Raw genomic sequence first — 227758 nt, forward strand, 5'->3', positions numbered from 1 at the left:
TTGATTTCCTAAGATTACACAATAACGGAGAGGACAGAAAAAACCTGGAGAAGCGAAGCGCTCGCCTTTATCATCGGATTTTCACTTTGGAAAAGTGATCGAAAAAATCCGAGGATAACAGCGATCGAAAGGTTATTCTGTCATCGGAGTGACCCACTGTAATCAAATGGTTTTAATCAACTTAACTCCAAGAGCACATCTTTATACACACCCTAAGGGAGAGAAATATCAATGGATAATGGCTTGTTAATGCAAGAAGCAATAAAGGCACGTACTAAGGCGTACACGCCATATTCCCATTTTGGGGTAGGAGCAGCCTTGCTGGATAACGAAGGTCACGTGCACCATGGATGCAATATTGAGAATGCAGCGTATACACCAGGTAACTGTGCCGAGCGTACTGCGATGTTCAGTGCCATTGCTGGAGGTCATAAGCCGCGCAGTTTCAAGGCGATGGCTATTGTAGGGGATACCGAAGGTCCGATTGCCCCTTGCGGAGTATGCCGTCAAGTTATGTTTGAATTGTGTGAACCAGACATGAAAGTCATTTTAGGAAATTTAAAAGGTGATTTGTTAGAAACAACGGTTGCTGAATTGCTGCCATGGGCTTTCGGCCCCTCAGATCTAAACACTGCCAAAAAATAAATTTCAGGCCTAGGCGCCTGAGGAGGAACATATGAAAAAACAAGCATTCAAATCCGGATTCGTTGCGATCATTGGACGTCCTAACGTGGGTAAATCCACTTTGATGAATCAGGTGATTGGACAAAAAATTGCAATTATGTCGGACAAGCCGCAAACGACTCGTAACAAAATTCACGGGGTGTACACATCGGAGCAACAACAGATTGTTTTTCTGGACACGCCGGGTATTCATAAACGTCAATCCAAACTTGGCGATTACATGAACCAGACTGCTCTGAACACCCTCGGAGAAGTGGAAGCAGCACTGTTCTTGATTGACGCTTCTGAAGGGATGGGTGGCGGTGACCGCTATATTGCGGAACAGTTGAAAAATATCCGCACTCCTGTCATTCTTGTCATGAATAAAATTGACAAAATTGAGCCGGAGGCATTGCTTCCGTTGATAGAAGAATATCGCAAACTGCATGATTTTGCTGAAATTGTGCCTGTATCCGCCATGCTGGGAAGTAATGTGAGCACCTTGTTGGAACAGCTTGGAAAGTATTTGCCTGAAGGTCCGCAGTACTATCCCGATGACCAGGTTACAGACCATCCGGAACAATTTGTATGTGCAGAGTTGATCCGTGAGAAAATTCTACAAATGACTCGGGAAGAAGTACCTCACTCCATTGCCGTGACGATTGAAGATATGAAAGTACAGGATAATGGTGTTGTTTATATCTCAGCTGTCATATTTGTGGAACGGGATTCACAAAAAGGTATCATCATCGGCAAACAGGGTGCTCTCTTGAAAGAAGTGGGTAAACGAGCTCGACATGATATTCAGAACCTGCTCGGTTCCAAAATTTTCATGGATTTGTGGGTTAAAGTGAAAAAAGACTGGAGAAATCAGGATCGTGTTTTGCGCGACCTTGGTTTCGGACGTGAATAGTCGATATTCAGGATGTGATGTGAGATTTGAAGCTCATATCCATTAATTTCAACACATAGTTTGTCTTGCAGGACTCCATCCTATCGGGTAGAACCAGACGTCATTTCCGAAGAGAGGATGAATTTCCGATGCGGGATTTTTCATGGAAGGTATTTGCAATGACAGGGGATGTGGAGTCCTATTTGTTATATACCGAGACGTGTAACTCGTCAGGACAGGAGTCAGACACTGCAAGGGAAGTGAGTGAAGATGAAGAAGCTACAGAATAAAGGGCTGATTCAGGAATGGTTAGGTGACGAGGCATGTTATATAGGGTGGAAGGCATTGTCATCCGCAGCATGGACTACGGTGAGGGAAATAAAATAATAACACTGTGCACCGAAAGTGGCGGTAAAGCAGGTGTACTTGTTCGCGGCGCCAAAAAGCCCAAAAGTCGGCATGCTGCACTGGTGCAGCCCTTTACTTATGGTCAATATGTTTATTTTCGCAACACAGGTCTTGGTACACTGAATGCTGGAGAAATTATCGAGTCCAATCATGAGCTCAGGGAAGATTTGGTGAAGGCTTCCTATGCTTCCTATGCATGTGAACTGCTAGATCGGGTGCTCCAGGATGAAGAAACGGGTGCCTTTTGGTTCAAGCAACTCAAAGCCTGTTTGCAGGCTTTGAAAGAAGATAAAGATCCTTTGGTCATTATAAGCCTGTATGAAATGAAAATATTACAGGCAGCTGGTTACGGGCCACAGCTGGATGAATGTATCTCGTGTAACCAAGAGCGGCTGGATGAGCAGTTATTTATTAGTCCCAGACTTGGCGGTGTCTTATGCAGGGCGTGTAAACATTTTGACCCGCCAGCGATGGCCGTTAGTGCAAAGACTTTGAAGTTGCTACGCTTGTTTGTGCAATTGGATCTGCAGCGCTTGGGCAACATATCTGTTAGTGATTCTACCCGTAATGAAATCAAAAAAATAATGCGTGCTTTCATGGATCACCAGTTAGGTCTTCACCTCAAGTCCCGTTCTTTCCTGGATCAGATGGAAAAGTACGGGATTTGATATGCGATCAAACTTGAAAAATAATGATTGACTTCATACTTCATTTTATATATTATGAAATATAAATTCTCTTTTTGGAGACATGCATTGAACGAGAAAGTAGGAAACGGGATTCATCATATGATTGATATACAAGTTGTACAAATGACATGTATATCGATCATAAGCGAGTCAGGGATGGTGGGAGCCTGGTTGAATCCGTTTGTGAACAAGGCACTCGGGAGCATGAATGGACACGGAAAAGTGGGCCGGGTCAAACAAGGATTTGTTTGACTCAGGCCAAGTAGGGTGGAACCGCGGGAATAGCTCTCGTCCCTACGTCTGTACATCAGGCGTAGTAGGGCGAGGGCTATTTATTATGGGTCGTACCCCTCCTATGCTTGCTAACAAACTACCCGAAAAGGAGCATGATTATGAATTTTCAGCAGATGATCTTGACGCTGCAACAATTCTGGGCCGAGCATAATTGTATTATCGTTCAGCCATATGACACGGAAAAAGGGGCAGGTACGATGAACCCAATGACCTTTTTGCGTTCACTTGGACCAGAACCTTGGAAAGTGGCTTATGTTGAGCCTTCCCGCCGTCCATCGGATGGACGTTATGGTGAGAACCCTAACCGGTTGTATCAGCATCACCAGTTCCAGGTCATTATCAAGCCTTCTCCGGACAATATTCAGGAAATCTATCTGGAAAGCTTGAATCGTCTGGGTATTGATCCACTCAAGCACGATATCCGGTTTGTTGAAGATAACTGGGAGAATCCTTCGCTTGGTTGCGCAGGTCTTGGTTGGGAAGTTTGGCTGGACGGGATGGAAATTACGCAATTTACGTATTTCCAGCAGGTCGGCGGAATTGAGACCAATCCAGTAGCTGTCGAGATCACGTATGGTATGGAACGTCTCGCCTCTTATATACAGGAAAAAGAAAATGTATTCGATCTCGAATGGGTTGAAGGCATCGCCTACGGTGATGTGTTCCGTCAGCCTGAATACGAACATTCCAAATATACGTTTGAAATTTCAGACGTTAAAATGTTGTTTACGCTTTTCAATATGTACGAAGAAGAAGCGAACAAAGCGATGGCACAGCATCTGGTATTCCCGGCATATGACTATGTGTTGAAGTGTTCCCATACGTTCAACTTGCTGGATGCACGCGGAGCTATTAGTGTTACAGAACGCACAGGGTACATTACCCGTGTCCGCAACCTTGCTCGTCAAGTGGCAGCAACATATGTGGAAGAGCGTGAGAAGCTGGGCTTCCCGCTGATCAAGAAAGGGGGAGCCGAGAATGTCTAAGGATCTGTTGTTTGAAATTGGTCTGGAAGAAGTGCCTGCACGTTTTATGCGCGCAGCCATTGCACAGCTTCAGGAACGCATCGTGAAATGGCTTGATTCATCCCGTATTGCGTATGGAGAAGTGCAAGCTTACGCTACACCTCGCCGTCTTGCGATTCTGATCCAGAATGTAGCGGAGAAACAGGAAGACGTGGAGGAAGAGGTAAAGGGACCTTCCCGCAAAATTGCGCTGGATGACAGCGGCAACTGGAGCAAAGCAGCACTTGGATTTGCACGCAGTCAAGGTGTAGAGCCTGATCAATTCAGCTTCAAGGAGCTGAACGGTGTGGAATACATTTACGCAACGAAAAGCAGTAAAGGTGTAGATACGGCATCGGTTATTGGCGAAGGTTTATTATCGGTGTTGCACGCAATGACTTTCCCGAAATTCATGCGCTGGGCGTCTTATGATTTCAAATTTGTTCGTCCGATCCGCTGGATTGTTGCACTGCTTGGCAAGGAAGTGATTGATCTTGAAGTAACAGGGGTAAAAGCAGGCAATGTAACGCGTGGACATCGTTTCTTAGGCAATGAAACGGTTGTGTCCGAGCCTTCAGCTTACGTGGATGTGCTGCGTGCTCAGCATGTCATTGCAGATGTAACTGAACGTGAGCAGATGATTGTATCCCAGATTCAGGCACTGGCTGCCGAGAAGAACTGGAATATTGCGATCAAGGAAGATTTGCTCGAAGAGGTCGTGTTCCTTGTGGAGACGCCAACGGTATTGTTCGGTACATTCGATTCCTCATTCCTGAACATTCCGCAGGAGGTGTTAATTACGTCGATGCGCGAGCATCAGCGCTACTTCCCTGTATTAAATCAGGAAGGTCAGCTGTTGCCGTACTTTGTTACGGTTCGTAATGGCGGCAGTGATTCACTTGATGTCATCGCCAAAGGTAACGAAAAGGTGTTGCGTGCTCGTCTGTCTGATGCGAAATTTTTCTATGAGGAAGATCAGAAGCTGCAGATCAAGGACGCATTGTCCAAACTTGAGAGCATCGTATTCCAAGAAGAACTTGGCACGGTGGGGGATAAAGTTCGCCGCATTCGCAAAATCGCTGACAGCCTGGCTGCGAAGTTGCAAGTATCTGGCGATGTGGCTGAATCGGTTAGCCGATCCGCAGATATCTGCAAGTTTGACCTTGTTACGCTGATGGTTGGAGAGTTCCCTGAATTGCAGGGTGTAATGGGTGAGGATTATGCTCGTAAAGCGGGTGAAAAAGAGCAAGTTTCCAAGGCCGTGTTCGAACATTATCAACCTCGTTTCGCTGGCGATCAGTCTCCTGCATCTCTTGTGGGTGCAATCGTTAGTGCGGCAGACAAAATCGACACAATCGTAGGTTGCTTCTCGATTAACATTATCCCTACAGGCTCTCAGGATCCTTATGCACTTCGACGTCAGGCAGCGGGGATTGTACAAATTTTGCTGGATCATCAGCTTCCACTGACCTTGTCCGATGTATTTGGTGCAGCACTCGAAGTTCACGCGCAGATGAATTTGTTGAAACGTGCAGATGCAGAGGTTCGTAAAGATCTGCAGGACTTCTTCGCATTGCGAGTGAAAAAATTGCTTTCGGAGACAGTACGATATGACGTTGTTGATGCAATCATTGCTTCCGGATTCGATGATATCAGTGCGATCGTTCCAAAAGGCGAAGCATTGATGAAAGCCGTGCTGGCAGCGGATGAATTCAAAACAACATTGGAATCGTTCAACCGGGTAGGAAACCTGGCAGCTAAAGCATCGAACGCTTCCGTACATCCTGAACTATTTATAGAAGATGGAGAGCGTCAGCTGTTTGATGCATGGAATCAAACAAACGGGGACTACCGCGATGCTTTGTCTAAGCATAATGCTGCAGAAGCTTTGGCTATCGCTTCAGCATGGAAGGGTGCCATCACGCTGTTCTTTGATTCTGTCATGGTCATGGCCGAAGATGAAGCGGTTCGTGCCAATCGACTAGCTCTGCTTGCAGCCATAGATCAGGATTTAAAATGTTTTGCTGACTTCTCCAAATTAGTTGGATAAATCTTTTGAAATTCAGTGATTATTTTCGTATAACTCAGCAGAATATAAGTGCCGTATTAAAGAACGATATAAGAGGGTATAAATATACGGAACGGGTTGTTTCAGTGTCTGAACAGCCGCTCCGTATTTTTAGCCTCTGTTTTTCTCCATTCAGTACAGAAGGATTTTCAGTGACCGAGGTCGTATATTACAATATACAGATATTTTATGAAACCGGGTGATCTGGGTTTGAGTGAATTGAATATACGTCACATCGTTGTTGATGGAGATGCCTGCCCGGTCAAGACTGAGATTGCTAACACAGCACGTCTCTTTCATATTCCTGTACTGTTGGTCTCTTCCTTTGATCATTTGCTGCAAGGAGGAGAGGGTGTACGCACCGTACAAGTGGATCGGAGTGATCAGAGCGCAGATTTGTACATTGCGAATCACATCAAGCCGTATGATGTAGTTATTACGCAAGATTACGGACTTGCAGCGCTTGCGCTTGGCAAACGGTGTTATGTTTTATCGTTTAGAGGTCGGGAATTTAATGATCGGGATATTGATTTTATGCTCGATTCCCGTCATACTGCGGCAAAAGCTCGGCGCAGAGGGCATTATGGAAAAGGTCCAAAACCCTTCACAGAGCAGGATCGAGAAATTTTTCAACATAAACTGACAAAACTTTTGAAAGATTTGCAGGAGAATGTGTAAGTTTATCGAATTATATTTACGTGTTAGAAGAGATGAAGGTGGCCGAGATGAGTACCGGACAAGGCGGTATACCCGAAAGTATTATTGAATCGGTATTGCAGCAACATGATATCGTGGATACGGTAAGCCGATTTGTGCATCTGACCAAGCAGGGGAAGTATATGAAAGGCCTCTGTCCTTTTCATTCGGAGAAGACGCCTTCGTTCACCGTCACACCTGAGAAACAGATTTTCTATTGCTACGGTTGCGGCACGGGCGGAAATGCCATCAAATTCAGGATGGAAATCGAAGGGTTATCCTTTCCCGAGGCTGTCAAAACGATGGCAGAAGAAAGTCATATCTCCATGGGGGACTGGCAGGGGCGCGAAACAGCCCATGTTAATCCGGAGACGGCACGTCTGCTGGAAGCTTATGAGCTTACCGCTAAGCTGTATCATTTTTTGTTGAAAAATACAGAGCATGGCAAAGTGGCCATGGAATATTTACGCTCACGCGGTATCGGTGACAAATTGATTGAACAGTTTCAGATTGGTTATGCTCCAAATCGCTGGGACACGCTCGTACAATTTCTGGAAAAGCGAAGCTATCCGCTGGAAGAGATGGAGCGAGGCGGACTTCTGTCAGAGCGAAGTGAAGGTCACGGATATGTGGACAAGTTCAGAGACCGAATTATGTTTCCGATCCATGGCAGGAGCGGCAAGCCGATTGCATTTGCGGGGCGGATATTGGGAGATGGACAGCCGAAATATTTGAACTCGCCAGAAACTCGGTTGTTTAACAAAGGTCGTGTTCTTTACAATCTGCATCAGGCTAAAAATGCAATACGTAAACAGAGACAAGTCATATTGTTTGAAGGATACGGTGATGTGATCTCTGCATGGGATCAAGATGTTCAGAATGGTGTTGCAGCCATGGGAACGGCGCTTACGGAGAATCAGGCTTTGATGATTAAAGGCATGTGTGATGAAGTTATCCTTTGTTATGACGGCGACCGAGCCGGACAGGCTGCCGCAATGAAGAACTTCCCTATTTTGGAGGAAGCCGGATTGCAGGTTAAGGTGGCGCTCATTCCTGAGGGACTTGACCCGGATGATTTTATCCGAAAGCACGGCGGTGAACGATTCCGTAACCAGATCATAGATGGCGCTGTAACAACTACAAAATTTAAGCTTATAAACCTCAAAAAAAACCATATACTGCTAGAAGGCGGCGGACAAATCGCTTATTCCAAAGAAGCAGTGAAATTGATTGCTCCCTTGTCTTCACCAACGGAGCGCGAAGTATATCTTCGTGAACTTGCGGCTGAAGTCGATGTATCCTTTGAAACATTGAAGCAAGAATGTAACGAGGAACGGGAAGCAATGAAAAATAACGAGGATTATGGGGATAATAACCCGAAAAGGTGGAATAATGGTAGGCAACAAAATAGGCATGTGCCTACACCCAATCTGTTGCCAGCGTACCATTCTGCTGAGCGCAAACTGATCGCCTGGATGTTACAGGATGATGAAGCGGCTCAGTATGTAAATGAACATCTTGGCGAGGCTTTTAACTTGGATGATCATGCAGCAATTGCTGCTTATCTATATGCCTATTATGCGCAGGGCAAACCGCCGGATACAAGTCGTTTTATGTCTTCGTTGCATGATGATCGTTTGGAAAAGACGGTCAGCTCAATCTCGATGATGGATGGCCCAGGTGAATGGAGTATCCAGGTGCTCGATGATTGCATCAGGGAAGTATTGAAGTATCCGCGCAAAAAACAGTACGATCTGAAAAAAGAAGAAATGATTGCTGCAGAGCGGGCAGGTGATTCTGTACGCGCGGCACAAATTGCACTTGAGATGATTGCCCTAGAGAGACAGTGAACGTCTGGATGACTTGGATGTTTCTAGGGAGGAGGGAGTCGAGTTATGGCGAATGATCAGCATACTGAACTAGAAACAGAACTAACACTGGATCAGGTTAAGGATCAATTGATTGAATCAGGTAAGAAAAGAGCTTCATTGAACTACAAGGAAATTATTGAGAAACTCTCCCCGTTTGAGCAGGATGCAGAGCAGATGGATGAGTTTTACGAACAGCTAAGCGACCTCGGTATCGATGTTGTTAATGAAAATGATGAAGAGGTAACCCTTCGTCCTAGCGAGGATTCCGAAAACAATGGTCGAGAGGGAGACGATGAGTTCCATTTTGATGATGATCTAAGCTTGCCTCCTGGTATCAAAATTAATGACCCTGTACGGATGTACCTCAAGGAGATTGGACGTGTACCTTTGTTGTCAGCCGATGACGAAGTGCAGCTCGCCAAACGGATTGAGAACGGGGATGAAGAAGCGAAGCGTCGTCTGGCCGAGGCCAACCTTCGTCTCGTTGTCAGCATCGCGAAGCGTTATGTAGGACGCGGAATGCTGTTCCTGGATCTGATTCAGGAAGGTAACATGGGTCTGATTAAAGCGGTAGAGAAATTTGACCATAAAAAAGGTTACAAGTTCAGTACGTATGCAACATGGTGGATTCGTCAGGCCATTACACGTGCTATTGCTGACCAGGCACGTACCATTCGTATCCCTGTGCACATGGTAGAAACAATTAATAAGCTGATCCGGGTATCCCGTCAGCTGCTGCAGGAACTAGGACGCGAACCAACTCCTGAAGAAATTGCTGCAGAGATGGATCTGAGCGTAGAAAAAGTACGTGAGATTACAAAGATTGCACAGGAACCGGTTTCCCTCGAAACACCAATTGGTGAAGAGGATGATTCCCATCTTGGTGATTTCATCGAGGATCAGGAAGCACTGGCTCCGGCAGATGCTGCTGCCTATGAACTCTTGAAAGAACAACTTGAAGATGTTCTGGATACCTTGACAGAGCGTGAAGAGAATGTGCTTCGTCTGCGTTTTGGTTTGGATGATGGACGTACGAGAACACTCGAAGAAGTAGGTAAAGTGTTTGGTGTTACGCGTGAACGTATTCGTCAGATCGAGGCCAAGGCCCTTCGTAAATTGCGTCACCCGAGTCGCAGCAAACGACTCAAGGATTTCCTCGAATAATTGAACTGTGGGAGACTTTCTGCGAGACGCTTTGGCGGCGGCGGGGTCTCCTTTAGTTTTAATTTTAACAGTTATATTTCTTTCTTTTGGAAATTCATCCTTGAAATGTTTGATTGGATTTCATTTTATCGCTTTTCTTCACTCAATGCAAATCAATAAATTAAATGAACGGTGTAGGTGCCCCATGAAACTTTCGAATCGATTACAACGAATACATGATCAAATTCCTGGAGGAAGCCGGTTGGCGGATATCGGCTCAGACCATGCTTTACTGCCTGTCGCTGCAATTCGCAGTGGAAAAGCCATAAGCGCAATAGCTGGAGAAGTAAATCCGGGGCCGTATGATGCTGCTTGCAAACAAGTCAGTGATGCCGGACTGAAGGGGCAAATTACGGTACGTCGAGGAGACGGACTTGATGTCATTACTGCTGGAGAAGTCGAGGTTATTACTATTGCTGGTATGGGCGGTGCGTTGATTGCTTCCATTCTGGATCGAGGGATCGCCAAACTGGAAGGTGTACAGTTGCTGATTCTGCAGCCCAATGTAGGCGAGGATATTCTGAGACGCTGGTTGTTAGATCACCATTGGGTTGTTGTTGCCGAACAGCTTCTCGAAGAAGACGGCAAGATATATGAAATTATTACCGCGATGCCGCAGGCCAGCAGTCCAATTGCAAATGAAGAGGTATACCGCGCTCGCCCTTTACAAGGTGAGGTGGAATTAACTGAAGATTTGCTGCTACGTATGGGGCCGTACTTGACGGATCGTCCAACGGGAGTATTTTTTGCCAAATGGGAAAGCGAAATTGTCAAATTACAGGGCGTGGTACAGTCCATCTCCAAGTCCGATCAGGATTCTTCCAGAGACAAAGCAGCTGAGGTGGAACGGCTTATCGCAAGTTTGAAGGAGGTATTGGCATGTTTGCCAAAGGTCAAACAGTAATTCAAATGATGGAGCGACTTGCTCCAAAACATGTGGCAGTACCGGACGATCGTATTGGTCTGCAGCTGGGCAGTCTGCAAAAAGAGATTACTCATGTTCTCGTTGCGCTGGATGTCACAGACGAGGTTGTGGATGAAGCGATACGGATCGGAGCCAATCTGATTATTGCCCATCATGCTATTATTTTCCGCCCCGTAAAATCACTCAGTACCGATACACCTATGGGCAAATTGTATGAGAAGTTGATCAAACATGATATTGCGGTATACATCAGTCACACCAATCTTGACGTAGCCGAGGGTGGCATCAATGACTGGATGGCGGAGGCGCTTGGTATTGAGAGTAAGGAATCGCTGGAGGATGTGTATACAGACCAACTGTACAAGCTGGCGGTATTTGTGCCAAGGACGCATCATGAGCAGGTATTACAAGCAATTCTGGAGGCTGGGGCTGGCAGTATCGGTCAGTATAACAAGTGCAGCTTCAGCACGGAAGGAACAGGCACATTTGTACCAGGTGAAGGCACACAGCCGTTTATCGGATCACAGGGTCAGATGGAACGAGTGGAAGAGATGCGTATTGAGACAATCGTACCTCAGAGTTTGAGAAACAAGGTCATTCAGGCGATGTTAAAGGCGCATCCTTATGAAGAAGTGGCGTATGATCTCTATGCGATGGATTTAAAAGGGCGTACACTTGGCCTGGGGCGTCTTGGACCACTTCGTGAATCTAAAACCCTTGGCGAACTGGTAGAGGTCGTGAAAGCTAAACTGAACGTGCCTCATGTTCGTGTCGTCGGCGATTTGAGCAAAAAGATTAAAAAAGCGGCCGTGCTCGGCGGTTCAGGCAGCCGTTATGTACTTACCGCACGTTTCAAGGGAGCAGATGTTATCGTAACCGGGGATATTGACTATCACACAGCACATGATGCTTTGATGGCAGGAATGTGTATTATTGATCCAGGTCATAATACTGAGAAAATCATGAAACCCAAAACAGCAGAGTGGCTGCGTGCTCAGTTTGCAGAACAGCGGTATGAGACACAGGTATCTGCATCAGACGTAGATACAGAAGTATTTCGTTTTTTGTAAAAAAAGGGATGTAGCCTGATTTCCATTAATATTTAGCTTGTATGGGATAGCAAATGCCTGTATACTATGTAATGTTGTTCGGAAAGCTTGACAGACAATCGCTGGTGGCCTTCGTTGCCACGAGAGGAAAGTCCGGGCTCCACAGGGCAGGATGCTGGATAACGTCCAGTCAGCGCGAGTTGAAGGATAGTGCCACAGAAATGGACCGCCGATGGCCGGATTTTCCGGCACAGGCAAGGATGGAACCGAGGTGTAAGAGACCCCGAGGAACGCTGGTGACTTCGTTCCTGGTAAACCCCATCTGGAGCAAGACCTAATGGGACACGGTCACCTCTTTGGAGGGGACAGCCTTAGCCCGAGGTGTGTCTAGGTTGGTCGCTTGAGCTGTGCAGCAATGTATGGCCTAGATAGATGATTGTCGCTTCTGGTGGGAGGGTAGTTCCCGTTTGAACCACGAAGAGCACAGAACCCGGCTTACGGTAAGCTTTCCTAACTCAACAACTATACTTTTAATGATTCCTGTTCATGACAGGACAGGTTATATAAAATAAGGCGGCAGATTCGGTTTAACGAATTTGGCGCCTTTTTTTATTCGATTTTTATCCACGGAGAAAAGAGAAGCATGCTCGAATAAAGAAAACCGCCTATCCCTCATATGGAATAAGCGGCCAATGGTTACGGCAATCAATTACAACTCATTACAGTTTCATGTTTGCCAATTCGTTACATCGTAACGACATGGTCTGATTGATTGGAAGCATGCCAGCGCTGGATCGCGCGATCCATCCGCTCCACAGCTTCAGGAAGTAGTTCCGGGTCGGTGTGGGTAAAGTTGATGCGCATCCGGTTAAGTTCTGGCGTGCCCGCATAGAATGAATCACCAGGTACAATACATACTTTCTCTTGAATGCCATAAGTGAATAAATTGCTGGCGAGCATACCCTCGGGCAATTGCAACCATAGGAACATGCCACCTTGTGGTGAATTCCATGTGATGCCATCCCAAGATTTGGACGCCATCAGTGCGGTCAGCTTTTGCATACGCTGCTCATAGTCTTGAGAGATCCGACGAATATGAGCATCCAGATCAAAGGTTTCAAGCAAAGCATGTAGTGCCCGCTGATCGATGCTGCTGGAGTGCAAATCTGCCCCCTGTTTAGCCCGGGCTGCGATTTTGACAATGTCGGGAGCGGCCAGAATCCAGCCTGTACGAAGACCTGGAGCTACCGTTTTGGAAAAGGTGCTGGTGTAAATCACGTTCGAAGGTCCTTCATAGGAAGCGGCATCCAGTGCAGCAAGTGCAGGAACGTCTAGCTGTTCCGGATTAAAGCGGATTTCGCCATAAGGGTCGTCTTCCAGAATAAGCACATTATATTTACGGCATAAATCCACGGCTTGTTGTCTTCTTTCCCGTGACCATATTTTTCCTGTCGGGTTAGAGAACGTAGGGTTAATGTAAACGAGTTTAGGTCGGTGCAGTTGAAGCTGCTCCTCAAGCGATTCTGGCAACATGCCGTGATCATCACAGGCTACGCCATGCGAGACGCCTTGATAGGATTGGATGACCTGCAAAGCTGCGAGGTAAGTGGGTGATTCAACGAGCACGCGATCACCAGGGTCCACGAGGATGCGACAGATCAGGTCAATGGATTGCTGTGATCCTGTAGTCAAAAGCATATGGTCAGGTGAAGCCGGCAGTCCTTTTGATTCCAGACGCTCGGCAATTTTGACACGAAGAGGTCGGTAGCCTTCCGTCTCTGCATATTGAAGAGCGGCTGATCCGCTCATAAATACTTTTTCATAAGCCAGGCGAATAGCCTCCAGCGGAAATGAAGTCTGTGCTGGCAATCCCCCAGCAAGTGAGATCATTCCAGGTGCCTGAGCAGCCTGTAACATGTCACGAACGACAGAGGACGGGGTGTTTTGTGCCATTTTGGACCAAGGTGTATTCATATTATTCTCATCTCCTGTTATTCACTGTTATACTGATATTATAAACTATATTAGGCGTAACACACTATAACAGTAAAACAACGATCATAACAGTTAGGGGCGATAAGTAGACATGCATATGGAGCTAAAACGAGGAAGCAGTACCAAATTATATATGCAGATTGCCCTGACGCTCGCGGATCGCATCCGCTCAGGTTTGATTGAGCCCGGAACCCGGCTGCCATCCGTTCGTAAGATGACTGCTAATTTGGGCGTTAGTTTGGTTACCGTAACCAAGGCCTATGCAGAACTGGAGGCCATTCAACTGATTCGTTGCTCTCAGGGGAAGGGGTGCTACGTAGCCGGAATCGAGCCTTCCACGCAGATCAATCGCACAGGGCATGAAGATCTTGCCCACAGAATAAGCAACAGTGACTCGGGCGGATCGCTGAACTGGCAGATGACCTTGGTTGATTATTTGCCCAGAGCGCAACTGTGGAGGCATTTCGACGCATCCCCTCAAGTCCGCTATGAACTGCATATGTCGGCCATTCAGCCCGAGTTATTACCTACGCGTGATATTATCGGCAGTGCTTATCATCTATCTTCAGATCATGCGGAGCGAATGGCGGCTTATGGATCATTTCAAGGAGATTGGGAACTCAGACAGACGTTTGCGACACATTTCGCTTCTCGCGGACTTCAAGTCACACCGGAAAGAATGTTAATCACGAGCGGTGCACAGCAGGGGATTGATCTGGTAGCTCGTACATTTATCGGTCCTGGTGATGTTGTCTATATGGAGGCACCCACGTATACAGGGGCAATTGACGTATTCACGAGCCGTGGGGCCAAGATCATTACGGTTCCTATGGACAACGAAGGTATGCGTATTGATCTGCTTACTCGCTTGTGTGACACGTATCCGCCGAAACTGATTTATACGATCCCTACCTATCACAATCCAACAGGGATAACGATGAGTGCCAGAAGACGGGCTCAGTTGCTTAACATTGCACAAAGTTATCATTGTCTTATTCTGGAGGATGACCCGTTTGCAGATTTATACTTCCGTGACCCACCTCCTGCTTCCATCAAATCTATGGATAATGCAGGACATGTCGTTTACATTAAAAGTTTCAGCAAAGTGCTGTCTCCAGGTTGCCGTGTAGCTTGCGCTATAGCGGACGGGAGTGTACTCACCCGGCTTGTAGCCGCCAAATCAACGGCCGATCTGGGGAGCCCGCTATTAACACAGAAGGCATTGCTGGCTTACATTCATAATCAGTACGATACTTATGTATATCAGCTCAGAGAAGAGCTGTACTCACGCTTATGTGCTGCTTCAGACGTGCTGGAGAAGCATGCGACAAGGGACATGCAGTGGCGTCTTCCCGAGGGGGGGCTTAATTTATGGCTGGAATTCCAGGGGAACATGGATATACATGAGTTGCATCGGCAGTCTCTCGCTGCGGGGGTCTCTTTTCTGCCTGGTTCTGCCTGCTATGTTGCAGAGAGCGACACATCCAGTTTACGGATATGCTTCACTGTGACGAGTTCCGAAGCTTTGAAGCAAGGTCTTCGTATTCTGTGTTCTGTCATCGATAGGGTCTCTTCACAACAAGCTGGGGCAACGGCGGACAGGCTACCGCTTATTTAATTTTAGAATAATGGACATCCATCCATACCACATCGGCCTCACTGCAATAGGTTATAGTATCACTTGAAAGGGAGTTGGTTTGAAATGATGAACCATTGTTGTCCAGAGGTTTCACCGATTGTATGTGACCCGATCCAGGTTGTCCAGGATTATTACATTCCACAGATCGTACCTGTCATCCACCCGATTGAAGTTGTGAAGCAACACCACTGTGTTCCGATTCCTCACCATATGTATCCAGTCGTTATAAGAGAAGAAGGTCCAATGTATGTGTCCAGCCATAAGAAAAAATCCGTGAAAAAATCAAGCAAAGCTCGCTCGACTTCTCGCAAACGCTAACCGCAGTTAACGCCCCGGGAAAAAGAATCAAACCAAAGAGCAGCATACGCCCCGGGGCGCAGCTGCTTTTATTTTTGTGTAAGTTGACCTAACTTATATCAATTATCGAATATATTTTTTCATCGTATTATCCATCTGTTGTCTGACATGCTGCGGCCAAAACTGTAGCGGAGCACTGCTTCCAGATGCGGCCTGCAATGCTTTATATACATCAATCTGCCCATAGCCATAGTACTTATCGTGGCCGGGCTCACCCAGATCAATTACACTCTGACGCATCAGATCCATGACTTCGGTATTGGTCAAATCCGGGTTGAGTGAGCGAATTAATCCTGCCAGCGCCGCGACGTGCGGACTTGCCATGGATGTACCTGATAGAGCGGCGTACTGGTTATCCGGATAGGTACTTGCGATACTTGATCCCGGAGCCGTCACATCCACATAATCGCCGTAGTTGGAATACGTCGCTTTATTCATATCCGGGTCTGTGGCCGAGACAGCAAAAACTTCAGGATAAGCAGCGGGGTATCCTGGACGCTCCGTATTGTCGTTGCCCGTTGCAGCAATAAGCACGATATCCCGATCAAAAGCGTATTTGATGGCATCATGAAGGAATTGGGCATCGGCATAATTCCCTAGACTCATGTTAATGACTTTGGCGCCATGATCCGCTGCCCAAATGATACCCTCAGCAACCGCATAGGTTGTACCTGACCCTGAGTTATCCAGCACCTTGACGGGAAGAACCTTATTGTACCAGCTCATGCCAGCCACACCTTCGTTATTGTTCACGATGGCCCCGATAATACCGGCAACATGAGTGCCATGACCGACATCATCCAGCGGTTTGTTGCCCGGGTTCACGACATTGTATCCTTCAAGCAATTTGCCTTTAAGATCCGGGTGATTCACATCAACGCCTGTATCAACTACCGCTACGATAACATCTTTGTTCCCCTTTGTGATATTCCACCCGCGGTTTGTCTCAATGGCAGGCAGATTCCACTGATAATCCGAGAATAAAACATCGTTAGGGATAGGTACATCCGGTTGTTCAGCAGCCGTTTCGTTGGTTAAGTACATATAGTGAGGTTCCATGTACAACGGGTTCCATTTACTTCCGAAATAATCCCTCAATTGTTTATAATTCATCGTCTCAGACCGGAAAACATACGTATAACCGAGCTTGCGGACGGACTGCATCTTCAAGTCGGAACGAATCGTCCGCATATCTCGTTCACCGGGATCTTGCCGGAAACGAATGACGATTTCATTTTCGTAAAAGTGGCTTGCGTTGGCATTGTCATGCCCTGTCTTTACCGTAATCTCATTAAGGGTGTCGGGATGAACCGATTCAATTTTGAATTTGCCCTCACGCGGATATGGGATCATTCGCAAGTTTTTGCGCTGATGTTGCTCAACGGCATTTAATACGCTTTGACTAAACAGAGCGATGATGGCTCGTTTTCCATTCTTGGAGGGTTGACCCATCACAAAGTACTTTTCTTTCCCGAGTGGAAAAGAAGAAGACTCGAAGCTTTGACGTTTGTTCACCGCTTTTTTTGCCAAATTCAGTGTATGATTTAATTTTTGCTGCTCCAGCTTACTTCCTGGTTTGAACGAACGGTCAAATTGTTTATTGGATGGGCTGTGTAGATTCATAAGCTGAATGGATCGAATGTGTCCATGTGAATCTTGAAGTTCTTTCATATACCGGGTTAGCTGTAAGTCAGTCATCGTGGCCGTTTTATCCAGTATAATTCCAAGGTGCTGCTTGGCATCTACACGGGTCAATAGATCGGTGGCTTTAATATCTTGAACTTTTAGACGCTGTTTGCTTGCATGCTCCTTCTGAGGATTATCTTGCATCGCGCTCGGTGTGGGTACGGTACGGTTGGATGTGGGAAGCAGTATAGTCAGTGCTAATGCGCCAGCACCTGCTGCGAGAGCCCAGTTTATCCACCTTGGTCTGGACATGGATAGAACCTCCTCGTTCGTTATGGACAATGATCATATGGCGTGCCAAGGTGCATCGTCGTTTAGTTATCGTTAGAAGAAGCACGTTTTTTTATGCAAAAGAGTTCTGAGTTTCTTTCCCGATCACTGGCCTGTTCCATGACAGAAATGGAAAGCGCGATTAAGGGATACCGCTCGTCAACTTTTTATGGTAGGATTGTATCTGAGTATTCAAAAGGTTAGGGAACATTTACTGTTTGGCCGACCTATATGTAAATATGTAAGGACTTATTTAAGGGGGAGCTACCTTTATGTCAGCAGCCAATGTACAGAAAACATGTGAGTCAACCAGGGAAAAGTTAAAACCGGCGATCGATCGAATCGAAAAGTTTTTGAATGAAAATGCTTTGCCTGAACTGGATCAAAACCAGACGGAGGAATCAACTGCCTTCTACAAAGGATTTCTATCCGATCTCCGTCATTTGCTCGTTTTTTCTGAAGTTTCTTACGAAAAACTTGGCGTTGTGCTGCGTCGTGCCAACTTTGATGTCGAATTTGCCGAAAAGGCTCTTTATAATACGTATCACCAAAGTGTAAACAGCTTTTTCTATCCGAAAAATGAGTGTTACTCCGAGGACGGAAGATACGCTTACACAGGTCAGGATGCTATCCGTTTCCGTGACAAGCCGATTCGTGCGGTACGCGATGTTATTCTGGAAATTTCCAAAACTTATGAAGAACTGCGCGACGATCTGGCATATTATGAAAGTGACTACCTGACCCAGCGTCGTATGCAAAATCAACGTAATCACGCTTAATTATACGAAAAACCTAAACCGCCCTTGTGGCGGTTTTTTTTCATGTCTTGGATTCGGATTTAAAAGCTTTTTGATGGAAAGGGACGTTGGGCACATGCTGATCCCGACATGTTATCATCTGGCATTTTGACGGAGAATATCGGATTTAGCGCGGGGAAACAATAGGTGTCGAGGTGATAAAAAATGAGCCATGACAAACCAATTGTCAAATGCAGCGTCTCCAACTGTAATTTCTGGGGAGAAAACAACTTTTGCCAGGCCGATGCCATCATGATTGACATTGACCAGCACGCTACCCGTCGTCTGCATGAGGAATTTGCCGGAGAGACGTTTGACTCCGATCATCATGATCATGCACGTACCTCTTCAGCCACCTGCTGCCACACATTCAAACCCAAGTAAGCAGTCATCCAATGATAACGGAGGTGCTTTCACATGAAAAATGATGATTTTAAAGACAGTCGTCAGGATCGTTATAACACAGAAGCGAAGGGTGCACATCAACGCCAGCGTGTGGATTATCCTAGAAAATCATTTCGTGAAGAATACGGGGCGGAGATAACGCCGCCACGAGCCGTTGTACGAACCGGGGATAGAGACCGTGGACGTTCAGAACAGGTGCCTCAGAAACATGAGGCGGACCGTGTAATGGAGTCTACAGGCCGTGTTGCAGGTTATATGGGTCTTGCCTTTGGTATTGCATCATTATTCATGTGGTCCATCGTGCTTGGACCTGCTGCGGCTGTACTTGGTTATTATGCGTTTGTGAACGGTCGTAAAACAGCAGGAGCATGGGCGATTGGATTGGGTATCGTCGCTACGCTGAGTTACTTTTTTATGATTCCTTTTGCACGTTAAAAAGGAAATTCACACCCTCACGTCTCCGATGGATCCTTTATCCGTGAGGGAAGTTAGTGGCCTTCTGTATTCACCTCTTTATGGTGAGGACAGAAGGTTTTTTTCGCATTCGCGCATATTTAAACGTCTAATCAGCTATTTTTTATGAAAATGATGGAACCTGTCTGTAAAAACATGTAGAATAAAGTCATTAAGCTTGAATGAAACGGGAGTGGATATAACCCATGCAAATTGATCCACGCAGTTCACGGCAATTACTGGAACTGCAACTGTCCAATAATATGAATAACCCTACGAGCGGATCAGGTGTGCAAGCCGGCTCGACGACTGATTTTTCGAATATGATGGATGGATTGTTACAGGCTGATACTGGGGGTCAAAACAATTCAGGGAATCAGGCTATGATCTCCAAGAGATCGAACGATGGTCTGTTGTGGCTGCAACTGGGTAGCACCTATAATCCAGATATCAATACAGTGAGTTCGACCCGAACAGATAGTCTGGAATCCTTGCTTGCTTTATCCAGTACAGGACAAGCCGACTCTGGCCAATCCGTACCCACCGATTTTGAATCACTTATCTCACAGGCAAGCAAGAAATACGGCGTACCTGAATCCTTAATCAAAGCCGTCATCGATACGGAATCAGGTTTTAACCCAAGCGTTGTCTCTACTGCAGGTGCTAAAGGTCTGATGCAACTAATGGATGGAACGGCAGCTGGACTCGGTGTGAGCGACTCCTTTGATCCAGGTCAAAATATTGATGCGGGAACCAAATATTTATCACTGCAGCTCCAGCGTTTTGGCGGGCAGGAGAAAATGGCTTTGGCAGCCTATAATGCTGGCCCGGGACGGGTGTCCAGACTCGGTGTCTCAAGCGATAATGAATTGATGAGTGTGCTTCATCGTCTACCTGTGGAAACACAGAATTATATTGCTAAAGTGGAACGAGCTCGCTCCAAATATACGATCTAGAACGGACATTTTCGGAGCATATCCCGAACAAAGAGAACCAACTGAAAAGACAGGCCTCTATGCCTGCTTCTGGTTGGTCTTTTTTTGTGTTGTACGGAGATCATGGTACAATGCTCACTATAGGTTGATGAACGAACTGATAAGGAAGGTGCACCTCGTTTTGAAATATTTTGATTATGCGGCAACGACACCTCCATATCCGGATGTGGTTCGCACGATGGCGGAAATTATGGAAACACAGTTCGGAAACGCGTCATCGATTCATGGATATGGAGAGCGGGCAGACCAATTACTGCGCCGGGCGCGCGCTGGCTGCGCTGCTGCAATCGGTGTGAAGGCAGATGAGATCGTATTTACATCCGGGGCAACCGAAAGTAATAATCTCGCGATCAAAGGGGCTGCACTCCGGTATTGCTCACGGGGGAAACATATCATAACCACGGCAACAGAGCACGCATCTGTGTATGAGAGCGTGCTACAGCTGCAGCAATGGGGTTGGGATGTCACTTTTATACCTGTGGATTCCAGGGGTGTCGTTACTGCTGAGCAGGTTCTGAAGGCTATCCGTTCGGATACGGTACTTGTTAGTTTGATGCATGTGAACAATGAGACCGGGGCGGTTCATCCGGTAGAGGAGATTGGCCATCAGCTGAAAAAAAATGCGCCGCGCGTCCTTTTTCATGTGGATGGTGTGCAGGGTTTTGGGAAAATGCACGTTGCACCTGCGGAGTGGAAGGTGGATCTGTTCAGCTTGTCCGCACATAAAGTTCGTGGACCCAAAGGTGCGGGGCTCCTCTATGTAAGAAAAGGTGTAGAACTTACTCCGCTTCTGTCAGGCGGTTCGCAGGAACATGGGCTTAGGGCAGGTACAGAGAACACGGCACTGATTGTGGGCATGGCCAAGGCGATGCGAATTGCGGCAGAGGCACAGATTGATTTTTCAAGGCGTATACGTATACTGCGTGACCGCGTCATGGAGACAATTACCGCCATCCCTGAGCTTCAACTCAACAGTACTCAAGAAGGAGCGCCACATATCGTACATTTCTCCTATCCTGGCATGAAGGCAGAAGTCGCGCTGCATACGCTCGAGCAACTTGGATGTACGGTGTCCACCCAGTCTGCATGTTCCTCGCGTTCGGCTGAGCCAAGCCGGGTGCTGCTTGCTATGGGTAGAGATGATGCTTGCGCTGCCGGGGGCTTGCGGATTAGTTTCGGTGATGAACATACAGAAGAAGATGCAGCTATGCTGGAAAAGGCACTGCATCAGATGGTGGCACAGCTGCGGCCACTCGAAAGGCGGATGTAAATTAAATGTTGAATTATGATATGCTGCTTCTCCGGTTTGGAGAGTTTATGTTAAAAGGGAAAAATCGTTCCCGTTTTGAGAAAACCATCATCACTCAAGTCAAGGCACTGCTTAAGCCTTATCCTGGAGCAAGCCTTCGCAAGGAATATGGTCGGGTCTACGTGGATCTTGGGGGCGAATCACATACGCAGTTGATCCCCGTATTGAAACGTGTATTTGGTGTGATGTCCATTAGTCCCGTGAAAGTAACACCATCCGAGATTGATGAAGTTGTGCAAACAGCGGTTGCGTTCATGGAAGAGCGTGCAGCTGAATTTGGGGAAGGCACTACCTTTAAGGTGAATGCACGGCGGGTATGGAAGGCTTTCCCGCACTCGTCTCATGAAACGAATCATTTAGTCGGTTCACCTATTTTACGCAAGTTTCAGCAACTGAAAGTGGATGTGCGTCATCCGGATATCGAACTGCGGGTAGAAATCCGCGAACAAGGAACTTATATTTTCAGTGAAGTGATTCCTGCTGCGGGGGGGTTCCCGCTTGGAACAAATGGTAAAGCAATGGTTCTTTTATCAGGAGGGATAGACAGTCCTGTAGCAGCATGGTCATCCATGCGCAGGGGATTAGAAGTGGAGTGTATACATTTTTACAGTTATCCGTTTACAAGTCAGCGGGCGAAGGAGAAGGTTATTGATCTGGCCCGCGCTCTTGCAGATCATGCGGGTACGATCAAGTTACATCTCGTTCCGTTTACGGAGATTCAAACCGCATTCACCCAGTTGGGTCAGGATAATCTGATTATTACATTGATGCGCCGTTCCATGTTACGAATTGCGACCAAACTGGCAGAACGTGAGCGGGCACTGGCGCTGATTACTGGAGATAGTCTGGGTCAGGTTGCAAGTCAAACACTTCCAAGTATGAATGTGATTGGACGTGCTACAGACCTGCCTCTGCTAAGACCACTGGTCATGATGGACAAACAGGAAATTATTTCAATTTCTAAACAGATTGGTACGTATGATATTTCCATTCTGCCTTATGAAGATTGCTGTACATTGTTTGTTCCAAGATCGCCATCAACTAATCCGAATCTACGGATTGTTGACAAAATCGAAGCGACGATGAGTCATCTGCCAGAATGGCTGGATCAAGCAGTAGAACAGACCGAAACGATTACTTTGCATGCTGGTGAGGCTTCGATGTTGACGGGTCAGCCAGAGGACAATGTCAGTGTAATGAAGGACGACTGGTTCTAGGTTTGGATTAGAGTAGACATAACAAATGAAATGTTAATTAAACACAGAACAGGACTGACCGATGAAAAAGAATCGGGTCAGTCCTGCTTTTTTTTTGAAGATATGCTTAATTTGAGAAAAGGCTTAAATGCGTAGATCCTTATATCTAATGCTTGTCTAAGCTGAGGAGCGCTGTCGTTTAGCTTGAGCTCTACTGCTAGCGGTACGTTTGCGATAACCGGCAAGCACAATGCCGCTAATCACCACAACGATGAACAGGATGCGTAGTGCCGGATGCTCGCTGAAAAAAGGCATGATCCGTTTCTCTTCGGTAATCATATTGGAGGCAGTGTAACCCAGTACAATGGCGCCAACATAAATAATCCAGGGGAAGCGGTTAATCAATTTGATGAACAAGGTGCTGCCCCAAACGATAATGGGGATACTGATCAGTAATCCGAGGATGACGAGTAACAGGTGTTGCTGCGCAGCCCCGGCGACGGCAATTACATTATCCAGTCCCATGGCAGCATCTGCGATAATGATCGTACGAACGGCCGTCCACAGTGAAGTCCCTGCTTGGATATCATTGTGCTCATCTTCCTGATCAGCCAGCAGTTTGTAGGCTATCCAGACGAGCAGCAGCCCTCCGATAAGCAGGAGCCAAGGTACTTTTAACAACCACAATACAACGACGGTAGCTGCAATTCGGATGAGTAGTGCGCCGCCTGTACCGTATAGAATGGCTTTCTTCTGTATGGAAGGATGCAAATTTCTAGCTGCAAGACCAATGACGATTGCATTATCGCCAGCCAAAATGAGATCGATAAAGACAACGTTCAACAAAGCCAGCCAGAATGCGGGACTAAACAGCTCCATGGCGTTATGTCACTCCTTATGTATTCTTCAATCACTAAGAATAGCATGTACATCTTTTACATACAAGTTAGAGTGGGGGGATGAGAAGATGGATACGCTATGGCTGTTAACTCAAATTTTAATGATTAATTTGGTGCTGAGTGGAGATAATGCGGTTGTTATTGCGATGGCAAGCAAAGATTTACCTCCGGCGCAACGTAAAAAGGCGGTATGGTGGGGTGCGTTTGGTGCAGTGGTTTTACGTTGCGTACTTACATTTGCAGCTGTGTTGCTGCTGGGCATTCCCTTTATCCAGGCGGCCGGCGGATTATTATTATTCTGGATTGCACTGAAACTGCTGCTTCAAAACGAAGATGAAGTACATATCCGCAATGCATCTACGACCTGGAAAGCGATTCAAACGATTCTGGTTGCTGATTTTGTGATGAGTTTGGATAATGTATTGGCGATAGCTGCTTTGGCAGATGGGGATCTGGCTCTGATTGTCATCGGAATTGCGATCAGCATCCCAATCGTTGTCTGGGGAAGTGGAATCATAGTGGGTTTGCTCAAGCGGTTTCCTATTCTGATATTTGCTGGATCAGGTATATTAGCTTTTACCGCAGGGGAGATGTTAATGAAAGATCCGAAGCTTGGGGAGTGGCTGGGAGGTATGGCTGCGCAAGCTCATGCAATGTTGCCGGCGGCTATGGCTTGTCTGGTTATGGCGGCGGGAGGAGCACGAAGATTCGTTCGCCGGAATGCGTAGATGTCACATGGGATGTAAAAGACGTTTATTTGGAGGGGTGTCCCATATGGACGCCCTTTTCTGTCTCAGATTAGATGTGTTATGTTTATTTTGACTGAGTTTGGACAACACTTTTTCGACATCAGTATAGTTTTTTGCAGAAACATCAGATACACTGTAAACAAGAATTGAAGCTTGTTTTTGCAATTAAAAATGTGTTCAGTGCTGGCATCCAGCACAGTATGGAGATTACATAGTTAATGAAAACAAGAGGTGATGAAGATGAAAAATGAAAAAGCCATTGGACTGTTCATTGTAATTGCCGGTTTTACCATTTTGCTCGGCAAATTAGGGGTCTTTGGATTTATTGGTCGAAATTTCTGGCCGTTGTTGCTTTTGCTGCCAGGGATAGCTCTATATGCATTGTTCTATGCCCGGATCTCGCCGTCCTGGTCATTGGTGCCTGCAGGCATCCTCACCGTATATGGTGTGCTATTTAGCATCACAAACATATGGGGCGCAGGGCTGATAAGAAACTTGTGGCCCGTACTTCTCCTCGGGATTGCAGCAGGTTTGTTAGGATATGGTATGCTTGAGCGGCGCAGACCCGAATATGTCTACCCCGCGGCACTCATCATTGGTGCAGTGTCCATCATATTATTGGCGTTTACGCTGCTCCAGACAGGTATCATTTATGTGCTTGCTGTTCTGCTCATTCTGGGCGGGTTCTGGCTACTTGTTGGACGAGGGCGTACAGGCCGACGCAAGGGGTGGTAAATATATCCAGTAAGTTCATGCGTAGTTTCGAGCGAAATATCTTGATTTTTACCTATGATAAACTATAATATAATGGATATAGACATGCGTCGGGTTATCACCGACGCTTATTTTGTGAGTAACCTGCGAATTTGCGGGAAGTTTAGTAGATAAGAATTGAAATTGGAAAGGATATGGATACAAACCATGCATTCAAGAGAACACATTCGCAATATTGCGATTATTGCCCACGTCGACCACGGGAAAACAACACTCGTCGACAAGTTGCTCCAGCAATCCGGTACATTCCGTGATCACGAGACGGTACAGGAGCGCGCAATGGACTCCAACGATTTGGAGCGTGAACGCGGTATTACGATTTTGGCCAAAAACACGGCTATAACTTATAAAGATTACCTGATCAACATTGTAGATACACCTGGACACGCCGACTTCGGTGGTGAAGTAGAACGGATCATGAAAATGGTTGATGGTGTATTGCTTGTTGTTGATGCTTATGAGGGCTGTATGCCACAAACGAAGTTCGTACTTCGTAAAGCACTGGAGCACAACCTGACTCCAATCGTTATCGTAAACAAAATTGACCGTCCAGCGGCTCGTCCGGCTGAGGTTATTGATGAAGTACTTGACCTGTTCATCGAACTGGGTGCCAACGATCAACAACTCGAATTCCCTGTCGTATATGCTTCCGCTTTGAACGGAACATCCAGCATGGAAGACGATCCCGCCAAACAAGATGACAACATGATGGCGATCTATGATACCATCGTTAGTCATATCCCTCATCCAACGGAGAACGTGGAAGAGCCACTGCAATTCCTCGTGACCCTGATGGACTACAATGAATACCTCGGACGTATCGCTATCGGTCGTGTAAACCGCGGCGTCATTCGTCAAGGCCAATCCGTTACCGTTATTATGCGTGATGGCAAAAGCAAAACAGCTCGTATCGAAAAACTGTTTGGTTTCCAAGGTCTGAAACGTGTTGAGACAGAGGAAGCTGGCGCAGGTGACATCGTTGCGATCGCGGGTATTAAGGATATCAACATCGGTGAAACGATTGCTGACCCGAACAACCCTGAAGCTTTGCCGGTTCTGAAAATTGATGAGCCAACATTGCAAATGACATTCCTCGTAAACAACAGTCCATTCGCAGGCCGTGAAGGTAAATGGGTAACTTCCCGTAAATTGCGCGAGCGTTTGTTTAAAGAATTGGAAACTGACGTATCCCTTCGTGTTGAAGAAACCGAGAGCCCGGATGCATTTATCGTTTCTGGACGTGGTGAGCTTCACCTCGGTATCCTGATTGAAAATATGCGTCGTGAAGGATATGAGCTTCAAGTATCCAAACCGGAAGTTATCGTCAAAGAAATTGACGGTAAGAAAATGGAGCCTCTTGAGCGCTTGTTGATTGATATCCCTGAAGAAAGCATGGGTTCCGTCATGGAGAGCCTGGGCGCACGTAAAGCAGAGATGGTTAACATGGTCAACAATGGTAGCGGTCAAGTACGTCTGGAGTTCCTGATTCCTGCACGTGGTCTGATCGGATACAGCACTAACTTCCTGACATTGACTCGTGGTTATGGCGTAATGAACCATGCATTTGACAGCTACGCTCCAGTCGTATCCGGTCAAGTGGGTGGACGTCACCAAGGTGTATTGATCTCCACTGAAACGGGTACATCTACGTTCTATGGAATGATGGGTGTTGAGGATCGTGGTACACTCTTCCTTGAGCCAGGAACAGAAATTTACGAAGGTATGATCGTTGGTGAGCATACACGTGACAATGATATCGTCGTGAACATCTGCAAAGAAAAACAACTGACTAACGTTCGTTCTTCGGGTAAAGATGATACGGTTAAAATTAAAACGCCGATTATCTTCTCGTTGGAGCAGGCGCTTGAATATCTGAATGAAGATGAATATTGTGAGATTACACCAAAATCTATTCGTCTTCGTAAAAAGCTTTTGAACAAATCCGAGCGTGAGCGTTCAGAAAAACAACGCAAAATGGCTCAAAATAACGCGTAATATCCCTCTAGCCTAAGAGATACAAAAGTCAGTGTTTGAGGGGACATTATTGCATGATGGAACGATTCCTGACTCTCGCCACGGGTAGTGGAGGGAGAGGAATCGATTCTGTAGAAGCGAAGCGTTCGCCTTTGTCCCCGAATTTCAACACTTGATAGAGTGTTCATAGAAATGCGGGGACAACAGCGATCAAAAGAACGATCCGAACCCGGAACGGTCGAACGAGCGACGATGAATCTCATTGTGCAACACTAAAGTCCCTCTAATGATTGAATTTTGTACAGCATGATCATGAAAGGAGATGCCTTAACATGCAAGCATGGTTTGCATCAAACCCGATCATTGCCTATATCGTCATCTTTGTACTCATTACTTACGTGTATAACAAGGTCTTTCGGGTACGTCAGAAATTGCCGATCGGTAAGGAAATTGTGTTGTATATATTGATGGCGATGGGCACATTCATGCTTCTTATTTTTCAGATCGACAAGTTACCTATCATTCAATGTTTGCTGGTTGCTGTAGGTCTGATGCTGTTAGTGCGTGTGCGTTATTTCATTGAAGGTCGTCAGAAGAAAAAAGCGGAAGCTGCCGCTCGAAACTCATAATGCTGTCTAAGCACAAACACATCCGTTTTCCCCTAGGGAAAGCGGTTGTGTTTTATATAGACCAAACAGATGTGATAAAGGTGTTGAGAACATGAACTCAAATTCAAACGGACTGCCTCCACGGAGACAAGCTCCGAATTCATCTAGCCATTCAGGCAATAAAAGCAGTAAGGGCAAGCAGCCGAAGAAGAAAAAACGTATGCGTGGTTTCGTCAGAGTATTTCTGAGTGTGCTAATTATTGGTATTCTGGCAGGTGCGGGGTATGTGTACTGGATATATAACGAGGTCGCGAATACAGGCGTGGATAAGCCGGTTCCACCAGGTATGTCCGCTTCAACAAAACCGCTGACGATGTTACTGCTAGGTACAGATAATCGGCCCGAAACAGGTACATTTCTGTCGGATGTTGTAATGGTTGCTGCACTCAATCCGAATACGAAGACGGCGACGGTAGTATCTTTACCTCGGGATACGCGCATTCAGCTTGATGGATACAAGTCAAACAAACTGAACGCCTATTATCCGCGGTTTAAAACACAAGAAAAGTCCTCTGGCAAAAAGGCAGAGGATCAAATGAAGGAATTGATGGGTAAATACCTCGGTGTGGATATTAACTATACAACCGTTCTGAACTTTCAGGCTTTTCGTGACGCGATAAACGCTGTGGGTGGAGTGGATGTTACGGTGGATAAGAACATGTGCTACCGAGACACGGCCGACAATACGGATATCAATCTGAAGGCAGGCCCCCAACATTTGGACGGCAAAGAGGCACTTGATTTTGTTCGCTATCGCAAGTCCAACTGTAAGCCAAAGACGGCAGAATCCAACGATTTTGATCGCAACAAACGGCAGAGCCAGGTGATGAATGCGATGCTGGATCAGATGAAATCGCTTGGGGGCATTACGAAGATTGGCAAAGTGATTAGTGCGGTAGATAAAAACATGACCACGGATGTGGAATCCGAACAAATGAAAAATTTTATTGCTACCTATTGGAATATTTCTACTTCAGACGTACACTTTACTCCGGTAACCGGGGAGTGGAGAAGTCCTTATGTATATGTTAATGAGACTGAACTTGCTAATGCCAAGCAAGCGCTGCAAGATACACTTTCAGGTAAAGTAGCGGCGTCATCCCCGAAAGAATAGATTAACGTTTTGGGGATTGGAAGAGCGGTTCGCAGTATGCTATAATATCATCAACCAAGATAAGAATTGCATAACGAAGGTCAGGGGGCTGGTTGAATGTCCGAAGCCGTCACACAATTAACCGAATCTCTTTTACAGCAATTCACGAACGAGACCTTTGTTCTTCTGAACACCGTGGACGTAGAATCCGGAGGTCCCACTTCAACAGCAATCTCTTGGATTTATGCTGAAAATGCATCTACGTTTCGTTTGGCGATTGATCATCGTTCACGTCTGGTAAACAACATGATACACAATCCGTTGATTACGATTACCGTTTTTGGTGAAGAAATGGTGTATGCAGTGAATGGACGTGCGTCGGTGCGACAAGATCCGTTACAGGATGTACCTTTTAAGATGTGCTGTTTCGACATTACCATTGAAGCGGTGAGGAATGCCTTGTTTTATGGTGCTCAGCTGTCCTCTGTGCCTCAATTTGTCAAAATATATGATCAGCGTGCTGCAGAGAAGCTTGATGAGCAAGTCTTTGCAGCCATGAAAAAAGCCTAGTGAGAGATCACTGGGCTTTTTGTTGTCTTTTTTCAGATGTGTGTTGCTGCATGTATTGATCTTGAGCGGGTTCATCCGGGTTTTGACGAACTTTGACGTCTTTTGGAAGCTGCGGAATGATGCGGCCTACCATATCGGCGAGTTCTGAAGCGAAACCGGATATAGGATGTCCCTTGCGGATATGCTCCCCAATTTCTTTGATACGTTCAGTGACGTCAGCATCGGCAGTTACAATGGAATCCACACCTTCCGGGTCTTTACGCAAGGCTTCTGCAACAGCGTATTTAATGGTGCCAACGCGTGCCCGTTCGAGATCACCGTCGACATCAATGCCGACCACAGCTGTGTTTCCGAGTATGACGCAATTAGCATCCTGTACACCCTCAACTTGCTTGGCAAGAGCTTTGAGGTGACTCGCTCGTTTTTTATTGCTCATTGAGCCAGTTTCAGTATCATCTGTAACATTGAGGTCATGAACTTCGCCTGTATTTTCGTTCAATTGATCCAGGCGCGAAGGATTCATTCGATCTTCTTGCTGTGTTGTTATATTTCCTCCATAACTTCTTGGATGCATCTCATGCTGTTCCTGTGAGGCGTTACGTGTAGAACCATTACAGCCTGTAAGTATGCAGATGAGAAGCAGTGTGCATATCCCCATTTTCATAAATGTTCATCCTTTCTTGGAGTTTTTCAGAATGGTTGACAATTATTTTGCCCTAGTCGAATACATTTATGTATAGGAGCATGATTGTCCATGCAGCTGCTGAAGATCACATGATCAAGAAGAGCTCGGGAATGAAGGGAAACGGAAGGCTCGAACAGAGCATCTTCGTCATTCCCGAGAACACGTTCCAGCCCATGCCTTTAACGACGCCGCTTTGGAGGGGATTGAATGAAAAAGATTTTTGTATTGGATACCAACGTGCTTCTGCATGACCCCAATGCCATATTTGCCTTTGAGGAACATGAGGTAATCATTCCCGCGGTTGTACTGGAGGAGATTGACTCCAAAAAAAGAAATGCCGATGAGATCGGCCGTAACGCGCGCAACGTGTCCAGATTACTGGATGGACTGAGGGAATTGGGTCACCTACACAGTGGCGTACCCCTTGCGAATGGAGGCAATCTGAAAGTTGAGCTTAATCACCGAAGTTTTGTGAAAGTTCAGGAGATGTTCGGGGAAGTGTCCAATGACAATCGAATCTTGGCCGTCGCGCTGAATTATCAGATTGAAGAAAATGAAAAAGAACTGGTGGAGCGACAAGTTGTTCTTGTCAGCAAAGACGTTCTGGTACGGATCAAGGCGGACGTATTAGGACTGTTCACACAGGATTACTTATCGGATCGCACGGCAGGACTCAGTGAGATGTACCCGGGATATACGGCGCTGAAAGTTCACCCGTCAGTCATCGATGAGTTTTACACATATCGTTTCTTACCGATCAAACCGTTGCAGCTGTCCTACTCGCTCTACCCGAATGAATTTGTCATTCTGAAAGACGAGATGGGCACGAATAAATCCGCTTTGCTCAAAGTGAATACAGAAGGTACCAAGCTGGAACCGCTGTTTCTCAGCAATGATAATGTCTGGGGCATAAGCGCTCGTAATGCACAACAACGAATGGCTCTGGAACTCTTGTTGAACGATGATATTCCGCTCGTAACGATTACTGGCAAGGCAGGTACCGGTAAAACGCTCCTTGCATTGGCAGCAGGTCTATTAAAAGTCGAGGATGATCACAAATACAAAAAGCTGCTGATCGCCCGACCTGTCGTGCCGATGGGCAAAGATATTGGTTATCTGCCAGGGGAGAAAGAAGAGAAGCTACGTCCGTGGATGCAGCCAATCTATGATAATCTGGAGTTTTTATTTGATACGAAAAAGGCAGGGGATATTGATAAGATTTTGATGGGCCTCGGCAGTATTCAGGTAGAAGCACTTACTTATATCCGCGGAAGATCCATTCCCGGCCAATTCATCATTATTGATGAAGCCCAGAACTTGTCTCGTCACGAGGTGAAAACGATCGTATCCCGCGTAGGGGAAGGTAGTAAAATTATTTTGATGGGTGACCCGGAACAGATAGACCATCCTTATCTTGATTCTGCAAGCAACGGGCTGACCTACATTGTGGAGCGTTTTAAACAAGAGGGAATCAGTGGACACATTATGTTGGAAAAAGGAGAACGTTCCAAGCTGGCGCAACTTGCAGCAGACTTGTTATAGTAAGCTTTTTTCCAGTTCATATCTGGATTTATTTCCCGGAAAATGTTCTACATGAGAGCCGACTGCTGAAGTCGGCTTTTTTGCTGAAAAAATAAAAATCACTTGTTGTACAGAACTGGATATGCTCGTAATATGCAAAATACAAGAAAAGTGTTTTTTGGCAGGGTAGGACAAGAGTACTGCATATTTGTTACAATAATTGTTGCGGTAAATACGAATGAAGTTGATCTAAGGGGGAGAGTGAATGAAGCGTAGACATCAGGTTGTTTTATTTGCAGTGCTGCTGCTTTCGCTAACGATCCTTTCACCTAGCTTTGATTTTAGAGATTCACAGCATAATCTGGCACGAAATCAAGAGAAAGATACATATCCGGGTGGTTCATCCCGGAATGAGGATACACGAGCCTCTCTTCATGTGGTGGTATCCATGACCAAAGAGGAGTTTGCTTCGTTTCAGGAAGTAGCTAAAGAAGTGGCGGCTTCTCGTTTTGTTGAGGTTAATGTTCGCAATGTGGAACCTTATAAATATAAAGAGGTATTAGATCAGGAGTTTTCTTTGGGTGAGAACGGAGATATTATTCTGCTGAATAGTGACCAGGTACAGTATTATGCGAGAAAAGGATATTTGCTTCCTCTGAATGGGACTTCGCTCTCCAAGTTAATTGGGGATACAATTGTTGAACTGCGGGGAATGACAGAATGGAACGGGTATCAATGGGCGATGCCCTTTGATTTTGATCCTTATGTGATGGGAGCAACATCCACATACCTGAACAAGACAGGGTCACCTGCGTTCCCTCTAAACAGCGAGCACTGGTTCAAGCTGATCAGGCAGTCTCAAACAAAGAGTACTCCTTTGATTTCGATGAATATAGATGATTTATACGGAGCAAGTGCGTGGATGAGTTATTTACCGCCGGGGATGAGTCCTGACCAGATTTTAAGAATGCAACCTGCATCAATGACAAATGAATTTCAACAGGGAGTTAGTTTGCTGAGCGAGCTTCAACCCCATATTCTGACCATGTCTGTCGATCCATTATTATCTGCTTCGGATTACAGGGTGCAGACTCCGATGTTTGTATCTACACTTTCTCGTATACTTCGTACAGATGAAGCCGCCAAAGGTCAGGGTACATTTGTCTCGCCTGTTTCGCTACAGGCTCTGCAGGCGGTAGAATCCAGAAGTCTGGTCATTACGGCTGGATCTGTGGAGACGGACGCAGCAAGTCGATGGATTGAGGGGATGTCGTCTGCAGCAACGCAGAATAAGTGGGTTAAACAAACCAAGCGCTTACCTGCGAGGCAGCAAGAGATGGAGAAGGAAGCCGGAAATATTGAAGGTCGGTATAGCATGGTTCACAATCAATCCTGGTTCTCCAAAGAGTACAGCTCCGTGCAATTGGCCGAAAACAGATCAATGATCACTCGCTTTCAAAAGCGGGTGCAGCAGGTTCTCCAAGGGGAGATTAGTGCTGCACAGTATATTAACAGCATTAGAAAAGCGATAAAACCCTAAAACGAAATGGCTAATTTCACTTCTAAAACACCTTCATCTGTAGAAACATCCGTAGCTTTGACAAAGGATAGAATTTTTTGTGGATAAAAACCGAGGTCGAACTCCTTCTCGAGCATTCTGCGTGTTGTGTCTGGCAGTTCAAGCTGATTGAATACCAGTTTATCCACATGAAAGCGAATGGAATTTTGTGGTTCATTCTCTACCGTATAGTGCCCTTCTATACTTAATTGTAATTGATCACGCTGACCAGATGCTGTAATTTTATCCTGATCAAATGTAAAGGCGAAATCTTCAAAGATTACATTTTGTGAACGCAGAAAAGTATTTAATTCATCCTGACCGATACGAATGGTATACGTGGTTCCCGTGGTAGATATGGCGCCGTTTTGTTTCTGGATAAAATCGGGCAGGTTCTGCATGGCTGATGCCAATGCTTTGAAATAACGTTTCACTTCGTATATACCGATGTTTTCCCAATATAGTGTTAGTTCATTCATTAATTTTTGGATAGCTGCCGCGTCACCGCTGGCGGTTATTTGCTTATCTACTTCCTTTTGCAGTGAGGCTACTCTTGTTCGCTGGTTCTGCAGGTTGTTTTTCATCTCTGTAAGTTCAATAGAGGTTTGACGGATTTGGTTCGACGTTTGCTGCAGTTGTTTATAGCGAGACTGATACTTGTCCAGAACGGCTTGGTCTCTGCCGATGATGATCTGATAGTAGTCGTACAGAACAAACAGATCTTTGAATGATCTTGCTCCAAGCACCGTCATGAGCAGGCTGTCACGCTCCCCTGTGTAATAAGATCGAACGACAGTTCCTGCTCGGTCTTGCTGGATATGTATTTCCTTTTCTTGTTGTAGCAGCTTGGCGGTCAGTGTCTCATGCTGCTTGGCTAATTCTTGCTGTTTTTCTGCAATTCGTTTAATCTCATGATCAATCTCTACAATAGATAATGTTTTTTGCAAAATGGCCTGTGTGTCCTCCGGTGAGGATTCTCCATATACATATGATGATGCAGGCTGTACAAACAATATTATAATGAACAAGATGGCGGTTAAACCATATCGATACTTCACAAGCATTCTCCCTTCTTTAATTCCTTGCACAATCCCATAGACGAGTTCTCTTCCAAACAATATATGAAATGGATACGTAAAATATCCTTAGTGGTTACATAACACCATATCTTCATATGTAATCTGAAAAAACAAAAAAGCAACCCGACAACAAGAGCCGGATTGCTTTGATGCTGCTGGCGGATTAAAGCGGCAGTCCCATTTCGAATACAGTCCAGTAGCTGAACCCTGTGAACGTTACGATCATATAACCCCAGAAGAGCAATATATACGTACGTTCTGTAAACTTCAAGTATCCCAAAAGGACAAAAAACGCAGTCTGCAGGAAGAAAAGTAAAGCCATTTCGACTAAATCTCCTGCAAAAGCCATCAGGCCAATCGCAAGCGTGAAGAACCCGAGTACCCGAAACATGCGTGCCACGGTAAATCCTCCTCTCTTATGTACGTTCATAGATTGTCTACACAACATTATACCGAGAAAGGAAAAAGGTGTAAACAAATTTGGGTATGAAAGCGAATTCTTTTTTGTGGGCTCAGGATTAGAAGTAGGCAGAATTATCATGATTACGTATGAGGGAACCTGAATATGGAAATACATTTTAGTATGAAAATCAATTCTATGAACTCTATGAGAGGCATAAGAATGAGTAAGCAACTTTTATACCTAATTCACATAACGGGTTACCGGTTATGGGGACGGTTATTTCAGGATGGTGTTAGGAGGGTATTATAGCATGACTGCAGTGAGACAGGATGCTTGGAGTACAGAGGACGATTTGATTTTGGCAGAGGTTACATTGCGTCATATTCGGGAAGGTAGCACGCAGCTAGCGGCTTTTGAAGAAGTAGGAGAAAAAATAGGTAGAACTTCTGCCGCATGTGGATTTCGTTGGAACAGTTGTGTACGTAAGAAGTATGAATCAGCCATTAGTAATGCTAAAGCGCAAAGACAAAAACGCAGTTACCTTCGCAAACAGCCGGCAATGCTGGGTCCACAGGTTGCTGCACTGGCAACAATGGACGCGGAGGAGGGGATCTTTAAGTCCGACGGTTTATCGGATGAATCCTTATCTATGGATGCGGTGATCCGTTTCCTGCGGCAATGGAAAGGTACGGTGCAGGAGAGTAACCGTCAGCTTAAAATGCTGGAGAAGGAATTGCGAGAGAAGGAAGACGAATTGCTGGAACTGCGCTGTGAGAACGACCGGCTCTCCAAGGAAGTGAACGAGGTTCAGACCGATTATCGTGTGGTTAACGATGATTACAAAGCATTGATCCAGATTATGGATCGTGCACGCAGGCTTGCCTTTTTATCCGAAGAAGAAGAAGAGCAGAAGACAAGGTTCAAAATGGACGCTAACGGGAATTTGGAACGGATTGAGTAATAAGATTCAATGTGAGTGTAATATCGTAATCATATACCCGCCAGACCTCCGTGATGTTACGGCAGGTATGACGGGTTTTTAGTTGTACGTATTTTGTTCTATTATAGATAGGAGAAGGATCAGGTGAAGCATACAGAGGAAATAGTGAATAGATGAAATGATGAGGGCAGGGGGATTACATGATTATAGATGTAGTAGGAGCGGGCTCGTTGGGACTTCTATATGGAGGCAAGCTGCAAGCAGCTGGCGAATGTGTACGTTTCTGGACTAGAACATCGGAACAGGCTGATCAGCTTAAGCAAAAGGGATTTAAAATTACAGAGAAAGATGGAGAGGTGTGTATCAGGCCAGGTGAGACTCAGGCTTATCCAATATCCAAGCTGACAGAGTATTGGAACAAGATACCGGGAGACTGGACGCTGCTCACGCTGAAGCAAACCCATATTGATGATTTTATTGCACGGATAAAGAAACTGGAAGGTCAGCATACATTAAAGATGGCTTGTTATCAAAATGGTGAGGGACATTTGGAGAAGTTGAAGGCTGCTTTGCCATCTTCACTGTTATGTAGTGCGATTACCACAGAGGGGGCGAAACGTAGCGAGGATCAAGTGCATCGGGCTGGTATAGGAGAAACACGTCTGGGTGTAAGTCATATTTTAACGGCCACAGATATAGAGAAATCGGATAAACAACAAATATTTACTTTAGCGAAGAGGTTGCAACAGGCAGGATTTGACTGTACAGTGTCGAATGAAATCGATAAGCTGATATACAGAAAACTGCTGATTAATGCCGTCATTAACCCGCTTACGGCAATATGGAGAATACCCAATGGTGAATTGCTTCACAAGATGGAACGAATCCGAATAATGCGTCAGCTGTACGATGAGGCGTTGACCGTATACGGGGCTATGGGCATTCAATTGGAAGGGGATTTGTGGCAGCAGATCAAGGAGGTATGTCAAGATACCGCTACCAACACGTCATCGATGCTTGCAGATGTTCTACATAAGCGCACAACAGAGGTTGAATCAATTAATGGATCGATGATAAGAATGGCAGAGCGGCTCAATGTAAAGGTACCTACACATGAAATGCTTCTTCATCTGATCCAAGGTATGCAATCAGAAGGGGTGACTTAATGGGATTTTTCATTGTTTTGAGCATTCTGCCCTTTTTTCCGTTTTTTCTCGTGTATTGGGGCATGATGGTATGGAAGAAAGATAAACCAGTTGCATTGCGAACAGCAATGGATGTCACGACATTTTTTCTTATATTTTCCGTGTCAGCGTTATTCAACTTAACATTTGATTCGAATTTCGGTTTTTATCTGACATTAATACTCATACTAATAGCGCTTGGTTTTATCGGAGGTGCGCAAAATCGACTAAAAGGTAAGGTCGATGGGGGAAGAATGTTCCGGGCCGTATGGCGCATGGCATTTGTAATGATGAGTTTTGGATATGTTTTGTTTACTTTATTTGGATTATTTAGATACATTATGAATCAGATGTAAGGTTACATAACGCAAAATCACAAAAAGATGTGTCGATTTTGTCGAAAACTGAAAAAAACATTACTTTCTGAAAAAGTAATGTAGATTTTTTTGACCGGTGGTTGTATAATCTATAAACATAAACCACATCAATTTAGGGGGAAAAAGTTAGATGAAAAGGAAAAGTCTATTAGTCCTTTTGACGCTGATCTTGGCGTTCGGTACCGTACTTGCAGCGTGCGGATCGAAAAATGAAGGCACAGGTACCAAAACAGATAACAATTCTGCAAGCGGAGAAAAGGGTCTTGCCAAAGATCAAGTTCTGAAAATCAACTTAACGGCTGAACCTCCTACCTTGGACCCGGCTCAAGCCAAAGACAGCCAAACCAACACAGTACTGAAGTTTTTGTATGAGGGCCTCGTGCGTATCGATGACAAGGGCAAAGAAGCTCCTGGTATCGCTACGAAGTGGGACATTTCTGAAGATGGTTTGAAATATGTTTTCAACCTGAACCCAGAAGCAAAATGGAGCAACGGTGATGCTATTACTGCAGAAGACTTTGCACGTTCTTGGGAACGCGCTTTGAAACCGGAAACAGCTTCTCCATATGCATACCAATTGTACTACATCAAAGGCGCTCAAGCTTTCAACGAAGGTAAAACTAAGGACTTCTCACAAGTAGGCGTTAAAGCTAAGGACGAACATACGCTTGAAGTGACGTTGGAAAATCCTACTCCTTACTTCTTGGGTCTGACAGCTTTCTATACGTATTACCCAGTACACAAATCTGCTGATACCAACAAAAAATTCTTCTCTGATTACAAAAACATGATCGTTAACGGACCATTTGTAATGGATCAATTCGCTAAAGGTCAAAAAATTGTTGTGAAGAAAAATGAAGGTTACCATGCAGCAGCTGACATTAAATTGACTCAAGTTGATATGTCCCTGACAAGCAGCAGTGCTTCCGAACTGCAAGCTTATAAATCAGGTCAATTGGACTATAGTGGTGCACCTAATGGTGAAATTCCTACAGACCAAATCCCTTCTTTGAAGGCCGAATTACCTAATGAATTTAAAGCTACAGGTATTGCAAGTACTTACTACTACCTGTTCAATTTGAAAGAAGCACCATTTAACAATCTTAAGATTCGTAAAGCTTTTGCAATGTCTATCAACCGTCAGTTGATTGTTGACAAAGTAACACAAGGCGGACAAATTCCTGCATTCGGTTTTGTACCTCCAGGTATCCGTGGTGAAAAAGGTCAATTCCGCGATGAGCACAAAGATGATTACTTCGCTGAAAATGTAGAAGAAGCAAAAAAATTGCTTGAAGAAGGTATGAAAGAAGAAGGTTATACAACATTGCCTGCACTTACTCTGATCTACAACACAAGTGATAACCATGCAAAAATTGCTTTGGCTATTGCTGACATGTGGAAACAAAACCTTGGTGTTGATGTGAAAACAGAAAACCAAGAGTGGGGCGTATTCCTTGAGAATCGTCAAAACCAAAACTTCCAAATCGCTCGTGCAGGCTGGTCTGCTGACTACAGCGATCCGTACAACTTCTTGGAAATGTGGACTACTGGCAACACAAACAATGATCCAAAATTCAGTAATGAACAATTCGACAAAGATGTTAAAGAAACTGTGAAAACAGCTGATCCTGCAAAGCGTATGGCGGCATTTGCTGACGCTGAGAAAGTCTTGGTACAAGATGAAATGGCTGTATTGCCAATTTACTACTACACTAACGTTTCCTTGACTAAGCCTTACCTGAAAGGTGTACAACTTGATTTCAGTGGAGCAATTGACTTCACTCGTGCGTATCTGGAAGAAAAATAAGTTGTTCTGAAGTCTAATATGCTTGCTTCGGGATGTATATGTGGTTCTCCATATATATCCCGATTTTTTGTTTGCTCATCAATTTTCCTTATTATTCTTGAAATTTCCGATAAATGGATTGGACATTATTTGTGTCTGATTCTACAATCGATTTGTATACAAAATATTGTTTGTGGAGGTGTGCAAGGGTTGGTTAAGTACGTTTTGAAAAAACTGCTATTTATGCTGCTATCGCTTTTCATACTCGCATCAATGACTTTCTTCTTGATGAAGGCCATTCCTGGCGACCCGTTTACTTCCGAGAAAAAAGTATCGCCTGAGATTCGGGCACTTTTGGAGGCGAAGTACGGACTGGACAAGCCAATGTATGAGCAATATCTGAAGTATATGGGTGGAATTGTCCAAGGGGACCTCGGTGTTTCAATGAAGTATCTGAATCGTGATGTATCCGATATGATTGTGGAAACATTCACTGCTTCATTAAAAATTGGTGTGTTTGCGATCATTATTTCAATTATTGTGGGTGTATTGCTCGGTCTCATCGCCGCAGTATATCACCGTAAACTTATTGATGATATCACCATGATTTTAGCTGTTATCGGTATTGCGGTTCCAAGCTTTTTGCTTGCATCGCTAATACAGTATGTATTTGCGTTCAAGCTTGGATGGTTTAATGTCATGGGCTTTGACGGACCGCTCGACTATGTACTGCCTGTTGCAGCCTTGTCTGCATCGCCAATTGCCTTTATTGCGCGTTTGACGCGTTCAAGCATGTTGGAGGTTTTACACGCGGATTATATCAAAACAGCGAAAGCCAAAGGCTTGAAATGGCCTGCGATCATGTTTAAACATGTTCTGCGTAATGGTATTTTGCCAGTTGTTACGTATGTTGGACCAATGACAGCAAACATCATTACAGGTTCAGTAGTTATTGAACAAATTTTCAATATCGGTGGGATCGGTAAAGTATTTGTTGAAAGTATCACGAATCGTGACTACACCTCGATTATGGGTATTACCATTTTCTATGGTATTCTCTTGATGTTTGCACGTTTCCTTACAGATATCGTTTACGTATTGGTAGATCCTAGAATTAAGCTGGAAAGCCGGAAGGGGGCATAACGTTGTCTGGCACAAAGAATAACAATAATGGAACGGCGAACACTGACCTGAACAGTCAGGCAGCGGTGAAGCCGCAAGAAAGTATATCCCTTTTTAGAGACGCAATGTACAGACTGGCAACGAATAAAGCTGCAATGATTAGCCTTAGCGTGCTGGTGCTTGTTGTACTGTTTGCTATATTTGGACCCACTTCTTTGTTTACAAAGTACAATTATTACTCTAATGACTTGCTTAATTCGAATGCTGCTCCCAGTGCGGAACACTGGTTCGGCACGGATGATCTGGGTCGTGATGTGTGGGTAAGAACATGGGTCGGCGCACGTGTGTCCCTGACGGTTGGTCTGGCTGCGGCGTTGATTGACCTTGTGATCGGGGTTATCTATGGTGCGATCATGGGTTACTATGGTGGACGAGTTGACGGAATTATGAATAAGTTCTCCGAGATTTTGTACTCTTTGCCTTACATGTTGGTTGTTATCCTGTTGCTGGTTGTTTTGGAGCCAAGTCTTACAACGATTATTATTGCCCTTACCATTACAGGCTGGATTAGTATGTCCTGGATTGTTCGTGGTGAGATTATGCAACTCAAAAATAGAGATTTTATCCTTGCTGCAAGATCGATGGGTGCAAGTACAGGACGTCAATTGTTCCGCCACTTATTGCCAAATGCAGTTGGACCGATTATCGTTACCTTGACATTGTCTATTCCAAATGCGATCTTTGCTGAGGCATTCCTGAGTTTCCTCGGTCTGGGTGTATCTGCACCAAGATCTTCCCTGGGATCCATGATCAATGACGCACTTACAGGCTGGACACTGTATCCATGGCGGATGTGGTTCCCTGCTGGTCTGATGGTTATTACAATGCTTGCATTTAATTTGCTCGGTGATGGATTGCGTGACGCACTTGATCCGAAATTACGTAAATAGAAAGAGGAGGTGGGATTATGGAGCCGATTTTAACAGTCAAAGACTTAAGCGTATCGTTCTCAACGCGCTCGGGTGAATTTGATGCCGTTAAAAATGTGAGTTTCGAAATTGGCAAAGGTGAAACGCTGGGGATCGTGGGTGAATCGGGTAGTGGTAAGAGTGTTACCGCTCAAACGATCATGAAATTGATCCCCTCCCCGCCTTCGAAGGTTAAGAGCGGAGATATTACGTTTCACGGGCAGGATCTGTTAAATAAAACAGATAAACAAATGGAATCCATTCGTGGTAAAGATATCGGTATGATCTTCCAGGATCCTATGACATCCCTGAATCCTACGATTAAAATTGGTAAACAGATTACGGAAGTATTGCGTAAACACCAAAATATGTCCAAGCAAGCAGCCAACAAAGCTGCACTAGAAATGCTTGAACTTGTAGGTATTAAAAATGCAGCCATTCGTATGAATCATTATCCGCACCAGTTCTCTGGTGGTATGCGTCAGCGTGCGATGATTGCGATTGCGCTCGCTTGTCGTCCATCTTTGCTGATTGCGGATGAGCCGACTACAGCACTGGACGTTACAATTCAAGCTCAAATCCTGGATGTCATGAAAGACATGCAGCAAAAGCTCGGAACTTCAATTATGTTGATTACACATGATCTTGGCGTTGTAGCCGGCATGTGTGACCGTGTGGTTGTCATGAAGGAAGGCGAAGTTGTCGAAACAGGAACAACAGCTGAGATCTTCAGCAACCCGCAGCATCCTTATACCATTAAGTTGTTGAACGCTCTTCCGCGTCTGGACGAGCCGAAAAAGGAAAAGCCAACTCCGGTAGGTATTGTCAAAGGTAGTAATAAACCTTTGGTTCAAGTGAAAAACCTGAAACAATACTTCAACCTTGGTAAAGGTAATATCCTCAAAGCTGTAAATGACGTGAGCTTTGACATCTTTGAAGGAGAAACGCTTGGTGTTGTAGGTGAGTCAGGTTGTGGTAAATCTACAACTGGACGTACGATTTTACGTCTTTACGAGCCAACTGGCGGAAATGTTAACTTCAACGGTACGGATATTTACAAGTTGTCTCCGCGCAAGATGAAAGAAATGCGTAAAGACATGCAGATGATTTTCCAAGATCCGTATGCCTCACTGAATCCGCGTTTTAACGTTATGGATATTATCGGGGAGTCTCTGGACATTCACGGTCTGGCAGCAAGCTCTAAAGAGCGTAAGAGACGGGTAGAAGAGTTATTGGATCTCGTAGGCCTCAACCCGAGCCATGCTTTGCGTTATCCGCATGAATTCTCCGGTGGGCAAAGACAGCGGATCGGGATCGCGCGTGCACTTGCCGTTGACCCTAAATTTATCATTTGTGATGAGCCGCTTTCTGCGCTGGATGTATCCATTCAAGCCCAGGTCGTTAAATTGCTTGAAGAGCTGCAGCAGCGTCTTGGATTGACGTATCTCTTTATCGCCCATGACTTGTCCATGGTTAAACATATCAGTGATCGTGTTGCTGTTATGTACATGGGTAAAGTGGTGGAATTGGCAGAGAGTGAGGAATTGTACGCCAACCCGATTCATCCATACACCAAAACATTGCTTTCTGCTATCCCTGTTCCAGATCCGGAAGTAGAAGCGAACAAACGCCGAATTTTGTTGCCGGATGAGCAATCTAGCCCGATTCAAAATGATTCAGGCGGTTCTAAAAACGATCCGTATAATTTGGAAAACGCTCAATTGATTGAGGTTTCCAAAGGTCACTGGGTTGCAGAACCTTACGTATAATAGTTTCGAAAACGAATATGCTATTATATACATCATAACCGCCGATTAAATCGGCGGTTTTTTTATATTATTTGTGACTTTGCTTTGACGAAGAGCTATTGAATTCGGTACAATCAAGGAAGGCTCTTTAGAAGCAGAATAGGAGGCAGACCTCATGAAAGGGATTACCGAGGCGCTCCGCAGCGGATCACAGCTTGCAGAAGATTATATCTGTAAGGCAGATGCTGCGCGAAGCCTTTATGAATATGACATTCGCTGGGAAAACGGCCTCCACGCGCGTGCTGAATGGCTGAAACAATCGGAGCATACACGTGTTGACCGTCATGAACTGGCGGCGTATTTACGTTTATATAATAAGCGAGTAAATGATCATGACAAGGTTCATGCTTCCATTACTCGCCTTGTTGAAGAGGATGCAATAGTCGTTACCGGAGGACAACAGAGCGGCCTCTTCACCGGACCATTGTTCGTGATATATAAAGCGGCAAGTGTGGTTGCTGCTGCGCGTGAAGCGGAACAGCAGCTGAAACGTCCCGTTATTCCAGTATTCTGGATTGCAGGTGAAGACCATGACTGGGATGAGGTTAACCATACGTTTTTGCCGGATTCCCAAGGAGACATTCACAAAATCAAACTTCAAGGGCATTTTACGGGAAGAGATTCAGTAAGTCATGTGGAAGTGAAATGGGAACAGTGGAAGACGGCACTGGAGCAAGTAGAACTTTTATTACCTGATACAATCCACAAGCCCGGTTTAATGAAAATGATTACGGAAATTCATCATTCCAGCACGAATCTGAGTGATGCGTTTGCGCGAATGATATCCACTTTGTTTGCAGGCACCGGACTGGTACTGATGGATGCTGCCGATCCGGAATTACGGAAGTTGGAGAAGCCTGTATTTGAGCGTTTGATTCGGGAGAATGATTCGTTACGTTCAGCTTATTTACAAGGAGCATCGCTTGTTGAACAAGCAGGTTATGCCATGCCAGCAGAAGTGGCGGAAGATGGGGCCAATCTTTTTTATATTCATGAGGGCACCCGTTTGCTATTGACGATAAAAGATAACTTGTATCAAGATCGCAAAGGGCTGGTATCCTTTACGGAGGGGCGCTTGTTACAAGAACTGGCGGATCATCCTGAGCGTTTCAGTAATAATGTACTCACCCGGCCACTCATGCAAGATTCATTGCTTCCTGTGGCAGCTGTAATTTTAGGTCATGGTGAAATCGCATATTGGGGCCTTACACGCGCAGCGTTCCGTTCATTTGGGCTGCAAATGCCGATATTGCTACCGCGTTTATCCTTTACGATTCTGGACGAAGTACAGCATAAACATATGAAGCAATACGGACTTTCATTTCAGGATGTACAACATCGCCTAGATGAAAAGAAAGCACAGTGGCTGGCTCAGCAGGAAACTTTCCAGGTCGATGAGCAGTTCACTCAGATTCGTGAGCAATTCATAACACTCTATCGTCCATTGCTGGATCAGGTTGCAGAAGTGCATCCCGGCCTAAACCGGATTGGAGAAGCGAATTTGGCTAAAATGAACGAGCAAATTCAATATTTGGAGCGTCAGACGCGCAAGGCTATTGAAGATAAACATCAAGTGAGCATAAGGCATTGGAATGGTATTCAGAATACTCTGTTCCCGATGGGCAAACCGCAGGAACGAGTACATAATGCACTCTTTTACCTGAATCGTTATGGAACCGACTGGATTGAAGAACTCATTAAAGCTTCTGCTGAATTCCAAGGTCAACATAAGGTTATACCAATGTAAGCATCTAGATAATATCGATCTTTATAATAGAAGAAACATTTTTAAGGAGGAGTTCGTTTGACCACATCTGCATTGCAAAACAGCATCGTCAAAGATATGGGGCTTGCTTCAGAGGGCCATTTGAAAATTGATTGGGTCGAGGCACATATGCCGGTGCTAAACAGGATTCGGCGTCAGTTTGAGCAAGATCAGCCTTTCAAAGGTCTGAAAGTTTCGATCTGCCTTCACCTGGAAGCCAAGACAGCTTATCTGGCCAAAGTCATTCAAGCTGGTGGAGCTGAAGTGACGATTACGCACAGTAATCCGTTGTCCACTCAAGATGATGTGTGCGCCGCTTTGGTAGAAGACGGTGTTACGGTTTATGCTAAATATAATCCGGAGCCGGCTGAATTCAAGGCGTTGCAACTCCGTGCTCTTGAAGTGAAGCCTGATCTGATCATTGATGATGGCGGAGATTTTGCAACGATTATTGCTTCTGAACGTCCTGAACTTGCGGCGACCATTCGCGGAGGTGCGGAAGAAACGACAACGGGGATTATCCGCTTGAAAGCTTTGGCGAAAGAAGGACGATTGAAATTCCCGATGGTTGCGGTAAATGATGCTTATTGCAAATATCTGTTTGATAATCGTTACGGTACGGGGCAATCTGCTTTTGATGGTATCATTCGTACAACGAACTTGGTGGTTGCCGGAAAAAATGTCGTTGTAGCCGGGTATGGCTGGTGTGGTAAAGGTGTGGCTATGCGTGCCAAAGGGTTGGGGGCAAATGTCATTGTCACTGAAATTGACCCGATTAAAGCAGTGGAAGCACATATGGATGGTTTCCGAGTGATGACGATGCTTGAAGCGGCGAAGATTGGTGACTTCTTTATCGCAGTGACAGGGAACAAGGATGTTATTACAGGAGAACATTATGATGTTATGAAAGACGGAGCTATTTTAAGTAACGCAGGTCACTTTGACGTTGAGGTTAACAAACCTGAGCTTGCGAAACGTTCAGAATCTATTCGGACCGTGCGTCGCAATATTGAGGAGTATCGCTTCAAAGATGGTCGTAAAATGTATCTTCTCGCAGAAGGACGCTTGGTAAATCTGGGAGCTGCTGACGGACATCCAGCCGAAATTATGGATACCACGTTTGCTCTTCAAGCACTAGGACTGCGTTATGTTAGCGAAAACTACGAAAGTCTTGGCAAAAATGTAGTTAATGTTCCTTACGAAATTGATCAACAGGTGGCAAGTTACAAGCTGGAAAGTCTGAATATTGCCATTGATTCCTTATCAGATGAGCAAGAAAAGTATCTGGATAGTTGGAAATTCTAAAGGTTCATCCAATAATTACAAGCGGATAAACTGTTTCAATAGATGTAAAATGGTGTATTGATGATATGGCTCATGTACGGGTGCACATACGATTGCCCGTAACCGGGAAACGTCTCTGATCCTGAATGACAGGATCAAAGGCGTTTTTTTTGAGTGGAATCAAATAAAAAATCAGGAATGTCAAGAAGGGTTTTGATTTTTTTAACCGAATCTATTATGCTTAGGTGGTGGAAAGTGGGGCAAAGTGGGGCGAATAGGTGAGGAGTGAGTGGGACAATGTTTATGGGCGAGTTTCAACATAGCATTGATGACAAAGGTCGGGTTATTATTCCGGCCAAATTCCGCGAATCTCTCGGAGCCTCTTTCGTTGTCACACGAGGTTTGGATCAATGTCTTTTCGTGTACCCCATGGAGGAGTGGGGGGTCATGGAACAGAAGCTCAAAGCACTGCCGCTGATGAAATCCGATGCACGTGCATTTACCCGGTTTTTTTTCTCGGGTGCAACTGAATGTGAACTGGACAAACAGGGCAGGGTAAATCTGCCGGGCAACTTGAGAGAGTATGCCAAATTGGACAAGGACTGTGTTGTTCTTGGCGTGTCGAACCGGGTGGAGATTTGGAGCAAAGGCATATGGGAAAGTTATTTCAATCAATCCGAAGAAGCATTCAACGACATTGCCGAAAAGCTGGTTGATTTTAATTTTGAATTATAAAGTAAGGAGGGGTGCAGGTTGTTTCACCACATCACCGTACTCAAAGAAGAGGCAACTGAGGGACTAAACATCAAGCAGGACGGTATATACGTGGACTGCACTTTAGGCGGCGCGGGACACAGCTCCGTGATTGCATCCAAGTTAGGCCCAGGGGGACGTCTGATCGCACTTGATCAGGATGATTGGGCTTTGGACAATGCACGCGAGAAACTCGCTGCTTATGAAAACCAGGTAACATTGGTGAAAACCAATTTTAGAGATTTGGAACAGGTTCTCAAGGATCTTGACCTTCCTATGAAGGATGGTGTACCACAGGTCGACGGGATTCTGTATGATCTGGGTGTATCATCACCACAGTTTGACGAAGGGGAACGCGGGTTCAGTTATAATCACGATGCACCGCTGGATATGCGTATGGATCAGGATGCACTTCTGACGGCGAAGGAGATTGTGAATGAATGGCCGGAAGAAGAGATTGCCCGGATACTTTATCGCTATGGTGAAGAGAAGTTTTCCAGACGGATCGCTCGTGTCATTGTGAACAGACGTAGTGAGTCTGAGATTGAAACGACAGGGGAACTTGTGGAATTGATCAAGGAAGGCATTCCGGCAGCTGCCCGCCGCACAGGTGGACATCCTGCAAAGAGAAGTTTTCAGGCGCTGCGTATTGCTGTGAATGATGAACTGGGCGCTTTTGAAGAAGGCCTGCACCAAGCTGTTCGTTGTCTTGCGCCAGGGGGGCGTGTATCTGTTATTACTTTCCACTCTCTTGAGGACCGGATATGTAAACAGATCTTCAGCAGCTATCTCGAAAAATGTACATGTCCGCCTGACTTTCCGTTATGTGTATGCGGTGGTAAAGGGACCTTGCGTCTCGTAAACCGAAAACCGCTTATGCCAACAGAAGCGGAACTGACCGAGAACTCTCGTGCGCGATCAGCGAAGCTGCGCGTAGCTGAGAAATTGTAGAACAAAATGGAGGAGGAGCCTTCGAATGGCATATACGCGTGGCAACCTAGCGGTCAAACAAAAAGCCCAAGAGCGTGTAACGCAGCAAAGGTACAAGGAAACAACCAAAGTTGTGACACGTCGCACCGGTCTGTCGGCTCGAGAAAAATTTTTATATCTGATCACACTTGTTGCCGTCATTATTGTGGGTGGAGCCCTGATGTCTCGTTACGCTCATATTTATGAACTGAACAAACAGGCTCAGTCCACCATCGTGAAAATTAAAGAGACCGAGAAGACCATTGCCGATTTGCAGGTGGAAAAAGAAAAGCTAAACAATCAGGTTGTCGAGAATGCAAAAAATCTGGGTTACGTTGAAGCTTCCGATAAGGATGTCATTTTTGTACCACGCTCAACAACGAATACATCTACAGGTACTGAATCATCCTCGAACGCGTCCAGTAGCAAGTAAAGAGGTGTTTCGATGGTAAAAAGAATAAAAATGCGCACGTTGTTAATAGGGGGATTCATTACCCTCTTTTTTCTTGTACTCGTAACCCGCATATTTTTCATTCAGGTGGTCAATGGTGGTAAATGGCAGGAACGTGCGGCTGGACTAATCGAAAGGGAACAGACGATCAAAGCCGCTCGGGGAACGATTACGGATCGAAATGGAAATGTGCTTGCTACGGATTCGCCGGCGTACACCGTCTCAGTTAACCCGCTTCTGATTAATCAACTAGGTATTCAGGACGAGGTGACCAAGAAGCTGTCTGCTCTGCTCAAGAAAAATGAGGGTGAGATGCGTGCTTTGGTCACAGCCAAGAATAAAGACGGAAAATTTTTTCAACAGCGTGAAGTACGTAGTGAAGGATACAAAATTAGTCCCGAGCTTGCGGAAAAAGTCAAAGAATTGCGTAAAGAGCTGCAGGATCAATATAAGGCTGGCAATGCCATTGTCATGACACAGGAATCAAAGAGGTTTTATCCGGAGGAAACATTGGCTTCTCATGTGCTGGGTTATATGAGTCGTGACGGCAAAGCTGTCAATGGGCTTGAAGTCTCGTATGATGATGTGCTTACGGGCACTGACGGTTTCCTGAATTACCAGAAGGATGCCAAGGGCATCAAGCTCCCGAATTCACAGGATAACTATTTACCGCCGAAAAACGGTAAAAACCTGAAACTGACGATTGATGATACTATCCAGTTTTATATTGAGAGTGCAATGAAAGAAACGGTTGCGAAATATAATCCGTTGAGTATGACCGTCATTGCAGCCGACCCAAACACGATGGAGATTCTAGGGATGGCCAATTGGCCAACGTTTAATCCGAATACGTATGCGAGCACGCCGGATCAGAAGAACTTTATCAACCATGCAACGCAATCGATCTATGAACCAGGCTCCACGTTCAAAATAGTGACGCTTGCAGGGGCCGTGGAAGAAAAACTGTTTGATCCGAATGCGACGTTTGAATCGAAGCGTATCTACATTGGTGGGTTTCCGATTAGTGATAACGGGCATACGTATGGACGCATCTCTTATCTCGAAGGAGTAAAGCGCTCAAGTAACATTGCTTTTGTTAACCTGGGATACAACATGCTCGGAGGAGAACGACTGCGTAAATACATCGATCAGTTTGGCTTTGGTAAAAAGACAGGCATTGATCTGCCAAGCGAAGCTGCTTCTCCAATTAAACCTCTGATTTATAAATCAGAGATTGCTACCGCAGCGTATGGTCATGGTCTCGTCCAGGTAACGCCAATGCAGCAGCTTTCCGCGATTTCGGCTATTGCCAACGGTGGTAAACTGCTTCAGCCTCATCTGGTGAAAGAAATAATCAATCCGAATGATGGTTCGACGGAAGTGATCAAACCGAAAGAGATACGTCAGGTGATCTCGAAAGAATCGGCCAAGCTTGTTGGCGGGTATCTGGAGCAGGTCGTAGCCGATCAGACGATCGGTACAGGGCGTAATGCCTATATCGAGGGATACCGCGTTGCAGGCAAAACGGGAACAGCGAGAAAAGTCATCAACGGTCAATACAGTAAAAGCAAAGACGTGGTTTCATTTATTGGGTTTGCACCGGTAAACAATCCGAAAATTGCTATGCTGATTGTGATTGACCAGCCGGATGGGACGAACATTGGTGGAGGAACTGCAGCGGCTCCAGTGTTCAAAAAGGTTGTAAGTCAAACTCTGCAATATATGGGCATTCCGAAAGACACAGCCAAAACAACAGACAAAAAATCAAAAGAAACATCTGTTGTTCAGGCTAAGGCTCCAGATCTGAGGGGTAAAACGGCCAAACAGGCTAGAAGTCAGCTTCTCAGTTCGGGTATTGCTTATGTGACACTTGGTCAAGGTGAAAATGTGATTCGGCAGTATCCACAGGCGGGTGCTTCCATGAATCCAGGCCAGCGAATCTATTTGCTCACAGAAGAAAGTAGTAAAATGAAGGTGCCAGATCTGACGGGTGAATCCCTTCGTGATGCGTTAGAGGTTCTTTCACTTATGAAGGTAGGCGTGACAGTCAAGGGTGAGGGATATGTCGTAAAGCAGAAGGAACAGGTAGCGGGCGAGCAGCGAACGGTACAACTGACATTACAGACTGCGAAAGCTGCAGTTACCGGTATCGCAGATGAGGCACCCGATTCATCCAATCCAGAAGATACGAAGCAAGACAAGGATGCGAAAACGGATGAACAGGGTAAAGGAGAAGGCAAAGCGCCATCAGGAAGCACGTCCAGTCAAAGCCCACCCCAGACGCAGACGAGCGAAAGCAAGCCATCTGATAAACCTGCGACTGAAGGGGCTTCCCTGCCATAAGCTTCATAGACAGCTTGTTCTAACCCCCGGTTGTCCTGAATATTCATGAATGAGACAGTTCATGATTTTGGGACGAGTGGGGGGATCTTTTCGTGAAGGGATCAAGTGTGAATCTGCGCCGCAGATTGCTATGGAGTTTATTCATTCTGGTCATGTTATTTTCGGCCTTAGTTATCAGGCTTGCTTATGTACAATTGGGGAAAGGCCCGGAGTTATCGGCAAAAGCGGAGGAATCCTGGCGCCGCAACATTCCATACTCGGCTAAAAGGGGAGAGATTCTGGATCGAAACGGAACGTCTCTGGCCTATAATGTGACAACCCCAACGATTATGGCTATCCCGGCTCAAGTCAAAGAAGCGGAGTCAACGGCCAAGTCGCTTGCACCGCTGTTAGGCATGACGGAAGAGAAAGTGCTGGCAACCATCAAGAAACGAGAATTGATCGTACGACTACAACCCGGTGGCCGCAAAATTACGATGGAGAAAGCACAGCGCATCCGTGATTTGAAGCTTCCGGGTATCGTTGTTGCTGAGGACAACAAACGTTTCTATCCATATGACGATCTGGCTGCTCATATTCTCGGGTTTACAGGAATTGATAATCAAGGACTGACTGGTGTAGAGAAAAGATATGATGATAAGCTGAATGGTTTGAATGGTAGCGTATCCTACTTGTCCGATGCGGCCGGAAGGCTCATGCCGGGCTCATCCGAGAAGTATGTGGAACCGAAGGACGGGCTTAACCTCAAGTTGACCATTGATAAATCCATTCAGTCTATCATGGAACGGGAACTGGATCAGGCTATGGTTAAGTTTCAAGCTAATTCTGCTCTGGCGATCGCAATGAATCCCAAAACCGGCGAAATTCTGGGCATGTCTAGCAGACCAGGCTACGAGCCAGCGGATTACCAGCAGTACCCGTCAGAGATTTATAACCGGAATTTGCCAATCTGGATGACTTATGAACCGGGTTCGACCTTTAAGATCATTACGCTGGCTGCTGCGCTGGAAGAGAAAAAGGTGAATCTGAAGCAGGATCAATTTTTTGATCCGGGATTTGTTGAAGTTGGCGGTGCACGTCTGCGTTGCTGGAAGAAGGGTGGTCATGGAAGCCAGACCTTCCTTCAAGTTGTGGAGAACTCCTGTAATCCAGGATTTGTTGCATTGGGACAGAAGCTTGGTAAAGAATCATTGTTCTCCTACATTAAAAATTTCGGTTTTGGCAAAAAAACAGGAATTGACCTCAGCGGAGAAGCTAGCGGTATTCTTTTCAAATTATCGAATGTTGGTCCTGTTGAACTTGCAACAACCGCTTTTGGCCAAGGTGTATCCGTAACCCCTATTCAGCAAGTAGCAGCGGTGTCGGCTGCCATTAACGGAGGCAAGCTCTTCAAACCTTATGTTACGAAAGCATGGGTGCATCCAGAAACCGGAGAGGTACTGGAAGAAGCGGAGCCTGAACTGGTTCGCCAAGTGATTTCGGAGGAAACATCAAAGCAAGTACGTGAAGCACTCGAAAGCGTCGTGGCCAAAGGTACAGGGCGTCCGGCGTTTATCGATGGATACCGGGTTGGCGGTAAAACGGGTACAGCTCAGAAGGTCATCAATGGACGTTACTCCTCAAGCGAGCATATTGTATCTTTTATCGGATTTGCTCCGGCCGATGATCCGCAGATCGTAGTTTATACGGCTGTTGATAATCCCAAAGGTATTCAGTTTGGTGGTGTGGTTGCCGCGCCAATTGTGCAAAACATTCTGGAAGACTCGCTGCATTATATGAATGTGCCCGTGCGTAAAGATCAGCTCGCTAAAGAGTACAAATATGGTGAAACTAAAATTGTGACGGTTCCAGATCTTACGGGTGCTACGGTGGAAGATTTGTATGAGGATCTAAACATGAATTTTATGCTCGCGAAGTCCGGCAGTGGTAAATACGTTATTAATCAGGCACCCAAACCGGGAGCCAGAGTCGATCAGGGCTCAACGATACGTATCTACATGGGGAATGTGCTGAAGGATGAGCATGATCATACAAAGCAAGAATGAAGGCTTCAAAGAGGGGTTTAGTAAGGCTGAAGCGGAGTTTCAGAATCTCACCGCAACAAATTCCATAGGATCGCGTTTCATTATTTGGTGATATGGTCGATATTAATATTACAGGAATCTGTGGATACAGAAGTATATTTGGAAAAGTGAGGTTATTCATGTGCTTTTAAAACAGTTCGAATCCAAGTTGATTACCGCCCGTCTAGTGGGCGACCCCCATACAGAATGTCACAACCTTCAGACAGATTCCCGGCAGGTTAAACCGGGTGATCTGTTTATCTGTCTTCCGGGGCATACGGTGGATGGACATGATTATGCAGATAAAGCAGTACAGGCTGGAGCAGCGGCTCTCGTTGTCGAGCGGCAGCTTGACTTGCCTGTGCCACAGTTGATTGTGAAAGACAGCCGCTTTGCGATGGCTGTTTTGTCTGACTTCTTTTTCGACTCGCCAAGCCGCAAAATGAAAATGATCGGTGTAACGGGAACCAATGGCAAAACAACAACGACTTATCTGATTGAAAAAATTATGAGTGATCACGGTCAGAAAACCGGGCTCATCGGTACCATTCAGATGCGTTATGATGGGCGCACTTACCCCATGTCGGGAACAACACCTGAAGCACTTGATCTGCAACGCAGTTTGCATGATATGGTTCAGTCGGGTACGGACTGCTGTGTGATGGAGGTTTCGTCCCATGCATTGGAACAAGGCCGTGTGAAAGGCACAGATTTTCGTACCGCAGTATTCACAAACCTGACCCAGGATCATCTGGATTACCATCATTCGATGGAAGAGTATCGCGGAGCTAAAGGACTATTCTTCGCACGGCTAGGTAATGGGTACGCAGAAGATGATTCCCAGCGTAAGTATGCAGTTATCAATGCGGACGATCCGGCTGCGGCATATTTCACTTCTGTAACGGCTGCTGAGGTCATTACATATGGCATGGAAGAGAATGCGGATGTGCATGCATCTGCAATCTCAATTACGGCTCAAGGAACCTCCTTCCATGTAGATACCTTTGCGGGTAGTACAGACATCGAGTTGCGCATGGTGGGCAAGTTCAACGTATACAATGCGATGGCTGCAATCTCGGCCACGTTGGTAGAGGGCGTTCCACTGGAAGAAATCAAGCGTAGCCTTGAAACGGTACCGGGTGTGGACGGCAGAGTGGAAGCCGTCAATGAAGGGCAGGCGTTCGCGGTTATCGTGGACTATGCCCATACACCGGATGGTCTGGAGAATGTGCTTCGTACAGTCAAAGAGTTTGCTGAAGGTCGTGTCATCTGTGTATTTGGTTGTGGCGGTGACAGGGATCGGACGAAACGACCGTTGATGGGGAAAATTGCTGCGAAGTACAGTGACTTTGTATTAGTGACTTCCGACAACCCGCGGACTGAAAATCCTGATCTGATTTTAAAGGATATTGAGCAAGGTTTGCTGGAAGAGTCCGTTTCATCTGAACGGTACACGATGATTGTGGATCGGCGTCAGGCCATTCATGAAGCTATTGAAATGGCAAGCCCGGCCGATGTAGTATTGATTGCGGGCAAGGGTCACGAGACTTATCAAATTATCGGAACAACCAAGACGGATTTCGATGACCGGATCATAGCCAAAGAAGCGATAAGGGGCAAATCCAATTGATAAAAAGAACATTGGCGCAAATCGCCGACATGTGCGGTGGCACATTAAGTGACGCTGTGGTTTATAGCGAAGTTATCACCGAAGGGGTATTTACCGATTCACGTAAACCCGTGGCAGGAAGTTTGTTTATCCCCTTGGTGGGTGAACGTTTTGATGGACATGAGTTCGTGCAAGCTTGTCTGGAGCAAGGTGCTGCGAGTGCAATGTGGCAAAAGGATCATGGCGTCCCACCGCAGGGAGCGGTTATTTTGGTGGACGATACGCTTGTTGCATTACAGACGCTTGCATCAGCGTATCTTGCTGAGAACAAGGCATCTGTCGTTGGCATTACAGGCAGTAACGGTAAAACAACGACAAAGGATATTGTTGACGCTCTTCTCTCGACCACATTTAAAGTGCATAAAACGCAGGGTAATTTCAACAATCATATCGGTCTGCCATTAACGGTACTGAGCATGAATCCGGATACGGAGATCATTATTTTGGAGATGGGCATGAGTGGTCGTGGTGAAATCCGCGATCTCTCTGTCATTGCTCAGCCGGATGCAGCAATCATAACCAACATTGGCGAATCACATTTGCTTCAGCTTGGCTCAAGATTAGAGATTGCAAGAGCCAAGGCTGAAATTGCGGCTGGAATGAAACCTGGCGGAGTACTCATCTACAACGGAGACGAGCCTTTAATCGCTCAGGTGCTTGAAGAGTCTGCAACCAAACAACCTGTGGGCATGCAACGGTTTACATTTGGGCTGCAAGCCGAGAATGATGATTTTCCGACAGGGCTCATGAATGCGCAGAACGGGATGGTGTTCACGACCAAGCAGTCTGGAGACAAAGCATATACACTCCCGTTGCTAGGTACTCACAATGTAATTAACTGTCTGGCAGCCATGGCTGTAGCACGTCATTTTGGAGTTACTCCGGAAAACATGGCAGCAGGCTTGTCACAGTTGAAATTGACAGGCATGCGTATTGAGGTTACACAGGCCGTTAGCGGACTCACGCTCTTGAATGATGCATATAATGCAAGCCCGACTTCCATGAAGGCTGCAATCGATGTATTAGAAGGGTTAAAAGGATATCGGATGAAAGTGGCTGTACTGGGAGATATGCTGGAGTTAGGCCCTGAAGAGCAACAGCTTCATCATGATATCGGGACGTATATTACCCCTGCCAAGTTGGATAGAGTGCTGGTATACGGATCGTTATCTTTGCATATTGCCGAAGGCGCCAAAAAGCATATGGAAGCTGAAGCTGTGCATGCTTTTGAGAGCAAAGAAGAGTTGACCCGTTATTTACTGGAGACCCTTCATTCAAAGGACGTTGTCTTGTTTAAAGCCTCACGAGGTATGAAACTGGAGGATGTGGCTCAAGCACTGCAAACAGCACCATTACACAATCGAGTAGACTAGAGGGGTGAACCCATGGATTTTCAGGTATTACTGTTAACAATCGGCGTTTCATTTATTTTGGCGGTGATTGCCGCTCCGCTGTTGATTCCGCTCTTGCGGCGGATGAAATTTGGGCAGCAGGTCAGAGAGGACGGACCTCAGAGCCATTTGAAAAAAAGCGGAACACCAACGATGGGCGGAGTTGTTATTTTACTTGCGTTCACGCTGGCTTTTCTTAAATTCTCAGCGGTCAAGAACACAGACTTCTATGTGCTGCTTGTTGCTACACTGGGATTTGGTCTTATTGGTTTTTTGGATGACTATATCAAAATAGTATTCAAGCGCTCGCTTGGACTGACAGCTAAACAAAAAATGCTGGGGCAACTACTTTTCAGTGGCCTGATGTGTTATTTGCTTATTCAAAACGGACACAGCACTGCGATTTCCATTCCAGGAACTTCGGTTTCATTTGACTGGACGGGATGGTTTTATTATCCATTTGTTGTGTTTATGATGCTTGCTATTACGAATGCGGTTAATTTTACGGATGGTCTCGATGGGCTTCTTTCCGGTGTTAGCGCAATTGCTCTTGGTGCATTTGCAATTGTGGCAATGCAGGCAACGTCGATGCCAGCGGCTGTGTGTGCAGCTGCCATGATCGGAGCGGTCCTTGGATTTCTGGTCTACAACGCACATCCGGCGAAAGTCTTTATGGGTGATACGGGTTCACTCGGAATCGGTGGTGCTATCGGCGCAATTGCAATCGTTACGAAGACAGAGCTTCTTTTCCTCGTCATCGGTGGTATTTTTGTCATCGAAGTCCTGTCCGTTGTGATTCAAGTTGTATCTTTCAAAACCCGCGGTAAACGTGTGTTCAAAATGAGCCCGATCCATCATCACTTTGAGCTTAGTGGCTGGTCTGAATGGCGGGTTGTTATTACCTTTTGGGCGGTAGGTGCCATTTTGGCCGCTCTTGGACTTTATCTCAACAAGGGGCTGTAAATTATGAACCATCCAAAAACATATCGCGGACAACAGGTCGTTGTGCTTGGTCTTGCCAAGAGCGGGGTACAAGTTGCCAAGGTACTGCATCGTGCAGGGGCTGACGTTACCGTAAATGATAAAAAAGACAGGGAACAGTGTCCCGAAGCTTCTGAATTGGAGGCTTTGGGAATTTCTGTTGTATGCGGGGGCCATCCTGATAATCTGATTCATAATGATGTGAAGCTGGTTGTTAAAAACCCGGGTATTCCATATCATGCGGCTCCTGTGCAGCATGCCCTTGAACTAGGCATCGAAGTGGTGACAGAGGTAGAGGTGGCCTATCACCTCTGCGAAGCACCTATAATCGGCATTACCGGTTCTAACGGTAAGACGACGACGACAACATGGGTGGGTAACATGCTGAAGCAAGCAGGTTTGAATCCCATTGTTGCCGGTAATATTGGAACACCTCTCTGCGAAGCGGCAGAGCAGGCAGTAGCTAATAACTGGATGGTAGTTGAGCTGAGTAGCTTCCAACTGAAAGGCACAGTGGAGTTTCGTCCGCGTATTGCGGCGTTGCTTAACGTGGCAGAGACCCATTTGGATTATCACGGGGGGATGGAAGATTATGTGGCTTCCAAAGCAAAACTGTTTGCCAACCAGCAGTCGGATGACATCGCTATCCTCAATTGGGATGATGCTGTATGCCGTGAACTCGTTCCTTATATCAAGTCCAGACTAATTCCGTTCTCGTTGACGGAAAAACTTGAAACAGGCGTGTATGCAGATCCGCCCTATGTCGACGGGGAAGAAGATGACGTGAAACGTCAAGTGATCTATGCTGACGGTACTGGCAATCGACATATGATTATTGATGTAGAGGACATTGGCATACCTGGACGCTTTAATGTGGGCAATGCGTTAGCTGCGGTAGCTATTTCCATCGCAGCTGGTGCTGACCTGTCCGTGCTTGCTGCTCCGCTAGCTGACTTCAAAGGCGTTGAACATCGTCTGGAGTATGTGCTTGAGCACAATGGATCGGTGTATTATAACAATTCCAAAGCCACCAATTCCAAAGCGACGGTAATGGCACTGAATTCCTTCAAGGAACCTGTTGTACTGATTGCTGGGGGACTGGACCGTGGTTCGGATATGATGGAACTGTTGCCCGTATTCGAGGAGCGTGTCAAAGCACTGGTAGTCCTTGGTGAAAACCGTGCCAAAATCGCTAAAGTCGCTGAGCTTGCGGGATTAAAGCAAATCAAGGTCGTCGATAATGAGGAGGACGCTGCCCGTACGTTGACGGTTGCCGTTCAGGAAGCTGCGAGGCTGGCTGATCCGGGGGATGTAGTTTTGTTATCCCCTGCATGTGCAAGCTGGGACATGTTTGCATCCTATGAAGAACGGGGACGCATTTTTAAAGAGGCGGCGCATAACTTGTAAGTAGGGGGGTGGAAAAGCCCCTACTTCCATGCAAGGGGTGGCCTCCTGATGAAACAGACGCGACCGGCGCCGGATATTTGGCTCCTGATTTGTATTTTGGCTCTGCTTGCCATCGGCATCATTATGGTATACAGCGCAGGTTCGGTGCTTGCCTTCCGTAACTATGGCGATTCATTTTATTTTGTGAAAAGACAAATTTTATTCGCCGTGCTTGGGCTTGTAGCCATGTTTGTAACGGCTAACGTGGATTACAGGGTATGGAGAAAGTATGCCAAACCGATATTAATCGTTTGTTTTATTATGCTGATTGCAGTATTAATTCCGGGAATCGGTGTCGTTCGCGGCGGTGCACGCAGCTGGCTGGGGATTGGCTCTTTCGGTATTCAGCCTTCTGAGTTCATGAAGTTGGGCATGATCTTGTTTTTGGCTCATTGGCTGAGCAAAGATCCCGGTAAGATTAAAACCTTTACAACTGGGCTCCTGCCTCCGCTTGGGCTGATCGGGCTGGCTTTTGGCATTATCATGTTGCAGCCCGATTTGGGTACAGGCACGGTGATGATGGGGGCGTCCATGCTCATTATTTTCACAACGGGTGCACGCATGAAACATTTGGCCTTGCTTGCGCTTGGAGGAATTGCAGGGTTTGCGGCGCTGATTGCAGCGGCACCTTATCGCTTGCAGCGAATTACAGCGTTTATGGATCCTTGGTCTGACCCGCTCGGGGCCGGATATCAGATCATTCAGTCACTCTATGCGATTGGTCCGGGTGGACTGGCTGGTCTGGGGCTGGGGATGAGCAGGCAAAAGTACAGTTATGTGCCTGAACCGCAGACGGACTTTATTTTTAGTATTTTGGCGGAGGAACTTGGTTTTATTGGTGGAATGATTGTTTTATTATTGTTTCTGGTGCTAGTGTGGAGAGGGATGCGTATAGCGATGACCGTTCCGGATGCTTTTGGCAGTCTGCTGGGTGTGGGCATCATCGGCATGGTTGCTGTACAAGTCATTATTAATATCGGTGTAGTGATTGGGCTGATGCCTGTCACGGGTATTACGTTGCCGCTGATCAGTTATGGCGGATCGTCATTAACTCTCATGCTCACAGCACTGGGCATATTAGTGAATTTATCCCGTTATGCGAGGTGACTTATACGATGCGAGTCGTTCTTAGCGGCGGCGGTACAGGAGGACATATCTATCCTGCCGTTGCCATAGCAAGACAGTGCGAGGCGGTGAATCCCGACTCGACGTTTTTATACATTGGTGGAACCCGCGGACTTGAAAGTAAACTGGTTCCTCAAGAAGATATCCCTTTTAAATCAATTGATATTACTGGTTTTCGGCGTAAGTTGTCCTTTGAAAATGTGAAGACCATCATGCGTTTTGTTCAGGGCGTACGCAAGTCCAAAAAAATGCTGAAGGAATTCAAACCTGATGTTGTCATCGGTACAGGCGGTTACGTCTGCGGGCCTGTTGTGTATGCAGCGGCGAAGCTGGGAATCCCGAGTGTTATTCATGAACAGAATGCGATTCCGGGTCTGACGAACAAGTTCTTAATGCGTTATGTAGACACGGTGGCTGTCAGCTTCGAAGGTTCTGAAAAATCATTCTCGGGTGCTAAAAAGGTAATCTACACCGGTAATCCGCGAGCAACGACCGTAGCTCAAGCCAGCCGGAATCGTGGGTTCGCGACATTAGGTGTTCCGATGGACAGCCGTGTTGTGCTTGTCGTTGGCGGCAGTCGTGGAGCCAAAGCGATCAATCAGGCGATGATCGAGATGGCAGCGATGCTGGAGCAACTGGATGATGTACATGTGGTTTACGTTACAGGTGAAACCTATTTTGATGAAACTCGTGAAGCGATTCGCAGCTCTTTGGGAACGATGCCTAATCATCTGCATGTACTTCCTTATGTTCATAACATGCCTGAAGTGCTCGCTTGCACCTCCCTGATTGTCAATCGTGCTGGAGCATCATTCCTGGCGGAAATTACATCGCTGGGCATTCCATCGATTCTGATTCCGTCACCGAACGTAACCAACAATCATCAGGAGGCTAATGCGCGTACGCTTGAAAAAGGTGGAGCTTCACTCACGATGCTGGAGAGAGATCTTACAGGCAAAGGCCTTTATGAAGCGATCGCAGGTATTATGAATGATGAATCGGGGCGTAAGCAGATGGCAGAGGCTTCTCGAAAACTAGGGAAACCGGACGCGGCAGAAGTGCTTGTCAATGAAATCAAGCGTCTTGTTGCAGGGCGTTAATGTGTGTTAGTGGGCGATTGTCACACACTAGACGGGACTGACATAAGATACCTTATAAATCGTGACAATCGTTCCATGATGCCGCAGTACAGCATTCACACCGGAGAAGGTGCACCTTTTGTAAGACTATAGGTCTATCCAGCGGCATCTCCGGTATGGATTGGTGAAATGAACGGGATGGATGGCAGGTATTCATGGATCGGATGTGTCACGGATATTTCATTCGCTGAATTTGTACTGGAAACAATGGATGTGTATTTCATTGTTCTCACAGGCCAAGCGACAGCAGAGGACGTCTTCACCCATACACAGTCTACTCGTAGCACTATATCATCTCATGGCGGTATTCATCGGGTACCGTATGTCTTCGAAGTGGGTGAGCGTAAACCCCGGAGGTGATACATTGGACAAATTGGTGATTGAAGGCGGGAAACCCCTATCAGGATCCATACGCATCCATGGAGCAAAAAATGCCGCTTTACCGATTATGGCCGCAAGTTTGCTCGCAGACGGAGAAATTACGCTGCACAACGTTCCACACTTGCTGGACATCGAAGTAATGCTGTATATCCTGGAACGGCTTGGATGCACATGTCGGCATGAGCAGGGAACAGTGACGATCAATACGTCGCTGATCCGGTCACATGATGTGCCAGAAGATCTCATGAAGCAAATGCGCTCTTCCATTTTTCTAATGGGGCCGTTGCTTGCTAGGTTTGGGAGGGTATCCGTCTATCAGCCAGGCGGCTGTGCGATCGGAGAACGCAAAATTGATCTTCACCTCCGGGGTCTGGAAGCACTCGGAGCACAGATTGAAGAGCAAGATCAGCAAATCATCTGTTACGGCTCCAATCTGATCGGTACGGATATTCATCTGGATTTTCCAAGTGTAGGAGCCACGGAGAACATCATGATGGCCGCTGTGCTTGCCGAGGGCACAACGACAATTTTCAATGCGGCAAGGGAGCCTGAAATTCAGGATCTGCAGCATTTTCTGAATGCGATGGGTGCACGAATCATAGGTGCAGGCACCGACACGATTACGGTAAGCGGTGTTGAAAAACTGCAGCCGTGCACCTATGAGATCATACCCGATCGTATCGTTGCCGGTACCGTCATGATTGCTGCTGCTGCAACGCGAGGCAATGTTACGCTTACACATTGCAATCCGGCACACCTTACTTCGCTTATACATGTGTTGAAGCGCACTGGTGTTCAAATCGCAGTCTGCAATGATATAATGACTGTGAGTTGTATGACACGTCCAAAATCAGTGGATCGTATCGTGACTTCTCCGTATCCTTCGTTCCCAACCGATCTTCAATCACAGATCATGGTACTGCTCAGTCTGGCGGATGGATTCAGTGTAATGAAAGAGACTGTATTCGAGGGCCGTTTTAAACATGTAGATGAACTGAACGTGATGGGAGCTGATATCTCTGTGGATCTAAACGCTGCGTTCATCCGTGGAGTGCCGAGGTTATATGGTGCTACTGTGGAGGCAACGGATCTTCGTGCAGGTGCAGCGTTGGTTATTGCAGGTCTGGCGGCTCAAGGCAAAACCGTTGTAGAGCAAGTGCACCATATTGATAGGGGATATGATCGAATCGAAAAGTTATTCCAGAGTCTTGGAGCCTCGGTGGAGAGACAGTCGACTGTTTCGAAACAGTTGGATTTTGCCAATTAACGTCCTTGGCGTCCCCTTCTTTGATGAGGAGGGGGCCTGAGGCTTTGTGGAGCGTTATTATGCCTAAAAGTCAAATTCCGGTTCTCAAGGAGAATCGCCCAAAAAAAAACACAAGCCGTAAAATTGTAATCATCCTGTTATTACTATTTATTGTATTACTGGCTGTATTATTCTTCCGTTCTTCTGTAAGCCGTATATCGGCCATCGAAATTACGGGTAATGTGTATACGGCGACTTCGGTGTTGCTGGAAAAGAGCGGCCTGAAGGAAGGAGACCAGTTTTTTGGAACAAGTGCTTCCGAAATCATTGAACGTCTCAAAACGATTAAAGCTGTCTCAACCGTTACTGTGGACAAGCAATTCCCGGGTACCATTCATATCAAGGTCCAGGAATTTCCCACAGTCGCTTATGAACTTGATTCAAGTGGAGCACTCAAAGCTATATTGTCCAGCGGGACAAGCCTGAATGTTCCGCCAACGATCGGTGTAGCGGTAGAGAAACCGATTCTTACACAATGGAAGCAAGGTGATCCACTCAAAGCAAAACTGAGTGAGGCATTGGCTAAAATTCCGAATGAACTGACAACGGACATTTCAGAAATTATTCCTAACCCGACACCATCATTTCCGGATCAGATTCGGATGTACACCAAGTCACAGTTTGAAGTGATTACAACGATCTCGTTGTTAACGGATAAAGTGGAGTATTTGAATCAGGTGATTGAGACCGAACGACCCGGCAAAATTACGATGCTTGAGGCAGATACGTATGTGCCGTTTATCCCGGATAATCCCGAGGATGATGCCGAGCCGGGGGGAGGGCGATGATGCCTGCCGCTGCTTGGCGGCGCATTGCGTAAAAATGTAGACAGGAGAGGGCTTTGGCAACGGCTGACGTATGAAACTTGTACTTTCTGAGATGAAGAAAAAATGGTACACTTGAACTTACGGCACATGAGTTGCCTCCTTCTTTTTTCTTCAAGGTTTTATGTTACACATCCAGAACTTGGCACCCAAAAAAATTGTAGAAAAAAGAGGGAAAGCCTAAACTGTGTTGAATATGTTTTAATGAGTGTTTGAACCCGAACGTATTTTACTATTGGAGTCAGGAGGTGCCACAGACTTGAGTAACAATGACATCATTGTTAGTTTGGACATCGGTACATCCAAAATTCGCGCTATTATTGGGGAAATTAACAATGGAACCTTTAATATTATTGGAGTTGGATCTGCCGACTCGGAAGGAATTCGCAAAGGTGTAATCGTAGATATCGATCAGACGGTGCAGTCGATTCGCAATGCAGTGGATCATGCAGAACGTATGGTAGGTATTCAAATATCCGAAGTATATGTTGGAATCTCAGGAAATCATATTGGACTGATGAGCAGTCACGGTGTGGTGGCAGTATCGAACGAGGATCGTGAGATCGGAGAAGAAGACATGGAGCGGGTGTTGAAAGCAGCCGAAGTCATTGCGGTTCCACCCGAACGGGAAATTATTGATGTTGTCGCCAAGCAATATGTTGTAGATGGCTTGGAGGGCATACAAGACCCGCGTGGTATGATTGGTGTTCGTCTGGAAGTTGAAGCAACTATTATTACGGGTGCAAAAACCGCGATACATAATCTTTTGCGCTGCGTGGAAAAAGCGGGATTAAAAGTGAGTGACCTTGTTCTCATGTCATTGGGAGCGGGCCAGTTAGCTTTATCCAAAGATGAGAAAACGATGGGCTCTGTGCTGGTGGATATCGGGGCTGGAGCTACAACGATCGCCATCTTTGAAGAGGACAGTCTGGTTGCAACGTCAACACTGCCAATCGGCGGTGAGTTTGTAACCAATGATATTGCTTATGGCTTGCGCACTCTCACAGATCAGGCAGAGAAAGTGAAGCTGAAATACGGTTGTGCCTGGCTTGATGATGCTGCTGCAGATGTAATGTTCAAAGTTACGCGCATTGGCAGCAATGTAGACAAGGAGTTTTCACAAGAGGATCTGGCGGCTATTATCGAACCTAGGGTTCAGGAAATATTCCAGATGATCGGACAAGAAGTTAAACGCCTTGGTTACAACGAGTTACCTGGAGGTTATATACTAACGGGAGGCACGGTCTCTATGCCTGGTGTGCTACAAGTCGCACAGCATGAACTTGCAGCTTCGGTACGCGTAGCCGTTCCGGATTACATTGGTGTCCGTGATCCTGGATTTACCAGTGGTGTTGGTATTCTACACAATGTTATTCGCAGTTTGCGCATCAGGCCCTCGAGCAGTAACGGCGGTCATAACAACAACACCAATAGCAAGAAACCGACGAACCGTCCGAAGCCGAATGCGGCACAGGAATCGGAGCAAAAACCCGGTCTGTTCGAGCGACTGAAGAATATGTTCAGTGAATTTATATAACAGGTTGGATCCATTTCATACATTCTTGAAGCCGTCTGAATGCGCTGATACTAACAGAAACGCTTTCGTTCGTCGATATATGAAATTGATTCGGTTCAAATCAAAAATTGGACGGGCCATCCATGCACATTGAGGGGGAGATGGAATAATATGTTGGAATTTGATTTTGAGATGGAGAGCTTGGCTCAGATTAAAGTCATCGGTGTAGGCGGCGGAGGTAGCAACGCAGTTAACCGAATGATTGAAAATGGTGTACAAGGTGTTGAATTTATTACAGTGAACACGGATGCTCAGGCATTACACCTGGCAAAATCCGAGCATAAACTGCAAATCGGTGATAAATTAACTCGTGGTCTTGGCGCGGGCGCTAACCCCGATGTAGGTAAAAAAGCAGCGGAAGAGTCCCGTGACTTGATCATGAACACATTGAAAGGTGCAGACATGGTATTTGTTACAGCCGGTATGGGCGGTGGTACAGGTACTGGTGCAGCTCCAGTGATCGCTGAAATTGCCAAAGAGTGTGGTGCACTCACTGTAGGTGTTGTAACACGCCCCTTCACTTTTGAAGGCCGTAAGCGTTCTAGCCATGCAGAACAAGGTATCGAAGCGCTTAAGGAAAAAGTAGATACACTGATCGTTATTCCGAATGATCGGTTGCTTGAGATCGTAGATAAAAAGACGCCGATGCTGGAAGCATTCCGCCAAGCGGATAACGTATTGCGTCAAGCAGTACAGGGTATCTCCGATTTGATCGCAGTACCAGGTTTGATCAACCTTGACTTTGCAGATGTCAAAACGATCATGCACGAGCGTGGATCTGCGCTCATGGGTATCGGTGAAGCGACAGGAGAGAACCGTGCGGCAGAAGCAGCACGCAAAGCAATTATGAGCCCTTTGCTTGAAACCTCCATTGAAGGTGCACGCGGCGTAATCATGAACATCACAGGTGGCGTTAATTTGTCCTTGTATGAAGTAAATGAAGCAGCGGAGATCGTAACATCAGCTTCCGATCCGGAAGTGAACATGATCTTTGGTGCGATTATTGACGAAGATCTGAAAGAGGAGATCAAGGTTACGGTAATCGCGACTGGATTCGAAGATAAACCTTCTGCTCCGCCAGTACGTAAACCTGCTGCGGCAACAGAGACGGCAGAGACACGTTCACCGAATCTTCGTCCATTCGGAAACCAGCCAAGCAATGATCAGCTGGACATTCCGACATTTTTACGCAATCGTTCCCGCAACAACAATAACGAATAACACGCTAATTCTACCTCTTGGAAACCCGGTGCTGCTTCTGCGGCAGCCGGGTTTTTTGCTGTTTTTTTATACAGTTTAACATACATAAATGAACAAATTCTGAACAACTCGCCTGCGTATTCCGACAAAAAAAGTTGGAAACAAGCTCCCACATTTAGACAGACTTTGAACAGGAGGCTCCGTATACTTGGGAATATGCTCATGAATATCGAGATGATGAAGCAGTTGAGCCGATTCGGTTCGAAGCATGCGAGATCGCTACATTCATTTCGATAGGTTGGATGCAGGCAGGTGAAGAGCGTGGTTGTGTATGTAGATCTAATTTTTTTGACTAACCTTTGCATTGATGGAACGCTCATTGGACTGACAGCCTGGATGCGCCAAACGAAGCTGGTCTGGTGGAGATGGTTGTTATCAGCTATCGTTGGCGCGTTATACGTCGTAATGATGTTTGTACCGGAGTTTGATTTTCTGTTCACGTTTTTAATCAAGTTTGGTTTTTCTCTTGTGATGTTGAGTATCGCGTTTGGATATAAGGGATTGCAGTCTTTTGTGAGGACGCTGGGTACCTTTTATATCATTAATTTTGTCGCAGCTGGCGGCATTCTGGGTGTGCACTATATGCTTCAGAGTTCGGGAGATCTGTTCAATGGCATCTGGTTCACAGCATCTGGCGGCATGTCATTTGATCTCAAGATTGCGTTCTGGTTCACATTCATTGTATTCTTCGCGGTTCTCTTATTATTCAAAATTGTGCAAGGAGCCAAACGTAAAGCGGATCGCATGAACACTTACCTTGGTCAGGTTGAGGTATGCATTGATGAGGTTGTTGTGTCTTGTACAGGCCTTCTGGATACGGGCAATCAGCTCACAGATCCGTTGTCACGTATGCCAGTGATGGTCATGGAGGTTTCATTGTGGCAGGATATGCTACCTGATTCATGGAAGAGCAGACTTGAGCACGAAGCGCCGGACCAACTTATTATGGAGCTGGACCAGGAATATTTTCAGTGGCAGCATCGACTACGATTGGTTCCCTATCGAGGGATTAACAAAGGAACGGCGTTTATGCTGGCGATTAAGCCAGATCGGGTGAAGGTGACATTGGAGGGAACGGATTATGTGACGACAAAGGTTCTGATTGGACTGGATGGTGGCGTTTTGTCGTCGGACGGGAAATATCAGGCCGTAATCCATCCTGAACTGGTGCAAGAAGATGCTTCTGCGCAGACCAGGACTCAATCCGCGGAAGTAACAGAAAAGCCGCTGAATGTGGTATAGGAGGAACCTACATGCTTGTGAAATGGAAACTGGTTGCCCAGATACAATATTATCGTTTGTTGTTCCTGTTTGGGCTGAAAAGCGAAGAAATTTATTACATCGGGGGAAGTGAAGCACTTCCACCTCCATTGACACGGGAAGAAGAGGAGTACTTGTTACAGAAGTTATCGTCAGGAGATTCGGCCATTCGTGCCATGTTAATTGAGCGTAACCTGCGTCTGGTTGTGTATATTGCTCGCAAGTTCGAGAACACAGGCATCAATATCGAGGATCTGGTATCCATTGGTGCGATCGGACTGATCAAGGCTGTAAATACATTCGATCCGGAAAAGAAAATCAAGCTTGCTACCTACGCTTCGCGGTGTATCGAAAATGAAATATTGATGTATCTGCGGCGCAACAGTAAAATCCGTACAGAAGTTTCTTTTGACGAACCACTGAATATCGATTGGGATGGAAATGAACTTTTGTTATCCGATGTGCTTGGTACAGAGAATGATACAATCTATCGAAATATTGAAGAACAGGTAGATCGCAAGCTGTTGCATAAGGCACTGGAGAAATTGACGGATCGCGAGCGAATGATTATGGAGCTTCGTTTTGGCTTGACAGATGGCGAGGAAAAAACGCAAAAAGATGTAGCGGATCTGCTGGGAATCTCCCAATCCTATATTTCCAGGCTTGAAAAAAGAATCATTAAGAGGCTTCGAAAAGAGTTCAATAAAATGGTCTGATCCTGTGGGAAAAGAAGAATGGGTATTACTGGCAAGGGTGCCAATGACGAATAAAAAAGCCTGCCCCGGAGATAATGTACATTAATGTTTCTCCTTGGGAGGTAAATCACGATGACCCGAAACAAAGTCGAGATTTGTGGCGTGGACACCGCAAAGTTGCCTGTTCTCACCAATATTGAAATGCGGGAATTATTTCATTCCCTTCAGCAGCACCATGATCGCTCAGCAAGAGAGAAATTAGTGAATGGCAACCTGCGTCTGGTACTCAGTGTCATTCAACGTTTTAACAATCGGGGGGAGTTTGTCGATGATCTGTTCCAGGTTGGATGTATCGGCCTGATGAAAGCCATTGATAATTTTGATTTATCCCAGAATGTCAAATTTTCAACCTATGCGGTGCCGATGATTATCGGTGAAATTCGCAGATATCTGCGTGACAATAACCCGATTCGTGTATCCAGGTCACTACGGGATATTGCCTACAAGGCACTTCAGGTTCGTGACAGCCTGACGAATAAAAATTCACGCGAGCCGACGATATTTGAGATTTCAGAGGCACTTAATGTGCCGAAGGAAGATGTTGTTTTTGCACTCGATGCCATTCAAGACCCGGTATCTCTGTTTGAACCGATTTATCATGATGGGGGAGACCCGATCTATGTTATGGATCAGATCAGTGATGACAAAAACAAGGATGTGTCCTGGATCGAGGAAATAGCATTGCGAGAAGCGATGCACCGTCTCGGTCAACGGGAAAAGATGATTTTATCAATGCGCTTTTTTGAAGGGAAGACCCAGATGGAAGTGGCGGATGAAATCGGGATATCACAAGCTCAGGTTTCACGTCTCGAAAAATCGGCGATACAGCAGATGCAGAAACATGTGAAGTCGTAGGGTGACATAAAACAAAAGGGCGATCGGTCGGATAACCATTCCATTGATCGTCTTTTTTGTGCATTAGAGAAAGAAGAGGCGGGACTGGTGTTACTCAGATATGCTTTTTGGAATAGGCAATTGAAAAACAGGACATTTTTCGCCTACAGGACATATATTGATATAGAAGGATGCAGAACGGGCAGATGAGCGTTAACGGGAGGCGGAAGGAATGAGAACAAATACGAGTGACTCAGCATCACGCGGCATGAAGATTTCCGATTTTCAAACAAAGGACGTTATCAATATTACGGATGGCAAGCGTCTCGGCCAGATCAGTGATCTGGAGCTGGACCTCAAGCAGGGGCGAATCGAGTCCATCGTCGTGCCAGGGTATAGCCGTTTTATGGGGCTGTTTGGAGGGGGAACCGATCTGATCATTCCTTGGAAAAATATTGTCAAGATTGGCTCGGATGTCATTCTGGTCAAAATGGATGAGGTGAAGGAACAGGGATATGATGAGCGTGAACGGGAAGCCCGGTTGTACGATGAGCAGCAACAGAGCCGGACAGAACGCACAGAGCGACTGGAACGGTTGGATCGGAGTCAGCGGAGAACGATATAAAGGAGACAGGATGCACTTGTATTTGGTACACTGGAAGTTGTGAGGTGAGGGAATGGAACCATTTGTATTGGACAAAAATGTAAGTGGAGGGGGAACCCGTCCAACGGGGCATGGTGCTCCTGATCCGCTGTTATTATATATTGAACCTTGGAAACGCACGTTCAGTCAGTTGACGGCGGGATTTACAACCAGACATGGCGGGATTGGTCAAGAACCCTACGCTACGCTTAATTGTGCGTATCACGTTGGGGATGATGCTGGAGCGGTACTCGAAAATCGCCGTCTCGTGACCAGGAAGCTTTCTTTTCCACTGGAAGCATGGACGTGTGGAGAACAGGTGCATGGCAAAGATGTGGCAGTGATCACTTCTAAAGACCGCGGCAGAGGTTTGCTGGATCGTCAATCAGCGTTGCAAGATACGGATGGACTGGTAACCAACGTGCCTGGTGTGCTGCTGACCTCTTTTTACGCTGACTGCGTTCCGCTGTATTTTTATGATCCGGCGAAACAGGTTGTAGGTCTCGCTCACGCCGGATGGAAAGGCACGGTTGCAGGCATTGCCGTCTCTATGGTGGAAATGATGGAACAAGAGTACGGAAGCCGGAGAGAGGATATCCGTGCCGCGATTGGGCCCTCTATTGGGGATTGCTGTTATGAAGTGGATGAGGCTGTTATGAAGCATGTCCGGGTTTGGCTTGATGGTCCAGAGGGTAATGATAAATGCAATCCTTTGGCTTCTAAGCAGATTTATACATCTGCCGCGAACGGAAAAACGATGTTAAACTTGAAAGAATGTAATCGACACATTATGATGAAAGCAGGAATATTGCCGGATCATATCGAATGTACAACATGGTGTACAAGTTGTCATCCCGAACTGTTTTTCTCCTATCGCAAGGAAAATGGGATAACGGGAAGAATGGCTAGCTGGATTGGGCTGGAAGAGAGGTGACCCTCTGTGTCATTGGAGGAGCGTATACAACAGGTTAATCAGAAGATTGAAGATGCGTGCAAGCGCAGCAACCGCCCTTTGGAGGATGTGAATGTGATCGCGGTCACGAAATACGTTTCACAGCAAACGACAGGGTCTGTGCTTGAACATGGTCTTGAGCATATTGGGGAAAACCGCTGGCAGGATGCACAGTCGAAATGGGAAGCCTTCGGGCAGAAGGGGACCTGGCATTTTATCGGTCATTTGCAGACAAACAAGGTGAAAGACGTCATTGGCAAGTTTGCGTACATACATTCACTGGATCGTTTGTCACTGGCAAAAGAACTGGATAAAAAAGCTGCTTCACTTGGAATCCAGGTGAACACGTTTATGCAGGTGAACATTTCAGGCGAAGAGAGCAAGTATGGTTTGCAACCTGAGCAGGCAAGTTCTTTTCTGAAGGATATTCAATCGTTCAACAACCTTAAGGTCATCGGTCTGATGACGATGGCACCTCATGAGGAAGATCCACAGACGACGCGTCCTGTATTTCGGGGGTTGCGTGAGCTGAGAGATGATTTGAATGGACAAGCACTGACAGCAGAACCGATCACACAGCTGTCTATGGGAATGTCTAACGATTTCGAAGTGGCCATTGAAGAAGGAGCAACCTGGGTGCGGCTTGGATCAATTCTCGTAGGAAAAGAGGAGGGAACACGATGGGCGTAATGAATAAATTTATGAATTTCCTGGGACTTCAGGAAGAGGAAGAGATTGTGCAGCGTGAGCGGCTTGCTGCACAAGAAGAACATGAGTCTGAACAGCAGGAAAATGAAACCTCTGCACTTGATAAACGTAGAAACCAAAGGGGTAACAATGTGGTTAGCATTCATTCCCAGAAAAATGTTAAGGTTGTCCTTTATGAGCCTCGTTCCTATGACGAAGCGCAGGAAATTGCCGACCATTTGCGGTCGCATCGTACCGTTGTTGTGAATCTGCAGCGAATCCGTCAGGATCAGGCTTTACGTGTGATTGATTTTCTAAGCGGCACGGTATATGCATTAGGTGGCGGTATATCTAAAATTGGCGGCAACATTTTTCTCTGTACGCCAGATACGGTTGAAATTCAGGGAACCATTACGGAGATACTGGCTGACAGCGAGCAAGATTATAACAGAATGAGGTGAGCCTTTTTTGTATCAGATGATTGAAGGTATATTGGGTACGCTGTACCAGATTTATTTTTACATGGTCATTGTCTACATATTGATGTCATGGCTTCCCAACGCACGGGAAAGCTTCATCGGTGAATTGTTAGGCAAATTTGTGGAACCCTATTTAAGTCCTTTCCGACGGTTTATCCCGCCTCTGTTCGGTGTGCTGGATATTTCCCCGATTGTCGCGCTGCTTGTTCTTCGACTGGCGCTCGTTGGGTTACTCTCTATAGTTCAGTATTTGACATTTTAGGTTAGGGTGACATAGATGAGCAGTGATATTTATGAACATTTTAGCCATGATGAGCGGGACTTTGTAGATAAAGCGACCGATTGGGTTGAACGGGCGAGCAATTATCATGATATGAAGCTCACCGATTTCCTTGATCCAAGACAGGTGTTTATTCTTCAAACCCTGGTCAATCGTAGCGATGACGTTCAGATTCGTCTGGATGGCGGTTACGAAGCGGCTGAACGCAAACGTGCATTGATTGCACCCGATTATCGATACCTGGATGACGAAGATATGGGGATGCAAGTGCTTAGCATTACGTCTGACGATCAGAAAATCTCGGAACTGGAGCATGGGGACTATATGGGTTCCCTGCTCGGGCTCGGGATGAAACGAGGCAAGATTGGAGATATTCAAGTGCTGGAGGACGGTTGCCATACAGTGGTGGCAGCGGAAACCGGCGCTTTTTTATCGCTTCAATTGAATCAGGTTCATCGGTTACATGTCTTCACAGAGCTATTGCCATTAAATCAGATGAAATGGTCTGACACAAAATTGGACACCATAGACATTACCGTTGCTTCGTTGCGTCTGGATGGCATCTGTGCAGATGTATACCGGATGAGCCGGAGTAAAGTGCTGGTTCCAATCAAGGCAGGGCGTTGTAAAGTGAACTGGAAAGTGGTGGAAGACCCTTCGAAGCCGCTCAAGGCGGGGGATGTGGTTTCCATTCAAGGCTTTGGTCGTTTCAAGGTGTTGGAACAGGAAGGCATGACCAAAAAGGGCCGTTGCCGGGTGAAAATCGGGAAATTTGCTTGATATTGATGCAGGATAATCCGAATTCTTGTCGAAATGTTAAACGTAAAGGTAAAAAAATACTCGGTGTTTCCGATATACATTAAAGTACAACATATGTGGATCTCTGACGGTGAGTACAGAACCTGCATTTCGTACAATGTAACAGAATCGGAATCTTTCATACGACCCCTTGGGTGGAACCCATATGCTTCAAACCTTCTCTGAACACGAGAAGGAATTTTTACAGGAGGTGGACAGCATGCCATTAACGCCGCTGGACATACATAACAAGGAATTCTCCCGACGCTTGCGTGGGTATGACGAGGATGAAGTCAATGAATTTCTGGATCAAGTCATCAAAGATTACGAAGGCGTCATTCGCGAGAACAAAGAGCTGAGCAATCAGCTGCTGTCCGTTCAGGAGAAGCTGGATCATTTTGCTACCATCGAGGAGACTCTCAGCAAAACGATCATCATTGCACAGGAAGCTGCTGACGATGTGAAGAATAACGCGAAGAAGGAAGCTCAGTTAATCGTGAAGGAAGCAGAGAAAAATGCGGACCGAATCGTTAACGAAGCGCTTGGCAAATCACGTAAGATTGCTTTGGAAGTGGAAGAGCTGAAGAAGCAGGCATCCATCTATCGTGCGCGTTTCCGCACGCTTGTTGAAGCTCAGCTGGAACTGCTGACACAGGATGGCTGGGAAGCACTGGAGAGCCGTGAGCAGGAAGTGCGTGATCGTGAGCGGGAGATGAAAGAAATTTATTAGTCTGCCGCCCGGTTGACTTTTGCGGGTAAAGAAGCTATAACTATATTCATATTGAATAGTGATTCCATGACGGGCTCAGTACGTTATGATCTCATCCCTCAGAGAGTTGGTGTCTGGTGCAAACCAACGGATGAGTTGTAGCCGAATATCTCCCCGGAGAAGTGACGCTGAAGCGGTAATGCATTGCCGTGTGTAAGCTGAACCGTAAACCGTACGTTATAACGGTACCCTGCGTCAGTTTAGCGGGGCTTAAGCGCTGTTGATGACAGAGCATACTCAGGTAACCTGAATGTGGTTTGTGATGAACAGAATTAGGGTGGTAACGCGAGCATAACCTCGTCCCTTTCCAAGGGACGAGGTTTTTTTGTGTCCCGAAACGGTGAGCGGAATGAGCCGCGCTTGTGGACGTTTTACAATCGATTCATCTTAACAACAGAAAGGAAGCTGAACAGCATGCAACGAGTGGATGTCAAAGAGAAAGCACGGGCACGAGAATTACGTGTGTTAAATAAATGGAAAACGGAGAATACGTTTAAACGCTCCATTGAGAACCGGGAGGGTAAGCCAAACTTCGTATTTTACGAAGGCCCGCCAACAGCCAACGGTAAACCTCATATCGGGCACGTTCTCGGTCGTGTAATTAAAGACTTTGTGGGACGTTACAACACGATGAAGGGATACCGCGTTGTGCGTAAAGCCGGATGGGATACACATGGCTTGCCGGTAGAGCTTGGAGTACAGAAGAAATTGGGCATCTCCCACAAGTGGGAGATCGAAGATTATGGCGTGGAGAAATTTATCAACGAATGTAAAGCAAGTGTTTTTGAATACGAGCAGCAATGGCGCGACTTGACGGAAGGTATCGGATACTGGACAGATATGGATAACCCGTATATCACGCTCGATAATAACTATATCGAGAGTGTGTGGAACAACCTTGCGACGATTCACGAGAAAGGGCTCTTGTATCGTGGTCACCGCGTAAGTCCATATTGTCCTTCCTGTCAGACAACACTGAGCTCGCATGAAGTTGCACAAGGGTACAAGGACGTTAAAGACCTGAGTGCTACAGCAAAATTCAAGCTGGATGACAGCGGCGAATTCGTGCTGGCTTGGACGACGACACCATGGACGCTTCCTTCTCACGTTGCTCTTGCTGTGAACCCGGAGATGGATTACTCCCGTGTACGTCAAAACGATGAAGTGTACATCATGGCTACGAATCTGGTTGAAAAAGTGATGAAAGACAGCAAAGGCGAGTATGAAATCATCGGTTCACTGAAAGGCGCTGATCTGGTCGGCAAAACATACAGTCCGCCGTTTAACTACGTTCAGGCAGAAAAAACGAATATCATTCTGGGCGCAGCGTTTGTAACGGATGCAAGTGGTACGGGTATCGTTCACATGGCTCCTGCACATGGTGAAGATGACTATCGTGTGTGCCGCGAGAATGGCATCAGTTTTGTGAGCTTGGTTGATCTGGAAGGTAAGTTTGTGGCAGAAGTAACTGATTTTGCAGGTCGTTTCGTCAAAGATTGTGATATCGACATCGTGAGATATCTGTCTGAGAATGGTCGCTTGTTCAGCAAAGAGAAATACGAGCACAGCTATCCGTTCTGCTGGCGTTGTGATACTCCGCTTCTGTACTATGCTATGGATAGCTGGTTTATCCAGACAACAGCGATCAAGGATCAACTTATTGCCAACAATAGCCAAGTGGAGTGGTTCCCGGCTCATGTGCGTGAAGGCCGATTTGGTAAGTTCCTTGAGGACCTTGTGGACTGGAACATCAGCCGTGACCGTTACTGGGGAACACCGCTGAATATCTGGGTGTGTGAAGAAACAGGCGAACAGTTTGCCCCGCACAGCATTGCTGAGTTACGTGCGCGTGCCATAGGCTATGTACCTGAAAATCTGGAGTTGCATAAGCCGTATGTGGACGAAGTGAAAGTGCTTAGTTCTTGCGGTAAATACGAAATGAAGCGTACGCCTGAAGTGATTGATGTCTGGTTCGACAGCGGCTCCATGCCGTTTGCACAGCAGCACTATCCTTTTGAAAATAAAGATGTATTTGAACAGCAGTATCCTGCGGATATGATCTGTGAAGGAATTGATCAGACGCGCGGCTGGTTCTACAGCCTGCTCGCGGTATCCACACTGTTGACAGGTAAGGCGCCGTATAAAGCTGTTATGGCAACCGGACACGTACTGGATGAAAACGGACAGAAGATGTCCAAATCCAAAGGCAATGTCATCGATCCGTGGGAAGTCATTGAAGAGTACGGTACCGATGCTTTCCGCTGGGCGTTGTTGTCTGACAGTGCACCGTGGAACAGCAAACGTTTCTCCAAAGGCATTGTAGGGGAAGCAAAATCCAAAATGGTGGATACGCTGGTGAATACCCATGCCTTCCTGACGTTATACGCAACCATCGATGGATTCGATCCACAGCAGCATCCATTCCAATTGTCTGCTCACAAGCTGGATCGCTGGATTTTGTCCAGATTGAATAGCCTGATTCTTGTGGTAGAAAAAGCGTTGTCTGTGAACGACTACTTGAACTCTTCCAAAGCGATTGAAGCCTTCGTAGATGAGCTTAGTAACTGGTATATCCGTCGTTCCCGTGACCGCTTCTGGGGAAGTGGTTTGACAGAGGATAAACTGGATGCGTATCGCACTCTTACCGAAGTGCTGGTGACGACAGCGAAGTTGGTTGCACCGTTCACACCAATGCTCGCTGAAGATATCTATCTTAACCTGACAACTGGCGAGAGCGTGCATATGGATGACTATCCTGCAGCCAATGAAGCGTTGATCGATACAGCTCTGGAGCAAGACATGGAAACAGCCCGTCGCGTGGTTGAGCTTGCTCGTAACGTTCGTAACGAGACGAGTATCAAAACTCGTCAGCCGCTGTCCGAGTTGATTGTTTCCCTCGATAAAGGCTTCGATCTGGCAAGTTATGAAGATATCATCAAGGAAGAGATCAACGTCAAAGGAATCCGTACAGAGCATAACGATGCGGAATTCGTTGACTTTACACTGAAGCTGAATCTCAAAGTTGCCGGTAAAAAATACGGCAAAAACGTAGGATTCTTGCAAAACCTCTTTAAAGGCATGACGGCTGACGAGACTCGTAAAGTGGTATCCGAAGGTGTTTTCAACGTCGTTTCTCCAGAAGGGGAAGAGTTACAGGTAACGGATGAGGAATTACTCGTTGAGAAACAAGCCAAATCGGGCTTTGCTTCCGCTTCCGGTTATGGATTGACGGTAGCCCTCAACACAGAAATCACAACGGAGCTGGAGCAGGAAGGCTGGGTTCGTGAAGTGGTTCGGGCGGTACAGGATACACGGAAACGACTGGATCTGCCCATTGAGAAAAGAGTACGTTTGACGCTGGATGTAGATGCAGATCTTCAAGCAGCAATTCAGGCATTTGACGATGTCTTGCGCGAAAATGTACTCGTCACAGACGTGACATTTGGCAAGATGGATGCAATGGAGCGCGTAGAAGCCGGAGGCAAAGCTATCGGAATCTATATTGAAGCGTAGGGTAAAGAGACATTTTCTTGTTCTTGCGGATAACATGATTTATATTTTAGGACATGTGATTAGATAGAGGATATAACTAAATGAGCCACAGCTAAGGAAATAATTCCTGAAGCTGGGCTCGTTTGTTTTTTCGGGGATAAGGCAATGATTAAATGGTGAAGATTTTAAAAAAAGTATTTCGTTCGTTTGATCTATATTCATGTAAGGAATGGAGCGAAACATGAGTAAACAAGAACAGTCAGCCGAATCCATGAAGGAAACTCCTGCTACAGATTCCGTGAATACATCCCACGACAAAATCGAAGAGTTACATACATTAACGAACCGGCTTGCCAATGAACTGGAGCGTTCACGAATCGCGCAGTATACAGAGCTGCTAAACAGACCATGGAAGCTCATCGGCTTGAATTTGTTGTCCGGTGCAGCGAGAGGTGTAGGAATCGCTATCGGATTTACTTTTTTTGCCGCAACCATTATCTATGTGTTACAAGTTCTTGGCGCGTTAAATCTGCCCATCGTCGGAGATTACATAGCTGATATTGTGCGGATCGTGCAGCGGCAGCTTGATATGAATACCTACTAGAATGCTTGAATGACGGTTCAGCATTTCACAAAACCCTAATATGATTCATCATCCCCGGCATCGGGTTCAAGGAGCCCCGATCCTTCGCGATTCTCCAGATACTGTCGGTACTGTCGGTTGCGGACAATGGATACATCATGACCATAAATATCTGTAGCGACAAAGCTCTCATAAGCTTCAACGAAACCATCCATTTCCTCCGTAGCTTCAATAGCCATAACATCGTAACTGTCAATATCACCGTTCTCCGCCATTGCAGGGGAGTCCGAGTTGCCCCAGCTCTCTACAATCTGCCAGGCGTCTTCGCCGTCAAAGCCATTTTGATCTTCCCGTTCGTCCAGACTGGTACGTCCAAACGATGGAGCAAGGAACTCCTCCTCCACAGGGCGATTCTCGGAAACAACGGTCTCGGGCTGATGTTTTTTACAATATTTTGTGTAGGGTACAGCCTCCATGCGCTCATAAGGGATCGGTTGCTGGCAGACAGCACATGTACCGTAATGACCTTCTTCGATCGCGTGCAGGGCTGAATCAATACGTTCGAGTTGAAACTCATCATGCTCGAGCAGGGAGATATCCTTCTCCCGTTCATACACCTCCGTGGCAAGATCACCAGGATGGTTATCAATCGGCGACAGTTCACCAGTCTGCAGTTTTAAAGAGTCTCCCAAGCCGTAGTGTTCGTTCTCTGATAGCCGGTGCTCGATATCTTGTTTGTCAGACAAAAGTTGGGAACGTAAAGATTGCATTTGCTCGGCTGTAAAATGTGACATAGCTTTCCCCTTTCTGTTCCATCTGGAATCCGGTTATTGTCTCCACTCTAGGATGTACCGTTTCGGGTGGGATTACAGAAGGCAAATGTTATCGCATTTTCCATGCCGTATGACTCATGCTTCGGCCTTGTGCGTTTGCCATGTCATGGACGATCTTCGAATAGCTGTGCTACAATAAATAAGTCTGGCGAAAGCTTGGTATCGCTGGAAAAGACAAGAACGGAGTGACAACAAACGTGGTGTATTATATCCTTGCTTTTATCGTATTTTTAGTAGATCAGGGAACGAAGTACCTGATTGCTACCCGTATGGAACTTAGAGAAGAAATTCCGGTCATTGGCAATTTTTTTGTCATCACTTCTCATCGTAATTCAGGTGCGGCGTTTGGTATTTTGCAGGACCAGCGCTGGTTCTTTATTGTGGTGACCATCATTGTGGTTATCGCCTTGATTTGGTATTTGCAAAAGGTAAAAGATACTCCGCACAAATTGCTGCCAGTAGCCCTTAGTCTCGTACTTGGAGGAGCGATCGGCAACTTTCTTGACCGTGCTTTGACAGGGGAAGTTGTAGACTTTGTACAGCTTAATTTTGGTAGTTATACGTTTCCGATTTTCAACATCGCTGATTCGGCCATCTGTATTGGGGTTGCACTGATTGTTGTGGAAACATTGCTCGAAGGACGTCGTGAAAAAGCGGCTGCAAAGATTGAAGGGAATGAGCATCATGAGTAAATTGAATGAGGAACAACATAATAACAATGAACAATTTAACGGTGAGGAACGGTTGGAATGGATCGTTGCCGCTGAACATAAGAAAGAACGTGTGGATAAATACATTACAGAAGCCGTAGATAACGTTTCTCGCTCGCAGGTTCAGCTATGGATTGCAGACGGGGCGGTTACGGTCAATGGTGCTGTAGTGAAGTCCAACGCTAAGCTGTACGAAGGAGATCAGATCGTATTACAGATTCCTGAGCCTGCCGCGGTGGAGATCATTGCGGAGAATATTCCACTTGAAGTGGTCTACGAAGACAGTGACCTTATTGTCATTAACAAACAACGTGGACTTGTCGTACACCCGGCACCGGGACATACGTCAGGTACACTTGTGAACGCTCTGATGTATCATTGCAAGGATCTCTCCGGCATTAACGGTGAATTGCGTCCAGGGATCGTACATCGGATTGACAAGGATACGTCAGGCTTGATTATGGCTGCCAAAAATGACCGTGCCCATGCATCCCTGGCTGCCCAGTTGAAGGAGCATAGTGTCAATAGACGTTATATTGCGCTGGTTCACGGCCATCTCAGTCATGATCAAGGTACGATTGATGCACCGATCGGACGAGATACCAATGATCGCAAAATGTACACGGTCACGGAACGTAACAGCAAACATGCGGTGACTCATTTTACAGTAACGGAGCGCATCAACGACTATACCTTGCTTGAGTTAAAGCTTGAAACAGGACGTACCCACCAGATCCGGGTGCATATGAAATTTATCGGTCATCCCCTTGTTGGTGATCCGACATATGGCCGTAACAAGGGTATCAGAATGAATGGACAGGCCCTGCATGCGGCAACACTTGGTTTTGTACATCCTACCACAGGAGAATACATGGAATTCAACGCGCCGATCCCGCAGGATATGGAAGATGTACTGGCTTCGCTGAGAAGCCGCTGACGTTTGAAGAAAGTACAAATGTTCGGATATTTTGTCCATGGTGTTGATTGCTCAAATGCTTCATATTAAAACATGAGAAATTTGCGTCAAATGAGGAGATGAACGACATTATGAGTATCGATAAATATCAGGAAACGTATATCCAAACTAATTTTGCCGACCGTATCGGCGGCTCCAACTATGGTAAAGACACCAACATCTATAAATTTGAGAAAATTAAACGTGCTAAAGCTTCGGCTAAAAAAGATTTTCCCGATGTCGAGCTGATTGACCTTGGGGTAGGGGAACCGGACGAGATGGCAGATGCAGGCATCGTAGCTGCACTTGCTGAAGAAGCGGGCAAACCGGAGAATCGTGGTTATGCCGATAACGGGATTCCCGAATTCAAGACTGCAGCAGCAGCATATCTGAAAAACGTTTTTAACGTGGAAGGTATTGATGCAGATACTGAGATCGTACACTCCATCGGTTCCAAACCGGCTTTGGCGATGATGCCTTCTTGCTTCATCAACCCAGGTGACGTAACCATTATGACAGTTCCTGGTTATCCGGTTATGGGCACACACACCAAGTATCTGGGTGGAGAAGTGTTCAATGTGCAATTGACGAAAGAGAACAACTTCTTGCCTGACTTGAAGGCCATTCCGGAAGACATTGCTAGACGTGCGAAATTGCTTTATTTGAACTATCCGAACAACCCGACTGGTGCAAGTGCTACAGTTGAGTTTTTCACTGAGGTTGTCGAATGGGCGAAAAAATACAACGTGGTTGTTGTGCACGATGCGCCATATGCGGCATTGACGTATGATGGCAAAAAACCATTCAGCTTCCTGTCCGTACCTGGTGCCAAGGATGTAGGTGTGGAACTGCACTCCCTTTCCAAATCGTACAATATGACTGGCTGGAGAATCGGATTTGTAGCGGGTAACCCACTTGTAGTTAAAGCATTCAGTGATGTAAAAGACAACAATGACTCCGGTCAATTCATCGCGATCCAGAAGGCAGCTGCTTACGGATTGAACCATCCGGAAATCACTGAAAAAATTGCAGAGAAGTATTCCCGTCGTCACGATATGTTGGTTACAGCATTGAATGAACTGGGCTTTCAGGCTGAAAAACCGAAAGGCTCTTTCTTCCTTTATGTTGAAGCGCCAAAAGGTGTTGTGGGTGGACGCCGTTTCGAATCAGGTGAAGATTTCTCCCAATTCCTGATCCGTGAGAAACTGATCTCTTCCGTACCTTGGGATGATGCAGGAAACTTTGTTCGTTTCTCCGTTACGTTTATCGCAAGCGGCGAAGAAGAAGAGAAACGGGTCATTGCTGAAATCAAACGTCGTCTGAGTGATGTAGAGTTTGAGTTTTAATTCAAACTTGGGATAATATAGACTCATGTTTGGTATAAAGAGACCGGAAACGGTCTCTTTTTTTTGTCAAAATTTATAATTTATACTCTTTACAAAAATAACCAAGCAACTTATGATTAAATCTTTACGTTATTTGTATAGATATCTAAGTCAGAATTGTTATTGAAGGGAGTTATTACCATTGTTTTCATCAAGGCAGAACACGATATTATCGGCCGAGAGCAGAGCTGGAACGATTTCCGGCTTATTCAAATTGTTAAGGCCCAGACAGTGGACTAAAAATTTATTATTGTTTGCCGCACTGTTGTTTTCATTTGAAGAAATTCGAACAGAAAACATGGTTGCAACAGGAGTCGGTTTTCTATTGTTTAGTCTGGTTGCAGGCTGTGTTTATATTTTAAACGACTATGTAGACCAGGAACGGGACAGACAGCATCCGACCAAGCAGTTCCGACCCATTGCTTCCGGGCAGGTTAATCCTGCCCATGCGTTATTATTCGGAATTGCACTGCTGGTAATCTCTTTGGCAGCTGCCTTTATCATGAATCCGTTATTCGGTGTGTTGTGCGTAGTGTACTTCCTGCTGAACGTATCCTATTCCTTTGTGCTTAAACATATCGTAATTCTGGATATGATGACCATCGCGGCTGGATTTGTTCTACGTGCCATTGCTGGGGGTGTCTTGATTCATGTTCCGTTCACACCTTGGTTCCTGATTTGTACGATGCTGTTATCACTCTTTCTGGCGATTGGTAAACGGAGAAATGAACTTACATTGCTCGAAGGCAACATGGGGTCACATCGTAAGGTGCTGGATAACTACTCGATTACGTTATTGGATCAATTCAATACTATTGTGACGACAGCAACCATTATCAGTTATTCACTTTTCACCTTTACATCCGATCGCACGATTCATCTCATGTGGACGATCCCACTGGTGATCTATGGCATGTTCAGGTATTTATATCTCATCCATATGAAAAATCAGGGCGGATCACCGGACCGCGTTTTATTTGAGGACAAGCCTATTCTAATTACGGTTATTTTGTACGTTGTCAGTGTAATTACGATCTTTGCTATCTTCGAATAAATAGAGAGAATATAAGGTAGAGGGGAATTAGAGTGAAACGTAAGAAAGTTGCCATCTTTGATATTGATAAAACGATTATACGCAGTGACTCCATGTTCCAATTTGTATATTACGCGATGCGACGTTATCCGTGGCAGGTATGGAGGTTACCTGTCATTGCTCTTCACACGATATTATTCAAAGCGGGCTTTATGACGGTTGAACGTGTTAAACGTTCCTATTTTCAAGAAATCAGGCGGATGTCTGAAAAGGATCTGGAACATTTTTTTGATACTCACCTGCGAACATCTATATTTACCGAGGCTAGTGTAGAAATGCAACATCGGAAGGAAGCTGGATATCATGTGCTGCTCGTGACGGCTTCTCCGCATGCGTATATGAAGTATTTTAAAAACTTTCCTTGGGTCGATCATGTTATCGGAACCGAACTTGTCCGACATGAGGATGGTTATACCTGCATCATTGAAGGTGCCAATTGTAAAGGTGAAGAGAAGGTACGCCGGATTCAAGCATATTTGACCAAAAAAAACATGGAAATTGATTATGAGCAATCATGCTCTTATTCCGATTCGTTGTCCGATTTCCCGGTTATGCAGCTTGTGAGGCAGCGGTATTTTGTTAACAAACGTGTTCCGGAGATGGAGGCATTAACATGGGGGAAATAAGTAGGGCACGTCATACTGGCAAATGGTTGATGTTAGCCTCTGCATTCCTGACGGCAACTGGGCAGCTGTTCTGGAAGTGGGGATTGACGGAATGGATCTACATGGGCGTCGGTTTTCTATGTTACGGATTGGGTGCGATCTTAATGATTAAGGCATTCGCCCGGGAGAAGCTTTCGGTAGCTTACCCGCTGATGTGTGCCAGTTATGTTTTTGCTTTAATCTATGGGTACTTCCTGCTTGGTGAAGAGATTACAGTACAAAAGCTTGCTGCAGTTGTGCTCCTGGGAATTGGGGTGACATTAACCAGTGTGGAACGATAGCTGGATGATTGCTGTATTAATTGTGATGACCTTGTGTGGAGCGATGGGCGGAGCGGGACTGAAATTTTACGCTGCTAGCCGCAAGCGACTACATGTGTTGATTGGACTTGGTTTTTACGGAACAGGTGCACTGCTGAATATCGTTTTGCTGAAATTTTTGCCTCTAACCGTTGTACTGCCTGCCAACGCCTTAAACTATGTCTGGACGCTTATTATTGCGAGATGGATCTTTAAAGAGACCGTGGGGCCCATGCGATGGATGGGTGTGGCATGTATTATGGGCGGATTATGCCTCCTTGTACTCTAGACGTAAACTTTATATCAACTATTGGATGTGAATGTATGAAATTTTTAGACTACATATTTTATGAACGTAAAGTGACCTGGACTGCTTTTGTTTTGTTTGCAGGTTTTGCTCTTTTTTATGGACTGATGAATGGATCTTATATTTTATATATCAGTCAACATGCAGAGATGCTAGGGAAGTATACGCCGTTTAATACAGCCTTGTTTCCTATTAATTTGTTTAATTTTGATCCTTCCATGTATTACGGAGACAACGGTTCCTCCATTATTCATCCATTGATTTCTTTTTTGGTGGTTATATTGGCGACCGTGTCCAAGCTGTTAGGGGGGAATTGGTTCTTTTTAATTCTGCAATCTCTTGTGAATGCGGGATCGGTTGTGCTGGCCTTTGTTTTTCTAAGTCGAAATGAAGGAAGACCTTCCTATACACCCTTGTTGTTCGCTATGTTATTTGGATTCAGCTCGTATCTAATGTTCACCGCATTTATTCCGGACTCCTATCCATATGTGCAGTTTGTTATTCTTCTGTCCGTCCTTTACTTGCAGTATTCGCGTGTACAGAAGGAAGTACATTATGTCCCGAACGCACTATTAGCAACGATTAACTTCGGATTAACCTCGACCAATATTGTACCGTTTGCTGGAGCCGTATTCTTTAATATGCAGGTATGGCGAAACAAGGCAAGGTGGAAAAAATATATTGGTATTATGGCACTGGCTGTGCTGATGATTGTGGTGTTAACAGCCATTCAGTATGTTGCGTTTGGCGGACGAAGCTGGGTAAGCAACTGGCTCTTAGGTATTCAGAATGGGGGTACAAGTTACGCGACACCATTCCAGTTAGGGGTACACTTCAAAGCATTAGTGATGTTGACGATTAATCCAATGCTGTCTCCCAAAGTGCACTTGCTTGATCCAGGTATGGTAGCATTTGTTACGGATCTTTCTCGTTCTAATCCGCTTTATGTTCAGATTACAGGGGGATTTCTATTGCTGCTTGCGTTTGCCGGGTTCATTCGCGGTATTCGAGAACGTAGTGTGTGGACGTTAATGCCTTATATCCTGTTTGCTTTCCTGCTTCATATCGTTGTAGGATTCGGGCTGGCTGTATACCAATATGATATGTATCTGTATGCAGGACATTATTTATTTGCTTTTTATCTGCTTGGGGGTATGTATATCAGCGGTCTGCGTTCCGGGTTTGGTAAAAAAGTACTGATTGGACTGCTCTTGGCATCGCTGCTCGTTATGGTTGGCAACAACATCTATCGTCATTTCGAAACGTTATCGACGATTAAACAATCTTATGAACAGCTGGAACAGCAGCGTTCAGTACAACAATAATGAATTCAGAAGAAGATTAAATTAATATCAGGTGCATAATGTTCCATTTCGTGATAAAAAAGCTTCTTGAACTGATGTTCAAGAAGCTTTTTCTTTTTTTGGCTAAGCCTAAATACCGTCATACATTAAACGGACGACTCAAGCGATGATCTTCGTCTTTTTCGCATTTTCGGCAGAACGTTTCGTCAAGTTGCTTAATGGTCGTTTTAACAAAAGAGCAAGAATCAAACTAAGCGCAATGAACAGACATAACCACAGGATGTCCTTTACGGCTGTTGACCATAGAATACCACCGACAGCTTCACGTAGCAGACTGATCGCATAAGTGAACGGCATGAACGGATTTAACGCCTGAAAAAAGGGCGAAGTCATGCTGATCGGGAAAGTACCACCCGAACTGGAGAACTGAAACACCATGAAGATAATAGCGATGCCTTTGCCAATATTACCGAATACAGATAAAAGCGTATATGTGATCGTGACAAACACTGCACTCACTAGCATGGCAAATACAATAAACAACCATTGATCTGCGACATACGTTCCCAGAATCCAGATGTCTCCCGCTGTAACACATATCGCCTGCAATAAACCAACGGTTAAGAAAGTAGCTAGGCGACCGAGATACAGTTCATATCCGCGGTATGTGCCCTCCGGATTTTCTGCTTCTGCACGCAACAGGGAAATTAACAATGTTGAACCTACCCATAGTGATAATACGGCATAGAACGGTGACATGGCAGAACCGTAATTCGGAATGGGGTACAGGTGTTGCTCCTTAATCTGTACTGGACTAGCAAGGAATGCACTTTCTTCTTGGATATCCCCCCGCAATAATTTGGCAAGCTCGGCAAACTGATTATTGCCCTCGACTTCTCTTAATTTCTCGGCAGCCTTGCGGATTGCACGTTCCAGCTCTGGCAAATCCTTACGAACAAGGGTAGCTACGCGGTGTACTCCTTGTTGCACATCGGGCAGTTGATGCTGCACAAAGCTGGACGCTTTGCCAATTTGCTTCTCAGCCTGAGGCAGATCATTACGAACAAAATCCGCAGCTGCATTTAATTTATCCGCCAGCTTGGGCAGGTCACGCTGAATAAGGGATGACACCACACTCAGAGCATGAATAAAGGATTTGCCCTTGGTGTCAAGGGTTTGTGAAATCTCATGTACCTTAGCCTGAATATCGGGTAGCTCACCCTGAATTTTTTTCAGCTCCGTTTGACCAAATTGAATGCCCTCCTTGGCTGTAGCGAGAATTGCTGCAATGTCGGGAAGACGCTCCTTTGCTGCTTGCAACGTATTGGCAGACGTAGAGAGAACAGACTTTAGCTGATCGATTGCATCCGTAAGCGCAGGAACAATCTGGCTGTCAAAGGTGCTTAGGAAGCGATCGATTCCGGTGTTAATGTTTCTATTCATTTCATTTAATCGGGCAACAACATCTGCGGGAGGGATTGTATTCTCACGCAAGGCTGTACTGATGATTCCAACGAGTTTTATCTGTTGCTGAAGTTGTTCAGATATTGTTTGCAATTGCTGTATCCTTGTTGCAAGTGGATGAGAGGGCAGTAAAGCATCCATTTTGCCGAACAGGCCCGACATACTTTCCATGATTTTTACAGCAATGCCGAGACGAGATGCAAGACGGTCGATGTCATCAGCGCTCGGCAACTTACTCCAATCGGTTCCTTTCAATTGTTCGAACATATCGCCAGCTCCGTTTGTTATTTGCTGCACGAACAACAGATTTTGCCGAATCGTTGGCGTAATCGATTGGAAAGCTTCCTGACTGGAAGCTGCAAATTGATTCAATCCATTAGCAAACTGCACTGCGTTATCCGAAATTCCGGACACTTTATCCAGATCCTGTTCGGCAGCAGATACGATAGCAAGAGCTCGATTCGTTTTATCCAGGGCGATTTGAATCACTCCGGAAACGTGTCCAAAGTTGGCATCAACTTCTTGAATGCGGGCGACGGCTTGCTCTATTTCTGGTATTCGATCTTGTAAGGCAACCACCTCTGAAGCTGCGGCTTTGATCTGGGGCCAATACTGCTGAATTTTCAGTACATACCCAGCAGCTTCATTAATTTCAGGCAGTCGTTTCTCCAATTGCACAATTTTTTGTGCCTGCTTCACAATCTCCGGCATCGCTTGGTCAACTTCGAGTACTTTCTGGCCTGCTGTCTGGATCTCAGGCAGATTTTTCTCCAGCATAAAGATGCCACTTTCCATTTTGCGTAATGTTGGCAACTGTGCATTAATCTCTACGCCAGCTTCCTTCAGCTTGGTAAGCACAGCTTCACTGACGGCTTCAGTAAAATTCTCATTAATCTGCGTTGTAATGGCGGATACGCCCGAACCGGTTATTTTGGGAGCGATGGCATTGACCTTTTCATTGACTGTATAAATGACTTCCGGCCGATCCAGTTTTCCATCCACAATGCCCGTGATCCGTGATGAAAAGTCAGCAGGAATGAGCAGGCTGGCATAATACTCACCGGTCTGAACACCGTGGCTAGCTTCGACCTGATTTACAAGTGTCCATCCCAGCTTGTGGTTGTGACTTAAACTATTCATTAACTCATCGCCAATATTAATGGCAGTACCCGTAACCGTGGCACCCTTGTCTTCACTAGTTACGGCGATTTTGATGCCTTGCGTATTACTGTACGGATCCCAAACGGATTTGACATTCACCCAGTCATATACACCTGGCAGTAATATGATGGCGATGATCAGAAATATACCTGTGGGTACTTTGAAAATATGCAGCCAGTCTGTCTTGTAAATATGCCATATGTGACGCATAGTATCCTCCTTAAAAATAATGAAGAGAGTTATAACAGTGAGGGGAAAGGCTTACCTTCCTTAGGTTCTTTACTCCCTAAGCTTTATGTATATCGGAAAAAAGGCGTATTTAATAAATGAGCATGTGTATAAACTTTCCCCCATTGATAGGAGACTGATTCATCTTCTTCATAGATTGAGGAGAAGCATTTGAAAATAGTGACAGGTGGTGTTATTTGGATTAGAAACATGTTGCAATTACCTATGGATAAATATACAGTTTTGTTGTATAATTATAAACGACGAATGACATGTGATGTGACATGGATGTTTTGTAGCCTAATTGCTGATTCTAATACAGACGAAGCAGAGGATCTGCACCTGCGATGGTGAGGTGTTGACAGAGGGTTGTCTTTCTGTCATAATTCATGAAGACAAACGGGCATATTGAGACAGAACTCTGTGAGGTTCCTCATATGCACGACATGAATAGCACCTTTAAATCAGTCCCGTGAGACTGGCAAGGTAACGTGAATGATACATCTTTGATTTGCTGCGGCAGATCAGATGATGCATCCCGAGAGTAAACTTTCTTCAGCGACGTCTGAAGTTCGGAGACTCCTTGCCAATAAACACGGCAAGGAGTCTTTTTTGTTCTCCTCGTCACGGGGCCATGGTTTCGAAGGAAAATCCTGAGGAGGCTGAACGCATGAGCACAGAAACACATGTCATTATGGATGAAACGGCGATCCGCCGAGCATTGACAAGGATTGCCCACGAAATTTTGGAGAAGAACAAAGGAATCGACGATTGTGTGCTGGTCGGAATTCGTACACGAGGAGTGTACCTGGCCGAACGAATCGCCGCCAAGATTGAAGAGATTGAAGGCGCCAAAGTTCCCTGGGGAGAACTGGATGTAACTCCTTATCGTGATGATCGTCTGGATAATAAGCAGATGAATCGGAAGGAACTGTTGATTATGACACCTGAATCACTTTCCATTCATAACAAAAAAGTGATTTTGTTCGATGATGTGCTGTACACCGGGCGCACGATACGGGCTGCGATGGATGCGCTGATGGACTGCGGAAGACCACAGAACATACAGCTCGCTGTTCTCGCAGATCGTGGACACCGGGAACTTCCGATCCGACCTGATTTTATCGGCAAAAACGTGCCGACTTCCAAATCAGAGGAGATTGAGGTTGCACTCATGGAAACGGACGGACAGGATGAAGTCAAAATCATACAGAACCGAGGGGAGCAGGCATGATGATTACACAGTCAGCGTTGAGAGACCGAAGCTTGCTTGGATTGAAAGATCTTAGCCGTGACGAGATCGAGTCGATTCTGAACCGCGCAGCTCATTGGGAAGGACAGAAGGAAAAGTTGGTTCCGATCCTGGAATCACACTTTGTAGCGAACATGTTCTTCGAGAACAGCACGCGAACGCGGTTCTCATTTGAAATGGCTGAGAAACGTCTGGGAGCTCAGGTCTTGAACTTCACGGCAGCTGCATCAAGTGTAGAAAAGGGAGAATCGATCTACGATACGGTGCGAACCCTTGAATCTATGGGGATCGATGCAGGGGTTATTCGCTTGAAACCGGCTGGTGTTCTGCAGCAGCTGGCTCAGAAAGTGAGTGTGCCACTAGTCAATGCGGGAGATGGCAATAATGAGCATCCAACGCAGGCGCTCCTTGATCTTTACACGATGCGGAAGGCATTTGGTGAACTGAAAGGCTTGCGTGTTTCGATCATCGGAGATATTTTACACAGCCGGGTAGCACGTTCCAACTTGTGGGCACTGCAAAAGTTTGGAGCGGATGTACGCTTCTGCGCACCATCAACGATGCAGGCGCCAGAACTTGAACAGTACGCACCTTATGTAGGTCTCGAAGAAGCACTTGATGCTGATGTAGTCATGATGCTCCGGGTTCAATTGGAACGTCATCAACACGGCCTGATCACTTCAGCTGAGGATTATCGCGAACACTACGGATTGACGGAAGAACGGGCGTCGCGCCTGAAGCCAAGTACAATTATTATGCACCCTGCTCCTGTGAATCGTAACGTTGAGGTGGACGATGCGGTTGTTGAGAGTGAAGCATCACGAATTTTCCCGCAGATGGCAAACGGTGTTCCGATCCGCATGGCGGTCATGGAACGTGCGATGAAGCAGTAACAGGGTCTAGCATTGAGTCATAGGCTGACGAGACGGTGTTCTTGCAGGCCAATATACAGAGTAGACGATAAACAATTTATCTGGCGGATTCAACCTGCTGGACAGAACCGAAGCGGAGGTCAATTATGGTACAGGTGATAAAGAACGCAAACGTCTTGAATCAAAAAGGGGAACTTGAACGGAAAAGCATTCTTATAGTAGAAGGTAAAATTAAAACGATCGCTGACCCGGAAGATGAAATTTTACGGAACGCCGAGACGTCAGCAGAGCAGGTAACGGATGCATCGGGTAAACTGGTTATCCCTGGATTAATCGATATGCACGTGCATTTACGCGAGCCTGGGTTCGAACATAAAGAGACGATCGAAACAGGAGCCCGATCAGCTGCGCAAGGTGGTTTTACAACCATTGCCTGCATGCCTAATACAAGACCGGTAACGGATACGCCTGAGATTGTGGAACTGGTACTGAACAAAGCAAAGGAAGCGGATCTGGTTAAGGTGTTGCCTTATGCGGCGATTACCAAAAACGAACTGGGCCGTGAACTCACCGACTTTGCCGCATTAAAAGCAGCAGGCGCAATCGGCTTCACGGACGACGGTGTAGGTGTACAGAACGCGCAGATGATGAAGGACGCCATGAGCCTCGCAGCCAGCATGGATATGCCTGTGATTGCCCACTGTGAAGATGATTCTCTGGTTGTTGGCGGATATGTCACCGAAGGTGAATTCTCCAAACGCCATGGCATCAAAGGTATCCCGAACGAGTCCGAAGCCATTCACGTAGGACGTGACATCCTGCTCGCAGAAGCAACAGGGGTACATTACCATGTGTGCCACGTCAGCACAGAACAATCGGTTCGCCTGATTCGTCTGGCGAAATCGATTGGCATCAAAGTTACCGCTGAAGTTTGTCCACACCACCTGGTGTTGTCAGATGAAGACATTCCGGGTATGGATGCGAATTGGAAAATGAACCCGCCGCTGCGCTCACCGCGCGATGTGCAAGCTTGTATCGAAGGATTGCAGGATGGAACACTCGACATGATCGTAACCGACCATGCACCGCATAGTGAAGAAGAGAAAGCAAAAGGCATGGAGCTTGCGCCATTCGGTATCGTTGGATTCGAAACAGCCTTTCCACTGCTCTATACCAAGTTTGTTGAAACAGGATTGTGGACCTTAGACTTCCTGGTCAAACGCATGACAGCTGATCCGGCTCGTGTATTCCGACTGGATACTGGCAAGCTGGAAGCAGGAGCGCCTGCCGATCTGACGATGATCGATCTGAATCAGGAAAAGGCGGTTGACCCGGCAACATTTGCAACAAAGGGCAGAAACACACCGTTCACAGACTGGAAGCTGAAAGGTTGGCCGGTACAGACTTGGGTGGATGGCAAAAGTGTATGGAATAACACGTTAAAGCAATAAAACAGCACCATGCTGACGTAATACATTGTTAACGACGTACATTAGTACTTATAACATAAAATTTTCATTGAAATACCGGAGTAATCAGTACCTTCTTTTCTTTTAAACAAACTCAAGGCGAAATGATGCCGAGAGCCCAACATACAAAACAAACATAGTTAAATGTACTTTTTGAACTTTGAGCACCACCTTAGCTGCGAAGTGGACAGAAAGGACCCGAAGAAGCGAAGCGCTCGCCTTTATCACCGGATTACCCCATTTGAAAAATGGAACCATAGTAATCCGGGGATAACAGCGATCGCAGGGTTTTCTGTCCACGAAGTCCCACGCTAACGTAACTCCACGTTCAACCCAAGGCCATTTAACTTTGATAAACACAGAGGGAGTGAAATGGGATGCAGGGACAGGCAAGATTATTGTTGGAAGACGGCACGCTGTTCACCGGAAAAGCATTTGGTGCGGAAGGTGAAACGACAGGAGAGGTCGTTTTTAATACGGGAATTACAGGCTATCAAGAGGTGCTTTCAGATCCTTCATACTGTGGCCAGATCGTAACCATGACGTATCCATTGATCGGTAACTACGGGATTACCCGGGATGACTTTGAGTCGATTCGTCCGTACGTGCACGGTTTCGTGGTGCGACGCCATGAGCCAACGCCGAGCAACTGGCGTGCAGAGTACAGTGTGGATAATCTGCTGAAAGAATACGGCATCGTAGGCATCAGCGAGATTGATACACGGATGTTGACTCGCCGGATTCGTCACCACGGTACAATGAAGGGAATTCTCACAACAGGATCGAAACCTGTCGAAGAACTGCTGGAGATGATGGGGGACACGACGATTGAGCAATTGCGTAACCAGGTGCCTATGACGTCTACAGAGCATGTGTACAACAGCCCGGGAACAGCAGAACGTATCGTACTGGTCGACTATGGTGCAAAAACAGGCATTTTGCGTGAACTGAGCAAGCGTAACTGTGACGTTGTTGTTGTACCGCATGATGTAACTGCTGACGAAATTCGCCGTCTGAACCCCGATGGCATTCAATTGTCCAACGGCCCTGGAGACCCGAAAGACGTACCGCATGCCGTGAATATGATTAGCGAGTTGCTCGGTGAATATCCGATCTTCGGCATCTGCCTGGGTCACCAGTTGTTCGCCCTGGCAGCAGGCGCAGACACGGAAAAACTCAAGTTTGGACACCGCGGAGGTAATCACCCGGTCAAAGAACTGGAGAGCGGACGTTGCTTCATCACATCCCAGAATCACGGTTACACTGTAAACGAAGAGTCTGTGAAAAGCACGGATCTCGAAGTTACACATATCAACAATAATGACAAGACCATCGAGGGTCTGAAACATAAAACATATCCTGCCTTCTCCGTACAGTATCACCCGGAAGCAGCGCCAGGGCCTTATGATAACAGCTATCTGTTTGACCGTTTCATCGAGATGATTCGCGAGCACAAGATCACTAACCCGCAAAAGCCGCGTCAAGCCGTATTGGCAGCCGCAGTGAAAGGAGCGCAATAACATGCCGATTAACAAAGATCTCAAAAAAATCCTGGTGATTGGTTCCGGTCCAATCGTCATCGGTCAGGCGGCCGAGTTCGACTATGCCGGTACGCAAGCTTGTCAGGCACTGAAAGAAGAAGGCGTGGAAGTTGTACTCATTAACAGCAACCCTGCGACAATCATGACGGACACCAATATGGCTGATAAAGTCTACATTGAGCCAATTACGCTTGATTTTGTAACCCAAATCATTCGTCAGGAACGTCCAGACGGTTTGTTGCCTACACTGGGCGGCCAGACAGGTCTGAACATGGCTGTAGAACTCGCACGTGCGGGAGTACTTGAGCGCGAAAACGTAAAATTGCTCGGAACACAACTGACTTCCATCGAAAAAGCAGAAGACCGCGATCTGTTCCGTGATCTGATGCGTGAGCTGGAACAGCCTGTACCAGAAAGTGTTATCGTTACAACATTGGAAGAATCCCTGCAATTCGCTGGGGAGATTGGTTATCCAATCATCGTGCGTCCTGCCTACACACTCGGCGGAACAGGCGGCGGAATCTGCGCGAATGAAGAAGAGTTGCGCGAAACCGTAGCAGCCGGAATTCGTTACAGTCCAATCGGTCAATGTCTGGTGGAGAAGAGCATCGCCGGCATGAAAGAAGTCGAATACGAGGTCATGCGTGACAAGAACGATAACTGTATCGTGGTCTGCAACATGGAAAACTTTGACCCGGTAGGCGTTCATACAGGTGACAGTATCGTTGTGGCACCGAGTCAGACGTTATCTGACCGTGAATATCAAATGCTGCGTTCAGCTTCCCTGAAAATTATCCGTGCCCTGAACATTGAGGGAGGATGTAACGTACAGTTCGCACTTGATCCACACAGCTTCCAATATTATGTCATCGAGGTTAACCCTCGTGTAAGCCGTTCATCTGCGCTGGCATCCAAAGCAACAGGTTATCCGATTGCAAAAATGGCTGCCAAAATCGCGATGGGTTATACACTGGATGAGATCGTTAACCCGGTTACAGGCCAAACATACGCTTGCTTTGAGCCAACACTTGATTATATCGTAAGTAAAATTCCACGCTGGCCGTTCGATAAGTTTACATCTGCGAACCGCAAGCTGGGTACACAGATGAAAGCAACAGGCGAAGTGATGGCGATTGGACGTACGTTTGAAGAGTCTATTCACAAAGCGGTTCGTTCCCTCGAGATCGGTGTTCACCGTTTGTACCTGAAAGGTGCAGAAACACTGGATGAAACGACGCTTGACGAACGTCTGATGAAAGCAGACGATGAGCGCATGTTCCTGATCGCGGAAGCCTTCCGCAGAGGTTATACGCTGCAACAACTTCAGGATCTGACCAAGATCGACTGGTGGTTCCTGGATAAAATTGAAGGTCTCATTAAGTTCGAAGACCGTGTTCGTGCAGAATCCGAATTGACTTCCGAAACGCTCTATCAAGCGAAACGCCTTGGCTTTACGGACCGTGCTATCGCTGAGTTGCGTGCCGAAGGTCAGCCTGGAGGTACGTTGACTACCGAAGCTGAAGTCAGAGCACGTCGTGAAGAAGAGAACCTTCGTCCGGTTTACAAAATGGTAGATACCTGTGCGGCCGAGTTTGAAGCAACAACGCCATACTACTACTCGACATATGAAACAGAGAATGAAGTCATTCCTTCGGACAAGAAAAAAGTCGTGGTGCTGGGTTCCGGCCCGATCCGGATCGGCCAAGGCATCGAATTCGACTACTCTACAGTACATGCCGTATGGGCTCTGCAAAAAGCAGGTTACGAAGCGGTTATTATCAACAACAACCCGGAGACCGTATCAACAGACTTTAACACTTCTGACCGCCTGTACTTCGAACCGCTGTTCTTCGAAGATGTAATGAACGTCATTGAGCAGGAGCAACCCGTAGGAGTCATCGTACAGTTTGGTGGTCAAACGGCGATCAATCTGGCAGCACCGCTACGTAACGCAGGAGTAACCATCCTCGGAACGGATCTGGAAAGCATTGATGAAGCAGAAGATCGCAAAAAGTTCGAGCGTTTGCTCTCTCGTCTGGAGATTGCACAGCCAAAAGGTAAAACCGTCATTTCCGTAGACGATGCAGTTGAAACGGCACAAGGTCTGGGTTACCCGGTTCTGGTTCGTCCTTCATACGTCCTGGGCGGTCGAGCGATGGAAATTGTCTACTCCGATGCAGAACTCTTGACTTACATGGAGCAAGCGGTGAAAATCAATCCGGAGCATCCGGTTCTGATCGACCGTTATATGCTGGGTAAAGAGGTTGAAGTGGATGCCATCTGTGACGGTGAAACGGTACTGGTTCCAGGCATCATGGAGCATATCGAACGCGCAGGGGTGCACTCTGGTGACTCTATCGCGGTGTATCCACCACAGCACCTGTCGGCAGATCTGAAAGAGAAAATTGTCGAGATCACGATCAAAATCGCCAAAGAACTGAAAACGATCGGACTGGTGAACATCCAGTTTGTTATCCACGAGGGTCAGGTTTACGTTATCGAGGTTAACCCGCGTTCATCCCGTACTGTACCTTTCCTGAGCAAAGTAACAAATATTCCGATGGCAAACCTGGCAACACAAGCCATCCTGGGTGTGAAACTGAAAGACTTGGGTTATGTCGATGGTCTGTGGCCTGAAACGGATCATGTATCGGTGAAAGTGCCTGTGTTCTCCTTCGCGAAGCTGCGCCGTGTTGAACCAACCCTCGGACCTGAGATGAAATCGACAGGTGAGGTTATGGGACGTGACCCGAACTATGCGAAAGCCCTGTTCAAAGGTCTGATTGGAGCGGGAATGAAAATTCCGGCTACTGGAGCAATCGTTGTTACTGTAGCAGATAAAGACAAAGACGAAGCTGTACCTTTGCTTGAAGGTTTCTACAGACTTGGCTACAAAATTATGGCAACTGGCGGAACGGCAGCTGCGCTTCAAGCGGCTAACATTCCAGTAACGGTTGTGAACAAATTGAGCGAAGGCTCACCAAACATTCTCGATATGATCCGCAGTGGTGAAGCGAACTTTGTGTTCAACACCCTGACTAAGGGTAAAACGCCACAGCGTGATGGTTTCCGTATCCGCCGTGAAGCGGTAGAGAATGGTGTGGTATGTATGACTTCCCTGGATACCATTCGTGCGCTGCTGATCATGCTGCAAACGATCAACTTCTCCTCGGAAGCAATGCCTGCCTTTATAAAATAAATATTCACTGATAAAAGGACATCAGTTAGCCTGCGGGCTGGCGGGATGTCCTTTATATCGGGCAAAAACGGAAAAATAAGCATGCGGAAGGGGCGCTGGGTTATGAATCACCCAAATTTCAATGAAATGGCTGGACGTCTGATGGTTGCACTCGATTATCCTGGAGCGGAAGAGGCTCAGAAGTTGGTACAAGCTCTTGAGGGCATTCCTTGTTATCTCAAGGTAGGCATGCAGCTGTTCTATGCAGCAGGTCCAGACTTCATTCGAGAGCTGAAGGCGAGAGGTTACTCGGTGTTCCTCGATGTGAAAATGCATGATATTCCCAATACTGTGCACGGCGGAGCCGAAAGTATCACACGGCTTGGGGTGGATATGTTTAATGTACATGCGGCAGGCGGAAGCAGCATGATGCGTGCGGCACGTGAAGGCGCGGAAGCAGCACTTGCAGCCGATCCTTCGCTGAATAGACCCCGGATTATCGCTGTAACACAATTGACCAGCACCAGCGTAGAGACGATGAATAACGAAATTGGCATTCCTGGGAGTGTAGAGCAAGCGGTTGTTCATTATGCTGGACTGGCTCAGGAGGCCGGTCTGGATGGTGTGGTAGCTTCTCCGCTGGAAGTGCCAGCGATTCGGGCAGCGTGTGGTAGAGATTTTCATACAGTAACCCCGGGTATTCGTCCTGCAGGCAGTGGTCTCGGTGACCAGACACGTGTTCTGACTCCAGGAGAAGCAATCAGCAGAGGCAGCCATTACATCGTAGTTGGCAGACCCATAACCGGTGCACCCCATCCGCGTGAAGCGGCAGAAACCATTTTAAAGGAGATGTTGAACGTATGATCGAACTTAGCCAAATCCCGAACCATATTGCTTCCCAACTGTTGAAAATCAAAGCGGTGGCACTGCGTCCGCAGCAGCCATTTACCTGGACATCCGGTATCAAATCGCCAATCTATTGTGATAATCGTCTGACGATGTCTTACCCTGAGATCCGTAACGATATTGCTGAAGCATTTGCGGCCATCATTCGTGACCAGTATCCGGATGCCGAAGTGATTGCAGGTACAGCAACGGCAGGCATTCCGCACGCAGCATGGGTGGCTCAGAAGCTGAATCTGCCGATGGCTTATATTCGGGATAAAGCAAAGGGGCATGGTAAGGAAAATCTGATTGAAGGATTAATCAGCGATGGTCAGAAAGTAGTCGTGATCGAAGATCTGATCTCAACTGGCGGAAGTTCGATTAAAGCGGCAGAAGCTGTACGTGCAGCAGGGGCAACACCGCTCGCGGTTCTTGCCATTTTCAGCTATCAACTGGATAAAGGTGTGAAAGCGTTCGAAGAGGCTGGCATCCCCCTACAAACTCTGTCCAATTATACCGCACTGATGGATGTGGCTTTGGCTCAGGGAACGATTCAGGAGAGTGATTTTGCACTGCTGCAATCATGGCGTGAAGATCCTTCTTCATTTGGTAAATAATACATTCCGCATAGTTTAGACTGCTGTCTGGCAAACGGTATCAAAATTGTAATGATTGCTGTAAGGACGGCAAAACAATCGAATAATCAAGAGGCATCCCGTATGTAGGGGTGCTTTTTTGTTATGTTCATCAAAATATTAACTTTTTCACACTGACGTTGTAAAAAGCTTGTAACTTTTAGTGGAGAACAGTCGTTTATAATTCAGTGTAGCATGGAACAGATTTCTAGTTTTAGGGCGCATGAAGGAAATGCGCGGCATAATAAGAGAGGATGAGCGTGATTGCTGGCATGAAAAAGTTATTCTCAAGGAAAAGACCTGCCAAGAGCCAATCGGGCGATGAACACGAGCAGGAGCATTCTGGGCTGGAGGAAAGCGCTATATCGGGAGAATCTTCATACATACCCCAGCCCGATCCTCTAGCCACCGAAGCTGTCATGTCGGATGAGTCATCTGTCCAGGAAGAGACTGCAGTTGCTGTAGCTCCAGAGGAGACAACGCAGCAGGTTAAAACGAAGCCGAAGAAGGAACTGTTGCCTCCATATGATGGACCCGTGTTGGAGGTACGTAACGTTCATCGCAGCTTTCAGACAGGCAGTCGCATCATTCATGTGCTCAAAGGCATTGATATGGAAGTAAAGCCGCAACAGCTCGTTATGCTGAAAGGCAGGTCGGGTTCAGGTAAAACAACATTGTTGAACATGCTTGGCGGGCTTGACCAGCCTTCCAGCGGTGAGATTTTATTCTCTGGACAGCCCCTTCAGGATTGGGGAGATCAGCGGCGAACGGCTCTGCGGCGTAAGGAGATCGGGTTTATTTTTCAGGCGTATGCACTCATGCCCTTATTATCTGCTTGGGAAAATGTAGAGCTTTCACTCCGGATGGCGGATGTACCGCGGTCGGAGTGGAAGGAAAGAGTAGGTCATTGTCTGGATTTGGTTGGACTGACCAAACGTGTGAAGCACCGGCCTTTTGAAATGTCCGGGGGGGAGCAGCAACGGGTGGCCATTGCTAAAGCGATTGCACACCGGCCCCGTTTGTTGCTTGCGGATGAGCCAACGGCGGAGCTGGACTCGAAGATGGGTGCACAGGTAATGGCTGTGTTCCGCAATATCATTGAAGTAGAACAAGTAACCATATGTATGACTACACACGATCCTACAATTCTGGAGGTTGCGGACCATGTTTATGAAATGGCGGACGGCAGATTTATCAAGTAAAGGTGCCGTTCCGAAGAGGGGGAAACGCACAGCACTTATTGTACTTGGTGCAATAGTGGCTGCAACGATGTCAGGCTGTTCATTACTGCCGTCAGAATCGGAGGAAGAAGTGCTTCCGCCGATTACGGCACCAACAATCTCCAAAAAACCGGAGTATGAAGTTCGTACGGAGACGCTGGAGAAGAAAGTCAGTGGCAGCGGTAAGTTGATGAGTCAGCGTGAAGAAAAGGTGTATTTTACGCTGGATGGCATGCACATCAAAGATTTGAATGTAAAAACGGGGGACAAAGTGAAGCAAGGGCAGGTGCTCGCTGTTCTCGACGTAGCAAGTGTGGAGAAGGAGATTCGCGGCAAGCGGCTCCAGATTCGCAAATCGGAAGTACAGATGAAGGAAACACTGCGGAAGAAGGATGAGATGGATCCGGTGGAGTTTGAAGAAGCAACGATTGCATTTGAAGAGCTTCGTCAGGAGCTTGCGGATCTGGAGGAAAAATTGGGTCAATCCACGTTGACGGCTCCGTTTGGAGGGACCGTTATCGCGGTTCAGGTGGAAAAGGGGGCAGCGGTCAAAGCGTATGATCCGATTGCGACGATTGCGGATACATCCAATCTGGTTGTAGCGGCTACTTTTGCCAAGGAAGACCTCGAGAAGTTTACGTCTGGCATGAAGGCTGAAGTTGACATTAACGGTGCCGGCAAAGTGGCTGGCAAAATTAAAGCAATGCCTACGGCTAATGCTTCAAGTAACAATAATGGCAATGGTTCAGGCCAAGGCCAAGGAGGTTCACCTCCACCGAAGGAAACACTGGATCAGTATGTTTTGGTTACTCTGGCGAAGATGCCGAGCAATGTAGAACGCGGTACGCCTTTAACCGTTTCCATCGTAACCCAGCGCACGGAGAACGCAATTGTCATTCCTGTATCTGCTCTGCGCTCCATCGGCTCCAGAACCTATGTACAGGTGATCGAGAATGATGGCAGCAAGCGTGAAGTGGACGTTCAGGTTGGACAACAGACATCGACCGATGTTGAGATTCTGAAAGGTCTGACAGTTGGTCAGAAAGTTGTGGGACGCTAATGGGGCTGCCATTGCTTCGGCTGCTGTTCCGCAAGATGTGGAACACGCGCTGGATGACCTTCAGCACATTGATTGGCTTGATTGTGGCGGTAGCGTTCACCGTCAGTATTCCAATGTATGCCGATGGTGCGTTGAAACGGGTTGTCGCGCAGACACTACAGGATAACAGTGAGGGTTTGCCAGCGGGATCGCTGTTGATGAGTTACCAGGCACCCGGGGGTGTAAAGACCGATACAAGAGGACTTGATGAAGTGGATCGCTACATTCGTGAGGATGTTCCCCGCGACATTGGGTTTCCATTCCATACGTATGTGAATTCGAGATCCATTCGCAGTACAGAGGTCACTCCTGAAGATCCTACCAAAGTGGATGCAAGCCGCGCGCGAAGTATGACACTGGGTACGATGAGTGGGCTGGATGCTCAGGTGAATTACTCGGCGGGTGTGAAACCTGGCAATCAGGTCAAAGGTGACATTATTGAAGCCGTGATGCTTGAAGAAGGAATGTACCGGAATGATCTGCATGTAGGTGATATTTTGGAATACCCGATCTACAGTGGTCTGGATATCACGTTACGTGTGAAAATTACAGGTTCCTTCAAGGCCGATAATCCCAACAGTCCTTATTGGGTTCAAGGCTTCGACGGCATGATGAATGGACTTTATGTGAATGATTCTGTTTTTAATGACGTAATCCTCAAAGAAAAGGGCATTCCGCTTCAGAACTCGCGTTGGTACTACGCCTTTGATCTGAAAGAGGTTCAAACCAGCCAGCTGTCGGGCCTCAGTTCTATGCTGGAACGGCTGGATATTGATCTGTATCAGCGACTGAAAGATACCAAAGTGGATATTACCTTCGGTGATTTGCTCAAGCAGTTCCGCAGTCAGAGTCTGCAGCTGCAGACGATGCTGTTTACGCTCGCTGCACCGATGATTGCGATGGTCTTTTATTTTATCGCGATGAATGCCAGACAATCACTGCAAAAGCAGGAAAGCGACATTGCGGTGCTGCGCAGCCGCGGAGCATCAGCTCGCCAGATCTTCTCGCTTTATCTGCTTGAAGGGATTTTCCTGGGTGCAATTGCACTGGTTATTGGACCGCTTCTGGGATGGTTCATGGCTAAGAGTATCGGCTCGGCCAGTGGATTCTTATCCTTTGTTGATCGGAAGTCTATTCCGATTGGAGTCTCCAAAGAAGCCATTCTGCTCGGAGTAGTAGCCGTGCTGGTTGCCATTATTGCATCGTTGATTCCGGCGATTACGTATGCACGAGCAACGATTGTTTCTGCCAAACGGCGTCAGGCACGTACAGATCGTGCACCGCTGTGGCAACGTTGGTTCCTCGATGTTGGACTGCTCGGACTGGCTGGTTATGGATACTATCTGTTTTATGAACGTCAGATGCTGACGTTCCAGACGGGAATGACAACGGATCAGTTACAGGTACAGCCGTTTCTGTTCTTTGTACCTGCGCTTGCAATATTTGCGCTAGGACTGTTTTTCCTGCGTTTGTTCCCGTGGATTCTGAAATTGATTCAGTTGATCGGACGCAAGCTGCTGCCGGTTCCGTTGTATCTGACGCTGACTCAGTTGTCACGTTCGTCATCATCCTATTATCCGCTCATGATTCTATTAGTGTTGACACTCGGCCTTGGGGTATATAACTCGGCTGCAGCTCGAACCATTGATTTGAATTCAACGGAACGCACGCTTTACCGTTATGGTTCCGATGTTATTATGCAAACGGTATGGGAAGGAACCCCGGAGGTTAAGCCAGGAGGTTCTGGACAGGGCGGCGGAGGCCAACAAGGCGGCGGGCAGCAAGGTGGAGGCGGCGGAGGTGCCGGTGGTGGCGCTGGTGGCGGAAATGGCGGAGGCGGAGCTCCTGGCGGTGGAGGTGGCGGCAGTTCATCGCAGCCCACCAAAATCATATACTCCGAGCCACCATTTGAAGTGTTCCGTCAATTAAACGGTGTGGAGCATGCTGCACGGGTACTGCAAACAAAGGGCAACATTATTGTCTCGGGTAAATCCGGTGGACAAGGGATGTTAGTCGGCATTGATAATGTGGACTTCGCCAAGGTTGCCTGGTTCCGTAACGACTTGTTCCCCGCACACCCTTACAAGTATCTTGATTTGCTTGGCAAATATGAAGGTGCTGTTCTGATCTCCTCGAAATTTGCTGACAAGTTCAAGCTCAAAACGGGAGACTCCGTCTCCATTGGTGTACAGGGTCAAGCGATTGAATTTGTTGTTTTTGGTATTATTCCATACTGGCCTTCACAATACCCGGATCAGGTGCCATTCTTTGTGGCTAATCTGGATTATATCTACGATCAGGTGCCGTTAATGCCCTACGAGGTATGGTTAAAAATGAAACCGGACGCCAAGGTCGCTCCATTAATGGAGAAACTTGCAGCAGAAGGAATTGAACTATCCTCTGTCCGTGATGTGCGAACCGAGCTCGTCACACAGGGCAAACATCCATCGAGAGGCGGAGTGTTCGGTATTCTGAGTTTGGGTTTCCTCGTATCGGTGATTATCTCGTTAATTGGTTACGTGCTGTACTGGTTCTTTAACCTCTCGGGACGTGTGGTACAGTTCGGTGTCCTGCGTGCTATGGGTCTATCCAGAGCACAGCTAAGCGGTATGTTATTGCTGGAGCAGGTATTCACGGCTGGGCTTTCGATCCTCCTGGGGATCAGTATTGGTCAGGTTTCAAGCAGACTCTTCCTGCCGTTTCTGCAAACGACCGATAATGTGTCTGCGCAGGTTCCGCCATTCCGGATCGTCTTTGAACAGCAGGATATGCTGCAACTGTACGGTGTAACCGTGGTGATGCTGATTATTGGAGCATCGATGTTGCTCTGGCAGATTCGCAGGCTGAGGGTTCACCAGGCGGTCAAAATGGGAGAGGAGAGGTAAACGTGATCCAATGCGAGGGACTTGTCAAAATTTTTAAATCCAGTGATGTGGAAGTCGTTGCCCTTCAAGGTCTCAATCTGACCGTCAATCAAGGGGAAATGATGGCGATCATCGGCAACAGCGGAAGCGGAAAATCAACATTGCTTAACATCCTGGGAGGCCTGGATCGTCCTACTGCGGGTACAGCGGTTGTCGGAGACTGGGATTTGCTGAAAATGACGGATGCTCAACTGGTGGAATACAAACGCCATACGGTCGGATTTATCTGGCAAAATAACGGACGAAACCTGCTACCTTACCTCACTGCGCTGGAGAATGTGGAAACGCCGATGATTCTGGGTGGCAAACGTGATCGTGCTTATGCGATGCAGCTGCTGGAATGGGTCGGCTTGAAAGATCGGATGCATAACAAACTGCATCAGCTGTCGGGCGGGGAGCAGCAGCGTGTAGCGATTGCGATCTCCTTGTCCAATCGGCCAAAGATTCTGCTGGCGGACGAACCAACCGGTTCCGTCGATTCCGAGACATGTGATACGATCATGAACATTTTTCGCAAAATGAATAAGGAACTCGGTGTAACGATTGTCATCGTTACCCATGACTTGACGCTTGCTGGCAAGGTTGATCGGATCGTTGCGATTCGGGATGGCTTAACGAGCACTGAATTTGTGAAGCGTAATCCAAATCTGGACGATGATGAGGGACTGTCTGAAGCAGGCTCTCCTGACGTTCATGAAGCATTTGTCATTATTGATCGTGCAGGGAGGCTTCAGGTGCCCAAGGAGTACCTGGAGGCTTTGTCCATCGATAGCCGGGCTACATTGGAATTTGACGGTGAGCGCATTGTCATTACACCGCCAAGATAATTTAAGAGGGGGAAATGGGAGATGAAGAACAGGTTGTGGGGAAAACGTGTGCTGGCCATCGTGGCAACAGCAACACTGGCATTACCACTTATTGCGGGATGTACGGCTAGTGAGAATAAAGATAATGAACAGCGTGTGCTACGTGTAGCTACACTCTGGGGCGGACAGGATGACAGTTACTTCCGTCAGCAATTTACGGATGCTTTTGAGCTTACGCACAAAAATGTCACGATTGAAATCGTGCCTGCGGTTGATCAAGGCAGCATGTTTGGCTTTGGGAATTCGACAGAACAGAAGGAAGCGCCAGATACATTGGAGAGCTTGAAAAAGATTATGACGGGAGACAATCCGGTGGATGTTGTTGTAGCGGATACAGCTACAATCAAGTCGTTAATTCAGGAGAACATGGTTAAACAGCTTGATCCATTAATGCAGGAAGATAAATTTGATACTAGTGATATTGTGCCAAGTGTGCTCGAGGGAATCAAGGATCTGGGTGATCAGAACATCTATGCTCTCACACCTACGTTCTCTTCCTCTGCTTTGTTCTATAACAAAGGCATGTTTGAAAAAGCGGGCGTTGAACCGCCAACGGACAAAATGACGTGGGACGATATCTTTAATCTGGCGACTCGCCTGACCAAAGGAGAAGGTAAAGACCATGTCTTTGGAATGGCATTCACTACCTATAACGGCGGCTCCCCTTATTACTCCATGCAGCAGTATTATAATTCACTGCAGCTGAAAGTTTTTGACGATAAGGCAGAGAAAATGACAGTGGATTCTCCGCAGTGGGAGAAAGTGTGGAGTACGGTCAGCAAGCTGGCGATTGATAAAGTCATCCCGAAAGGTGACGAACCGCAGGATCAGCAAACGGAGGGGCGCTATAATCCTCTTCAAGGCGACTTGTTCCTGAGTGGCAAGACGGCTATGGCGATTGGAGATTACAATTACATCAATCAATTAATTGATGCCAATAAAAACGCAGATAAAATGGAAGGTTTTACAAAAGTAGAATGGGATGTGGTTACTCCTCCCGTTCATCCAGAAGCTCCTGAGGTTGGAGGCAACATCTATCTGAGCAGCTTGATGGCGATTAACAGCTCGGCTCAGAACCCGAACGATGCCTGGGAACTGATCAAGTATATGAACAGCGAGGATTGGGCGAAGATCAAGGCACGCAGCAGCTATGAATTGGTATCCCGGAAAAGCTTTATTAAGCCCAAAGACGGTCTGGATTACAACATTCAGGCGTTCTACACCTTGAAGCCGGTACCGCCAGCCAATACGAATCTCGATAAAATGTATCAGAAGACGCCTGGATTGTATCAAGTAGCCGATAAAGGCATGGAATACTTTAATCAGGTGCTGGAAAACAAAAAGACACCGAAAGAAGCACTGGGTGAATGGGCAGCCAAAGGGAACGAGATGCTTGCGAAGTTGAAAAAGGATCCTAAAGCGACATTCCAATAAGTTATACTGACCTCGTATGAACACGTTGGTCAACTTCCGATTTTGCACCATGTTTACACTAAAAAATAGCCGCCAGAGATTTTATCATCTCTGGCGGCTATTTTTACGAAATTGGGGTATTCTACAATTAGCAGCAGTACATGACGCTTTGGAAAGGACGAGCAGGATGAAATGGATATATTTCAGCAAGCTGTATTCAACGAAATTTCAAGCTGGCTGCCTGGCGAAAAGACTGGAGCAGGATGGCTGGATTTACGGGCATAACGAGCCCGAAGAAGTTGAAGTGTACCGCTCACGGAAAGGGCGTTACGGTGTGCGATTCATTCCCTAACATTACCCCTTGACTTGTATTGTAGTAATGGTGTATATTAATTAAGTCGCTGTTTATTATTATTAACGACGCGGGGTGGAGCAGCCCGGTAGCTCGTCGGGCTCATAACCCGAAGGCCGCAGGTTCAAATCCTGCCCCCGCAATATTGCTTTACTGGATGGTTACAGCGATCATCTGCACTGTTATACATTATTTGTTTAGGGCCCTTAGCTCAGTTGGTTAGAGCGGTCGGCTCATAACCGATTGGTCACAGGTTCGAGTCCTGTAGGGCCCATATTTTAAAACCCTTGCGATGCAAGGGTTTTTTTCTGTTTTCATAGATTTCTATTTTCTATGTTTATATATGATGGGTAATCCATGGCTTAGATAACAGATAAAAGTGGGGTGATTCTATCTTTCTCTTCCAGATCACATAACTTTATTTTCAATAGGGGGTTGTATGTCCATGCCAGATCATGATTCTCGCATATACTATCTCAATCCCATTTATAGGAGGTAGATTTCATGACTCAGTTAATTGATGCAAGAACCTCGCAAAATGCGAGTTTGGCGAACTCTATTGCGATACCAATTCTGGTAATTAACACACCGCAATTGTTTGGACAGATTGGGTTGGTGACAACAGCTACGATTGGTGCCAACCCGCGGGTTCAATTCAAAGGAACCGTGTCTGTACAGCTTCCTTTGGCGCTTGCCGGTATAACGATTACGATAGTTCGGGGAACTTTAGCAACAGATCCTGTCATCTATTCGGCTACATCCACATTTAACTTGACCGTTCTGGCACCACAGGTTATTACATTCTCGGCCGATGATTATAATCCGCCGATTACGCCACAATTAACGTACACTGCATTTGTCAGCAGTAACTTGCTGGGTACGGTTCGTGTAGGTCCAGAGAACTTTGACGGTGTTTTGTACTCTGACTAACGGCTAATCAGCTTGATAAAAAATAAAGAAGCAGGTTCAATCTGTTTTTTTGTTTGGTTGGCAAATTTATATGCGTTAAGCTTGCTTCTCTGCGAAGCAGGCTCTTTTTTGTAAGTCAGAAGAGAATATGAATGTAGCCTTGGAATTGGGGAAGTATGAAAAGAGAACAGAGGACGCCGGTGATATGATATAATTGTTCTTTTACATAGGATAGATGGATTTGGTTCAGAATGAATAGATAGAAAGCGAGTTTGATATAAGTGATGATGGAGAAAGAAAGCCAGTATGTCCGGTTTAGCGAAGCGCCCGTTTGGGATTGGCAGAGAGCTTATTATGAACAGATGGGGCTGCAAGCTTGGGAAAATCGCCAGGTGCCTGAGTATATTACGAGCAATCCGCTAATTGCAACAGCGTATGCGGAGATGATTTTTGGATTCTTGCAGGACTTGTCAGCCAGAGGCGAGCAGGATGAAATGATAAACATTGTTGAACTTGGTGCAGGTGGAGGCAGATTGGCTCATCAGGTGTTGAATAAACTCTGTGCATTGAAGGAAATGGCAGGTATAGAGCTGCCGCCTTTCCGATATGTGATGACTGACCTGGCTATGGAGAATGTAATGGGATGGAAAGAGCATAGATCCATGCAGGGATATATTGAAAAGGGACTGTTGGACTTTGCACGTTTTGATGCGATGCAGGATAAAGAGTTACATCTTCTGATGTCTGGCACGGTGATCGGGCAAGGAGATTTACATCAGCCTTTGCTGCTCATTGCCAACTACTTTTTTGATAGTATTCCGCAGGACCTGATTTACATTGGGGAGGGGCAGGTATTTGAATGTGATCTGCTTGTTGAACTTCCGAGCCCCGTAGCCAAGCAGAAACCTGCCGAGATCCTGGAAAGTATGACACTGCAATATAAATATCGTCCTGCACCCGAGTACTGTGAAGAGACCTATCCTTACTCCGAATTGATGATCCTGTACAAGGCTGAGTTAGAAGATTCGCATATTCTTCTTCCTTCTGCAGGGCTAGGGTGTCTCGAACGATTGAGTAAGCTGTCCCGGTCAGGGTATGTGCTTATTACCGCGGATAAAGGGGATCATCGACTGGATTACTGGAAATATGCAGAGCCGCCTGAATTTACAATACACGGCAGTTTCTCATTGTCCGCGAATTATCATGCGTTAAAATATGTGCTGGAACAGCAGGGAGCCGCTTCCTATTTTACTTCCCACCACTATAAGGATCTAAACGTTGGCATGATTTTAATGTTGGAAGCACCCATGAGTTATGTGAATACAAGGCTGGCCTACCACCGTTTTGTGGAGCGGTTTGGTCCAGATGATTTCTTTACCCTGAAGGAATGGATAGACCCTAAAGTGGATCAGATGGAGCTGAAACAGCTGTTGGCTTTCTGGCGATTGGGCGGATATGATGCCGAGTTTCTGATTCTTGCTTCCTCCAGGTTTAATGATCTTTTATCCGATGCAAGCGATGAGGAGATGCTCGACCTTCAATCCGGGATCAGGTTGATGTGGTCTTCCTATTACGCTATGGAACATCGGAATCAGGTGGCTTTTGTTTCAGGGCAGCTCTTACTGGAGATGTTTATGTATGAAGAGGCTAAGTTGTTCCTGGAAAGATCACTGACTGCCGACCTGGATACACATCAGAGCACACTATTATATGATCTGGCTGTATGCTGTTATGAGCTGGAACAAGAACAGGAAGCACTTGCTTACGCTCGCCGTGTACTCGAAATAGATCCGGAGCATGAAGAGGCTGCGTCGCTTCTGAAAGGACTCGAATGAGTTCTATATAACAACCCGTTATATAACGAGGTGTGATTCGGTTTTGTTATAGAGTCAGAGCACACTTTTGTTGATCATCAGGCAACTCCCCGAGGATTGGGCGATCAGACGTGCACATTCGCCCGGTCACTAGCGGGAAATACGCATATGTTATGGCGTACCTTGAAATTCAAAGGAGGCCAATCAAATGAGTCAAGTTGGATACGGTTGTGGCAATGTTGGTGGATTCGGCGGAGGATGGACTTCCACTAGTGCAATTCTCGTTCTCTTCATTCTGCTCGTCATCATTACAAAATCTTTCTGGCTGTAAGATAACGATCTGGCGTGCAGGCAGTCAGCTCCACCAAGACTTTGGTGGGGCTTTGCGCTTATTTCCAAAGCGTAATATGACATGAATGACATTTGACAAGTGAAAACAATGTGCTTAAAATCACATAAGAGACTACTAACAGAGATTGAAGGGATAGCAATGCCTTTTATACGATTTAAAGGATTCACAGGTTCTAAACTGGAGGAAGTTGTACCTCAAATTACCGAAAAGATGGCCTTGATCACTCATATTCCTCAGGAAAGAATGAAAGCAGAACGTTATGATGTACAGGCCCTGACACCTTCCCCGGCATCCATAGAGATTTTAATGTTTCAGCGTGACCAGGAGATACATGATCGAATTGCAGCATCCATACAGTCCATTTTGGAGAAAGCCGAACTGCCGGATGTACACATTTTTTTCAATATATTATCCCCGAATTTGTACTATAAGAAGGGTAAACCGCTGACAGATTACCGATTGGATTAGACAAGCTAGGATGTGAGAAGTAGATACATTTGGGAAAAGAAATACAAACAAGCTGCTTGCGGAGAAGCAGCCTGAGACGGGCAGTTTGACCATGCTCGTCTTTTTTATTTGTGCAAGGGTCGTCTGGTATTCAGATTGATCGAAGTGTTGGAGAGGCTGTGAATCAGGTGATGAACAGTCACGATCAGAGCCAGTGCAGCGAGTGAGAGGGCTATAGCTGCCCAAATTGCCTGTGCAGGCCCCACATACAGGAATGTAATTACTGTCATGACCAGTCCGATGCCTGTTACTGTATAATTGGAAAAAGAGAGCAGACTGTTTGCTTTCGTTATATCTTCGCCTTTAACCAGTCGTGGCTGAAGTGTCTCCAGAGACAGAGACTCCCAGCGAATAATGGCAGAGAATAGTACAGTACCTGTAAACATAAGCGTAATATGTAACGTCAAGTGTGGCAGGGAGAATGCGATCCCGACGAGCAGCAGTATTTTGGTCAAAGGAACACCGATGATTAGTCTGGATAACGTAAAGCGTCTCATCAGAAAATCGAATGCGAATCTTGCTGCAACATGGGTCAGTCCGTAAAAGCACAGAAACAGCAGTGCATGGCCAATCCATTCAGTTTGTCTGTATATAAGGCAGGTCAAGGTTGTGATTAAGATCACTTGTATAAGTGAGAGCAGTGTTCTGGCAGCCCAGAATGGATAAAATGCGATGTTCATACCAATCTGTCCTTTCTGTAACGATACATCGATATCATTTATCTTACGGCTCATGCTACAGTAAGACCACAAATAAAGTTATCATATTTCCGTCAGTGCACGTCAAAGACCAGCTGCACAGGGAGCAACTGGTTTTGTTTTCAAGCTTGTTATTGTATTATGCCATGGCAAGAATAAAAGAAATCAGTAGCATAAACAGACTGGACATTCGAACCATAGTCATGTAAGATTTGCTAGGTTCCGTCTCCCCTTGCATGATCCAGCCGTATCGAAGATACCAGCCAAACTTGGGAAAACACAGATTGATTATACATAACACCATAAATATAAAAAAGAGGATTTCCATCGTCGATCTTCCTTCCTCGTCAACCATTAACGGTCCCGCCTTTAAGGTCTGCGTCTGGAAAAAATGGAGACAATCCGCATATTAACGATGATGATCAATTAAATTATGGGTGGATCTCTGAATGGCAGGCAGGTTATGTAAATGGATAAGGATTAGTATGATTAAGAACTATTACCCAAGAACTACACGGATTGAATAACTGTGGTACAATATAATAGATATTTTTAATATCAACACATACCATCTGGAGTTAAGGATGTGAGATGGAGGAGACAGGCATGAGCCTAAATAATCAACTCCCGATGCAATGGGAGTTTATCATATCGAAATTAAAATCCTCCGTTACGGTAGTTGACGCTACCTCGCCTGAGTTTCCGCTCATGTACGTAAACGAACATTTTACTCGGCTGACCGGATACACGCACGAAGAATCGATCGGACGGAATTGCCGATTTCTACAGGGGACGGATACCAATCCCGAAACCGTTTCAAATATTCGAGAAGCGTTAAGAAAGCAACAATCAACTAAAGTTGAGATTCTAAATTACACGAAAAGTGGTCAGAAGTTCTGGAATGAACTCAATATTGATCCCATTTTTAATGAATCAGGTGATTGTTTGTACTTTGTTGGCATTCAGTATGACATCACAGAACGGAAATTTGCCGAAGAGCAACTGAAGCTTGCTACGTCGTTGGCTGAGAAAACCAGCAGAGGTCAGCTGGAATTCATCGGCAAGTTAAATCATGAGCTTCGTACACCGCTAAATGGCATCATGGGAATGATCGAGCTTGCGGGAATGGGCGATATTACCGAAGAGCAAAAAGAATATCTGGAACTGGCACGTCAATCCGGAGAGGCGCTCCTGCACATTGTAAACAACAGTCTGGATATGGCGAAGCTCGGCAGAGGTAAAATGGGAGTGGAACATATCGAGTTCCAGCCATTAAAGCTGATTCAGCAAATTGTGAAGACACATGAGCTGGCAGCGATGAATAAACATATCCGTATATTTTGCCATGCAGATTTGAGTATTCCTGATGTGCTATGGGGCGATCCACTAAGACTACGTCAAGTGCTGGATAATTTGCTGAGCAATGCCATCAAGTTTACGGAGCAAGGGGAAGTGCAACTTCGAGTGGATGTCAAGCAGCGATCACATGAAAAGACCATGTTGATGTTCTCTGTACGGGACACAGGGATCGGTATCCCCTCTCATCAGATCAGTCAACTGTTTGATGCCTTTACTCAATCCGACATTTCGCATGCAAGAAGGTTCGGGGGAAGTGGACTTGGGTTAACGATTTGCAAAGAGTTGTTGGAATTAATGAACGGCAGCATCACTGTGGACAGTGCTGAAGGCAAAGGAACGGAGTTTCATGTGACGGTGCCTTTTCGAAGTCGTCAGAGTATTTTTAACGCAGGATAAGACAGTGCAGGGCTGCAGCCGGAATGGATCTGGCTGCTTTTTTGTTGTGGAATGAATTGTTTTACGAACTGGCGTTCTGTTATAATGCTAGGTATGCTAGTGTTATATGGGGGAGGCACATCATGAGTAAGAAACGCAGCAGAAGAGGCAAACGAACGAACCGGCAATTTAAAGGGAAGATGCTGACGTTGGTGGGCATGGTACTGATTGCTCTGTACGCCTGGGCAGGAGGAGAGTGGCCGCTAGACATCCCTTCTCCGTTCAAAACAACGGACAAGAGTGTAGATCATACGATCACTTTTCCTGCAGATCGGTATCCGGAAACAGCAAACCACATCCGGAAAGCGATCCAAGCAGGACATACAGATGTGTGTACGATCAACCGGAAGGGTGCTGAAGGGAACAGGGAACTGTCACTGAAAGGTGTGCCGGTCAAAAAAGGCAAGGATCGGGATGAGTGGCCTATGGCAATGTGTGCAGAAGGCGGCAAGGGTGCGGATATCCAGTACATTACGCCAAAAGATAATCGCGGTGCAGGCTCATGGGTAGGCAATCAACTAAGTACATATCCGGATGGAACCCGTGTTAAATTTGTCGTGAAATAACACGGGATATAGCAATGGAAGGATACAGAGGATATTTATTTTTGACTATGGTAAGTATAAAAAAATAGGCAGTATAAGAAAAACCAGACGTTAGTGACGTCTGGTTTTTAAATATAAGTTGGCTTTAGTAGAAAACGTAGATTTCCTACATATAGCTTATCTTTATCGATCAGCGTACATATCCCTGTTCTCCATGTTCACAATCTACGAAAGTAACTGAAAATGCAGCATGACAAGTTCAATGTCTATACAAGTTGCATGGTGCCCAGATGGTGAGAGCGAAGGGTTAAAAGACGAGTGACATGTTCGACTTCATCAAACGGAATCCATACATTTCCCTGAACGGTGCGCAAGGAGAGAATGGAGCTGTCTGCTGAACGCTCCGGAAAGCCGGTTACGGTCTGTCCGCTTGTATTCCGAACCAGAATCTGTTGATTACGCCGAATGGCAATTTCTACCTCTTTTTTCATAAGTCATTGCTCCTGATTATAAGATGTTTATCAGTGTGTCGAAGTTTTCAATGGTTAATTTGTCTTCTTTATCTAGTCTATCAGAACTAGGTATAGATTTCCAGTAGAGAAATGATCAAGCTGTTCTAGGTGAATTGACTTAGCGAGTGGGAATGGCGTTACTGAGAATATGCTGCGGGGTTATATAAGGTATGAGGAAGAGGAGGGGAACCACATGTCAAAACTGTTTGTTGGGCTTGCTCGTTCGGAGCACGAGGCAATTATCCTGTTGAATGCGTTGAAGAAGGAAGGTATCCCAGATCAATATTTGGGGGCGGTAGCCAAGGAACAGATCGATCTGGAGATGATCAGCGAGAAGACGGGGTTACCCAAGCCGCTGAAAGGTGCTGGAACGGATGGAGCGTTTGGAGCGGTGAAAGGCATATTAGCCGGGCTGGGTAAACGAATGAATCAAACCGCATCGATCGGAAAAGCGGTGCGTAGATTAGCTGGTAATGAGATTGGAAGTGAGACCGATGATCTGGTCTTAACGCTGACAGAAACAGGCATTCCGGAAGAGGATGCACGCCATTATGAGGACTGGCTGCTGCAAGGTCACATTCTGGTCATTGTGGAATGTAGCGAGGAGCAAGCGGCGCGTGTGAAGCCCATTTTGCTTTTTTAGTTTAATTTAAGGCTGATTTTAGGTTCCTTTAATGTTGGGGAGGTATTCTTATCTCACACCTCCCTTAATATAGATGGTTTACCGGAAGTCCGGGACCGCAACTCGGACTTTCTAGGCACTGTGAGCTTATGCTTGCAGTGCCTGTTTCATTTTTTGAGAAAAGGGTTGCATTATTAATTGGTTCATGGTAAGATATTTCTTGTCGCCAAGAAAATAATACATACGCCGGGGTGGCGGAATTGGCAGACGCACAGGACTTAAAATCCTGCGGTAGGTGACTACCGTACCGGTTCGATCCCGGTCCTCGGCATCTTAAAGAAAAGATCACATTTGACTTGTTTAACAAGTCAAATGTGATCTTTTCTTTTGTTTTGAAATGTAAAAATGTGTATGATCATTAAATAGATTGTCAATAGGAACAAGAACATGGTCTTTAAGTGTTTTGGATTACGGAAGAAGAATGGCTTATTATATGTAAAAATTCGTTGATTAGATAAGTTCAACCGTTGCGAAGAGAACGATTACTGCTAGTTAAGCAAAATAGAGGGAAATAGATATCTCCCTCTAAGGATACCGGGGGTGTCTAGCGACATTATCGATTGGAATGATCCGTTACTCTTTTACGCATTCCAGCTAAACCTAGTAACCCGAGTAGGCCCAGCCATCCCCAGTCCATACCATTATCGTTATCCGTTGAATTTGCCCTTACACTGTTTGGTTGATAATTAGAGCTGTTGTTTTGGTAGGTGTTAATACTTCGTCCATCTTGGGTTGCTTCATTTACACTGTGAGCAGAGGCAGGTACAGCCAATGCACCTAATAAACAAATGGATACAACAAAAGTTGTTATTTGCTTCTTCATGAAATTTCCCTCCTGTATGTGTGTAAAGTTAATATCTCCAAAAGTCACATCCTTATTCCATCGGTATTTTATTACTTTTGAATATGTTGTTTATGATCATGGAACTATACTTTTGGTGGGAAATAAAATATGAAGGAGCTGTTATGATGGGAATATTAAGTGGTAATCCAAAAAATGAACCTATGCATTATGGTGAAATCTTCAGCGTTTGGCAATGTTCAATGGTCGCGAAAGGTGCTCTTTCCTTTTACCAAGCATTTTTAAATCATGCAGGAGATAAAGATTTGAAAAAAACATTGGAGGCATTGATTGATCAAGCTAAACTTGAGATTAAAGAGTGTGATACACTCCTCACTGATAACGGAATTGCTCCAACGCCAGTTTTACCAGAAAGACCGCCCGTAAAACTGGAAGACATTCCTGTTGGTGCAAGGTTTACAGATCCTGAGATAGCTGCAAAAATTGCGTCTGATACTTCGATGGGATTGGTTGCTTGTAGTCAAGTTATGGGCCAATCCATTAGAGAAGACATTGGAGCCTTATTTGCGAAATATCACGTTACCAAAACCGCTTTAGGCCTTCGTATTCTCCAGATGAGTAAAGAAAAAGGGTGGCTTATTCCTCCTCCTCTTCAAGTGAAAAGACCCGAAGCTGTGGAGGCTTAAAGATTAATAAGAATCCCTGCTGACAAAAAAAGTTAGCAGGGATTCTTATGTTTTAAAATCTATTGTGGTGCTGAATTAACAAGAAACCTCATATTCTTTACAGGTCACTTCTCTCTAGCTGCTCGGTCTTTCCTCCCCGCTGGGTCAGCGAGGAGGAAAGATAATATTTTTTGTAATGTAGGGTGACATGATTTATTGAGATTTTAGAGACATATATACAGGAAGCAACTTGAGCCGGACCATAACTGCTACTAAGTATTCGCACTGCGTGCTGGGAGCTGCACGCAGTGCGAAATATAATTGGTTATGTTGGATTTATAGAGAATTTCCCATCTCTTAATTATCCTTTCGGCATAAGGCATTGGGCTTTTTTTCTAGTTCTTAAATTTTTTTAAACCATTTCAAGTAAATTATTAGATTGTTATGGTTTTTAAATGTCTATGATAGTAATTCCAGATTACTCCAACTTGTCCTCTCCTGCGTAAGTTCATAAACACAATCCCCACATAATACATATCAGAAAGCGGATTCGACCTTCCTTTTATGAAGAGAGGTCACAATGGTGTATACTATCGATAGGCATATATTACCTTTCCCTTGCTGAGGGATTAAGTTCCTCAAGGGAACTATACAAACCAACACAACAATTGAATGGACGGAGGACTCAAGTTTATGTTGAAACAGCTTAAGCCATATAAGGTGTTACAAGAGCGTAGAATCGAAGAACTGAAATCCGATGCGTACCTGCTGGAACATCTAAAATCGGGTGCTCACATCGTAGTGCTGTCCAATAGCGATGACAACAAGGTGTTCAACATCGGTTTTCGCACACCTCCCGAAGATGATACAGGGGTAGCTCATATTCTGGAACACTCCGTGCTTTGCGGATCAAAAAAGTTTCCGGCCAAAGATTCTTTTGTGGAGCTGCTCAAGGGTTCACTCAATACATTCCTCAACGCGATGACGTATCCTGACAAAACCGTCTACCCGGTTGCGAGTCGCAACGATCATGACTTCCATAACTTGATGGATGTGTATCTGGATGCGGTATTAAATACGAATATTTATGAGAATGAAAAAATATTTCTGCAAGAGGGCTGGAATTACAATCTGACTTCTGCGGATGATGAACTGACATACAACGGCGTGGTGTATAACGAGATGAAAGGGGCCTTTTCTTCGCCGGAGCGGATGGTAAGACGAGAGGTTTTGAACTCTCTTTTCCCGGATACAACATACTCCTGTGAGTCTGGCGGATTCCCGGAGGCCATTCTGGATCTGACCTATGAAGGACTGCTCGATTTTCACAAACGGTACTATCATCCGTCTAACAGTTACATCTATCTATACGGAGATATGGACATGGAAGAGAAGCTGCAATGGCTGGATGAAAACTACCTGAACAACTATGATCGTATGGAGATCGACTCCGAGATCAAGTTGCAACCCGCATTCCCAGCACGGGTGGATACGGTAAAGTCGTATTCTGCGGGAAGCACGGAATCCGAAGTGGACAACAGCTTCTTGACCTATAATGCGGTGATTGGCACAAGTCTGGACAAGGAATTAAACATTGCCTTTCAGATTCTGTTATATGCATTGCTCAATGCGCCGGGAGCTGTGCTGAAGCAAGCCTTGCTGGATAAAGGTATTGCTAAGGACGTTTACGGCTCCTATGATGACAGCTTGTATCAACCCTTGTTCACTGTGGGACTTAAGAAGAGCAACTTGTCCAGCAAGGATGAATTCCTTGAAACGATCCAAGAAGTGCTGAAGCGTGTTGTCAAAGAAGGTTTTGACCCGAAAGCATTGCTTGCCGGCATTAACTCGTACGAGTTCAATCATCGGGAAGCGGACTTCGGCCGTATGCCGAAAGGGTTGATCTACGGATTCTCCTCGCTACAAAGCTGGTTGTATGATAAAGAGGCGCCTTTCACACATCTGGAGGCGAATGATGTATTTGCAGAACTTCGCACCAAAATGAAGCAGGGCTATTTCGAACAGCTCATCGAGAAGTATCTTTTACAAAATACACATACGTCATTTGTTGCGTTGACCCCGGACAAAGGCTTGAACGCACGCAAGGAAGAAGCGCTGAAATCACGTCTGAAGTCGATACAGGCCGGACTTAGTCCGGAAGAAGTGCAAGACATGATTAAGCGTACTGAAGCGCTTGCCGAATACCAGAACACACCTTCCACCAAGGAACAGCAGCAAGTGATTCCAACGTTGTCGATTGAGGATATTGATACGAAGGCATCGAAGCTTCACCAGACCTTGAACAACTTGGATGGTACAACGATTCTGCATCATAATTTGTATACCAATGGCATTGGTTATTTGAAACTGTTATTTGATATCAAGGAAGTGCCGCGCCGTCTGTTGCCTTATGTGGGATTGTTGAAAAGTGTGCTCGGATACGTAGACACCCAAAATTACTCGTTTAACGAGTTATCGAATGAAATTCATATCCATTCCGGCGGAATCAATAGCGGGGTTGGTTCTTATGTGAATGCACACCAGCCTCAAGATTTCAAAGCAACGTTTGAGTTTACGGCGAAAGTGCTTTATGACAAACTCGGATTTGCTCTTGATATGATGAAGGAAATTGTATTTACGTCCCGTTTTGACAACTCCAAGCGGCTTTTCGAGATTATTTCTCAGGTCAAAGGTAACTTGCAGCGCAATCTGATCAACAGTGGTCATTCTGCGGGGGTTGCCAGATCGTCCTCGAAACATTCGGCCGTTGCCGATTTCAGAGAATCCGTTAGCGGAATTGCGTACTATCAGTGGCTTGAGGACGTACAGGCAAACTTTGATGCGAAAAAAGAACAGCTGTCCTCCAGCCTGCAAGAGCTGATGGGTTATATATTCAGACCGGAGAACCTGCTTGTCAGTTACACTGCGGACGAGAAAGGATACGAAGGTCTGGAAGAACAGGTGTCCGACCTGAAAGCCAAACTGTTTACACATGAAGTTGCGAAGGAAGCCTTCACGTTTACGCCTGCAACACATAACGAAGGTTTCCGCTCTTCATCAGAGGTTCAGTATGTGGTTCAAACCGGGAACTATATCGACAAAGGTTACGCCTATACTGGCTCATTACGTGTATTACAAGGCATCTTGTCACTGGATTACCTGTGGAACAATATCCGTGCCAAAGGTGGTGCTTACGGCTGTATGTCCGGGTTCAGACGGAACGGAGACAGTTATCTGGCCTCTTATCGCGATCCGAATCTGGATAAAACCTACAAGGTATACGAGGAGATTCCGCAATATCTGACCGATTTCCGTGCAGATGAACGGGAGATGACACGGTATATCATCGGTGCGATTCAGGATCTGGATACGCCAAGAACCCCGTACAGTGAAGGATCATTCTCGCTGGAATGTTACTTGTCCCATGTGACGGAGGCTGATCTGCAGAAGGAACGGGATGAGGTGCTTGCCACGAAGGAGAGCGATATTATCGGCTTTGCCGGATTGATCTCTGCGATTCTGGAGCAGAAGCAACGCTGCGTCATTGGAAACGAGCATAAGGTCGAGGAGCAGAAGCATCAGTTCGATGAAACGCTGGATTTGATCAAACATTAAAAGCGGTAAGCAGTGTGAAACTTGCTCAATAAACGTTAACAAATGAATCTAATAAACCAACACAAGAGACACTTGCATGGGGCTGGGTTGTACAGCTTCCGCAAGTGTCTTTTTTATGCAAGGGCCACCGATCACGTTACCGCAAGCATGTTGTAAATTTTGAGCGTACGCAGATCTTCTTTGGATATTTTTAGCTCATTGTAGAGCTCTGGCGTTTCGGGTAGCGGTGTGCGGGAGAAGAGCATTTTTAGCGCAATGGGCATGAAGGGTCTGAACGAGACTCCGGCCATCAGTCCCCATTTTTTCTCCGATTCCTGGAACGACGCCAAAATATTAATATACAGATTCTCCAGCGGCGTGGCCTGATTTTTCAGAATCAATGTGGTCAGCGTATCGTAATGCTCCGTGTGACCCCAGTACATATTTTCACATTCCTGATAATTCTCAAAGTCCTTCACATTCATATACATCACCGTGCGATAGCGGTTAGCATCCGATTGAGCCATCATATCAATAACGCAGCGAATAAGACTATTGTTCCGACCGTCGTAGAAGTACGAATAGAAGCGGGTTGAGTTTTTGAAAAAGCTGGACTGAACCGTATTCATCAGCGGAGACGCATGCCTCGGTTCTTTGTAAAGGAGCTGCTCCACCTGGATGTTCAGCGCATCCGCAATCTGGTGCAGTGTGACGAGATCCAGTGTAATATCGCCGCTTTCATATTTGGAAAGCGTACCTTTACTCTTGAAAATCTGGTCTGCCAGCTGTTGTACGGTGAGCCCGCGCCATTTGCGGAAGTTTTTTATTTTTTTGCCCACTTCCTGGTTGATGTTGTTCATTGGGGTGCTCCTTATCCGGTTGAAGTAACATAAGTGTTTCGTGAGAATAGATGAATAAGATGAAAGTCTTTCTTAAAAGCCAAGACCTATCAGAAATATATCACTTTTTCATCGAAAAGACTATTCTGAGGAAACATGTCAAATATTTTGTTTCTTCTGAGTATAACCTCTTGCATTTGATGCAACTCCAGCGGCATGGAACAATAGGGGGAGAAGCAATGAACCGATGATGCTAATACGAGAAGACAGAGGAGCTAGTCCCTATGACCAAGATAAGCAAAAATAACATGTCCTATAATTTTGATGAGATCATTGACCGTACTGGAACCAATGCCATGAATACGGATGGTTTCCGCCAATATATTTTTAACGCAACAAGCGAGATGGAATTTCCATTCAAGGATGAGGAGTTCATTCGGATGTGGATTGCCGATATGGAGTTTGCCACACCACCCGAGATTTTGGATGCCGTGAAAGAACGTCTGGACCGCCGGATTATGGGTTACTCTCAAGTGTTTGACCCGGCTTATTACGAAGCAGTTTCGAACTGGATGAAACGATATTATGACTGGTCTTTCCCCAAGGAGCATTTGGAGACGTCCAATGGCATTATTCCCGCGCTCTATGAACTGGTGGAATATATATGCAAGCCGGACGAAAAAGTGTTGATCCTGACGCCTTCCTATGGGTTTTTCAAATCGGCAGCGGATCATAACCAGCTTGAGCTGGTCTGCTCGGACATGTTGAGTGACGAGGGACACTACACGATTGACTTTGAGGATTTTGAAGCAAAGGCCAGAGATGAGAAGGTTCGTGTATGCATTTTCTGTAACCCGCATAATCCGTCTGGACGCGTCTGGAGCACGGAAGAACTGAAGCGTGTAGGCGAAATCTGTCTGGCCAATGAGGTATGGATCATATCAGATGAAATTCATTGTGATCTGCTGCGTACGGGAAAAACACATACCCCGCTCGCCAAACTTTTCCCGGATACGGATCGAATTATCACCTGTATGTCTCCGAGCAAAACGTTTAACATGGCAGGGCTCATGTTCTCCAATGTCATCATTCCAAACAAGGGTCTGAGAGAGATCTGGCAGGCACGCCATTATGGATTTAAAAATCCGCTGAGTATTGCCGCTACACAAGCGGCCTATGAACATGGTGATGAATGGCTGAAACAGCTAAGAAGTTATCTGGATGACAACTTTGCATATGTTGAGGAATATGTGAAGCAACACCTTCCACTCGCTGTCTTTCATATCCCTGACGCCACATACCTGGCCTGGATTGATATTACGCCATATGCACCGCAGAATGTCAGCCTGCCTCTGTTCTTCGCAGAGCAAGCGGGTGTACTGCTGGAAGACGGGGGAATGTTTGTGGCGAACGGCGAAGGCTGCATTCGTTTGAATCTGGCTTGCCCCCGTTCGATCGTGGAGGAAGGCCTGAGTAGAATTAGTCGGGTCCTGGTGGAACAAAAACAGGCGAAAGAGGTGCTCGTACACGTATAGCGTCGGCAGGTTTTACGACGAATTGTCTGTATGAAGTGTAATCTTAAGCATAGGACTATTGAATCTGCGATGTATCAAAATTATAATGGAGTTCATCAAAAATGCATTCAAGCTGACTTATACAGGCGTATACAGGTATAAACAGATGCATATCAAGGGGCGGAGCAGAGCGAATTCTGTTTCGTCCCCTTTTCGTGTTCTTTTCCTTCCTCGTACACTTCTGGTCTGTCGACTGCGGTTATGTTAAAATGATGGATAGTCTATGAGTCGTGGGACATGTGACTCTTGCAGGGAAGAGCCCATCCAATCGGGCTTTACGGATATGCATTCATCAGGGGAAAGGAGTCTATACATTATGTTCGGAAATGATTGGGACGAGGTGTTGCAGAAGGAGACCGAATCCGAGTACTTTAACAAGATTCGTTATGCGCTCGCTGCCGAGTACAAAACACAAACCGTCTACCCTCCCAAGGAGGATTTGTTCTCGGCCTTGAAGCTTACTCCGTATCATCAGGTGAAAGCCGTCATTATCGGTCAAGATCCTTATCACGGGGCGGGTCAGGCTCACGGATTAAGCTTCTCGGTCAGACCGGGTGTGCGCGTACCGCCTTCACTGAAAAATATATACAAGGAACTTCAGGCCGATCTAGGTGTGCCTGTTCCAAAGCATGGCTCACTTATTCATTGGGCGGAGCAAGGCGTGTTACTGTTAAACGCTGTTCTGACGGTGCGGGAGAGTCAGCCTAATTCGCATCAGGCATTGGGTTGGCAGACGTTCACGGATGCCGTCATTCGTGTGCTGAATGAACGTCCAGAACCTATGGTGTACATGTTATGGGGAAGTCACGCTCAGAAGAAGGGTGCTTTTATTAACAGAGACAAACATCTGGTGCTGGAATCGACACATCCGAGCCCTTTGGCAGCACATCGGGGCTTTCTGGGCAGCCGTCCGTTTTCCAAAGCGAATGAATTTCTCGTCTCCCAAGGTATTAAACCGATCGATTGGACAATACCTGAAAACTAGATAGAGTGGAGGCGAGCACATTGCGACATTGGATTGGACGAAAAGTGGCAGTATACCGGGCAACAGGAATCCGCGAGCCTCTGAAGGGAACGCTGGTGGAGTGGGATGAAGAAACGGAATGTGTTCGAATCGGGCCGAAACGGATCAAGGTATCGTTTGACAATATTGCAATGATCAAACCGCTTCCTGAAGAAAGCCTGCCTTTGAAGAAGGCACGTTCTGAAGTGCATAAGATCGGATATGTCATGAAAAAGGCAATCCAGTTTGAAAATGCGATCTATTTCAAGTCACAGATTATGATCTGGAGGCGAGCCAAAATTGTGGTGTTATCCACCACGATTGTAAGACATGATGAAGATCAGGTGGAACTTGAAGACGGCCGGTTACTGCGCAAAGACAAGCATATGTTTGTTGTGCGTGCAAGGCGCGGTATACGATAGTTTGGTTGAAATTTAATATGGTTTTCATACTGCGATCATACAGCATTAATGTTTCGACCTTATAGTAGGTAATAACAACCCCTTCTAAATTAATGTGTATGGATTTGTGAACCCGGCCGGCTGCAAACGGCTGGGTATTTTTTTGTTTTTTTAACCGGAAGGCACATGAACCCAGCGTAAACAGGCTATGAGATAAATGCTCGAATCCTTATAAAATGCGATGCCTGTGTTCTGTTAACATGCTGTAACATAGCAATGACATTTGTACTGTATACTAAGGAGATAGATCTCAAGAAGGAGTGAAACCACGTGAAACGGATATGTGTTTTTGCAGGTTCTAACCCGGGTAACCATCCCGATTATATTGAGCACGCTGCCCGGTTGGGTAAACAGATTGCAAATAGCGGATATGCTCTGGTCTATGGTGGCTCTCGCATGGGCTTGATGGGTGCAGTCGCGGATGCTGCTCTAGCTGAAGGTGGAGAAGTGATTGGTGTTATGCCTACAGGGTTATTCCGAGGTGAGGTAGTTCACGCAGGACTCACTCAGCTGATTGAAGTGGGGACGATGCATGAACGGAAAGCAACGATGGCTCAGTTATCGGATGGGTTTATCGCACTTCCGGGCGGAATGGGCACGTTTGAAGAATTGTTCGAGGTACTGTGCTGGGCCCAGATCGGTATTCATCGCAAGCCTGTAGGTCTCTTGAATGTTAACGGATATTACGAACCGCTTATGAAAATGGTCGAGTATAGCGTGCAAGAGGGCTTCTCCAACACATCACATCTCAGTTTGTGGAGTCTTGAGTCTGATCCGGCTGAACTGCTTGCTCAGATGGCTGCCTACATCCCTAAGGAATTAACTCAGAAATGGTCTGAGCTGAACGGAAAGTAAAAGCCAAGAAACTGAAATCTGTACCTCGCTCCTTCAAGTGAAAAACTTCTTCATTTGCCCAAGCAAATAACGTTTGTGGACATAGTCTATAGTGTACTTTGATGAAGAGGGGAGTGTCACTCATGAGCGATCTCAAAGGAGCAGGTTACGGCTACTGTGGAGGTTTCGGTGGCGGAGTATGGACATCAACAGGCGCAATCCTGGTATTGTTCATCCTGCTGGTTATCATCTCCCGCACGTTCGTACTGTAATTCAGACCATTCTATAACGGATGTATGCTGTCTCAGGGCATCATTCGAAAAATGGCCTTTCCAAAGAGACGCCGGCGACTGTCGGCGTTTCCGGGGAACGGTTTTTTGGCTTGTACCTAAAAAAAGATCTCCATCCCATAGCAATGAGATAGAGCCAGATATCGAAAACTATACGATGATCTCCGTAGTACCGCTGGGCAGAATAAGTGTTTTCCAGGCAATATATAGTCCAATAGCGGAAGCGATCAGTGCAAGGATGGCCGCAACAAAGGCCAGTTGATCAAGAGTATTCTGTTTCGGTTCGACGACGCTGGACTGATTACTCGTTCTGTCAGGTATAGAGAGTCCTCGAACAGAAGCTCGCGGAATAGATGGTCTTGATCCTGGAGGTTTTAGCGTACTGAATTTAGGTCCGGGTTCTGATCTGTTCTTGGATAAACGGTGGGATGAAGGCTTTTGGGCAGAACAAGAACTGGAAGAGATCAAGTGCTTCCTTGTTCGTGTTTTCATTGGTTTCAAAGGGCAACCTCCTTACAGCGGAGTGCAGTTGTCTACGACTGATATTATATTATGTTGGTTTTTAGATTGAGTTCGCAAAAATGAGTGAATCCCCAGCCCTTTAAATGTTAGAGTATGTGCTAATGAACAAGCCAGTATACAATCAAACGCTCTCTTAACACACGTATGACAAACGGAGTATATAGTGAGGTTCATAGAATCCACTTTGAATGCAGGAGGGGCTGAATTGAACAAAATCGAAATCATTGCCCACCGAGGTGCTTCTGCTATTTTGTGCCATACAAAGGGCTGGCGGTGGCCAAAGAAGAAGTAGCCGCTGCTCTTGCCCAAGGTATGGTCACTTATCCCTTTACCGTGAATGATCCTGGGGAGATGCAGATGATGATTGATATGGGAGTACAAGGCATCATCACCGATTTTGCGGATGTACTCGCTTCTTTGATGACTGTCCGGACACGCTAAGCGAATAGCGGCATCAGATGAGGTTCAGTTTAGACTAATCCAAATGTTAAAAGTGGAAACCATGCAGGAGATTGAAGCCCTGTATGGTCTTTTTTCGTGTATATTCATGCGGAAATATTCATATCTGCAAGAAAGTTGTCCTTTTTGTCCATTGCCAGACGGGAAGGATTGCCTTACAATGTTCTATGGGAATGAGAATCAATATCAATAGAAGTGGTACTTTTGGAGAGGTGATTGTTATGTACATAAGGTTAGCAGGCTTCATTCATAACGCAGGTGGGCAAGTATGAACTCAAACAGTTCATCCACACATTCGAATACGGAGCCACCTACAGCAAAAATCCACACGCGCCCATGGACGGCTACACTCATTCTCACAGGCGGAATCCTGTTGCTGGCTCTGGGGATGGCATTGTCCATCTCATTTGGCGCTGCGGATATTCAGCTCGGTGTGGTCTGGCAGGCGGTATTTAATTTCAACCCTGACCTGACACCTCATCAGATCATATGGGAGATTCGGCTGCCGCGTATCCTTGGCGGAGCGATGGTAGGTGCTTGTTTCGCTGTTGCCGGTGCGATTATGCAGGGCATGACCCGGAATCCGCTCGCCGATTCGGGACTACTCGGTCTGAACGCTGGAGCTGGGTTTGCGCTGGCGATCTGTTTTGCTTTTTTCCCGGGCTTGCCGTATATGTACATCATTATGTATTCCTTCCTGGGAGCGGGACTTGGTGTGCTGCTTGTGTATGGTTTCGGTGCAGCATCCAGATCAGGTTTGACGCCGCTGCGCCTGGTGTTGGCTGGAGCCGCTGTATCGGCCATGCTGTCTGCACTTAGTGAGGGCATTGCGCTCTATTTCAGAATTGGACAAGACCTGGCCTTCTGGACTGCCGGAGGGGTAGCCGGAACGAAGTGGTCTCAACTTGAAGTGATGTTTCCTTGGGTGCTCGGAGCGCTCATCGTTGCTTTAATTATCTCGCGTTCGATCACACTGCTTAGTCTTGGCGAGGACATTGCGGTTGGACTGGGACAACGTACAGGTCTGATTAAACTGATGGGTCTGATTGTGGTACTCATTCTGGCGGGAACTGCTGTATCTGTGGTGGGTGCAGTTGGGTTTGTCGGTCTGATCATCCCCCATCTGACACGGAAGCTGGTCGGGGTTGACTATCGCTGGATTATTCCTTGCTCTGCCGTGATGGGCAGTCTGTTACTTGTATTTTCGGATCTGGCCGCACGTATGATTAACCCGCCTTACGAGACGCCAATTGGTGCACTGGTTGCCCTCATCGGGGTGCCATTCTTCCTGTATCTGGCGCGGAAAGAAAGGAGGACGCTGTAACATGAGTTCCTCAACTATGGGTGGTGCAGAGCGCAAAAAGAAAACGAAAGGTATCGTTGTTCTTATTGTACTCGGTCTTTTAATTATTACAGCTTTTATTATCAGTATGAATACCGGGTTTACCAAGCTTTCACCACTGGAGGTTTTACGGACGTTGTTTGGTAGCGGCACACCGAAACAGGAGTTGATCTTGTTTGAATTCCGGTTGCCTCGCATCGTGATTGCCGTTCTGATCGGAGCGGGTCTGGCATTATCAGGCTGCATCTTGCAAGGGGTATCGCGCAACGCGCTCGCCGATCCGGGGATTCTTGGTATTAATGCAGGGGCGGGGCTTATGGTCATGCTGTTTGTTTCCTTTTTTCCAACGACGACAGCAGCTCCAATCTTTCTGCTTCCGATCCTTGCTCTGATTGGTGCAGGCTTCGCTGCATTTCTGATCTATATCCTCTCTTACAAAAAAGGGGAAGGTATCTTGCCGACGCGTATGCTGCTCACGGGCATCGGGATCGCTGCCGGTATCAGCTCAGCTATGATCGTGTTAACGCTGCGGCTTAGTCCGGAGAAATATCAATTTGTAGCCACTTGGCTGGCGGGTAGCATTTGGGGTTCCAATTGGAAATTCGTTATGGCCCTGCTACCGTTTATTATTGTACTTGTGCCGCTAGTGCTGGCGAAGGCACGAGTGTTGAATGTATTAAATCTCGGTGACCAGACCGCAAGCGGACTCGGTGCTCCTGTAGAGCGTGAACGCATGATTTTGCTTGCTACCGCTGCAATTCTTGCGGGCGTATGTGTGTCTGTAAGTGGGGGTATCGGTTTTGTGGGCCTGGTCGGGCCTCACTTGGCACGCCGTCTGGTTGGGCCAAAACATCAGTTTTTACTGCCTGCATCTGCATTGGTCGGATCTTTGCTTGTATTGGTTGCGGACACGCTCGGTCGTGTTATCTTGCAGCCTTCGGAGATCCCGGCAGGGATTCTGGTTGCCATTCTCGGCGCTCCATACTTCCTGTACCTCTTAAGCAGGACGAAATAAAAGGTAATCATCAAATAGATGGAGGATTGCCGTAAGGGGGAACTGGCTTCATGCTTCGTCGTTTTTTTGCCTATTACAGGCCGTACAAAAAACTGTTTATTCTAGATTTTACATGTGCGATTCTGGTCGCGCTGCTGGAGCTGGCTTTTCCGCTGGCTGTGAACCGGGTTGTGGATGATCTGCTGCCGGGTGGACGATGGGACTGGATTTTATGGGCGTGTCTGGGACTGCTGGGCATTTACCTGCTCAATTCGTTCCTGAATTACATCGTCACCTATTGGGGGCATAAACTGGGGATCAATATCGAGACGGATATGCGTAAAGATCTGTTCAACCATGTGCAGAAGTTATCCTTCCGGTACTTTGATAATACAAAGACAGGACATCTCGTATCCCGTATGACCAATGATCTGATGGATATCGGAGAGATTGCTCACCATGGTCCGGAGGACGTATTTATTGCCGTGATGACACTGGTGGGTGCTTTTACGATCATGATGAACATTAACGGAGATCTGGCGATTCTGACGTTTATCATTGTGCCGCTGATTATTTACCTATCTTTGTATTTTGGTAGCAAAATGTCCAAGGCTTTCAGCCGAATGTTTGGGGATATCGCTGATTTCAATGCTCGTGTGGAGAACAACATTACAGGTATTCGTGTCGTGCAGGCTTTTGCTAACGAAGAGCATGAGAAGGCACAATTTGCTGTAAACAACGGTCGTTTCCGTCAAACCAAGCTGATTGCGTACAAGATTATGGCATGGAACTCTTCCATCAGTTACATGTTGATGAAGCTCGTATCCTTGTTTGTTCTCGTATGCGGTACGTGGTTTGTTATTAATGGCAGTATGTCTTATGGTCAATTTATCGCCTTTATCATGTTGTCGAATGTGTTCCTGACACCGATTCAGAAGATTAATTCGGTCATCGAGACGTATCCCAAAGGCATTGCGGGTTTCAAACGATATACCGATCTGCTCGATATGGAGCCAGATGTCAAAGACCGTGCTGATGCCGTAGCGGTATCCCATCTGCGCGGGGATATTCGTTATGAGCAAGTGACCTTCGGTTATTCGGATCAGGAGCCTGTACTTCAAGGAATTGATCTACATGTCCGTCCCGGTGAAACGGTGGCTCTGGTCGGTCCGTCGGGTGCCGGGAAAACAACGCTCTGCAGTCTGCTGCCGCGATTCTATGATGTGCTGGAAGGGCGCATAACCATTGATGGTCAGGACATTCAGCACATGACGCTGGACTCCTTACGTGGTCATATCGGGATTGTGCAGCAGGATGTGTTCCTCTTCGATGGTACGATTCGGGAAAATATTGCGTACGGCAAGTTGGATGCATCGGAAGAAGAAATCTGGATGGCCGCTCGTCGGGCCCAGATGGAGTCTCTGATTCTGTCGATGCCGGAAGGACTGGATACACTTATTGGCGAGCGCGGCGTGAAGCTGTCCGGTGGACAGAAGCAGCGGTTATCCATTGCTCGAATGTTCCTGAAAAACCCGCCGATTCTGATTCTGGATGAAGCGACATCTGCACTGGATACGGAGACGGAAGCTGCGATTCAGCAATCGCTGGCGGAACTGTCCGAGGGCCGTACCACGCTTGTTATTGCACACAGGCTGGCGACGATCAAAAACGCAGACCGCATCGTGGTCGTGGCTGAGCAAGGGATCACCGAGCAGGGACGTCATGAGGAACTGCTCGCTTCAGGCGGCGTTTACAGTCGTCTGCATCATGCACAGTTTGGTGCATAGGCATAGTTAGTTGCTTAAATGTTTGGGAATACGTAGTACACTGGAGTATATAAGTTAGCCACCGTTCATGACTTGGAAGGAGTCTGGGCGGTGGTCTTTTTTTATTTTGGAAGGAGGGAAAAGTATGATCACATGGCACCGAAATGGGTAATGATGGGCAAGACTACGGCTGAAGTGTGTGATTGCTACAATAGTACATGATTAGTGGCGTTCATGCATATCATCTGGAGAAAATGGAGCGTTGGGAGGCAATTGACATGTCAGATCTGACGAAGATACTACTTACCTGTCTCGGTTTTATTTTGATATTATCGTTGTTATTTGTGGGGATTCGTCATTTGATGGGGCAAAATAAAGGCCATAGCTCACGGAACTTGGTTGGCTGGTTTATGGGACTGTTTATTGTCGGTGCTGTGCCACTTGCGTTTGCATTCTATACCTACATTACAGACAAACATCTGGATGCCAACATCGGGTTAGGGCTTGCCATGTTGTTCGCCTGGGCATACTGTGCGTTACTGTTGTGTGGAGTGTTAGGCGTGTGGGGAAGGTATTGGTGGCGAAGAAACCAAAAGAAATAAAAAGTATGGAGTTCAAACAGAACGTTGGGTATGGAGGGGGCTGTGTTACAGCCAAAATGTTGACAATCCAGTTTCTGGTTCTTCCAGAAGAGGAGAGTTTCTTTATTTTTATGATAATCTTGAAATGGAAAATTATGAATGAAGCAATAAATTCATAATTAATTTGCAAATAACATGACAAAAATTCTTGACAGACCCAAACTGGACGAGAAACTTTTGGTTTTTCGTCCAACTCTATTCTTTTGTACTTAATAAAGTCCAGATACTTGAAATTGGTGACTGAATTTAATTTATAAATGAGGATATTTAATTTTATTTTGGTTATGCTGAGTGACTAGATTATTTTCATCACGTCATTAATACCTAAATGACTTTCAGCCAGTATATTAGATAAATTTCTTTCATATGAAGAGATGAAATTTCCAGTTTTTATAACAATTAATTTTGTCTTTGCTCTTGTTACGGCCACATAATGATTGTATATAGTCTCCATATTGTTTAATGTGTAATCATTAGAGAAGACAATAACCTGATCAAACTCAAGCCCCTTTGAGGAATGAAAGGTAATTGCTACATTTTGATCATTGTCTGGCTCAAATGCTACATGATAAACACTGTCTGTAATAGTTTTAAGAAGCAGTATTACATGCTCGCGTTTAGTGGTGTAATTCAGATATGCAGCCAACGATTCAACCTCGTCATTAAACGTATCGAAATCATTAATATTATTCCAGACTTTTTTCAGTAATTCCTCTATTTTTTTCACGCTTCGTTTTGAATCTTGGCCTTCTGAAGGGATTTCATAAATTAAATCGTACACTGAATATTGCTCGATTATATAATACTTGGCTATGGCTAAGTATAGCCATGCGACTTCTGTTGTAATATCTGACAATGGCAGAGGGGGGATGTACTTGCAATTGATCCCCCCCTGTGATAGCGCAATTGCACCATTCTTTGCATTATCCTTACTATATCTAAGCAGTGCAACTCTTTTATTTAAATCAATTAGTTTTTTTACATCAGAAACCCAAGTGGCATGCGTACTATTTAGAAGGATAACATCATTAACGTCTTTAACTGATATATAACGACTTCTAGTTTCACTAAAGAGTAAGTTAGAGTAGTTTTGAATCTGTTCACAAGAGCGAAAGTTATCTCCCATAAAAATCTTGTTATAGTTAGCTTTCGTCCAAATACCTTTGAAAGCTTCTGGATAAGCACCTCTCCACATATATATGGACTGTTTCTCATCGCCTACAATAAAAGTATCTATCAAAAGGACATCTGAGACATGGATAAAAAATGCATGCATGTCTTTATCACAATCTTGGTACTCATCAATATATATTTTGAAAAATTTCGATTTCAAGTACAGTTGGCAAACTTTAGACTTTTTGACTATATCTAAAGCTAATTGAAAAATGAAGTTGCTTTTTTTGTTTGAATTATCATAGGAACACAATAATTGTTCATTACGGATTTTTTCAATGCCTTGTTGAAAATCTGAAATTTTTGATGAATAATCTGTAGACATATCTACATCAAAATCAGTTCCATAAGCATCTTTCATAAATGGTTTAATGATCTCTTCAATAACAAAACCATTATTAGTACCAACGAAATGTCTGGAAACATCTATAGTTATTCTATCTTTAATTTCTTGAGCAGCTTTAATAGTAAAGGTAATAGAGGCTATCACCTTATGATCCATTCGCTCCTTTATTTCTTTCGTGATTTTCGTAACCATTATATGGGTTTTCCCTGTACCTGCACTTGCACGAACAATTAGATTTCCTTGTGTAGCGACTATATCTTCTTGAGTTGGAGTAAGCATTACTCTACCACCTCTTTCAAACAGGAGAAATTATAATGATTATAAATTTTTTTGCAATCTTTATCAGAGAGCTTTTCTGTTAATTCAACCATATTATAATGTTTTGCCTTTTGAAGATAGTCTACAACATCTTCTGTTCCTAATAGTTTCTTTAATCTGGAATGCATTATTTCATCCAAATCATTTTCCAGATCACACTTTGAAAGATATATTGAGTATTTCTTGCGGATATCATCAATTTTATTCTTATTTGAATTGTATAAAGATCTTTTATCAGCGACCGTATTGGAATTGATTTGTTTGGTAGGTAAAAAGCCATCTTTAATATATTTATTGCAACGGGAAAATCCGAGAACGCTGAATGTTCCGCTTTTAGTTGATCTAAGATCGTTATCAGTTCGTAATATACATTTTATATTTAGTTTTTCTAATATTGTGAAATATTTATCAAAACCAATACCATTCACCATTAGGATATATGCACCGTCGGCTTCAAAAAAAGGGTTAATTACTGATAGAACCTTTTCAAATAACATTACTTCAGACGGCCCTTCAACAAGGAGTACTTTGTCTGCAAATATAGCTTCTGATAGATTCTTGTTTAGTATTTTCTTATTCTTACTGAATTCACTAGGTACTTGATAAAAGATACTGGCGCTGTTAACCTTTGATTCATTATACACACGTACAAGATTTACAGAATCCATTTCATATAGAATGTATGGAGAGTGAGTCGATACGAATAAATATTTATATTTTGAATCATTAAACAAAAATTTTGACAGAGCCATTTGCATAGATTTATGCAGATGGTTTTCGGGTTCTTCGATCAAAAAAATATTTATTTTTTTCTCAGATGTTTCCTCAGATATTAAATCAAAGAGCGCATACGATAATAATTTTTTTCTCCCCTCACCGGATGTTGGGTAAAGATTAACATCATTATCTTGTTTTATGTATGGAATTATATTTGAGTAGAGCCCTTTAATGGCAATCTCAGACTTAACGGAAACAGAAACTTTATCGTTTCTAAACTTTTTGTACTCAGGTGTAATTTTAGTTTCAAATTTTTTAACACCAGAAAGCGAGGCAATTTGTTTGTTAAGTTTACCTACTGTAGTGGTTATTTTATCAATTATATTGTTGTCAGAAGGATGATCATTCTTAACAAGTCGATTAATGTTCTTTTTAAATAATTTATATAAATCAACATAAGAATCTATATAAACTAAATTAACAACATAGTCTATTTCATACATAAAACCTCGTTGTTTCATTTCGTATAATTTTTTAAGATCTCCCCCCCAAAAAAGTTCTGGAATTCCCACCAATTCATTATTATCGTATTTTGCGATTAATTTTATGTATACTTGATTATGCGAGCTTAACAAAGAACCTTTTAATTGTGCTCTCAGTTTCTGATTATCAACACATGTAATGTCTGAAATATCAATTGTAACAATTAGTTCAATGTCTTCATTGATGTTTTTGGAATGATAGTCAGAATCAGTAAAATTTTGTTTGCGAACTTCTTTGTCGAATAAGAATCTTACCGCATAAAGAAAGTTTGTTTTACCCACATCATTTAAACCAAAAAATACATTTTTATTGGAGAGATCAATAGATATACTTTTAAAGTTTCTAAAGTTCTTTATTTGAATAGACTTGAAAATCATAAAAGCACTCCCTTCTTAATAGTGGTTTGAAAACATAATGTTACTGTTACAAGCAGACTAGCCAAGGCACAACCTACTGTTTTATCTATAATTATATAATATTTCCTTGATAGGTAAAAATGATTTTGTCGAAACTCAGGTAGAATTAACAGAGTTACTGGAATTCCGTGCTTTCCAAATTCAGTGTTTGCTGCAACACAAGACAGTAGTTCTGTGGTGTACAATAAATAACCTGCGAAAAAAAATATTTATCTGCAGGTTATTTACATTGACTTTTTGTCCTGACAATAATATATTATTGTCAGGACAAAAAGGGGGTGGAGTGATGTCCTCGAAAAAGACGGGGCGTCCCAAATCTGATAATCCTAAGAGCAAAACGATTGAGATCCGTGTCGACGAGGAGATTCTGGACAAACTTGATGTTGCGGCTGATAAGCTGAATACGAACCGATCTGCTATCGTTCGCAAAGGGATTGAGAAGATTTACGACGACCTCCAAAAATAAAAAAGAAGCAGCGCTCGTCCCGAGAAGAACAACGCTGCTTCCTATCCCGCAATCACTACGAACGAGCAACTGCATAAATATCCTACCATGTGCAGAACGCTCATTCAAGTGAGATGCGAGTTAAAAAACAGGAGGATCACATGAATTCGATATTGGAAGCACTTTATAACGGGCGACTTCGCCCGGATGAGAACATGATGCCGACACATCCGGAGTACCAAGCGTTAGGGCGGCAGATTGTAGCTCTGACAGAGCAATGGAAGAATCGTTTGAGCGAGAATGAATTTCTTGAGCTTGAACAGTTATTTGACTTGTGGGGTAGATGTGAGGGCATGCATACTGAAACTGCATTTGTACAAGGTTTTCGTCTGGGCGCTAACATGCTTATTGAAGTGATGAGTAAGCGTGATGAATCGGTGTTGGAGTTTAACTAAGCTTAACGATGTAAACGGAGATAAGGTTATACTTTTACAGCTAGATTCTTAGGAAATTACAAATATAAAACATACTCATTTTGCAACATAAAATTGTAACACAACAATATCATACAAAGCCCTCACCGGGCTGCATTTATATAGCCTGGGTGAGGGCTTTAATTAACTTAGAGTTCATAACATTAAAGTTAATAATCTCGAGGGAAACAACCTACAGAACAAATTAGTCAAGCAACCTATCCCTTAATCAACAATATTCCCCGCCATTTTCAGACGACGTGCAATCTCCTTGAAATCTTCTTGTGAGATGCCTGGTGCAAATTCCTCCTCGACCGCCAGAGCTTCTGGAATAGGGAAACCTTGAGGGATACCCTGAATCACTTCAAGAGGTTGTCCATCTTCGGGATGTGTGCCTTTCCAGATCTGGTCGATGGCATTGAAGTCTTTGTCGCTGTATGTGTACAGCTTGGTGTGAACGCCTTTTTCTTCATATTTGCGAGCCTCGTTGAAGGCTTTGTTATCCAGAGAAGGGATAGGGATCAGCTTGGTCACATTGACACCCGTTGCAATTTCAATCGCTTTGGCATAGGCCACAACGTGCACACCGCCGCGTACGAGCAGGAAGCCGACGACTTCGCGAGCCGCAGGATGATCGGTCATTTCGTATACTTTCATTTTGTGGGTACGGGCTCCACATTCGAGAAAGAAGTTATGCAGCAGATCTTCTACCAGATTGCCACTGTTGAAGACATTGGCGCCTGTCCACGGATTACCCATCGAATCAAAAGGCATCGCGCCTTGTGCACCTGCCAGGAAATGATACGACAGCCGAGCATCCTTGACGGAGCCTAGCGGCGTCTGATCAGGTTCTTTATATTCCGTTGATCCTCTGAGACAATGGTTAATCCCATGTGATACCAATTCAACATGTCCTAATTCTTCGGCTGTAATACTCATGACGAGGTCATAGAACGGTTTTAGTTTTTCTTTGGAACGAAAATTAAAGGATTGGTAGAGGTAGTTGTTTAAGGTAGACATCTCTCCGAATTTACCGCCAAGCAATTCCTGTATGGCTGCTGCAGCATTGGGATCTGGCTTTTCGACGTTGGGGATCTCAATCAGAATTTCATCCAGACGTTTGAACATACAGATATAACCTCCTCGAATGTGGGTGAAGATGGACTCGGGTGGACGTTGTGGCAGTTTGCTCAGTCAAAGCCCATTACACGAATTGTGGATTTTTAAAACAAATCATCTATAAATTGGGTCTAAAGGGTCATGCCAATGAGACACTGATTCTGGTGAAAATGAGTTGTTCCTTATGGCTATGGTGTTTCCAATTCCACAGTTTTTATGTACAATCAGTCAAGTTATGCAAAGCTTTGAATGCTGATCATTCATAATGGAATAAGGTAGAAAGGAAGAAGTAGAGATGAGATTCCGATGGTTACGTATTGTAGGTTTAATGGTGTTTCTAATGTACATAAGTAATCCCCAGGCGATAGCAAGTGGTGTGGGGAATAATGTTCAGGTAGATGAGCAAACAAGGCAATTACTTATGCAGAAGTATGGTTTGGAACCAAGCAAAGAGCCCCAAGCGCAGCATGATTTTTTCTCCGGAGACTGGGGAATGAGCTTTCGTTCTACTTCTGAGGCTAAGCCGCTGGATAAGCTGATGCTGGGTGTTCCATTTTGGTTATGGCCAGCAGTCTGGATTTTTCGGATGTGGGTGTAAAATGTAAACCCAAAGGGCACGATATCAGCAAACACATTCTCCCAAGGAGTGAACTGCATGAGAGTGCTAATGTTTACAATATTAACGTTTATGCTTGGTTTCGCAGGTATCACAACAACCGTTTCAGCAAGCAGCAGCATCCCGGATTATGCGAAGTGGGGAATTATCGCTGTGAAAGAAACCCAAACAAAATACAACGTCGATATCCTGGATTACAAACATATCGGTCGTTCGTCGCTTACGGCTAATCAGTCGAGAGAGCAGTTCAAATTGTGGGTTCGTGCCAAAGATGGCAAGCAATTTGCCGTTTATGTCAATGTGGATTTTAATCCAAATACGCAACAGTTAAAAACAGTGCAATTTTCTGAATCAGATCGTCACTAATCAACTGAAGAACCAGACTTCCGTCTTGCGCGGAGCATGTCTGGTTTTTTTATTTTAAATTCCTTTTTTTGTTATTGAATAAAGAACTTATGTTCGCATATAATAGTGAATGCAAACAAATGTTCTTATTGGAGGGATGATCATGCTAGGGAAATATGTTGGCCAGTTGGTGGAGCTTGTGTACATGGATCGTGCGGGACAGATTACGCAGCGGCAGATTCGAGTTAACAGTGTGCGGGGCGGGATGATTCGAGCATCGGATGGTAAGGAGGGGGCACCGCGAACCTTTCTGGAGCAAAATATATTGGCATGGCGCCCTGTGACCGATCGGAATCGGAAGGGAGAGATAAAATATGCTGAACGACTTTGAACGTAAAATTCTGCGCATTCTCGTCAACTATGCAGGTCAGCAACGACGGATTCCACGTATGGATGAGTTAGAAACCAAGACAGGGCGAAGTCCAGCGCACATTCGGGAGTCACTGCTGGAACTGGAGCAGAGAGGGCACATTGCCTGGCATGACTCATCCACGATGGAGAGCATACAGATTTTGCAGGCATGGGAGCAGCAACCCAGTCCTATACGAAAACCCCAGCCTACGGGTACCGCAGTAAAATATTTTACTGATTATTAAATACGTTATTAGAGCAAGATGAAGCGTGGCAAACTCCGGCAAAAGGTAAGCAAAAACGCCAACCCTGGTGGATTGGCGTTGTATTTAGCAAGTCTTTTTAGAAATTCGGAAGCTGGTCAAGGTTGTTGGTCGGGTCACCGTCGGCATCGCCACGAATATACATTTCTCCATCCTTGCCTTTGAATACATTAACACCAGCGATTTGGCCCGCCTGCACTTCGTTCAGAGCCTGTTGGTAATCCAAAATACGGCCTGAAGATGTCTGGAAGGCGGTAAGGTCACCGTCACCATTTTTCTGCACCGCTGTGAATGTCTCGCGTGTTGTCTGATCCATCATGTCACACTCTCCTTCTATGACCAAATGGGAATGGGTTTACCCCGTTAGCCTGTCCAAATTGGCGAGAAGTATGCACGAGTTGCATGTTTATCAGGAACCAGTTGAACCGATGTAGAGCTATGCTACGAGATTACAGACTTTTTCTCATACGAACGTGCAGAATATCGGCATCATAAAAAGGTTCTTCCGAAATGACTTCATAGCCAAGTTTATCGTAAAATTTCTGAGCCTGACACTGGGCATCCAGCAGGGAGTAGGTTAATCCAAGCTCACGAGCGAGTTCCTCCATCGCTAACAGGAGCACACGTCCATAACCAAATGAACGATAAGATTCCAGTACAGCGATTCGCTGCATTTTGGCCGTATCTTTGCTGTAATAGATCAGACGGCCTGTGGCAACAGCCTGTCCATCGGTATGAAGTAACACGTGATGCACATCTGGACTGATGATATCATATTGATCAATCTCAAGCTTTTCAGGCACTTGCTGCTCAATGACAAAAACCTGACGGCGAATCTCAAGCGCTTGCTTTAATTCTTCTTCTGTCGTGACATAACTAATCTCAGCTGCCAAATTCGATTCCTTCTTTCTGCTCCATGTGCGGCAAGTTCAGACTGCATTATACAAAAAAATGCTTTTCCTGTATAGTTAAGTTTGGTACATATTGGGACTGTGGAGGAGGAATAGTCATGGGAATGGCGGCTGTTATGACGATTACATTAGTCTTGTCGGCAGGCATGATCGCTTTGTTATACTACGTGACCAAGAAGGCATATTCTCGCAAATGGGATGAAGAAGAGTAACGGAGCACCTTCTAAAAAGGGATATGGTCACGATATAGTCAATTCGTAAATGAACTAGTGTTTTAAAGCCTCGTAAGAGATACACATGCAGATCTGTTTCTTATACATGGTTCAGCTCTATTATTTTGATTAATGCAAAATTTCGCTGTTACCCTGAGGGGAGTATACCTCCTGAATGACTGATTTAGAATAAACATCGAGCCATACAGGTAGCGATTCATTCTGTTGATTAGGTTGCTGCATTTGCTGAAATTGTACAGTATGCTCGTCTCGCTCCAGCCCGCAGCCAGTTAAAGCACAGACCAGAAGCAAAAATACAGCCGAATAAGCTGTATAAATAGTATGCTTGGCATTGCAATGTCTATTTTCGGGTTTATTATGAAGATGTATATCGACCAATTTTCTGGCCATTTTTTTGATAATCATCATGCATTCTCCTCATGCGGATATGGTAATCTTTCCATTATTGTGCTCCAATCCGAATGATTTAAAACCAGAATTATGGATTGACAATGAACACGTTTACTTGGTATGATACTGTTACTTGATTGAACGAAACCTAATATACATGATCTGTTAGCTCAGCTGGGAGAGCACTATCTTGACAGGGTAGGGGTCAGTGGTTCGAGCCCACTACAGATCATACACGAGAAGCCTTGCGTAGCAAGGCTTCTTTTCTTTTTTCTACACTAGATGGTCGATTTAAATGAGTTTTGGGGGACGTGCTGGGGGAGAAACCAGATGAGGAGATACGTTGTGCTGTCTATTCTTAAACAAAATTTAAATGAAACCTAAATTTAACGTAAGGTTGATCTCTTATTGTTATATGTGAACAACATACAGCAAAAGGAGAGAGAACATGCACACTCTTAAAATCAAACCCACTAATATTATCAAAAAGGTTATGTTGAGTACGCTCGTGGTGACACTTGCGGCGTCCCCGTTAATTCATACCACTCATGCTGCCCAATGGAATTCATCCATCCTGGCTGCTGATTGGGAGACGGCACAAGTAGCTTCCAATATGCAACAAACCTCTCGCATACCACAAGCGATGTCTCAGGAGCAATCCCCGATCCAATATCAGATCAAAGCGCGTCTGGATGAAAAAGACATGACCCTACAGGGAAGTCAGACAGTGACCTACCGGAATACGAGCAAAGATCCGCTCAAAGAGTTAGTTATGCATACCTATGCCGATGCTAATCGATCCAAAGCAACACAAACGATTATGTATACAGGCCAGAATGAGCAAATAGCCAAAGAACACCCAGAGAAGAAAGCGTCAGATTTCTTGGGAGGCATTGATATTCTGGAAGTGAAACAGCAAGAAGAGAAGCTTCTTTTCGATAACAAAAATCAGGCATTAAGCGTACAATTGAAGACACCTTTGCAACCGGGGCAATCTGTTACCTTCCAAGTGGATTATCGGATCGACATTCCTTATGGCATGCAACGAATATCGTATTACAAGGATCAGATCAACGGAGCACAATGGTTTCCGGTGATGTCTGTGTATGACGAGATTACACATCAATGGAACAAGACGCCGTATAGCACTTCATTCGAGAGTGATTTCTACACCTCATCCGACTTTAAAGTGGAGCTTAATGTACCTGAGTCATACGAAGTAGTTATGCCGGGTGATTTATCCTCCAAAAAAAGTACTGAAGATGGCAGAAAAGTGGTTACGTCGTACGCCGGGAATACGAGAGAGTTTGTGTTTTTTGCCGGTCCTAATCTAAAGGTAGAACGTGAGATGCGTAATGGTCTTACCGTGGAATATTTTTATTCGGGTGATGATCCTGCCAAAAAAGCTGCGGTGCACAAATACATTGATTATGCATTTAAAGTCATAGCGTTCTACAGTGAAAAATATGGTGAATATCCGTATCCCGAATTTCGTGTCATCGAGACTCATGTGGATGGCTTTGGCGTGGAATATTCAAGATTAATACAGATGCCGGAGCGTGCCGCGGGGTTATCACCTGAAGATGATACCACGTTTATACATGAGATTGCACATCAGTGGTTCCATGCTTTAATTGGGAATAACTCAGAAACGGAGTCATTTTTGGATGAAGGTTTTGCCGATTTCTCCACGGTGTATTTTTTAGAAAAGCAGGGAAATAAGCTAGGAGGATTCAGATCGATTCAGCTTGATCCGTCACCTATTGATCTATCCATTGCTTCAACAAATGAACAAGTAGGAGAAATGGCTAATTACGTATTTTACCAAAAGGGACGTCAGGCGATTTACCAATTATACCGCTCTGTTGGTGAACAAAAATTTGATGCGTTTATGAAAGAATATTTTCATCGCTTTGTCTACCAAAACGCTACAATTGATGGATTACTTGGTACCATTGAGGATGTGCTTGGTAAAGAACAGCGTCAGGACATGGAAAAAGCTTTAAAGAAGCCAGGATTTGAGCTTAAGCATGAATATCAGATGTCAGAGAAGGAACTTGCAGCATATATGCATGATGCCTATCAGCCGCAGTATGAAGCAGTGGTGAACAACATTCCAAATCTGCCTTACGAAGTGATGATTCGTTTAATGGAAAAGTCCTTCCGAGGAGAGCCATTAACCATCGTACTTGGAGATCAGGTGAGCAAAGAAGCAGCGAAACAACAGGAACAAGCGACCAGCCAGTTAACTCAGATTTTTGATGTATTTGGCATGAAGTACGATGTAGTTCGGGATCGAAAACAGTTGAAACAGAAACTGAAACGTGAGATTGGCAGCAGTAACCTCATTCTTGTTGGTAATGCGAAGTCGAATGGTTTTGTCCAAGCTTTGAAAAACAACATTAATGCTCGGGCAAAGGATACCGGTTTGGACTGGAAAGAGGCCATGAAAACAGCAGGACATTCCGGAGCATATGTCACTAAACATCCATATAATCAGAATCGTCTCTTGATTCATTACTATTGGAATGGCGATCATCTCAGCGCCAAGGCATCAGCGTCCTTTATGGAGAAAATTCTGGAATCTCTAACGCTCTCTAATAATATTTATCAACGCTATGAGCTGGATGGCAATGGTAAGTTGAAAGATAGCAAGAAAGTTGAATGATACATTTTACAATAAAATAGAACCATAAAATAGAAATGTTTATGAAGAGTCGCCTAGAAGGCGGCTCTTTTTTGTTTGGAAAGAAACAGGGAAAGTGAAGATACTTTGGAAGATGGTTGTCAAGATGGACATCGGGTGTCTCTCAACTCGGGATGGATTCAATCTGTTCAGTTCCATTTAAGGTTTCTCTTTTAAACTTCTCTGTAGCAGGAATTTAAAAGAGAACTAAAGGTGGGAAATGGCATGATAAACAACCAATGGCGAAATGTTATGGCAACTACGGTGATTGCTTCGATGTTATTAGCGGCTTGTAGCAATGAGAGTGGAAGTACGCAAACAACAACGACAACAACTACTACGGAGAATCATTCCACAGAAGATCAGACGAAAACGGTGGATTATGCACAAAACTTTAATAAAACGGAAGTGATGTCTTTCTCCATTGATGTGGATGAGGATGCCTGGCAGGAAATGTTGGATACGGCGACAGAGGAGAACTATATCAAGGCAAATGTAACGATAAACGGAACAACGATCGAAAATGTAGGCATTCGAGCCAAAGGAAACTCCAGTTTGCGGCAAGTGGCACAGGACGATTCAACCGATCGGTATAGTTTCAAAATCAAGTTTGATAAATTCGTGAAAGGTCAGACCTGGAATGGTCTGGACAAAATGGTCGTGAATAATATGATTTCCGACGCCAGTTATATGAAAGAGTATATCAGCTATGACATCATGAGTTATATCGGAGTTGCTGCTCCACTGTTTTCTTTTGCCAACATTAACGTCAACGGAAAGGCGTGGGGCTTATATTTGGCTGTTGAAGACATTGACAGCGGATATCTGGCACGTGCGAAGAATGGCGAAGGAGAAATCTACAAACCCAATAACGATGGCAATATGGGAGCGGGAGGAATGGGAATCCCAATGGGAATGGGGAACCCGCCAGCAGAAGGGAATGCTGGCGAGATGGGAGACTTTCAGCCTCCTGAAGGTATGGAACCACCGATTGATACAGATGCAGGAACAGGCGATGCCAACTCTCAGACTGCCAACACTCGCGGAGAGGGGGCGCGCGGATTCGGCAGAGGCGGTGGAATGAATGGCGGCACGAACGGCGTGTCCTTAGTGTATACGGATGATAAAGTGTCCAGTTATTCTGGCATTTTTGATAATGCAAAGACCAAAACGACGAAAGAAGATGAACAACGCGTGATTGAAGCACTCAAAAACTTAAATGCCGGTACCAATCTTGAGCAATATGTGGATGTGGATGCTGTGCTCAAATATTTTGCAGCTCATAACGTGGTGGTGAATATGGATAGCTACACCTCCAATATGGGGCATAACTATTATTTATATGAAAATAACGGGAAGATTAGTATGCTGCCATGGGATTACAATATGGCTTTTGGTGGCTTCCAGGCAGGGTCCGCATCCGATGTGGTCAATCTTGCCATTGATACTCCATTATCAGGTGTGACGATGGAAGAGCGGCCGATCCTAAGCAAGTTACTGGAGGTACCGGATTACAAGGTGAAGTACCATGAATACTTACAGGAGATCGTAGACGGTTATTTTGCAAACGGGAAATTTGAGCAAACGGTACAAACATTAAACAATCTGATTACGGATTACGTTAAAAATGATGCTACGGCATTTGTGACATATGAAAAGTACCAAGAAGCTGTTGCTGAATTGACTAAATTGGGCACATTGCGTGCCGAGAGCATTCAAGGACAGCTCAAGGGAACGATCCCTTCGACTACGGAGGGACAAAAAGCGAGCACGAATACGCTCATTGATGCATCCTCGGTTGATCTAACCAAATTAGAGGATAACCTCAAAGGAAACGGCATGAAGGGCGGATTCCGTGGCCAAGGTTTCGACCGCAATGCGGGAAATCAACAGAAGACCCAAAAAACGGAGCAAACCGAAACATCCCAATAGAATTCAGTTGCCGGACTGTGCTTCGTTGCTAAATATGAGCAATATTCGAGCATGAACGCATGCATGCTTTTGGCTAATATCAATATATAGAGCTACCTTACAAGGTGGCTCTTTTTTATTTCATTTGTTTATTTCAAAAAAACTATTTACAAACCAAATTTAATTGTATACAATTGATTTGTAAGCAATTTAAATAAAACATGTTCATCCCATACAACAAACTTTAAATCGAAAGAGGAGAATTTTAATATGAAAACTCTATATGAAACGACAGTTATTAATACAGGTGGACGCCAAGGGATCGTACAATCCCCGGATAACGTATTCATGATGGATGTAGCTACACCCCCTGAACTTGGAGGTCAAGTAACAACAGCGACTAACCCGGAGCAACTGTTTGCAGCAGGATACAGTGCATGTTTTAACTCTGCGTTGGAATTTCAATTGAAGAAGCATAATGTAACGATCGAACGCAGCACGGTATCTGCAACCGTCGCGTTGGTAGCCGACCCCGCAGATGGTGGCGTGAAGCTGGATATCGAGCTTGAAGTGAAAATTTTGGGCCTGGATGAAGAGACAGCACAAAAATTTGTGAAACTTGCTCATGAATACTGCCCTTATTCCAAAGCGATTAAAGGTAATGTTAATGTTAAGGTAGAACAAGCGTAAGCAGTCTGGCATCATACTTCATTTTTCCACAAGAGCAATATGATTAAAGACAAACCCAAACCTCCGAGGAATCGGAGGTTTTTTTACTTATATTCGGTCTGTAATTTAGGGCTTGTCTTGAAACCTACGGAAGTGCATCTTTTACCCCCTTTTCGCTCCCTGCTACGTCACTTCCCCTTGACGTGCCCCGGCACGCCTGCGGGAAACTTCCTTGCTTTCTTAATTCTAATAAAAGTAAAAATGTTGGAACTTTGGAAGTGAAGATAGCGTAGATAGTCATAAGAAGTGTACTATTATACATTTGTTGGAGCGAGTCAATGGAGTTCAACGAAAGAGAGGTGCATCGTGAATGGATTTTAAAGATTATAACAAGCCGCCGGACTTATCGGAATCATACACACACCAGCAGCGTCATGAAGAACATTCCAAGCAACTGATCTCTGGTGGTGGAAAAGGATTTTGGTGGGAAATCAGCAACTTGCTGATTATTGCGGGTATTTTCCTGGTGATTTTCCTATTGTTTAAATATGTGTTTTAGGTAGTCACACTACTGGGCGTTTCCCCATATGATGCATTATTCAGTCAGCATTATGGGAAATGGGGAATCCGGGATGGCAAAGGCAAAAGGAAAGAAGGCTCCCGCGTTAAAAAGTGACAAGATGCGTGTATCCATGAAGCTCGTTACATCCGATGTATGTGAGCGCTGCAAGACACCTTGCTCACGAGGCACGGAATACGCCGCACGAATGAGAGAGGGCGGAGCAGTTGGCAAAGGGGTACCCTGTATCCTCACCCGCCATGTATCTTCGTGACACTTCGTCTAATGACGTATATATACGAAGTAACATATTAGGGTATCCTGATAACAGGGTAGCCTTTTTTTGTGTTTCCCAAAGCGTGGTAAATATTTTGGATAAAAAATGAAAAATGATGAAAAACAGCGCAACTTTGTAGAGGCGTTCGCAGTATAAATGTACAAACATGCTAACAGCAGGGGAGGGTATATTGACGGAATGAAATGGAAAAGAGTGCTGCTATGTGTCATGGTATTCTCCTTGCTGGGCGGGTCTTTATTGTTTGCGGATTCTGTGAACGAGAAGATTCGCGTACTCATTAACGGCAAGGAAGCGTCTGACGGTGGTTATTTGATTAATGGAACGACTTATGTACCCGTTCGTGAGGCAGGGGGCGTTGCTCTTTGGGATAACAGTAACAAGCGAGTAACCGTAATCAAGCCGAATGTACATATTTTTCTCTTCAAGGGAGATACTGTGTTTGGGAACGTCAATGTGGGCAAATTGAAATTCAATGTGTTCTCACAGGTAGACAGTCTGACAACAGATGTCTCAGCCGTGAAAGTCACAATAACGGACCCGAGTGGTCAGGTGAAGGATATTCAGGCACAGGATCTGACAACACAGAAGGATAATTTCTGGTTCCGTACGTATGATTTCACATATGATTTTAGTCGTGCGGGCAAGTACCAGATTGGCTTTCATATTAAAGAAAATGCAAACAGCAACTATGTTCTGGTTGCCGAAAAAATCATTACAGCGCTGAACGATTAAAGGCGGCGTAAACGCTGACTGGTAAATTGACCTGGCTCTGTGAACATGTTACGATATGCAAGGTTACACATTTTCTAATGATGAAGCGAGGTATTACAATGAGCGATCACAAACACGAGCATGGAGATAACTGCGGTTGCGGTAACGACCATGATCACGATCATGAACACGAAGAGATCCTTCTCACACTGACTGACGAGAATGGTCAAGACGTGGAAATGGTTTTGGTAGAGACGTTTGACGTGCAAGATCACGTTTATGCACTCTTGCTCGAACGCAACAATCCTGAAGCTGACGGCATCATCCTGCGTATGGAAGAAGAAGACGAGGAAATGGTGCTCTACAATATTGAAGACGAAGCAGAGTGGAACCGTGTTGAAGCGGCGTACAACGAATTGGTTGCTTCCCAAGAATAGTCAATCTTTCGGAACATAACATGAAGACTCCTTGATTTTCAAGGGGTCTTTTGTTGTTGATTGGCTATTTTGGCTTGCGGGCACATAGAGTCGAGTCAGGAAAAATGGAAATCAAAAAGGACCAGGTGTTAAACCTGGTCCTTCACTGTTCAAGCTATATCTTCACGTTTTCTTTCGTTTCGCGTTTCTTTCACGGTCTTAACCTGGCCTATATGTCGTTTCTTAGAAAATCGCGTCAGCTTCCACGATGACTTTGACGTTTGTTACGCTACGGTCTTCTGGTCCTTTAACCGGCAGTCCGACCTCAACATGATCAATGATATAATCAATGTTTTCTTGCGTAATAACCTCGCCAGGAAGCAAAATCGGAATGCCTGGCGGGTACACATAGATGAATTCCGAGATAATGCGTCCAGCGGATTCCTTGAAAGGAATGACCTCGGTATCCCCATAAAAGGCATCACGCGGTGTCAACATCAGCTGAGGGATATCTGGAACTTTGACCACCAGTTCATGCGCAGGATTGACTTGATAATAAGTACGGGCAAGATCCTGAAGTGCGTTGAGCAAAATATTCACGCTATCGTCCGTATCACCTGGCGTAATGAGGCACAAGATATTGTACATGTCGCTAAGTTCAACTTCGATATTATAATGCTCACGCAACCAGTTTTCGGTCTCATAACCTGTGATTCCGAGATGGCGCACATGAATCGTGACTTTTGTCGGGTCATAATTAAAGGTTGCTTCTGTACCTAACAGTTCTTCTCCGAAACAGTATAATCCATCCATATCATTGATCGTACGTCGTGCAAACTCAGCAAGATCAATCGCCTTCTGCGCAATTTCATGACCATGCAGGGCCAGATTACGTCTGGAAGTATCCAGCGATGCAAGCAATACGTATGAGGTGGATGTTGACGTTAACAAGCTCAGAATGGTCTGTACACGCTGTGGATTGACGAACCCATTCTTCGTGTTCAGATTCAGAACGGAGCTCTGGGTCATCGAACCACCAAGCTTGTGTACACTTGTAGCAGCCATATCAGCTCCAGCGGCCATTGCAGACAGCGGCAGATCCTCATGGAAATGAATAAGCACACCATGTGCCTCATCCACCAGAACGGGCACCTGATAGCTGTGAGCCAGCTCTACGATGGACTTGAGGTCTGTACATACACCGTAATAGGTTGGATTGATGACTAATAAAGCTTTGGCATCCGGGTGGCGCTCAAGCGCACGACGTATGGATTGAATGGTTACACCGTGATCAATGCCAAGGTTAGCATCCTGTGCAGGAGAGACAAATACAGGTTTGGCTCCTGAGAAAATAATGGCAGACAGGACGGATTTGTGTACGTTGCGGGGCACGATAATTTTGTCTCCAGGTCCGCATACCGATAGAATCATCGTCATAATCGCACTGCTTGTACCCTGTACACTAAAATAGGTATAATCGGCTCCAAAGGCATCCGCGGCCAGCATCTGTGCCTCGCGAATGACAGCTGTGGGTTGATGCAGGTCATCGAGTGGTGCGATGTTGATTAAATCTATGGAGAAGGCGTTATCGCCAATAAATTCACGGAATTCGCTATCCGCTCCCAATCCTTTTTTATGTCCCGGAATATGAAACTGTACGGGATTGAGTGCCGCGTGATTTTTTAAAGCGGTAAACAGCGGCGTACGGTGGTGATTCATCAGTGCTGTCACAACCCTTCCTAAGAAAATGGTAAACAAAGATGAGTATAGCAAAATAAGCACTGAATGCAAGCGGTATGAACGACAAATTTTTGAATTGGTGAGATTTGGTCGTCATCTCCACGGTTACACTAAGTGTAGAGGAACGGTAAATGAACCTTGAAAGGGGAAAAAGAATGCAAACCGACATCAAACCAGCCAAGATATTGAGATCGCCTTTTTTTATTGCGATGTGGCTGACACTTTTCCTGGTGGAGATCATCAAAGGGGCACTGCTGGTCGCCGTTCTCCCCGTATATATGGATAATATTCTGGGGCTCTCTGCTGGCGTCATTGGCGTGGCATTTGCTCTTCAGTATCTGGGGGACAATTTGTTCAGAGCACCTTCAGGCTGGGCGGCAGAACGCATCGGATTTCGAGCCACGATGGTAACGGCTCTGATCTGTACGTTAATTGCCGTTATCATGATCCTTTTTCTCAAAAGTGCTATTGGGCTGTCTATGGCTTGCCTGATCCTCGGAATCGGTACATCACCTCTATGGCCGTGTGCGATGACGGGAGTAACTGCGATGTCAGGTCCCCAGAACAAAAATGGTACGGCAATGGGTGCACTCGAGATGGCAGCTTTGGGAGGCACAGGGCTTGGACCTGTCGGCATGAACTGGCTTCTGGAACGAACCGGTCATGATTACCGGACGATCTTCCTTGTCCTCATGGGATGTGCGATTCTGGTCATTCTTGTTGCTATGATTCTTCCGGGCCGTGTTGTGATCGAGGGAGGGCAGAACGCAGAAACGGGAGTCGCTGGAGAGGGTGGAGAATCCGTAAAACAGAAGTATCCAGCCAAGCCGAACCTGCTTACACCGTTTATTCGCCTGCAACAGAGCGTTAAGCGTACTTTACATCGGGTGCGCAGCACGCTGAATGTTAATCCGCTCGTCTATCCTGCGCTGTTCATGCAATCATTCGTGATCGGTCTGCTGAGTCCTGTGATTACGCTGTATACACGAACCGATCTGAATATTTCACCTAACCTGTACAGCTTATTGCTCATTGCAGGAGGAGGTATTACGGTCATCGCATTGTTGCCAGTGGGTAAGATGGTGGATAGGTTTGGAACGAAGCCGTTTCTGAACATCGGATTTCTGATGGCGGCAGTCAGCCTGTTTATTTTCTCAACAGTGACAGCCATTCCTGTTGTTTTTGGCATCGTAATGCTTGTCGGCGTAAGTTACGCCATGATTCTGCCAGCATGGAATGCTTTTGTTGCAACCTTGATTCCCGAAGGTGAGCGCGGGGCTATCTGGGGCTTTTTTCTAACGTTGCAAGGGTCGGGGATGGTCGTAGGTCCGATTGTGTCGGGATTGTTGTGGGATCATGTGAGTCACCCGGCCCCGTTTATCGCCAGCGCTCTTGTGATGGCCGGGCTCGCCGTTGTTCACTTTGTTTTGGCACGCAAGCCATTCCGCACTGCACCGGCAGGATAGAGGAAGAACGAGGTAACTCGTACAATCCAATAAGGAGGTCCATGGAACCTGATCTGCTCAGGGTGATGGGCCTCCTTTTGATTTGTTGTGTTGCCAGAAACCATCATTTAGTGCAAATAAAGTGTCATTTATGAAATGCACTACAATAATCATAATTTCGACACTTTTCCATTTATGAAAATGACTATTATATCGTGAATATCTAGGGGCTTGCCCCTGTGCATCTGCGGAAAGCTACAAATCGGATTCCCATTCCGTGAAAAATAGTCAAATAACCAAGTACCCTTACATAAAATGAAGTATAAAATAGGGTAAGCCGATGTAACACAAGTGCTTGAAACATGAGGCCGGAGCAGTCCGGTACAGATGGAGGGAGTGCCGTGAATAAGAGTTATGAAGTTGAATATTGCAATCTGGAGCTGCGGTTCAACCGTCGGCATATCCAAAATCTAATCAAAGACCTAATTCGTGAGGGGTATTCACTATATTGGAGCGAGGACGAATCCTTCTTTATCCTGTCAGTCCGCACCGGACGTAAGCTGGTAAAGCTCCGTTTTCAACAGACGCGCAGTGGGAATTATAAAATGACAGGAGATTATCTGATCAAGGATGCCAAGCTTGCAGAGTGGCTGGAGAAGCTGATTGGCGATACACGCGGGCATGCCGTGGTGAAACGCTTCAAGGATCAGCAGATGACGGTGGAGAATATTTTGTTTGGTGAAGTGATTCGTCTGGTGGAAGTGTCCGGATTCAAGCAGCGGGTCATTTTTCAAAAAGAACCTGCGCCAACGGCGGAAGAGATGGAAGAGATGTTCCTCTCGCGTGAAGGCGAAGAGCGGCTTATGCTGCTGCGTATGGAGATCGATGATGTGCTGGAACGGCTGCATAATGCCATTCAGATTAATAATACAGAGAAGGCTAATACCTGCCGTGAAGCACTGCAGCGGTTGTCCGGACATCTGCTGATGCTGGAAGGATGAGGTAAACTGTGTTTGAGCATCGTTTTTATTGAAGAGGGCTGTTCCCTAAGGATATTAACAGACTAGGGGCAGCCCTTTGATGTGCAGTGCAGAGAGACTTTTTTGTTTGAATCCCGAATCGTCAGAGCGTTTATTCTTCCGTTCGTCTAGGGGCGCCTGGGATCGATAATGGAATCATCGGAATTCTCCACATGAGTATCAAATTCCTCAATTCCTTGTTCCAGAATTAGATCCGCTTCATTTGTAGTGATTGGGATGACCCATAATAGGGGCACCGTTTCATGGCCTGTATATATGTTTTCGAGGGCTTCGTTTTCTCCTCGCAATTCGTCAATCAACAGGGCGGTCGCATTCCATTCTGCCGGTGCCAAGGTACTTGATTTCATCACACGCGGGATATCGGAATTCGGGGCATGTTCGATATGATGTGTAATAATATCCGCAAAATAGCTATTGACACGATCCGCAGTTGCACCGCCTAAATCCGATTGCAGTGCCAGCATCCACTCTGCGGTGACTGGTTCCCCAGAAGGACGGGTTGCTTGAGACAAACCAATCGTGACAAATCGTGCGATACCGGACTGCATTGTTGCAGGAAAATAGTAAATTTCCACATGAATGTTTCGCTCCGTTTTGGAAAGGTTCATTCTGCTCTCAGGCAGGCCCCATTCATTCATATAGGTTCCCAAAAGATATGTCCTTCGAATATCCAGCGCAAAACGTTCTTCATTAGAAAGCTGCTCCAGTGACATCTGCAAGCTCCTCCATTCAGGTTGATTCGTTGATCTTACTATAATAACGTATTTATGAAAATACAATGAACACCTGAGTCGATTCCGGTGTTTTCTCGCTGTCCGGCTGGGGTGCGGGGTTCACTTTCACACATAAAACCGTTAAAATGAGTATATTGTTGAGATTTTTTTTCAATAAAATTAATTGGAGTAAAGGATGGAGGACCAGATGACAAAACAACAAATCGGCGTAATTGGCCTGGCAGTCATGGGGAAAAATTTGGCCTTTAATATTGAAAGTAGAGGATTTTCAGTATCGGTATTCAACCGTTCGCCTGAGAAAACACATGACCTTCTGAAAGAAGCCGAAGGCAGAAATTTGACAGGTACATTCTCGATTGAAGAATTCGTAGCCTCCCTGGAATCCCCGCGCAAAATTTTGATCATGGTACAAGCGGGTAAAGCAACCGATGCAACGATTGAGCAATTGCTTCCTCACTTGGATCAAGGAGATATCATTATTGATGGCGGAAATGCCTATTTCCCTGACACCGTTCGTCGCAGCAAAGAGCTGGAGGACAAGGGTATTCGCTTTATTGGTACAGGGGTATCCGGCGGTGAAGAAGGCGCGTTGAAAGGCCCTTCCATTATGCCAGGTGGACAAGAAAGTGCTTATAAACTGGTAGAACCGATCCTCACGGCGATTTCTGCTAAAGTCGGTGACGACCCATGTTGTACATATATCGGACCAGACGGTGCCGGACACTACGTGAAAATGGTACATAACGGCATTGAGTACGGTGATATGCAATTGATCGGAGAAGCGTACCACTTGCTAAAATCGGTACTGAACGTATCCGTAGAGGAATTGCATGAAATCTTCACCGAATGGAACCAAGGCGAACTTGACAGTTACCTGATCGAGATCACCGCGGACATCTTCTCCAAATACGATCCGGAAACGGGCAAACCGATGGTGGATGTCATTCTGGATGCCGCTGGACAAAAAGGAACAGGCAAATGGACAAGCCAAAGCGCACTGGATCTCGGCGTACCATTGTCCATGATTACGGAATCCGTATTCTCCCGTTTCCTGTCTGCCATGAAAGATGAACGTATCGCTGCAAGCAAAATCCTGAACGGACCTAAGGCAGAGGCATTCTCCGGCGACAAAAAAGCGTTCATCGAGAGCGTGCGCAAAGCGCTGTTCGCAAGTAAGATCGTATCCTACGCCCAAGGCTTCGCACAGATGCGTGCCGCATCCGACGAGTACGGCTGGGATCTGAAATACGGCAACATCGCGATGATCTTCCGCGGTGGCTGCATCATCCGTTCACAGTTCCTGCAAAACATCAAGGAAGCATACGATAAAGACGCAGCCCTGAAAAACCTGCTGCTTGATCCGTACTTCCAAAACATCGTGGAAACGTACCAGGATGCATGGCGTGAAGTGGTGGCGGCTGCGGTGAAACAAGGTATTCCGGTACCGGGTTTCTCCAGCGCATTGTCCTACTACGACAGCTACCGCACAGAGCGTTTGCCAGCGAACCTGCTGCAGGCACAACGCGACTACTTCGGCGCACACACATTCAAACGTCTAGACAAAGAAGGCAGCTTCCACCACAACTGGATGGAGTAATCTTCGGATAAAAGAATGTCATGAGGGACTTGGAGGACCGGATCATACCGGGGACCACCAGGTCCCTCTTTATTGGCCTTCCCCCGTTCGCAGGGCTGTGTTATGATTAGGACAAAAGTGCTCACGAAATGCTTGAATTAAAGGAGTGTACACCTTGAGCAAGTCTAAAAATATTATTCTCATCGGCATGATGGGAACGGGCAAGTCAACCGTTGCCGAGATGCTTTCTCGCGAGCTGGGATACCGATTAATTGATGTGGATGCTGCGGTTGAACAGGAGGAAGGCTGTACCATTCCGGAATTGTTTTCGGGCAAAGGAGAGGCGCATTTCCGTGATGTAGAGAACCGGATGCTATGCTCGGTACTTGAGAACAACGCACAAGTTATTGCAACTGGAGGCGGCGTTGTACTTCGTCCGGATAATTGTGAGGCGATGTCAGCGAATGGCTGGGTGGTTGCCCTGACGGCAGATCCTGAGGTCATTGTGGAACGTGTGAGCAGCTGTGAGAACCGTCCGCTACTTGCAGGCAATGCGGAGGAACGGATTCGAACGATTATGGAAGAACGCAAAGATGCATATCGGTTTGCGCATTACACGGTGGATACAACCGCGTTGTCCGCGGCCGAAGTGACTCGTTTAATTTTAGCGCATTACCGCGTCTAAGCTTGTGATCGCCGAAGAAGTGAGAGATATAAGTTGAACAGTCATGATTACACGCGATGCTGTCAGTGGCTTTATTTTATATAGACTAGAGTATGGGGTAGAACCTATTAAAAAACGAGCCATGTGGCCCGTTCTGGAAATGGTAAGGTGTAAGGGTGAACCCGTTGAAGTGTAACAATCAGTAGGGTTCACCAGCTTGTACAATAGCCCTGTTTTAGTCTTCCTGCTGCCACTGCAGCATGCCGCCGACCATATTGGTAGAGCCGTCGTATCCGAGCTGTTGCAGATATTCACAAGCCCGCTCACTACGATAACCGCTACGACAGATGATAATGATCTCACCTGATTTGTCGATCTCGGACAAGCGATCTGGAATCTGTCCCAGTGGAATGTGTTTGGCACCATCAATCATGCCTTGTGCGACCTCTTCGTCCTCGCGGACGTCTATCATCTGCAGCTTCTCTCCCGCTTGGAGACGGCGGCGCAGCTCGGATGGTTGAATTTCAGCGATTTGTGTCATATTCAGGTCCTCTTTTCTATATGGACTTAACGCCTCTAATGATACCCAAGGGATACAGGGGATGTCAATTTGGCTATACGCAGCCTCACGAATACCATTTATGCAGCTTCACCATTACAATCAATAAAAGGAGAATATCATCCATGGACGTTATTGTTAACCCTACCCCTAATCTGAACGGGGAAATCGGAGCTTTGTCCTCCAAAAACTATACAACGCGTTACTTGCTGGCCGCTGCGCTGGCGGAAGGAACAAGTACGATTCATTTTCCGGCACATAGTGAGGATAGTGATGCGATGCGCAGATGTATTCGTGATCTGGGAGCTGTACTCGAAGAGGACGACAGCAAAATCGTCATTCAAGGCTTTGGAAGTAACCCGCATAACGTACGTGAATTAAACGTGGGGAATGCTGGTGCTGTGCTTCGTTTTCTGATGGGCGTAACGGCACTATGCCCTGAGGTCACATTTGTAAACACGTACCCGGATTCTCTTGGTAAACGGCCGCATGACGATCTGATTGATGCGCTTGGTCAAATGGGGGTACAGGTGGAGCATCAGCAAGGCCGTCTGCCGATTACGGTCAGAGGCGGTCATGCGAAGGGTGGACATATTCGTGTGTCCGGCTCTGTGAGTTCCCAATATTTGAGCGCATTGCTGTTTGTGACACCGTTGCTTGCTGAAGACAGTACAATTGAGGTTCTGAATGATTTGAAATCAAAAGTGGTCATTGGGCAGACGCTGGAGGTTCTTGCACAGGCAGGTATCATCATTCATGCAAGTGACGACTACATGTCATTCCGTGTTCCTGGCGGACAGGTTTACAAGCCTACAACGTACACCGTACAAGGGGATTACCCTGGCTCGGCTGCCGTACTAGCTGCCGCAGCGGTTACCCAATCTGATGTGAAGATTCTTAGACTGATGGAGCAGAGCAAGCAAGGGGAGCGTGCCATCGTTGATGTGCTGCGTATGATGGAAGTGCCACTCACTCATGACAATGACGTGGTTCACGTTCAAGGAAATGGCAGATTGAAGGCGATTGAATTCGACGGAGATGCGGCTACGGACGCCGTATTGGCTATGGTAGCGGCAGCAGTGTTTGCGGAAGGCACTTCACGGTTTTATAATGTAGAGAACCTGCGTTACAAGGAATGTGACCGAATTACGGATTATTTGAATGAACTGCGGAAGGCCGGAGCGAATGTAGAGGAGCGTCAAGCAGAGATTATCGTGCACGGGCGTCCTGAAGGTGTTGAGGGCGGCGTGGAGATTAATGCTCACTATGATCACCGTGTCATTATGGCGCTTACTGTCGTGGGTCTGCGGGCCAAACAACCTCTCCGTATTCGGGATGCACACCATGTAGCCAAGTCATATCCGCAATATTTTGATCATTTGCAGGCGCTTGGCGCTTCGGTTCAGTGGGTAAAAGAGTAAATTAACACGTTAAGCAGAAAAGGATGGTGCTTGAACATGGAATTTAACAACCCTACTCGAGAAGAAATTGGACACATTTTGCGCAAGGCAGGCAACATCGCTGTTGTCGGCTTATCGGACAAATCGGATCGCACCTCGTATATGGTCGCGGAAGCTATGCAGAGCAGAGGATATCGTATCATCCCTGTTAATCCGCAAGCACAGGGAGAGATTTTGGGCGAGAAGGTATATGCCACACTCGCAGATATCCCCGAACCTGTGGATATTGTTAATGTTTTCAGGCGTGAGGAGTTTTGCGCGGAAGTCGCTCGTGAAGCCGCTGCGATCAAAGCCAAGGTATTATGGCTCCAACTCGGCATTCATAACGATGAGGCTGTCCAGATTGCGGCAGAGAACGGCATGACTGCAGTCACCAATCGTTGTATCAAGGTAGAAGATTCCATCGTTCTACGCGGCGCTGGCCGCGGCTAAGAGCCTTACTGCTGTCAAGGCAGCATTACTCCGAATCTACGACTTAAACGAGAATCCCGTGGTCTTTCAGAGACACGGGATTTTTCCTGTTAATCATTGTGTTTTTACTTTGACAAAATGCGGTGTAAAGCTTACCATCTAGGATAGAAAGGAGAGGTCGCCATGAATTGGCTCGGATCCTTGCAGCAGCTCGGAAGAGCGGTTATGCTGCCTACAATGGTCCTGCCCGCTGCTGCTATTTTGCTCAGTGTGGGCAGTCTGCCCTGGAACGCCTGGGGAATGGGAATGATTGGCGAAGTGTCTACCGTGGCCGGACACGGTATTTTTTATTTTTTGCCGTATTTGTTCGCTGTCGGCGTGGCACTGGGACTCTCCAACCAGGCCGGTCAAGCTGGACTCGCAGCGCTGGCTGGAATCGTTATCTATGATCAAGTCACTCGAAATTTCGGAGATGGCACGGTGCAGCCTGCTTCATTAATCGGAATTATACTCGGTGCATTAGCCGGTGGAATGCATAATCGGTTTAAAAGCATCAAACTGCCCGAAATCTTACAGTTTTTTGGCGGTTCGAGATTTGTTTTACTTATCGTGGGGCTTTGCTCGGCCCTGTTCTCCTGCTTCATGTTATGGATTGCTCCGCTTCTTCAGCATGGCCTGAATTCCATTGCAACATGGGAGTATAGCCTTGGTGGTTTCGGATTGTTCATCTACGGTGTGTTGTACAGGGTGCTGGTTGCTTTTGGGCTTCACCATTTGCTGAATAATGTATTCTGGTTCCAGTTAGGGACCTACGAAACGCCGAGCGGCAACATCGTGCAAGGGGACTTGCCGCGATTTTTTGCAGGTGATCCGACTGCCGGGTTTTTCATGGCCGGACTCTTTCCCATTATGATGTTTGCTATTCCTGCGATTGCGCTTGCGATTATTCAGGAGGCCAGGGAAGATCTGAAGCCCAAAATAAGAAAAACATTTCTGACTTCCGCGCTGGTCTGTTTTTTAACAGGGGTGTCGGAGCAAATCGAGTTTGCTTTTCTTTTTGCGGCGCCGTATCTGTTTATCGTACATGCCGTGATGTCCGGGGTGGCCATGTGGCTTAGTTACTGGCTGGATATACGGCACGGATTCTCATACTCGGCTGGTATAATTGATTACATACTCAATTTTCATTTGTCTGAGAATGCTTGGAAGCTCATTCCGATTGGCATACTATATGGGCTGGTCTATTATTTCCTGTTCCGTTGGGCGATTCGTACGTTCAAGATACCAACACCTGGACGGGAAGAAGGATCTATGCTCGAAGATTGGGTTGGAAATATCCCTTATCAAGCCCCGTTGGTATTGGAAGCGTTGGGCGGGAAAAGCAACATCGTGCAGGTGGAGGCATGTATTACACGCCTGCGTCTGACGGTTCACGACGATCGATTGATCGATACAGGCGCAATGAAGAATCTAGGATCAGCTGGACTGATCAAGCTAGGTGGCGGCAACGTGCAAGTGGTATTTGGCACCTATTCCGAACTGATTCGGGAAGAAATTGCAAAGCTGCTTGAACGGGATCTACAACAGGTGTTATTCGCTGCACCGGTGCAGGGTAAAATGCTTCCGATTGAGGAAGTGCCGGATCAGATCTTTGCAGCCAAGCTGGTTGGAGACGGTGTAGCTTTTGTGCCCGAGCGAGGAGAGCTGGTATCGCCTGTCTTTGGAACGATTATGCATTTGTATCCAACGATGCATGCCCTTGGTATTTCCACACGGGAGGGACTGGAGGTCTTGCTTCATATCGGGATCGATACCTCACAGCTGAAAGGGCATTTTGAGGCATTTGTGCAAGAAGGGGATACGGTAGAGCCTGGACAATTGCTTATCAAATTCGATCTGGCCGTATTACGTGAACAGGCCGCGTCACTCACGACCCCGATGGTTATTACGAACCCGGATCGTGTGAAATCATGGAGCTTTGCTCCATTCAAGCAAGTGAAGAAAGGTCAGGCATCCGTTATGTCCGTGGTGCTCTATGACAGGAACGTTGGAGGGGTAGAATGAAGATACAAGGCATCAATGGAGCTGCAGGCATCGCCATCGGCAAAGCATTTGTCCTGCCCAGCTGGGAATGGGATCTACCCGACCAGAAAATGGATTCGGTGGATCTCGCCCAGGAATTCGAACGGCTGTACGAGGGTATACGGACATCGAAGGATGAGATCGAATTTATCAAAAATGAGTTCAAAGAAGTTGTGGGCCCGGAGGAATCCAGCATCTTTGACGCACATCTTGCTATTCTGGAAGATCCGGTATTCATGAACGAGATCCGTGGCATTATTGAACGTCAGTACAAGGCGGCAGAGGTGGCGGTAAAAGAAGCGATAGACCATTTTGTCACCATGTTTGACCTGCTGGAAGACGAATATATGAAGGAGCGGGCAATCGACATCAAGGATGTCGGTAACCGCCTCCTTAAACATCTGCTGGGTGCCCCTGAGATTACCCTACCTTCAGATACCCAGCCGTATATTCTCGTTGCCAAAGAGTTGTCACCATCGCAGCTGGCGCATATGAATCCAAGCTACGTTCTGGGGATTGTTACACTGATCGGCGGTAAGACGTCACACTCTGCTATTATGGCGCGTGCACTCGGGATTCCTCTCGTTTCCGGACTGGAAGCGAGTCTTGGTATGCCGGTAGAAACGGGAGACATGCTGGTTGTGGATGGCGATAATGGGTTAGTATTTATCGATCCGGATCGCAAAACCATTGAACGATACACAATGCTCCGCAACAAAGAGTTGAAGAAAAAAGAACAGCTGCAAGTACTTGCCACCGTAGATGCGGTGACCAAAGACGGAGCTGTGCTGAAGCTGGCTTCCAACATCAGTTCCGTGAAGGAGCTTGATCTGGCGTTGAAACACGGAGCCAAGGGTGTAGGTTTGTTCCGAACCGAATTCCTGTATATGGATCGTGCGACCTTCCCCGGAGAGCAGGAACAGTATGAGGTGTACCGGCTTGTTGCCGAGAAAACAACTGGACAGGCGGTTGTCATTCGCACACTCGACATTGGGGGCGACAAAGAGCTCGATTATTTTGAATTGCCGGAAGAGGATAATCCGTTTCTAGGATATCGAGCCATTCGAATCAGTTTGGATCGTAAGGATTTGTTCAAAACACAGCTTACCGCTATTCTTCGTGCAAGCGCGGCAGGTAATGTAAAGATTATGTATCCGATGATTTCCTCGGTTGAGGAGTTGCAACAAGCCAACGAAATCCTTCGGGAAGCGATGGCTGATCTCGATGAGCGAGGCTTGGCCTACGATGCAAACATTCAGGTAGGCATCATGATTGAGGTTCCCGCAGCCGTCATGATTGCGGATTTACTTGCAGAAGAAGCCGATTTCTTCAGTATCGGAACAAACGATCTGGTACAGTATGTACTGGCAGTGGACCGAATGAATGAACAGATTGCTCATATGTATCATCCGTATCATCCGGCTGTGCTGCGTATGCTTCGGGCTACTGTAGACGCGGCCCATACGGCAGGCATTGATGTCAGCGTCTGTGGTGAGATGGCGGGGGACGAGCGCTCCATACCATTGTGGCTGGAACTGGGGATTCGTCATCTAAGCATGTCTCCGCAATCATTGCTGCGTGTGAAGCATCGAGTCTTGAATACAACAGCTGCAGAAGCTAAAGAGGAAGCGCGTAAGTGCTTTACTCTGCGAACGAGCGCTGATATTGAGGAGCGTTTGCAGAGCTTCAACGATGCAAGCGGTAGTCCGGATGACCAGAGCGGATCAAACGCATCTTAAATGAAACTGCATCATTAGTAGACGTATATTACCTTTAAATTAATATATTCACTTTTGTACCACTTTTTCCAAAAGATATAAAAAACCGCTGAGCATGTCATTGCACAGCGGTTTTTTGATTGATCCTGTTTGTATGCTCTCTTTTATTTATCAGCTTTTGCAGCAAGTGCATCACAGAATGCTTTGCCGTACGGTGGAAGATCTGGAGGGCGACGAGCGGAGATGATGTGTCCATCCACAACTACCGCTTCATCTTTCCAGATCGCACCTGCGTTTTCCATATCATCTCGAATACCTGGCGTAGACGTAACCGTAATTCCATCCAGAATTTTGGCAGAGATAAGTACCCAGCCTGCATGACAGATTTGCCCGATCGGCTTGCCGTCTCTATGCATTTCCTGCACAAGTTCCAGCACTTTGGGATAACGCCGCAATTTATCTGGAGCCCAGCCGCCTGGCACCAGTATTCCATCATAATCGGAGCTGCGCAGCTCATCAAAATTGTACTCAGCCGTAGCGGGAACGCCATATTTACCGATATATGTTTTCCCTTTTTGCTCGCCCGCCAGATGTACTTCGGCACCTTCTTCGCGCACGCGATACACCGGATACCACAGCTCAAGATCTTCAAACTCCTCATCGACCAGTGCGATGACCTTTTGACCTGTTAATCTCATATGTCAGCTCTCCTTCTACAATAAATTTGGCAGATCGTGTCTTATATTGTACCAGATTCGCTGTATAGCTTCATGCAAGCCGGTCTCCACTTATATGGATAAACCGTGTACGAATCAATACCAGCCTGTACTAGGCAGCCTTCATATGGGGACAGTGGTAATTTGTGCAATCTTTAGTTTACAGCAGGATTTAGGCGGAAATAGGTCGAATGGTACATACATAGAGAGCAGAGAACGAATGAGGTGATGGTTGTGCGAAAGTCGTGCAGGTGTGGACATGTAATGGAATTGGAATTAAGAACAGTCGTATATGCCAAAAAGGTAGAAATTCGAAATGTACCTGTCTTTGCATGTACAGACTGTGTATCATACGAGGTACTACAGCCGGTCAAACCGGATTTGACAGAATGTATCCATAAACTGGGAGAACAGCCGGTGAAACAGGATGTTTCCTTCGGGGAACAGAACGAATTGGCCGACCTGTTACATGAACAGCTCCTTGCCTGGCCGGAAGCCACAGATCAGGAGATGGAGTATCGAATGAAAGAGGCTGTGGAGGGACGAATCAATCTACTCTTGGATATTATGGGCTACGCGCATAAAGCGGAGGACAAGGCGTGGATCGAAGATACCGAGCGCAGACTTGCACAGTTGTCCGGCTTTGTATGGCAGGCGCATTTCTCAAATGCCGTCTAGTTTTGACGTGTAGAATGCTTGTTTTCATGAAAATTGGATTTTTTGCTCACTTTTTGTTAAGATATCGAAGAGTGAAAACGCTCAACATGGCGGTATTGCTTATTAAGGGGGATGTATAACGAATGGCTGACATGACTAAAATGACAAGTATTGAACAGCTAAACTCCGCAGTGCAGGCGACGGAGGATCAACCCTTGCTTCTGTTCAAGCATAGTACCCGCTGTCCGATTAGCGCACATGCTTATCAGGAGATGAATGATTATTTGCATAACTCTCCGAATGAAAGCGTGAAATACGGCATCATCTACGTGGTAGAAGACCGCCCCGTATCTAACGAAGCAGCTGAGAGGTTGGGTGTTAAGCACGAATCTCCGCAGGTTATTCTGATTAAAAAAGGAATGCCGGTATGGCATACTTCTCATTCAGAGATTACTAGCGGGACGCTTGCTAGCACTTTAAGTGAGTCCTAGAGCCTATTTTAATTGATTAATGCAATAATTTGTCGTAATATAAATCTTAATGAAAATGGAATGAAAATTTACTGGTAATGGAGCGAAGTACTGTGACGGTAACCATTTATGATGTGGCACGTGAAGCTGGAGTGTCCATGGCAACGGTATCACGGGTAGTTAACAATAACCCTAATGTTAAACCGCAGACGCGGAAAAAAGTATACGAAGCAATTGAACGACTGGGATATCGTCCGAATGCGGTAGCCCGTGGTCTAGCGAGCAAAAAGACAACTACGGTTGGAGTCGTTATTCCGGACATTTCGAACTCAACCTTTGCAGAGATTGCTCGCGGAATTGAAGATATCGCGAACATGTATCATTACAATATCATTTTGTGTAATGCAGATAAGAAGAAGGAAAAAGAAATCCGTGTTATTAATACCCTGCTTGAGAAACAAGTAGACGGATTGCTCTTCATGGGCGGAACTGTAACCGATGAACACATTCAGGCATTCCAGTCTGCAGCAGTGCCAATCGTATTGTGTGCAACAAGTGATGAGAAGGGTACATTCCCTTCTGTTGATATTGACCATGAAGCTGCAGCATTTGATGCAGTCAGCACGCTGATTCGCCACGGTCACAAGGAGATTGCAATGATCAGTGGTACGCTGCAAGATCCGGCTAACGGTTTTGCACGTTTCCAAGGGTACAAGAAAGCTCTGGAAGCGGCAGGCATCGAATACCAAGAGGATCTGGTGCGTATCGGTAACTATCGTTATGAATCCGGTGTGGAAGCGATGAAGTATTTCCTTGGACTCAAGAAAAAGCCCACAGCCATCTTTGCTGCAACAGATGAAATGGCGATTGGAGCGATTCACAGCATTCAGGATGATGGTCTGAAAGTACCGGATGATTTCTCCATCATTAGCGTGGATAACATTCGTATGGCTTCCATGGTACGCCCGCAGTTAACAACAGTGGCTCAGCCGATGTACGATCTGGGCGCGGTAGCGATGCGTTTGCTGACCAAACTGATGAAGAAAGAGAATGTGGAGAATCCCAGAGTGATCTTGCCGCATGAGACCATTCTTCGTCTGTCAGTAAGTCACGCGGGTTAATCCGTTATTCCGTGAAGTAAGAGAAAGGGAGAAGGCATTCTCTCTACATAATGTTTGATTGTGCAGAAGCTCCGGAAACGGGGCTTTTGTGCTGAAAATGACTCTGTGCAATGATTTGAACTTGATCTCATATGCAGGATGATAACAGGGAGGATACAACAATGCGTGAAACTATAGGGATCATGGGAGCCATGGACGAGGAAGTAGAGCTTCTGCTTCAAGGTATGAAACAGCATGAAACGGTGAAACAAACAGGCATAACGTATGTCGCAGGTGAGTGGCTGGGCAAGCAGATCGTGGTGTGCAAGTCAGGTGTAGGGAAAGTGAATGCGGCGGTAACTACGCAGATTCTGATCGACCGTTTTCAGGTGAACCGGGTGATCTTTACAGGTGTAGCCGGAGCGGTTCATCCAGAGCTGAACATTGGTGACATGGTGATCTCCTCGGTATGTGTGCAGCATGACATGGACGTAACCCCGCTAGGATTCGAACGTGGAGTGATACCGTACCAGGAGACATCGGCATTTCCGGCGGAGCCTGCATTAATTTCGCTTGCTGAAGAAGCGTGCAAGGCGCAGGGCGCTCATTACCGGATTGGCAAGGTGTTGTCAGGGGATCAGTTCATTGCTAGCAAAGAGACCGTCAACATGCTCTATACAGAGATGGACGGAGCATGTGCAGAGATGGAAGGTGCCGCGGTTGCTCAAGTGTGTTATATGAATCGTGTGCCTTTCGTTGTGTTACGCAGTATGTCTGACAAGGCAGACGGTTCTGCACATGTGAATTTTGCGGAGTTTACTGTACAGTCTTCCCAGCGTTCCCACCGTATTGTTGAGCATATGCTCGGACATATGTGATCTGAAACACATATCGATCCCATAAAGTCAATAAACCAATAAACCGCTCCACAGGTCGATTTCCATTCACGATGGAGAACGTTCTGCAAGGCGGTTTTTTATGTATTCGAATTACAGCATTTTCTTTAGTACATAAACCGATGACGGAAGCGGACACGATCAAACTGCTCTTCCGAAGTCATGGGTACTTGACTGCCAATCCGAACCATAAGGCAATTTGCGGGATGGGAGCAGATTTCGGGATCATCTGTGGCATACCACGTCATATCAATGTTCTGCATGAGCCGTTCCATCATTTTGCGGTAATCCCATACGGTCAGTCCGCTGCCTTTTAAGTCCCAATGCCAATAATACTCTGTCGTGAAAATAATGTAGTTTTCCATGTACTTATCTTCCAGTGCGGTAAGCAGCATTTCACGCCCAACACCAAGGGAGCGATAGTCGTCTGCAACTTCGATGGCTCCAAGCTCGATCAAGTCTGTCATATTGCCTTCGGACCATCGTTCGCATTCATCGGCGTAGTGAAAAGTGACATATCCGATGATCATCTCATTTTCATGGGCAATAATAATTCTTCCTTCTGGCAAGGCAGCAATCTCAGCAAGAGCTTCCTGTTGCTCTGCCGGGCGCCGAAAGGCATCCAGATCGGCATGTAAAGCCATCTGCATAATCTGCTCCGCGGGCACGGGGCCCTCAATCGTAATTCGGTGGCCGGACTTGAAAATGGAACGCATATGATGCTCCTTGATATGCTCCATGGTTCATTCCCCTCTCTCCCCCTACTTATAGCAAAAAAACGAAAAATTGAAAAGCCGTAGACGATGTTTGTTTCAATTTGCTATAATTGCGTTGACAAAAAATGTTCACAATTCAGTACCGTTTGAGTGCATCGTTTGGGTCAGGCAACGTACATGATGAGAAGTTCTCTCTACTAATGTAAGCGCTAACTGGAAGTTCAGTCAACACAGAGGCAATACGAATGAACCCTAACGGGAATCGAAATGTCGAGTTGAAGGAGGCTGGCAAGCATGAGTCAAGCACATAATGAGATGCTGCAAACGGTGGTGTCTGAATCGAATCTGGGCGATTATACGGAAGCCAGAAGCCAGTTCGATTGGGAAACGGTAGAAAGGCACTTTACGTGGCACGCCAGCGGAAAAGTGAATATGGCACATGAGGCGATTGATCGCCATGTCTTGGAAGGAAGAGGCGGGAAGACGGCATTGCTCTACAGCGATGCTTCTCGTGAAGAAGCTTATACCTTCGCAGATCTGAGCGAGCAGTCGAGTCGATTTGGTAATGTTCTGCGTAAATACGGCGTAGCCAAAGGAGATCGTGTCTTTATTTTTATGCCGCGCAGTCCTGAGCTGTATTTCAGTTTGCTGGGCATTTTGAAGGTGGGTGCTGTAGCGGGCCCTTTATTTGAGGCTTTTATGGAAACGGCAGTGAAGGATCGGCTGGAAGACAGCGGTGCTGTAGCGCTAGTGACCACGCCGGAGCTTCTGGGGCGGATCAAACGTTCCGAATTGCCTGAGCTGAAACATATCTTTGTTGTCGGCGGTGGTCCACAGCCTGAAGCGGGATTAATTGACTTTGATGCTGAGATGTCGGCGGCTTCGGATGATATGGAGGTAGAATGGCTGACGCGTGAGGACGGATTGCTTATTCATTATACTTCGGGCTCTACGGGGAAACCCAAAGGGGTATATCACGTTCAGAATGCCATGATTCAGCATTATTATACAGGCAAGGTCGTACTCGATCTACGCGAAAATGATGTGTACTGGTGCACCGCCGATCCCGGCTGGGTAACAGGCACTTCGTACGGAATCTTCGCCCCATGGTTGAATGGAGTAACCAATGTGATCCGTGGCGGTCGTTTCAGTCCACAGGACTGGTATAGTACGATTGAGAAAAACAAGGTCAGCGTATGGTATAGTGCTCCAACGGCATTCCGTATGCTGATGGGCGCAGGGGACGAGACGATTGCCCAGCATGATCTGAGCAGCTTGCGTCATGTGATGTCGGTAGGCGAACCGTTGAACCCCGAGGTGGTACGTTGGGGCTGGAAGGCGTACGGTCAACGGATTCACGATACGTGGTGGATGACGGAAACGGGGGCACAGTTAATCTGTAACTATCCGGGTATGCCGATTAAGCCGGGGTCAATGGGGCGTCCTCTGCCCGGTGTAGAAGCAGCTATCATTGATGATCGTGGGCAGGAGCTGCCGCCGTTCAGCATGGGCAACCTGGCCATCCGTACCCCTTGGCCGTCGATGATGGCGAAGATCTGGAACAATCCAGCCAAGTATGAGGAATATTTCAGACTAACTGGCTGGTATGTATCAGGGGATTCGGCGTACATGGATGAGGACGGTTATTTCTGGTTCCAGGGACGTATTGATGATGTCATCAATTCCTCCGGCGAGCGGATCGGACCGTTTGAAGTGGAGAGCAAGCTGGTAGAACATCCAGCAGTTGCTGAGGCGGGCGTTATTGGCAAGCCGGATGTGACACGGGGAGAGATCATCAAGGCTTTTGTCGCGCTCCGTGAGGGGTATGAGGCCACGCCGGAACTGAAGGAAGAGATCTATCGGTTTGTAAAAGAAGGCTTGTCTGCTCACGCTGCACCACGTGAGATTGAATTCAAGGAGAAGTTGCCTAAGACACGCTCGGGCAAAATTATGCGTCGTGTGTTGAAGGCATGGGAGCTTGATCTGCCGACAGGTGACTTATCCACAATTGAAGACTGATCACCGAATATAAAAAAAGCCGCAATGCTCAGTGTAATTACTGAACATGCGGCTTTTTTATGATGCTCCTAGATGATGTGATACTGTCAGACAGCTTTAAGGTTCATAGTGTATCGCTGCCGAAGGTGAGGATTCTCCAACGCTGTTGCTGGCAGATACTTTGAACCAGCCACTGGTTGATGAGGGTACACCATAAACCATACTTGTACCTGATGTGGTTCCAATCTTGGTGAAAGGTTCCGAACCTGTCTCGCTATAAAAGACAGCATAGTTCTGCACGCCGTCGGCTTCCGAGTTCGGCGCCCACTGAATTCGCAGTCCTTTTGAGAGTGTTGAGACACTCACTTGGCCTGGTGTGCTTGGAGCCGTCGTCGGTGCACTGTTGTCACTGACTGTCTCTCCAGGAGTTACCACCGTACCTGGTACCTCAATAGGCGGTTTCACTTCCGTATCTGGTCCAGCAGCACCTGTGCTGTTTACAATCGCACTCGGTGCAGATTCCTTGCCTGCAACGTCAACAGCAGTGACATAAAATGCGAAGTTACCGCCTGCTGTTGCATACGCTGAGAAGGACCTGGACTCCCCTGAGAGCACGACTTGACCTTGATTCTGGAACCCGGCTCCACCCACTGAACGATAGAGACGATATCCGACTACATCACTTTCAGGTGTAGCATTAAATGTAATGGATGCCCGCTCCCCTGAAATGGAGAGACGAACATTGCCAGGTGCATCTGGTGCTTTGCCGTTATCGGTGCGTGGATCAACCTCGGTCGGTAAATCTGCGGCAGCATCTTCCGGCAAGTAGTATGCAAGCGACTCGTGACGACTCATGCGTTTGAATGCATTCTGCAATTCTTTAATGAGATCCGAGATTGGTTTTTTACGCTTGATGACCGTCTTTTCCTTCAACATATCCGCAGGTGTTTCGTCACGCGGAATGTAGTTTACACCATTGTACGTAATGTATTTTGATTTAGCGACCGCATCATCGCGTTCCTTCGGAATAAATTTGCTATTGAAAATGTCAGTAACAAATTTATCAGTCATGGATGTTGGCAACTTGCCACTGTATGCGGATACTGTCCGTGTTTCGATACCGGAAGGTTTTTGGAATGAGTTCGTGACAAACAGATCCTTCTTGGTTTCTATCACTTCATTCATAATTTTAGCCCAGAGTTGTTGAGCGCGTTTACGCTGTGATTTGTTTTCCAGCGTATTAACGGGCTGTTTATAACCAACCCATACACCGAGAGTAACATCTGGTGTGTAACCTTCAAACCAGACATCTGCGTAGTTTTGGGTCGAACCTGTTTTACCAACAATCGGGATGCTTGATCTGTACTTATAATTTGCTCGTACTTTATCGGCTGTCCCTTCAGATATAACGGTACGTAGCATATCGGTCATCAGATAGGCCGTCTGCTCTGAAAAGGCCTGTACCGGCTCGGTGTCGTGTGTATATACAATATTGCCTTTGGAATCTACAATTTTACTAATCATGTAAGAATCATTGTATACCCCTTTATTGGCGATCGCACCGTAGGCACTCGTCAGTTCTTCCACGGTCACACCATATTGAAGTCCACCGAGGACCCCGGTCTGTGCTTGATAATCTTGCTTCTGAATCGTTGTAATGCCAAGCTTCTTTGCAAAAGTCCAGGCTTTGTCTATTCCAACCTCTTCATTGAAAAGTTTCAGGGCTGGTATGTTCAGTGAGTAGTTCAATGCCCTGCGAGCCGTTACCAGACCTTGGTAGCGGTTATTTGCATTCTTCGCGATATGGTATCCGCTAGAACCGTCTTTTAGAATGATTGGTGAATCATCAATTATAGAGGCAGGTTGAACGAGACCTTCCTCCAGAGCTGGCAGATAGGCAGCAATAGGTTTCATTGTTGAACCCGGCTGACGGATCATCTGCGTTGCATAGTTCATCTGCTCATCCTGGAAGCTCCGGCCTTCAATCATGCCGAGGATTGCTCCTGTTTTATGATTAATCAATATGGCTGCTGTCTGCTCTTTTCCTTTGACAGGATCATCCGCAGAGAAATTAGTGTTATCTTCGGCAATGGTGCGCATCGTTTTGTAAATATTTTTGTTAATCGTTGTATAGATGCGATAACCGCCTGTGCGCAGCTGTGTCTGAGCTTCTTCAAGCAGTGCACTATTTTCCTTCCGGGATGGCTGATCATCTGTACTATTGCCTGTTGTTTTCGTTTTGTCCGCAGTCAGCTGCTGCATGATAATCTGTGCCGCTTGACGTTCCGTTTCCATCATAAGGTATGGATAAGTGTTATAAGCTTTAATGGTTTTCGGAGCGAGCGTGCTTTTGATATCAAAGGCTAGAGCGTTGTTATACTCCGATTGCGTAATTTTGCCAAGTTCCAGCATGCGGCGAAGTACGAGACGCTGGCGATTGATTGCGCGATCAAATTTTTCCTCTACAAATTCCCCTTTACCATTAAAGGCGGAGTAGGAAGAGGGCGACTGAGGTAATCCAACCAAATAAGCAGCTTGGGCTATGTTTATTTTTTCGAGATCATTGATATTAAACAGTCCCTTGGCGGCTGCTTTGATTCCGTATACATTATAACCGCTGGAGCCATTGCCGAAAGGCACCTTATTCAGGTAGGCTGTCATAATCTCGTCTTTAGTCAGAAAACGTTCCAGTCGAAGGGATAACAGGATCTCCTTTACTTTGCGATCCTCCGTACGATCCAGATTAAGAAATACCCGTCTTGCGAGCTGCTGTGTAAGCGTACTGCCGCCCGTTTGTACTGATTCTTTCAGTACTTTCTGTTTCACGGCACGCAGTGTTCCGCTCATATCTACACCTTTATGTTCGTAAAAATGATTGTCTTCAATCGAAATAACAGCATCAATAACTCTTTTTGGGATCTGGTCAAAGGTGACTGGACGCCGGTCTTCTTCCGTACGCAGTTGACCAATCGGACTGCCGTCAGAAAAGTAAGCAAAGCCTGTGATGGAGTTTTCGCTGACTTTTTGTTCAATCAGGGCCCTTGAACGGACAGGTTCGTCTTTTACAATAGAGCTGACGTAACCCATTAGAGCACCGCCCACGAATAGTGCGCCCATAAATCCTAGGACAACCATCCACATGACGAAGCTGCCCAGTCTGCGGGCAAAGCTGCGTTTGCGTACAGGCTGTTCTTCAGGCTTTTTCTTAGTAACATCAACCATTCAGTGTCTTCCTCCTTTTAACAGCACTAATTATAGCATAAAAAGACCCGTTTGCATGCCTGAGAAATACAAGTAATGGTCGAAATTTGCCAATCTGGCATGGATTATGATATATAGCATGTGATAATGGTGGACATTTCATGAGTTGAAAAACAAAGAAAACAGGCTATCCCTGCATGGGAGCAGGTCAGCCTGTAAAGGTTGATAGAACAATTTATAAATGAGAAGAGTTTATAACTTTATCTTCATCATGTTCTGAAGCGATGAATCAATTCTAACAATTCCTGCGTGAGATGTGCCAGCGAAGCAGGGGCGGTAGTGACTTCTTCCATAGATGCAAGCTGCTTCTCAGATGCTGATGCAACCTGGCTTGCATGATTTGCCGTTTCATGACCGATGGTTTTAAGCTGCTCAAGCGATGAATCAACCTGCCGAGACTCACCTGACATCTGTCTGGCAATCGAGAAGACTTGCTCGATCTGCTCGTTCACATCGGCGATCTGTGAAGAGATAGATTAAGAAAAGTTCGATGTCCTGACGGTTCAGCGATCCGCTTTTTGAAGCATCGAGCAAGGTAGTACTCAAGCTGTCCAATGTGTTTTTACCTGGTTAATGTCTGTCATAAACTCATTCGTAGCCACATTTGCCGACCGTTCCGCAACCGCTTCGCCATATTGCAGGCTTTTATCGTAGATGGCTTTGGTGATGAAGGAAATTAATGCGCCAATGGAGCAGAGGAGGACTAAACCGAGCAGTAATCCCAGCTTCACGGCGAGCTTACTGTTTTTTAAAAACTGCATGTGTAGCCCCGTATGATGTCGTTCTATTTATTATCGTTATGTAGTGGCTAATAATGAAGATATTTAGGAAGAAAAACAACCAAAAAAGCTGCCGGGAAAATCCCGGGCAGCTTTTTTGGTTGTGATCCAACGATTAACGGTTGTAGAACTCGACGATTTGTTTTTCATCGATGTCTTGGGACAATTCAGCACGCTCAGGCAAGCGGATGAATTTACCTTCTACTGCTGCTTCGTTGAACTCAACGTATGCTGGAAGATGAGAGCGGTTTGCCAAAGCTTCCTTAACGGAAGACAAACCGCGGCTTCTTTCACGCAAGCCGATTACATCGCCAGTGCTTACTTGGTAAGAAGCGATATCGACTTTTTTGCCGTTTACAGTTACGTGACCGTGTGCTACCAATTGACGCGCTCCAGCGCGGGAGTTAGCAAAGCCAAGACGGTAAACGAGGTTGTCAAGGCGGCACTCAAGCAAGAACATGAAGTTCTCACCGGCAATACCTTGCATTTTTTGCGCTTTGGAGAACAATGTGCGGAATTGTTTCTCACCCAAACCGTACATGTGGCGCAATTTTTGTTTTTCTTGCAACTGCATACCGTAGTTGCTCATTTTTCTGCGTTGGTTAGCTCCGTGCTGACCTGGAGGGAAAGGGCGTTTCAATTCTTTGCCTGTTCCGCTCAGGGAAATGCCGAGGCGACGGCTTAATTTAAATTTAGGACCAGTGTAACGTGCCATGTTTAAAGTAGCTCCTTTTTAGTTAAAGTTCATAATAGGGCTCTGTTTGCGCTCCAATTTGTTGATGCGGGCTTGGCCTCGCATAGAACGATCAGGAAAGTTCAGCCGCTGTCCTGAAAGCAACAAAAAGAATGAGGGTGACACAACCGGTAATGCCCAAATTTAAAGACCGTTTTAGTAGTCTTCATCAACAATTTATTTTACATTCTGAAAGGAGTAAAGTCAAGTAATACATAAATCCAGAAAAACGTCTAAATTTGTCGATAGGTCATTAGGCCTAAAATAATGGGACAATTTTCTGAAATATGGATGCAAAAAAGATTAAAACAGAGTAAAATAGATGGTATCTTAACTTTAAACAATCTTACGTATCAAGGTTTAGCTAATATTTTGCAGATTTGCGATAATCAATGCAGATTAATGCATCCTCCCAGGATGCAAAAACGGTGCAAAGGAGCGCCTGACATGTTGGAACATCTAAGAAGTTTACCTGCTAGTCTGAAATCGCGAAGTGCGGGCGATTCCACATCGTTTACAGTACTTCCATCTCATGATGACCATGCGTTGTGGATGCAAAGAATGGATATCACACCTTTTGACTTTTCATATTTAGGCAGTTTGTTAGGACAAGCCTACCAAGATTGGACATCTCAGAAAGCTTCTGTACAGTCCTTGCCGTTTGCTGTATACAGTGTATGGAATACGGATGGAGAGTGCATGGGAGGGGATTCCAGCCATAATACGGATTCAGATATCAATGTAGGTTTGATGGTTTTGGAATGTGCTGAAAAGGGGCAGACTTTGTCCAAAAGCGGGATCAGCAAGCGCGGGGAGTATCTGCTGATTGCCGAGCCTCTGTTTTCAAGAATTAATAAAGATATGTTTGCTGTGTTCATTGCTCTGGTCTTTGAATCCCACCGATCCGAAACGTCAGAAGCTGTGGTTCGATCTGAGGCATTGCATTACTGCACCTGCTTTTACCGAAGATTTGAATACATATTTATGACGGACTTGCTGCATACACATGAACAAACAGCGCGGGAGGAACACCGAAGATCTATTCTTTTTCAGATTGTACAGCGAATGCATGACAAGATGGATGTCGGAGCGATACTGGACGAGGTATTTGTCAGTATGGATTATCTCTACCCTTCTACACACATTATGCTATATATGTCTCAGGATCAGAGAAGCTTCAATCCCCGGATTAGGCCACTTCTTATTCAGGAACGTGGGGAAGATATCTGTGTGCGTTCATTTATGGAAGGCAAATTGATCGTCTCCCGGTCTAATGAGTTGGACAGACGAATCATTGAAGTTGGTTTGCCGCTCAAAGGTAAGCAGGGCATATATGGTGTTTTTCATATCGAAATGAATGAGGAATTGATGGAGGATTCTGATCTGCAACTGATTGCGATGATGGCGGATACAGCGGGAACAGCCTTTGAAAACGCGAAACTCCATGAACAATCCCATATGTTGATCCAGGAACTTCGTGTAATCAATGATCTGACACAGCGTCTTAATAAAAGCTTGCAATTAATGGAGATCTATCAGTTGTCCGAGCAGGAGCTTAAGAACATATTTCAAGCCGATTTCTGCTGCATTTTGCAGTTGAATGACAGTACGAACAGGTTTGAGGTGATGTCTACCAATGTTAAAGACATACGTCATCGAACGTATCCGGTGGATTCCGGAATTGCGGGTTACATGTATCAGACAGAAGAACCGTTAATCATATCTGACTATACGCAATTTGATAAGGTAACTTCCAGTTTCATGGAACTGACTGGCTCAATGTCTTTGATTGCAGCCCCGATCAGAGTGGACGGCCAGGTAAAGAGTGCTATTCTGCTTGCCCATGTGCGGGAGCATTTCTTCTCTTATGAGAACTACAGGCTGTTGCAAATGTTATCGATTCACCTTGGCCTTGCTCTAACCAACGCGACCTTACATGCCGAGGTGCGCCGGATGGCGAATCTGGACATGTTGACTGGACTGTACGTAAGGCATTATCTGGATAACATTATTCATGAACGTCAGGCCCATGATTACTGTGGTTCACTGGTTGTGGTTGATATTGATCAGTTTAAACAGGTGAATGATACTTTTGGTCACCAGACAGGGGATCAGGTATTAAAACAAGTTAGTGACATTGTCACAAGTTCGGTTCGAGAAGAGGATATCTGCGCAAGGTGGGGCGGTGAAGAACTGGCCATCTACATGCCTCAAATCGGGATTCACCAAGCGTTGGTTTATGCGGAACGGATTCGGACACGAGTTGAGGCGGAGACCCGTCCTTCTGTGACCGTGTCGAGTGGTATCGCTGAATGGAACTGGATGGATGAGAAAGTAAGTGTGGAGTCCTTGTTCTACCGTGCAGATATGGCACTGTACCGTGCGAAAAACGGGGGACGCAACCGAATTGTTATAGAGGATCAGGAAGGTACACGTTAAGAGAGAAACATTCCGCTTGCGGAATCGTTTCTTTTTTTTTATTTTTTGGACGCTGGTATATGGATAAATATTGGAAGGTTCGTCAAGTTGTAATGAATGAAGTATAAGCGTATATCGTATGGGCAATCTATGGAGAAAATGACTGAAAGGTGGAATGCATATGCTGAACCGCCAGCCTAAGATTACTTTATCGTTAATCTTGTGTCTCATGCTCGCAATGGTTCCAGGTTGCGGGATGCTCCAGCATGATCGGACACCCGAAGAAATATTTTCTCTGGCATTATCGGGAATAGCCGGGAAAGAGACTTTAACATTTGAGGGTCAGGCCGGGTTAAGACGGGAGAACAGCGGAATGTTTGAAAACCAATTTAAATTTGAAGGCAAGCTGGAAGATCACGACCGGTTGACTTTACAGACTCGATTACCGGGTGCGGTGACTGCAGCGGGTTCAGGAATGAATCTGAATGCGGTAAAAAATAATGGTCAACCGAGCGGATTCAGTGCTTCTTTTGAACGGAAGAAAGGTCAATGGACGGCTCTGACGGCGCAGCATGAGCCTTTACGCGGATCGTTATCCCGTTATAACCCCATCGCGCAATTAGAGAAAATCGACAGTATGAAAAAAACGATTCAATCTGAATATGGGTCTGGACGTCAGACACAAATACTGCGAATTGAGCTTGTGCCAGAGGACGCCAAGGCCTGGGCAGCAAGTCAACTGACGGATGAGATGCATTCCATTCGGGCGGAATATATGCATAAGGCAAATCAAGTAAAAGGCGTGGACAAGAAGGAACTGGAGCAGGAGTTGCGCAAGGTGTGGCAGCAGGGAGAGGATACGATGCAGCAGTTAATCCAAAAGGCTGAAGTAAACACGGTGTATCATCTGACCGTTGATCGCAAAACCAGCCTGCCGATGCGGCTTTCCTCTGAAAGCCAGGTGAAATACATGGATAGCAACAGCCGAAGTAATGTAGAGGCTCTAGTAACCGATGTGAACTTTAAATCATATCAATAAACAAAACCTGTGACTGCCTGCTGACGGGATGCCTGGTGCGTGCTACAATAGTTAACGTAATTTACCGTTGTTCAATTCACTGATGGCAATTTGACAGGAGGATTTATTCAAAATGAAGGACCCAAGAATTCAGAAGCTCGCAGCTAACCTGGTAGGTTATTCTGTTGATGTACGGCCAGGCGAAAATGTATTGGTTGAAATGATCGGAACAGAACGTGATCTGATTAATGCCATTATTGAAGAAGTCGGCAAAAAAGGCGGTAACGTTTTTGTACAATTGACGGATCGAACGGTTCAGCGCGTGATGCTGCAAAATGCAACGGAAGAGATGATGAAAACGTGGGCAGAGATTGATCTGAAACGAATGAAACAAATGGATTGTTATATCGGTATTCGTGCCGGAGAGAACGTGAACGATCTGTCCGATGTACCAAAAGAAAAAATGAAGCTGTACAATTCTTTGTATTCTCATCCGGTACATAGCGAGCAGCGTGTTAAACATACGAAATGGGTTGTGCTTCGTTACCCCAACGCAAGTATGGCACAGCTGGCGAATATAAGCACGGAAGCATTTGAAGACTTCTACTTTGATGTATGTAACATGGATTATGCGAAAATGGACAAAGCGCAAGATTCACTTGCCAATCTGATGAAACGTACGGATAAAGTACGGATTACCGGACCGGGAACGGATCTGAGTTTCTCCATTAAAGGTATTGGTGCAGAGAAGTGTTCAGGTCAAAAAAATATTCCGGATGGCGAAGTATACAGTGCGCCTGTACGCAACTCTGTTAACGGAACGATTAGTTATAACACACCAACGCTTTATAACGGAATTACGTTTGAGAAAATTAAATTCACATTCAAGGATGGCAAAATTGTGGAAGCATCCAGCAATGATACAAAACGTCTGAATGAAATTCTGGACTCGGATGAAGGTGCGCGTCATATCGGTGAATTTGCGATTGGTTTCAATCCGTACATTTTACACCCGATGAAAGATATTCTGTTTGATGAAAAAATTGCGGGAAGCCTGCACTTTACGCCAGGTCAGGCATATGAAGAAACAGATAACGGCAACCGTTCATCCATTCACTGGGATCTCGTATTGATTCAGCGTCCGGACTACGGCGGCGGCGAGATTTATTTCGATGATGTGCTGATTCGTAAAGACGGCATCTTTGTCATTCCTGAGCTGGAATGTCTGAATCCGGACCAGTTAAAATAGGAACTTCATTTTGCAGTTGCTAGGAAAGCGGATTCACGGTATCATGTAGTGGTAATTAATAGATGATACAAAAAGTGAAAAGACGGAGGGATTCCTATGTCGAGTAATAACGCGGCTGTAGTGGAAATTGCTCAAACAGCAGGCAAGTTTACTTCTTCAATCGTGCTTCATTCAGAGAACAAGTATATTGACGTAAAAAGTATTCTTGGGTTGTTTACAACGCTGATTAGCACGCACAGTTATGAACTGCATGTTCATGGCCCAGATGCAGATGAAGCGAAGGCAGCGATGTCAGAAGTGTTTTCAAAGCATGGCCTGAATGTAAACATCGCATCTGAATAACTGTATTTGAGAAACACCTCTGCCTTTTGGCAGGGGTGTTTTTAATCATAGCCGGACATAATGCCTATTCCAATGAATTTGGAGATGGAAGAAAAGGCTGTAATCGAGCTCACAGATTGTGTGGTTATTTTGGTCAGGTTCTTGTATTAGCTCTCCATTTCGTCTAATATTAGAGGTAGAACGTCTTTACGCGATTTTTGGGACATAGGGGGGAAATGATGCATGACTTCATCTGATCTGCAGGACCAGCTGAACCTGAAAGCAATCAGTCTTCTTCAAGAAGATGCAGATAAAATACAGAAGCTTATTGAAGTACAGATGGAGAATCTGGCTACCCGCTACTGCCCTCTCTATGAGGAAGTATTGGATACACAGATGTATGGGTTCTCCAAGGAAGTTGATTTTGCTGTTCGTGCAGGACTCCTTCCAGAAGGTACAGGTAAGCAGATGGTTAGCGCGCTTGAGCGGAATTTGGCCATTTTATATGAGGCCCTGAACAAAAAGAATGAGCAATAGCCTGCAATCGCGCGGGTCAGAATAGAAGGCATGCACATTCCGTTGCATGCTTTTTTTGTATTCGAAGACGTATTGTCTGACGTTGAAGTAGGAGTAAAAAAGACAGCCGCAGGCAATGAATTCCCTCGGCTGTCTTTTGATGTGTGCGGGATCAGTATTCCGACAAAGTATAGGTTCCGTTATACCAAGAAGAACGAAACGCCCAGAATAATATAAACAACGAGCAGGAGCAGACCTTCGTACCAGTTCGTGGAGCCGTCTTGTGTGATCGACTTGGCAATAAAGACGGATACGCCGATGGCCACCAGCTCTATGGTGGTAAACACGATATCCATCGTACGGCCTGTGAAATAACTGACAAAGATCAGCACCGGGGCTACAAACAGCGCAATCTGCAAACTGCTGCCAACGGCAATTTCCACGGCGGCTCCGATCTTGTTTTTCATGGCAAGCATGATGGCTGCGCTGTGTTCGGCTGCGTTTCCAATGATAGCGACCAGGAACGCACCAACAAACAGCTCGCTCAGTCCGAACTCCGAAGTGAATACTTCAAGTGTGCCAACCAGCCATTCACTGACAAAAGCAACCATGACTGTTGCGATCACGAGATAGAGGATCGATTTTTTCTTCGACCACGCAGGAGCGTGCTCATGGGGGAGTTCCTCATCCTTATCATCCGTTACGTCCGCGAGGTAACTCTTGTGTGTGACCATTGAGAATAACAGCCAGGCAATATAAGCCGCGATAAGCAATCCGGCAACAATAAGACTGAGTGTATTGGTATCCCGCTGTGTAATGGAATGGGTGTTCAGGAATACGGCCGGGACGAATAAGGCAATGATGGCTACGATCATCAGAGAGCCATTCAACCCTGCAAGCGATACGTTGTAATTCTGGATTTTAAACTTCAATCCTCCGGCAAAGATGCTGAGCCCCAGCACAAGCAGCAGATTACCGATAATCGATCCGGTCAGACTGGCTTTGACCATGTCGAACAAACCCTCTTTTACGAGAAAGATTGCAATGATTAATTCGGCTGCGTTACCGAAGGTGGCATTCAGGAATCCGCCTAATCGTTGTCCGGCATAGTGGGCTACATTTTCAGTCGCTTTACCTAAAAAACCGGCCACAAAAATAACCGAAATGGCAGATATCACGAACTGTAGAATCGAATCCCATTGCATGTAGTGGGCGATGGCGCTGAGCGCAAAAAATGCAATCAGCAAAAAGGATGAAATCCGGTTTCTCACAAAAAAACACCTCGGTTATTCACTTATTTTGTTTTGAAATTTACGTTATGTACCTATGCGATTAATTTCATATTCAATATAACCAAATGGAGGCAGGTTGTAAACGCATCTTTTACAGTTAAATTTGCTTTTTAGGGTGGAAAGGATTTAAAATACGATTAACGAAGTGGAGGAGGATGTGGCATGGCAGAACAACTTCAAATGGAGAGCGGAAACATCCGGATTGCCGATGACGTGGTTGCGAAAATTGCCGGAATGGCTGCAATGGAAACGCCTGGAATCGCTGCAATGTCTGGAGGTTTGTCAGAGGGCTGGGCGAAACGTCTCAGTGGTAAAAACGTGCAGAAGGGCGTAGGCGTGGAGGTCGGCCAGCTGGAAGCAGCCATTGATCTGCGCATCATCGTCCTGTACGAAACCCCGATTCATGAAGTTTCCCGTATGCTTCAGCAGAATGTAAGAGAAGCGGTAGAGACGATGACTGGATTACGTGTAGTTGAAGTCAACGTGAAGGTCGAAGGTGTATCATTCAGAGGCGACGATCTGTAAATCTTTAGACTACATGATGGGAAAATGAAAATGAAAAAGACTTTGCATCCACTTGATGCAAAGTCTTTTTTTAATTAGCGAACCCGACGAATGGAATCGCGGGAACGAAGCGCAGGAGACGTGCGTGTCTGCACCGTCACCGATTTGGTTTTCTCTTCCTTGATGGCTTCCAGATTGTTAGTGCGTGAAATGCTCAGCACTATACCCATCGCTACCATCATGACAAAGAGTGAAGTCCCCCCATAACTGATAAACGGAAGTGTAACCCCGGTTACCGGTATCGTTTGAGTGACCCCCCCAATATTAATGAAGGCCTGAATCGCGATCAATCCCATGATACCTATACCCACCAGTGTTCCGAAAGGATCGGGACAGCGCAGTGAGACGATAATGCCTCGCCAGATAAAGTACAGATATACGAGCAGGAACAGTGCACTTCCAATGAAACCGAGCTCTTCTCCAATAACTGAAAAAATAAAGTCATTGTAAGCATTGGGTAAATAGTGCAACTTCATCGTGCCTTGTCCAATACCAGAACCTGTAATACCGCCGTCACCAATGGCAACAAGGGAACGGTAGAGGTTAAGACTTCCGTCCGTGGGATCCGATAAAGGGTCCAAGAAAGCTTGGATTCGTCCAATTTTATAGTTCTGCTTGACTTCTGTAACAGAGACAGCTGAACTTGAGGTATCTGAAGGAGACATGGAGGAAAATAAGGCATTCGCTCCAATAGCAAGTGCAGCACCAAGCGCAACCAATAGTATAGAACCCAGGATATGCTTCATGTTGGCCCCACCCGCGTATATGACAAGACCACAAGTAGACACCAGAATGAAACAGGTACCGAAGTCGGGTTGCAGCATAATCAATCCTGCAATGAATCCAACGATAAACAGGACAGGGAAATATCCGGTCTTGAAATCACGGAATCGTTCGCCTTTTTTGGTAATAAGTGCAGAGAGATATAGAATGATTGCAATCTTGGCGAACTCTGCTGGCTGCAAACTGAATCCAAAGAGATGAATCCAGCTTTTGGCACCGTTTAGCACTTTACCCGTTACCAACACAAGTAAGAGCAGTGCTGTGGTGAACAGGAAGAAGGGTGCATAAAGCTTTTTATACTTGTTAAAACGGATGTTCATGGCAAAAAACATGCCAAATAGACCGATAATCGCCCACATAAGTTGTTTTTTCGTGAAGTAAAGGGCATCGTTGTTAAATCTTTCGCTTGCGATTGCGATGCTGGAACTGGAGCTGAATACCATCACCAGTCCAAAGCCCACCAACAATAAAGTGAGGATTAGCAGTTGAAAATCCGGCGTGCCTCTCTTCGTTCTCGTCTGGGCCGTTTGTTGTTTCATGATATGGCCCGCCTAAGCTTCGAGCAGTTCTTTGAGCTGCTGCAATTTTTGGGTGGCCAGCTTCACGACTGGCTGCGGAACGGAAGAGTCATAATCAAGTCCATGCGGGAAAGTAGCTTTGCCCAGATAAACGGCTTCAACGGCCAGAACCGTATCGGGTTTCTCCAGTTTGCCTTCTACCGCGCGCGTATTAATGCGTACAAAGTATTCTGAGTTGGTTTGTTCATCTTCGATTTTGTAGTCATATGTAGCACGGTAGTACTCCCACTGCCACCGGACAAATCCGACTTTCTCGGCGCTCTCATCCAGGTATGCCAAGTCGCTTTTCAAGCCATCCAAGCCTGTATTCTCAAAAATCATAAGCGTTTGATCCTCCTCATAAGCTTCCGAGTATAATTCTCGTGTGTTTCTCTAGTTCATGATAGTATGTTTCCCCTTCCCGTGCAAGCTTTCCAGAGGCCTTTCGTATCGGTTTTCATGCAATTCTGTTACAATATACAGCAATAGGTTTGCAGAGGAAGGTTTGGGGCTGCGAACAAGCCCTGCTGATGATCGAAAGGATGGGATGATATGACAACTAATATATGGTGGGAAGATCTGCAGATCCACATGGTGGAATGGCGGCGTCACCTTCATCGCAATCCTGAGGTTTCCTTTCATGAGGAGAAAACATCCTCTTTTGTAGCGGATATGCTGGAGAGCTTTGGTATTGAGGTCAAACGTCATGTAGGCGGTCACGGGGTTATAGGGATACTTCGCGGGGACAGGCTTGGGCCTGTTGTGATGCTTCGGGCGGATATGGACGCCTTGCCAATCCAGGACGAGAAAGATGTGGAATATGCCTCCCAACAAGCTGGGGCAATGCATGCCTGTGGTCATGATGGTCATATTTCTATGTTGCTCGGAACGGCACTGTATTTTAGTCGGCATAAGCAGGAGGTGCGGGGAGAGATCCGTTTTCTGTTCCAGCCGGCGGAAGAATTGCTTCCAGGCGGTGCGGTTCAGGTCATAGCAGACGGAGCGCTCGAAGGCGTAGATGTTATTTATGGCATACATCTATGGACGCCTCTTCCTGTTGGCGTGGTTGCAAGCACAGCAGGGCCGATGATGGCTGCGGCAGATGACTTTTACATTGATATCAAAGGAAAAGGCGGTCACGGCGGCATGCCGCAAGCTACAGTGGACAGTGTGGTTGCGGGTTCCGCACTTGTAATGCAGCTTCAGACAATAGTCAGTCGCTCGGTTGACCCATTACGTCCCGCGGTATTAACCATTGGAACGATGCAAGCTGGTTCTGCGCAAAATGTGATTGCAGAGCAATGCAAGCTCAGCGGCACGGTGCGGACATTCGATGAAGAAACGCGGACCGGAATGAAGGAACGTGTACTTACCATGGTGGCTCAGACAGGAGCTGCATATGGTGCAGAAACGCAAGTGAAATACATTATGGGATATCCGCCCGTGGTAAATGATGCACAGGAGACGGCACGCTTTTTCGATGAAGCTACGGCGGTGTTTGGTGCTGAGCGGGTGCAAAACTCTCCAATGCTAATGCCTGCCGAGGACTTTGCGTATTATTTGCAAAAGGTTCCGGGGTGTTTCATGTTTGTCGGTGCAGGCAATCCGGAGAAAAATGCAGTGTATCCACATCATCATCCGATGTTTGATTTTGACGAAGACGCGATGCAGACGGGCGTGAAACTGTTTGTTGCGATGGCGAAGGGTTATACAACCGAATGCTGAGAATCATAGTTGGGCATCCTGAACATACCGAGGTATGGACAGGGTGCTTTTTTGTTTTGGATTAATGAAACTTGTGAATGTAATCGGGGCGTACGAGTAAAATGATGGGTTAAATGATGTGGATCAGGAATGGATGTGGAAATGATGGATACGTTCAATCAGACGGGTGCCTGCATTGTGCAGCGTGATTTCACAGTATTGCTCGAAGTGGGTCATCCAGGGTTCGAAACAGCAAGAGCAGAGCTTATTATGTACGCCGAACTCGTGAAGACACCGGCAGCGTTTCATACCTATCGTATTACACCATTGTCGCTATGGAATGCGGCTGCATTGGGCTGGAATTCGGAACGGGTAATTGCCAGTCTGGAACGGGTATCACGCTGGAATGTACCTTCGGCCCTGACACAGGATGTGCGCAGAATAATGGATCAATACGGCAAATTAAAGCTGCATGCCGATCCAGACCATGTCAGAATGCGCCTAACTAGCGAAGATCAGCAACTCCTGGATGATTTGAGCGACATCAAATCAATTTCTGCTTTTCGCATGGAACGAACGAGTGTACATGAGCTTGTGTTGTCAGGGGAAAAACGAGGTTTATTAAAAAGAGAACTGACGCGTCTTGGTTATCCCGTATTGGATTATGTCGGGTATCGGAAAGGGAGCGAGCTTTCATTTGGCTGGCAGTCCGATTCATGCAAAGACAGTGCATACCGCGGGAATGAACAAGGTAGATTCGCACTTCGGGCTTATCAGCAGAAGGCAGTCGATGCTTTTGCAGGTGGTGAAGGAATCGGCGGCAGTGGACTACTCGTTCTGCCCTGTGGAGCAGGCAAAACCATTATTGGCATGGCTGTGCTGGAACAGCTGCAATGTGAATGTCTTATTTTGACGTCCAATACAACGTCTGTTCGGCAGTGGATACAAGAGATTCAGGATAAAACAACGATAACTGCAGAGCAGATCGGAGAGTATTCGGGTCAGAAAAAACAGGTGAAACCGGTGACGGTGGCAACCTATCAAATTTTGACTCATCGCAAGTCCAAAGATGCGGAGTTCACTCATATTCATCTTTTACAGGAACGAAAGTGGGGGCTCATCATCTATGACGAAGTGCATTTGCTACCTGCACCTGTATTCCGGGCTACAGCAGATATTCAGGCAACGCGCCGTTTGGGTTTAACAGCAACACTTATCCGTGAAGACGGATGTGAACAGGATGTGTTTTCACTGATCGGACCCAAATTATACGATATGCCATGGAAAGAGCTGGAGCAGCAAGGCTGGATTGCTGAGGTGAAGTGTCAGGAAGTAAGGGTGCCCTTTTCGCCTGAATTAAGATCGACCTACGTACAGGCCGAGGGTAAACATCAATTTCGTCTGGCAGCTGAAAACCCGGAAAAATTAAAAGTGATCAAGCGTTTACTGGAACGCCATCATAACTTGCCGACCCTTGTCATTGGACAGTATCTCGATCAGCTTGAGATGATTGCCCGGGAAATTGATGCACCTCTAATCTCTGGAGCGATGTCACAACAGGAGCGTGTTCAGTGGTTTTCTGCTTTTCGAAAGGGCGAAATACGTACGATTGTTGTATCCAAGGTTGCCAATTTTGCCGTTGATTTACCGGATGCTGCGGTAGCGCTCGAAATCTCTGGCAGTTTCGGTTCCAGGCAGGAGGAAGCCCAGAGGTTAGGCCGGATTTTGCGACCGAAAGCAGGTGAGAACAAAGCTTATTTTTATGCACTGGTTTCGGAGAACAGCAAGGAACAGGACTTTGCGTTAAATCGTCAGATGTTTTTGGTAGAGCAGGGGTATGAGTATGACATTGTACATGAGCAGGATACGATACATTAATATTGGAGAAGAGAGGGGTGAATGGAGATGTCTGACCTGGAGTTTGGAATGGAAAATGTGATGCAATCGAGAATGACGATGACTGAACCGGAGGGGTGGTCCGCGCTTACGTTAGCGGAGCAGCGGGTGCTGGGTGCTCTTTTTCACAAACATGCGGGTCAAACGTTCTCTTCTCTCCTGCCTTCGGAAGATTGGGCTAAGGAAGGGTTAAGTGGAGCGGAAGCCGAGCTTGCTTTTGCCATGCTTCGCCGTAAACAATGGATCAAATCCGTATATAAAAGCTGGGGCGAACGCTCCTTTTATATCCCTAAACGTTACCTTGCGATATTAACTTTGACCTATTCAAGTCGCATTGGCTGTGTTGTAGAACCGGTGGTCGGATCTGTTCGGCATGTCATTAAGGAGGGGAAACCACATATCGCTGGAGAACTGCTTCATTTACTTGCATGGATTCAGAGAGAGGGGCTGCCTCTAACGGGCAAAGGCACCATACATAAGAGAAACATATTTAAGTTAAGCGCATTAACCATATTGTCTCAAGATGATTTTGAAGATTTGGGGATCACTTATGATCATAAGGACTTATATCCGGTGCATGTGGTCATCTTGCTAGATTTACTGCTTTGTTTACACTTAATACAGAAAACGGATCGGGGGTTTGAGATCAGAGAAGATATGTTTCAACAGTGGATCAAGCTGTCCTGGACGGCGATGCATGATGAAATTTTTCACGTGTGCATGGATCGATATGGGGTAGCACGATCTGATTTGCAACATTTTCGCTATCAGCTCGCACTACTTGCACCCGGTAAGAATCAATGGTGCCGAGTGCTGAAATGGGAAGAGAATGCAGGAGCGAGAAGTTGGCTGTACGCTCTGGCAGGCTGGGGGTTTTGTGAGGTTGGTGAGGATGAGAATGGGGGATTGGCGTTTCGTTGGCTGATCCACCCGCGCGAGTTCTTGATTAAAGAGAGGGAATGGGTTAATCAAACAGACTTGATGATTGAGCAGGAAGAGAGAGCGTCTAGCCAATTTTATGTGCAGCCCGACTTTGAAGTGATGGTGCCGCCGGATGTATCCGCCGAAGTCTGCTGGAGACTGGAGCTTTACAGTGAACGGATTACACGTGACCAGATGTCCATCTATCGGTTGTGCCGGGAACGGATGGAGACAGCAATTGCTAGTGGGGTGAAGTGGGAATCGATCGCGGATTTCTTAGAGAGCCACGGACAGGGTGATTTGCCTGGGCATGTCCTTGCTGCGTTAAAAAATTGGGCAAGAGAGGGCGAGGTTATTCCGGATCACAAGTTAATACCTCCTTTGGCTTCGGATGCAGAAAACCCTGACAACCCCGCTAAACCGGAAAAGCAGAAGGGGGAGAATTCAGAGCAGGTGTCCCCATCTTTATTCTACAATCCTGAAACTCCGGGATTAATTCAAATACATTATACGCCTGGGATGACAGGAGATGGCGAGAATATTGATTCTGATTGGGATCATGATGTTAGTGGAAAAGCGGCCTGGAACAAGAGAAAAGCGGATGTACCTGAGACGTGGCACAGAGATTGGAGGAGATATCACATGTCCACCGCCCGTCAAATTGCAGCCCAAGCCATCGAATGGCAGGTGAAATTGGGGATTCGAGAGGGAGAGGAGACGTTTGTTCTGATTCCGCATCAGGTGGAGGGGCGTGAACAGTGGACGCTGGAGGGTTGGTGCATTCTGAATTCCGACGAACACACAGCTCGTACCGAATGGCGAACATTCATCCCTAACCGCTGGGATACAATGCGTCTTCTTCTACCGGAGAATGTCTAGTCTGCTGGTTTTCAATGTAAAAATGAAATTAAAACCGAATTTTCACAGTTTCCCAGTTTGCAATTACAGCAAAAACTCTTCTTAACTATTCATGGATATGCTATGATGAAGTAGTCTACGTTAAGTAGAACTTTATATATAGATAGGATGAATAATTCATGAGCGTAGCGGAAATAAACACGGTCGATATGGCCCAAGTGTTAACGGGCGCATATGAACTGGGCGACATGATTAACCAATCTGCCGAAGTATCGGATTATTTATATTGGAAGCAGCAAGTTGAGACAAGTCCCGAGATTCAGCAGGGGATCCGGAGATTAAATGCCAAGAAGGAGCTGTTTGAAGAAACACAGCGTTTTGGCCACTTTCATCCAGATTTTCACGCAGCCAAGGATCAGGTGAAAGAACTGGAGAAGGAGCTGGAGTCCTTTGAAGCGGTGATTCGTTTTAAACAGGCTGAACAAGCATTGGATGAGATGTTGTTTCAGATGTCGGAGACGATTGCCTTTGCTGTATCGACCACCATCAAGGTGCCAAGCAATGATCCGAATCCGAAAGGCGGCTGTGGAAGCGGCGGTAAATGTGGATGCAGTTAAAGTTGAAGGTAGCCACATCATAGTATTTTAGACTTTGAACAGACCGGGCCTTTCGAGGACCGGTCTCCATCCATAGAAGGGCGGGGAACGATGATGTTTGCGGAAAGAACAGGATTTATCATTTGGGTTAGTGATTTGAAAGCGGCACGCAATCTCGAAAAGTATGGTACCGTTCATTATATCTCCCGCCGTATGCATTATGTAGTCATGTATGTTAATGCAGAACGAGCTGATGATACGATGAAAAACGTGAAGCGGCTTTCCTATGTGCGCAAGATTGAACGTTCCTATCGAAACGAGATTAAAACGGAGTATGCGAGCAAAACGTTGGATAAAACAAGTTTTTACGGAGTATAGCAGGAAAACATAGGAGGGACCCGGCGGGTCGCTCTTTTCTTAAAAAAAGCGAAATTATACTTTTACGAAAAAAGTTAAACTTACGCCTTGAGGTTACGGGACTAATGTTGTAATATATTTGGTAATAAATAGATAGAAAGTCCTATCTGGTGGAGAGTGATTCCCATGCGTGATAAGGTGATGCAACGTTGGAGCACCTACGAGCCGTTTTTTGTGGCTCTCGGAGACAAGAAAGTGGCTGACATCGTCATTACCCATCATGCAAAGATGCGGTATGCAGACCGTATTGAGCCTGCACGTAATGATGATGATCATATTGCGGCCTGGTTATGGGAGTGTCTGAAGCAGGACCGGGTAACGCCATATTACCGTAATGAACAGGACGTGTACCTGATTGATGATGATCTGGTTGTCGTTGCCGAGTTTTCGGAGCTTGAAGGAGAATATGATATTACAGGCAATCCACTGCACAAGATGATTGTAGTCACATTTTTGGGACGTATGTCGGAGACGATTGAACTGAGAGATCTGAAGTCATATTATTCTTGGCTGAGGCATTCCAGAAGAATGACGCTGGTCAAAAATAGCCGTAAGCATAGATGATTGAGCAGATTCAAGATTGCAATCATAGATTTCATGTAACATTTTATGTACTACCGCATGCAGACAAGCTGCATGCTTTTTTTTGTTGCCAGACTGGAAATCGGATACAATATAGAAAGCGTATTTGAAGAGGGGCGAAGATATGAATTTTCACCAACTGCATATTTTTTATACGGTAGCGGAGAAGGGGAGTTTTTCCGCAGCTGCGCAGGCATTACATATGACACAACCGGCCGTGACGATGCAGATCCAGTCGCTGGAGGACTATTTCGGGACCAAGCTGTTGCATCGTTCCACCAAAAAAATAGAATTGTCGGAGGCCGGCCGGACGTTACTACCTCACGCCAAACGAAGTGTAGAACTGATCAGACAGACAGATGAAGCGATGACTGCTTTTACGGAGAAACTGCAAGGAAGATTACAATTGGGGGCAAGCCTGACCATCGGAGAATATGTGCTGCCACGCATGCTTGGTCCTTTTGCACGTCAATATCCGGATATCTCGATTGTGATGAAAGTGATGAATACAACCCAGATCATGGATGAGATTTTGAAGCACCAGTTGAACTTTGGGTTAATTGAAGCGCCGGTTAATCACCCGGATATGATTGTTGAACCTGTAATGCAGGATGAGCTGAAGCTGATTGTACCGGCAGGGCATGATCTGGCTGGACGAGGTAAAGTGAATCTGGAAGAAGTTATGAATTACCCGTTTGTGCTGCGTGAGCAAGGATCAGGTACCCGTCAAGTGATGGAAGATCAACTGCAGAAGAAAAAAATTGACCCGAGTGACATGAATGTGGTCATGGAGTTAGGAAGTACAGGGGCCGTCAAATCGGCGGTGGAAGCGGGCGTGGGCATCACAATGCTGTCTCCTTCTTCTGTTCAGCATGAGCTTGCTTTAGGGTTAGTTCATATTGTGGACATTCGTGGACTGGAGTTCAAGCGGCAGTTTTACGCGATTCATCTAAAGTCTTCTTTGTTGCCTTTGTCAGCCGTCGCTTTTCTGAACTATCTCCGTCAACAGGAGCAGCATGAGCCTGAACATAAGACGGGCAAGGCATAATAGCGGGTAATGCCAATAATAGATGATTATTTTGGTGAATCTCTGGCCTGAGTATGAACATCAGAGTTAACGGGATAATCCACTTTTGCAAGAAAGGAGCTGTTGTACGTGAATCAAAACCAGGGACGTTGTGATCTTCATACCCATAGTCAAGCCTCCGATGGAATGCAGCCACCGGCGGATAACGTGAAGCTTGCCAAGCAAAAAGGACTATCTGCGGTTGCTTTGACGGATCATGATACCGTAGCTGGTGTAGCGGAAGCGCAGTTAGCGGGGAAAGAGTACGATATTCATGTGGTTGCCGGTGTTGAGATCAGCACTCGGGCTGGCGGCAAAGATATTCATGTGCTGGGTTATTACGTGAATACGGAGGATGAGCAATTCCTTCAACGGTTGCGCGGATTAAGAGAAGCGCGAGATGAGCGCAATCATCTGATTATTGGAAAGCTCCAGGAACTTGGGCTTGATATAAGCTGGCAAGAGGTATTAGATGAGCTGGGACGGCCGTTAGAGCCGGATGAAAGTATTGGCAGACCTCATATGGCTGACGTGTTGGTGAAGAAGGGATACGCTGTGGATATGCGAGATGCATTCGATCGTTATCTTGCTGAAGGCAAGCCAGGTTTTGTTTCTGTACCCCGAGTTGCGCCGAAGGATGCATGTGATTGGATCAGAGCAGCGGGTGGAGCGACCGTTATTGCCCACCCTGGTCTCTATAACGATGATGAATTGGTACGCCGAATTATTACAGATTCCCTTCCGGACGGTATAGAAGTATTTCACTCGGATCACGGCCTGGAAGAGGAAGGTAAGTATGCTGAGATGGCGAAGGAATATGGTCTTATAGAGACAGGTGGGTCAGATTACCATGGTGAACGGCAAGGTGTTGTTTTTCACGGGGATCTCGGTAGCAAGACTGTAACGGTTGATGTGCTCGATAGACTGCAGGCAGCTGCGCGCAGCAAGAGATAACATCATACAGAATCGTGCAGCTTGCACACCAGAGCTGTCCATAAATTATGTTCACTATGATGTGATGGAATAGTTAACCCAATCCCCACGTTTAGCTCCAAGCTTTTCAAATAATTGCTGTGCACGTTCATTGGTTACTGCTGTAATCCATGACATATAAGCACATCCGTGTTCATGTGTGTATTGCTGGCAGTGTGCGAATAATTTGGCTTCCGCTTCACCTTCTCGGAATGCTTCCGTAACAAAAAGGTCATTCATAATGGTTACGCGCTCTGCTTTCATCGTGCTATAAGTAAAGAACAGGGTGGCGAATCCGATAAGTTTTCCATCCTTTTCTGCCACAAATTGAGCCCCAATCTGCTGATGAAGCAGGTTGTTAATCAAAAGCTGGATTGCTTGGTCACCAGGCCAGGGGTTGTTGTAAAATCCCACGACGTACTCATACATTAATGCAGTCAGTGGTTTCAAATCATTGGATTGAGTTTCTCTAATATGTATGGTCATAGTACACATCCTTCATTTTTATTCAGAATAATTGAATTATTATACGATATAATGGATTTTTATTCAAATAAAACTGATGAATTATACGTCACGCCTGATTATACAGAAAAAAGATAAGACCATACCAAAAAACCTTTTTCAGTTTTCTGGAAAAGGTTTTTTGGTATTATTACTTTTACATTTCATCCTCTTGATAAGAGCTTCATCCATTTTTGATGGTAGCGGGCAAGCCCTTGATCAACTCGTCATTTGGCGTAACAAACAGGGTTTTCTGATGGTCATAAATAACAAATCCGGGCTTCGCACCGCTTGGTTTGCGTACATGACGGATATACGTGTAGTCCACAGGCACACTGCTGGATTCTTTCGCTTGGCTGAAATAAGCTGCCAGCTGTGCCGCTTCCTCCAGCGTAGCTTCACCAAAATCAGTGCTGCGAATCACGACATGTGAACCTGGAATGTCTTTGGTATGCAGCCACGTATCATTAGCCGACGCCAGACGGTTCGTTACATATTCGTTCTGCAGATTGTTTTTGCCGACGAGAATGTCAATGCCTTCCGAAGAAGTGAATTGATGCACAGTTGGACGGTCGTTTTTCTTTTTCTTTTTGCCTTTTTTATTCCGATCACGCAGGTAACCCTGCTGTACAAGCTCGTCCCGAATCTCTTCGATATCATTCATGGAGGCGATGGACAGCTGTTGAAGCAGGTTGTCGAGATAGGCGATTTCATCTTTTGTTTTGCCGAGCTGCTCGTGAATGACAGCCAGACTGTTCTTGTATTTGTTATAACGTTTGAAATAACGCTGCGCATTATCGGATGGTGTGAGCAGCGGATCGAGCTGAATAGTCATGTTGGCCTGGTTCTCATCGTAAAAATTAATCAGCTCTACACTCTTGTCACCCTTGTTGACCAAGTGCAGGGAAGCGAATAACAGCTCACCCCACAATCTGTACTTGTCCGCATCGTCCGCATCAAGCAGATCTTTGTTGAGGTTATCGAGCTTTTTAATATTTTTGTTGCGCTCATTCTGCAGGAACCTTAGCAGATCGCTGACTCTTTGTTTAACCGTATCACGTTCGGCTTTATCCCCGTAGTATTCTTCCATGCATTTGCTCATGGTATCGTACGTTTTTTCCTGATCCTGAATGCTCTGCAGTCGTATGGCAGCAAAGACCATTTTCCCTTTGGCGTTCAGCCCTGTTACAGGGGTGTATAACTGACCTTTGACAGGCTCCAGCACCGATTCAAAAGCAGTCCAAAGTGTTTTCGTTTCAATACGATCGGAGTCAGAAGCTGTTCGGGATGCAATTTCCCCTGCAATGAGCGGGCTCATACCACTAAATGCATTGACCAGCCAGCGTGAGGCATCTGCTCTTGTTTCTATTGCTGATTTTGAGTCTGTTTCAGCTTCTGTCGCGGTCTCGTCTTTATTTTTGTCTGTATCCACAGCTGTGGCAACAAGTTGATCAAACTCGGTTTTGGATACCTCAAGCGGATTGCTTTTATGCTGTTCGGGCGGCGCAGTATATGAGAAACCTGGCATGATCACGCGGTAGCTACTTATAGATGGCGTGACATGGTGAATACCGTCCAAAATAGTATCTGTCGCAGGGTCAAGCAAAATGATATTGCTGTGACGCCCCATGAGTTCGATGATGATACGTTTGGCCGAAACATCCCCAAGCTCGTCCCGCTGACGTACATCGATATGAATGATACGTTCCATCCCGATCTGACGGATATTTTCAATGATGGCCCCTTCGCAATGCTTGCGCATGAGCATGCAAAACATTGGTGCCTCTGTCGGATTCAAAAAGATCTTCTCTGTAAAATGTACACGTGGATACGTCGGGCTTGCCGAGACCAGTAATTTGCTATTGCCGCGCTGGGCCCGCAGGGTAAGCACCACATCATGGCCGTTAGGCTGATGGATTTTGCTGATGCGTCCTCCGATACAGCCTTGCAATTCATGTACGATGGCTCGGGTTACGATACCGTCAAGTGCCATATTGTCCACTTCCTCTCTATCGAACATCTGCATGAGTTCATGCAAAATGATTAATTCACATACGAATGGCTCAGTAATCTTCGCAGACCTTTATTTTAGCTTATTCTGCCCACCAGGGAAAGGATTCACCTTCCGGGTGCTATTCACGGACCTGTCCGAATACATATAGAGCAGGTAGTTTGTCCGGCACAGTGTACAGCCTGCCCTAGCAGCCTGCCGGTGAAGAGGTGAGTGTGCATTGCAGATGAAATAAGACTGGGAGGGAATTTTGAAGCATGGAACATACCAAGTGGCACCAACTGAACGACGAAGAGCTTCGTGAAACTCTCGGCGTGAGCCCGCAAGAAGGGTTGACGGACGAAGTAGTGGCTGAGAAACGGAAGATTGCCGGTTCGAATGAATTGAGTGAGGGAAAGCGGATATCGCCGATTACTCTACTGCTGAATCAGTTTAAGGACTTCATGGTGCTAGTCCTCATGGGAGCAACGCTGGTATCCGGTTTGCTTGGAGAGTATCTGGATGCGGTAACGATTGTGGCTATTATTGTGCTGAACGCCATTTTGGGATTTGTACAGGAGTTCCGGGCAGAACGTTCTCTTCGTGCACTTAAACAGCTCTCGGCTCCAGCCGCCAAAGTGCTCAGGTCTGGACAGGAAGTACATCTTGCTGCCAACCAATTAGTACCCGGAGATATTATCATGGTGGAAAGCGGTGACCGAATTCCCGCTGATGTGCGCTGGTTGGAAACCAACAGTCTGGATGTAGAGGAATCGGCACTAACCGGAGAATCCGTGCCCGTCAGTAAACATTGCAGACCCATCGCCAGTGAAGATGTACCTCTAGGGGATCAGAAAAATATCGGTTTTATGGGCACCATGGTCACCAGGGGGACAGCCAAGGGGGTTGTCATCCGAACGGGAATGGACACGGAGATGGGCAAAATTGCTGATCTTATCCAGAATACGGAGGAGCAGGAGACTCCGTTACAACACAGGCTGGAGCAGTTAGGCAAAATTCTGATCTTTGTTGCGCTGGGATTAACCGTAATGGTGGTAGTCGCTGGTATCTTGCATGGACAACCCGCAGTAGGTATGTTCCTGGCAGGTGTCAGCCTCGCCGTGGCGGCCATCCCGGAGGGTTTGCCGGCTATCGTTACGATTGCACTGGCGCTGGGTGTTCAGCGAATGATCAAACGGAAAGCGATTGTGCGCAAACTACCGTCTGTGGAAACATTAGGTTGTGCTTCTGTGATCTGCTCGGATAAAACAGGTACACTCACGCAGAACAAAATGACGGTAACACATGTGTGGTTGGAAGGGCGCAGTGTTAAAGTGACCGGAGATGGTTATGCGCCGGAAGGCCATATGCTGGAAAATGATCGAATCATAGAACTGAAAAATGACCAGTCACTTCGAAGAATGTTACAGATCAGTGCCCTTTGTAATAATGCCAGCATTATGGAGACTGTTCTGAACGATCCAGGCAGCAAGAAAAAGAGCAAGGAGTCCAAAAAAGACAGCAAAAAAGGTCAGAAGAAAGGTGAGCCGGAGGAAGAACAGGTCAGTGCCAGCCAAGTGCTCTGGGAGTTAAAAGGGGATCCGACAGAGGGTGCGCTGGTGGCTATGGCCTCCAAAATGGGTCTTACTCCGACGGGTCTCAAGGAATTATATGACCGGGAGCAAGAATTTCCGTTTGACTCCGAGCGTAAACGCATGTCTGTGATGGTCAAACATCAAGGTGGGCGTATGATTTATACGAAAGGAGCACCTGATGTACTGATCGAGCATTGCAGTTACATTTTATGGGAAGGTAAAGTGGTTCCGTTCACCGGCACCCTGCGCCAGAAAGTGATGGCAGCCAACGAAAGCATGGCGGGTAACGCCCTGCGGGTGCTCGGTATGGCTTATCGCGAAGTCAAGCCGAAGGAACGTGTTGCTGACGAGCATGCAGCAGAAAGTCAGCTTGTCTTTGTAGGTCTGGCGGGTATGATCGACCCGCCTCGACGTGAAGTTCGTGATGCCATTGCGACATGCCGCAAAGCGGGTATCCGGACGGTCATGATCACAGGCGATCATGGTACAACGGCGGAAGCGATCGCTCATCAGCTGGGTATCCTCCCACGCGGCGGAGCATCGTTAAGCGGGCAGCAGCTGGCAGGCATGACGGACGAGCAACTGGATAAACAGGTGAATGATATCTATGTGTTCTCCAGAGTATCGCCCGAGCACAAACTGCGTATCGTCAAATCGCTTCAACGTAAAGGACACGTTGTGGCAATGACTGGAGACGGGGTTAATGATGCGCCTGCGATTAAGGCATCCGATATCGGGATCGCAATGGGCATTACGGGTACAGATGTGACCAAGGAGGCATCCTCCCTCATTTTGAGTGATGATAACTTCTCCACCATTGTGGCAGCCATTGAAGAAGGACGTAACATTTATGAGAATATTCGCAAGTTTATTCGTTATTTGCTGGCCTCGAATGTTGGCGAGATTTTGACTATGTTTTTCGCGATGATGATGGGTTTGCCGCTTCCGCTCGTGCCAATCCAGATTCTGTGGGTGAATCTCGTGACGGATGGTTTGCCAGCAATGGCACTCGGGGTAGATCAGCCGGAAAAAGATTTGATGGAACACAAGCCACGCGGTGCAAAGGAAAATATTTTTGCCCGCAGACTAGGATGGAAAATTGTTAGCCGCGGTGTATTAATCGGACTATGTACGCTTGGTGCCTTCTGGCTCACACTTCAAGCCGCACCGGATCATCCGGGACAGCTTATCAAGGCTCAGTCTGTTGCTTTTGCAACATTAGTTCTTGCGCAGTTGATACATGTATTTGACTGCCGCAGTTCGCGTTCGATTTTTCACCGGAATCCTCTACAGAACAAATATCTGGTTCTTGCTGTCATCTCATCGGTTGTGCTGATGCTGGTGGTAATGTACGTAGAGGCACTGCAACCCATCTTCAAAACGGTACCTCTCGGTCTTCGTGAATGGGCCATTTGTATTGTAGCTGCTGGTATTCCAACCTTCCTTATGGGCGCTGGCAGTGTTTGGGGCGGACGCCGCAATCGTCGCCGCATGGGCGGTCCTGGACGCTTCGTACCAAAAAGTACAAAGTTTTCAGCATAAAATCAATAGCTTTTAATAACCCGTTTCGATATGCTATCCTCAAAATGATTCAAAGCGAAGGCTTTGATATTTTGCAGGATAGCTTTTTTGTACGCTTTGTATGCATGATATGAAGATTAGCTATAAATAAACTATAAAGCTTTGGCGGCAGACGGCCAAAAGGAGTGGGCAAGATTATGGAATTTACGAAAATGCACGGACTAGGCAACGATTTTATCGTTGTATTTGGTGAAAAACAGCTTCCAGCAGATGCTGCTGAACTTGCAGTGAAATGGTGCAATCGATTCTTTGGCATCGGAGCAGATGGCCTGGTTTATATATTACCTTCGGAGAAGGCGGATTTTCAGATGCGCATCATGAATTCGGATGGTTCGGAAGCGGAGCAGTGCGGTAACGCCATTCGTTGCGTGTCCAAGTATGTATACGACCACGGGCATGTTGGCCGCGAGCAGATTACGATTGAAACGATTGGTGCGGGTGTTCAGCCTGTGACGCTTAACCTCAAGGACGGCAAAGTGGAAACGGTTCGGGTAGACATGGGCGAACCAATTCTGGATGGCCTTCAAGTGCCTACAACGGTAGATGCGAATCCAGTGGTCAATCATAATATTGAAGCGAATGGACATGCATTTAAATTCACAGCAGTATCTATGGGGAATCCTCACGCGGTCATCTATGTCGATGATGCGGTGAACTTTGATCTGACAACATGGGGGCCGTTACTTGAGGTGCATCCGATGTTCCCGAAAAAGATCAATGTTGAATTTGCAACGGTACGTGACAGGGGATATGTAGACATGCGTGTATGGGAACGCGGTGCTGGCCCGACCCTGGCCTGCGGGACAGGAGCTTGTGCAACACTGGTATCCTCTGTGCTGAATGGTCATACGGATCGTACAGCTGTGATCAGCCTCAAAGGCGGCGATCTGAATATCGAGTGGAACGAGGCAGATAACCACGTTTATATGACGGGTCCGGCAGAAGTTGTTTTCAAAGGAGTCACTTCATAAATAAGTGAAGACGGTAATACTGAAGAGGCCTGCTGGGCCTCTTTTTTTATCCAAAGCACACAAGTTGTCCGGCTATAAAGGACGAATTCATAGCTTGGAAGGCAGGATGTCTACTGGTGCTGGACATACAGCAAATACCTGTGTTTTTCTTCGTTTTTTTACGTTTTTTGTGTTACATTAGTATGAAATGATCACAGTCAGGCGGGGGGAAATGGGATGAAGGCAGATTTACGTACATCGATGAAGCAACGTGTTCTAGTTGGTGATGGGGCCATGGGCACATTTCTATATCAAATGGGGTTTCCGGTGGGGATTTCCTATGAAGAGTTGAACTTGACTTCACCTGAAGTTGTGGCTGATGTACATCGCCGTTACCGCGATGCGGGTACAGACATATTCGAGACGAACACGTACTCGGCGAATTTTGATAAGTTGTCCAAGTTCGGACTGGAATCCAAGGTGGAAGATGTGAACCGTGCTGGCGTACGCATCGCAAAAGAAATAGCTGGTGCAGAAGGATACGTGCTTGGTGCAGTAGGTTCGATTCGCGGTGGCAAACGTACAAATGTGTCTACTAGTGAATTGAAACGCTTCTATCAACAGCAGATTTTTGCGTTGCTAGACGAAGGTGTGGACGGTATACTGCTTGAAACCTTCTATGATATCGAAGAGATGGATATCGCGCTTTTACAGGCCCGCAAGCTAAGCGACCTGCCTGTGATTGGACAATTCGCGGTAGAGGACGTAGGCCATACGCTGGATGGCTACACCATGCCGGAAGCTTTTCGTATCATGCGCGAACAGGGTGCGGACGTGATCGGTTTCAATTGCAGATCCGGTCCGAATGGAATTATGCGCGCGATGGAGACCGTATCTGGACGCGTCGGTGTTCCGATGTCTGTGTATCCGAATGCGGGTGCAGCAGATTATGTGGATGGTGAGTTCCGTTATGGTGCAACACCGGAATACTTTGGTCAAACAGCAGTACAGTTCGCAGATCTTGGTGCGCGTATTATTGGCGGTTGCTGTGGTACAACGCCTGACCATATCACTGCGATTAAACAAGCGCTGGCAGAGTATGTAGTCTTGCCGATCGCTGAACCTGATCCTGCAGAAACTACGCCACGTATCGTGCTTCATGAGAATGTGGATGAACGCGCAGGACGCGGAGGCCAGCCCACGATTGTGGATCTGGTCAAACAGCGCCACACGGTCATTGTAGAGCTTGATCCCCCGCGTGATCTGGATGTTGCCAAATTTATGAAGGGTGCGGAAACGCTGAAGGCAGCAGGAGCGGATGCCCTGACGCTCGCCGACAATTCCCTTGCTGTAACGCGCATGAGTAATATGGCGCTTGGACATCTGGTGCAGGATCGCACAGGTCTTCGTTCGCTTGTGCACATCGCCTGCCGTGACCGTAACCTGATCGGAACCCAGTCCCATATGATGGGATTTGATGCCTTGGGCATTAACCATGTACTTGCTGTAACGGGCGATCCTGCAAGGTTTGGTGACCTGCCTGGTTCCAGCTCGGTGTACGACCTGACATCGTTTGAAATCATACGAATGATCAAACAGCTAAATGATGGTGTAGCCTTTTCTGGTAAGCCATTGAAACAGAAAGCCGGATTCGTCATTGGTGCTGCTTTTAATCCAAATGTGAAACATCTGGACAAAGCCGTACAACGCCTCGAGAAGAAAATTGCCTCCGGTGCAGACTATATTATGACGCAACCCGTATATGATCCCGCATTAATCGTTGCGATGCGTGAGGCGACCAAACATCTGGACATTCCTATTTTTGTCGGGATTATGCCGCTCGCAAGCGGTCGAAACGCGGAGTACCTGCACAATGAGGTTCCGGGTATCCAGCTTTCCGATGAGGTGCGATCCCGCATGGCAGGACTGGAAGGCGAAGAGGGACGTGCCATGGGAGTGAAGATTGCAAAAGAGCTGCTGGATGTAGCGACAGAGCACTTCAAAGGCATCTATCTGATGACTCCGTTTATGTTCTATGGCATGACTGCTGAACTGACTCAATATGTCTGGGAGAAATCGGAGCAGCAATGTCCTACTTGTTTCAACCCTGATAATCAATTACAATAGTAAAACGGATGTGATGCCGATGTCATTCAGTATGACCGGATACGGTCAATCCGCCTTTCATTTTGGCGGCTACAAGGTACAATTGGAGATCAAATCAGTCAATCATCGTTATTGCGAAGTGATGATGCGCCTGCCTAGAGAGTGGGCGTATTATGAAGATGGTTTGAGAAAGATCGTACAGAGCCGCTTGAAGCGTGGGCGGATTGATGTTTATGTAATGAAAGAAAAAGAGGAAGACCAGGCTCTCCCCGCTGTTCTGAATGAGCAGGTGGTCAGGGCCTATCTGCAGGCTGCCGAGCAGCTTGAGTCTCGATTTGGAATGCAGGGCAAACCGAGTATTATGGATATACTGGGGCTGCCAGATGTCATGGTTCAGCCGGGTGGGACAAGCTCTGTTCCGGAGGAACCAAAAGACGAATGGGAGCAAGTTCTTCAGGACGGATTGAACGAAGCGCTCTCCAGTCTGGAGCAGATGCGCGCTCGCGAAGGTCTTCATCTGGCCAGTGATCTGGAACGGCGGATCACCCGTCTGGAATCGCTGCACACCGAGATGCTTGTACTTGCACCAACGGTTGTGAGTGATTACCGCAACAAGCTAAGACAGCGTCTTATGGAGTTGCAGGAGGACGGCTCTTTCCCTTTTGATGAGCATAAATTGGGTATGGAAATCGCAGTCTTTGCCGATCGTTCCAACATTGAAGAGGAGCTTACACGTCTACTCAGCCACTTTGGCCAATGCAGAGCGTTGCTAAAGAGTGAGGAGCCGGTTGGCCGCAAGTTGGACTTCTTGATTCAGGAGATGAATCGTGAAGTGAATACGATTGGATCAAAAGCCAACCACTTGGCTCTGGTGAACCGTGTTGTCGAGATGAAGGCGGAGCTGGAGAAGATTCGTGAGCAAGCGGCGAACATCGAATGAACGGCCAAATTTCGACAGAAGAGTCGCATGTATAGGGGGAAGAACCTGATTATGGCAATCAAACTCATTAACATTGGATTCGGTAACATCGTATCGGCGAACCGGATTATATCCATCGTGAGTCCGGAATCGGCGCCGATCAAGAGAATTATACAAGAGGCCAGAGATCGTCACATGCTGATTGATGCAACCTACGGAAGACGTACACGTGCGGTAATTATTACGGATAGTGATCACGTTATTCTGTCTGCTGTTCAGCCTGAAACGGTCGCCCATCGTCTTTCTTCGAAAGATGATGATAACGACGAATAAAATGGAGTGTAATATGTCTAAGGGATTACTGATAGTGTTGTCCGGCCCATCTGGGGTCGGGAAGGGTACAGTATGCAGCGCATTGCGCAAACGGGTTCCAAATCTGACTTATTCGGTATCAGCAACGACTCGCCAGCCACGTCTGGGTGAAGAGCATGGAGTGAACTATTTCTTCCACTCGCATGATGAGTTTTTGAAGATGATTGCCGAGGATCAGCTGCTGGAACATGCTGAGTATGTTGGCAATTATTACGGGACTCCACGTGATTTTGTGGAGAGAACACTCAACGAAGGCCGCGATATCATTCTGGAGATTGAGGTTCAGGGCGCACTTAAAGTGAAGGAGAAATTCCCGGAGGGAATCTTTGTTTTCTTGCTCCCACCTTCTTTGGACGAGCTGAAAGATCGTATTCAAGGCCGTGGTACGGAAAGTCAGGCGACAATTGACCACCGGATGTCCGTTGCGGTGGACGAGATCAATCTGCTGGAACAGTATGATTATGCTGTGGTGAATGATGAGATTGATTTGGCTTGCAAGCGAATAGAAAGCATCATTATAGCCGAACATTGTAAGATCAATAAATAAATAATCCCTTTTGCCGCCGCGTACAGCGATATTCATGGGGCTGTTGTCATATCATGTTAAGGTTGATGTTCACTCTGGACTGTGCCAGTACATGAAGACACGCAACCTAAAGGTTCTGTCCGGCGGCAACTTGTGATTATACTAAAGCAAAGAGGTGTTCTGTAATATGTTGTATCCTTCGATTGATGAAATGATGAACAAAGTTGACAGTAAGTATTCCCTGGTTGTTGCTGCATCCCGCCGGGCTAGACAGCTTCGTGAAGGTGAAAAAACAGAGCTGAGAAACGCAAAATCTCATAAACAGGTTGGCGTTGCTTTGGAAGAGATTTATAGCGATCATCTCGTTGTGATTAAAGGGCAGGACGAAGAAGAAGAGTAAGCCCCCGGGCTGCTCTTTAACTGCATACGGCGAAAGCCGAATTATTTTGACAACCGCGAGGTTGTTATTTTTTTACGAATAAGCCATTTTATCAGATTCATGAACTATTATATTGACTTGTATAGATGTCTTAACATTATCGGGGGATAGGAACATGTTGAACGGTAAAAAAATCGTGCTTGGCGTAACAGGAGGCATAGCAGCTTATAAAGCAGCGACATTATGCAGCAAACTGGTGCAAAAGGGAGCGGATGTACACGTCATTATGACCGCTTCGGCAACACAGTTTATTACCGAATTAACGCTGCAAACGTTGACCCGAAATGCAGTGTATACAGACACATTTAATGAACGTGAGCCGGCAGTTGTCTCTCATATTAATCTCGCAGATCTGGCTGACCTGGTGCTGGTAGCTCCTGCAACAGCGAATGTGATTGCCAAAATGGCACACGGTATGGCGGACGATATGCTCACAACAACGCTATTAGCAACCACTGCACCCGTGATGATTGCACCTGCTATGAATGTACATATGTACGATCATCCGGCGGTGCAGCACAATATGAATCTGCTTGCTGAACGCGGCACGTTAATGATCGAACCTGGCGAAGGCCTCCTTGCTTGCGGTTATGTCGGCAAGGGGCGTCTGGAAGAACCGGAGACGATCGTGGATGTGGTGGAGCGTTTCTTTGAGCAACGCGATTCTTCCAAGGCGAAGTCTTCAGAACAAACTAGGATCGAAGTGCAGGGAGCAAATCAGGCATTATTGCTACATGGCAAAAAGGTCGTCGTTACCGCTGGCGGTACGGTTGAACGCATTGATCCGGTTCGCTATATTACGAATGATTCATCTGGAAAAATGGGATTTGCCATCGCCGCTGCTGCGCGTGATCTTGGAGCTGATGTAAAGCTTGTTATGGGAAATACCCAGGCACAGCCTCCCGAAAATGTAGAGATCATACCCGTACAGTCCGCACAGGACATGTATGAAGCGGTATCCCGGGAGTGGGACAATGCAGATATCGTCATTAAGGCAGCCGCTGTGGCTGATTATCGTCCGAAGGAAGTTCACGTGGAGAAAATCAAGAAGAAAGGCGACACGTTGTCGCTCGAACTTGTGAAAAATATAGATATATTGGAGACGCTGGGCAAGCGGAAGACACATCAATTTTTGATTGGTTTTGCCGCCGAGACTCAGTCGCTTGAGATGTATGCTCGTGAGAAACTGGAACGGAAAAATTGTGATCTGATCGTAGCCAATGATGTCACCCGTTCGGGGGCAGGATTTGGAACAGACACCAACGCGGTGCATATCTATGACCGTGAAGGGTTGGTAGAGGAGCTTGAGCTGATGTCCAAGGAAGATGTGGCTCATCGCTTGCTCCGAATTGCGGCGGAGCGCATTGCCGGGAGGAATTAAGAGATGGAGATTGCCAAGGTCATTGTCGATGTGCCTGTGAAGCAAACCGACCGGCCTTTTGATTATCTGGTACCGGACTCCATGAAGGAATGGATTGAGGTCGGGAGCAGGGTAGGTGTACCTTTTGGACATCGCACAGTGCAAGGGTTCGTCGTGGATCTGGTTCCACGTACGGGAGAAGAATCGTTTAAGATGAAGCCTATTCAGGAGCTGCTGGACATTGTGCCGCCGCTGTCGAAGGATCTGGTGGAACTGGCAGAATGGATGAGCAAGCGATATGCGAGCAATCGGATTTTGTCCTTGCAGGTGATGGTGCCAACCGCGCTGAAAGGAAAAGCCGAGCGATATATTTCGCTGGGAGAAGCGCTGGATACACATGCTGAAGGTAAGTCCTCAGACGAAGAAGTGTTGTTTGTGTGGGGAGAGGAATCCACAACCGAGAAGGTTCAGCAGGATATTATCCGTTTTGTCAAAAGCCGGGGACAAGTGCCCCTGCAACAATTAAGCCGCAAGTACCCGAACCATGCAGCCTTGATCAAAAAGCTATTGCTGACCGGTGTGCTTTTGGAAAGTCAGGCGATTAAGGACAAGCTGAATAAAAAAACGATGAAATCCGTGAATCTGGCTGTGGATATCAATACTGCGGAAGAAGCACTGTCTTCATTCCCGGCCAAGGCGCAACGGCAGAAGGAAATTCTTTCTTTTTTGCTGGAGATGAAAGATCTCTTACCCATGCCTTTAAAGGAAGTGCTGTCTACTTTGCAGGTGTCGGCAGCAACCGTCAAAGGGCTTGAGGAAAAAGGGTTGGTTGTGACAGAGGACGTGGAAGTTTTCCGTGATCCGTATCAGGGCAGACATTTTAAACCGACAGAACCACTGAAATTGACAGACGAGCAACAACGGGTTTTTGGCAGTATCAATGGGCGTTTGCAGGAACAGCGTCATGGTGTTTTCTTATTGAATGGTGTTACCGGAAGTGGTAAAACAGAAGTTTATCTGCAGACCATTCAGCAGTGCATCAATCAGGACAGACAGGCGATCGTGCTGGTACCGGAGATTGCACTTACCCCGCAAATGGTGGAGCGCTTCAAGGGACGTTTCGGCGACCAGGTCGCGGTCATGCACAGCCGTCTTTCCGGCGGCGAACGTTATGATGAATGGCGCAAAATCCGTGAAGGTCAGGTGAAGGTGGCGATTGGGGCACGTTCAGCTGTATTTGCTCCATTTAGCCGACTGGGACTGATTATTATGGATGAAGAACACGAGACTTCGTATAAACAGGAAGAGACGCCTAAATACCATGCGCGTGATGTGGCTGTCAAAAGAGCGCAGCAGCACCAAGCTGTAGTGGTTCTCGGTTCAGCTACACCTTCACTGGAGAGTTATTATGCTGCCCGTTCGCAAAGCAATGATGATTTTGCACCGCTTTTGTTAGAGATGCCTACAAGGGCGCTTGGCAACAAACTGCCGGATGTGCGTATCATCGATATGCGTGAAGAATTGAAGGATGGTAATCGTTCCATGTTCAGCAGAGCACTGCACAAAGGGCTGGAAGAACGGATAGAGCGCGGGGAACAGACGGTGTTATTGCTTAATCGCCGAGGATATTCAACTTTTGTTATGTGCCGTAGCTGCGGATATGTAGCGGGTTGTCCTGAATGTGATATCTCTTTAACGTATCACCAACGCTCCAACAATTTACGCTGTCATTATTGCGGATATGCAGAAGCAGCACCCGAAACGTGCCCGGATTGCGGAAGTGAGCATATAAGGTACTTCGGCACAGGAACACAGCGGGTTGAGGAAGAATTGGCCAAGCTTTTCCCTGGAATTCGGGTGATTCGCATGGATGTAGATACGACGTCGGAAAAAGGTTCACATGAGAAGTTGTTAAAACAGTTTCGGGAGAAAAAGGCGGATGTACTGCTTGGGACTCAGATGGTTGCCAAAGGGCTCGATTTTCCGGATGTCACTCTGGTCGGAGTCATCACCGCTGATTCAGCATTGAATTTGCCGGATTTCCGTGCTGCTGAAAAAACATTCCAACTGCTTACACAAGTGGCAGGCCGGGCGGGGCGTCATCAATTGCCGGGTGAGGTATTTGTGCAGTCCTATACGCCCGAACATTACTCCATTGGACATGCAAGCCAGCATGACTACGTATCTTTTGTAAGGGAAGAACTGCTGCACCGTAGAAATTTGCAGTATCCACCCTACTGCCGCCTGATTCTGGTGACTTTCTCTCATGAACAGCTTCCGGTACTGATTCGACTAGCTGAAAACTATACTCGACTGCTGAAAGAGAAGGCGAACGCTGCCGGGTGGCTGGGTAGTCTGGATCGTTTCAGCAACGAAGCCTTTGATGTGCTCGGCCCTGTAGCTTCCCCTATTCCGCGGATCAAGAATAGATACCGATTCCAATGTATGATAAAATGGCGTGGGGATGTGGACGCCATTGGCCTGGCTCTGGCAACGGCCCGTCACATGGACGATGATGTTCAGGCCCAAAAGTTGCTTATTAGCCTTGATGTAGATCCGCAGATGTTAATGTAGACATTTTACAGCATTTTGATGCGATAAATGTGGATGTGAACAAGCGGTATAAACATAGATTAATATGAACAACGAAATAGAGATTATTGCCTAGAAACTATGATGAGAATTAGGAAGGTGCTTACAACATGTCGATTCGTATTATCGTTAAAGAACCAGATGAGGTGCTTCACAAAAGAGCTAAGGAAGTCACCAAAGTTACACCTAATGTTCAAAAGTTGCTTGATGATATGGCAGACACGATGTACGACGCAGAAGGGGTAGGTCTTGCCGCTCCGCAAGTCGGCATTCTGAAACGTTTGATTGTCATTGATGCAGGAGATGAGCAAGGGCTGATCAAAATGATTAACCCGGAGATCATTTCCAGTGAAGGAGAACAGTTCGGACCAGAAGGTTGTCTGAGTATTCCTGGAATTAACGGTGATGTTCGTCGTTTCGAGACAGTGACCGTTAAAGGGCTGGATCGGGAAGGCAAAGAGTTGATTATTACAGGTAGTGGCCTGCTGTCCCGTGCATTCCAGCATGAAATTGACCATTTGGATGGCGTGCTCTTCACAGATATTGCTGAAAAAGTATATGAAATTGCCCCGGAGCAAACGGGACCGCGTCGCAATTAAGGAGTGATCGATTTGAATATTGTCTTTATGGGAACACCTGAATTTGCCGTTCCTTCACTGGATATGTTGATGGCGGAAGGTTACCATGTGGTAGGCGTAGTAACCCAGCCAGATAAACCGCAAGGACGTAAAAAAGTACTTACACCTACACCGGTCAAGGCCGCAGCTGAACGCTATGGTCTACCGGTGTTTCAGCCTGTCAAACTTCGTGATCCGGAAGCGGTAGCTCGCCTTGCAGAGTGGAAGCCAGACCTGATTGTTACGGCCGCATTTGGACAGATTCTTCCCAAAGCGGTGCTGGATATGCCGGTTCGCGGCTGCGTGAACGTGCACGGGTCTCTTTTGCCTAAATACCGCGGAGGAGCTCCAATACAGCGCTCTATCATTAACGGAGAATCAGTCACAGGAGTCACGTTGATGTATATGGCAGAAGGACTGGATACCGGGGACATGATCTCTCGTGTGGAAGTGCCCATTACGGATGAAGATACATCTGGTACGATGTTTGTCAAACTGAGCGAGGCTGGTTCCAAGCTGCTTCAGGCTGAAATGCCACGTCTGATCGCAGGACAAACGACAGCTGTGCCACAGGATGATGAGCAGGCCTCATATGCTCGTAACTTGACCCGTGAAGATGAGAAGCTTGATTGGAGTCGTACATCTCGTGAATTGTTCAACCAGATTAGAGGACTGGTTCCCTTCTCGGGTGCATTTACGATGTGGGAAGAGCAGGTCTTTAAAATTTGGGCAGCGGCTAATCCCGATCAGACTCTAAATGAATGCTCTTCTGCTTCAAATGATGGACAAGCAGAACCGGGAACGGTGTTACAATTGAATAAATCAGGCATTGAAATAAAGACAGGCGATGGTTCTTTGTGGCTTACCGAGGTGCAGCCTGCCGGCAAAAAAGTAATGCAAGCTGCTGACTTTGGGCGCGGTGGAACATTGAAACCTGGTACGGTGCTGCGATGACGACTCCAAAATCAGGACATTCCTCAGGCAAAGAACGTCAGGCAGCAGGCAACGGTAACGCAGGAAATAACCCTAATCGTCATCAGTCTGGCAAGGGTTCTTCTGGCAACCAAGGGCGGCGTACCGGAAACAGCAAGGTGTCCACTTCTACTGCCAAGGTGAGCCAGAATCATGCTCGCGTACAAAAGCCGAAAACATCTGCTCGCGCACTCGCTGTCAAGGTACTGAGCGCGGTTGAGCAAGATGGGGCTTACAGCAATCTGGAATTAAACCGCAGGCTCCAAGAGACAGAGCTTAGTTCTGCAGATGCAGGACTTGCTACAGAACTGGTCTACGGAACGATTGCAAGACAAAATACGCTGGATTATTATTTGGAACGTTTTGTAGCCAAAGGAACAGCTAAATTACAACCTTGGGTGCGCAGTTTGCTTCGGATCAGTGCTTATCAATTGATCTACCTGGATCGAATTCCGGAACATGCCGTTGTCAGTGAAGCGGTGAACCTGGCGAAAAAGCTCGGTCATCAGGGAATCTCCGGTATGGTTAACGGCGTGCTGCGGAATATGATTCGAAATAAGGAGCAACTGCATATTCCTTCACATCTACCGGCGGCTGAACGGATTTCGCTGGAACATTCACACCCGCTCTGGATGGTGGAGCGGTGGATTGCTCAATACGGAGAAGAGACAACCGAAGCGATCTGTCGAGCCAATAATGAACCACCAGCAGTAAGTGTACGTGTGAACACGACGATGACAACGCGTAACAAACTGATGGAGGAGATGGCAGACACGGGTGCTGTGGTTGAAGCTTCCCTTCTTAGCCCAGATGGTATTCTGGTTCGAAGTGGCGGCAATATGGCTCTTACGTCCTGGTATCGGGACGGGTTTTTCTCCGTGCAGGACGAAAGCTCCATGCTGGTAGCCGAAGCTGTAGCACCTGAAGAGGGACAGCATGTTCTGGACTGCTGTGCAGCTCCAGGTGGCAAGACTGCTCATATGGCGGAGAAGATGCGAGACCGGGGGCACATTGTAGCTAATGATGTCCATGTTCATAAACGCGATCTTATTCTGGATCAAGCAGAACGTCTCGGACTTAGCTGCATTGATGCGGTAACCGGTGATGCGCTTGATTTAAATAAGCGTTATGAGGAATCTTCATTTGACCGGATTTTGCTGGATGCTCCATGTTCGGGTCTTGGCGTGATTCGCCGCAAGCCAGACGTGAAATGGACCAAATCAGCTTCGGATATAGAAGACATCTCCAGCTTGCAGCGTGAGCTTCTAGACGGTGTTGCGCCATTGCTTAAACCAGGTGGGATTTTGGTATACAGTACTTGTACGATCGAAGCAGCAGAGAACGAGGGTATGATTGCGGATTTTTTATCTCGTCACCCGGAGTATCAGGCCATCGAGACGTCCACGTGGTCACAGCCGGAAACCGAGAACTGGAAGGCAGCGAACGGCGGTGTTCAGATTCTGCCGCAGTATGCTCACAGTGATGGTTTTTACATTGCACGGTTGACAAGAATCGCGGATTAACCGTTTAATAGAGCACGGAAGGAAGGCCGCCGAGGAAAACCTCGGCGGATTTCTTTGTGAGGGGCTGCACGGTTATAATGAGTTTATAAAACGATGTCAGGATGCGATGGTTAGACCGAGGTGTTATAATGCATGAAGAACAGGTCTCGAGGGTATACATGGATGTAAAGTGCCGTTTGTGATAGAATAGGACGAATGCAGTAAAACGTTTGAAAGTAAATGAAAAGAAAAAAGGAATAGGTGTTGACAACAAAATGAAACCTTTTATATACGATTTTACCCTGGAGCAGTTGCAGCAATGGGCTGTGGAAAATGGGGAACCTGCGTTTCGCGGTGGTCAGATCTTTGACTGGATTTATGTGAAACGTGTGAATGATTTTAGTGAAATGACGAATCTATCCAAAGCTCTGCGTGAGAAATTGGTAGAGCAGTTTGAATTCGTAACCCTCAAGGAAATCACCAAGTTTGAGTCCAAGGATGGAACGGTAAAATTCCTCTTTGGTCTGCATGATGATCATGCCATTGAAACAGTTATTATGAAGCATAACTACGGGAACAGCATCTGTGTAACGACACAGGTTGGTTGCCGCATTGGTTGTACATTCTGTGCATCTACGCTGGGCGGTCTCAAACGTAACCTGACAGCAGGAGAGATCGTTGCTCAGGTTGTACAGGCTCAGAAAATTCTGGATGAGCGTAACGAACGTGTCAGCAGTATTGTTATCATGGGTTCAGGCGAACCATTTGAAAACTATGAAGCGACAATGGCATTTCTGCGGATTATGATTCACGAAAAAGGCTTGAACATCGGTCAGCGCCACATTACCGTGTCTACGAGCGGAATCGTGCCGAACATCTACAAGTTTGCTGATGAAGACACGCAGATTAATCTGGCGATTTCAATACACGCGCCGAATGATGCTCTTCGTTCAAAATTGATGCCGGTTAACCGTCGTTTCCCGTTTGATGATGTGATGGAATCTCTTCGTTATTATCTGGCGAAAACAGGCCGGAGAATTACGTTTGAATACGCATTGATTGGCGGTGTAAACGACCAGCCAGAGCATGCGGCAGAACTGGCAAGTGTTCTCAAAAGCATGTTATGCCATGTCAACCTGATTCCGGTTAACCATGTGCCTGAGCGCAAATATGTTAGAACATCAAGAAGTGATATCTTTAACTTCCAGAGAATACTCTCGGAACAAGGAGTTAATGTAACGATTCGCCGTGAACAGGGACATGATATTGCTGCCGCTTGCGGCCAGCTTCGTGCAAAGCATATGGAGTTGAGGTGAGAGCGTTTTGATCAAAACAGTTCATGTGAGCCATATCGGACGAGTACGTTCGGTGAATGAAGATTCAGCCTGGATCCGTAATCTTGATACAGGATATATTCTGGGAATTGTCGCAGACGGCATGGGCGGACATCTTGCTGGGGATACGGCAAGCCGCCTTGCCGTGGAGACGCTGGTGCAGGATCTGGCTACACTTGAGCCAGGTTTGTCTCATGCATCGCTCTCCGCTGCGCTTAGCGATGCGATTCTTCATGCGAATGAAGTCATATTCCGCACTGCATCCACAGATGATAAGTATCATAATATGGGAACGACGGTCGTCGCAGCCTTATTAAATGATGCGGAAGGTGTAATTGGACATATTGGGGACAGCCGTGCTTATAAAATTGTAGGCAAGGAAGTATTCCAGTTGACCGAAGACCATACACTGGTGAATGAATTGTACAAAAATGGTCAGATTAGCAAAGAAGACGTATCTCATCATCCACGTCGAAACGTGCTTACACGTGCGCTTGGCACGGATGCTGAAGTGAAGGTTGATATGGATACCGTGCGGTTGGAAGAAGGCGAAGTATTGCTTCTCTGCAGCGACGGACTCAGTAACCTGGTCAGTAATGAGCAGATCATTCAGGTTGCGGGCAATCTTGAACTTGCACTGGAAGATCGCGCTGATCGACTGCTTCAGCTCGCATTGCTTGCTGGTGGAGATGATAACATCACGGTCGCTTTATTTGAGCCTCAGCAGCAAGACGAGATACAAACGGAAACGGGGTGTGAGTCATGATTGGGCACCAGCTAGGCGGACGCTATGAAGTTATTGAGCGTGTTGGCGGCGGCGGCATGGCTCTTGTATACAAAGCCCAGGATCTGCTCTTAAACCGAAATGTAGCGATTAAAGTGCTTAGACAGCAATTCGTGCATGATGAAGAGTTTATTCGTCGTTTCCGTAGAGAGGCACAGTCAGCGGCCTCGCTTTCTCATCCGAATGTAGTCAGCATCTATGATGTGGGTCAGGAAGATGAAGTTCATTATATTGTCATGGAGTACGTTGAAGGCAAAAATTTAAATGAAATTATTAAGGAACGTGCGCCTTTGCAGGTCGACGAAGCGGTACACATTGCTTCCCAGATCGCGGATGCACTGGATCACGCGCACCATAATCAGATTATTCATCGGGATATTAAACCGCATAATATATTGATTGGCCGGAATGGCCGTGTCAAAGTAACGGATTTTGGTATCGCCCGTGCGGTGACCTCTACAACGATCACGCAGACTGGCTCTGTCGTGGGTTCGGTGCATTATTTCTCGCCAGAGCATGCCAAGGGTATTGTGACTGGGGAGAAGTCGGACTTATATTCTCTAGGAATTGTACTTTATCAAATGCTTACCGGACAGCTTCCTTTTTTGGGGGAGAGTCCAATCAGTGTAGCTTTGAAACATCTGCAGGAAGAGTTTGATGAACCACGCAAATTCAATCCGTTGATTCCGCAAAGTGTGGAAAATGTCATTCTGAAATCGATGCGCAAAAATCCGCAGGAGCGCTATCAATCGGCCAAAGAAATGCAGCATGATCTGGAAACATGTCTCATGCCAGAGCGCCGCAATGAGTCCAAGGTTGATTTTCCGGATGAAGACGACATCGATCAGACTCGGGTTATGCCGGCCATCAAACCGGAACCGCGCGGTATGACGTCTACCGGAACGTTGCCTGTAATGGAGAACAATGAAGCAGGAAACTCGGGTAAATCGAAGAAGAAAAACTGGAAAAAACCGGCGCTGATCATTTCATCAACGGTTCTTATTCTGATCGCCATGGTTGCGGTTGTATGGTACGTCAAAGGCATGCTTGTCGTGCCTGAGGTAACGGTACCTAATGTGGTCAATCAGACAGAAGAAAAAGCCCGTCAAATGCTTGAGGCGGAGGGTCTGGTTGTGAGCAATGAGGTCATTCGGCAGTATAAAGAAAATGTACAGCCTGGAACTGTCTTCGATCAAAGCAGGAATGAAGGCGATGTAGTCAAAAAAGGCACCGAAGTACAGTTAAGCGTTGGCGCGGAAAAAGAAATGGTGAAAATGATTGATGTCAAGCAGGATCCTTATTCTGAAGCGGTTAAAAAGTTGACGGCGCTTGGTATAAAAGAAGACCAAATCAAGCGTAAGGATGAGTTCTCCAATGAAGTGGCTTCAGGTTCAGTTATTTCCCAGACACCTGGCGTGAATGAAGAATTTGATCCTGAGGTTGTTGCCATCGAGTTAACCGTAAGTAAGGGTACTGAAACGGTCAAAATGCCTGATCTGAAAAATCATACGCGCAGTGAAGCGGAACAGATGCTGAAAGAGAAGGGACTTGTGCTTGGACAGGTACAGGAGGAATCCAGTTATACTGTAGAAAAGGGCAAAGTTACCCAGCAATGGCCTGTGGAAGCAGGAACCGATGTGAATCCTGGCGATAAGATCACGATCTTTATCAGCACAGGATATCCGGATCAGGCTCTGGAGTATTCTTTTAATATCAATGTATCACCAAAAGAAGCAGGGAAAAACAGTAAAATTCGTATCACCTATGAAGATGCACGCGGCAAAAATCAGGAGTGGGGTACCCGTACGATCAATTCTGCTCAAGTCCTGACGATTCCGCTTGTGCTTGCACCTAATGAGAATGGTGCGGTGTCCGTTTATCGTGACGGCAAATTCCTGGATACCTACGTTGTTTCTTATACTGAAGCAAAGAATGGTACTGTGAACGTTCCTTCCATTGATCCCGAACAGAACACACAGGCTCCACCAGCGAATACCCCTGACCCGGGGAATGGTGGCAATGGCAGTGTGGACAACGGCGGGCAAGGTGAACCTGACTCTACCCCGGCTGACGGGGAAGGGGACGATCAGGAAGGTGACACTTCAGCAATGAAGACGGATAAAGGCCCAGGCAAGCATAAAGACGATAAGAAAAAAGGTGTTGTCAACGCATCAAGCCGTCCATAAGGACGGCTTATGCTGACGTAAGGAAACAATGTGAGTGATCAGAAGGAGGGCGACGGAGCTGTGCCAGAAGGTATCATCGTTAAAGCATTAAGTGGTTATTACTATGTCATGCCGATAGAAGACAACGGGGTTCCTTCGGTTGAAGGTTCCGCCGTTCAATGTAGAGCCAGGGGGATTTTTCGTAAACGAGGCACTTCTCCGCTTGTAGGTGACCGCGTCAGTTACATGCTGACGGAGAACGGGGAAGGAACGGTAGACGAAATTCACAAACGCGAGACCGAATTAATTCGTCCCCCGGTGGCGAACGTCAGCTTGGCTGTCCTGTTATTTTCGGTCAAAGAGCCTGACATGAACCTGAATCTGCTGGATAAGTTTCTGGTGCATATTGAGCAAGCTGGACTTGATGCTCTTATCGTACTAACGAAACAGGATCTTGTTGATCCGGAAGCCGAGGATCGGAACATTGTGGCTGAAGTGAAGACGATGTACGAGCAGATTGGTTATGAGGTTATTTCAACGAGTTCCCGAACGGGAGAAGGCAGTGAATTACTTAGAGAACGCTTGGCGGGCAAGATCAGTGTATTTTCCGGTCAATCCGGAGTTGGCAAGTCTTCCATGCTGAATGCACTTATGCCAGGACTCACCTTGGAGACCAATGCAATCAGCATGCGCCTCGGGCGCGGGAAACACACGACCAGACATGTGGAACTCATTCCACTGGATAATGGCGGATTTGTTGCGGATACACCAGGATTCAGCCAGTTGGACTTTCTGGAGATTGGCGTGGAGGAATTATCCATCTGTTTCCGTGAGTTCGCCCAGTTTGCTGATCAGTGCAAGTTCCGAGGGTGTACGCATACGCATGAGCCGGGGTGCCGGGTACTGGCGGCCAAAGAGGAAGGTCTAATCTCCGAAAGTCGATATCAGCACTATGAGCAGTTCCTGACGGAAATGAAAGATAAGAAGCGGAGGTATTAATTATGATTAAAATTGCCCCATCGATATTATCAGCAGACTTTGCCAAGCTGGGTGCAGAGGTTGCCGAAGCACAAGCGGCAGGCGGAGACTGGATTCATGTTGACGTAATGGACGGTCATTTCGTTCCTAATATTACGCTCGGTCCTGCTATTGTAAAAGCTATTGCACCTCATACATCACTGCCGCTGGACGTTCATCTGATGATCGAGAATCCCGAGCGGTATGTGGAAGAGTTCGCAAAAGCCGGCGCAGCGGTAATTACGGTTCATGCTGAGGCGTGTGTGCATCTGCACCGTGTGATTCATCTGATTAAAGAGCAGGGAATTATGGCAGGGGTTGCTCTTAATCCGGGCACTCCGGCCAGTGCGATTCAGGAAGTACTGGACGATGTAGATCTGGTCCTCGTTATGACCGTAAATCCTGGTTTCGGTGGACAAGCATTTATTTCTGGCACGATGAACAAAATCAAGCAGATTCGTACATGGCTGAATGAGAGAGGGCGTCATGACGTACATATCGAGGTAGACGGCGGTATTGCTGCCGATACGGCTCCACTTGTCGTGGAAGCTGGTGCTGACGTTCTGGTCGCTGGTAGTGCTGTATTTGGACGCGAAGATCGCGCCGCCGCAATTGCCGAGATTCGCAGCAGCTACGAGGGTTAATTCATGACTCTCAGAGAGACGTTGTGGACAATGGCGGGCAGTATGGTTACGGGGCTGGTGCTTGCGCTCTTTGCAGTTCTCCAGGCTCCATTCAATGCGCTCACGTCATTAATCGGGGTAGGCGTGGTCATTATGTATTTCCGCAAGTTCGATCGCAAAGGACATCGGATTACTTTTGTCGTATTCAGCATACTTTATTATCTCATGAGTGTTTTCATGATCGCGGTCTATCAATATATTCCTGCCCAAACGTAAATGCGTTGATCTTCGGGCTTGTCATTGTGGAATAGGGACAACAGGTCTCGCATAAATATGGTTACATGAGCAGGTTTCTCATGTAGCCTTTTTTGTCGTGTTTGGGTGAAAAAGGCCTGAAGCATAGGATACGGCGGATGCATGAGCATGATGGGGAGGGTGAAGTATGAAATTTTACACATTCAAACTGCCGAAGTTTTTGGGAGGGTTTGTAAAGGCGATCCTGAATACGTTTCAAAAGAACTGATTTGAACAACAGTAGCACAGTTAGGCGAATACCGCCGCTTTGGCTCAAAGGCTCATCTGGAGAACCGGATCTGCATGATGTGCCATGCGGCGGCCATTCCTGTGTGTATCATGAAATTATGGCTGTGCTTTTTGAACACCAAAAAAGCACCTGCAAGGAACAAGGTGCTTTTTGCTTACCCGATTTATAGTAGCTTTGCGTGATTATACGCGAGTCACTTTACCGGCTTTCAGTGCACGGGTGCTTACGTATACACGTTTTGGTTTGCCGTTCACGAGAATACGAACCTTCTGAACGTTTACGCCCCAAGAACGACGGTTACGGTTGTTAGCGTGGGATACGTGGTTACCGGTGCCCGGTTTCTTACCTGTCACATAACATTTGCGAGACATAGATTACACCTCCTATCCTAAAATAACCAATGCCTTCGGAGAGACGAACGCCATTCCATAAGGACTTCATTGTTCTTTCCTGATCCTAAGATCAGGCTTCAGTAGCTAATGGGTTGTTCAAGCCGGCTTGGCCGGATCATTTCCATTACTTAACCTGCATAAAACAATACTTAAATATAATATCATATTCAAAAAAGCTTCGTCAACTGATCCAAAAACTTTATTTATTTCTCTTGTCTAATATAGTACAATGTTGAATAGTCCATAGTACAGCCATGAACAGGCTGTTGCCGCGGGATGCCGGAGAAAAAACCGTACGTAGAGGTTGGAGGTTCACTTTTTTGGCAACGCTGTGAGATGCGGCATTCCATCATTGGCACCAGTCTCCATGCGGCATTCATGTCGGCTTCTGATACCGGTGCATATCCCTATGCCCGCATAACGGGTTGCAGAGAATGCAGGATATTGGTAGCCCGGCCGCCCAGACCGTTAATCCGGCTGACATGTTGTATTGTATGCCTGTGCCGGACAAGGTATGGACGAAGAATAACGCAGCCGCGTTAGCGCATGAACAGACCAAAATGATTCTTGGTGCAAGGTGTTCGTGTATCAAGCTAGGAAGGGGAATTCTCACTTGAGTATACGTTCTTTAAATGGAACAGATTTCACCGCTATGGTTATTGCCGGAGCGGAACAACTAGGGCAGCATGCAGAACATGTCAATTCCCTGAATGTTTTCCCTGTGCCGGATGGCGACACGGGAACAAACATGAATTTGACAATGACTGCTGGCGTTGCAGAGATTAAAAGAAAGAGCTCTGCATCGATCGGAGACGCTGCCGGAATATTATCCAAGGGCTTGCTTATGGGCGCGCGCGGAAACTCAGGGGTTATTTTATCCCAATTGTTCCGTGGTTTCAGCCGTTCAGCAGCTCCTTATGAAGAATTGAATACGATTCAATTCGCAGCAGCCCTGCAAAATGGTGTTGACGCAGCTTACAAAGCTGTTGTGAAGCCGGTGGAGGGAACCATTCTTACCGTAGCTAAGGAAGCTGCCAAACATGCCAGCTACTACGCAAGACGGACGAATGATATCACTGAATTAATGAATGAGGTTTTGTTAAAAGCAAAAGAAGCACTGGCGATGACTCCAGAAATGCTACCTGTTTTAAAACAGGTTGGTGTGGTGGATTCGGGTGGTCAGGGGCTTGTATATATTTACGAAGGCTTTATGGAAGTACTATTGAAAACGGACGGTAGTTCACGTGTCTCACTACAAAAGGAATCTTCTTCTTCAGTAGCGACACAGGTGAAAACGCCTGCAATTGAGCCAGTTGCAACGAAGGCAGCACAGGTGATTGCTCCAGAAATGCCTTTGTCAGCTCAGGCCCGATTGGAAACGGAAGATATTGAATTTTTGTACGATATGGAGTTTTTCATCAATCGTGAGCTTGGTGAGAATGCAGGAGCAGCTTTTGATGAAGAATTGTTCCGGAAGTCGTTGTCAAAAAATGGAGATTCTATCATTATAATTGCAGACGACGAAGTCATCAAGGTGCATGTGCATTCCAAGACACCTGGTGATGTATTGAATCTGGCTCTAAAGTACGGCGAGATTACACAGATTCATATTCTCAATATGCGCGAACAGCATCGTGATTTGCTGAGTGCAGGAATGGATATTGCGGCTTCACCGGATCTTTTTGCTGAAATTCCGCATGAGAAGACAAGCACATTGGAAGAAGCGGTACTCCCGGCAGATGAAATGGCGCCTTATGGGTTTATCGCGGTTTCTTCCGGTGATGGCATTGCGGAAATATTCAAAAGCCTGGGTGTAGATGTGGTGATGTCTGGTGGACAGACGATGAATCCAAGCACAGAAGACTTTGTAAAAGCCGTTCGTTCAATTTCGGCCGATCAAGTATTTATTTTGCCGAATAACTCCAATATTGTGCTGGCTGCTGAACAGGCTAGGGAACTGCTGGAGGATGAGCGTCGTATCATCGTTATTCCAAGCAAGACAATCCCACAAGGAATGGCAGCTGCGTTTGCTTTCCAGGAGGATGAGTCTGCAGAAACGAATCGTGAACAAATGCTGGAGGCGATTAGCCGCGTTCAGTCCGGTCAAGTGACTCATGCCGTTCGCGATACCCAGTATGATGAACTGGATATTAAGGCTGGGCATTACATCGGTATCCATAACTCCAAGATTGTTGCGACAGATGAGGGTATGCTTAATGCATGTGAGGGTCTGCTGAAACAAATGCTGGAGAGCGGAGATGAAGTGGTGACAATCCTTGAAGGGGAAGAGGCTGACGCTGAAGTTACCGCTGCTCTTGCTGCATGGCTGGAAGAACAATATCCTGATGCTGAGGTCGAGGTACATCAGGGAGGACAACCGGTGTATTATTATCTGTTCTCTGTGGAGTCCTAGTAGATGTTGTTCAAAGAGTACGGGGTTTTACCGTGTTAATTAGCTCTTTGAACATGCACTTACAGCACTTTAGCGAAGAGGGGGAGAGCCCGTGAGCCACAAGGTTGCGATTGTAACGGACAGTACGGCCGATATTCCAGAGGAATTGATTCAAAAATACGGTATACATGTTGTTCCCTTGCGTCTATTGTTCGGAGAAGAAACGTATGCCGATGGTATTGAATTGACGCCGAAGCAATTCTACGAGAAATTAAGTAAGAGTGCTGTGTTGCCTACGACTTCACAGCCTTCTCCTACTGATTTCATGAACGTGTACCAAACGTTGCTTGATGAGGATTCGGAAAGACCGATTGTATCGATCCATCTGTCCTCAGGCATGAGTGGAACATACCAATCAGCTATGCTCGGTAAGTCACTCCTTGAACGTGAAGGTGATATTACCGTGCTGGATTCAAAATCCGCCTCGTACGGGTATGGTTTAATGGTGGTACAGGCGGCGGAATTAGCTGAACAGGGCAAGTCCCCTGCCGAGATTGTTGCTGCTGTAGAAGCCATGCAGCAGTCTCGCAAGCTGTTTTTTCTGGTCGATACGCTGGAGTATCTGCAGAAAGGTGGCCGGATTGGTAAAGCCTCGGCCATTTTGGGAACGTTGCTCAACATTAAACCGATCCTTTCTATCGATGAAGAAGGCGTAATCTACGCCGTAGAGAAAGTCAGAGGTCATAAAAAGGCAATGGCACGTATTATTGAGCTGTTCCAGAAGGATCTGGCCGGAAAACGGGTCAATCTAGCGGTTGGCCATACGGCTGACCCGCCGTCAGCAGTAGCTTGTGCGGAACAGCTAAGGGGTCATTTTACACTGAATGAAGTGATCTATACCAATATTGGGGCCGTCATCGGCAGTCATGTAGGGCCCGGTGTTATTGCTATTTTTATGTGGCCTGTTCCGGAATGAGGGATTAGACATGAACTTGGAAGAAATATCAGTGAAGCAAATTAACGGCGTGAGTGCTCTCAAAGAGGGAGAGCTTCACGCCTTTGGCATCTCTAGTGTGAAAGACTTACTGGAGTATTATCCGTTTCGTTATGAAGATTATCGTCTGCGTTCGCTTAGTGAGGTTAAGGACGGAGACAAAATTACGATACAGGGACAGGTCATGGGTATTCCGGTGTTACAACGGTACGGCAAAAAGTCACGCCTGACCTGTAAGATTATGACGGAAGAGTGGATGATTACGGCGACGTGGTTTAACCGTCATTTTCTCAAAGACCAGCTCACACCTAACCGGGAAATTGTGCTGACAGGTAAATGGGAACAAAAGCGCATGCAGCTTACCGTGTCTGATTCGGAATTCCCCGATAAAGGAGATGGGCGTTCAGGTACATTGCAACCCGTGTATTCCGTCACGGGCAAGGTAACGCAGCAGTGGATACGCAAGACGATTAACCAAGGATTAATTCAATATGGTGATCTGATCCCCGAGATTTTGCCACTAGCACTCATTAAAAAATATAATCTGATGGCGCGCAAGCAAGCCATTGCCGGTATTCATCGTCCGCAGGACAATCAGGAAGGCCAACGAGCCAGACAGCGGATGGTTTATGAGGAGTTATTTCTGTTCCAGCTCAAAATGCAGGCATTTCGTGCACTGAATCGGAATCGGCTGGATGGTATGGTACACACCACGGACAATACGACGATTCGAGAATTTGTGCGTAGTTTGCCGTTTGAGTTGACGGATGCGCAGAAGAAAGTTGAGCTTGAAATCTTGCATGATATGCGTTCACCCTATGCGATGAATCGGTTGCTGCAAGGCGATGTAGGTTCTGGTAAAACGGTGATTGCAGCTATCGCTCTCTATACGACGGTGCGATCCGGCTTTCAGGGGGCACTGATGGTGCCGACCGAGATTTTGGCAGAACAGCATATGCGTTCCTTGCAGAAACTGTTCGAACCGTTTGGTGTAACGGTAGGCCTGTTAACCGGTAGTGTGAACGGGCGGAAACGTAAGGATTTGATCGCCTCATTGCAGATGGGGATGCTGGATATTGTGGTGGGTACACACGCCCTGATCCAGGAAGATGTTTTCTTCCGGGAGCTGGGTCTTGTGGTTACGGACGAGCAGCATCGCTTCGGAGTGAATCAGCGCAGCGTTTTGAGACGCAAAGGGTATAATCCGGATGTATTAACCATGACGGCTACGCCGATCCCGCGGACGCTTGCGATTACGGCATTTGGTGATATTGAGGTATCGACGATATCGGAGCGGCCGAAGGGGCGTATTCCGATCTCCACGTATTGGGTGAAACATGACATGATGGAGCGGGTGCTCGGTTTTATCTCCAGAGAGGTGGATCAGGGTCGTCAGGCCTATCTGATCTGCCCGCTGATCGAAGAATCGGAGAAACTGGATGTGCAAAATGCGATTGATCTGCATGTGCAGATGCAGCAGAATTTCCCGAAATATAAAGTGGGGTTGCTGCATGGACGTATGACGGCTGCGGAAAAAGAAGAAATGATGCGGGAATTCTACAGTAATGACATTCAGTTGCTGGTATCCACCACGGTGGTAGAAGTCGGGGTCGATGTGCCCAACGCCACACTCATGGTTATTATGGATGCGGATCGTTTTGGCTTGTCCCAGTTGCATCAGCTTCGAGGTCGTGTTGGACGGGGTGCACATGCGTCGTATTGTGTGCTGATTGCTGATCCGAAGACGGAAGTTGGACAGGAACGCATGAAGGTCATGACCGAAACCGAGGATGGATTCGAGGTATCGCGTCGTGATTTGGATCTGCGGGGACCGGGCGATTTCTTTGGCACCAAGCAGAGCGGATTACCTGAATTCCGACTAGCCGATATGGTAGCGGATTTTGCCGTATTGGAACAGGCTCGGGATGATGTGTCTGCGTTGATTGCAGATGCCACGTTCTGGACGTCTGTTGACTACATGCCGTTGCGTGAATTTCTCCAGCAGGAGCAGGTATTCAAGGGTGATCTGATGGATTAAGCTGTACGATGCGACATGTGCTACGTTGGTTTTAAGGCATGTTTTGTAAAAAGTGACAAGTGACCAAGCCCTCCTGACATATGAATAAGAAGTGAGTTCATTTCTTTGGGAGGTGCTGTACGTTTTGGGTTACCAAAAATATGGAATCAGTCCGCAGCTGGTGGAGCGGATCAAACTTAAGATGAAAAATCCTGCAGTCAAAGAGCGGATTAAAAAGCTGATCGATGGCGTGACCAAGGCCGATCTGCAGGATAAAGCGAAGGTTCGCAGGCTCATTAAATCGTCGGCAGTCATTATGAATGAGAACTTCTCACCTGCACAGGAGGAGCAATTTGTTACTTTTGTCATCGCACAGAAGATTGATCCGAATAACACGTTTCATTTGATTAAGTTGTGGGGCATGTTTAGGTGAAGTTGAATGTAATGCTGTCCTGCAAAGAAAGATGGGTGTTTACACGCGGCACTCCGAGGACAGAATACCCTTCTGATCGCTGTTATCCCCGGATTTATTTTGAATTACCCTCTTTAGGGTAAAATCCGGTGATAAGCGTATGCTTCCGATGTAGCTTTCTTGCAGAAAGCTTTCAGGCGCCCGCTCGCGCTTCTTTAGGCTATTTCTGTCCTCTCCGTTAATGTGTAAACGAACGTTCTTTTGAAAGGCCGCATTACATTCAAAGTGGAATGGTCATATAAGGAAGGGTGTTTCATCAGTCATGTGTGACTTGATGAAATGCCCTTTTGGATTTTTTCAGAGAGGATAACCTTTGCTTTCCCCCACTTGGAAGGGAAGACTGCAGCATACGAGTAGTGTAGACATAATGTCACAATACGAGATGCGAGATGTTTGACAGTTATCGGGCTCTGTTATTTTTTTGATAGATGTGAAGGAAGTTAGATTGGAAATGTGAGAGGGCAGCAGGGAGCTTGGTTTTTCTAACGATCACCAGAGACGCTATTTAGGGTGTATCATGCCTTTTTATTTTCTAACGATCTCAGGGAAGCTTATTTGAGTAGTTCGACGCTAAAATGGGCTGATTTCTTCTGTTTTTGCTGAAATAAGCTCTGTGGTGATCGTTACAATTCCAGACAGCTCTATTTCGATCAAATAAGCTCATCTGAGATCGTTAGAATTTGGAGTTCTACGTTGAGAAGGCTTACTTGGAGGCTTTGTTCGTTGGCTTTGCAACCATAATTGAAAAATGCAAAAAAAACTTGTGTTAGCTAACGTTTGCTGTGTAACAAAGGTTGTAGTGTTGACTAGCGTTTGCTGTGGAAGAAAAGTTGGTCGATTCAGCCAAGTGAGGATAGTGGAAGAAGGATATAGTGTTGGCTTTTTTTCTATGTGCTTTCCAAGCTTCACTGTGGGATCACCGTTCTCGCTACCAGTCTAGCATTTTCTGTGTAGGAGAAGATGTAAGGTGCTTGTACCAAACGGTATAATCCAAAAAACCAGGTCATCATCCATGACCTGGTTTTTTGATGTTGTAAGTCACTTTATGCTGTTTCCGGAACTCTTCGGGGGTCAGGCCCGTTACTTTTTTGAATACACGGAAGAAGTATTTTGGATTATCGTAACCAAGCTGCTTGGCAATACGGTAGACTTTGTCCTCGGTCAAGGTTAAGGCGCGCTTTGCTTGATCAATACGCAGGCGGTTAACGTAATCTGTGAAGTTCTCGCCGTGTTTTTCTTTAAACAGATAGCTGAGATAGCTGGGGTTCAGGTAAAACAGGGAGGAGACCCATTCCAGCGTTAAATTTTTGGCATAATGAATATCGATATATTTCCTAACATTGTCGATAATCTGATCGGATCGATAAGGGTTATATTCTTGAAGTAGTAATGCTGTTCCTGTCAGCACCTTGTCCATATACTGACGAATGGATTCCATATCGAATGAGATGTCAAGCACGGCTTCGAGACTGGAGGAAGCATTTCCGTTGCCGCCGCTACCGCTTTGCAAATAATGTTGCAGTAATCGTTTCGTTTCAGTCACGATGTCCCGGCATTGCTCTTTCAGATGTGCGAGTAAAGCATCGGGCTGCTGGATGAAAAAAGCAAAGAAATCAGCAATTAACTCCTGAACTTTCGACACGCTGCCGCTTTCGATGGAAAACAGTAATTCATGCGACCGGCTCCAGCGTAAGGAAGACAGCGTGCTGTTCTCCTCTGTAAAGGTATAACATTTACCGAAATCGGTAATGGAGCGTTGGTCGAGAGCTAAAATAGTCTGGTGATGAGCATCACGGATATGACTTACATCGGATAGAGGAAGACTAATTCCGATACAACATTCTGCTGTTGTTGTTTCTGCAAGGATATGCTCCGCATATAGGCCGGCACGTTTCTGCAGTTCAGCAACAGCGTCGCCTTGATCATACGTCATCAGAAAAACAAGTTGTTCTGATTGGGGATGCGGGATATACAGACTTTGCGGAAAAGAAGGAAGCTGCTCTACGATGCAGGGTCTAGGACTATAGATCATTATAAAAACCAGAAGCTCTGCTTCCAGAAGGACAGCGAATTCGCGGGAACGGAATACAGGGCGCTTCGCGGGTAGATGTGGACTCAGTACGACATGAAGAAAAGTCTGATGGTCGGCATCCATTTTCATTTGTTCTGTCTCCACCGTCAGTTGAACAACTTCTTGCTTCAGTGAGCGTTCCTGTTCAAGTGTTAATATCGCTTGTTGCAAGGCACGTTGAACTTCGTCCCGGCTAAACGGTTTAAGCAGGTAATTGACCACTTTGGCCGAGATGGCCTCCTGCATATAATCAAAATCAGTATGGCCACTGATCACGATGAGTTTGATATGGGGAAAACGCTGGCTCACCGTTCGGATTAACCATTGCCCGTCCATCTCGGGCATGCGCATATCTGTGAAGACGATATCAGGGCTGAAGGATTCGATCAATTCCAGCGCATCAGCTCCATTGTCTGCTTCACCAAGCAGGGTCATCTTATACTCTGATGCCTCCAGCTTTTTTAACAGACCTTTACGAATCAAATGCTCGTCATCCACAACGATAAACGTATACATAGCGGTCACCTCTACTCTCAAAGACTTGGAATCTCTACGATAATTCGGGTTCCTTGATCAACTTCACTATGGAAAGTCAATCCGTATCCGTCACCATAATACAGAACAATTCGTGAATGTACGTTTTTGATGCCAATGCTCTGCTTGAGCCTTTGACCGACAGCAATGAACTCCGGCGGCTGTGACAGATGCTGTCTCAGCTCATCTACCTGTTGAGATGACATGCCTACGCCATCATCGCATACTTCCAAGATAATCCGTTCATCTTGAATTTTGCCGGTAATCATAATCGTACCCTTGCCACGTTTATTCTCCAGGCCATGATAAATGGCATTCTCCACGAGCGGTTGCAATAGCAGTTTCAGCATGTGGCGATTCTGTATCTCAGGCTGCACTTGAAGCTCAAAGTTGATTTTATCACCGTACCTAATCTGCTGGATGGCCATATAATTTTCAACATGCTGCAGCTCTTCGCTGACGGTGACGCGTTCACTATCTGTTTTGATACTGTAGCGGAACATATCGCCCAGTGATTTGGTCATCACGACAATGCTTTCGACCTCTTCAATCTCAGCAATACTGTTGATCGACTCCAGCGTATTGTATAAGAAGTGAGAATTGATCTGTGCTTCAAGTGCTTTCATCTGTGAATCGAGTGTCAGTATTTTATGTTGATAGCTCTCCCGAATATGGGTATCGATATCCTTCATCATTTTATTGAATTCATGATAGAGGATTCCGATTTCATCCACATGTTTGCTTTTTTGCGGTTTGATTTTCACAAATTGATGTGATTTGGTCTTACGCATCATTTTGGTTAATTCAATGATTGGTTTGGTAATCAGGTTGGACAAAAAGAAGGATAACAGCAGAAAGATTACAGCACAGCTTACAGCAACATACAAAAATAGCTTTTGCGAGATGTTGTACTGCTCGTATAAGCGTTCAAGAGAGATGTTGGCAATCACATTCCAGTTATGTCCAGGCACCTTTTGTATAACGGTCATGATCTTATCCTGAATGGTTTTATACTGCGAACTACTGTTCACTTGCTCCATTGCCGCATTAAAGCTGGCAGGAAGAGGATGGCCGATCTGGTCACTTTCCGTGGAGTATAGTATTTTTCCTTGATTGTCAGCCAAATACAGGTTGGAGAGACTAGGGGCAGGATTCCGTTTCAATCCGTCAAAAATGTTCATCCCGCAATCCAGCATGAATACGCCGAGAAACTCATGATTGTTCGGATCGTAAAGGGCTCTTGAGAAACCGATCGATTGCTTAGCATTTATAATATAAGGTTTAACGCCGACCTCACCAACATATAAATCGCCTTTCCGCTGAATGGTGTCGAGATACCATTGATCCTGAAGAGCAACGTAGTCTAAACGCAAATCCGTGCCACTGCTTCCATAACTGATCCATTTTCCGTCTGGTGTGAAGAGATACAGACCATTAATGTAATTGTATCCGAGCAAAATATTTTCAAAGATCAGCTTGAGCTTGCTACGTATCATAAAAATGTCGTACTGGTCATTCGTATTGTTCAGCTTCGTTAGTTCATCACTAACTGTACTGTAAGCGGTTGCATTGGAAGACTGCTGAAGAAGGGTGACCGAAATTCGGTCAATGTTCTGCAAAATCTCTTCCATACTTTTGACCGAATTGCCGATTGTTGTGGATGTAATCAGAGAAGTCTGCTCATTCACCAACTTCGTATAACTTCGGTAGGAACTCAGGGATACAACGATAATGGGTATGATCGACACAAGAACGAGGATCAGAAACAGTTTGGTTTTGATGTTGAACAGAATCATACGTGCTCCCCCTGCGAATGTCAATTCTAAAAATAGTGCACCACACAAGCTAAAGTAAATGTACTGATGAACGCCGTATGATGAAAATGTGCACAAAGCAAGAATAAACATGAATCGGGGGAATGACAAGATGAAAAATAGAAAACAACTGTGGCCTTTGACTTTAGTGCTGCTAATGACGTTCCTTAGCGCATGTAGTTCTGCCAGTCAGGAACAGGGAAGTTCCGACAGTAATGGGGGAGCCGGTGACTCTGTCAAACCGATCACGTTGACGATGATGCTCTCAGGAAACAAGGCGTCGGAAGGGGAGGACTTCGAACTCGAAACGTTGCCTCGTCTAGTCAAGGAAAAGTTTCCAAACATCACGCTGGAGGTGCAGAAGCTTCCTGATGATCAGTACAACACCTCGGTACGAACGAAACTGGCAGCTGGACAGGGGCCGGATATGTTCTGGATTTTCCCGAAAAATTCAGCAGGGGGAGTCATTGATTTTGCCAAAGCCGGATTTGCCGCTGACCTGTCTGACCTGAAGTTCTGGGATAATATCAGTCAAGGTGCAAAGGATGATATGTCTGTGGACGGCAAGCCATACGGCGTATCGAGTGGTATTGCATTTCTGGGGGCTTATTACAATAAGGAACTGTTACAACAGGTCGGTTACTCCGAATTTCCGAAAGACTGGCCTTCTTTCTTGCAATTATGTCAAAAGCTGAAGGATGCGGGGATCACGCCAATTGCTATGGGAGATAAGGATCCTTGGGTGATCCAATTTGGAATGTACCAGATTGCCGCAAATACGGTATACCCGGATGATATGGACTTTGATGTGAAACTACAAAAAGGTGAGAAATCACTGACTGATCCAAAGTGGATTGAAACGATCTCAAGGTATAAAGAGCTGTACGACAAGGGTTACGTGGTGAAGAACTCACTGGGTATTGGCAGTGCACAATCTGCACAGCTGTTCATTGATGGCAAAGCAGCGATGACATTGACCGGCACATGGGACTATGCTTCCATGACATCCAAAGGTGCAGCCGACTTCACTCGCGGATTCTCTTCCCTTCCAGGCAATGATTCTGGCAAACCGGTATATGTATCTGGTGCAACATCGGCCGGTTATGCGCTCAATGCAAAATCAGCCAATCTGGATGCGGCGAAGCAAGTGCTGAATTATCTGTTTGACGGAAAGTCAGAGTTGTTCAAAGCTTTTGTGGCTTCCAACAGTTCAATCAGTGTGTACAAAGGCGTGACATTGGAGAAGGAATTGTTCAAGGAAGTGAACGACAACTATCAGCAAACAGGCAACTCCGTATATTTTAGCAATCAGATGTGGCCTGCGGGAGTATCGGATGTGATGCAAGCCAAATTTGCAGAGATTATCGCTGGACAAAAGACAACACCTGAAGATGTCGCAGCTGCGATGGAAAGCAAATTTAGAGAGCTGTGGAAAAACTAGAATGAAGTGATTTGTCTGTTGCTAGGGAATGGCATTTCAGCTACTTCCCTGGCTGCAGTCTCCTTGGAGAGGATGAAGCAAGATGAACTCGACTGTCATGAAAAAGTCCATGTACTGGTTTGCTGTGCCCGCATTACTTTTTTACCTGACGTTCTGGATTTTCCCGATTCTGCGATTATTCCAATACAGTATAACGGACTATAACGGATATGCTCAGGCGTATAGCTATATCGGATTAGACAATTACAAAGATTTGTTTCGCGGCGATGTTCTCGGCGTATCGTTGAGAAATACACTGATCTATACGTTTGTTACGGTTGTTGTGGGTAATCTAATCGGTTTGGCGATGGCTTTGCTATTAAATATGAAAATAAGAGGAAAAGGAATCTATCGTTCTTTAGCCTATATTCCTACACTATTCAGTGCTATCGTTGTGGGATTTCTCTGGAGTTATGTATATATGCCCGATTACGGGCTGATCTCTTCCTTTCTGAATAAACTGGGTATTGCGAGTGAACTGAATTTCCTCGGTGATTATTCAACAGCCTTGTATTCCATCATCTTTGTGGAAATCTGGAAAACGATCGGGACTACGATGATTATTTTCCTGGCCGGTCTGCAAACGGTCCCGAATGATCTGTTAGAAGCGGGTCGGATCGACGGGTGCGGTTCTTGGCGTCTGCTGCGACATGTGAAGATACCTCTTCTGGCAACGGCTATCACCATTAATGTCACGCTTAGCATAATCAATGGGCTTAAGGCATTTGACTTTCCGTTTATTATGACCAATGGCGGCCCGGGTACAGCGACGAATACGTTAATCTTTTCGATCTATAAAATGGCATTTACCGAGCAACTCTTTGGCAAGGCTTCCGCGCTTGGTGTCATATCTTTTGCTGTAATTATCGTTATTACGGCAGTATTTGTACTGAAAATGAACAAGCGGGAGGTGTCGGCATGACTTCTCGTAAATGGATGGGAAAAGGGTTTACCCAGGTCGCTGTCATGCTGATTATGGCGCTGAATCTGATTCCACTGATCATTGCTTTTTCGACTTCACTGCGTGATCCGAAAGATAACACCAATCCGCTCGTCCTGTTTCAGGGTATCTCTCTGGCAAGTTATAAAGCTGCCTTCGAGCGCATGCATTTTCTGGAGGCTCTATGGAACAGCGTCGTGTTAACTGGGGTATCGGTCATTTTTGTCGTCCTGTTCGCGGCGATGGCTTCTTATCCGATGGCCCGGCTGAAAACAAGGCTCAGCAAGTTTATGTATTTATTTTTTCTGTCCGGGCTCGTGGTGCCTGCTCAGATGGTGTTGATCCCTATTGTACAGATGATTAATGCGCTGCATATTCCGACGAACCAGTATACTCCGATCTTTATGTTTATTACCTGCAGCTTGCCGTTTTCGACTTTCCTGTATACCGGCTTTATTCGCAGCGGTGTGCCAGAAGAGGTAGAGGAGGCTGCACATATTGATGGTGCCGGATTATTCCAGCGTTTCTGGACGGTTGTTTTTCCGCTACTCATTCCAGTGACGGTGTCCGTTATTATTACGCAGGGAGTATGGATCTGGAATGATTACTTTTTTAATATGATTTTTATTTCCGGAGCCGGGCAATCGCCTTTACCTCTGGCCATGCTTGGATTTATGGGGGATCAGCAAAACCCGACACAATGGAATGTATTGTTCGCAGCATGCTTTCTGTGTGCACTGCCGCTGCTGCTGGTTTTTTTATTTTTGCAAAAATACTTTGTTGGCGGTATGACGGTTGGTGCAGTTAAAGGTTAGGGAGGAGAATCTGAGATGAGTGAAAAGATCGTAAGTGAACGCAGGATGGGTCAACATATCATAAACGCATCATGGATGGATCAGGCGAAGCAAGGGATTCCAAAGCTCTACGAGCAAACGGTGTATCCGGAGCAGATCGTTCGTTCCATGTCAGATTCACGGGCATTTCAAGGATGGCGGATGGAAACGATAGGCCGGGCGTCCGTTTTGTCCGAGCAAACGCTGCGCAAGGGAGACGAGATAACACTGGATTTTGGCCAGCATCTCGTCGGTTATGTAACCCTGTCACTGCTGAACGTCCGAAGCAATGCAGATGCACCTTTGAGATTAAAATTGACATTTGGCGAGATGCCATGTGAGGTTGCAGAAGACTTTTCCACATATGAGGGGTGGCTTAGTCGTTCCTGGTTGCAGGATGAGGTGCTTAATGTAGATGTACTGCCGGGAACAGTTACGTTGAACCGTCGATATGCCTTTCGTTATCTGAAGATTGAAGTACTGGAAACATCGATTCGGTATGATATTCAAATCAAGGATATCTATTGCAGGGCGGTGACTTCCGCATCTATGGATACAGTATCTCCGTTGCCGGAAAACATCGATGAGGAACTGGCTGAGCTTGATCTGGTATCGATTCGTACTCTTCGGGATTGTATGCAAACGGTATTTGAGGATGGGCCGAAGCGGGATCGACGGTTGTGGATTGGTGATCTGCGTTTGCAGGCCTTGGTCAATTATGAGACATTTGGCTGTAATGATCTGGTGAAGCGCTGTTTATATCTATTTGCCGGATCAAGGCTGGAAGGTGGGCAAGTAGGTGCGTGTCTGTACGAAAAACCGGAGCCTTATGTAGATGACATCTACTTGTATGACTATGCCCTATTTTTTATTACTACATTATGGGACTACTACGAGGCAACGAAGGATCGGGAGACACTTGAGGTGTTATGGCCTGTTGCCAAAGAACAGATCGACATTGCCTTGTTAAGGCTGGATGCACGCGGCATTGTGCAGGATGATGAGACGTGGTATTGCTTCCTCGATTGGCATGAGCAGTTGAACAAACAGGCAGGTGCACAGGCGATATTGATCTACGGCATGAAAAGAGGGCAATGGATTGCCCGGGAACTGGGGTTGTCCGCGCAAGAGGAACAGATTCAGATGCAGGTTCAGCAGGCGGAACAGGCTGCGCTTCAATTTTTATGGGATGAGGAGCAAGGGTTATTCATTAGTGGTGAGGGACGTCAGGTGTCGTGGGCATCGCAGGTCTGGATGATTCTGGCTGAAGTGGTGGATAAGGATGCGGCGTGGTCATTGTTGCAACGATTGATGAAGCATAATGACGCAATTCAAATGAACACGCCTTATATGGTGCACCATTATGTAGAGTCGCTGCTGCAGTGTGGAAAAAAAGAAGAGGCCTTGGCGCAGATTCGAACATACTGGGGCGGCATGGTAAAGGATGGAGCAGATACGTTCTGGGAGCTATATAATCCCGATGACAAGACATATTCTCCGTATGGCAGTAATCTGATCAATAGTTATTGCCATGCCTGGAGCTGTACACCAAGTTATTTTATTAGACGAATATTTGCTTCTAAATAAATAGTGAGGGAGAGAGGTCAATTCGGATAATTCCGGTTGGCCTTTTTTAATTTTTACAGCATATCCTTTTCGAATATAAGCCCCAGATAGATGTGGAGGATTTAATTTGAAAATATTTATAAGGCTACTGGAGCTGCTTGATCGCACGATGGGGGTAGCGTAATGAGCAATTTTATAGAGCTAAAAAGTAGTGAACTGGCTTGTTACGTAGTTAACTCGTGACCAATAGGGAGAGTTCTGGAGCTAGAATAAAAAGTGGACACCCGTTAACGGACGGAAGGATAATAAGGGAACGGA

209 protein-coding genes, 4 tRNA genes, 1 other RNA gene and 1 other annotated feature are annotated in these 227758 nt (G+C 46.1%); of the genes, 177 read left to right on the plus strand and 37 right to left on the minus strand.

Annotation, left to right across the window (positions count from 1 at the left end; genetic code table 11):
• The first annotated feature begins 231 nt into the window (after positions 1-231).
• The 13 genes from ACUTVW_RS16355 to rnpB all read left to right on the plus strand — a co-directional run bounded on the left by ACUTVW_RS16355 (position 232) and on the right by rnpB (position 12275).
• Positions 232-645, plus strand: coding sequence for a cytidine deaminase (locus tag ACUTVW_RS16355; protein ID WP_445646797.1), 414 nt, complete (start codon positions 232-234; stop codon positions 643-645).
• A gap of 31 nt (positions 646-676) precedes the next feature.
• A complete protein-coding gene (era, locus tag ACUTVW_RS16360) occupies positions 677-1576 on the plus strand; it encodes a GTPase Era (RefSeq protein WP_434750098.1) in 900 nt (299 codons plus the stop codon).
• A gap of 128 nt (positions 1577-1704) precedes the next feature.
• Positions 1705-1845 carry a YqzL family protein gene (locus tag ACUTVW_RS16365; RefSeq protein ID WP_434750099.1) on the plus strand — a complete coding sequence of 47 codons (141 nt, stop codon included), beginning with the start codon at positions 1705-1707 and terminating at the stop codon, positions 1843-1845.
• A 33-nt stretch (positions 1846-1878) separates the two neighbouring features.
• On the plus strand, positions 1879-2631 hold the full coding sequence (gene recO / locus ACUTVW_RS16370; protein ID WP_445646798.1) for a DNA repair protein RecO: 753 nt from the start codon (positions 1879-1881) through the stop codon (positions 2629-2631).
• 87 nt (positions 2632-2718) lie between these two features.
• Positions 2719-2904, plus strand: coding sequence for a hypothetical protein (locus ACUTVW_RS16375; RefSeq protein ID WP_445646799.1), 186 nt, complete (start codon positions 2719-2721; stop codon positions 2902-2904).
• A gap of 140 nt (positions 2905-3044) precedes the next feature.
• Positions 3045-3932, plus strand: a complete 888-nt coding sequence (glyQ, locus tag ACUTVW_RS16380; RefSeq protein WP_090914724.1) for a glycine--tRNA ligase subunit alpha — start codon at positions 3045-3047, stop codon at positions 3930-3932.
• The gene (gene glyS / locus ACUTVW_RS16385; RefSeq protein WP_445646800.1) at positions 3925-6000 is read left to right on the plus strand and encodes a glycine--tRNA ligase subunit beta; all 2076 of its coding nucleotides are present in this window, start codon (positions 3925-3927) and stop codon (positions 5998-6000) included. The genes glyQ and glyS overlap by 8 nt, the downstream gene beginning before the upstream one ends.
• Before the next feature lie 207 nt (positions 6001-6207).
• On the plus strand, positions 6208-6696 hold the full coding sequence (locus tag ACUTVW_RS16390) for a YaiI/YqxD family protein (protein WP_445646801.1): 489 nt from the start codon (positions 6208-6210) through the stop codon (positions 6694-6696).
• Positions 6697-6743: 47 nt separating this feature from the next.
• Positions 6744-8564, plus strand: a complete 1821-nt coding sequence (dnaG, locus tag ACUTVW_RS16395) for a DNA primase (protein WP_445646802.1) — start codon at positions 6744-6746, stop codon at positions 8562-8564.
• Positions 8565-8609: 45 nt separating this feature from the next.
• On the plus strand, positions 8610-9749 hold the full coding sequence (gene rpoD, locus ACUTVW_RS16400; protein WP_154888049.1) for an RNA polymerase sigma factor RpoD: 1140 nt from the start codon (positions 8610-8612) through the stop codon (positions 9747-9749).
• 184 nt (positions 9750-9933) lie between these two features.
• Positions 9934-10692 (plus strand): tRNA (adenine(22)-N(1))-methyltransferase, encoded by a 759-nt coding sequence (locus ACUTVW_RS16405; RefSeq protein WP_445646803.1) that lies wholly within the window; start codon positions 9934-9936, stop codon positions 10690-10692.
• A complete protein-coding gene (locus ACUTVW_RS16410; protein ID WP_445646804.1) occupies positions 10668-11783 on the plus strand; it encodes a Nif3-like dinuclear metal center hexameric protein in 1116 nt (371 codons plus the stop codon). The genes ACUTVW_RS16405 and ACUTVW_RS16410 overlap by 25 nt, the downstream gene beginning before the upstream one ends.
• A gap of 82 nt (positions 11784-11865) precedes the next feature.
• Positions 11866-12275, plus strand: an RNA gene (gene rnpB / locus ACUTVW_RS16415) — RNase P RNA component class A.
• 231 nt (positions 12276-12506) lie between these two features.
• Here the strand turns inward: rnpB and ACUTVW_RS16420 are convergent.
• A complete protein-coding gene (locus tag ACUTVW_RS16420) occupies positions 12507-13736 on the minus strand; it encodes an aminotransferase-like domain-containing protein (protein ID WP_445646805.1) in 1230 nt (409 codons plus the stop codon).
• Positions 13737-13848: 112 nt separating this feature from the next.
• On the opposite strand from ACUTVW_RS16420, the gene pdxR reads away from it, so the two are divergent.
• Positions 13849-15375 carry a MocR-like pyridoxine biosynthesis transcription factor PdxR gene (gene pdxR / locus ACUTVW_RS16425; protein WP_445646806.1) on the plus strand — a complete coding sequence of 509 codons (1527 nt, stop codon included), beginning with the start codon at positions 13849-13851 and terminating at the stop codon, positions 15373-15375.
• 84 nt (positions 15376-15459) lie between these two features.
• Positions 15460-15714, plus strand: coding sequence for a hypothetical protein (locus ACUTVW_RS16430; protein WP_244159157.1), 255 nt, complete (start codon positions 15460-15462; stop codon positions 15712-15714).
• Positions 15715-15816: 102 nt separating this feature from the next.
• Here ACUTVW_RS16430 and ACUTVW_RS16435 read toward each other — a convergent pair whose 3' ends face one another.
• On the minus strand, positions 15817-17691 hold the full coding sequence (locus tag ACUTVW_RS16435) for a S8 family peptidase (protein ID WP_445646807.1): 1875 nt from the start codon (positions 17689-17691) through the stop codon (positions 15817-15819).
• 290 nt (positions 17692-17981) lie between these two features.
• On the opposite strand from ACUTVW_RS16435, the gene ACUTVW_RS16440 reads away from it, so the two are divergent.
• The 6 genes from ACUTVW_RS16440 (at position 17982) to thiI (ending at position 22885) form a co-directional block, all read left to right on the plus strand.
• The gene (locus ACUTVW_RS16440) at positions 17982-18488 is read left to right on the plus strand and encodes a YpuI family protein (protein ID WP_434750110.1); all 507 of its coding nucleotides are present in this window, start codon (positions 17982-17984) and stop codon (positions 18486-18488) included.
• Positions 18489-18671: 183 nt separating this feature from the next.
• Positions 18672-18890: a DUF1540 domain-containing protein gene (locus tag ACUTVW_RS16445; protein WP_434750111.1), complete on the plus strand. Its 219-nt coding sequence runs from the start codon at positions 18672-18674 to the stop codon at positions 18888-18890.
• Positions 18891-18923: 33 nt separating this feature from the next.
• Entirely contained in the window at positions 18924-19346 is a 423-nt protein-coding gene (locus ACUTVW_RS16450) for a hypothetical protein (RefSeq protein WP_445646808.1), read from the plus strand.
• Between the two features lie 224 nt (positions 19347-19570).
• The gene (locus ACUTVW_RS16455) at positions 19571-20320 is read left to right on the plus strand and encodes a lytic transglycosylase domain-containing protein (RefSeq protein ID WP_445646809.1); all 750 of its coding nucleotides are present in this window, start codon (positions 19571-19573) and stop codon (positions 20318-20320) included.
• Between the two features lie 160 nt (positions 20321-20480).
• Positions 20481-21629: a cysteine desulfurase family protein gene (locus ACUTVW_RS16460; RefSeq protein ID WP_445646810.1), complete on the plus strand. Its 1149-nt coding sequence runs from the start codon at positions 20481-20483 to the stop codon at positions 21627-21629.
• Between the two features lie 8 nt (positions 21630-21637).
• Positions 21638-22885: a tRNA uracil 4-sulfurtransferase ThiI gene (thiI, locus tag ACUTVW_RS16465; RefSeq protein WP_445646948.1), complete on the plus strand. Its 1248-nt coding sequence runs from the start codon at positions 21638-21640 to the stop codon at positions 22883-22885.
• Between the two features lie 156 nt (positions 22886-23041).
• On the opposite strand, the gene ACUTVW_RS16470 is transcribed toward thiI, so the two are convergent.
• Complete coding sequence (locus tag ACUTVW_RS16470; RefSeq protein ID WP_445646811.1) at positions 23042-23743, minus strand: TerC family protein; 702 nt, start codon at positions 23741-23743, stop codon at positions 23042-23044.
• An 88-nt stretch (positions 23744-23831) separates the two neighbouring features.
• Between ACUTVW_RS16470 and ACUTVW_RS16475 the strand changes: the two genes are divergently transcribed.
• The 6 genes from ACUTVW_RS16475 (at position 23832) to ACUTVW_RS16500 (ending at position 29591) form a co-directional block, all read left to right on the plus strand.
• Entirely contained in the window at positions 23832-24491 is a 660-nt protein-coding gene (locus ACUTVW_RS16475; RefSeq protein WP_445646812.1) for a TerC family protein, read from the plus strand.
• Positions 24492-24752: 261 nt separating this feature from the next.
• Positions 24753-25247: a hypothetical protein gene (locus ACUTVW_RS16480; RefSeq protein WP_445646813.1), complete on the plus strand. Its 495-nt coding sequence runs from the start codon at positions 24753-24755 to the stop codon at positions 25245-25247.
• Positions 25248-25433: 186 nt separating this feature from the next.
• Positions 25434-27281, plus strand: a complete 1848-nt coding sequence (gene typA / locus ACUTVW_RS16485; RefSeq protein ID WP_445646814.1) for a translational GTPase TypA — start codon at positions 25434-25436, stop codon at positions 27279-27281.
• A gap of 311 nt (positions 27282-27592) precedes the next feature.
• The gene (locus ACUTVW_RS16490; RefSeq protein ID WP_434750119.1) at positions 27593-27889 is read left to right on the plus strand and encodes a YlaH-like family protein; all 297 of its coding nucleotides are present in this window, start codon (positions 27593-27595) and stop codon (positions 27887-27889) included.
• A gap of 91 nt (positions 27890-27980) precedes the next feature.
• The gene (locus tag ACUTVW_RS16495) at positions 27981-29042 is read left to right on the plus strand and encodes an LCP family protein (protein WP_445646815.1); all 1062 of its coding nucleotides are present in this window, start codon (positions 27981-27983) and stop codon (positions 29040-29042) included.
• A gap of 96 nt (positions 29043-29138) precedes the next feature.
• Positions 29139-29591: a pyridoxamine 5'-phosphate oxidase family protein gene (locus ACUTVW_RS16500; protein ID WP_434750121.1), complete on the plus strand. Its 453-nt coding sequence runs from the start codon at positions 29139-29141 to the stop codon at positions 29589-29591.
• A 7-nt stretch (positions 29592-29598) separates the two neighbouring features.
• On the opposite strand, the gene ACUTVW_RS16505 is transcribed toward ACUTVW_RS16500, so the two are convergent.
• Positions 29599-30255 (minus strand): YhcN/YlaJ family sporulation lipoprotein, encoded by a 657-nt coding sequence (locus tag ACUTVW_RS16505; protein ID WP_445646816.1) that lies wholly within the window; start codon positions 30253-30255, stop codon positions 29599-29601.
• A gap of 228 nt (positions 30256-30483) precedes the next feature.
• On the opposite strand from ACUTVW_RS16505, the gene ACUTVW_RS16510 reads away from it, so the two are divergent.
• The gene (locus ACUTVW_RS16510) at positions 30484-31818 is read left to right on the plus strand and encodes a PhoH family protein (RefSeq protein WP_434750123.1); all 1335 of its coding nucleotides are present in this window, start codon (positions 30484-30486) and stop codon (positions 31816-31818) included.
• Between the two features lie 244 nt (positions 31819-32062).
• Positions 32063-33337 carry an extracellular solute-binding protein gene (locus ACUTVW_RS16515; protein WP_445646817.1) on the plus strand — a complete coding sequence of 425 codons (1275 nt, stop codon included), beginning with the start codon at positions 32063-32065 and terminating at the stop codon, positions 33335-33337.
• Here ACUTVW_RS16515 and ACUTVW_RS16520 read toward each other — a convergent pair.
• Both ACUTVW_RS16520 and ACUTVW_RS16525 read right to left on the minus strand, forming a co-directional pair.
• On the minus strand, positions 33334-34413 hold the full coding sequence (locus ACUTVW_RS16520; RefSeq protein ID WP_445646818.1) for a hypothetical protein: 1080 nt from the start codon (positions 34411-34413) through the stop codon (positions 33334-33336). The genes ACUTVW_RS16515 and ACUTVW_RS16520 overlap by 4 nt on opposite strands.
• A 184-nt stretch (positions 34414-34597) precedes the next feature.
• On the minus strand, positions 34598-34834 hold the full coding sequence (locus ACUTVW_RS16525) for a DUF2626 domain-containing protein (protein WP_110898524.1): 237 nt from the start codon (positions 34832-34834) through the stop codon (positions 34598-34600).
• Positions 34835-35147: 313 nt separating this feature from the next.
• Here ACUTVW_RS16525 and ACUTVW_RS16530 point away from each other — a divergent pair, with 313 nt between their 5' ends.
• The 37 genes from ACUTVW_RS16530 to ACUTVW_RS16710 all read left to right on the plus strand — a co-directional run bounded on the left by ACUTVW_RS16530 (position 35148) and on the right by ACUTVW_RS16710 (position 77301).
• Complete coding sequence (locus ACUTVW_RS16530) at positions 35148-35798, plus strand: RsfA family transcriptional regulator (protein WP_445646819.1); 651 nt, start codon at positions 35148-35150, stop codon at positions 35796-35798.
• A gap of 179 nt (positions 35799-35977) precedes the next feature.
• Positions 35978-36943 carry a ketopantoate reductase family protein gene (locus ACUTVW_RS16535; protein WP_445646820.1) on the plus strand — a complete coding sequence of 322 codons (966 nt, stop codon included), beginning with the start codon at positions 35978-35980 and terminating at the stop codon, positions 36941-36943.
• Entirely contained in the window at positions 36943-37317 is a 375-nt protein-coding gene (locus ACUTVW_RS16540; protein WP_445646821.1) for a DUF3397 domain-containing protein, read from the plus strand. The genes ACUTVW_RS16535 and ACUTVW_RS16540 overlap by 1 nt, the downstream gene beginning before the upstream one ends.
• 151 nt (positions 37318-37468) lie before the next feature.
• Positions 37469-39145: a peptide ABC transporter substrate-binding protein gene (locus ACUTVW_RS16545; RefSeq protein WP_445646822.1), complete on the plus strand. Its 1677-nt coding sequence runs from the start codon at positions 37469-37471 to the stop codon at positions 39143-39145.
• Positions 39146-39334: 189 nt separating this feature from the next.
• Complete coding sequence (locus ACUTVW_RS16550; protein ID WP_434750130.1) at positions 39335-40267, plus strand: ABC transporter permease; 933 nt, start codon at positions 39335-39337, stop codon at positions 40265-40267.
• A 47-nt stretch (positions 40268-40314) separates the two neighbouring features.
• Complete coding sequence (locus ACUTVW_RS16555; RefSeq protein ID WP_373323256.1) at positions 40315-41196, plus strand: ABC transporter permease; 882 nt, start codon at positions 40315-40317, stop codon at positions 41194-41196.
• A gap of 17 nt (positions 41197-41213) precedes the next feature.
• Positions 41214-42983, plus strand: a complete 1770-nt coding sequence (locus ACUTVW_RS16560; RefSeq protein WP_445646823.1) for an ABC transporter ATP-binding protein — start codon at positions 41214-41216, stop codon at positions 42981-42983.
• 154 nt (positions 42984-43137) lie between these two features.
• Positions 43138-44769 (plus strand): bacillithiol biosynthesis cysteine-adding enzyme BshC, encoded by a 1632-nt coding sequence (bshC, locus tag ACUTVW_RS16565; RefSeq protein WP_445646824.1) that lies wholly within the window; start codon positions 43138-43140, stop codon positions 44767-44769.
• Positions 44770-44826: 57 nt separating this feature from the next.
• Positions 44827-46092 (plus strand): adenosylhomocysteinase, encoded by a 1266-nt coding sequence (locus ACUTVW_RS16570; protein ID WP_445646825.1) that lies wholly within the window; start codon positions 44827-44829, stop codon positions 46090-46092.
• Between the two features lie 276 nt (positions 46093-46368).
• Positions 46369-46806 (plus strand): division/cell wall cluster transcriptional repressor MraZ, encoded by a 438-nt coding sequence (gene mraZ / locus ACUTVW_RS16575; protein WP_434753249.1) that lies wholly within the window; start codon positions 46369-46371, stop codon positions 46804-46806.
• An 18-nt stretch (positions 46807-46824) separates the two neighbouring features.
• Entirely contained in the window at positions 46825-47775 is a 951-nt protein-coding gene (gene rsmH, locus ACUTVW_RS16580) for a 16S rRNA (cytosine(1402)-N(4))-methyltransferase RsmH (protein ID WP_445646826.1), read from the plus strand.
• A gap of 25 nt (positions 47776-47800) precedes the next feature.
• Positions 47801-48226 (plus strand): hypothetical protein, encoded by a 426-nt coding sequence (locus ACUTVW_RS16585; RefSeq protein ID WP_445646827.1) that lies wholly within the window; start codon positions 47801-47803, stop codon positions 48224-48226.
• A gap of 12 nt (positions 48227-48238) precedes the next feature.
• On the plus strand, positions 48239-50587 hold the full coding sequence (locus ACUTVW_RS16590; RefSeq protein WP_445646828.1) for a penicillin-binding transpeptidase domain-containing protein: 2349 nt from the start codon (positions 48239-48241) through the stop codon (positions 50585-50587).
• A gap of 92 nt (positions 50588-50679) precedes the next feature.
• Positions 50680-52632, plus strand: a complete 1953-nt coding sequence (locus ACUTVW_RS16595) for a stage V sporulation protein D (protein ID WP_445646829.1) — start codon at positions 50680-50682, stop codon at positions 52630-52632.
• A 160-nt stretch (positions 52633-52792) separates the two neighbouring features.
• The gene (locus ACUTVW_RS16600; protein WP_445646830.1) at positions 52793-54280 is read left to right on the plus strand and encodes a UDP-N-acetylmuramoyl-L-alanyl-D-glutamate--2,6-diaminopimelate ligase; all 1488 of its coding nucleotides are present in this window, start codon (positions 52793-52795) and stop codon (positions 54278-54280) included.
• The gene (locus ACUTVW_RS16605; protein WP_445646949.1) at positions 54280-55692 is read left to right on the plus strand and encodes a UDP-N-acetylmuramoyl-tripeptide--D-alanyl-D-alanine ligase; all 1413 of its coding nucleotides are present in this window, start codon (positions 54280-54282) and stop codon (positions 55690-55692) included. Before ACUTVW_RS16600 ends, ACUTVW_RS16605 begins: the two co-directional genes overlap by 1 nt.
• Before the next feature lie 12 nt (positions 55693-55704).
• The gene (mraY, locus tag ACUTVW_RS16610) at positions 55705-56673 is read left to right on the plus strand and encodes a phospho-N-acetylmuramoyl-pentapeptide-transferase (protein WP_445646831.1); all 969 of its coding nucleotides are present in this window, start codon (positions 55705-55707) and stop codon (positions 56671-56673) included.
• Between the two features lie 3 nt (positions 56674-56676).
• On the plus strand, positions 56677-58098 hold the full coding sequence (gene murD, locus ACUTVW_RS16615) for a UDP-N-acetylmuramoyl-L-alanine--D-glutamate ligase (protein WP_445646832.1): 1422 nt from the start codon (positions 56677-56679) through the stop codon (positions 58096-58098).
• Between the two features lie 48 nt (positions 58099-58146).
• Entirely contained in the window at positions 58147-59244 is a 1098-nt protein-coding gene (gene spoVE / locus ACUTVW_RS16620; RefSeq protein ID WP_445646833.1) for a stage V sporulation protein E, read from the plus strand.
• A gap of 8 nt (positions 59245-59252) precedes the next feature.
• The gene (murG, locus tag ACUTVW_RS16625; protein WP_445646834.1) at positions 59253-60362 is read left to right on the plus strand and encodes an undecaprenyldiphospho-muramoylpentapeptide beta-N-acetylglucosaminyltransferase; all 1110 of its coding nucleotides are present in this window, start codon (positions 59253-59255) and stop codon (positions 60360-60362) included.
• A gap of 168 nt (positions 60363-60530) precedes the next feature.
• Positions 60531-60761 (plus strand): hypothetical protein, encoded by a 231-nt coding sequence (locus tag ACUTVW_RS16630; protein ID WP_445646835.1) that lies wholly within the window; start codon positions 60531-60533, stop codon positions 60759-60761.
• A 4-nt stretch (positions 60762-60765) separates the two neighbouring features.
• Positions 60766-62049 carry a UDP-N-acetylglucosamine 1-carboxyvinyltransferase gene (gene murA / locus ACUTVW_RS16635; RefSeq protein ID WP_445646836.1) on the plus strand — a complete coding sequence of 428 codons (1284 nt, stop codon included), beginning with the start codon at positions 60766-60768 and terminating at the stop codon, positions 62047-62049.
• A 59-nt stretch (positions 62050-62108) separates the two neighbouring features.
• Positions 62109-62876: a cell division protein FtsQ/DivIB gene (locus ACUTVW_RS16640; protein WP_445646837.1), complete on the plus strand. Its 768-nt coding sequence runs from the start codon at positions 62109-62111 to the stop codon at positions 62874-62876.
• Between the two features lie 295 nt (positions 62877-63171).
• Positions 63172-64449: a cell division protein FtsA gene (gene ftsA, locus ACUTVW_RS16645; protein WP_434750145.1), complete on the plus strand. Its 1278-nt coding sequence runs from the start codon at positions 63172-63174 to the stop codon at positions 64447-64449.
• A gap of 150 nt (positions 64450-64599) precedes the next feature.
• On the plus strand, positions 64600-65709 hold the full coding sequence (ftsZ, locus tag ACUTVW_RS16650) for a cell division protein FtsZ (RefSeq protein WP_434750146.1): 1110 nt from the start codon (positions 64600-64602) through the stop codon (positions 65707-65709).
• A gap of 300 nt (positions 65710-66009) precedes the next feature.
• Positions 66010-66990 (plus strand): sigma-E processing peptidase SpoIIGA, encoded by a 981-nt coding sequence (gene spoIIGA, locus ACUTVW_RS16655; protein ID WP_445646950.1) that lies wholly within the window; start codon positions 66010-66012, stop codon positions 66988-66990.
• A gap of 11 nt (positions 66991-67001) precedes the next feature.
• On the plus strand, positions 67002-67724 hold the full coding sequence (gene sigE / locus ACUTVW_RS16660) for an RNA polymerase sporulation sigma factor SigE (protein ID WP_445646838.1): 723 nt from the start codon (positions 67002-67004) through the stop codon (positions 67722-67724).
• Between the two features lie 111 nt (positions 67725-67835).
• Positions 67836-68618, plus strand: coding sequence for an RNA polymerase sporulation sigma factor SigG (gene sigG / locus ACUTVW_RS16665; protein WP_110898501.1), 783 nt, complete (start codon positions 67836-67838; stop codon positions 68616-68618).
• Positions 68619-68829: 211 nt separating this feature from the next.
• Positions 68830-69222, plus strand: a complete 393-nt coding sequence (locus ACUTVW_RS16670; protein WP_434750147.1) for a YlmC/YmxH family sporulation protein — start codon at positions 68830-68832, stop codon at positions 69220-69222.
• 52 nt (positions 69223-69274) lie between these two features.
• Positions 69275-70174, plus strand: a complete 900-nt coding sequence (gene pgeF / locus ACUTVW_RS16675; RefSeq protein WP_445646839.1) for a peptidoglycan editing factor PgeF — start codon at positions 69275-69277, stop codon at positions 70172-70174.
• 6 nt (positions 70175-70180) lie between these two features.
• On the plus strand, positions 70181-70882 hold the full coding sequence (locus ACUTVW_RS16680) for a YggS family pyridoxal phosphate-dependent enzyme (protein WP_445646840.1): 702 nt from the start codon (positions 70181-70183) through the stop codon (positions 70880-70882).
• Entirely contained in the window at positions 70873-71340 is a 468-nt protein-coding gene (locus ACUTVW_RS16685) for a cell division protein SepF (RefSeq protein WP_445646841.1), read from the plus strand. Before ACUTVW_RS16680 ends, ACUTVW_RS16685 begins: the two co-directional genes overlap by 10 nt.
• Before the next feature lie 16 nt (positions 71341-71356).
• Positions 71357-71620: a YggT family protein gene (locus ACUTVW_RS16690; protein ID WP_090923796.1), complete on the plus strand. Its 264-nt coding sequence runs from the start codon at positions 71357-71359 to the stop codon at positions 71618-71620.
• 15 nt (positions 71621-71635) lie between these two features.
• Entirely contained in the window at positions 71636-72418 is a 783-nt protein-coding gene (locus tag ACUTVW_RS16695; protein WP_445646842.1) for a YlmH family RNA-binding protein, read from the plus strand.
• Positions 72419-72656: 238 nt separating this feature from the next.
• Entirely contained in the window at positions 72657-73166 is a 510-nt protein-coding gene (locus tag ACUTVW_RS16700) for a DivIVA domain-containing protein (RefSeq protein ID WP_090923744.1), read from the plus strand.
• A gap of 57 nt (positions 73167-73223) precedes the next feature.
• Positions 73224-73513: a binding site (T-box leader), on the plus strand.
• A gap of 106 nt (positions 73514-73619) precedes the next feature.
• Positions 73620-76718: an isoleucine--tRNA ligase gene (ileS, locus tag ACUTVW_RS16705; protein ID WP_445646843.1), complete on the plus strand. Its 3099-nt coding sequence runs from the start codon at positions 73620-73622 to the stop codon at positions 76716-76718.
• A gap of 220 nt (positions 76719-76938) precedes the next feature.
• Entirely contained in the window at positions 76939-77301 is a 363-nt protein-coding gene (locus ACUTVW_RS16710) for a DUF5665 domain-containing protein (RefSeq protein WP_445646844.1), read from the plus strand.
• A gap of 35 nt (positions 77302-77336) precedes the next feature.
• On the opposite strand, the gene ACUTVW_RS16715 is transcribed toward ACUTVW_RS16710, so the two are convergent.
• Entirely contained in the window at positions 77337-78074 is a 738-nt protein-coding gene (locus ACUTVW_RS16715) for a TraR/DksA C4-type zinc finger protein (RefSeq protein WP_445646845.1), read from the minus strand.
• A 236-nt stretch (positions 78075-78310) separates the two neighbouring features.
• Here ACUTVW_RS16715 and lspA point away from each other — a divergent pair, with 236 nt between their 5' ends.
• The 8 genes from lspA to ACUTVW_RS16755 all read left to right on the plus strand — a co-directional run bounded on the left by lspA (position 78311) and on the right by ACUTVW_RS16755 (position 84852).
• Positions 78311-78805 (plus strand): signal peptidase II, encoded by a 495-nt coding sequence (gene lspA / locus ACUTVW_RS16720; protein WP_434753252.1) that lies wholly within the window; start codon positions 78311-78313, stop codon positions 78803-78805.
• Positions 78798-79760 (plus strand): RluA family pseudouridine synthase, encoded by a 963-nt coding sequence (locus ACUTVW_RS16725; protein WP_445646846.1) that lies wholly within the window; start codon positions 78798-78800, stop codon positions 79758-79760. The genes lspA and ACUTVW_RS16725 overlap by 8 nt, the downstream gene beginning before the upstream one ends.
• Positions 79761-79870: 110 nt before the next feature.
• Positions 79871-81124, plus strand: coding sequence for an LL-diaminopimelate aminotransferase (locus ACUTVW_RS16730; protein WP_445646847.1), 1254 nt, complete (start codon positions 79871-79873; stop codon positions 81122-81124).
• Between the two features lie 205 nt (positions 81125-81329).
• Positions 81330-82217 (plus strand): decaprenyl-phosphate phosphoribosyltransferase, encoded by an 888-nt coding sequence (locus ACUTVW_RS16735; protein ID WP_445646951.1) that lies wholly within the window; start codon positions 81330-81332, stop codon positions 82215-82217.
• A 32-nt stretch (positions 82218-82249) separates the two neighbouring features.
• The gene (locus ACUTVW_RS16740; RefSeq protein WP_445646848.1) at positions 82250-82882 is read left to right on the plus strand and encodes an HAD family hydrolase; all 633 of its coding nucleotides are present in this window, start codon (positions 82250-82252) and stop codon (positions 82880-82882) included.
• On the plus strand, positions 82870-83202 hold the full coding sequence (locus ACUTVW_RS16745; RefSeq protein ID WP_445646849.1) for an EamA family transporter: 333 nt from the start codon (positions 82870-82872) through the stop codon (positions 83200-83202). The genes ACUTVW_RS16740 and ACUTVW_RS16745 overlap by 13 nt, the downstream gene beginning before the upstream one ends.
• On the plus strand, positions 83189-83509 hold the full coding sequence (locus tag ACUTVW_RS16750; RefSeq protein WP_445646850.1) for an EamA family transporter: 321 nt from the start codon (positions 83189-83191) through the stop codon (positions 83507-83509). Before ACUTVW_RS16745 ends, ACUTVW_RS16750 begins: the two co-directional genes overlap by 14 nt.
• A 35-nt stretch (positions 83510-83544) precedes the next feature.
• Positions 83545-84852 carry a DUF6080 domain-containing protein gene (locus tag ACUTVW_RS16755; RefSeq protein WP_445646851.1) on the plus strand — a complete coding sequence of 436 codons (1308 nt, stop codon included), beginning with the start codon at positions 83545-83547 and terminating at the stop codon, positions 84850-84852.
• Between the two features lie 138 nt (positions 84853-84990).
• Here ACUTVW_RS16755 and ACUTVW_RS16760 read toward each other — a convergent pair whose 3' ends face one another.
• Positions 84991-87666 carry a YhgE/Pip domain-containing protein gene (locus tag ACUTVW_RS16760; protein WP_445646852.1) on the minus strand — a complete coding sequence of 892 codons (2676 nt, stop codon included), beginning with the start codon at positions 87664-87666 and terminating at the stop codon, positions 84991-84993.
• A 688-nt stretch (positions 87667-88354) separates the two neighbouring features.
• On the opposite strand from ACUTVW_RS16760, the gene pyrR reads away from it, so the two are divergent.
• The 19 genes from pyrR (at position 88355) to ACUTVW_RS16855 (ending at position 108933) form a co-directional block, all read left to right on the plus strand.
• On the plus strand, positions 88355-88918 hold the full coding sequence (gene pyrR, locus ACUTVW_RS16765) for a bifunctional pyr operon transcriptional regulator/uracil phosphoribosyltransferase PyrR (protein WP_445646853.1): 564 nt from the start codon (positions 88355-88357) through the stop codon (positions 88916-88918).
• Positions 88915-89829 carry an aspartate carbamoyltransferase catalytic subunit gene (locus ACUTVW_RS16770; protein WP_445646854.1) on the plus strand — a complete coding sequence of 305 codons (915 nt, stop codon included), beginning with the start codon at positions 88915-88917 and terminating at the stop codon, positions 89827-89829. Before pyrR ends, ACUTVW_RS16770 begins: the two co-directional genes overlap by 4 nt.
• Before the next feature lie 125 nt (positions 89830-89954).
• The gene (locus ACUTVW_RS16775) at positions 89955-91259 is read left to right on the plus strand and encodes a dihydroorotase (RefSeq protein WP_445646855.1); all 1305 of its coding nucleotides are present in this window, start codon (positions 89955-89957) and stop codon (positions 91257-91259) included.
• 395 nt (positions 91260-91654) lie between these two features.
• Complete coding sequence (gene carA, locus ACUTVW_RS16780; protein WP_342552028.1) at positions 91655-92797, plus strand: glutamine-hydrolyzing carbamoyl-phosphate synthase small subunit; 1143 nt, start codon at positions 91655-91657, stop codon at positions 92795-92797.
• A 1-nt stretch (position 92798) separates the two neighbouring features.
• Positions 92799-96017 carry a carbamoyl-phosphate synthase large subunit gene (gene carB / locus ACUTVW_RS16785; protein ID WP_445646856.1) on the plus strand — a complete coding sequence of 1073 codons (3219 nt, stop codon included), beginning with the start codon at positions 92799-92801 and terminating at the stop codon, positions 96015-96017.
• A 102-nt stretch (positions 96018-96119) separates the two neighbouring features.
• Entirely contained in the window at positions 96120-96860 is a 741-nt protein-coding gene (gene pyrF / locus ACUTVW_RS16790) for an orotidine-5'-phosphate decarboxylase (protein WP_445646857.1), read from the plus strand.
• Positions 96857-97498, plus strand: coding sequence for an orotate phosphoribosyltransferase (pyrE, locus tag ACUTVW_RS16795; protein ID WP_445646858.1), 642 nt, complete (start codon positions 96857-96859; stop codon positions 97496-97498). The genes pyrF and pyrE overlap by 4 nt, the downstream gene beginning before the upstream one ends.
• A gap of 290 nt (positions 97499-97788) precedes the next feature.
• The gene (locus tag ACUTVW_RS16800) at positions 97789-98718 is read left to right on the plus strand and encodes an ABC transporter ATP-binding protein (RefSeq protein WP_445646859.1); all 930 of its coding nucleotides are present in this window, start codon (positions 97789-97791) and stop codon (positions 98716-98718) included.
• Entirely contained in the window at positions 98681-99796 is a 1116-nt protein-coding gene (locus ACUTVW_RS16805) for an efflux RND transporter periplasmic adaptor subunit (RefSeq protein ID WP_445646860.1), read from the plus strand. The genes ACUTVW_RS16800 and ACUTVW_RS16805 overlap by 38 nt, the downstream gene beginning before the upstream one ends.
• Positions 99796-102720 (plus strand): ABC transporter permease, encoded by a 2925-nt coding sequence (locus ACUTVW_RS16810; protein ID WP_445646861.1) that lies wholly within the window; start codon positions 99796-99798, stop codon positions 102718-102720. Before ACUTVW_RS16805 ends, ACUTVW_RS16810 begins: the two co-directional genes overlap by 1 nt.
• A 2-nt stretch (positions 102721-102722) precedes the next feature.
• Positions 102723-103586 carry an ABC transporter ATP-binding protein gene (locus ACUTVW_RS16815; RefSeq protein ID WP_434750172.1) on the plus strand — a complete coding sequence of 288 codons (864 nt, stop codon included), beginning with the start codon at positions 102723-102725 and terminating at the stop codon, positions 103584-103586.
• 21 nt (positions 103587-103607) lie between these two features.
• Positions 103608-105059: an ABC transporter substrate-binding protein gene (locus tag ACUTVW_RS16820; RefSeq protein WP_445646862.1), complete on the plus strand. Its 1452-nt coding sequence runs from the start codon at positions 103608-103610 to the stop codon at positions 105057-105059.
• 166 nt (positions 105060-105225) lie between these two features.
• Positions 105226-105390, plus strand: coding sequence for a hypothetical protein (locus tag ACUTVW_RS16825; protein ID WP_434750175.1), 165 nt, complete (start codon positions 105226-105228; stop codon positions 105388-105390).
• Between the two features lie 69 nt (positions 105391-105459).
• Positions 105460-105533: transfer RNA gene (locus ACUTVW_RS16830), tRNA-Met, on the plus strand.
• Positions 105534-105590: 57 nt separating this feature from the next.
• Positions 105591-105664, plus strand: a tRNA-Ile gene (locus ACUTVW_RS16835).
• A 230-nt stretch (positions 105665-105894) separates the two neighbouring features.
• Positions 105895-106320, plus strand: a complete 426-nt coding sequence (locus ACUTVW_RS16840; protein ID WP_445646863.1) for a hypothetical protein — start codon at positions 105895-105897, stop codon at positions 106318-106320.
• A gap of 263 nt (positions 106321-106583) precedes the next feature.
• The gene (locus tag ACUTVW_RS16845) at positions 106584-108134 is read left to right on the plus strand and encodes a tetratricopeptide repeat protein (protein ID WP_445646864.1); all 1551 of its coding nucleotides are present in this window, start codon (positions 106584-106586) and stop codon (positions 108132-108134) included.
• A 187-nt stretch (positions 108135-108321) separates the two neighbouring features.
• A complete protein-coding gene (locus ACUTVW_RS16850; protein WP_083679583.1) occupies positions 108322-108444 on the plus strand; it encodes a sporulation protein YjcZ in 123 nt (40 codons plus the stop codon).
• A 159-nt stretch (positions 108445-108603) separates the two neighbouring features.
• The gene (locus tag ACUTVW_RS16855) at positions 108604-108933 is read left to right on the plus strand and encodes a DUF1904 family protein (RefSeq protein WP_445646865.1); all 330 of its coding nucleotides are present in this window, start codon (positions 108604-108606) and stop codon (positions 108931-108933) included.
• Between the two features lie 104 nt (positions 108934-109037).
• On the opposite strand, the gene ACUTVW_RS16860 is transcribed toward ACUTVW_RS16855, so the two are convergent.
• Positions 109038-109706, minus strand: a complete 669-nt coding sequence (locus ACUTVW_RS16860) for a hypothetical protein (RefSeq protein ID WP_445646866.1) — start codon at positions 109704-109706, stop codon at positions 109038-109040.
• Positions 109707-109809: 103 nt separating this feature from the next.
• The gene (locus ACUTVW_RS16865) at positions 109810-110025 is read right to left on the minus strand and encodes a DUF6199 family natural product biosynthesis protein (protein ID WP_445646867.1); all 216 of its coding nucleotides are present in this window, start codon (positions 110023-110025) and stop codon (positions 109810-109812) included.
• 251 nt (positions 110026-110276) lie between these two features.
• Here ACUTVW_RS16865 and ACUTVW_RS16870 point away from each other — a divergent pair, with 251 nt between their 5' ends.
• Positions 110277-111425 (plus strand): ATP-binding protein, encoded by a 1149-nt coding sequence (locus ACUTVW_RS16870; RefSeq protein ID WP_445646868.1) that lies wholly within the window; start codon positions 110277-110279, stop codon positions 111423-111425.
• Positions 111426-111547: 122 nt separating this feature from the next.
• Positions 111548-112030: a NucA/NucB deoxyribonuclease domain-containing protein gene (locus ACUTVW_RS16875; RefSeq protein WP_445646869.1), complete on the plus strand. Its 483-nt coding sequence runs from the start codon at positions 111548-111550 to the stop codon at positions 112028-112030.
• A gap of 245 nt (positions 112031-112275) precedes the next feature.
• On the opposite strand, the gene ACUTVW_RS16880 is transcribed toward ACUTVW_RS16875, so the two are convergent.
• Complete coding sequence (locus ACUTVW_RS16880; RefSeq protein ID WP_445646870.1) at positions 112276-112500, minus strand: hypothetical protein; 225 nt, start codon at positions 112498-112500, stop codon at positions 112276-112278.
• A 214-nt stretch (positions 112501-112714) separates the two neighbouring features.
• Between ACUTVW_RS16880 and ACUTVW_RS16885 the strand changes: the two genes are divergently transcribed.
• A complete protein-coding gene (locus ACUTVW_RS16885) occupies positions 112715-113164 on the plus strand; it encodes a hypothetical protein (protein ID WP_445646871.1) in 450 nt (149 codons plus the stop codon).
• 224 nt (positions 113165-113388) lie between these two features.
• Positions 113389-113474 (plus strand) — tRNA-Leu (locus ACUTVW_RS16890).
• A gap of 282 nt (positions 113475-113756) precedes the next feature.
• Here ACUTVW_RS16890 and ACUTVW_RS16895 read toward each other — a convergent pair.
• The gene (locus ACUTVW_RS16895; RefSeq protein WP_445646872.1) at positions 113757-114026 is read right to left on the minus strand and encodes a WGxxGxxG family protein; all 270 of its coding nucleotides are present in this window, start codon (positions 114024-114026) and stop codon (positions 113757-113759) included.
• Between the two features lie 146 nt (positions 114027-114172).
• Here ACUTVW_RS16895 and ACUTVW_RS16900 point away from each other — a divergent pair, with 146 nt between their 5' ends.
• Both ACUTVW_RS16900 and ACUTVW_RS16905 read left to right on the plus strand, forming a co-directional pair.
• Positions 114173-114691 (plus strand): DUF3231 family protein, encoded by a 519-nt coding sequence (locus ACUTVW_RS16900; RefSeq protein ID WP_445646952.1) that lies wholly within the window; start codon positions 114173-114175, stop codon positions 114689-114691.
• Positions 114692-115363: 672 nt separating this feature from the next.
• Positions 115364-118285 (plus strand): insulinase family protein, encoded by a 2922-nt coding sequence (locus tag ACUTVW_RS16905; RefSeq protein WP_445646873.1) that lies wholly within the window; start codon positions 115364-115366, stop codon positions 118283-118285.
• Positions 118286-118416: 131 nt separating this feature from the next.
• On the opposite strand, the gene ACUTVW_RS16910 is transcribed toward ACUTVW_RS16905, so the two are convergent.
• On the minus strand, positions 118417-119124 hold the full coding sequence (locus ACUTVW_RS16910; RefSeq protein ID WP_216517284.1) for a helix-turn-helix domain-containing protein: 708 nt from the start codon (positions 119122-119124) through the stop codon (positions 118417-118419).
• 287 nt (positions 119125-119411) lie between these two features.
• Between ACUTVW_RS16910 and ACUTVW_RS16915 the strand changes: the two genes are divergently transcribed.
• The 5 genes from ACUTVW_RS16915 to ACUTVW_RS16935 all read left to right on the plus strand — a co-directional run bounded on the left by ACUTVW_RS16915 (position 119412) and on the right by ACUTVW_RS16935 (position 123247).
• Entirely contained in the window at positions 119412-120638 is a 1227-nt protein-coding gene (locus ACUTVW_RS16915; protein WP_445646953.1) for a MalY/PatB family protein, read from the plus strand.
• A 355-nt stretch (positions 120639-120993) separates the two neighbouring features.
• Positions 120994-121662 carry a uracil-DNA glycosylase gene (gene ung, locus ACUTVW_RS16920; RefSeq protein WP_445646874.1) on the plus strand — a complete coding sequence of 223 codons (669 nt, stop codon included), beginning with the start codon at positions 120994-120996 and terminating at the stop codon, positions 121660-121662.
• A 20-nt stretch (positions 121663-121682) separates the two neighbouring features.
• Complete coding sequence (locus tag ACUTVW_RS16925; protein WP_434750285.1) at positions 121683-122102, plus strand: hypothetical protein; 420 nt, start codon at positions 121683-121685, stop codon at positions 122100-122102.
• 309 nt (positions 122103-122411) lie between these two features.
• The gene (locus ACUTVW_RS16930; RefSeq protein ID WP_445646875.1) at positions 122412-122996 is read left to right on the plus strand and encodes an LOG family protein; all 585 of its coding nucleotides are present in this window, start codon (positions 122412-122414) and stop codon (positions 122994-122996) included.
• A 122-nt stretch (positions 122997-123118) separates the two neighbouring features.
• Entirely contained in the window at positions 123119-123247 is a 129-nt protein-coding gene (locus tag ACUTVW_RS16935) for a hypothetical protein (protein ID WP_260510917.1), read from the plus strand.
• A 168-nt stretch (positions 123248-123415) separates the two neighbouring features.
• On the opposite strand, the gene ACUTVW_RS16940 is transcribed toward ACUTVW_RS16935, so the two are convergent.
• Positions 123416-123766 carry a hypothetical protein gene (locus tag ACUTVW_RS16940; RefSeq protein WP_445646876.1) on the minus strand — a complete coding sequence of 117 codons (351 nt, stop codon included), beginning with the start codon at positions 123764-123766 and terminating at the stop codon, positions 123416-123418.
• Positions 123767-124039: 273 nt separating this feature from the next.
• Here ACUTVW_RS16940 and ACUTVW_RS16945 point away from each other — a divergent pair, with 273 nt between their 5' ends.
• The 5 genes from ACUTVW_RS16945 to ACUTVW_RS16965 all read left to right on the plus strand — a co-directional run bounded on the left by ACUTVW_RS16945 (position 124040) and on the right by ACUTVW_RS16965 (position 128950).
• Positions 124040-124228 (plus strand): glycerophosphodiester phosphodiesterase family protein, encoded by a 189-nt coding sequence (locus ACUTVW_RS16945; protein WP_445646877.1) that lies wholly within the window; start codon positions 124040-124042, stop codon positions 124226-124228.
• A gap of 286 nt (positions 124229-124514) precedes the next feature.
• Positions 124515-125570, plus strand: coding sequence for a FecCD family ABC transporter permease (locus ACUTVW_RS16950; RefSeq protein WP_445646878.1), 1056 nt, complete (start codon positions 124515-124517; stop codon positions 125568-125570).
• Between the two features lies 1 nt (position 125571).
• On the plus strand, positions 125572-126603 hold the full coding sequence (locus tag ACUTVW_RS16955; protein WP_434750290.1) for a FecCD family ABC transporter permease: 1032 nt from the start codon (positions 125572-125574) through the stop codon (positions 126601-126603).
• 50 nt (positions 126604-126653) lie between these two features.
• Positions 126654-128369, plus strand: a complete 1716-nt coding sequence (locus ACUTVW_RS16960; protein ID WP_445646879.1) for an ABC transporter ATP-binding protein — start codon at positions 126654-126656, stop codon at positions 128367-128369.
• 257 nt (positions 128370-128626) lie between these two features.
• Positions 128627-128950 carry a hypothetical protein gene (locus tag ACUTVW_RS16965; RefSeq protein WP_445646880.1) on the plus strand — a complete coding sequence of 108 codons (324 nt, stop codon included), beginning with the start codon at positions 128627-128629 and terminating at the stop codon, positions 128948-128950.
• Positions 128951-129284: 334 nt separating this feature from the next.
• On the opposite strand, the gene ACUTVW_RS16970 is transcribed toward ACUTVW_RS16965, so the two are convergent.
• Positions 129285-130787 (minus strand): UvrD-helicase domain-containing protein, encoded by a 1503-nt coding sequence (locus ACUTVW_RS16970; protein WP_445646881.1) that lies wholly within the window; start codon positions 130785-130787, stop codon positions 129285-129287.
• Entirely contained in the window at positions 130787-132463 is a 1677-nt protein-coding gene (locus ACUTVW_RS16975; protein ID WP_445646882.1) for an ATP-dependent nuclease, read from the minus strand. The genes ACUTVW_RS16970 and ACUTVW_RS16975 overlap by 1 nt, the downstream gene beginning before the upstream one ends.
• Before the next feature lie 325 nt (positions 132464-132788).
• Between ACUTVW_RS16975 and ACUTVW_RS16980 the strand changes: the two genes are divergently transcribed.
• Together ACUTVW_RS16980 and ACUTVW_RS16985 are read left to right on the plus strand one after the other, a co-directional pair.
• The gene (locus ACUTVW_RS16980; protein WP_445646883.1) at positions 132789-132968 is read left to right on the plus strand and encodes a ribbon-helix-helix protein, CopG family; all 180 of its coding nucleotides are present in this window, start codon (positions 132789-132791) and stop codon (positions 132966-132968) included.
• A 140-nt stretch (positions 132969-133108) separates the two neighbouring features.
• Positions 133109-133402: a DUF6809 family protein gene (locus tag ACUTVW_RS16985; protein ID WP_445646884.1), complete on the plus strand. Its 294-nt coding sequence runs from the start codon at positions 133109-133111 to the stop codon at positions 133400-133402.
• A 243-nt stretch (positions 133403-133645) separates the two neighbouring features.
• Here ACUTVW_RS16985 and ACUTVW_RS16990 read toward each other — a convergent pair whose 3' ends face one another.
• Positions 133646-134548 carry a manganese catalase family protein gene (locus tag ACUTVW_RS16990; RefSeq protein ID WP_445646885.1) on the minus strand — a complete coding sequence of 301 codons (903 nt, stop codon included), beginning with the start codon at positions 134546-134548 and terminating at the stop codon, positions 133646-133648.
• A 286-nt stretch (positions 134549-134834) separates the two neighbouring features.
• Here ACUTVW_RS16990 and ACUTVW_RS16995 point away from each other — a divergent pair, with 286 nt between their 5' ends.
• From ACUTVW_RS16995 to ACUTVW_RS17010, 4 genes are all read left to right on the plus strand, one after another.
• A complete protein-coding gene (locus ACUTVW_RS16995; protein WP_445646886.1) occupies positions 134835-135137 on the plus strand; it encodes a hypothetical protein in 303 nt (100 codons plus the stop codon).
• A gap of 57 nt (positions 135138-135194) precedes the next feature.
• Entirely contained in the window at positions 135195-135521 is a 327-nt protein-coding gene (locus tag ACUTVW_RS17000) for a DUF3889 domain-containing protein (RefSeq protein WP_445646887.1), read from the plus strand.
• A gap of 142 nt (positions 135522-135663) precedes the next feature.
• Positions 135664-135891 (plus strand): hypothetical protein, encoded by a 228-nt coding sequence (locus ACUTVW_RS17005; protein WP_445646888.1) that lies wholly within the window; start codon positions 135664-135666, stop codon positions 135889-135891.
• The gene (locus tag ACUTVW_RS17010; protein ID WP_445646889.1) at positions 135875-136156 is read left to right on the plus strand and encodes a hypothetical protein; all 282 of its coding nucleotides are present in this window, start codon (positions 135875-135877) and stop codon (positions 136154-136156) included. The genes ACUTVW_RS17005 and ACUTVW_RS17010 overlap by 17 nt, the downstream gene beginning before the upstream one ends.
• Positions 136157-136253: 97 nt before the next feature.
• On the opposite strand, the gene ACUTVW_RS17015 is transcribed toward ACUTVW_RS17010, so the two are convergent.
• From ACUTVW_RS17015 to ACUTVW_RS17025, 3 genes are all read right to left on the minus strand, one after another.
• Positions 136254-136490 (minus strand): DUF3892 domain-containing protein, encoded by a 237-nt coding sequence (locus ACUTVW_RS17015; RefSeq protein WP_445646954.1) that lies wholly within the window; start codon positions 136488-136490, stop codon positions 136254-136256.
• A gap of 133 nt (positions 136491-136623) precedes the next feature.
• Positions 136624-137067: a GNAT family N-acetyltransferase gene (locus ACUTVW_RS17020; protein ID WP_445646890.1), complete on the minus strand. Its 444-nt coding sequence runs from the start codon at positions 137065-137067 to the stop codon at positions 136624-136626.
• 359 nt (positions 137068-137426) lie between these two features.
• Positions 137427-137726, minus strand: a complete 300-nt coding sequence (locus ACUTVW_RS17025; RefSeq protein ID WP_445646891.1) for a hypothetical protein — start codon at positions 137724-137726, stop codon at positions 137427-137429.
• Positions 137727-137867: 141 nt separating this feature from the next.
• Between ACUTVW_RS17025 and ACUTVW_RS17030 the strand changes: the two genes are divergently transcribed.
• The 8 genes from ACUTVW_RS17030 to ACUTVW_RS17065 all read left to right on the plus strand — a co-directional run bounded on the left by ACUTVW_RS17030 (position 137868) and on the right by ACUTVW_RS17065 (position 144979).
• Positions 137868-137940 (plus strand) — tRNA-Val (locus ACUTVW_RS17030).
• Between the two features lie 216 nt (positions 137941-138156).
• Entirely contained in the window at positions 138157-140376 is a 2220-nt protein-coding gene (locus ACUTVW_RS17035; protein ID WP_445646892.1) for a M1 family metallopeptidase, read from the plus strand.
• Positions 140377-140619: 243 nt separating this feature from the next.
• Positions 140620-142326 carry a CotH kinase family protein gene (locus tag ACUTVW_RS17040; protein WP_445646893.1) on the plus strand — a complete coding sequence of 569 codons (1707 nt, stop codon included), beginning with the start codon at positions 140620-140622 and terminating at the stop codon, positions 142324-142326.
• A gap of 249 nt (positions 142327-142575) precedes the next feature.
• On the plus strand, positions 142576-142995 hold the full coding sequence (locus tag ACUTVW_RS17045) for an organic hydroperoxide resistance protein (RefSeq protein WP_434750312.1): 420 nt from the start codon (positions 142576-142578) through the stop codon (positions 142993-142995).
• A gap of 349 nt (positions 142996-143344) precedes the next feature.
• Positions 143345-143533, plus strand: coding sequence for a hypothetical protein (locus ACUTVW_RS17050; protein WP_445646894.1), 189 nt, complete (start codon positions 143345-143347; stop codon positions 143531-143533).
• Positions 143534-143606: 73 nt separating this feature from the next.
• Complete coding sequence (locus ACUTVW_RS17055; RefSeq protein ID WP_154983409.1) at positions 143607-143807, plus strand: hypothetical protein; 201 nt, start codon at positions 143607-143609, stop codon at positions 143805-143807.
• A gap of 201 nt (positions 143808-144008) precedes the next feature.
• Positions 144009-144563: a copper amine oxidase gene (locus tag ACUTVW_RS17060; protein ID WP_434750314.1), complete on the plus strand. Its 555-nt coding sequence runs from the start codon at positions 144009-144011 to the stop codon at positions 144561-144563.
• Positions 144564-144661: 98 nt separating this feature from the next.
• Positions 144662-144979 (plus strand): DUF1292 domain-containing protein, encoded by a 318-nt coding sequence (locus ACUTVW_RS17065; protein WP_434750315.1) that lies wholly within the window; start codon positions 144662-144664, stop codon positions 144977-144979.
• A 222-nt stretch (positions 144980-145201) separates the two neighbouring features.
• Here the strand turns inward: ACUTVW_RS17065 and ACUTVW_RS17070 are convergent, their stop codons facing one another.
• Positions 145202-146677, minus strand: a complete 1476-nt coding sequence (locus ACUTVW_RS17070; RefSeq protein ID WP_445646955.1) for an aminotransferase class I/II-fold pyridoxal phosphate-dependent enzyme — start codon at positions 146675-146677, stop codon at positions 145202-145204.
• A 176-nt stretch (positions 146678-146853) separates the two neighbouring features.
• Between ACUTVW_RS17070 and ACUTVW_RS17075 the strand changes: the two genes are divergently transcribed.
• A complete protein-coding gene (locus ACUTVW_RS17075) occupies positions 146854-148164 on the plus strand; it encodes an MFS transporter (protein WP_445646895.1) in 1311 nt (436 codons plus the stop codon).
• A 380-nt stretch (positions 148165-148544) separates the two neighbouring features.
• Complete coding sequence (locus tag ACUTVW_RS17080) at positions 148545-149144, plus strand: hypothetical protein (RefSeq protein WP_445646896.1); 600 nt, start codon at positions 148545-148547, stop codon at positions 149142-149144.
• 146 nt (positions 149145-149290) lie between these two features.
• Here ACUTVW_RS17080 and ACUTVW_RS17085 read toward each other — a convergent pair whose 3' ends face one another.
• Entirely contained in the window at positions 149291-149896 is a 606-nt protein-coding gene (locus ACUTVW_RS17085) for a suppressor of fused domain protein (RefSeq protein ID WP_445646897.1), read from the minus strand.
• A 208-nt stretch (positions 149897-150104) separates the two neighbouring features.
• On the opposite strand from ACUTVW_RS17085, the gene gndA reads away from it, so the two are divergent.
• Positions 150105-151514: an NADP-dependent phosphogluconate dehydrogenase gene (gene gndA, locus ACUTVW_RS17090; RefSeq protein WP_445646898.1), complete on the plus strand. Its 1410-nt coding sequence runs from the start codon at positions 150105-150107 to the stop codon at positions 151512-151514.
• A 154-nt stretch (positions 151515-151668) separates the two neighbouring features.
• A complete protein-coding gene (locus ACUTVW_RS17095) occupies positions 151669-152178 on the plus strand; it encodes a shikimate kinase (RefSeq protein ID WP_445646899.1) in 510 nt (169 codons plus the stop codon).
• A gap of 214 nt (positions 152179-152392) precedes the next feature.
• Here ACUTVW_RS17095 and ACUTVW_RS17100 read toward each other — a convergent pair whose 3' ends face one another.
• The gene (locus ACUTVW_RS17100; protein WP_445646900.1) at positions 152393-152698 is read right to left on the minus strand and encodes a rhodanese-like domain-containing protein; all 306 of its coding nucleotides are present in this window, start codon (positions 152696-152698) and stop codon (positions 152393-152395) included.
• Between the two features lie 143 nt (positions 152699-152841).
• Between ACUTVW_RS17100 and aroA the strand changes: the two genes are divergently transcribed.
• The 4 genes from aroA (at position 152842) to ptsP (ending at position 158408) form a co-directional block, all read left to right on the plus strand.
• Positions 152842-154137: a 3-phosphoshikimate 1-carboxyvinyltransferase gene (aroA, locus tag ACUTVW_RS17105; protein ID WP_445646901.1), complete on the plus strand. Its 1296-nt coding sequence runs from the start codon at positions 152842-152844 to the stop codon at positions 154135-154137.
• 36 nt (positions 154138-154173) lie between these two features.
• Positions 154174-154608, plus strand: a complete 435-nt coding sequence (locus ACUTVW_RS17110; protein WP_445646902.1) for a CoA-binding protein — start codon at positions 154174-154176, stop codon at positions 154606-154608.
• Between the two features lie 162 nt (positions 154609-154770).
• Positions 154771-156651: a glucose PTS transporter subunit IIA gene (locus ACUTVW_RS17115; RefSeq protein WP_445646903.1), complete on the plus strand. Its 1881-nt coding sequence runs from the start codon at positions 154771-154773 to the stop codon at positions 156649-156651.
• The gene (gene ptsP / locus ACUTVW_RS17120; RefSeq protein ID WP_445646904.1) at positions 156648-158408 is read left to right on the plus strand and encodes a phosphoenolpyruvate--protein phosphotransferase; all 1761 of its coding nucleotides are present in this window, start codon (positions 156648-156650) and stop codon (positions 158406-158408) included. Before ACUTVW_RS17115 ends, ptsP begins: the two co-directional genes overlap by 4 nt.
• Positions 158409-158551: 143 nt before the next feature.
• Here the strand turns inward: ptsP and ACUTVW_RS17125 are convergent, their stop codons facing one another.
• Positions 158552-159085, minus strand: coding sequence for a type 1 glutamine amidotransferase domain-containing protein (locus tag ACUTVW_RS17125; protein ID WP_434750326.1), 534 nt, complete (start codon positions 159083-159085; stop codon positions 158552-158554).
• 282 nt (positions 159086-159367) lie between these two features.
• On the opposite strand from ACUTVW_RS17125, the gene ACUTVW_RS17130 reads away from it, so the two are divergent.
• The 4 genes from ACUTVW_RS17130 (at position 159368) to ACUTVW_RS17145 (ending at position 162208) form a co-directional block, all read left to right on the plus strand.
• Positions 159368-159781: a hypothetical protein gene (locus ACUTVW_RS17130; protein WP_445646905.1), complete on the plus strand. Its 414-nt coding sequence runs from the start codon at positions 159368-159370 to the stop codon at positions 159779-159781.
• 122 nt (positions 159782-159903) lie between these two features.
• Positions 159904-160251 carry a bacillithiol system redox-active protein YtxJ gene (gene ytxJ / locus ACUTVW_RS17135; RefSeq protein WP_445646906.1) on the plus strand — a complete coding sequence of 116 codons (348 nt, stop codon included), beginning with the start codon at positions 159904-159906 and terminating at the stop codon, positions 160249-160251.
• Between the two features lie 92 nt (positions 160252-160343).
• Positions 160344-161351: a catabolite control protein A gene (gene ccpA, locus ACUTVW_RS17140; RefSeq protein WP_445646907.1), complete on the plus strand. Its 1008-nt coding sequence runs from the start codon at positions 160344-160346 to the stop codon at positions 161349-161351.
• A 161-nt stretch (positions 161352-161512) separates the two neighbouring features.
• Positions 161513-162208, plus strand: a complete 696-nt coding sequence (locus ACUTVW_RS17145) for a 5'-methylthioadenosine/adenosylhomocysteine nucleosidase (RefSeq protein ID WP_445646908.1) — start codon at positions 161513-161515, stop codon at positions 162206-162208.
• Positions 162209-162333: 125 nt separating this feature from the next.
• Here the strand turns inward: ACUTVW_RS17145 and ACUTVW_RS17150 are convergent, their stop codons facing one another.
• Positions 162334-162966, minus strand: coding sequence for a GNAT family N-acetyltransferase (locus tag ACUTVW_RS17150; protein ID WP_445646909.1), 633 nt, complete (start codon positions 162964-162966; stop codon positions 162334-162336).
• Positions 162967-163236: 270 nt separating this feature from the next.
• On the opposite strand from ACUTVW_RS17150, the gene acsA reads away from it, so the two are divergent.
• On the plus strand, positions 163237-164961 hold the full coding sequence (acsA, locus tag ACUTVW_RS17155) for an acetate--CoA ligase (protein WP_445646910.1): 1725 nt from the start codon (positions 163237-163239) through the stop codon (positions 164959-164961).
• Positions 164962-165057: 96 nt separating this feature from the next.
• Here the strand turns inward: acsA and ACUTVW_RS17160 are convergent, their stop codons facing one another.
• The 4 genes from ACUTVW_RS17160 to rpsD all read right to left on the minus strand — a co-directional run bounded on the left by ACUTVW_RS17160 (position 165058) and on the right by rpsD (position 169695).
• Positions 165058-168162, minus strand: a complete 3105-nt coding sequence (locus ACUTVW_RS17160) for a transglycosylase domain-containing protein (protein WP_445646911.1) — start codon at positions 168160-168162, stop codon at positions 165058-165060.
• A gap of 248 nt (positions 168163-168410) precedes the next feature.
• On the minus strand, positions 168411-168653 hold the full coding sequence (locus ACUTVW_RS17165) for a hypothetical protein (RefSeq protein ID WP_445646912.1): 243 nt from the start codon (positions 168651-168653) through the stop codon (positions 168411-168413).
• 90 nt (positions 168654-168743) lie between these two features.
• Positions 168744-168962 carry a hypothetical protein gene (locus tag ACUTVW_RS17170; RefSeq protein ID WP_445646913.1) on the minus strand — a complete coding sequence of 73 codons (219 nt, stop codon included), beginning with the start codon at positions 168960-168962 and terminating at the stop codon, positions 168744-168746.
• Between the two features lie 133 nt (positions 168963-169095).
• Positions 169096-169695 (minus strand): 30S ribosomal protein S4, encoded by a 600-nt coding sequence (gene rpsD / locus ACUTVW_RS17175; protein ID WP_434750334.1) that lies wholly within the window; start codon positions 169693-169695, stop codon positions 169096-169098.
• Positions 169696-170160: 465 nt separating this feature from the next.
• Here rpsD and ACUTVW_RS17180 point away from each other — a divergent pair, with 465 nt between their 5' ends.
• From ACUTVW_RS17180 to ACUTVW_RS17200, 5 genes are all read left to right on the plus strand, one after another.
• Positions 170161-172152, plus strand: a complete 1992-nt coding sequence (locus ACUTVW_RS17180; RefSeq protein WP_445646914.1) for a GGDEF domain-containing protein — start codon at positions 170161-170163, stop codon at positions 172150-172152.
• Positions 172153-172312: 160 nt separating this feature from the next.
• Positions 172313-173170 carry a hypothetical protein gene (locus ACUTVW_RS17185; RefSeq protein ID WP_445646915.1) on the plus strand — a complete coding sequence of 286 codons (858 nt, stop codon included), beginning with the start codon at positions 172313-172315 and terminating at the stop codon, positions 173168-173170.
• A gap of 112 nt (positions 173171-173282) precedes the next feature.
• A complete protein-coding gene (locus ACUTVW_RS17190; RefSeq protein WP_445646916.1) occupies positions 173283-174398 on the plus strand; it encodes an aminopeptidase in 1116 nt (371 codons plus the stop codon).
• A gap of 96 nt (positions 174399-174494) precedes the next feature.
• Positions 174495-174740, plus strand: a complete 246-nt coding sequence (locus ACUTVW_RS17195; RefSeq protein ID WP_434750337.1) for an HPr family phosphocarrier protein — start codon at positions 174495-174497, stop codon at positions 174738-174740.
• A 222-nt stretch (positions 174741-174962) separates the two neighbouring features.
• Positions 174963-175256, plus strand: coding sequence for a YlaN family protein (locus tag ACUTVW_RS17200; RefSeq protein ID WP_111271074.1), 294 nt, complete (start codon positions 174963-174965; stop codon positions 175254-175256).
• Between the two features lie 179 nt (positions 175257-175435).
• Here ACUTVW_RS17200 and cax read toward each other — a convergent pair whose 3' ends face one another.
• Positions 175436-176506 carry a calcium/proton exchanger gene (gene cax, locus ACUTVW_RS17205; RefSeq protein ID WP_445646917.1) on the minus strand — a complete coding sequence of 357 codons (1071 nt, stop codon included), beginning with the start codon at positions 176504-176506 and terminating at the stop codon, positions 175436-175438.
• Between the two features lie 183 nt (positions 176507-176689).
• Here cax and ACUTVW_RS17210 point away from each other — a divergent pair, with 183 nt between their 5' ends.
• Positions 176690-177052, plus strand: coding sequence for an Asp23/Gls24 family envelope stress response protein (locus ACUTVW_RS17210; protein WP_434750339.1), 363 nt, complete (start codon positions 176690-176692; stop codon positions 177050-177052).
• A gap of 74 nt (positions 177053-177126) precedes the next feature.
• On the opposite strand, the gene ftsW is transcribed toward ACUTVW_RS17210, so the two are convergent.
• Together ftsW and ACUTVW_RS17220 are read right to left on the minus strand one after the other, a co-directional pair.
• On the minus strand, positions 177127-178413 hold the full coding sequence (gene ftsW, locus ACUTVW_RS17215) for a putative lipid II flippase FtsW (protein WP_445646918.1): 1287 nt from the start codon (positions 178411-178413) through the stop codon (positions 177127-177129).
• Positions 178414-178425: 12 nt separating this feature from the next.
• On the minus strand, positions 178426-178773 hold the full coding sequence (locus tag ACUTVW_RS17220) for a YugN family protein (RefSeq protein WP_090923657.1): 348 nt from the start codon (positions 178771-178773) through the stop codon (positions 178426-178428).
• 210 nt (positions 178774-178983) lie between these two features.
• Here ACUTVW_RS17220 and ACUTVW_RS17225 point away from each other — a divergent pair, with 210 nt between their 5' ends.
• The 8 genes from ACUTVW_RS17225 to ACUTVW_RS17260 all read left to right on the plus strand — a co-directional run bounded on the left by ACUTVW_RS17225 (position 178984) and on the right by ACUTVW_RS17260 (position 187425).
• Positions 178984-180156 (plus strand): M20 metallopeptidase family protein, encoded by a 1173-nt coding sequence (locus tag ACUTVW_RS17225; RefSeq protein WP_445646919.1) that lies wholly within the window; start codon positions 178984-178986, stop codon positions 180154-180156.
• Between the two features lie 129 nt (positions 180157-180285).
• A complete protein-coding gene (locus tag ACUTVW_RS17230; protein ID WP_445646920.1) occupies positions 180286-182013 on the plus strand; it encodes a DNA repair helicase XPB in 1728 nt (575 codons plus the stop codon).
• A 27-nt stretch (positions 182014-182040) separates the two neighbouring features.
• The gene (locus tag ACUTVW_RS17235; RefSeq protein ID WP_445646921.1) at positions 182041-183831 is read left to right on the plus strand and encodes a hypothetical protein; all 1791 of its coding nucleotides are present in this window, start codon (positions 182041-182043) and stop codon (positions 183829-183831) included.
• A 158-nt stretch (positions 183832-183989) separates the two neighbouring features.
• Positions 183990-184427, plus strand: a complete 438-nt coding sequence (locus ACUTVW_RS17240) for a YlbF family regulator (RefSeq protein WP_434750344.1) — start codon at positions 183990-183992, stop codon at positions 184425-184427.
• A gap of 93 nt (positions 184428-184520) precedes the next feature.
• Positions 184521-184784: a YlbG family protein gene (locus ACUTVW_RS17245; protein ID WP_434753261.1), complete on the plus strand. Its 264-nt coding sequence runs from the start codon at positions 184521-184523 to the stop codon at positions 184782-184784.
• A gap of 165 nt (positions 184785-184949) precedes the next feature.
• Positions 184950-185387, plus strand: coding sequence for a hypothetical protein (locus ACUTVW_RS17250; protein ID WP_434750345.1), 438 nt, complete (start codon positions 184950-184952; stop codon positions 185385-185387).
• Positions 185388-185529: 142 nt separating this feature from the next.
• Positions 185530-186453 (plus strand): selenium metabolism-associated LysR family transcriptional regulator, encoded by a 924-nt coding sequence (locus ACUTVW_RS17255; protein ID WP_445646922.1) that lies wholly within the window; start codon positions 185530-185532, stop codon positions 186451-186453.
• A gap of 108 nt (positions 186454-186561) precedes the next feature.
• Entirely contained in the window at positions 186562-187425 is an 864-nt protein-coding gene (locus ACUTVW_RS17260; protein WP_445646923.1) for a PHP domain-containing protein, read from the plus strand.
• A 54-nt stretch (positions 187426-187479) separates the two neighbouring features.
• Here ACUTVW_RS17260 and ACUTVW_RS17265 read toward each other — a convergent pair whose 3' ends face one another.
• Positions 187480-187929: a GNAT family N-acetyltransferase gene (locus tag ACUTVW_RS17265; RefSeq protein ID WP_445646924.1), complete on the minus strand. Its 450-nt coding sequence runs from the start codon at positions 187927-187929 to the stop codon at positions 187480-187482.
• 202 nt (positions 187930-188131) lie between these two features.
• Entirely contained in the window at positions 188132-189940 is a 1809-nt protein-coding gene (locus tag ACUTVW_RS17270; RefSeq protein WP_445646925.1) for an Rqc2 family fibronectin-binding protein, read from the minus strand.
• A gap of 275 nt (positions 189941-190215) precedes the next feature.
• Between ACUTVW_RS17270 and ACUTVW_RS17275 the strand changes: the two genes are divergently transcribed.
• The 19 genes from ACUTVW_RS17275 (at position 190216) to spoVM (ending at position 211914) form a co-directional block, all read left to right on the plus strand.
• Entirely contained in the window at positions 190216-193074 is a 2859-nt protein-coding gene (locus ACUTVW_RS17275; RefSeq protein ID WP_445646926.1) for a calcium-translocating P-type ATPase, SERCA-type, read from the plus strand.
• Between the two features lie 176 nt (positions 193075-193250).
• Positions 193251-194084 (plus strand): diaminopimelate epimerase, encoded by an 834-nt coding sequence (gene dapF, locus ACUTVW_RS17280; protein ID WP_445646927.1) that lies wholly within the window; start codon positions 193251-193253, stop codon positions 194082-194084.
• A 216-nt stretch (positions 194085-194300) separates the two neighbouring features.
• Entirely contained in the window at positions 194301-196190 is a 1890-nt protein-coding gene (locus ACUTVW_RS17285) for a bifunctional homocysteine S-methyltransferase/methylenetetrahydrofolate reductase (RefSeq protein ID WP_445646928.1), read from the plus strand.
• A 19-nt stretch (positions 196191-196209) separates the two neighbouring features.
• The gene (locus ACUTVW_RS17290) at positions 196210-197109 is read left to right on the plus strand and encodes a YicC/YloC family endoribonuclease (protein ID WP_445646929.1); all 900 of its coding nucleotides are present in this window, start codon (positions 196210-196212) and stop codon (positions 197107-197109) included.
• Positions 197110-197160: 51 nt separating this feature from the next.
• Entirely contained in the window at positions 197161-197421 is a 261-nt protein-coding gene (remA, locus tag ACUTVW_RS17295; protein WP_006209218.1) for an extracellular matrix/biofilm regulator RemA, read from the plus strand.
• Positions 197422-197434: 13 nt separating this feature from the next.
• Entirely contained in the window at positions 197435-198007 is a 573-nt protein-coding gene (gmk, locus tag ACUTVW_RS17300; RefSeq protein ID WP_434750352.1) for a guanylate kinase, read from the plus strand.
• A 166-nt stretch (positions 198008-198173) separates the two neighbouring features.
• Positions 198174-198386 carry a DNA-directed RNA polymerase subunit omega gene (gene rpoZ, locus ACUTVW_RS17305; protein ID WP_445646930.1) on the plus strand — a complete coding sequence of 71 codons (213 nt, stop codon included), beginning with the start codon at positions 198174-198176 and terminating at the stop codon, positions 198384-198386.
• A 154-nt stretch (positions 198387-198540) separates the two neighbouring features.
• The gene (gene coaBC / locus ACUTVW_RS17310) at positions 198541-199806 is read left to right on the plus strand and encodes a bifunctional phosphopantothenoylcysteine decarboxylase/phosphopantothenate--cysteine ligase CoaBC (protein WP_445646931.1); all 1266 of its coding nucleotides are present in this window, start codon (positions 198541-198543) and stop codon (positions 199804-199806) included.
• A 3-nt stretch (positions 199807-199809) separates the two neighbouring features.
• Positions 199810-202359, plus strand: coding sequence for a primosomal protein N' (priA, locus tag ACUTVW_RS17315; RefSeq protein ID WP_445646932.1), 2550 nt, complete (start codon positions 199810-199812; stop codon positions 202357-202359).
• A 128-nt stretch (positions 202360-202487) separates the two neighbouring features.
• Positions 202488-202976 carry a peptide deformylase gene (gene def / locus ACUTVW_RS17320; protein WP_342551934.1) on the plus strand — a complete coding sequence of 163 codons (489 nt, stop codon included), beginning with the start codon at positions 202488-202490 and terminating at the stop codon, positions 202974-202976.
• Positions 202977-202988: 12 nt separating this feature from the next.
• On the plus strand, positions 202989-203948 hold the full coding sequence (gene fmt / locus ACUTVW_RS17325) for a methionyl-tRNA formyltransferase (protein WP_445646933.1): 960 nt from the start codon (positions 202989-202991) through the stop codon (positions 203946-203948).
• Complete coding sequence (gene rsmB / locus ACUTVW_RS17330) at positions 203945-205489, plus strand: 16S rRNA (cytosine(967)-C(5))-methyltransferase RsmB (protein WP_445646934.1); 1545 nt, start codon at positions 203945-203947, stop codon at positions 205487-205489. The genes fmt and rsmB overlap by 4 nt, the downstream gene beginning before the upstream one ends.
• Positions 205490-205743: 254 nt before the next feature.
• Complete coding sequence (gene rlmN / locus ACUTVW_RS17335) at positions 205744-206784, plus strand: 23S rRNA (adenine(2503)-C(2))-methyltransferase RlmN (RefSeq protein ID WP_434750357.1); 1041 nt, start codon at positions 205744-205746, stop codon at positions 206782-206784.
• A gap of 7 nt (positions 206785-206791) precedes the next feature.
• Positions 206792-207568 carry a Stp1/IreP family PP2C-type Ser/Thr phosphatase gene (locus ACUTVW_RS17340; protein WP_434750358.1) on the plus strand — a complete coding sequence of 259 codons (777 nt, stop codon included), beginning with the start codon at positions 206792-206794 and terminating at the stop codon, positions 207566-207568.
• Positions 207565-209772, plus strand: a complete 2208-nt coding sequence (pknB, locus tag ACUTVW_RS17345; RefSeq protein ID WP_445646935.1) for a Stk1 family PASTA domain-containing Ser/Thr kinase — start codon at positions 207565-207567, stop codon at positions 209770-209772. Before ACUTVW_RS17340 ends, pknB begins: the two co-directional genes overlap by 4 nt.
• A 60-nt stretch (positions 209773-209832) precedes the next feature.
• Positions 209833-210750, plus strand: a complete 918-nt coding sequence (gene rsgA, locus ACUTVW_RS17350) for a ribosome small subunit-dependent GTPase A (protein WP_445646956.1) — start codon at positions 209833-209835, stop codon at positions 210748-210750.
• Between the two features lie 2 nt (positions 210751-210752).
• Positions 210753-211412, plus strand: a complete 660-nt coding sequence (rpe, locus tag ACUTVW_RS17355) for a ribulose-phosphate 3-epimerase (RefSeq protein WP_445646936.1) — start codon at positions 210753-210755, stop codon at positions 211410-211412.
• Positions 211413-211415: 3 nt separating this feature from the next.
• A complete protein-coding gene (locus ACUTVW_RS17360; protein WP_445646937.1) occupies positions 211416-211667 on the plus strand; it encodes a hypothetical protein in 252 nt (83 codons plus the stop codon).
• 166 nt (positions 211668-211833) lie between these two features.
• Complete coding sequence (gene spoVM, locus ACUTVW_RS17365; protein ID WP_019424875.1) at positions 211834-211914, plus strand: stage V sporulation protein SpoVM; 81 nt, start codon at positions 211834-211836, stop codon at positions 211912-211914.
• A gap of 203 nt (positions 211915-212117) precedes the next feature.
• Here the strand turns inward: spoVM and rpmB are convergent, their stop codons facing one another.
• On the minus strand, positions 212118-212306 hold the full coding sequence (gene rpmB, locus ACUTVW_RS17370; protein WP_024631107.1) for a 50S ribosomal protein L28: 189 nt from the start codon (positions 212304-212306) through the stop codon (positions 212118-212120).
• A gap of 634 nt (positions 212307-212940) precedes the next feature.
• Here rpmB and ACUTVW_RS17375 point away from each other — a divergent pair.
• The 4 genes from ACUTVW_RS17375 (at position 212941) to ACUTVW_RS17390 (ending at position 218163) form a co-directional block, all read left to right on the plus strand.
• On the plus strand, positions 212941-214740 hold the full coding sequence (locus ACUTVW_RS17375; RefSeq protein ID WP_445646938.1) for a DAK2 domain-containing protein: 1800 nt from the start codon (positions 212941-212943) through the stop codon (positions 214738-214740).
• 91 nt (positions 214741-214831) lie between these two features.
• Entirely contained in the window at positions 214832-215695 is an 864-nt protein-coding gene (locus tag ACUTVW_RS17380; protein WP_445646939.1) for a DegV family protein, read from the plus strand.
• 10 nt (positions 215696-215705) lie between these two features.
• Positions 215706-217751, plus strand: a complete 2046-nt coding sequence (gene recG / locus ACUTVW_RS17385; RefSeq protein ID WP_445646940.1) for an ATP-dependent DNA helicase RecG — start codon at positions 215706-215708, stop codon at positions 217749-217751.
• A gap of 124 nt (positions 217752-217875) precedes the next feature.
• The gene (locus tag ACUTVW_RS17390) at positions 217876-218163 is read left to right on the plus strand and encodes a stage VI sporulation protein F (protein WP_445646941.1); all 288 of its coding nucleotides are present in this window, start codon (positions 217876-217878) and stop codon (positions 218161-218163) included.
• A gap of 1045 nt (positions 218164-219208) precedes the next feature.
• Here the strand turns inward: ACUTVW_RS17390 and ACUTVW_RS17395 are convergent.
• Entirely contained in the window at positions 219209-220789 is a 1581-nt protein-coding gene (locus tag ACUTVW_RS17395; RefSeq protein ID WP_445646942.1) for a response regulator, read from the minus strand.
• A 17-nt stretch (positions 220790-220806) separates the two neighbouring features.
• Positions 220807-222603, minus strand: a complete 1797-nt coding sequence (locus ACUTVW_RS17400) for a sensor histidine kinase (protein ID WP_445646943.1) — start codon at positions 222601-222603, stop codon at positions 220807-220809.
• A 130-nt stretch (positions 222604-222733) separates the two neighbouring features.
• Here ACUTVW_RS17400 and ACUTVW_RS17405 point away from each other — a divergent pair, with 130 nt between their 5' ends.
• From ACUTVW_RS17405 to ACUTVW_RS17420, 4 genes are all read left to right on the plus strand, one after another.
• Entirely contained in the window at positions 222734-224062 is a 1329-nt protein-coding gene (locus ACUTVW_RS17405; RefSeq protein ID WP_445646944.1) for an ABC transporter substrate-binding protein, read from the plus strand.
• An 82-nt stretch (positions 224063-224144) separates the two neighbouring features.
• Entirely contained in the window at positions 224145-225023 is an 879-nt protein-coding gene (locus ACUTVW_RS17410) for a carbohydrate ABC transporter permease (RefSeq protein WP_445646945.1), read from the plus strand.
• Positions 225020-225856: a carbohydrate ABC transporter permease gene (locus tag ACUTVW_RS17415; RefSeq protein WP_445646946.1), complete on the plus strand. Its 837-nt coding sequence runs from the start codon at positions 225020-225022 to the stop codon at positions 225854-225856. The genes ACUTVW_RS17410 and ACUTVW_RS17415 overlap by 4 nt, the downstream gene beginning before the upstream one ends.
• A gap of 15 nt (positions 225857-225871) precedes the next feature.
• Positions 225872-227461 carry an alpha-L-rhamnosidase-related protein gene (locus ACUTVW_RS17420; protein ID WP_445646947.1) on the plus strand — a complete coding sequence of 530 codons (1590 nt, stop codon included), beginning with the start codon at positions 225872-225874 and terminating at the stop codon, positions 227459-227461.
• Positions 227462-227758 lie beyond the last annotated feature (297 nt).

The organism is Paenibacillus sp. TSA_86.1 (assembly GCF_052691815.1).

What these genes read in the sequence shown, in the direction of transcription:
- ACUTVW_RS16355 (WP_445646797.1), top strand. Translation starts at nt 232, where the DNA reads ATGGATAATGGCTTGTTAATGCAAGAAGCAATAAAGGCACGTACTAAG.
- era (WP_434750098.1), top strand. Translation starts at nt 677, where the DNA reads ATGAAAAAACAAGCATTCAAATCCGGATTCGTTGCGATCATTGGACGT.
- ACUTVW_RS16365 (WP_434750099.1), top strand. Translation starts at nt 1,705, where the DNA reads ATGCGGGATTTTTCATGGAAGGTATTTGCAATGACAGGGGATGTGGAG.
- recO (WP_445646798.1), top strand. Translation starts at nt 1,879, where the DNA reads ATGTTATATAGGGTGGAAGGCATTGTCATCCGCAGCATGGACTACGGT.
- glyQ (WP_090914724.1), top strand. Translation starts at nt 3,045, where the DNA reads ATGAATTTTCAGCAGATGATCTTGACGCTGCAACAATTCTGGGCCGAG.
- glyS (WP_445646800.1), top strand. Translation starts at nt 3,925, where the DNA reads ATGTCTAAGGATCTGTTGTTTGAAATTGGTCTGGAAGAAGTGCCTGCA.
- ACUTVW_RS16390 (WP_445646801.1), top strand. Translation starts at nt 6,208, where the DNA reads ATGAAACCGGGTGATCTGGGTTTGAGTGAATTGAATATACGTCACATC.
- dnaG (WP_445646802.1), top strand. Translation starts at nt 6,744, where the DNA reads ATGAGTACCGGACAAGGCGGTATACCCGAAAGTATTATTGAATCGGTA.
- rpoD (WP_154888049.1), top strand. Translation starts at nt 8,610, where the DNA reads ATGGCGAATGATCAGCATACTGAACTAGAAACAGAACTAACACTGGAT.
- ACUTVW_RS16405 (WP_445646803.1), top strand. Translation starts at nt 9,934, where the DNA reads ATGAAACTTTCGAATCGATTACAACGAATACATGATCAAATTCCTGGA.
- ACUTVW_RS16410 (WP_445646804.1), top strand. Translation starts at nt 10,668, where the DNA reads ATGTTTGCCAAAGGTCAAACAGTAATTCAAATGATGGAGCGACTTGCT.
- ACUTVW_RS16420 (WP_445646805.1), bottom strand. Translation starts at nt 13,736, where the DNA reads ATGAATACACCTTGGTCCAAAATGGCACAAAACACCCCGTCCTCTGTC.
- pdxR (WP_445646806.1), top strand. Translation starts at nt 13,849, where the DNA reads ATGCATATGGAGCTAAAACGAGGAAGCAGTACCAAATTATATATGCAG.
- ACUTVW_RS16430 (WP_244159157.1), top strand. Translation starts at nt 15,460, where the DNA reads ATGATGAACCATTGTTGTCCAGAGGTTTCACCGATTGTATGTGACCCG.
- ACUTVW_RS16435 (WP_445646807.1), bottom strand. Translation starts at nt 17,691, where the DNA reads ATGTCCAGACCAAGGTGGATAAACTGGGCTCTCGCAGCAGGTGCTGGC.
- ACUTVW_RS16440 (WP_434750110.1), top strand. Translation starts at nt 17,982, where the DNA reads ATGTCAGCAGCCAATGTACAGAAAACATGTGAGTCAACCAGGGAAAAG.
- ACUTVW_RS16445 (WP_434750111.1), top strand. Translation starts at nt 18,672, where the DNA reads ATGAGCCATGACAAACCAATTGTCAAATGCAGCGTCTCCAACTGTAAT.
- ACUTVW_RS16450 (WP_445646808.1), top strand. Translation starts at nt 18,924, where the DNA reads ATGAAAAATGATGATTTTAAAGACAGTCGTCAGGATCGTTATAACACA.
- ACUTVW_RS16455 (WP_445646809.1), top strand. Translation starts at nt 19,571, where the DNA reads ATGCAAATTGATCCACGCAGTTCACGGCAATTACTGGAACTGCAACTG.
- ACUTVW_RS16470 (WP_445646811.1), bottom strand. Translation starts at nt 23,743, where the DNA reads ATGGAGCTGTTTAGTCCCGCATTCTGGCTGGCTTTGTTGAACGTTGTC.
- ACUTVW_RS16475 (WP_445646812.1), top strand. Translation starts at nt 23,832, where the DNA reads ATGGATACGCTATGGCTGTTAACTCAAATTTTAATGATTAATTTGGTG.
- ACUTVW_RS16480 (WP_445646813.1), top strand. Translation starts at nt 24,753, where the DNA reads ATGAAAAATGAAAAAGCCATTGGACTGTTCATTGTAATTGCCGGTTTT.
- typA (WP_445646814.1), top strand. Translation starts at nt 25,434, where the DNA reads ATGCATTCAAGAGAACACATTCGCAATATTGCGATTATTGCCCACGTC.
- ACUTVW_RS16490 (WP_434750119.1), top strand. Translation starts at nt 27,593, where the DNA reads ATGCAAGCATGGTTTGCATCAAACCCGATCATTGCCTATATCGTCATC.
- ACUTVW_RS16495 (WP_445646815.1), top strand. Translation starts at nt 27,981, where the DNA reads ATGAACTCAAATTCAAACGGACTGCCTCCACGGAGACAAGCTCCGAAT.
- ACUTVW_RS16500 (WP_434750121.1), top strand. Translation starts at nt 29,139, where the DNA reads ATGTCCGAAGCCGTCACACAATTAACCGAATCTCTTTTACAGCAATTC.
- ACUTVW_RS16505 (WP_445646816.1), bottom strand. Translation starts at nt 30,255, where the DNA reads ATGAAAATGGGGATATGCACACTGCTTCTCATCTGCATACTTACAGGC.
- ACUTVW_RS16510 (WP_434750123.1), top strand. Translation starts at nt 30,484, where the DNA reads ATGAAAAAGATTTTTGTATTGGATACCAACGTGCTTCTGCATGACCCC.
- ACUTVW_RS16515 (WP_445646817.1), top strand. Translation starts at nt 32,063, where the DNA reads ATGAAGCGTAGACATCAGGTTGTTTTATTTGCAGTGCTGCTGCTTTCG.
- ACUTVW_RS16530 (WP_445646819.1), top strand. Translation starts at nt 35,148, where the DNA reads ATGACTGCAGTGAGACAGGATGCTTGGAGTACAGAGGACGATTTGATT.
- ACUTVW_RS16535 (WP_445646820.1), top strand. Translation starts at nt 35,978, where the DNA reads ATGATTATAGATGTAGTAGGAGCGGGCTCGTTGGGACTTCTATATGGA.
- ACUTVW_RS16540 (WP_445646821.1), top strand. Translation starts at nt 36,943, where the DNA reads ATGGGATTTTTCATTGTTTTGAGCATTCTGCCCTTTTTTCCGTTTTTT.
- ACUTVW_RS16545 (WP_445646822.1), top strand. Translation starts at nt 37,469, where the DNA reads ATGAAAAGGAAAAGTCTATTAGTCCTTTTGACGCTGATCTTGGCGTTC.
- ACUTVW_RS16560 (WP_445646823.1), top strand. Translation starts at nt 41,214, where the DNA reads ATGGAGCCGATTTTAACAGTCAAAGACTTAAGCGTATCGTTCTCAACG.
- bshC (WP_445646824.1), top strand. Translation starts at nt 43,138, where the DNA reads ATGAAAGGGATTACCGAGGCGCTCCGCAGCGGATCACAGCTTGCAGAA.
- mraZ (WP_434753249.1), top strand. Translation starts at nt 46,369, where the DNA reads ATGTTTATGGGCGAGTTTCAACATAGCATTGATGACAAAGGTCGGGTT.
- ACUTVW_RS16585 (WP_445646827.1), top strand. Translation starts at nt 47,801, where the DNA reads ATGGCATATACGCGTGGCAACCTAGCGGTCAAACAAAAAGCCCAAGAG.
- ACUTVW_RS16590 (WP_445646828.1), top strand. Translation starts at nt 48,239, where the DNA reads ATGGTAAAAAGAATAAAAATGCGCACGTTGTTAATAGGGGGATTCATT.
- mraY (WP_445646831.1), top strand. Translation starts at nt 55,705, where the DNA reads ATGGATTTTCAGGTATTACTGTTAACAATCGGCGTTTCATTTATTTTG.
- murD (WP_445646832.1), top strand. Translation starts at nt 56,677, where the DNA reads ATGAACCATCCAAAAACATATCGCGGACAACAGGTCGTTGTGCTTGGT.
- spoVE (WP_445646833.1), top strand. Translation starts at nt 58,147, where the DNA reads ATGAAACAGACGCGACCGGCGCCGGATATTTGGCTCCTGATTTGTATT.
- murG (WP_445646834.1), top strand. Translation starts at nt 59,253, where the DNA reads ATGCGAGTCGTTCTTAGCGGCGGCGGTACAGGAGGACATATCTATCCT.
- ACUTVW_RS16630 (WP_445646835.1), top strand. Translation starts at nt 60,531, where the DNA reads ATGAACGGGATGGATGGCAGGTATTCATGGATCGGATGTGTCACGGAT.
- ACUTVW_RS16640 (WP_445646837.1), top strand. Translation starts at nt 62,109, where the DNA reads ATGCCTAAAAGTCAAATTCCGGTTCTCAAGGAGAATCGCCCAAAAAAA.
- ftsZ (WP_434750146.1), top strand. Translation starts at nt 64,600, where the DNA reads ATGTTGGAATTTGATTTTGAGATGGAGAGCTTGGCTCAGATTAAAGTC.
- sigE (WP_445646838.1), top strand. Translation starts at nt 67,002, where the DNA reads ATGCTTGTGAAATGGAAACTGGTTGCCCAGATACAATATTATCGTTTG.
- sigG (WP_110898501.1), top strand. Translation starts at nt 67,836, where the DNA reads ATGACCCGAAACAAAGTCGAGATTTGTGGCGTGGACACCGCAAAGTTG.
- ACUTVW_RS16670 (WP_434750147.1), top strand. Translation starts at nt 68,830, where the DNA reads ATGAGAACAAATACGAGTGACTCAGCATCACGCGGCATGAAGATTTCC.
- pgeF (WP_445646839.1), top strand. Translation starts at nt 69,275, where the DNA reads ATGGAACCATTTGTATTGGACAAAAATGTAAGTGGAGGGGGAACCCGT.
- ACUTVW_RS16685 (WP_445646841.1), top strand. Translation starts at nt 70,873, where the DNA reads ATGGGCGTAATGAATAAATTTATGAATTTCCTGGGACTTCAGGAAGAG.
- ACUTVW_RS16690 (WP_090923796.1), top strand. Translation starts at nt 71,357, where the DNA reads ATGATTGAAGGTATATTGGGTACGCTGTACCAGATTTATTTTTACATG.
- ACUTVW_RS16695 (WP_445646842.1), top strand. Translation starts at nt 71,636, where the DNA reads ATGAGCAGTGATATTTATGAACATTTTAGCCATGATGAGCGGGACTTT.
- ACUTVW_RS16700 (WP_090923744.1), top strand. Translation starts at nt 72,657, where the DNA reads ATGCCATTAACGCCGCTGGACATACATAACAAGGAATTCTCCCGACGC.
- ileS (WP_445646843.1), top strand. Translation starts at nt 73,620, where the DNA reads ATGCAACGAGTGGATGTCAAAGAGAAAGCACGGGCACGAGAATTACGT.
- ACUTVW_RS16710 (WP_445646844.1), top strand. Translation starts at nt 76,939, where the DNA reads ATGAGTAAACAAGAACAGTCAGCCGAATCCATGAAGGAAACTCCTGCT.
- ACUTVW_RS16715 (WP_445646845.1), bottom strand. Translation starts at nt 78,074, where the DNA reads ATGTCACATTTTACAGCCGAGCAAATGCAATCTTTACGTTCCCAACTT.
- ACUTVW_RS16725 (WP_445646846.1), top strand. Translation starts at nt 78,798, where the DNA reads ATGAGTAAATTGAATGAGGAACAACATAATAACAATGAACAATTTAAC.
- ACUTVW_RS16730 (WP_445646847.1), top strand. Translation starts at nt 79,871, where the DNA reads ATGAGTATCGATAAATATCAGGAAACGTATATCCAAACTAATTTTGCC.
- ACUTVW_RS16745 (WP_445646849.1), top strand. Translation starts at nt 82,870, where the DNA reads ATGGGGGAAATAAGTAGGGCACGTCATACTGGCAAATGGTTGATGTTA.
- ACUTVW_RS16755 (WP_445646851.1), top strand. Translation starts at nt 83,545, where the DNA reads ATGAAATTTTTAGACTACATATTTTATGAACGTAAAGTGACCTGGACT.
- ACUTVW_RS16760 (WP_445646852.1), bottom strand. Translation starts at nt 87,666, where the DNA reads ATGCGTCACATATGGCATATTTACAAGACAGACTGGCTGCATATTTTC.
- pyrR (WP_445646853.1), top strand. Translation starts at nt 88,355, where the DNA reads ATGAGCACAGAAACACATGTCATTATGGATGAAACGGCGATCCGCCGA.
- ACUTVW_RS16770 (WP_445646854.1), top strand. Translation starts at nt 88,915, where the DNA reads ATGATGATTACACAGTCAGCGTTGAGAGACCGAAGCTTGCTTGGATTG.
- ACUTVW_RS16775 (WP_445646855.1), top strand. Translation starts at nt 89,955, where the DNA reads ATGGTACAGGTGATAAAGAACGCAAACGTCTTGAATCAAAAAGGGGAA.
- carA (WP_342552028.1), top strand. Translation starts at nt 91,655, where the DNA reads ATGCAGGGACAGGCAAGATTATTGTTGGAAGACGGCACGCTGTTCACC.
- carB (WP_445646856.1), top strand. Translation starts at nt 92,799, where the DNA reads ATGCCGATTAACAAAGATCTCAAAAAAATCCTGGTGATTGGTTCCGGT.
- pyrF (WP_445646857.1), top strand. Translation starts at nt 96,120, where the DNA reads ATGAATCACCCAAATTTCAATGAAATGGCTGGACGTCTGATGGTTGCA.
- pyrE (WP_445646858.1), top strand. Translation starts at nt 96,857, where the DNA reads ATGATCGAACTTAGCCAAATCCCGAACCATATTGCTTCCCAACTGTTG.
- ACUTVW_RS16800 (WP_445646859.1), top strand. Translation starts at nt 97,789, where the DNA reads ATGAAAAAGTTATTCTCAAGGAAAAGACCTGCCAAGAGCCAATCGGGC.
- ACUTVW_RS16805 (WP_445646860.1), top strand. Translation starts at nt 98,681, where the DNA reads ATGTTTATGAAATGGCGGACGGCAGATTTATCAAGTAAAGGTGCCGTT.
- ACUTVW_RS16810 (WP_445646861.1), top strand. Translation starts at nt 99,796, where the DNA reads ATGGGGCTGCCATTGCTTCGGCTGCTGTTCCGCAAGATGTGGAACACG.
- ACUTVW_RS16820 (WP_445646862.1), top strand. Translation starts at nt 103,608, where the DNA reads ATGAAGAACAGGTTGTGGGGAAAACGTGTGCTGGCCATCGTGGCAACA.
- ACUTVW_RS16825 (WP_434750175.1), top strand. Translation starts at nt 105,226, where the DNA reads ATGAAATGGATATATTTCAGCAAGCTGTATTCAACGAAATTTCAAGCT.
- ACUTVW_RS16840 (WP_445646863.1), top strand. Translation starts at nt 105,895, where the DNA reads ATGACTCAGTTAATTGATGCAAGAACCTCGCAAAATGCGAGTTTGGCG.
- ACUTVW_RS16845 (WP_445646864.1), top strand. Translation starts at nt 106,584, where the DNA reads ATGATGGAGAAAGAAAGCCAGTATGTCCGGTTTAGCGAAGCGCCCGTT.
- ACUTVW_RS16850 (WP_083679583.1), top strand. Translation starts at nt 108,322, where the DNA reads ATGAGTCAAGTTGGATACGGTTGTGGCAATGTTGGTGGATTCGGCGGA.
- ACUTVW_RS16855 (WP_445646865.1), top strand. Translation starts at nt 108,604, where the DNA reads ATGCCTTTTATACGATTTAAAGGATTCACAGGTTCTAAACTGGAGGAA.
- ACUTVW_RS16860 (WP_445646866.1), bottom strand. Translation starts at nt 109,706, where the DNA reads ATGAGCCGTAAGATAAATGATATCGATGTATCGTTACAGAAAGGACAG.
- ACUTVW_RS16865 (WP_445646867.1), bottom strand. Translation starts at nt 110,025, where the DNA reads ATGGTTGACGAGGAAGGAAGATCGACGATGGAAATCCTCTTTTTTATA.
- ACUTVW_RS16870 (WP_445646868.1), top strand. Translation starts at nt 110,277, where the DNA reads ATGAGCCTAAATAATCAACTCCCGATGCAATGGGAGTTTATCATATCG.
- ACUTVW_RS16875 (WP_445646869.1), top strand. Translation starts at nt 111,548, where the DNA reads ATGAGTAAGAAACGCAGCAGAAGAGGCAAACGAACGAACCGGCAATTT.
- ACUTVW_RS16880 (WP_445646870.1), bottom strand. Translation starts at nt 112,500, where the DNA reads ATGAAAAAAGAGGTAGAAATTGCCATTCGGCGTAATCAACAGATTCTG.
- ACUTVW_RS16885 (WP_445646871.1), top strand. Translation starts at nt 112,715, where the DNA reads ATGTCAAAACTGTTTGTTGGGCTTGCTCGTTCGGAGCACGAGGCAATT.
- ACUTVW_RS16895 (WP_445646872.1), bottom strand. Translation starts at nt 114,026, where the DNA reads ATGAAGAAGCAAATAACAACTTTTGTTGTATCCATTTGTTTATTAGGT.
- ACUTVW_RS16900 (WP_445646952.1), top strand. Translation starts at nt 114,173, where the DNA reads ATGGGAATATTAAGTGGTAATCCAAAAAATGAACCTATGCATTATGGT.
- ACUTVW_RS16905 (WP_445646873.1), top strand. Translation starts at nt 115,364, where the DNA reads ATGTTGAAACAGCTTAAGCCATATAAGGTGTTACAAGAGCGTAGAATC.
- ACUTVW_RS16910 (WP_216517284.1), bottom strand. Translation starts at nt 119,124, where the DNA reads ATGAACAACATCAACCAGGAAGTGGGCAAAAAAATAAAAAACTTCCGC.
- ACUTVW_RS16915 (WP_445646953.1), top strand. Translation starts at nt 119,412, where the DNA reads ATGTCCTATAATTTTGATGAGATCATTGACCGTACTGGAACCAATGCC.
- ung (WP_445646874.1), top strand. Translation starts at nt 120,994, where the DNA reads ATGTTCGGAAATGATTGGGACGAGGTGTTGCAGAAGGAGACCGAATCC.
- ACUTVW_RS16935 (WP_260510917.1), top strand. Translation starts at nt 123,119, where the DNA reads ATGAGCGATCTCAAAGGAGCAGGTTACGGCTACTGTGGAGGTTTCGGT.
- ACUTVW_RS16950 (WP_445646878.1), top strand. Translation starts at nt 124,515, where the DNA reads ATGAACTCAAACAGTTCATCCACACATTCGAATACGGAGCCACCTACA.
- ACUTVW_RS16955 (WP_434750290.1), top strand. Translation starts at nt 125,572, where the DNA reads ATGAGTTCCTCAACTATGGGTGGTGCAGAGCGCAAAAAGAAAACGAAA.
- ACUTVW_RS16960 (WP_445646879.1), top strand. Translation starts at nt 126,654, where the DNA reads ATGCTTCGTCGTTTTTTTGCCTATTACAGGCCGTACAAAAAACTGTTT.
- ACUTVW_RS16965 (WP_445646880.1), top strand. Translation starts at nt 128,627, where the DNA reads ATGTCAGATCTGACGAAGATACTACTTACCTGTCTCGGTTTTATTTTG.
- ACUTVW_RS16970 (WP_445646881.1), bottom strand. Translation starts at nt 130,787, where the DNA reads ATGCTTACTCCAACTCAAGAAGATATAGTCGCTACACAAGGAAATCTA.
- ACUTVW_RS16975 (WP_445646882.1), bottom strand. Translation starts at nt 132,463, where the DNA reads ATGATTTTCAAGTCTATTCAAATAAAGAACTTTAGAAACTTTAAAAGT.
- ACUTVW_RS16980 (WP_445646883.1), top strand. Translation starts at nt 132,789, where the DNA reads ATGTCCTCGAAAAAGACGGGGCGTCCCAAATCTGATAATCCTAAGAGC.
- ACUTVW_RS16985 (WP_445646884.1), top strand. Translation starts at nt 133,109, where the DNA reads ATGAATTCGATATTGGAAGCACTTTATAACGGGCGACTTCGCCCGGAT.
- ACUTVW_RS16990 (WP_445646885.1), bottom strand. Translation starts at nt 134,548, where the DNA reads ATGTTCAAACGTCTGGATGAAATTCTGATTGAGATCCCCAACGTCGAA.
- ACUTVW_RS16995 (WP_445646886.1), top strand. Translation starts at nt 134,835, where the DNA reads ATGAGATTCCGATGGTTACGTATTGTAGGTTTAATGGTGTTTCTAATG.
- ACUTVW_RS17000 (WP_445646887.1), top strand. Translation starts at nt 135,195, where the DNA reads ATGAGAGTGCTAATGTTTACAATATTAACGTTTATGCTTGGTTTCGCA.
- ACUTVW_RS17005 (WP_445646888.1), top strand. Translation starts at nt 135,664, where the DNA reads ATGCTAGGGAAATATGTTGGCCAGTTGGTGGAGCTTGTGTACATGGAT.
- ACUTVW_RS17010 (WP_445646889.1), top strand. Translation starts at nt 135,875, where the DNA reads ATGCTGAACGACTTTGAACGTAAAATTCTGCGCATTCTCGTCAACTAT.
- ACUTVW_RS17015 (WP_445646954.1), bottom strand. Translation starts at nt 136,490, where the DNA reads ATGGATCAGACAACACGCGAGACATTCACAGCGGTGCAGAAAAATGGT.
- ACUTVW_RS17025 (WP_445646891.1), bottom strand. Translation starts at nt 137,726, where the DNA reads ATGATGATTATCAAAAAAATGGCCAGAAAATTGGTCGATATACATCTT.
- ACUTVW_RS17035 (WP_445646892.1), top strand. Translation starts at nt 138,157, where the DNA reads ATGCACACTCTTAAAATCAAACCCACTAATATTATCAAAAAGGTTATG.
- ACUTVW_RS17040 (WP_445646893.1), top strand. Translation starts at nt 140,620, where the DNA reads ATGATAAACAACCAATGGCGAAATGTTATGGCAACTACGGTGATTGCT.
- ACUTVW_RS17045 (WP_434750312.1), top strand. Translation starts at nt 142,576, where the DNA reads ATGAAAACTCTATATGAAACGACAGTTATTAATACAGGTGGACGCCAA.
- ACUTVW_RS17050 (WP_445646894.1), top strand. Translation starts at nt 143,345, where the DNA reads ATGGATTTTAAAGATTATAACAAGCCGCCGGACTTATCGGAATCATAC.
- ACUTVW_RS17055 (WP_154983409.1), top strand. Translation starts at nt 143,607, where the DNA reads ATGGCAAAGGCAAAAGGAAAGAAGGCTCCCGCGTTAAAAAGTGACAAG.
- ACUTVW_RS17060 (WP_434750314.1), top strand. Translation starts at nt 144,009, where the DNA reads ATGAAATGGAAAAGAGTGCTGCTATGTGTCATGGTATTCTCCTTGCTG.
- ACUTVW_RS17065 (WP_434750315.1), top strand. Translation starts at nt 144,662, where the DNA reads ATGAGCGATCACAAACACGAGCATGGAGATAACTGCGGTTGCGGTAAC.
- ACUTVW_RS17070 (WP_445646955.1), bottom strand. Translation starts at nt 146,677, where the DNA reads ATGAATCACCACCGTACGCCGCTGTTTACCGCTTTAAAAAATCACGCG.
- ACUTVW_RS17075 (WP_445646895.1), top strand. Translation starts at nt 146,854, where the DNA reads ATGCAAACCGACATCAAACCAGCCAAGATATTGAGATCGCCTTTTTTT.
- ACUTVW_RS17085 (WP_445646897.1), bottom strand. Translation starts at nt 149,896, where the DNA reads ATGTCACTGGAGCAGCTTTCTAATGAAGAACGTTTTGCGCTGGATATT.
- gndA (WP_445646898.1), top strand. Translation starts at nt 150,105, where the DNA reads ATGACAAAACAACAAATCGGCGTAATTGGCCTGGCAGTCATGGGGAAA.
- ACUTVW_RS17100 (WP_445646900.1), bottom strand. Translation starts at nt 152,698, where the DNA reads ATGACACAAATCGCTGAAATTCAACCATCCGAGCTGCGCCGCCGTCTC.
- aroA (WP_445646901.1), top strand. Translation starts at nt 152,842, where the DNA reads ATGGACGTTATTGTTAACCCTACCCCTAATCTGAACGGGGAAATCGGA.
- ACUTVW_RS17110 (WP_445646902.1), top strand. Translation starts at nt 154,174, where the DNA reads ATGGAATTTAACAACCCTACTCGAGAAGAAATTGGACACATTTTGCGC.
- ACUTVW_RS17115 (WP_445646903.1), top strand. Translation starts at nt 154,771, where the DNA reads ATGAATTGGCTCGGATCCTTGCAGCAGCTCGGAAGAGCGGTTATGCTG.
- ptsP (WP_445646904.1), top strand. Translation starts at nt 156,648, where the DNA reads ATGAAGATACAAGGCATCAATGGAGCTGCAGGCATCGCCATCGGCAAA.
- ACUTVW_RS17125 (WP_434750326.1), bottom strand. Translation starts at nt 159,085, where the DNA reads ATGAGATTAACAGGTCAAAAGGTCATCGCACTGGTCGATGAGGAGTTT.
- ACUTVW_RS17130 (WP_445646905.1), top strand. Translation starts at nt 159,368, where the DNA reads ATGGAATTGGAATTAAGAACAGTCGTATATGCCAAAAAGGTAGAAATT.
- ytxJ (WP_445646906.1), top strand. Translation starts at nt 159,904, where the DNA reads ATGGCTGACATGACTAAAATGACAAGTATTGAACAGCTAAACTCCGCA.
- ACUTVW_RS17145 (WP_445646908.1), top strand. Translation starts at nt 161,513, where the DNA reads ATGCGTGAAACTATAGGGATCATGGGAGCCATGGACGAGGAAGTAGAG.
- ACUTVW_RS17150 (WP_445646909.1), bottom strand. Translation starts at nt 162,966, where the DNA reads ATGGAGCATATCAAGGAGCATCATATGCGTTCCATTTTCAAGTCCGGC.
- acsA (WP_445646910.1), top strand. Translation starts at nt 163,237, where the DNA reads ATGAGTCAAGCACATAATGAGATGCTGCAAACGGTGGTGTCTGAATCG.
- ACUTVW_RS17160 (WP_445646911.1), bottom strand. Translation starts at nt 168,162, where the DNA reads ATGGTTGATGTTACTAAGAAAAAGCCTGAAGAACAGCCTGTACGCAAA.
- ACUTVW_RS17170 (WP_445646913.1), bottom strand. Translation starts at nt 168,962, where the DNA reads ATGCAGTTTTTAAAAAACAGTAAGCTCGCCGTGAAGCTGGGATTACTG.
- rpsD (WP_434750334.1), bottom strand. Translation starts at nt 169,695, where the DNA reads ATGGCACGTTACACTGGTCCTAAATTTAAATTAAGCCGTCGCCTCGGC.
- ACUTVW_RS17180 (WP_445646914.1), top strand. Translation starts at nt 170,161, where the DNA reads ATGTTGGAACATCTAAGAAGTTTACCTGCTAGTCTGAAATCGCGAAGT.
- ACUTVW_RS17185 (WP_445646915.1), top strand. Translation starts at nt 172,313, where the DNA reads ATGCTGAACCGCCAGCCTAAGATTACTTTATCGTTAATCTTGTGTCTC.
- ACUTVW_RS17190 (WP_445646916.1), top strand. Translation starts at nt 173,283, where the DNA reads ATGAAGGACCCAAGAATTCAGAAGCTCGCAGCTAACCTGGTAGGTTAT.
- ACUTVW_RS17195 (WP_434750337.1), top strand. Translation starts at nt 174,495, where the DNA reads ATGTCGAGTAATAACGCGGCTGTAGTGGAAATTGCTCAAACAGCAGGC.
- ACUTVW_RS17200 (WP_111271074.1), top strand. Translation starts at nt 174,963, where the DNA reads ATGACTTCATCTGATCTGCAGGACCAGCTGAACCTGAAAGCAATCAGT.
- ACUTVW_RS17210 (WP_434750339.1), top strand. Translation starts at nt 176,690, where the DNA reads ATGGCAGAACAACTTCAAATGGAGAGCGGAAACATCCGGATTGCCGAT.
- ftsW (WP_445646918.1), bottom strand. Translation starts at nt 178,413, where the DNA reads ATGAAACAACAAACGGCCCAGACGAGAACGAAGAGAGGCACGCCGGAT.
- ACUTVW_RS17220 (WP_090923657.1), bottom strand. Translation starts at nt 178,773, where the DNA reads ATGATTTTTGAGAATACAGGCTTGGATGGCTTGAAAAGCGACTTGGCA.
- ACUTVW_RS17225 (WP_445646919.1), top strand. Translation starts at nt 178,984, where the DNA reads ATGACAACTAATATATGGTGGGAAGATCTGCAGATCCACATGGTGGAA.
- ACUTVW_RS17230 (WP_445646920.1), top strand. Translation starts at nt 180,286, where the DNA reads ATGGATGTGGAAATGATGGATACGTTCAATCAGACGGGTGCCTGCATT.
- ACUTVW_RS17235 (WP_445646921.1), top strand. Translation starts at nt 182,041, where the DNA reads ATGTCTGACCTGGAGTTTGGAATGGAAAATGTGATGCAATCGAGAATG.
- ACUTVW_RS17240 (WP_434750344.1), top strand. Translation starts at nt 183,990, where the DNA reads ATGAGCGTAGCGGAAATAAACACGGTCGATATGGCCCAAGTGTTAACG.
- ACUTVW_RS17245 (WP_434753261.1), top strand. Translation starts at nt 184,521, where the DNA reads ATGTTTGCGGAAAGAACAGGATTTATCATTTGGGTTAGTGATTTGAAA.
- ACUTVW_RS17250 (WP_434750345.1), top strand. Translation starts at nt 184,950, where the DNA reads ATGCGTGATAAGGTGATGCAACGTTGGAGCACCTACGAGCCGTTTTTT.
- ACUTVW_RS17255 (WP_445646922.1), top strand. Translation starts at nt 185,530, where the DNA reads ATGAATTTTCACCAACTGCATATTTTTTATACGGTAGCGGAGAAGGGG.
- ACUTVW_RS17265 (WP_445646924.1), bottom strand. Translation starts at nt 187,929, where the DNA reads ATGACCATACATATTAGAGAAACTCAATCCAATGATTTGAAACCACTG.
- ACUTVW_RS17270 (WP_445646925.1), bottom strand. Translation starts at nt 189,940, where the DNA reads ATGGCACTTGACGGTATCGTAACCCGAGCCATCGTACATGAATTGCAA.
- ACUTVW_RS17275 (WP_445646926.1), top strand. Translation starts at nt 190,216, where the DNA reads ATGGAACATACCAAGTGGCACCAACTGAACGACGAAGAGCTTCGTGAA.
- dapF (WP_445646927.1), top strand. Translation starts at nt 193,251, where the DNA reads ATGGAATTTACGAAAATGCACGGACTAGGCAACGATTTTATCGTTGTA.
- ACUTVW_RS17285 (WP_445646928.1), top strand. Translation starts at nt 194,301, where the DNA reads ATGAAGGCAGATTTACGTACATCGATGAAGCAACGTGTTCTAGTTGGT.
- ACUTVW_RS17290 (WP_445646929.1), top strand. Translation starts at nt 196,210, where the DNA reads ATGTCATTCAGTATGACCGGATACGGTCAATCCGCCTTTCATTTTGGC.
- remA (WP_006209218.1), top strand. Translation starts at nt 197,161, where the DNA reads ATGGCAATCAAACTCATTAACATTGGATTCGGTAACATCGTATCGGCG.
- gmk (WP_434750352.1), top strand. Translation starts at nt 197,435, where the DNA reads ATGTCTAAGGGATTACTGATAGTGTTGTCCGGCCCATCTGGGGTCGGG.
- rpoZ (WP_445646930.1), top strand. Translation starts at nt 198,174, where the DNA reads ATGTTGTATCCTTCGATTGATGAAATGATGAACAAAGTTGACAGTAAG.
- coaBC (WP_445646931.1), top strand. Translation starts at nt 198,541, where the DNA reads ATGTTGAACGGTAAAAAAATCGTGCTTGGCGTAACAGGAGGCATAGCA.
- priA (WP_445646932.1), top strand. Translation starts at nt 199,810, where the DNA reads ATGGAGATTGCCAAGGTCATTGTCGATGTGCCTGTGAAGCAAACCGAC.
- def (WP_342551934.1), top strand. Translation starts at nt 202,488, where the DNA reads ATGTCGATTCGTATTATCGTTAAAGAACCAGATGAGGTGCTTCACAAA.
- rsmB (WP_445646934.1), top strand. Translation starts at nt 203,945, where the DNA reads ATGACGACTCCAAAATCAGGACATTCCTCAGGCAAAGAACGTCAGGCA.
- rlmN (WP_434750357.1), top strand. Translation starts at nt 205,744, where the DNA reads ATGAAACCTTTTATATACGATTTTACCCTGGAGCAGTTGCAGCAATGG.
- pknB (WP_445646935.1), top strand. Translation starts at nt 207,565, where the DNA reads ATGATTGGGCACCAGCTAGGCGGACGCTATGAAGTTATTGAGCGTGTT.
- rpe (WP_445646936.1), top strand. Translation starts at nt 210,753, where the DNA reads ATGATTAAAATTGCCCCATCGATATTATCAGCAGACTTTGCCAAGCTG.
- ACUTVW_RS17360 (WP_445646937.1), top strand. Translation starts at nt 211,416, where the DNA reads ATGACTCTCAGAGAGACGTTGTGGACAATGGCGGGCAGTATGGTTACG.
- spoVM (WP_019424875.1), top strand. Translation starts at nt 211,834, where the DNA reads ATGAAATTTTACACATTCAAACTGCCGAAGTTTTTGGGAGGGTTTGTA.
- rpmB (WP_024631107.1), bottom strand. Translation starts at nt 212,306, where the DNA reads ATGTCTCGCAAATGTTATGTGACAGGTAAGAAACCGGGCACCGGTAAC.
- recG (WP_445646940.1), top strand. Translation starts at nt 215,706, where the DNA reads ATGAACTTGGAAGAAATATCAGTGAAGCAAATTAACGGCGTGAGTGCT.
- ACUTVW_RS17395 (WP_445646942.1), bottom strand. Translation starts at nt 220,789, where the DNA reads ATGTATACGTTTATCGTTGTGGATGACGAGCATTTGATTCGTAAAGGT.
- ACUTVW_RS17400 (WP_445646943.1), bottom strand. Translation starts at nt 222,603, where the DNA reads ATGATTCTGTTCAACATCAAAACCAAACTGTTTCTGATCCTCGTTCTT.
- ACUTVW_RS17405 (WP_445646944.1), top strand. Translation starts at nt 222,734, where the DNA reads ATGAAAAATAGAAAACAACTGTGGCCTTTGACTTTAGTGCTGCTAATG.
- ACUTVW_RS17410 (WP_445646945.1), top strand. Translation starts at nt 224,145, where the DNA reads ATGAACTCGACTGTCATGAAAAAGTCCATGTACTGGTTTGCTGTGCCC.
- ACUTVW_RS17415 (WP_445646946.1), top strand. Translation starts at nt 225,020, where the DNA reads ATGACTTCTCGTAAATGGATGGGAAAAGGGTTTACCCAGGTCGCTGTC.
- ACUTVW_RS17420 (WP_445646947.1), top strand. Translation starts at nt 225,872, where the DNA reads ATGAGTGAAAAGATCGTAAGTGAACGCAGGATGGGTCAACATATCATA.